The 230686-nt window shown below is 71.2% G+C and carries 190 protein-coding genes and 6 pseudogenes (2 of these 196 only partly in view); 101 read left to right on the top strand and 95 right to left on the bottom strand.

Translation table 11 applies throughout. The features are described 5' to 3' along the window. From ABT254_RS03800 to ABT254_RS03815, 4 genes are all read right to left on the bottom strand, one after another. Positions 1-920, bottom strand: partial view of a jacalin-like lectin gene (locus ABT254_RS03800; protein WP_351463155.1) — the 5' portion only. 421 nt of this gene lie to the left of the window's left edge; only the first 920 of its 1341 coding nucleotides appear in the window; the start codon lies at positions 918-920; its stop codon lies off the left edge, out of view. Between the two features lie 119 nt (positions 921-1039). After that, the gene (locus tag ABT254_RS03805; RefSeq protein ID WP_351463157.1) at positions 1040-1588 is read right to left on the bottom strand and encodes a hypothetical protein; all 549 of its coding nucleotides are present in this window, start codon (positions 1586-1588) and stop codon (positions 1040-1042) included. A gap of 91 nt (positions 1589-1679) precedes the next feature. Beyond that, positions 1680-2870 (bottom strand): L,D-transpeptidase, encoded by a 1191-nt coding sequence (locus tag ABT254_RS03810; protein ID WP_351463159.1) that lies wholly within the window; start codon positions 2868-2870, stop codon positions 1680-1682. A gap of 165 nt (positions 2871-3035) precedes the next feature. Then, positions 3036-4211, bottom strand: coding sequence for an MFS transporter (locus ABT254_RS03815; RefSeq protein WP_351463161.1), 1176 nt, complete (start codon positions 4209-4211; stop codon positions 3036-3038). A 166-nt stretch (positions 4212-4377) separates the two neighbouring features. On the opposite strand from ABT254_RS03815, the gene ABT254_RS03820 reads away from it, so the two are divergent. Further along, entirely contained in the window at positions 4378-5916 is a 1539-nt protein-coding gene (locus tag ABT254_RS03820; protein WP_351463163.1) for a CYTH and CHAD domain-containing protein, read from the top strand. Positions 5917-6062: 146 nt separating this feature from the next. Further along, positions 6063-6845: a VOC family protein gene (locus ABT254_RS03825; RefSeq protein WP_351463165.1), complete on the top strand. Its 783-nt coding sequence runs from the start codon at positions 6063-6065 to the stop codon at positions 6843-6845. 273 nt (positions 6846-7118) lie between these two features. Here ABT254_RS03825 and ABT254_RS03830 read toward each other — a convergent pair whose 3' ends face one another. From ABT254_RS03830 to ABT254_RS03840, 3 genes are read right to left on the bottom strand one after another with little or no spacing between them, the layout of a single operon-like run. Then, on the bottom strand, positions 7119-8387 hold the full coding sequence (locus ABT254_RS03830) for a sugar ABC transporter permease (protein ID WP_351463167.1): 1269 nt from the start codon (positions 8385-8387) through the stop codon (positions 7119-7121). A gap of 5 nt (positions 8388-8392) precedes the next feature. Then, positions 8393-9172 carry an ATP-binding cassette domain-containing protein gene (locus ABT254_RS03835; protein WP_351463169.1) on the bottom strand — a complete coding sequence of 260 codons (780 nt, stop codon included), beginning with the start codon at positions 9170-9172 and terminating at the stop codon, positions 8393-8395. A 38-nt stretch (positions 9173-9210) separates the two neighbouring features. Next, complete coding sequence (locus ABT254_RS03840; protein WP_351463171.1) at positions 9211-10299, bottom strand: substrate-binding domain-containing protein; 1089 nt, start codon at positions 10297-10299, stop codon at positions 9211-9213. A 251-nt stretch (positions 10300-10550) separates the two neighbouring features. Here ABT254_RS03840 and ABT254_RS03845 point away from each other — a divergent pair, with 251 nt between their 5' ends. Both ABT254_RS03845 and ABT254_RS03850 read left to right on the top strand, forming a co-directional pair. Next, complete coding sequence (locus ABT254_RS03845; RefSeq protein ID WP_351463173.1) at positions 10551-13085, top strand: SpoIIE family protein phosphatase; 2535 nt, start codon at positions 10551-10553, stop codon at positions 13083-13085. Next, positions 13082-14164, top strand: a complete 1083-nt coding sequence (locus ABT254_RS03850; RefSeq protein WP_351463175.1) for a substrate-binding domain-containing protein — start codon at positions 13082-13084, stop codon at positions 14162-14164. Before ABT254_RS03845 ends, ABT254_RS03850 begins: the two co-directional genes overlap by 4 nt. 4 nt (positions 14165-14168) lie before the next feature. Here the strand turns inward: ABT254_RS03850 and ABT254_RS03855 are convergent, their stop codons facing one another. The 6 genes from ABT254_RS03855 to ABT254_RS03880 all read right to left on the bottom strand — a co-directional run bounded on the left by ABT254_RS03855 (position 14169) and on the right by ABT254_RS03880 (position 26940). Next, on the bottom strand, positions 14169-15434 hold the full coding sequence (locus ABT254_RS03855; protein WP_351463177.1) for a carbohydrate ABC transporter substrate-binding protein: 1266 nt from the start codon (positions 15432-15434) through the stop codon (positions 14169-14171). After that, entirely contained in the window at positions 15431-16459 is a 1029-nt protein-coding gene (locus tag ABT254_RS03860; protein WP_351463179.1) for a hypothetical protein, read from the bottom strand. Before ABT254_RS03860 ends, ABT254_RS03855 begins: the two co-directional genes overlap by 4 nt. Continuing rightward, complete coding sequence (locus tag ABT254_RS03865) at positions 16456-17850, bottom strand: vWA domain-containing protein (RefSeq protein WP_351463181.1); 1395 nt, start codon at positions 17848-17850, stop codon at positions 16456-16458. Before ABT254_RS03865 ends, ABT254_RS03860 begins: the two co-directional genes overlap by 4 nt. 63 nt (positions 17851-17913) lie before the next feature. After that, complete coding sequence (locus tag ABT254_RS03870; RefSeq protein ID WP_351463183.1) at positions 17914-20223, bottom strand: tetratricopeptide repeat protein; 2310 nt, start codon at positions 20221-20223, stop codon at positions 17914-17916. A gap of 40 nt (positions 20224-20263) precedes the next feature. Continuing rightward, on the bottom strand, positions 20264-21589 hold the full coding sequence (locus tag ABT254_RS03875) for a S1 family peptidase (RefSeq protein ID WP_351463185.1): 1326 nt from the start codon (positions 21587-21589) through the stop codon (positions 20264-20266). Positions 21590-21726: 137 nt separating this feature from the next. After that, the gene (locus ABT254_RS03880) at positions 21727-26940 is read right to left on the bottom strand and encodes a family 43 glycosylhydrolase (protein ID WP_351463187.1); all 5214 of its coding nucleotides are present in this window, start codon (positions 26938-26940) and stop codon (positions 21727-21729) included. Between the two features lie 199 nt (positions 26941-27139). Between ABT254_RS03880 and ABT254_RS03885 the strand changes: the two genes are divergently transcribed. After that, on the top strand, positions 27140-28555 hold the full coding sequence (locus ABT254_RS03885; RefSeq protein WP_351463189.1) for a phytoene desaturase family protein: 1416 nt from the start codon (positions 27140-27142) through the stop codon (positions 28553-28555). Positions 28556-28666: 111 nt separating this feature from the next. Here the strand turns inward: ABT254_RS03885 and ABT254_RS03890 are convergent, their stop codons facing one another. The 3 genes from ABT254_RS03890 to ABT254_RS03900 all read right to left on the bottom strand — a co-directional run bounded on the left by ABT254_RS03890 (position 28667) and on the right by ABT254_RS03900 (position 33808). After that, entirely contained in the window at positions 28667-30838 is a 2172-nt protein-coding gene (locus tag ABT254_RS03890) for a GH92 family glycosyl hydrolase (RefSeq protein WP_351463191.1), read from the bottom strand. A gap of 164 nt (positions 30839-31002) precedes the next feature. Next, positions 31003-32451 carry an L-fucose/L-arabinose isomerase family protein gene (locus ABT254_RS03895; RefSeq protein WP_351463193.1) on the bottom strand — a complete coding sequence of 483 codons (1449 nt, stop codon included), beginning with the start codon at positions 32449-32451 and terminating at the stop codon, positions 31003-31005. Between the two features lie 58 nt (positions 32452-32509). Then, entirely contained in the window at positions 32510-33808 is a 1299-nt protein-coding gene (locus ABT254_RS03900) for an MFS transporter (RefSeq protein WP_351463195.1), read from the bottom strand. A 248-nt stretch (positions 33809-34056) separates the two neighbouring features. Between ABT254_RS03900 and ABT254_RS03905 the strand changes: the two genes are divergently transcribed. Next, a complete protein-coding gene (locus ABT254_RS03905; protein WP_351463197.1) occupies positions 34057-38019 on the top strand; it encodes a glycosyl hydrolase in 3963 nt (1320 codons plus the stop codon). On the opposite strand, the gene ABT254_RS03910 is transcribed toward ABT254_RS03905, so the two are convergent. Both ABT254_RS03910 and ABT254_RS03915 read right to left on the bottom strand, forming a co-directional pair. Continuing rightward, positions 38002-39021: a LacI family DNA-binding transcriptional regulator gene (locus ABT254_RS03910; protein WP_351463199.1), complete on the bottom strand. Its 1020-nt coding sequence runs from the start codon at positions 39019-39021 to the stop codon at positions 38002-38004. The genes ABT254_RS03905 and ABT254_RS03910 overlap by 18 nt on opposite strands. Before the next feature lie 109 nt (positions 39022-39130). Further along, a complete protein-coding gene (locus ABT254_RS03915) occupies positions 39131-40096 on the bottom strand; it encodes an alpha/beta fold hydrolase (protein ID WP_450750707.1) in 966 nt (321 codons plus the stop codon). A gap of 47 nt (positions 40097-40143) precedes the next feature. Here ABT254_RS03915 and ABT254_RS03920 point away from each other — a divergent pair, with 47 nt between their 5' ends. Next, a complete protein-coding gene (locus ABT254_RS03920; protein WP_351463203.1) occupies positions 40144-42129 on the top strand; it encodes an AfsR/SARP family transcriptional regulator in 1986 nt (661 codons plus the stop codon). On the opposite strand, the gene ABT254_RS03925 is transcribed toward ABT254_RS03920, so the two are convergent. After that, positions 42110-42451 (bottom strand): cupin domain-containing protein, encoded by a 342-nt coding sequence (locus tag ABT254_RS03925; RefSeq protein WP_351463205.1) that lies wholly within the window; start codon positions 42449-42451, stop codon positions 42110-42112. The two genes, ABT254_RS03920 and ABT254_RS03925, sit on opposite strands and share 20 nt — an antisense overlap. Before the next feature lie 170 nt (positions 42452-42621). Between ABT254_RS03925 and ABT254_RS03930 the strand changes: the two genes are divergently transcribed. Then, complete coding sequence (locus ABT254_RS03930; protein ID WP_351463207.1) at positions 42622-44097, top strand: glutamate-cysteine ligase family protein; 1476 nt, start codon at positions 42622-42624, stop codon at positions 44095-44097. A gap of 23 nt (positions 44098-44120) precedes the next feature. On the opposite strand, the gene ABT254_RS03935 is transcribed toward ABT254_RS03930, so the two are convergent. Beyond that, a complete protein-coding gene (locus ABT254_RS03935) occupies positions 44121-45296 on the bottom strand; it encodes an FAD-dependent monooxygenase (RefSeq protein WP_351463209.1) in 1176 nt (391 codons plus the stop codon). A 358-nt stretch (positions 45297-45654) separates the two neighbouring features. Here ABT254_RS03935 and ABT254_RS03940 point away from each other — a divergent pair, with 358 nt between their 5' ends. From ABT254_RS03940 to ABT254_RS03950, 3 genes are all read left to right on the top strand, one after another. Continuing rightward, positions 45655-46614: a LysR family transcriptional regulator gene (locus ABT254_RS03940; RefSeq protein ID WP_351463211.1), complete on the top strand. Its 960-nt coding sequence runs from the start codon at positions 45655-45657 to the stop codon at positions 46612-46614. Between the two features lie 157 nt (positions 46615-46771). Then, positions 46772-48742, top strand: coding sequence for a collagenase (locus tag ABT254_RS03945; protein WP_351463213.1), 1971 nt, complete (start codon positions 46772-46774; stop codon positions 48740-48742). 206 nt (positions 48743-48948) lie between these two features. Further along, the gene (locus ABT254_RS03950) at positions 48949-49212 is read left to right on the top strand and encodes a hypothetical protein (RefSeq protein WP_351463215.1); all 264 of its coding nucleotides are present in this window, start codon (positions 48949-48951) and stop codon (positions 49210-49212) included. Between the two features lie 412 nt (positions 49213-49624). Here ABT254_RS03950 and ABT254_RS03955 read toward each other — a convergent pair whose 3' ends face one another. Then, positions 49625-49909, bottom strand: coding sequence for a hypothetical protein (locus ABT254_RS03955; protein WP_351463217.1), 285 nt, complete (start codon positions 49907-49909; stop codon positions 49625-49627). Between the two features lie 252 nt (positions 49910-50161). On the opposite strand from ABT254_RS03955, the gene ABT254_RS03960 reads away from it, so the two are divergent. Together ABT254_RS03960 and ABT254_RS03965 are read left to right on the top strand one after the other, a co-directional pair. Continuing rightward, entirely contained in the window at positions 50162-50920 is a 759-nt protein-coding gene (locus ABT254_RS03960) for an IclR family transcriptional regulator (protein ID WP_351463219.1), read from the top strand. A gap of 114 nt (positions 50921-51034) precedes the next feature. Next, positions 51035-52192, top strand: coding sequence for a PP2C family protein-serine/threonine phosphatase (locus tag ABT254_RS03965; RefSeq protein WP_351463221.1), 1158 nt, complete (start codon positions 51035-51037; stop codon positions 52190-52192). 12 nt (positions 52193-52204) lie between these two features. Here ABT254_RS03965 and ABT254_RS03970 read toward each other — a convergent pair whose 3' ends face one another. From ABT254_RS03970 to ABT254_RS03980, 3 genes are all read right to left on the bottom strand, one after another. Next, on the bottom strand, positions 52205-53332 hold the full coding sequence (locus ABT254_RS03970; RefSeq protein ID WP_351463223.1) for a Gfo/Idh/MocA family protein: 1128 nt from the start codon (positions 53330-53332) through the stop codon (positions 52205-52207). After that, positions 53302-54012 (bottom strand): ThuA domain-containing protein, encoded by a 711-nt coding sequence (locus ABT254_RS03975; RefSeq protein ID WP_351463225.1) that lies wholly within the window; start codon positions 54010-54012, stop codon positions 53302-53304. Before ABT254_RS03975 ends, ABT254_RS03970 begins: the two co-directional genes overlap by 31 nt. Before the next feature lie 156 nt (positions 54013-54168). Continuing rightward, a complete protein-coding gene (locus ABT254_RS03980; protein ID WP_351463227.1) occupies positions 54169-55032 on the bottom strand; it encodes a class I SAM-dependent methyltransferase in 864 nt (287 codons plus the stop codon). Between the two features lie 74 nt (positions 55033-55106). On the opposite strand from ABT254_RS03980, the gene ABT254_RS03985 reads away from it, so the two are divergent. Further along, on the top strand, positions 55107-55547 hold the full coding sequence (locus ABT254_RS03985; RefSeq protein ID WP_351463229.1) for a helix-turn-helix domain-containing protein: 441 nt from the start codon (positions 55107-55109) through the stop codon (positions 55545-55547). A 33-nt stretch (positions 55548-55580) separates the two neighbouring features. Here the strand turns inward: ABT254_RS03985 and ABT254_RS03990 are convergent, their stop codons facing one another. Then, positions 55581-55976 carry a winged helix-turn-helix transcriptional regulator gene (locus ABT254_RS03990; protein ID WP_450750694.1) on the bottom strand — a complete coding sequence of 132 codons (396 nt, stop codon included), beginning with the start codon at positions 55974-55976 and terminating at the stop codon, positions 55581-55583. Between the two features lie 142 nt (positions 55977-56118). Between ABT254_RS03990 and ABT254_RS03995 the strand changes: the two genes are divergently transcribed. Further along, positions 56119-56964, top strand: a complete 846-nt coding sequence (locus tag ABT254_RS03995; RefSeq protein WP_351463233.1) for an NAD(P)H-binding protein — start codon at positions 56119-56121, stop codon at positions 56962-56964. Positions 56965-57695: 731 nt separating this feature from the next. On the opposite strand, the gene ABT254_RS04000 is transcribed toward ABT254_RS03995, so the two are convergent. Beyond that, positions 57696-58829, bottom strand: a complete 1134-nt coding sequence (locus ABT254_RS04000) for a S1 family peptidase (RefSeq protein WP_502971924.1) — start codon at positions 58827-58829, stop codon at positions 57696-57698. Positions 58830-59148: 319 nt separating this feature from the next. On the opposite strand from ABT254_RS04000, the gene ABT254_RS04005 reads away from it, so the two are divergent. The 5 genes from ABT254_RS04005 to ABT254_RS04025 are packed head-to-tail and all read left to right on the top strand — an operon-like array spanning position 59149 to position 63821. Then, a complete protein-coding gene (locus ABT254_RS04005) occupies positions 59149-60087 on the top strand; it encodes a DUF6807 domain-containing protein (protein WP_351463237.1) in 939 nt (312 codons plus the stop codon). A gap of 50 nt (positions 60088-60137) precedes the next feature. Beyond that, on the top strand, positions 60138-61421 hold the full coding sequence (locus ABT254_RS04010) for an ABC transporter substrate-binding protein (protein ID WP_351463239.1): 1284 nt from the start codon (positions 60138-60140) through the stop codon (positions 61419-61421). Beyond that, positions 61418-62362: a carbohydrate ABC transporter permease gene (locus ABT254_RS04015; protein WP_351463241.1), complete on the top strand. Its 945-nt coding sequence runs from the start codon at positions 61418-61420 to the stop codon at positions 62360-62362. Before ABT254_RS04010 ends, ABT254_RS04015 begins: the two co-directional genes overlap by 4 nt. Further along, positions 62359-63219: a carbohydrate ABC transporter permease gene (locus ABT254_RS04020; protein ID WP_351463243.1), complete on the top strand. Its 861-nt coding sequence runs from the start codon at positions 62359-62361 to the stop codon at positions 63217-63219. The genes ABT254_RS04015 and ABT254_RS04020 overlap by 4 nt, the downstream gene beginning before the upstream one ends. A gap of 5 nt (positions 63220-63224) precedes the next feature. Beyond that, a complete protein-coding gene (locus ABT254_RS04025) occupies positions 63225-63821 on the top strand; it encodes a hypothetical protein (RefSeq protein WP_351463245.1) in 597 nt (198 codons plus the stop codon). A gap of 262 nt (positions 63822-64083) precedes the next feature. Here the strand turns inward: ABT254_RS04025 and ABT254_RS04030 are convergent, their stop codons facing one another. The 9 genes from ABT254_RS04030 to ABT254_RS04070 form a co-directional block, all read right to left on the bottom strand. After that, a complete protein-coding gene (locus tag ABT254_RS04030) occupies positions 64084-65640 on the bottom strand; it encodes a purple acid phosphatase family protein (protein ID WP_351463247.1) in 1557 nt (518 codons plus the stop codon). Positions 65641-65768: 128 nt separating this feature from the next. Next, the gene (locus ABT254_RS04035) at positions 65769-66197 is read right to left on the bottom strand and encodes a VOC family protein (RefSeq protein WP_351463249.1); all 429 of its coding nucleotides are present in this window, start codon (positions 66195-66197) and stop codon (positions 65769-65771) included. Positions 66198-66263: 66 nt separating this feature from the next. After that, positions 66264-67148: an AraC family transcriptional regulator gene (locus ABT254_RS04040; RefSeq protein WP_351463250.1), complete on the bottom strand. Its 885-nt coding sequence runs from the start codon at positions 67146-67148 to the stop codon at positions 66264-66266. A 33-nt stretch (positions 67149-67181) separates the two neighbouring features. Further along, positions 67182-69461: a glycosyl hydrolase family 95 catalytic domain-containing protein gene (locus tag ABT254_RS04045; RefSeq protein ID WP_351463252.1), complete on the bottom strand. Its 2280-nt coding sequence runs from the start codon at positions 69459-69461 to the stop codon at positions 67182-67184. A 202-nt stretch (positions 69462-69663) separates the two neighbouring features. Continuing rightward, complete coding sequence (locus ABT254_RS04050; RefSeq protein WP_351463254.1) at positions 69664-72045, bottom strand: ATP-binding cassette domain-containing protein; 2382 nt, start codon at positions 72043-72045, stop codon at positions 69664-69666. Between the two features lie 55 nt (positions 72046-72100). Further along, complete coding sequence (locus ABT254_RS04055) at positions 72101-73363, bottom strand: MFS transporter (protein ID WP_351463256.1); 1263 nt, start codon at positions 73361-73363, stop codon at positions 72101-72103. A gap of 110 nt (positions 73364-73473) precedes the next feature. Continuing rightward, positions 73474-73605, bottom strand: coding sequence for a hypothetical protein (locus ABT254_RS04060; RefSeq protein WP_351463258.1), 132 nt, complete (start codon positions 73603-73605; stop codon positions 73474-73476). 52 nt (positions 73606-73657) lie between these two features. Next, the gene (locus ABT254_RS04065; RefSeq protein WP_351463260.1) at positions 73658-74392 is read right to left on the bottom strand and encodes a YqjF family protein; all 735 of its coding nucleotides are present in this window, start codon (positions 74390-74392) and stop codon (positions 73658-73660) included. Positions 74393-74472: 80 nt separating this feature from the next. Continuing rightward, positions 74473-75528 carry a LacI family DNA-binding transcriptional regulator gene (locus tag ABT254_RS04070; RefSeq protein ID WP_351463262.1) on the bottom strand — a complete coding sequence of 352 codons (1056 nt, stop codon included), beginning with the start codon at positions 75526-75528 and terminating at the stop codon, positions 74473-74475. Positions 75529-75721: 193 nt separating this feature from the next. Here ABT254_RS04070 and ABT254_RS04075 point away from each other — a divergent pair, with 193 nt between their 5' ends. Next, positions 75722-76774: a glycoside hydrolase family 5 protein gene (locus tag ABT254_RS04075; protein ID WP_351463264.1), complete on the top strand. Its 1053-nt coding sequence runs from the start codon at positions 75722-75724 to the stop codon at positions 76772-76774. 73 nt (positions 76775-76847) lie between these two features. On the opposite strand, the gene ABT254_RS04080 is transcribed toward ABT254_RS04075, so the two are convergent. The 3 genes from ABT254_RS04080 to ABT254_RS04090 are packed head-to-tail and all read right to left on the bottom strand — an operon-like array spanning position 76848 to position 78816. Continuing rightward, the gene (locus tag ABT254_RS04080) at positions 76848-77654 is read right to left on the bottom strand and encodes an SAM-dependent methyltransferase (RefSeq protein WP_351463266.1); all 807 of its coding nucleotides are present in this window, start codon (positions 77652-77654) and stop codon (positions 76848-76850) included. After that, the gene (locus ABT254_RS04085) at positions 77651-77941 is read right to left on the bottom strand and encodes a DUF397 domain-containing protein (protein WP_351463268.1); all 291 of its coding nucleotides are present in this window, start codon (positions 77939-77941) and stop codon (positions 77651-77653) included. The genes ABT254_RS04080 and ABT254_RS04085 overlap by 4 nt, the downstream gene beginning before the upstream one ends. Continuing rightward, positions 77938-78816: a Sco1979 family transcriptional regulator gene (locus ABT254_RS04090; protein ID WP_351464060.1), complete on the bottom strand. Its 879-nt coding sequence runs from the start codon at positions 78814-78816 to the stop codon at positions 77938-77940. The genes ABT254_RS04085 and ABT254_RS04090 overlap by 4 nt, the downstream gene beginning before the upstream one ends. Positions 78817-79007: 191 nt before the next feature. On the opposite strand from ABT254_RS04090, the gene ABT254_RS04095 reads away from it, so the two are divergent. Beyond that, on the top strand, positions 79008-79448 hold the full coding sequence (locus ABT254_RS04095; RefSeq protein WP_351463270.1) for an ATP-binding protein: 441 nt from the start codon (positions 79008-79010) through the stop codon (positions 79446-79448). A gap of 25 nt (positions 79449-79473) precedes the next feature. Here ABT254_RS04095 and ABT254_RS04100 read toward each other — a convergent pair whose 3' ends face one another. Further along, entirely contained in the window at positions 79474-80916 is a 1443-nt protein-coding gene (locus tag ABT254_RS04100) for a PP2C family protein-serine/threonine phosphatase (RefSeq protein WP_502971915.1), read from the bottom strand. Between the two features lie 45 nt (positions 80917-80961). Between ABT254_RS04100 and ABT254_RS04105 the strand changes: the two genes are divergently transcribed. Continuing rightward, positions 80962-81774 (top strand): SAM-dependent methyltransferase, encoded by an 813-nt coding sequence (locus ABT254_RS04105; protein ID WP_351463272.1) that lies wholly within the window; start codon positions 80962-80964, stop codon positions 81772-81774. A gap of 63 nt (positions 81775-81837) precedes the next feature. Here the strand turns inward: ABT254_RS04105 and ABT254_RS04110 are convergent, their stop codons facing one another. From ABT254_RS04110 to ABT254_RS04135, 6 genes are read right to left on the bottom strand one after another with little or no spacing between them, the layout of a single operon-like run. Then, positions 81838-82857 carry an ABC transporter ATP-binding protein gene (locus tag ABT254_RS04110; RefSeq protein WP_351463274.1) on the bottom strand — a complete coding sequence of 340 codons (1020 nt, stop codon included), beginning with the start codon at positions 82855-82857 and terminating at the stop codon, positions 81838-81840. Continuing rightward, on the bottom strand, positions 82854-83924 hold the full coding sequence (locus ABT254_RS04115) for an ABC transporter ATP-binding protein (protein WP_351463276.1): 1071 nt from the start codon (positions 83922-83924) through the stop codon (positions 82854-82856). Before ABT254_RS04115 ends, ABT254_RS04110 begins: the two co-directional genes overlap by 4 nt. Further along, positions 83917-84885: an ABC transporter permease gene (locus ABT254_RS04120; RefSeq protein ID WP_351463278.1), complete on the bottom strand. Its 969-nt coding sequence runs from the start codon at positions 84883-84885 to the stop codon at positions 83917-83919. The genes ABT254_RS04115 and ABT254_RS04120 overlap by 8 nt, the downstream gene beginning before the upstream one ends. Positions 84886-84890: 5 nt before the next feature. Beyond that, on the bottom strand, positions 84891-85925 hold the full coding sequence (locus ABT254_RS04125; RefSeq protein WP_351463280.1) for an ABC transporter permease: 1035 nt from the start codon (positions 85923-85925) through the stop codon (positions 84891-84893). Next, entirely contained in the window at positions 85913-87637 is a 1725-nt protein-coding gene (locus tag ABT254_RS04130) for an ABC transporter substrate-binding protein (RefSeq protein ID WP_351463282.1), read from the bottom strand. The genes ABT254_RS04125 and ABT254_RS04130 overlap by 13 nt, the downstream gene beginning before the upstream one ends. A gap of 35 nt (positions 87638-87672) precedes the next feature. After that, positions 87673-88569, bottom strand: a complete 897-nt coding sequence (locus ABT254_RS04135) for a proline iminopeptidase-family hydrolase (protein WP_351463284.1) — start codon at positions 88567-88569, stop codon at positions 87673-87675. Positions 88570-88808: 239 nt separating this feature from the next. Here ABT254_RS04135 and ABT254_RS04140 point away from each other — a divergent pair, with 239 nt between their 5' ends. Next, positions 88809-89576 carry a FadR/GntR family transcriptional regulator gene (locus tag ABT254_RS04140; protein WP_351463286.1) on the top strand — a complete coding sequence of 256 codons (768 nt, stop codon included), beginning with the start codon at positions 88809-88811 and terminating at the stop codon, positions 89574-89576. On the opposite strand, the gene ABT254_RS46480 is transcribed toward ABT254_RS04140, so the two are convergent. Beyond that, on the bottom strand, positions 89518-90129 hold the full coding sequence (locus ABT254_RS46480) for a 2-phosphosulfolactate phosphatase (protein WP_502971925.1): 612 nt from the start codon (positions 90127-90129) through the stop codon (positions 89518-89520). The genes ABT254_RS04140 and ABT254_RS46480 overlap by 59 nt on opposite strands. On the opposite strand from ABT254_RS46480, the gene ABT254_RS04150 reads away from it, so the two are divergent. The 3 genes from ABT254_RS04150 to ABT254_RS04160 are packed head-to-tail and all read left to right on the top strand — an operon-like array spanning position 90117 to position 92284. Continuing rightward, positions 90117-90962: an SMP-30/gluconolactonase/LRE family protein gene (locus ABT254_RS04150; RefSeq protein WP_351463288.1), complete on the top strand. Its 846-nt coding sequence runs from the start codon at positions 90117-90119 to the stop codon at positions 90960-90962. The genes ABT254_RS46480 and ABT254_RS04150 overlap by 13 nt on opposite strands. A gap of 44 nt (positions 90963-91006) precedes the next feature. Then, complete coding sequence (locus ABT254_RS04155) at positions 91007-91888, top strand: NAD(P)/FAD-dependent oxidoreductase (RefSeq protein WP_351463290.1); 882 nt, start codon at positions 91007-91009, stop codon at positions 91886-91888. Between the two features lie 48 nt (positions 91889-91936). Further along, positions 91937-92284, top strand: coding sequence for a hypothetical protein (locus ABT254_RS04160; RefSeq protein WP_351463292.1), 348 nt, complete (start codon positions 91937-91939; stop codon positions 92282-92284). Positions 92285-92324: 40 nt separating this feature from the next. Here ABT254_RS04160 and ABT254_RS04165 read toward each other — a convergent pair whose 3' ends face one another. The 3 genes from ABT254_RS04165 to ABT254_RS04175 form a co-directional block, all read right to left on the bottom strand. After that, complete coding sequence (locus ABT254_RS04165; protein WP_351463294.1) at positions 92325-93704, bottom strand: Tat pathway signal sequence domain protein; 1380 nt, start codon at positions 93702-93704, stop codon at positions 92325-92327. 215 nt (positions 93705-93919) lie between these two features. Further along, on the bottom strand, positions 93920-94630 hold the full coding sequence (locus ABT254_RS04170) for a type 1 glutamine amidotransferase (RefSeq protein WP_351463296.1): 711 nt from the start codon (positions 94628-94630) through the stop codon (positions 93920-93922). A 143-nt stretch (positions 94631-94773) separates the two neighbouring features. Further along, positions 94774-95346: a MarR family winged helix-turn-helix transcriptional regulator gene (locus ABT254_RS04175; RefSeq protein WP_351463298.1), complete on the bottom strand. Its 573-nt coding sequence runs from the start codon at positions 95344-95346 to the stop codon at positions 94774-94776. Positions 95347-96065: 719 nt separating this feature from the next. On the opposite strand from ABT254_RS04175, the gene ABT254_RS04180 reads away from it, so the two are divergent. Both ABT254_RS04180 and ABT254_RS04185 read left to right on the top strand, forming a co-directional pair. Then, positions 96066-96437 carry a hypothetical protein gene (locus ABT254_RS04180; RefSeq protein ID WP_351463300.1) on the top strand — a complete coding sequence of 124 codons (372 nt, stop codon included), beginning with the start codon at positions 96066-96068 and terminating at the stop codon, positions 96435-96437. Further along, positions 96434-97375 carry a hypothetical protein gene (locus ABT254_RS04185; protein ID WP_351463302.1) on the top strand — a complete coding sequence of 314 codons (942 nt, stop codon included), beginning with the start codon at positions 96434-96436 and terminating at the stop codon, positions 97373-97375. The genes ABT254_RS04180 and ABT254_RS04185 overlap by 4 nt, the downstream gene beginning before the upstream one ends. On the opposite strand, the gene ABT254_RS04190 is transcribed toward ABT254_RS04185, so the two are convergent. Then, complete coding sequence (locus ABT254_RS04190) at positions 97361-98086, bottom strand: hypothetical protein (RefSeq protein ID WP_351463304.1); 726 nt, start codon at positions 98084-98086, stop codon at positions 97361-97363. The genes ABT254_RS04185 and ABT254_RS04190 overlap by 15 nt on opposite strands. 67 nt (positions 98087-98153) lie before the next feature. Between ABT254_RS04190 and ABT254_RS04195 the strand changes: the two are divergent. Beyond that, a pseudogene (locus ABT254_RS04195) lies at positions 98154-98333 on the top strand (GntT/GntP/DsdX family permease); the annotation flags it as partial. Positions 98334-98498: 165 nt separating this feature from the next. Here the strand turns inward: ABT254_RS04195 and ABT254_RS04200 are convergent. The 4 genes from ABT254_RS04200 to ABT254_RS04215 all read right to left on the bottom strand — a co-directional run bounded on the left by ABT254_RS04200 (position 98499) and on the right by ABT254_RS04215 (position 105937). Beyond that, the gene (locus tag ABT254_RS04200; protein WP_351463306.1) at positions 98499-100127 is read right to left on the bottom strand and encodes a S53 family peptidase; all 1629 of its coding nucleotides are present in this window, start codon (positions 100125-100127) and stop codon (positions 98499-98501) included. A gap of 140 nt (positions 100128-100267) precedes the next feature. Next, complete coding sequence (locus ABT254_RS04205; protein ID WP_502971917.1) at positions 100268-103165, bottom strand: helix-turn-helix transcriptional regulator; 2898 nt, start codon at positions 103163-103165, stop codon at positions 100268-100270. 103 nt (positions 103166-103268) lie between these two features. Further along, complete coding sequence (locus ABT254_RS04210; RefSeq protein ID WP_450750655.1) at positions 103269-104714, bottom strand: DUF2079 domain-containing protein; 1446 nt, start codon at positions 104712-104714, stop codon at positions 103269-103271. A 155-nt stretch (positions 104715-104869) separates the two neighbouring features. Next, positions 104870-105937 carry a glycerophosphodiester phosphodiesterase family protein gene (locus ABT254_RS04215; RefSeq protein ID WP_351463310.1) on the bottom strand — a complete coding sequence of 356 codons (1068 nt, stop codon included), beginning with the start codon at positions 105935-105937 and terminating at the stop codon, positions 104870-104872. Positions 105938-106351: 414 nt separating this feature from the next. Between ABT254_RS04215 and ABT254_RS04220 the strand changes: the two genes are divergently transcribed. The 3 genes from ABT254_RS04220 to ABT254_RS04230 all read left to right on the top strand — a co-directional run bounded on the left by ABT254_RS04220 (position 106352) and on the right by ABT254_RS04230 (position 110084). Beyond that, positions 106352-107467: a GNAT family N-acetyltransferase gene (locus ABT254_RS04220; protein ID WP_351463312.1), complete on the top strand. Its 1116-nt coding sequence runs from the start codon at positions 106352-106354 to the stop codon at positions 107465-107467. 103 nt (positions 107468-107570) lie between these two features. After that, positions 107571-108554, top strand: coding sequence for a S1C family serine protease (locus ABT254_RS04225; protein WP_351463314.1), 984 nt, complete (start codon positions 107571-107573; stop codon positions 108552-108554). 534 nt (positions 108555-109088) lie between these two features. Further along, positions 109089-110084: an alpha/beta fold hydrolase gene (locus ABT254_RS04230; RefSeq protein ID WP_351463316.1), complete on the top strand. Its 996-nt coding sequence runs from the start codon at positions 109089-109091 to the stop codon at positions 110082-110084. 6 nt (positions 110085-110090) lie between these two features. On the opposite strand, the gene ABT254_RS04235 is transcribed toward ABT254_RS04230, so the two are convergent. Next, complete coding sequence (locus ABT254_RS04235; RefSeq protein ID WP_502971918.1) at positions 110091-110687, bottom strand: AMIN-like domain-containing (lipo)protein; 597 nt, start codon at positions 110685-110687, stop codon at positions 110091-110093. Positions 110688-110950: 263 nt separating this feature from the next. Here ABT254_RS04235 and ABT254_RS04240 point away from each other — a divergent pair, with 263 nt between their 5' ends. Next, on the top strand, positions 110951-112177 hold the full coding sequence (locus tag ABT254_RS04240; protein WP_351463320.1) for an RNA-guided endonuclease InsQ/TnpB family protein: 1227 nt from the start codon (positions 110951-110953) through the stop codon (positions 112175-112177). Between the two features lie 56 nt (positions 112178-112233). Here ABT254_RS04240 and ABT254_RS04245 read toward each other — a convergent pair whose 3' ends face one another. Continuing rightward, positions 112234-113013: an SDR family NAD(P)-dependent oxidoreductase gene (locus ABT254_RS04245; protein WP_351463322.1), complete on the bottom strand. Its 780-nt coding sequence runs from the start codon at positions 113011-113013 to the stop codon at positions 112234-112236. A gap of 313 nt (positions 113014-113326) precedes the next feature. On the opposite strand from ABT254_RS04245, the gene ABT254_RS04250 reads away from it, so the two are divergent. Next, positions 113327-116071 carry a helix-turn-helix transcriptional regulator gene (locus tag ABT254_RS04250; RefSeq protein ID WP_351463324.1) on the top strand — a complete coding sequence of 915 codons (2745 nt, stop codon included), beginning with the start codon at positions 113327-113329 and terminating at the stop codon, positions 116069-116071. 120 nt (positions 116072-116191) lie between these two features. Further along, positions 116192-117010, top strand: a complete 819-nt coding sequence (locus ABT254_RS04255) for an alpha/beta hydrolase (RefSeq protein WP_351463326.1) — start codon at positions 116192-116194, stop codon at positions 117008-117010. 17 nt (positions 117011-117027) lie between these two features. Here ABT254_RS04255 and ABT254_RS04260 read toward each other — a convergent pair whose 3' ends face one another. From ABT254_RS04260 to ABT254_RS04275, 4 genes are all read right to left on the bottom strand, one after another. Then, positions 117028-117978, bottom strand: coding sequence for an NADP-dependent oxidoreductase (locus tag ABT254_RS04260; RefSeq protein ID WP_351463328.1), 951 nt, complete (start codon positions 117976-117978; stop codon positions 117028-117030). Between the two features lie 209 nt (positions 117979-118187). Next, positions 118188-119702: an amidohydrolase gene (locus ABT254_RS04265; protein WP_351463330.1), complete on the bottom strand. Its 1515-nt coding sequence runs from the start codon at positions 119700-119702 to the stop codon at positions 118188-118190. 42 nt (positions 119703-119744) lie between these two features. After that, positions 119745-120398, bottom strand: a complete 654-nt coding sequence (locus tag ABT254_RS04270) for a hypothetical protein (RefSeq protein WP_351463332.1) — start codon at positions 120396-120398, stop codon at positions 119745-119747. 129 nt (positions 120399-120527) lie between these two features. Further along, positions 120528-122369 carry a glycoside hydrolase family 15 protein gene (locus tag ABT254_RS04275; protein WP_351463333.1) on the bottom strand — a complete coding sequence of 614 codons (1842 nt, stop codon included), beginning with the start codon at positions 122367-122369 and terminating at the stop codon, positions 120528-120530. Between the two features lie 228 nt (positions 122370-122597). On the opposite strand from ABT254_RS04275, the gene ABT254_RS04280 reads away from it, so the two are divergent. Genes ABT254_RS04280 through ABT254_RS04295 form a run of 4 tightly spaced genes read left to right on the top strand, consistent with a single transcriptional unit; the run spans position 122598 to position 124679 of the window. Beyond that, entirely contained in the window at positions 122598-123479 is an 882-nt protein-coding gene (locus tag ABT254_RS04280; RefSeq protein ID WP_351463335.1) for an SIS domain-containing protein, read from the top strand. A 29-nt stretch (positions 123480-123508) separates the two neighbouring features. Then, positions 123509-123634 (top strand): hypothetical protein, encoded by a 126-nt coding sequence (locus ABT254_RS04285; protein WP_351463337.1) that lies wholly within the window; start codon positions 123509-123511, stop codon positions 123632-123634. Positions 123635-123663: 29 nt separating this feature from the next. Beyond that, positions 123664-123789 carry a hypothetical protein gene (locus ABT254_RS04290; RefSeq protein ID WP_351463339.1) on the top strand — a complete coding sequence of 42 codons (126 nt, stop codon included), beginning with the start codon at positions 123664-123666 and terminating at the stop codon, positions 123787-123789. 29 nt (positions 123790-123818) lie between these two features. Continuing rightward, positions 123819-124679: a class II fructose-bisphosphate aldolase gene (locus ABT254_RS04295; protein WP_351463341.1), complete on the top strand. Its 861-nt coding sequence runs from the start codon at positions 123819-123821 to the stop codon at positions 124677-124679. On the opposite strand, the gene ABT254_RS04300 is transcribed toward ABT254_RS04295, so the two are convergent. Next, on the bottom strand, positions 124680-125813 hold the full coding sequence (locus ABT254_RS04300) for a methyltransferase (protein ID WP_351463343.1): 1134 nt from the start codon (positions 125811-125813) through the stop codon (positions 124680-124682). 68 nt (positions 125814-125881) lie between these two features. Here ABT254_RS04300 and ABT254_RS04305 point away from each other — a divergent pair, with 68 nt between their 5' ends. Beyond that, the gene (locus tag ABT254_RS04305) at positions 125882-126523 is read left to right on the top strand and encodes an alpha-ketoglutarate-dependent dioxygenase AlkB family protein (RefSeq protein WP_351463344.1); all 642 of its coding nucleotides are present in this window, start codon (positions 125882-125884) and stop codon (positions 126521-126523) included. A gap of 36 nt (positions 126524-126559) precedes the next feature. Then, complete coding sequence (locus tag ABT254_RS04310; protein WP_351463346.1) at positions 126560-127801, top strand: ROK family protein; 1242 nt, start codon at positions 126560-126562, stop codon at positions 127799-127801. A 142-nt stretch (positions 127802-127943) separates the two neighbouring features. Here ABT254_RS04310 and ABT254_RS04315 read toward each other — a convergent pair whose 3' ends face one another. Beyond that, positions 127944-128252 (bottom strand): hypothetical protein, encoded by a 309-nt coding sequence (locus tag ABT254_RS04315; protein ID WP_351463348.1) that lies wholly within the window; start codon positions 128250-128252, stop codon positions 127944-127946. A 104-nt stretch (positions 128253-128356) separates the two neighbouring features. On the opposite strand from ABT254_RS04315, the gene ABT254_RS04320 reads away from it, so the two are divergent. The 6 genes and pseudogenes from ABT254_RS04320 (at position 128357) to ABT254_RS04345 (ending at position 132895) form a co-directional block, all read left to right on the top strand. Continuing rightward, a complete protein-coding gene (locus ABT254_RS04320) occupies positions 128357-129400 on the top strand; it encodes a helix-turn-helix transcriptional regulator (RefSeq protein ID WP_351463350.1) in 1044 nt (347 codons plus the stop codon). A 25-nt stretch (positions 129401-129425) separates the two neighbouring features. Then, positions 129426-129881 carry an RpiB/LacA/LacB family sugar-phosphate isomerase gene (locus ABT254_RS04325; protein WP_351463351.1) on the top strand — a complete coding sequence of 152 codons (456 nt, stop codon included), beginning with the start codon at positions 129426-129428 and terminating at the stop codon, positions 129879-129881. A 75-nt stretch (positions 129882-129956) separates the two neighbouring features. Next, a complete protein-coding gene (locus ABT254_RS04330; RefSeq protein WP_351463353.1) occupies positions 129957-131108 on the top strand; it encodes a PfkB family carbohydrate kinase in 1152 nt (383 codons plus the stop codon). Continuing rightward, positions 131105-132061: a pseudouridine-5'-phosphate glycosidase gene (locus tag ABT254_RS04335; RefSeq protein ID WP_351463355.1), complete on the top strand. Its 957-nt coding sequence runs from the start codon at positions 131105-131107 to the stop codon at positions 132059-132061. The genes ABT254_RS04330 and ABT254_RS04335 overlap by 4 nt, the downstream gene beginning before the upstream one ends. Positions 132062-132116: 55 nt before the next feature. After that, positions 132117-132477 (top strand): annotated as a pseudogene (locus ABT254_RS46485) (hypothetical protein); the annotation flags it as partial. Beyond that, complete coding sequence (locus ABT254_RS04345) at positions 132368-132895, top strand: SMI1/KNR4 family protein (RefSeq protein ID WP_351463359.1); 528 nt, start codon at positions 132368-132370, stop codon at positions 132893-132895. The pseudogene ABT254_RS46485 and the gene ABT254_RS04345, both read left to right, overlap by 110 nt. Before the next feature lie 9 nt (positions 132896-132904). Here ABT254_RS04345 and ABT254_RS04350 read toward each other — a convergent pair whose 3' ends face one another. Genes ABT254_RS04350 through ABT254_RS04370 form a run of 5 tightly spaced genes read right to left on the bottom strand, consistent with a single transcriptional unit; the run spans position 132905 to position 135816 of the window. Further along, complete coding sequence (locus tag ABT254_RS04350) at positions 132905-133300, bottom strand: tautomerase family protein (RefSeq protein WP_351463361.1); 396 nt, start codon at positions 133298-133300, stop codon at positions 132905-132907. Positions 133301-133322: 22 nt separating this feature from the next. Continuing rightward, positions 133323-134231, bottom strand: coding sequence for a phosphotriesterase family protein (locus ABT254_RS04355; RefSeq protein WP_351463363.1), 909 nt, complete (start codon positions 134229-134231; stop codon positions 133323-133325). Beyond that, entirely contained in the window at positions 134228-134812 is a 585-nt protein-coding gene (locus tag ABT254_RS04360) for a DUF4865 family protein (protein WP_351463365.1), read from the bottom strand. The genes ABT254_RS04355 and ABT254_RS04360 overlap by 4 nt, the downstream gene beginning before the upstream one ends. A gap of 11 nt (positions 134813-134823) precedes the next feature. Beyond that, the gene (locus tag ABT254_RS04365; protein ID WP_351463367.1) at positions 134824-135234 is read right to left on the bottom strand and encodes a (R)-mandelonitrile lyase; all 411 of its coding nucleotides are present in this window, start codon (positions 135232-135234) and stop codon (positions 134824-134826) included. A 12-nt stretch (positions 135235-135246) separates the two neighbouring features. Then, positions 135247-135816, bottom strand: a complete 570-nt coding sequence (locus ABT254_RS04370) for a TetR/AcrR family transcriptional regulator (RefSeq protein WP_351463369.1) — start codon at positions 135814-135816, stop codon at positions 135247-135249. A gap of 187 nt (positions 135817-136003) precedes the next feature. On the opposite strand from ABT254_RS04370, the gene ABT254_RS04375 reads away from it, so the two are divergent. Genes ABT254_RS04375 through ABT254_RS04385 form a run of 3 tightly spaced genes read left to right on the top strand, consistent with a single transcriptional unit; the run spans position 136004 to position 139595 of the window. Next, a complete protein-coding gene (locus ABT254_RS04375; RefSeq protein ID WP_123963173.1) occupies positions 136004-136291 on the top strand; it encodes an SHOCT domain-containing protein in 288 nt (95 codons plus the stop codon). Beyond that, positions 136288-137037, top strand: a complete 750-nt coding sequence (locus ABT254_RS04380) for an ABC transporter ATP-binding protein (RefSeq protein WP_099926611.1) — start codon at positions 136288-136290, stop codon at positions 137035-137037. Before ABT254_RS04375 ends, ABT254_RS04380 begins: the two co-directional genes overlap by 4 nt. Next, entirely contained in the window at positions 137034-139595 is a 2562-nt protein-coding gene (locus tag ABT254_RS04385; protein WP_351463372.1) for an ABC transporter permease, read from the top strand. Before ABT254_RS04380 ends, ABT254_RS04385 begins: the two co-directional genes overlap by 4 nt. A gap of 206 nt (positions 139596-139801) precedes the next feature. On the opposite strand, the gene ABT254_RS04390 is transcribed toward ABT254_RS04385, so the two are convergent. Then, complete coding sequence (locus ABT254_RS04390) at positions 139802-140332, bottom strand: ATP-binding protein (RefSeq protein ID WP_351463374.1); 531 nt, start codon at positions 140330-140332, stop codon at positions 139802-139804. A gap of 230 nt (positions 140333-140562) precedes the next feature. Beyond that, positions 140563-140886: a hypothetical protein gene (locus ABT254_RS04395; protein ID WP_351463376.1), complete on the bottom strand. Its 324-nt coding sequence runs from the start codon at positions 140884-140886 to the stop codon at positions 140563-140565. A 331-nt stretch (positions 140887-141217) separates the two neighbouring features. On the opposite strand from ABT254_RS04395, the gene cds1 reads away from it, so the two are divergent. Then, positions 141218-142342, top strand: coding sequence for an L-cysteine desulfhydrase Cds1 (cds1, locus tag ABT254_RS04400; RefSeq protein WP_351463378.1), 1125 nt, complete (start codon positions 141218-141220; stop codon positions 142340-142342). 97 nt (positions 142343-142439) lie between these two features. Here the strand turns inward: cds1 and ABT254_RS04405 are convergent, their stop codons facing one another. Both ABT254_RS04405 and ABT254_RS04410 read right to left on the bottom strand, forming a co-directional pair. After that, complete coding sequence (locus ABT254_RS04405) at positions 142440-142913, bottom strand: SRPBCC family protein (RefSeq protein WP_351463380.1); 474 nt, start codon at positions 142911-142913, stop codon at positions 142440-142442. A gap of 93 nt (positions 142914-143006) precedes the next feature. Next, on the bottom strand, positions 143007-143825 hold the full coding sequence (locus ABT254_RS04410; RefSeq protein ID WP_351463382.1) for a DeoR/GlpR family DNA-binding transcription regulator: 819 nt from the start codon (positions 143823-143825) through the stop codon (positions 143007-143009). Positions 143826-144111: 286 nt separating this feature from the next. Between ABT254_RS04410 and ABT254_RS04415 the strand changes: the two genes are divergently transcribed. Further along, a complete protein-coding gene (locus ABT254_RS04415) occupies positions 144112-146466 on the top strand; it encodes a hypothetical protein (RefSeq protein ID WP_351463384.1) in 2355 nt (784 codons plus the stop codon). Here ABT254_RS04415 and ABT254_RS04420 read toward each other — a convergent pair. The 4 genes from ABT254_RS04420 to ABT254_RS04435 form a co-directional block, all read right to left on the bottom strand. Next, positions 146436-148880, bottom strand: coding sequence for a right-handed parallel beta-helix repeat-containing protein (locus tag ABT254_RS04420; protein ID WP_351463385.1), 2445 nt, complete (start codon positions 148878-148880; stop codon positions 146436-146438). The two genes, ABT254_RS04415 and ABT254_RS04420, sit on opposite strands and share 31 nt — an antisense overlap. Before the next feature lie 108 nt (positions 148881-148988). Continuing rightward, positions 148989-149594 (bottom strand): Rv1733c family protein, encoded by a 606-nt coding sequence (locus ABT254_RS04425; protein ID WP_351463387.1) that lies wholly within the window; start codon positions 149592-149594, stop codon positions 148989-148991. Positions 149595-149838: 244 nt separating this feature from the next. Further along, a complete protein-coding gene (locus ABT254_RS04430) occupies positions 149839-150666 on the bottom strand; it encodes an MOSC domain-containing protein (protein ID WP_351463389.1) in 828 nt (275 codons plus the stop codon). A 43-nt stretch (positions 150667-150709) separates the two neighbouring features. After that, positions 150710-151150 carry a DUF6643 family protein gene (locus ABT254_RS04435; RefSeq protein ID WP_351463391.1) on the bottom strand — a complete coding sequence of 147 codons (441 nt, stop codon included), beginning with the start codon at positions 151148-151150 and terminating at the stop codon, positions 150710-150712. A 300-nt stretch (positions 151151-151450) separates the two neighbouring features. Here ABT254_RS04435 and ABT254_RS04440 point away from each other — a divergent pair, with 300 nt between their 5' ends. Then, the gene (locus tag ABT254_RS04440; RefSeq protein ID WP_351464069.1) at positions 151451-152761 is read left to right on the top strand and encodes a TerD family protein; all 1311 of its coding nucleotides are present in this window, start codon (positions 151451-151453) and stop codon (positions 152759-152761) included. A gap of 5 nt (positions 152762-152766) precedes the next feature. On the opposite strand, the gene ABT254_RS04445 is transcribed toward ABT254_RS04440, so the two are convergent. Then, positions 152767-153966 (bottom strand): glycosyltransferase, encoded by a 1200-nt coding sequence (locus ABT254_RS04445; RefSeq protein ID WP_351463393.1) that lies wholly within the window; start codon positions 153964-153966, stop codon positions 152767-152769. A gap of 39 nt (positions 153967-154005) precedes the next feature. Here ABT254_RS04445 and ABT254_RS04450 point away from each other — a divergent pair, with 39 nt between their 5' ends. The 3 genes and pseudogenes from ABT254_RS04450 to ABT254_RS04460 all read left to right on the top strand — a co-directional run bounded on the left by ABT254_RS04450 (position 154006) and on the right by ABT254_RS04460 (position 155676). Next, positions 154006-154791 carry a glutamate racemase gene (locus ABT254_RS04450; RefSeq protein ID WP_351463395.1) on the top strand — a complete coding sequence of 262 codons (786 nt, stop codon included), beginning with the start codon at positions 154006-154008 and terminating at the stop codon, positions 154789-154791. 47 nt (positions 154792-154838) lie between these two features. Then, a pseudogene (locus ABT254_RS04455) lies at positions 154839-155024 on the top strand (glutamate racemase); the annotation flags it as partial. A gap of 106 nt (positions 155025-155130) precedes the next feature. Further along, the gene (locus tag ABT254_RS04460; RefSeq protein WP_351463397.1) at positions 155131-155676 is read left to right on the top strand and encodes a hypothetical protein; all 546 of its coding nucleotides are present in this window, start codon (positions 155131-155133) and stop codon (positions 155674-155676) included. A gap of 9 nt (positions 155677-155685) precedes the next feature. Here ABT254_RS04460 and ABT254_RS04465 read toward each other — a convergent pair whose 3' ends face one another. Beyond that, on the bottom strand, positions 155686-156753 hold the full coding sequence (locus ABT254_RS04465; RefSeq protein WP_351463399.1) for an O-antigen ligase family protein: 1068 nt from the start codon (positions 156751-156753) through the stop codon (positions 155686-155688). A gap of 245 nt (positions 156754-156998) precedes the next feature. Between ABT254_RS04465 and lnt the strand changes: the two genes are divergently transcribed. From lnt to ABT254_RS04485, 4 genes are all read left to right on the top strand, one after another. After that, positions 156999-158609 (top strand): apolipoprotein N-acyltransferase, encoded by a 1611-nt coding sequence (lnt, locus tag ABT254_RS04470; RefSeq protein ID WP_351463401.1) that lies wholly within the window; start codon positions 156999-157001, stop codon positions 158607-158609. A gap of 68 nt (positions 158610-158677) precedes the next feature. Next, entirely contained in the window at positions 158678-159157 is a 480-nt protein-coding gene (locus ABT254_RS04475; RefSeq protein ID WP_351463402.1) for an NUDIX hydrolase, read from the top strand. 54 nt (positions 159158-159211) lie between these two features. After that, positions 159212-160012 (top strand): 3-hydroxybutyrate dehydrogenase, encoded by an 801-nt coding sequence (locus ABT254_RS04480; RefSeq protein WP_351463404.1) that lies wholly within the window; start codon positions 159212-159214, stop codon positions 160010-160012. 76 nt (positions 160013-160088) lie between these two features. Beyond that, entirely contained in the window at positions 160089-162032 is a 1944-nt protein-coding gene (locus tag ABT254_RS04485; protein WP_351463406.1) for a helix-turn-helix domain-containing protein, read from the top strand. Between the two features lie 40 nt (positions 162033-162072). Here ABT254_RS04485 and ABT254_RS04490 read toward each other — a convergent pair whose 3' ends face one another. The 3 genes from ABT254_RS04490 to ABT254_RS04500 form a co-directional block, all read right to left on the bottom strand. Next, positions 162073-163458 carry an MFS transporter gene (locus ABT254_RS04490; RefSeq protein WP_351463408.1) on the bottom strand — a complete coding sequence of 462 codons (1386 nt, stop codon included), beginning with the start codon at positions 163456-163458 and terminating at the stop codon, positions 162073-162075. Between the two features lie 904 nt (positions 163459-164362). Then, a complete protein-coding gene (katG, locus tag ABT254_RS04495) occupies positions 164363-166552 on the bottom strand; it encodes a catalase/peroxidase HPI (protein WP_351463410.1) in 2190 nt (729 codons plus the stop codon). A 262-nt stretch (positions 166553-166814) separates the two neighbouring features. After that, positions 166815-169568, bottom strand: coding sequence for a SpoIIE family protein phosphatase (locus tag ABT254_RS04500; protein ID WP_351463412.1), 2754 nt, complete (start codon positions 169566-169568; stop codon positions 166815-166817). A gap of 270 nt (positions 169569-169838) precedes the next feature. Here ABT254_RS04500 and ABT254_RS04505 point away from each other — a divergent pair. Continuing rightward, positions 169839-170177: pseudogene (locus tag ABT254_RS04505) on the top strand (serine/threonine-protein phosphatase); the annotation flags it as partial. Beyond that, on the top strand, positions 170083-170427 hold the full coding sequence (locus ABT254_RS04510; protein WP_351464104.1) for a hypothetical protein: 345 nt from the start codon (positions 170083-170085) through the stop codon (positions 170425-170427). The pseudogene ABT254_RS04505 and the gene ABT254_RS04510, both read left to right, overlap by 95 nt. 224 nt (positions 170428-170651) lie before the next feature. On the opposite strand, the gene ABT254_RS04515 is transcribed toward ABT254_RS04510, so the two are convergent. Further along, positions 170652-170945: a helix-turn-helix domain-containing protein gene (locus ABT254_RS04515; RefSeq protein ID WP_351463414.1), complete on the bottom strand. Its 294-nt coding sequence runs from the start codon at positions 170943-170945 to the stop codon at positions 170652-170654. Between the two features lie 542 nt (positions 170946-171487). On the opposite strand from ABT254_RS04515, the gene ABT254_RS04520 reads away from it, so the two are divergent. After that, on the top strand, positions 171488-172468 hold the full coding sequence (locus ABT254_RS04520; protein WP_351463416.1) for a LysR family transcriptional regulator: 981 nt from the start codon (positions 171488-171490) through the stop codon (positions 172466-172468). A gap of 146 nt (positions 172469-172614) precedes the next feature. Continuing rightward, a complete protein-coding gene (locus tag ABT254_RS04525) occupies positions 172615-174216 on the top strand; it encodes a M4 family metallopeptidase (RefSeq protein WP_351463418.1) in 1602 nt (533 codons plus the stop codon). Positions 174217-174347: 131 nt separating this feature from the next. On the opposite strand, the pseudogene ABT254_RS04530 reads toward ABT254_RS04525, so the two are convergent. The 3 genes and pseudogenes from ABT254_RS04530 to ABT254_RS04540 all read right to left on the bottom strand — a co-directional run. Further along, positions 174348-174461, bottom strand: a pseudogene (locus ABT254_RS04530) (IS481 family transposase); the annotation flags it as partial. Positions 174462-174587: 126 nt separating this feature from the next. Then, positions 174588-175409 (bottom strand): SCO6745 family protein, encoded by an 822-nt coding sequence (locus tag ABT254_RS04535; protein ID WP_351463420.1) that lies wholly within the window; start codon positions 175407-175409, stop codon positions 174588-174590. Positions 175410-175412: 3 nt separating this feature from the next. Continuing rightward, complete coding sequence (locus tag ABT254_RS04540) at positions 175413-176294, bottom strand: alpha/beta fold hydrolase (protein ID WP_502971927.1); 882 nt, start codon at positions 176292-176294, stop codon at positions 175413-175415. Positions 176295-176468: 174 nt separating this feature from the next. Between ABT254_RS04540 and ABT254_RS04545 the strand changes: the two genes are divergently transcribed. The 7 genes from ABT254_RS04545 to ABT254_RS04575 all read left to right on the top strand — a co-directional run bounded on the left by ABT254_RS04545 (position 176469) and on the right by ABT254_RS04575 (position 182349). Beyond that, the gene (locus tag ABT254_RS04545; protein WP_351463424.1) at positions 176469-177668 is read left to right on the top strand and encodes an acetyl-CoA C-acyltransferase; all 1200 of its coding nucleotides are present in this window, start codon (positions 176469-176471) and stop codon (positions 177666-177668) included. Further along, positions 177668-178294, top strand: coding sequence for an HAD family hydrolase (locus ABT254_RS04550; RefSeq protein ID WP_351463426.1), 627 nt, complete (start codon positions 177668-177670; stop codon positions 178292-178294). The genes ABT254_RS04545 and ABT254_RS04550 overlap by 1 nt, the downstream gene beginning before the upstream one ends. Before the next feature lie 102 nt (positions 178295-178396). After that, entirely contained in the window at positions 178397-179089 is a 693-nt protein-coding gene (locus tag ABT254_RS04555) for a TetR/AcrR family transcriptional regulator (RefSeq protein WP_351463428.1), read from the top strand. A 142-nt stretch (positions 179090-179231) separates the two neighbouring features. Then, the gene (locus ABT254_RS04560; RefSeq protein ID WP_351463430.1) at positions 179232-180050 is read left to right on the top strand and encodes an SDR family oxidoreductase; all 819 of its coding nucleotides are present in this window, start codon (positions 179232-179234) and stop codon (positions 180048-180050) included. Then, positions 180047-180355, top strand: a complete 309-nt coding sequence (locus ABT254_RS04565; RefSeq protein WP_351463432.1) for a hypothetical protein — start codon at positions 180047-180049, stop codon at positions 180353-180355. The genes ABT254_RS04560 and ABT254_RS04565 overlap by 4 nt, the downstream gene beginning before the upstream one ends. After that, positions 180342-181565 (top strand): acyl-CoA dehydrogenase family protein, encoded by a 1224-nt coding sequence (locus ABT254_RS04570; protein ID WP_351463434.1) that lies wholly within the window; start codon positions 180342-180344, stop codon positions 181563-181565. Before ABT254_RS04565 ends, ABT254_RS04570 begins: the two co-directional genes overlap by 14 nt. A gap of 1 nt (position 181566) precedes the next feature. Continuing rightward, the gene (locus ABT254_RS04575; protein WP_351463436.1) at positions 181567-182349 is read left to right on the top strand and encodes an SDR family oxidoreductase; all 783 of its coding nucleotides are present in this window, start codon (positions 181567-181569) and stop codon (positions 182347-182349) included. A gap of 21 nt (positions 182350-182370) precedes the next feature. Here the strand turns inward: ABT254_RS04575 and ABT254_RS04580 are convergent, their stop codons facing one another. Genes ABT254_RS04580 through ABT254_RS04590 form a run of 3 tightly spaced genes read right to left on the bottom strand, consistent with a single transcriptional unit; the run spans position 182371 to position 185006 of the window. After that, on the bottom strand, positions 182371-183018 hold the full coding sequence (locus ABT254_RS04580; protein WP_351463438.1) for a dihydrofolate reductase family protein: 648 nt from the start codon (positions 183016-183018) through the stop codon (positions 182371-182373). 27 nt (positions 183019-183045) lie between these two features. Next, positions 183046-183714: a TetR/AcrR family transcriptional regulator gene (locus ABT254_RS04585; protein ID WP_351463440.1), complete on the bottom strand. Its 669-nt coding sequence runs from the start codon at positions 183712-183714 to the stop codon at positions 183046-183048. After that, a complete protein-coding gene (locus ABT254_RS04590) occupies positions 183711-185006 on the bottom strand; it encodes a PucR family transcriptional regulator (protein WP_351463442.1) in 1296 nt (431 codons plus the stop codon). The genes ABT254_RS04585 and ABT254_RS04590 overlap by 4 nt, the downstream gene beginning before the upstream one ends. 188 nt (positions 185007-185194) lie before the next feature. On the opposite strand from ABT254_RS04590, the gene ABT254_RS04595 reads away from it, so the two are divergent. Genes ABT254_RS04595 through ABT254_RS04615 form a run of 5 tightly spaced genes read left to right on the top strand, consistent with a single transcriptional unit; the run spans position 185195 to position 190092 of the window. After that, complete coding sequence (locus ABT254_RS04595; RefSeq protein ID WP_351463444.1) at positions 185195-185953, top strand: ABC transporter ATP-binding protein; 759 nt, start codon at positions 185195-185197, stop codon at positions 185951-185953. After that, on the top strand, positions 185950-186762 hold the full coding sequence (locus tag ABT254_RS04600; protein WP_351463446.1) for an ABC transporter ATP-binding protein: 813 nt from the start codon (positions 185950-185952) through the stop codon (positions 186760-186762). Before ABT254_RS04595 ends, ABT254_RS04600 begins: the two co-directional genes overlap by 4 nt. Before the next feature lie 5 nt (positions 186763-186767). Then, the gene (locus ABT254_RS04605; RefSeq protein WP_351463448.1) at positions 186768-187649 is read left to right on the top strand and encodes a branched-chain amino acid ABC transporter permease; all 882 of its coding nucleotides are present in this window, start codon (positions 186768-186770) and stop codon (positions 187647-187649) included. Then, positions 187646-188809, top strand: a complete 1164-nt coding sequence (locus ABT254_RS04610) for a branched-chain amino acid ABC transporter permease (RefSeq protein WP_351463449.1) — start codon at positions 187646-187648, stop codon at positions 188807-188809. Before ABT254_RS04605 ends, ABT254_RS04610 begins: the two co-directional genes overlap by 4 nt. Before the next feature lie 5 nt (positions 188810-188814). Continuing rightward, a complete protein-coding gene (locus tag ABT254_RS04615; RefSeq protein ID WP_351463451.1) occupies positions 188815-190092 on the top strand; it encodes an ABC transporter substrate-binding protein in 1278 nt (425 codons plus the stop codon). An 85-nt stretch (positions 190093-190177) separates the two neighbouring features. On the opposite strand, the gene ABT254_RS04620 is transcribed toward ABT254_RS04615, so the two are convergent. Together ABT254_RS04620 and ABT254_RS04625 are read right to left on the bottom strand one after the other, a co-directional pair. Beyond that, the gene (locus ABT254_RS04620) at positions 190178-190987 is read right to left on the bottom strand and encodes an SDR family NAD(P)-dependent oxidoreductase (protein ID WP_351463453.1); all 810 of its coding nucleotides are present in this window, start codon (positions 190985-190987) and stop codon (positions 190178-190180) included. Beyond that, positions 190980-191630: a carboxymuconolactone decarboxylase family protein gene (locus tag ABT254_RS04625; protein ID WP_351463455.1), complete on the bottom strand. Its 651-nt coding sequence runs from the start codon at positions 191628-191630 to the stop codon at positions 190980-190982. Before ABT254_RS04625 ends, ABT254_RS04620 begins: the two co-directional genes overlap by 8 nt. Positions 191631-191851: 221 nt before the next feature. Here ABT254_RS04625 and ABT254_RS04630 point away from each other — a divergent pair, with 221 nt between their 5' ends. Genes ABT254_RS04630 through ABT254_RS04640 form a run of 3 tightly spaced genes read left to right on the top strand, consistent with a single transcriptional unit; the run spans position 191852 to position 195420 of the window. Then, positions 191852-192691 (top strand): RsbRD N-terminal domain-containing protein, encoded by an 840-nt coding sequence (locus tag ABT254_RS04630; protein ID WP_351463457.1) that lies wholly within the window; start codon positions 191852-191854, stop codon positions 192689-192691. Further along, complete coding sequence (locus ABT254_RS04635; protein ID WP_351463459.1) at positions 192585-192941, top strand: helix-turn-helix domain-containing protein; 357 nt, start codon at positions 192585-192587, stop codon at positions 192939-192941. The genes ABT254_RS04630 and ABT254_RS04635 overlap by 107 nt, the downstream gene beginning before the upstream one ends. 58 nt (positions 192942-192999) lie before the next feature. Continuing rightward, the gene (locus ABT254_RS04640) at positions 193000-195420 is read left to right on the top strand and encodes a SpoIIE family protein phosphatase (RefSeq protein WP_351463461.1); all 2421 of its coding nucleotides are present in this window, start codon (positions 193000-193002) and stop codon (positions 195418-195420) included. Positions 195421-195436: 16 nt separating this feature from the next. Here the strand turns inward: ABT254_RS04640 and ABT254_RS04645 are convergent, their stop codons facing one another. Both ABT254_RS04645 and ABT254_RS04650 read right to left on the bottom strand, forming a co-directional pair. After that, positions 195437-197053 carry a sodium/solute symporter gene (locus ABT254_RS04645; RefSeq protein WP_351463463.1) on the bottom strand — a complete coding sequence of 539 codons (1617 nt, stop codon included), beginning with the start codon at positions 197051-197053 and terminating at the stop codon, positions 195437-195439. After that, positions 197050-197559, bottom strand: a complete 510-nt coding sequence (locus tag ABT254_RS04650; protein WP_351463465.1) for a DUF485 domain-containing protein — start codon at positions 197557-197559, stop codon at positions 197050-197052. Before ABT254_RS04650 ends, ABT254_RS04645 begins: the two co-directional genes overlap by 4 nt. Positions 197560-197773: 214 nt before the next feature. Here ABT254_RS04650 and ABT254_RS04655 point away from each other — a divergent pair, with 214 nt between their 5' ends. Beyond that, positions 197774-198781 carry an NADP-dependent oxidoreductase gene (locus ABT254_RS04655; RefSeq protein WP_351463467.1) on the top strand — a complete coding sequence of 336 codons (1008 nt, stop codon included), beginning with the start codon at positions 197774-197776 and terminating at the stop codon, positions 198779-198781. Beyond that, entirely contained in the window at positions 198778-199581 is an 804-nt protein-coding gene (locus ABT254_RS04660) for an SDR family oxidoreductase (protein WP_351463469.1), read from the top strand. The genes ABT254_RS04655 and ABT254_RS04660 overlap by 4 nt, the downstream gene beginning before the upstream one ends. An 8-nt stretch (positions 199582-199589) precedes the next feature. Here the strand turns inward: ABT254_RS04660 and ABT254_RS04665 are convergent, their stop codons facing one another. Next, positions 199590-200027 carry a MarR family winged helix-turn-helix transcriptional regulator gene (locus ABT254_RS04665; protein WP_351463471.1) on the bottom strand — a complete coding sequence of 146 codons (438 nt, stop codon included), beginning with the start codon at positions 200025-200027 and terminating at the stop codon, positions 199590-199592. Positions 200028-200157: 130 nt separating this feature from the next. On the opposite strand from ABT254_RS04665, the gene ABT254_RS04670 reads away from it, so the two are divergent. Next, positions 200158-201666 (top strand): MFS transporter, encoded by a 1509-nt coding sequence (locus tag ABT254_RS04670; protein WP_351463472.1) that lies wholly within the window; start codon positions 200158-200160, stop codon positions 201664-201666. A 165-nt stretch (positions 201667-201831) separates the two neighbouring features. After that, on the top strand, positions 201832-202629 hold the full coding sequence (locus ABT254_RS04675) for a maleylpyruvate isomerase family mycothiol-dependent enzyme (protein WP_351463473.1): 798 nt from the start codon (positions 201832-201834) through the stop codon (positions 202627-202629). A gap of 194 nt (positions 202630-202823) precedes the next feature. Here ABT254_RS04675 and ABT254_RS04680 read toward each other — a convergent pair whose 3' ends face one another. From ABT254_RS04680 to mdlC, 3 genes are all read right to left on the bottom strand, one after another. Next, entirely contained in the window at positions 202824-204107 is a 1284-nt protein-coding gene (locus ABT254_RS04680) for an MFS transporter (protein ID WP_351463474.1), read from the bottom strand. Positions 204108-204152: 45 nt separating this feature from the next. Beyond that, on the bottom strand, positions 204153-205607 hold the full coding sequence (locus ABT254_RS04685) for a benzaldehyde dehydrogenase (protein WP_351463475.1): 1455 nt from the start codon (positions 205605-205607) through the stop codon (positions 204153-204155). Between the two features lie 67 nt (positions 205608-205674). Further along, complete coding sequence (mdlC, locus tag ABT254_RS04690) at positions 205675-207255, bottom strand: benzoylformate decarboxylase (RefSeq protein WP_351463476.1); 1581 nt, start codon at positions 207253-207255, stop codon at positions 205675-205677. Positions 207256-207360: 105 nt separating this feature from the next. On the opposite strand from mdlC, the gene ABT254_RS04695 reads away from it, so the two are divergent. The 17 genes and pseudogenes from ABT254_RS04695 to ABT254_RS04775 form a co-directional block, all read left to right on the top strand. After that, positions 207361-208293, top strand: a complete 933-nt coding sequence (locus ABT254_RS04695; protein WP_351463477.1) for a LysR family transcriptional regulator — start codon at positions 207361-207363, stop codon at positions 208291-208293. A gap of 74 nt (positions 208294-208367) precedes the next feature. Further along, positions 208368-208580, top strand: a pseudogene (locus ABT254_RS46490) (transposase); the annotation flags it as partial. A gap of 1566 nt (positions 208581-210146) precedes the next feature. After that, positions 210147-211625, top strand: coding sequence for a sugar transferase (locus ABT254_RS04705; RefSeq protein WP_351463481.1), 1479 nt, complete (start codon positions 210147-210149; stop codon positions 211623-211625). 103 nt (positions 211626-211728) lie between these two features. Further along, positions 211729-213045, top strand: coding sequence for a nucleotide sugar dehydrogenase (locus ABT254_RS04710; protein WP_351463483.1), 1317 nt, complete (start codon positions 211729-211731; stop codon positions 213043-213045). 4 nt (positions 213046-213049) lie between these two features. Next, positions 213050-214300 (top strand): glycosyltransferase family 4 protein, encoded by a 1251-nt coding sequence (locus ABT254_RS04715; RefSeq protein WP_351463485.1) that lies wholly within the window; start codon positions 213050-213052, stop codon positions 214298-214300. After that, positions 214297-215667 (top strand): YveK family protein, encoded by a 1371-nt coding sequence (locus ABT254_RS04720; protein WP_351463487.1) that lies wholly within the window; start codon positions 214297-214299, stop codon positions 215665-215667. The genes ABT254_RS04715 and ABT254_RS04720 overlap by 4 nt, the downstream gene beginning before the upstream one ends. Further along, the gene (locus ABT254_RS04725; RefSeq protein WP_351463489.1) at positions 215664-217181 is read left to right on the top strand and encodes a Wzz/FepE/Etk N-terminal domain-containing protein; all 1518 of its coding nucleotides are present in this window, start codon (positions 215664-215666) and stop codon (positions 217179-217181) included. Before ABT254_RS04720 ends, ABT254_RS04725 begins: the two co-directional genes overlap by 4 nt. 3 nt (positions 217182-217184) lie before the next feature. Beyond that, complete coding sequence (asnB, locus tag ABT254_RS04730; protein WP_351463491.1) at positions 217185-219119, top strand: asparagine synthase (glutamine-hydrolyzing); 1935 nt, start codon at positions 217185-217187, stop codon at positions 219117-219119. A gap of 19 nt (positions 219120-219138) precedes the next feature. Continuing rightward, a complete protein-coding gene (locus ABT254_RS04735) occupies positions 219139-221319 on the top strand; it encodes a bi-domain-containing oxidoreductase (RefSeq protein WP_351463493.1) in 2181 nt (726 codons plus the stop codon). Beyond that, positions 221316-223274, top strand: coding sequence for a heparinase II/III family protein (locus ABT254_RS04740; protein ID WP_351463495.1), 1959 nt, complete (start codon positions 221316-221318; stop codon positions 223272-223274). The genes ABT254_RS04735 and ABT254_RS04740 overlap by 4 nt, the downstream gene beginning before the upstream one ends. 10 nt (positions 223275-223284) lie before the next feature. Next, positions 223285-224826, top strand: coding sequence for a right-handed parallel beta-helix repeat-containing protein (locus ABT254_RS04745; protein ID WP_351463497.1), 1542 nt, complete (start codon positions 223285-223287; stop codon positions 224824-224826). A gap of 1 nt (position 224827) precedes the next feature. Then, a complete protein-coding gene (locus tag ABT254_RS04750; protein WP_351463499.1) occupies positions 224828-226108 on the top strand; it encodes an O-antigen ligase domain-containing protein in 1281 nt (426 codons plus the stop codon). Between the two features lie 2 nt (positions 226109-226110). Further along, positions 226111-227355: a glycosyltransferase gene (locus ABT254_RS04755; protein ID WP_351463500.1), complete on the top strand. Its 1245-nt coding sequence runs from the start codon at positions 226111-226113 to the stop codon at positions 227353-227355. Continuing rightward, complete coding sequence (locus ABT254_RS04760) at positions 227352-228602, top strand: methyltransferase domain-containing protein (RefSeq protein WP_351463502.1); 1251 nt, start codon at positions 227352-227354, stop codon at positions 228600-228602. The genes ABT254_RS04755 and ABT254_RS04760 overlap by 4 nt, the downstream gene beginning before the upstream one ends. Continuing rightward, positions 228599-229393, top strand: a complete 795-nt coding sequence (locus ABT254_RS04765) for a glycosyltransferase family protein (protein WP_351463504.1) — start codon at positions 228599-228601, stop codon at positions 229391-229393. Before ABT254_RS04760 ends, ABT254_RS04765 begins: the two co-directional genes overlap by 4 nt. Then, positions 229390-230037 (top strand): PIG-L deacetylase family protein, encoded by a 648-nt coding sequence (locus tag ABT254_RS04770; protein ID WP_351463506.1) that lies wholly within the window; start codon positions 229390-229392, stop codon positions 230035-230037. The genes ABT254_RS04765 and ABT254_RS04770 overlap by 4 nt, the downstream gene beginning before the upstream one ends. Positions 230038-230040: 3 nt before the next feature. Then, on the top strand, positions 230041-230686 hold the 5' portion of the coding sequence (locus ABT254_RS04775) for an NAD-dependent epimerase/dehydratase family protein (protein WP_351463508.1). It continues 380 nt past the right edge of the window; 646 of the gene's 1026 nt are visible here — the first part of the coding sequence; the start codon lies at positions 230041-230043; its stop codon lies off the right edge, out of view.

The following is a 230686-nucleotide window of genomic DNA, read 5'->3' on the forward strand; positions in this document are numbered from 1 at the left end:
TGGTAGGACGACGTGCGCGACCAGGTGAAGCCGACGGTGATCGGGTCGTGGTCGGAGAGCATCAGCCCGGCGTCGTTGAGGAACTTGGCGTGCTCGTTGTTGTACGACGTCGCGTTGAGCGAGACCAGCCTGCTGCTGCGGTAGAGGACCTTGTCGACGACCTCGCAGGTGTTGGGCACGGTCGCACCGGACTGGTCGCAGACCAGGGCGTCGCTGCCCTTGGCCGGCGGGGTGCCGCCCCGTATCAGCTGCACCCAGGCGTCGGTGAGCCCGTTGGCCGCCGCGAACTCGGCGATGGTGTCGGCCGAGCGGGTGTAGCGGGTGTTGGTGTCACCCATGACCACGACGGCGTTGCCGGCCGAGTGGATGTTGATGAAGGCGGTGAGCTGGTTGAGGTTGTCGGCGCGGGAGGCCTCGTCGCCGTCGTTGGTGCCGGCGTTGGTGTGCAGGTTGTAGAAGTCGACGTACACGCCCTCGGCGAGGCGCTCGCGCATGAAGGTGAAGCCCTTGGGGGTCAGGCAGTCGCCGGAGTCGACCTGGCAGGAGTTCCAGTGGACGCGCTCGAAGTCGTCCGTGTCGTAGGGGATTTTCGACAGCGTGTTGAGCCCGCTGCCGATGCCCGCGCCGCCGCTGGTGGGGGTGCGGTAGGCGTGCGCGGTGTCGCCGGCGTAGAGGTAGGAGTGGTAGTTGAAGTCCTCCTCGACATGGACGATGTCGTACGGCGCGATCCGCTGGCCGATGGCGGTGGTGCTGGACTCGCGGGGCGTCGGCGCGCTGTTGACCGCCGCGGGCAGCCCGGCCACGTTGTAGCTGAGGACGTTGAAGCTGCCCGAGTCGGCCGCCGCTGCCGAGGGCGCGACGGCGGTGAGCCCGCCGAGGGCGGCGGCCGCTGCCGCCAGGCAGGCGAGGAGTCTGCGCATGGGGTGTGTCTCCTGTGGAGGGAAAGCGGTTTCGGCGTGAGCCTGACAGAAGTTACCGCCGGTTACCACAGGCCTGTCGAGTGTTTGGGCGCTCTTTCACAGGAGTTGTTGCTCCGGACTCACCCCTGCGTCGTGTACGGCACCACGCTCACGTGCAGCGTGAAGGCGGCGCGGGCCGCGCCCGCCACGTCCGGGGCCTTCGCCAGCGCGGTGACCTCGGCCTCGCCGCCGCGGGTGCCGGCGCACCGCAGTGCGGCGTGGGCCGTTCCGTCGGCGTCCAGCCGCCATCCGGACGCCACCACCAGGGCCGGTGCCGATGTGTTCACGGCCTTCCACCGCTTGTCGTCCGTGCGGGGCCGCAGGACGAGGGAGACCACCGTCCCCGGTCGCACGCACAGCCGCTGCTGGGTCGCGTCACCGGGGGCGACGCTGATCTCCGTGTGCCCGGCGACGCAGTGGCGTGCCGGAGCCGAGGGCGCCGTTGCCGACGTGCTCGGGCCCTGCCCGGAGGGGGACGCGGGCGCGCCCGTCGGTGCCGTGGAGGGCGGCCGTGCCGAGCTGCTCCCGGACGCCGACGCCGGTCCGGTGGATCCGCCGCCCGCCGACGTGCCGCACGCCGCCAGGACGACCATCCCGGCGATCATCCATACCCCGGACCACCACCGCATCCCAGCACCTCCCGACCCGCTCGTACCGAGGACAGCATCCCGCGGAACCCGGCCGGCAGCAGCGCGCCGGCGCCAGGTTTCCGGCCGGGCACTAGGGGAGAGCGCTGCCCTTCTTCCAGGTGGACCAGGGGACGTTCCAGTCGCCGTAGCCGTTGTTGGCCGCCACGGTCTCGACGGAGTGGAGGACCGTGACCGGGTCGCCGAGGCGGACCAGGCCGTAGAACCACTGGGCGTCGCCGGTGCTCATGCCGATGCAGCCGTGGCTGGCGTTGACCACGCTGAACTTGCCCGTGTTCCACGGTGCCGCGTGCACATAGGTGCCGGACGGCGTGAGCTGGACGTCCCACTTGACCGCGCCCAGGTCGTACGCCTCGGGGCCGAAGATCCGCACGGTCGAGGAGTTCATGCGGATGGTCGGCACCTTGCCCAGCACGACCATGGTGCCGTTCCAGGTCTCGTAGCCCTTCTTGCCGCTGGAGACCTTCAGGGTGCGCAGCGTCCTGCCGTTCTTCCGCACCGTCATCGTCTTCGTCGTGACGTTCACCGTGCTCGTCACGGCGTCCCCGATGCGGAAGTCCACGACGCGTTGCTGGGTGCCGTAGAGCCCGTTGCCCGCGTTCACGCCCGCCAGGTCCATGCGCAGCGTGACACGGGTGCCCGGCTGCCAGTAGTTCACCGGGCGGTAGTCGATACGGTCCTTGCCGTCGCGGTCCTTCATCCAGCTCCAGGCGCCCTGGACCGCGGGGGAGGCGGTGACATGGAGCTTCCGCTCGACGGCCGCCTTGTCGCGGATCGGCTTGTTGAAGGTGATCGAGACCGGCATGGCGATGCCGACTGTCGTGCCCCTGTCGGGGTGGTACTCGCCGACGAAGGCGTTCGTCGGCGCCTGGGTGGTGAAGGAGGCGGTCTTGTCGAGAGCCGACCCGCCGTCCGTCTTGCCGTGCGCCTTCACCGTGTAGGTGGTGCCCGGGGCGAGCGGTGTGGTCGAGGTCCATACGGACCTGTCCTCGGACCAGGTGCCGGAGATCGGGCCCGGACCCGGGGCGCCCACCTCGACGGAGATCAGGGATCCGCCCCGCGCGTGCACCGTCACCTTCCGCCCGACCGGCACCTTCGCACTCCCGGCGTCGGGCTGCACGACTATCGCGGGCGGTCCCCCCTTGTCCCCGCCGTCCGCATCGCCGCCGGAGCTGCACGCGGCGAGAAGGACGGCGGCGGCCGACGCGAACGCGAGCGGAGGTGCGGTCCGGCGGCCCCACGGTGCCGGCAGGCGCTGTGGCATGGGACTCTCCCCTTCCCCAAGGGCTGACTGGCGTTGATCGGTGTGTTGCTTTGTCGCTTTCCTGGTACCCCGGGAAGGCATCCGGGCGACCGGCCCATCGGGTGACTGCTCCCGCCTGAGCCGGTGAGCCGAGGGTGCGGGCGGTGGCCGCGAGTGGCCGTCGGGTCATCCCCCGGCGGTGCGGCGCGTCACCAGTCCGATGAGCGCGGCGACCGCCGCCAGCAGCGCGACGCTGGTGAGGGCGGTGGGCAGGGAGAACCAGTCGGCCATGAAACCGATCGCGGGCGGGCCGAGGAGCATGCCGCCGTAGCCGAGGGTGGAGGCGGTCGCGACGCCGCCGGGGCCGGCGAGCGTCCCGGCGCGTTCGACGGCGACCGGGAAGAGATTGGCGAGACCGAGCCCCGTGACGGCGAAGCCGATCAGAGCCGCCCACAGCGAGGGCGCCAGGGAGCCGGCCAGCATGCCGAGTGCGGCGGTGGCGCCGCCCGCGATCACCGTGCGGGTACGGCCGAGACGTTCGAGCAGGGTCGTCCCCGTCAGCCGGCCGGCGGTCATGGCGAGCGCGAAACAGGAGTACCCCAGTGCCGCGGCTCCCGCGGAGGCGCCCAGGTCCTGTTCGAGGTGCAGTGCACCCCAGTCGGCCATGGCCCCCTCGCCGTATGCGGTGCACAGCGCGATGAGCCCGAACACGGCAACCAGCCCGCGGCGACGGCCGTCGAGGCGGCGCGGGCCGTCCTGCCCCTGGTCGCCTGTGGGCTCGGGTGGCTTGGGCGGCTGCCGGCGCAGCAGAGAGCGTCCCGCCACGGCCGTCACGACAAGCCCGATGCAGGTCAGGCCGAGGAGATGCCGAGTGGGGGAGAGATGCCCGGCGACCAGACCGCCGAGCCCGGCGCCGAGCATGCCGCCCAGGCTGAAGGCGGCGTGGAAGCTCGGCATGATCGGCCGCCGCAGGGCGGCGACGAGGTCGACGGCCGCGCTGTTGAAGGCGACGTTGATCCCGCCGTAGGCGGCCCCGAAGACGAGGAGGACGGCGCCGAGCGCGACGGCCGAGTGGGTCAGCGGTGGCAGGGCGACGCTCAGGGACAGCAGGATGCCGCAGACCACGGTGACGGCGTGGCTGCCGTAGCGGCGGCACAGGCGTCCGGTGAGCACCATCGTGATCACCGCGCCGGCGGATACCCCGAGCAGGGCGAGCCCCAGGGCGGCGGCGGAGGCACCGGTCTGTTCCTTGATCGCGGGGATGCGCACGACCCAGCCGGCGAAGATGAAGCCGTCGAGGGCGAAGAAGACGGTGAGGGCGATACGGAGGCGGGTGAGGTCGGTGGGGTTGCTGCCCGGCACGACATTGTGCGTTCGGGGTTTGTTTATTTGCGGCACAAAACCACGCTAGGGGGACGGGGTGAACAGGGCAAGGGGGCTGCCCCGCCCGGACAGGCGGCCCCCTGTTCAGGGCGTCCTTGGCGCCTCGCCCGGGTTTGAGCCGCGCTGAGGGGTGTACGCGATCGGTATGACCCAGTCGAAGCGTGAGACAGAGCGAAAGTACGATGCTCCGTCTGCCGATGACACCTCGTGGCTCCCCGAGCTCACCGGCGTGGACGGCATCGTGTCGGTCGTGGAACAGGGCACCGACGAGCTGGAAGCCGTGTACCACGACACCGAGGACCTGCGGTTGGCCGGCGCGTCCGCCACGCTGCGGCGCAGGACGGGCGGCCCCGACGCGGGCTGGCACCTGAAGCTGCCCCTGTCGGAGGACAGTCGGGAGGAAGTGCAGGCCCCGCTGTCCGAGAAGGTTCCGGAAACCCTGCGTGACCTTGCCCTTTCCCGTACCCGCGGGGCAGAACTGACGCCGGTCGTCCGCATTCGGTCCACCCGCCGCACCCGGCAGCTGGTCGACTCCGAGGGAGCGGTCCTCGCCGAACTGACCGTCGACCAGGTCCGCGCCGAATCCCTTCGCGGCATGACCACCCTGGCCGCCTGGACCGAGATGGAGGTCGAACTCGCCGAGGACACCGACGTCTCGCTGCTGGACGCCGTGGACAAGACGCTGCACAAGAACGGCATCGACCGTGCGGCCAACCCGTCCAAGCTGGCGCGGGCCCTGGAGGAGACAGGAGTGGCCGGTCCGCGGCTGCCGGACGTCCGGGCCGAGATCGGCGTACCCGGCTCGGCCGGCGACGACGTCCTCACCTACGTGGACGAGCAGGTTCACACCCTGGTGCGCCTCGATCCCGCGGTACGCCGTGACGTGCCCGACTCGGTGCACCGGATGCGGGTCGCCTGCCGTCGGCTGCGCAGCACCCTGCGTTCCTACCGGTCGGTGCTGGACCGTGCGATCACCGATCCGATCCGCGACGACCTCAAGTGGCTGGGCGGCGAACTGGGCGCGGAGCGCGACCAGGAGGTCCTCATGGAACGGCTCGGTGCGCGCGTCGAGGCCTTGCCCACGGAGCTGGTCATCGGGCCGGTGGCGGCCCGGTTGAAGGCCTGGAACGTCGCCAACACCGACGAGGCGCGTCGACGCACCCTCGAGGCCCTGCGCTCATCCCGCTACCTGGCCCTGCTGAACTCCCTGGCCGCACTCACCGAGCAGCCGCCGCTGCGTCGCAAGGCCGCCCGCGCACCGGAGAAGGTGATGGCCAAGGCGATCTTCAAGGAGTACGACCGGTTGGCAGGCCGGGTGGCGCACGCGCTGGAGCTCTCCCCCGGGACGGAACGCGATGTGGCGCTCCACGAGGCCCGTAAGTCGGCCAAGAAGACGCGCTACGCCACCGAACCGGCGCGTGCCTCGCTCGGCAAGCCGGCGAAGCGGCTCGGCAAGCGTGTGAAGGCCGTGCAGAAGGTGCTCGGGGACCATCAGGACAGCGTCGTGGCCCGGGACGCCCTGCGGAAGCTGGCCCTGGCGGCGCACGCCGCGGGGGAGCCCGGTTTCACCTGGGGCCTTCTGTACGGCCAGGAGCAGGCCGTGGCCGCAGACCGCGAACGGGAACTGCCGACCGCATGGGCCGACGCGTCGAAGCCCGGCCTGCGCAAGGCGCTCACCCGCTGACAGCTGCCCCGCGCCGGGGTCCGGCCGCATGCGGGACGCCCGCCCGGGTGAAACCCCCCGGGCCGCCGGGCCTGTGCACCGAGCCCCGTGCGAAGGGGGCGGCATCGTGGCGGAGTCTCGACACCGGACTTCGTAGGAGAAAGCGCATGCTCGGCACCGACTTCCGCACCGGATCACCCAACTGGATCGACCTCGGCAGCCCCGACACGGACGCGGCCGCCGCCTTCTACGGCGCCGTCTTCGGGTGGCAGTTCGTGTCCGCCGGGCCCGAGGCCGGCGGGTACGGCTTCTTCCAGAAGGACGGGAAGACGGTCGGCGCCCTCGGGCCGCTGAGCGAGGAGGGCGCCGCTTCGGCCTGGACGACGTACTTCCAGAGCGACGACATCCAGGCCACCGCCCGCGAGGTGGTCACCGGCGGGGGCGCCGTGCGTGCCGAACCCATGGACGTCATGGGTGAGGGCTGGCTGGGCCAGTTCACCGACCCCCAGGGCGCGCGGTTCGCCGTATGGCAGCCCGGGAGGACGAAGGGCCTGGAGAAGGCCTCGGAGGACAACACCCTGGTGTGGGTGGAACTGCACGTCGGGGACCCGGAGGCGGCGATCCGCTTCTACGCCGGTCTGTTCGGCTGGCGTTCCCAGGAGATGCAGGCACCCGGGATGACGTACCGGGTGCTCAGCATCAAGGACGGCGACCAGCAGGAGGGCTCCTTCGGTGGGGTCGCCCCGCTCCAGGGCGAGGGCGAGGAGACGCGCTGGGTGCCGTACTTCGCGGTGGCCGACGCCGATGCCGTCGTGACGAAGGTGCAGGAGAACGGCGGGTCGGTGCTGATGCCGGCCGCCGATGTGCCGGACGTCGGCCGGATCGCCTGGCTGGCCGACCCGGGCCAGGCGGTGTTCGCCGTCCTGAAGCCGAACCCGCGGCAGGGGTGACAGCTCCTCGGGTGCGTGCCGGAGGCCGGCGGTGAGGTCACCGCCGGCTGGGCATGCCGGGCATGCTGGGTTGGCCTGGTTGCCGGCGTTGGGGCCGGCGTGTCGCCGGGGCAGGCGCGGGTGACCATGGTCACCGTCATGCGGGGGGCCTTGCCTGCGGAGGCCGCCGCGTCGCCTTTCTCCCCGGTCCGGCGGGACGGGTGAGCGGCTCGGGAGTGCTGTGTGCGGCGGGGGGTGGTCTGCGGCGGACCTATCGCCAAGAAGGCCGGTGTGTCAGGCCCGCCCGTGCGCCTCCTGCGAGCGGCGCGACAGCGCGTCGATGACCACCGCGGCGAAGAGCACCCCGCCCGTGATGACGAACTGGATGGCCGTGGGAGTGTCCGTGATCGCCATTCCGGACGCGATCGACTGGATGACCAGCATGCCGAGCACCGCGGACCAGGTCGTACCGCGCCCCCCGAACAGACTGGTGCCGCCGATGACGGCTGCCGCGATGGCGTTGAGCAGCAGGACGCCCGATCCCGAGCTCTGGCTGACCGAGGTGATGCGCGAGGCCAGGAACAGACCGCCGACCGCGGCCATCGTCCCGGAGACCGCGAGCACCGCGGTCTGGATACCCGTCACATTGAGGCTGGCGCGGCGGGCCGCCTCGACGCCGCCGCCCAGTGCGTAGACCTGCCGGCCGTAGTGCGTGTGGCGCAGCACGATGTCCAGGCCTGCCACCACCACGAGGAAGATCAGCAGGGCGAGCGGCAGCCCCTGGAACCGGTTGAGCAGATACGCCGTGGTGAACGCGACCACCGCGAGTCCGCCCGCGCGCACCACGATGTCCCGTAGTGAGCGGTGCGGCATGCCGGCGGCCACGCGGCGGCGCCGGTCCAGGTACGAGATCAGGAAGACGAGGCCCACGCAGAGCGCCGCCAGGCCGTAGGCGACGGCGTCATTGGTGAAGTAGTAGCTGGTCAAGTCGGCGACGAGCCCGTTCTCGTCGAGGTTGACCGTGCCGCTGGTGCCGAGGACGTAGAGCATCAGGCCGTTCCAGGTGAGCAGCCCCGCCAGCGTGACGACGAAGGCCGGTACCCGGGTCTTGGCGCAGGAGAAGCCCTGGAGGGCTCCCGCCGCGGTGCCCGCCAGCACCGCGAGGACGAGGGCGATCCATTCGGGCACGCCGTTGTTCACGTTCAGCACGGCGAAGATGGCCGCGGCGAAGCCGCTGATCGAGCCCACCGACAGGTCGAGTTCACCGAGCAGCAGCACGAACACGATGCCGACCGCGATCAGGCCGGTGCCCACGATGTCCACGCTGAGGTTGGACAGGTTGCGGGGTGAGAGGAAGTTGTCATTGAGGGACTGGAAGATGATCCAGACCGTGGCGAGAACGAGGACCACGGGCAGCGAGCCCAGTTCACCGGCGCGGAACCTGCGCCGCAGGAAGTCGGCCCCGTCCTTCACGGCGAGGGCGAGGGCCGCGCGGCCGTGCGGCCCGCGGGCCTCGGCGGCCGTGGCCTCGTCGGCCCGCGTGTTGTCCGTCATGCGGCGCATCCCTTTCACCACGCCTCGTGGGTGGCCGGCCGCCGGGGCACGTTCTCGGTGGCACCGGTGATGGAGGAGATGATCTGTTCCTGGGAGGCGGTGTTCACGTTGAAGAAGCCGTTGTTGCGGCCGAGCCGCAGCACCGCGGCCCGGTCCGCGAGCGCTTTGACGTCCCCCATGTTGTGGCTGATCAGCAGCACTCCCATGCCGCGGTCACGCAGCGCGTCGACGAGGTCCAGGACCTCGGTGGTCTGCTCGAAGCCCAGCGCCGCGGTCGGTTCGTCCAGCAGCAGGACCCGGGGCTCGCCGAGGAGCGACCGTGCGATGGCGACCGTCTGGCGCTGGCCGCTGGACAGGGAGACCACCGGGGCGCGCAGTGCGGGCACGGTCCTGGTGAGGCGTTCGAGCAGCTCGATGGTGCGGCTCTCCATCTCCATCTCGTCGAGGAACCCGAACCTGCGGATCTCCCGGCCGAGGAAGAGATTGCCGACGACGTCGAGGTTCCCGCACAGCGAGAGGTCCTGGTAGACGGTGGCGATGCCGAGGTCCCGGGCGTCGTGCGGGCGCCTGATGTGCACCGTGCGGCCCTCCCACTCGATGACGCCCTTGTCCGCGGGGGCGACGCCGGAGATCACTTTGACGAGGGTGGACTTGCCGGCGCCGTTGTCGCCGAGCAGGGCGACGACCTGGCCGGCGCGGATCTCCAGCTCGACGTCCTTGAGGACCTCGACGGCACCGAAGCGTTTGCACACGCCGTGCAGCGCCAGCAAGGGGGAATCCGGCACCAAGACCATCTCCTTCCCGGGGCTCGGACTCGGTCGAAGCCGGTTCGTCAGGTCAGTCCGGACCTGCTGCAGGCGGCCTCGAGCCGGGGGACGCAGATCTGGCGGACGGTGTAGAAGCCGTCCTTGACCAAGGTGTTCCCGATGTTGGCGGCGGTCACGGACACGGGGGTGAGCAGGACGGCCGGAACCGTCTTCCCGCCGCTGGTGGTGGCCTTGTCCCTGGCGACCTTTTCCAGGGCGGTCCGGCGGGCCGCTGCCACGGCCATGGCGGCGCCGGCGGAGGCCTCGGGGCCGAACGGCTTGTAGACGGTCATGTACTGATCGCCGGCCACGATGCGCTGCACGGCCCCGAGTTCGGCGTCCTGCCCGGTGACCGGGGGCAGCGGGTCGACCTTGTTCGCCTTGAGGGCGGAGATGCTGCCCCCGGCCAGACCGTCGTTGGCGGAGTAGACCCCGTGGATGTTGGCCACGCCCAGGGCTGCGATGGCGCCGGACATGTTGGTGTTCGCGATCTCCGGCCGCCACTGCGGTGTGTCGTACTCCTTGCCGATCTTCACTCTGCCCGAGAGCACGGACAGCGCGCCCTTCTTGAACGACACCGAGTTGGGGTCGCTGGGATCGCCGTTCATCATGACGATCTGGGGCGGTCGGCCGCGGTTGCCCATGGCCTTCAGCAGGGCCCTGCCCTGGAGCCTGCCGACCTCCTCGCCGTCGAAGGAGACGTAGCCCGAGATCGGGCCCTGCGCGAGCCGGTCGTAGGCGATCACCGGGATGTGCGCCTGAGCCGCCTCCCGCACCGAAGTGCCGAGCGATCTGGCGTCCACCGCCACGAGCACGATCGCATCGACGCCCTTGGTGATCACCGAGTCCATCTGGTCCTGCTGGAACGCCACATCGCCCTTGGCATTGGCGGACTCGATCGTGCAGCGCCGGCACAGCTCCATGATCTTCTTCTCGAGCAAGGGCCTGTCCTGTGTCTCCCAGCGGGCCGTGGTGGCATCCGGCAGCAGCAGGGCGATCTTCGGTGCGGTCCCCCCGTCGGAGTCGCTGTCGGTGCCCGACCCGCAGGCCGGCACTGCCACGGCCGTCGAGACCGCGGTCATGACGGCGGCCGCGCCCCGTATGCAGGCCTTCATGCGCGAGACCTCCCTCCGAGCGCGGGTCGGGTGGTCACGCCGGCATGGAGATCCAGAAGTGCACTGGTCGCTGCCCGCACGCGGCGACACCTGGCCCTCTCACGCGAGCGGCAAGACGACCATGCCGTCAGTGTGGCACCGGCCACGGCGATCTGCGAATGCAGTGGCGGTTTGCTCTGATATGCGATTCTGTTGTGGGGACGCCCGATCTCAGCCGCATCCGCGGCACGGACGGGAGGTAGGTTGCGGACATGCCTGAAGACGGCGGTGCCCGGGCCGGAGTCTCTCAGCTGCGGGCATCCGGAGCCGATGCCGCGGACCCGGGCGGGCTGCCCGCGGTGCCGGAGACGGCAGCGGGCGAGCGCGCCCTGGCCTTCGCCGGAGTGGTCATGGCAGCCGTCTACGTGCCCGCCGGCGACTCGGACGAGCTGAGGCCGGCGGAGACGGCACGCTGGGCCGTCTCCGACTACCGGCTGCCCGAGCGGCTGCCTCTGTCGGGGGGCTCACCCGCCGCGCACGCCTTCCGCACCGACCGGCCGCTGTGGCTCACCCCCGCGGAACTGGCCGCCTACCCCGAGGGTGCCCCCACACCGCCGCACACGGAGGCCTCGCTCGGCGCCCTGCCGCTGGAGGCGGACGGCAGCCGGCTCGGCTGCCTCGTCGTCGTGGGGGGAGGCGCGGACGGTTTCGAGGACGCACAGCGCCGCTTCCTGGAGCGCTACGCCGATGCCGTCGCCGGTCTGCTTCTGAGCGCTGCCGGCCGGTCCCCGCCCTCGTCCCTGCTGGGCCCCGCGCTGCGGAGCCTGCGCGTCGGCTCGTTCGTGCTGGTGCCCGACACCGGCCTGATCGACGCGGACGACGCACTGCTCGAACTCCTCGGTATCACGCCGGCCGACTTCGACGGCAAGGCGGACACCCTGCTCGCGCACGCCCTGCCCGAGGACATGCACGCCCTGGTGTCGGTCCTGGAACCGGCTCCCCAGGCGTTCGGCCGGCGGGAGCTGGAGTTCCGGGTGCGCGGCCCGACGGGGGAGATGCGCTGGCTGAGCCTGAGCTGCCGGGTCGTGGCGGGCACCGACGACCGCCCCGAGCAGGTGCTGGGCGTGGTGACGGCGACCTCCGTGCTGCGCGGCGGCCCCGACGACGTCTCCAGGATCCAGTGGCTGACCGCCGCACTCGACGACGCCACCACCGTCCGTGACGTCGGCCGTGTCGTGGTCACCGCGCTTCGGGAGCCGCTGGGCGCCGACCGGGTGGCCCTTGCGGAGCTGCAGGGCGACCGGCTCATGGTCACCGTGCTCGATCCACCGCAGCCCGCCGCCTGGCCTCAGGCCTGGCGCGCCGAGTGGCGCACCGAGTGGCCGGACGCGCCGGTCAGCGCCCTGCCCACCCTCCAACTCGCCCTGCGGGACGGGAGGTTGGACCTGTGGCCGGCCGGTACGGCCTTCGAACCGAACCTCGCGGGCATCGGCGACGGAGGCCTGGCCGTCCTGCCGCTGCCCGCCAAGGGCCGCGTCGCCGGCCTCTGCATGGTCGGCTGGGACCAGCCGCACGAGTTCGCCCCCGACGAGCGGTCCCTGCTGACCGCCACCGCGGCGCTCGTCGGACAGGCCCTCAAGCGGGCCCACGAGCACGACGCCGAGCAGGAACTCGCGACCATGCTGCAGCGCAGCCTGCTGCCCCGTCGCCTGCCCGAGCTGCCCGGCGGGACGGCCGTGGCCCGGTATCTGCCCGCCCGACGGGGACTGCAGGTCGGCGGCGACTGGTACGACGTCATCGCCCTGTCCGAGGACCGCGTGGCCCTGGTCATCGGCGACGTCCAGGGGCACAGCGCCGGAGCCGCGACCATCATGGGCCAGATGCGTACGGCCGTCAGGGCCTACGCCGTGGAGGGGCACCCGCCCGACGTGGTCGTCTCCCACGCCAACCGCCTGCTCGTCGGCATGGAGACCGACCTCTTCGCCACCTGCTGCTACGCCGAACTGGACCTGGAGCAGGGCAACACCCTCTTCGTCCGGGCCGGGCACCTCGCCCCCCTGGTGCGCCACCCCGACGGCGGCACCGAGGAGATCGAGGTCGAGGGCGGACTCCCGCTGGGCATCCTCGAAGAGGCGGAATTCCCCATGACCTCGGTCGAGTTGTCTCCCGGCACGGTCCTCGCCCTGGTCACCGACGGCCTGGTCGAGGCCGCCGGCCTGCCCCTCGACGAGGGCATGAACCAGACCCGCGCGGCGCTCGCCGCGGCCGATCCGGCGGATCTGGGGCGCATGGCCGACCAACTGCTCGGCGAAGTCGGCCGCCGTGAGGACGACGTCGCGGTGCTGCTGCTGCGCTACGACGGCATGGGGACCCGGCCGATCAGGGCCGGCTGGGTGGTGTGGCGGCTGCCCGACGCCGTCATGCACGCCCGTCGCTTCACCGCCCGCACCCTGCGCAACTGGCAGGCAGAGGACGTGGCCGACGCGGTCCTGCTGGTCGTGTCCGAGCTCGTCACCAACGCCCTGGTGCACACACAGGGCCCGGTCCGCCTCGACCTCATGCTCCGTGGCGACCGCGTACGGGTCTGCGTGGCCGACTCCTCGCCCCGTGCCCCCGCCAAGCCGGTGATCGTGGACTGGGAGTCCACCGGCGGCCGGGGACTGCTCCTGGTCGAGGCGATGTCGGAGTCCTTCGGCTCGATGCCGGTGGCCGGCGGCAAACAGGTGTGGAGCGAGATCGTCCTGCCCGGACGAGCATCGGTGCCCTCCGCCTCGGGCCCGGGAACGGAACGAGGGGGCGGGCGGTGAGAACCCGCCTGTGGCCTGTCGTCGCCGCCCTCGTCGCGGGGCTCATGACGCTGTCCCAGGCGGCCTGCGGGGGAGACGGCAAGGCGGGATCGGACAGCTTCACCGTAGGCCTCCTGCTCCCGAGCCGATCGGTCCCCCGCTGGGAGCACTCCGACCGACCGCTGATCGAGAAGCGGCTGAAGGAGCTGTGCCCGCGCTGCGCCGTGAAGTACGCCAACGCCGAGAACGACGCGGACCGGCAGCGGCAGCAGCTGACCTCCATGATCACCACGGGGGTCCGGGTCCTGATCCTCGACGCCGCCGACGCGCGGGCCATGCGGTCCTCCATCGTCGAGGCCCACCGGGCGGACGTACCGGTCGTCGCCTACGACCGGCTCGCGGAAGGCCCCATCTCCGGTTATGTCAGCTTCGACGGAGCACAGGTCGGCAGGCTCCAGGGCGAGGCGCTCCTGAAGGCGATGGACGGCCGGACGAAGACCAGCCAGGTCGTCATGCTGAACGGCGATCCGACCAGCCCCAACGCCGCCTGGTACAGAAAAGGCGCCCTGTCCGTGCTGGCGGGCAAGGTCAGGATCGGCAGGTCGTACGACATCCAGGGCTGGAGCACGGACGACGCCCACGCCCAGATGACCGCCGCCGTCGCGGCCCTGGGCCCGGACCGGATCGGTGGGGTCCTGGCGGCCAACGACGCGATAGCCGCGGGTGCCCTCTCCGCGCTCAAACGCGCGGGCGTCAGGCCGCTTCCCCCGGTCACCGGTCAGGACGCGGACCTCGACGCCGTACGGCGCATCGTCGCGGGCGAGCAGTACATGACGGTGTACAAGCCCTTCCGGGCGGAGGCGGCCGCGGCCGCCGCCATGGCCGTGGCGCTGGGGCGCGGCGAAGATCTGAGCAACGTCGCCACCACGACCACCGACAGCCCCACCACCAGCCGTATCCCGTCCGTGCTGCTCGCCCCGAGGGCTGTCACGGCCCGCACCATCGAGCAGACGCTCGTCAAGGACGGTGTGTACACCGACGACGAGATCTGCACCCGCGCGCTCCGGACCGCCTGTCAGAAGGCCGGACTCGCGCGGTAGTTGCTCACTGTGTGCTGCAGACCGACCTCGGTGCCGCACCCGGGGTGGGCTGTGCGTTCTGCACTGCCTGTATGTCCGCGAGGAGGTGCGGGATGCCGGGGTCCTGGTGGACCGCGGCTCTTGCCAGGGTCAGCAGAACGGCCTCGTAGAAGGCGTCCCGCACGGCGGGAGCCATGACGTCGGAGGCGTCCAGACAGCGCGGGCCGGCACCGGTGAGCCGTTTCGCGATCTCGTCCTCGACCCGGCCCTCCTGCGGACGGACCTGGCGGTTGGCCGAGAAGACGTGCGCCACCTCGGCCCACTGCTGCTGGCCCTCCTTGGAGGCCAGCCGCTCGATCAGGTCCTTGGCCTGGCGGCGGTCGCTGAACAGGGCCGCGAAGTCACCGGTCACCTCATGGGCCCGGACCTGGTCCGGCCCTCCGGGCAGCAGCGGGGCGGAGTCCATCAGCTCCGCGCGCTTCGCTGCCGCCTCTCCGTAGAAGGAGCGGGCGAAGGAGCCCTGGTGCTCCAGGGTGCATCCGTGCCGGCCGCCGAACAGCAGCCCGTGGCCGTCCGGGGCGCCGCGGTGATCGGTGAGCAGGGCGTGCGCGGCCGCCGGCTTGTCCTTCTGGAACGGACGGGCCCATGCCTCCCAGGCGCCGCGCACCGCAGCACTGGTCCACCAGTGCTCGTTCTTCTTCCTGCCCAGCGCCCACTTTCCGTAGATGCGCGGGCCCGAGCGCTGCAGCACCAGGTCCTCGATCCAGTCGGTACCGGGCCAGCCGGAGGCGCCGTCGTCCCCCATGCCGATGCACCAACTCGTCAGGGACGCCTGGTGGTTGGCGGGCCGGTGGCCCTCTCGGTACCAGACGATGCTCTTCAGATCCGCCTTGACCGGGACCCAGTACACGTCCCGGGAGCTCCCGCTCGCCGAGCTCCACGGCGAGCCGTACTGCTGGGGGGCGTAGAGGCCGTTGAGCCGCTTGAGCCGTTTCTGGTCCGCGTACTCGGCGAGTTCACCGATACCCGGCATGATCACGATGTCCGGGGGCTCACCCGACTGCACCTTGGAGAGCAGCACCTCGCGCTGGGCCGCGGTGCCCTGGTAGCGGAACGGGATGCCGAAGCCCCGCAGCACCTCCCTGAACTGCTTCTCCTGGGTGCCGGTCCACGTCCCGAGGATGGTCACCGGCTGCCGGTCGTCCTGCTCCGCCCACACCACCACGATGCCGGTGGCCGCGGTCAGTAGCAGCACCAGGACGAACACCAGCACCTTGAACCGCCGGGTCACCGTCGCCTCCAGTAGTCGCTGTCGAGCCGGAGCACGAGCCCTGTCGCGGGCAGCAGGACGACCAGCAGCCCGCCGATCAAGGTGCCCTGGTACACCCTGTCGGTCCAGGCGTTGTCGGCCAGTTGCCGCCGGACGTCCTCGGACTTCTCCGCGACCGCCTGCTGCGCGCCGACCAGCTCGTCGCCGCAGCAGTTCTGCCCCGAGACCCCGGTGATCGTCCGCAGGTCGCCGAACGCGTTGTCGAGGTCGTCCTCGGTGGAGGACGTCGTCATCAGCGGGACGACCGCGAGCAGCACCGTGAGGACGAAGCCCGCGAGCAGGTACGGATTCCAGTCGCGGCCGCAGCGGTCGCGCAGCACGAACAGCGCCGACACCAGGGTCAGTGCCAGGGCCGCCAGGGAGAGTTCGGAGACCCACCAGCCGCTGCGCTGCACCCACCCCGTGGAAGCGGTGGCTTCGGCGTGCTTCAGTTGGACCTGCTGCAGTCGGTCCAGCCGGGGCACGAGCCCCACTCCCGGGCGGGTGAGCAGCGACCTCGCCTCCTTGAGCTTCTGCTCCTGCATGAAGTCCTGGTGCTGGTACTGGGACGTGCCGAGGTTGAGGGACTGGCCGTAGGTGGCGAGCAGACCGTTGACGGTGCCGAGGTCCTGGTCCGTCCGGTCCGCGATCCGGGACAGGCTCTGGTCGGCGGCGGAGAGCTGGGACCGGTAGGTCTCGCCGGAGCCCGCGACACGGATGAGGTCCTTGTGCCACAGGACCTCGGTCTCCCACTCGGCACGCAACACCGCGAGCCGGGCGGCGGCAAGGCCCTGCACGGCCGGTGCCTCCCGGGACGAGAGCGCCTCGGCGCCGCGCTGGGTCTGGTGGTAGGACAGGAGCAGGGAGGCCACCGCCACCACCGCGCATGTCGTGAGGACCAGGAGGTGTACCTCCAGCAGCCGGCGGGTTCGCCAGGGACTCAGCCGTCCGCGCCAGAAGGCGGCAAGGGAGTGGCCCCGCCGGGAGGCAGCGAGTCCGCTCGTCACAGCAGCTCCTTCCCGCAGACGATGCAGTAACGGGCCTCGCTCCCGGCCGGGGTGGAGCAGTGTCTGCAGCGCGGGCCCGGACGCGGGAAGACCGTGTCGGTCAGGGTTCCGCCGGGATGGGAGCCGGCGCGCAGGATCATCGGGCGGAGGGCGCCGGAGTCGACGGCGGTCGGCAGCCGGACCCGCCCCGCGGCGGCGTACTCGATCTCGGCGACCTCGCGGATCTCACCCAGTACCCACTCCGCGTCGAACTTCTCCGCCATGCTCGCGGCCTGCCCCAAGCAGCGTTCGGCGACCTCCCGTTGGCCTTCCTGGAGAGCTTCGAGGCCCTCCCGGAGGGCATTGCGCATGGCGGCGGTGCCGGTCAGGAAGCGCACGCTGGCAGCGCCCGCCGAGGCGTGCGCCGGAGCCGGTCCGGGGCGGTGCCAGCGGGCGACGACGGGCGCATGGACATCGCCGATGGAGACCATGGCGAACTGCAGGTCGGTCTCCAGCGGGTCGGCGTCCGCGTCGGCGACGAGGGTGAGCAGATAGTCGCGCCTGCCCTGCTCCTGCCACTGGTAGGTCGGAAAGCACCAGCGGTGCGGTCGGTCGGGCTGCGGCAGTGCGCCCAGGCGGCGCGGCCTCGGTGCCTTCTCGCTGAGCGAGACCTGGCGCACGGAGGGCCGCACGGTCACCTCGATCGGCAGTTGCGGGGTGTGCACCCGGCGCAGCCGCTCGATGGCGCCGGTGATCGCCCCGCCGAGCCCCTCCTCCACGAACTCCGCGGTGCCGTGCAGCCGTTCGGCGAGGGCCAGCAGCGGGTCGGGGTTCCAGTCCGCGCCCACGGCGAACACATCGCAGGTGAACTGCCCGGCGCAGGCCTCCAGTTCCTCCTCGAGCCGGGTCTCGCCCGGGGCGCTGCTGCCGTCGGTGATCAGCACCAGATGGCGTACGGAGAGCGGGCGGCCGGTGAGCAGGGCGCGAGCGCCGGCCGCCCAGACGGCGTACCCGGCGGGCCGCGGACCGTCCCGGTGCAGCGGGAGCGCGCCCGCGGCGAAGACGGCCCGGCGCTTCTCGGCGTGGTCGGCGACGGCCCACTTGGCATCGCCGCACGGATAGCACCGCACCGGTTCGGGGCCGCTGCCGATCACGGTGAAGGAGATACCGTCGGGCAGGGCGCGCAGTGCGGCCGCCAGAGCGTGCCGTACGGCCGGCCGGTTGGCCTCGGCGACGTCCACCGCGATGATCACGGCGAGTTCCACCGCGGGCAGGTCGACGGGGGCGCTGTCGGCGGCCACGTCGACCTGCAGATGTGCCTCGATCTTCGCGCTGCGGTGCGGGCGCAGGTCACCGTCGAGATCGACGTGCAGCTGGATGTCCGGCTGCAGCGGCAGGGTGTGGCTGCTCATGGCGTACGTCACCGCTCCTTCCCTTCGTCGCCGTTCGGGCTGTCGCTGCCGTACGGCCGACCGTCAGAACACGGTCTGGGGCCGTATCGCGTGCAGCAGGTCCACGAGGTGCTCATGGGCGGCGGCCGACTCCCGGTTGCGTGCGGCCAGTTGCCGGTAGTGCGACTCCATCCGTCTGCGCAGCTCGCGTTCCGCCGCGCTCATGCGTCTGAGGCTGCGGACGTACACCCGTCGGGCGTCTCCTTCCGTGGCGCCTGGCCGGTCGCTCAGGCCGTGCAGGGCGTCCAGTTTCCATTCGTGCAGTTCGGTGCTCAGGCGCAGCGCCTCGTCCTCGGACAGGCTCGGCTCACCGGCGCCCGGTGTCTGGTCCACCAGGCCGGCCAGTTCGGCCAGCGCCGCGTCCACGTCGGCCGGTGCGGGCAGCTGATCGCCGTCCCCGGGCAGCCGGGCCGCGCGGATGCGCAGGGAGGCGATCCGGGCCACGGTGTGGTCCAGGGTGCTGGGGCGGACCCGGCCGAGCACGTCGAGGGCCGCCCCGCGGTCGCCCGCCCGCAGCGCGAGGCGGGCCAGGCCGAGGGCGGCGCCGCCGTGCGCGGGGTTGCGGGCGAACACGGCCTCGTACAGTTCCTTGGCGGTGGGCCCGGCCCGGTCGTCGCCGAGCCGCTCCCCGCAGTAGGCGAGGGCCAGTTTGGGCGCGTACTCGCCGGGCAGTTCGAGGTGCACCTGAGCGAAGTGGGTCCTGGCCTCGGCGACCTGCCGGGGGTCGTCGTGCAGGCCGGCGCTGCGCAGGGCGAGCAGCGCGCGGTGCCACTCCAGCCGCCACCGGCGCACGGCGGACGGCCCGGGGATGGAGTCGGCGGTGTCCAGCTCCAGCTGCGCCCGGTTGAGGTCGTCCTCGGTGTTGCGGTCCAGCAGGACGCGCACGTTGTGCAGGCAGATCTCCACCGAGCGCGGCTCCCGGTCCTCCTGGTCGAGGAGTTGGCCGGGGTCGTAGCCGCTGCTCACCTCGAACCGCGCGGTCTGCGGATCGCCCGGATAACGCCGCGGCACCGGCAGACAGCGGGCGATCTCGGCCGGCGTGGGGGCGCCCAGGTCGAGGGCGGGGGCCACCGGCGGTTCGTAGCGGAAGCGGCGCGGGCGCTCCAGCCAGTGCTCGATGCCCGGGACCGTGCCGAGCCGGGCCCCGAGCAGCTGCGGGGACGGCCGGAAGTAGTCGGAGGGCTCGGGCGGGTCGCTCTTGCCGCGCAGTGCACGGATCTCCCGCAGCGCGCCGCGCAGCTGGCCGGCCATCTCCCGGGCGTCGGCGAACCGCTCGCCCGGGTTCGGCCGCACGGCACGCTCGACGACCCGCCAGAACGAGGCGGAGCCGAGACCCGGCACCTTGTCGACGGCCCAGCCGCCGAGTTCCCGCAGGGTGACACCGACGGTGTGCAGGTCGTGGGCGACGGTGGGGCCCGGCAGGAACGCGGTCTCGGGCGCCATGTACGGGGGCGTCACATGGGCCGGGGGCCGGCTCTGGCCGTGTTCGCGCATGCCGCCGAGATCGATGACCTTGACGCCGTCCTCGTGGTGCACGACGTTCGAGGGCTTCATGTCCCCGTACACGAAGACGCGTTCGCGGCCGGCGTGCAGATGGACGAAGGCCTCCAGGATCTGGCAGCCGTATGCGGCGACGTGCTCGATGTCGAGGACCGTCTCGCCGCGCCGGGTCTCCTCGACGACCTTCTCGAGGGTGCCGTCGCCGACGTCGTCCATGACGATGTAGCCGCCGGTGACCTGGCCGTCGGCGTCGCTGCGGGCGACGAAGTCGCGGATCTGCACGATGCGCGGGTGGCGGATCGCGACGAGGTTCTGGCGTTCGACGTCGGCGAGCCGGGCGCCGTCCTGCTCGTACCGGTTGAGCAGTCCCTTGACGGCGACGACGTCGCCGAGATGGGTGTCCTCGGCGAGGTAGACCCAGCCCTGCCCGCCGTGCGCGATGGGCCCCATGATCCGGTACTGGTCGCGCAGCATGTCGCCCTCGGCCAGTTCGGGACGGTACGAGTAGGGACGGCCGCAGACCGGGCAGTGCCCCTCGGTCGGCACCGGGCCCTCGGTGTAGGGCGGCGCGAAGGTGATGCCGCAGTCGGCGGACGAACAGGCCATGGTGATGCGCAGCGGCGCCTGGGGGTCGATGAGGCGTGCCTCGGCGGGGCGCGGCACGCGCCGGGGCAGCGCCAGGAGGTCGCCGGGTCCCAACTCCCGCGGGTTCTCGGGCAGGGCGGGCAGCTCGGGGGCGTTTTCGGCACGGCCGCAGTCGGAGCAGTAACCGGTGGGCAGCACGGTGCCGCCGCAGGGGGCTCCGCTGAAACGCCGGTGCGGGCAGGCCGTCATGCTCTTGCCCTCCTCCGCCGCCCGGGCCGGGCGGAGCCCCTCATCCGTGGCCTCCGTGGTGCCGGAGGTCGGCTCGGACGGTCTTGATCAGCCCGCGCAGCCGGGACAGTTGCTGATGCGGTTCCGAGAGGGCTTCGATCACGCGGAGCTCGTGCCGCCGCCGGTCGGCGGTCTCGGTCGCGCGGCTGAGGGAGGCGCTGTCGACGACGTCGCGCCGGATCGCGCGGCCGAACTCCGCGTTCTGCAGACGGGTGACCAGCGCGTCCGCATGGGCGAGCAGCGCGGGCCGCAGGAGTTGGTCGCGGGCGGCGTTCCAGCCGGTGCCGCCCTCGTGGCGGAAGACGAGCAGCAGCCGGACGCCGAGGACCCGTAATCGGACCAGGAGTTCGATCAGCGGACCCGGCTCGGCTTCCTCGTCGAGGCCGTCGACAAGGACCGTGACCGGGCGGACGGGAGCGCGGTCGGTCACCCGCGCGGGCCGGGGCTTGCGGCCGAGCAGCCAGTACCAGTACGCCAGGTACTCGCCGGTCGGGACGGTGATCCTGTCCAGGGCGCGGTCGGCGAGGTCCGGTCTGCTGGCGCCGCCGCGATGGACGACGTCGGCGCGGTGCAGCAGATGGCGCAGCGAGCGGTCCTTGCCGCTGCCCGGGGCCACCACGGTGATCTTCACCGGGTCCTCGTCCGGGTCCTCGAACCACCGGATCGACCGCTCCTCGAAGTCGCGGTCCCATGCGGAGGGGCGGCTCAACTCGTCGACGAGCGGCGAGAGTCCTGCGATGCGCTCGATGGGGATCAGATACGAGAAGGCGAGCCGGTTCTTCTCCGGCAGCACCTCGTTCATGTCGCCGCGCCAGCTGACGACGAGGCCGACCACCCGCACGGGAGGCCCTTCACGCGGCCCGGTGCACACGCCGGCGCCGCTGAAGCCCCGGCGGACCACCTCCGCCTTGGTGACGGCGTCGAGCTGGACCAGATCGCCGCTGGCCCCGCTGATCCGGCCCCACAGGCTCATGCCGTCGTCGAAGCCCACCGCGTAGCCGGTCGCGTACACCTCCATGCCGCCGTGCAGTGCGCGCTCCAGTGGGGCGGGGCGCGCCTGCGGGCGTGGGCTGTCCAGGCGCAGCACGGCGACGTCCTCGCCGTTCTCGCGGTCGGGGAGCCAGCCGCCGGGCAGGACGCGGGCGGCCACCGGTTCCAGGTCGCTGTTCTCCGCGAACTCCAGCCACATGACGGCGTCAGGGCGCTCCACCACATGTGCGCAGGTCAGTGCCGTGTCCTGGTCGACGAGTACGCCGGCACCGCAGATGGGCCCGTCAGCGCCCTCATGCCGCAGCCTGAGTCTCCAGTCCGCACGCAGTTCCCCCATGGTGTCTCACCCTACGCTCGGAGCATGCTGCGTCCCTAGACTTGTGACCAGGTTTGATCGGTCAATCAACCGAAGTCAGCCATGAGTTGACAGGGGGGCTGGTTCCCCGCGCCCTCTCGGGCGCGGGGAGGGTGCGCCTAGTCCCGGTGGTCTCCGATCCTGACGGTGCCGCTGGTCCTCGTACCGTCCTGGTTGTCGTAGACGACGTCGCCGCTGGACTTCTTCCAGATCCTGATGCGGTACGTGTCAGGTCCGTCGGTGGCGGTGATGCGGAACCCGTAGCCGCCGTGTCCGTCGACCGTGCCGGAGCCCTGGTAGACGGCCCGGGAGCCGGTGATCACGAGCCAGTCGGAGCCGGTCGAGCGGAAGGCGAGCTTGGCGGCGCCGAGGACGAACGCGGCCTCACCGGTGGGGGTGGTGGCCCCCTTTCGGTACCGGGCGCCGAAGGTGAACGCCGCCTTGCCGGTCAGAGCGGGCCTGGCCGGGAAGGCGCCGGCCGGTGACGTGAACGTGCCCGCGCCGAACGCCGGACCGGCGTCACGGTCGTAGACGATCACCTCGGGGAGCGTCGTGCTGTCCGTGCCCCCGTCGTCGTCCGAGACGGTGATCACCGGGCGGTGGATGCCCGCGGCGGCGTAGACGTGCTCGGCCCGGCAGGTGTCGCCGGAGTCGGTGAGGCGGCCCGATGCCGGTCGGGTGCCGTCCTTCCAGTCGATCGTGCACGTGTGGCTGTCGGACGTGCCCGGATCGGTGAAGGAAGCGGTGACAACCACCTTTTCCCCCACGGGAGTCGGGGTGGCCGGGCCTGTCGCCGTGGTGATCGACGGGGCGGCGTTGGAGACCGTGACCGTGGTGGTGTCGGTTCCGCGGCCGCCCGTCAGGGTGAGTTTGAAGGTGCCGTTGTCGGTGCAAGTGACTGTGGTGCGGGCCGCGTTGGGGTCGGAGACCGTGCAGGGTGCGCCGTTCTCCACCGTCCACTTGGGCGTGCCCGCACCGGAGACGGTGCCGGCCAGCGGGATGGCGGCGCCCTCGGTGCCGGTGGCGTCGGGACCCGCGTGGACGATGGTGACCGGGTCGATGCTCGTGAGCGTCGGGACGACCTTCTCGATCAGACCGTCGGAGTCGAACTCCATCTTGTCGATGGTGGTTTCACGGTGGGTGCCGTCTCCGCCGGGGATGGCGAAGCGGTGGTAGGCGATGTACCAGTCGTCCGTGTTCGGGACGTGGACGACGCTGTGGTGGCCGGTGCCCTTGATGCCCTGGGAGAGGTCCTTCGAGAGGATCACGCCCCGCTTGGTCCAGGGGCCGGTGGGGGAGGGGCCGGTGGCGTAGGCGACGCGGTAGTTCTCGTCCCGGGTGTCGTTCTCCGACCACATGAAGTAGTAGGTGCCCTTGCGCTTGATGACGAAGGAGCCCTCGTTGTAGCCGCTCGGGGTGATGTCCTTGACCTTCGAGGTGTCGATGGAGGTCATGTCGGCGCCCAGCGGCACCACATACGCGTGGCCGTTGCCGAAGTAGAGATACGACTGCCCGTCGTCGTCGGTGAAGACCGCGGGGTCGATCATCTGGCCGCTGAACTGGCCCGCCTTCAGCAGCGGCTTGCCCAGGGCGTCCTTGAAGGGCCCCGTCGGGGAGTCGGAGACCGCGACGCCGATGTTCGCGTCGGCGCAGAAGTAGAAGTAGTACTTCCCGTCCTTCTCGGCGATGGTCGGCGCCCAGGCCCTGCTGTCCGCCCAGGAGACGTCCGGGCCGAGGTCGAGGATGACGCCGTGGTCCTTCCAGTGGACCAGGTCGGTCGAGGAGTAGGCCTTGAACTGCGTACCGCTCCAGCCGTCGAAGCCGTCGGTCGTCGGGTACAGGTAGAAGGTGTCGCCGAAGCGGACGATGTTCGGGTCGGCGTTCAGGCCGGGCAGCACCGGGCTCTTCATGACGAGCGCCGTCACGGTCCAGGTGCGCTTCTTGCCGTCGGAGCCCGTCACCTCGTACGTCACCGGCTTGCTGAAGTCCTGCACGCTGCCGGAGGCGGGGCTGATCGCCGCGCCATGGGCCAGGGTGAACTCCGGTGCCAGCGCGGTGAGATCGGTGCCCTCCTTCATCGGCAGGGTGATCCTGCTGTCCGCGTTGTCGACGATGGCGTCGACCTTCAGACCGGGGTGCGTGGCCTTGGCGATGCCCGCCGTGTTGCCGCTGAGCTCCATGACCTCCGCGGCCGACAGGGCCCGGCCGTAGATGCGGAAGTCGTCGACCTCGCCGCCGAAGTACGGGTCGGCCGAGTACAGGGAGCGGCCGATGTAGCCGCTGTAGTCCTTGTTCGCGTCGTACAGCTCGGACGGCTTGATGGTGGTCGTGGTGCGGGCCGCCTCGATGCCGTCGACGTAGAGGACCATCGTGCCGGTCGAGCCGTCGAGGGTGACGGTGACGTGCCGCCACTCGCCGGGTGTGAGCTGCGAGCCGGCCGTCAGCTTCGACTCCGCCGACCAACTGGCCTTGGTGATCGCCGAGTAGAGGCTGGAGCCGCCGTTGGAGGGGGTGGCGAAGAGGTACTTGTCGCTGTCGGGGCCGAGCCCGAACAGCCACTGGAAGCTGCTGCCGCCCTTCCACTTGGCGTACGTCGACACGGTCACGCTGCCCGCGTTCTTCAGCACGCCGTTCGGGATCTTCACATACGGCGAAGTCGAGGCGTCGCCGGACATCTTGAACGAGCCGCCCCGCACACCCGTGCCGAAGTCGGGCGTGTGGACGTAGGTGCCGTGGTAGCCGTGTCCGCTGGAGTCGTGGGCGATGTTGCCGCCCGTCTCGTCGAAGTCGTAGTGCAGGAGCAGGTCGGCCGGGACGTCGGCGCCCTCCTCCGACACCGTGACCTCGGCCTGGACCGGGAGGGCGGTGCCGTCCGGCAGGCTGCCGGCCACGGTGAAGGTCCCGGGGTTCGCGTAGGCCGAGGCCGGGACGTCGTCCCAGGTGACGGCGACCGGCCGTGCGACGCCGTCGGCGTACTTCGCGATCACGGTGGCCGGCAGGACCGGCGCCTGACCGGTCTTCGTCTTCACCTTGACGCCCTCGACGCTCTCCACCAGCTGGTCGGGCTGGTAGGCGCGCAGCAGACGGTCGTACTCGGCCTGGGTGACAGGCAGGACGGTGCCGTGGCGGGGCCTGGCCGGCAGGTCGTAGCCGGTGGACGGGGTCCAGTGGCCGGAGGCCAGGTCCGTAGTCTCGAACGGGATGTAGCCACGGCCGCCGAACTCGTCGAGGAAGGCGTACCACTTGTCCTCGGTGTTCGACTTGAACACCAGCGGGCCCTCGGCCGCGCTCATCGCGCCCTTGCCGATGCCCTCGGCGACCGGGTCCCAGGAGCCCAGGATCGAGTCGCTCTTCTCCTCGAAGATGAACTTGCTGTTGGGGGTGGAGGAGGTGTTGTTCCGCTCGTCCTTGGAGAGGCGGTAGTACGTCCCGTCGTGCTGGATCATCGTGGAGTCGATGACCGAGTAGCCGCGGTCGATCCACACCTTGGGCTCGCTGAACGTGTAGAAGTCGCGGGTGGTGGCGTACATCATGCGGTTGTACGTGTCGCCGCTGTGCTCGGCGTTGTCGTACAGCTTCGACGCCCAGAAGACCACGTACTCGCCGCGTTTCGCGTCGTAGAAGGCCTCCGGCGCCCAGGTGTTGCCCGCGCTGTCGGGGGAGATCTTCACCAGCCGCTGGTTCGTCCAGTGCACCAGGTCGGTGGACTCCCAGATCATGATGGACTTGCTGCCGGTGCGCTGGGCGGCGTCCCAGTCGCCGTTGCCGTAGATCCTGAGGTCGGTGGCGATCTGGTAGAACTTGTCGCCCTCGGGGGAGCGGATGATGAACGGGTCGCGCAGGCCCTTCTCGCCGAGCGTGGAGGTCAGGACGGGCTTGCCGTCGTTCAACTCCCGCCAGTGCAAAGGGTCGTTGCCCTTGCTGAGGGCGTTGTAGACCTGTTCGCCGTCCGCGGTGCCCTCGCCGGTGAAGTAGCTGAACATATAGCCCTTGAGGGCCGCCTTGGCGGGCAGTTCGGGCACGTGTGCGGTGAAGGTGCGGGTGGCGGTCGCCCCGCCCTTGGTGACGGTGGCGGTCAGCTCGACGGTGGTGGCGCCGTCGCCGTGCGCGGGGCGGTGGACCACACCGTCGGCGGAGACGACGTCCGGGTTCGCGGAGGACCAGGCGACCTGCGTGCCGTACGAACCGCCCGACGGGAGCGTGAGGTTGCCGCGCACGTCGTCGAGGTTGTGGACGCTCAGCGCGTCGGCGGCCTGCCGGGTGGCGGTGGCGTCGTCGAAGTCGGGCAGGACCGTGACCTCGAAGGTGCGGGTGTCGGTGACCGTGCCCTTCTTCAGGGTCGCCGTGAGCGTGGCGTGGCCGTCCGGTGCACCGGCGGCCGGGCGCGTCACCTTGCCGGCGTCCGAGACGAGGGCGGGGTTGTCGCTGGCCCAGCTGATCGTGGAGCCGCCCGCCGTACCGGTCTTCGGCAGGTCCAGGTCGGCGGTGACGGCGCTGGTGTCACCGAGGCTGAGGGCCGCCTTGTCGTCGGCGACGCCGTGCGTGTCGACGGGGAGGGCGAGTTGCTCGACCTCCGAGCCGGCCAGTGCGCGGTCGTATACGCGGAAGTCGCGGATGCGGCCCTTGAAGAGCTTGTCGCCGGAGTACACGGACTTGCCTATGTAGTTGGCGGTGGTGGTGCCGGAGCCGATCGCGCCGGGGGTGATGGTCACCGACGTGTTGCGGCCCACCTCGACGCCGTCCTCGTAGAGCACGCCGGTGGTGCCGGTCTGGGTGTAGGCGAGGTGCTTCCAGACCGCGCGGGTGAGGTTGTGGGAGTCGGACGGCTTCGTGGTCTGTTCCGTGGACCAGTTGCCGGTCGCCACCGAGGTGCGCAGTGAGTTGCCGGTCGTGAACAGGTAGCCGTTGCCGTTGCCGCCGCTGGAGTTGCCGAAGCCGTAGAGGAAGTACGGCGTGGTCTGCGCGGAGTCGAGGAGCACGTCCAGGGAGACGGTGATCGAGTCCATGCCCTTCATGACGTCGTCCGGCACCTTGATGTAGGTGTCGGATCCGTTGAAGGCGAGCCCCTGACCGGATGCCGACCAGTCGGCGGTGCCGCTCACCGTGCCGTCGCGGCCGTTGCCGGAGGCGTCGCTCACGGTGGTCCCGGATCCGCCGTCGAGTTTGTACCAGAGAGCCAGACCGTCGGTGAGGCCCGGGGTTTCGGCCGTCTGTGCCGCCTGCGCGGGGAGGGCGGGAGCGGCGAGGGTCAGGAGCATCGCGGCGGCGGTCGGCCCGGCGAGATGGCCCGCCAGGCGTCTCGCGCGGCCGAGAAGTCGTGCGCTGTGCGTCATGTCGGGATTCCCTGCTGAGACACGGCTGATGAGGGGGGAAAGGCGGGATGCGGGCAAGCGGCGGCGGGCCGACAGCGCATGCGCTGCGGGCCTGGTGTTACGTGGAGGTGACGTCGTGTTGCGAGAGTTTCAATCCGCGTCCTGGGTAGCGTCAAGAGGTTTCGAACAATGTGCGACAGGTCGAACGAGAGGGGTCGGGATGAGTACGGCGACCGTCGTCGGTGCCGGGCCCAACGGTCTGGCCGCCGCCGTCGCCCTGGCCCGGGCCGGCCTGCGGGTCACGGTGCTGGAGGCGGCCGACACGATCGGTGGCGGCACCCGCTCCGGCGAGGCGATCGTGCCGGGACTGCTGCACGACTTCTGCTCGGCCATCCACCCCATGGCCGTCGGCTCGTCGTTCTTCAAGGAGCTCGGCCTGGACCGGTACGGCCTGCGGTGGGCGTGGCCGGAGATCGACTGCGCCCATCCGCTCGACGGCGGCACGGCCGGGGTTCTGCACCGCTCGGTGACCGCGACCGCCGCCGGTCTCGGCGCCGACGGCCGGGCCTGGCGGCGGCTGTTCGAGGGCCCTTCGACGGCGTACGACACCTTCGGCGACGACATCATGGGCCCGCTGCTGCGCCTGCCCCGGCACCCGCTGCGCCTCGCCCGCTTCGGTGTTCCCGCGCTCGCCCCCGCCGCGCTGGTGGCGAAGGCGTTCAGGACCGAGGAGGCCAGGGGCCTGTGGGGCGGCGTCGCCGCACACGCCTTCCACCCCCTGGAGCGGCCGCTGACCGCGAGTATCGGCCTGGGCATCGTCACCGCGGGCCACCGCTACGGCTGGGCGGTGGCGGAGGGAGGCTCACGCCGTATCACCGACGCCATGGCGGCGCTGGTGCGCGAACTCGGCGGGACGATCGAGACCGGGGTACGCGTGCGGTCGGTCGCCCAACTGCCCGACACGGACGTGACCTTGTGGGACGTGGCCCCCACCGCCCTGGCCGACATCCTCGGCGATCTGCTGCCGCCGCGGACCGCCCGCGCCTACCGGCGCTACCGCTACGGACCGGGCGCGTTCAAGGTCGACTTCGCGGTGGAGGGCGGGGTCCCCTGGCGCGCCGAGGCCGCACGGCGGGCCGGCACGGTGCACCTCGGCGGTACCTACGCCGAGATCGCGGCCGCGGAGCGGGACGTCCATGCCGGGCGGATGCCCGGGCGGCCGTTCGTCCTGGTCGGCCAGCAGTACCTGGCCGACCCCTCACGCTCGGTCGGCGGCATCCACCCCGTGTGGTCGTACGCCCACGTCCCGAACGGCTACACCGGAGACGCCACCGCGGCGATCACCGCCCAGATCGAACGCTTCGCGCCGGGCTTCAGGGACCGCGTCCTCGGCACCGCGGTGCGCACCACGCCCGGCTTCGCCGAGTACAACCCCAACTACGTCGGCGGCAACATCATGACCGGCGCCACGGACATCCCCCAGCTCCTCCTCGGAACGCACCTCACCCTGCGGCCCTACGACACCGGAGTCCCCGGCCACTATCTGTGCTCGGCGGCCACCCCGCCCGGCGCCGGCGCCCACGGAATGTGCGGAGCCCACGCCGCGGCCCGGGCCCTGCGGCGGCTGCGCGTGTGACGGACGCCATTGAACGGCCGTGAACCGCCCGCGGGCGTCCGGGAGTTCGAGCCCCTGCGCTCGTCAACGGCATCAAGAAGCTGCCCGTCGAGGTGACCCCGGCCTGAGCGGTCACGACGTCATCCCGTAGTGGAGCACACCGCCCGAGGTCAGCACCCCTTCCGGCAGGAAGGGGCCGTTGACGGGCAGCCCGTTCAGCCTCAGGGACCGGACATGGGCGTTGGTGGCCGATGCGTCCGGGGCGAGGAGGGAGAGGGCGACCCCGTTGCCGCGGCGCACGGTGGCGGCCGGGAACAGCGGACCGGCCAGGGCGAGCTGGGAGCTCCCCGGGACCTGGGGGTACATGCCCAGACAGGCCCAGACCGCCCATGACGACATCTCGCCCAGGTCGTCGTTGCCCACGAGACCGTCGGGGCGGTCGGTGAAGAGAGTGGTGAGGGCCCGCCGCACGATGTCCTCCGTGCGGTCGGGGCGGCCCGCGTAGTCGTACGCCCAGGGGATGTTGAATGACGGCTCGTTGCCGAGATAGGCGTACGGCTTGTCCGCGCCCGCGTTGAGTTGGGTGAAGAAGGTGTCGAGCCGGGAGGCGGCCGCGGTGGGGCCGCCCATGGCGGTGAACAGGCCGGGCAGGTCGTGCGGCACCAGCCAGGTGTACTGCGCGGCGTTGCCCTCGACGTACTCCCCGTGCTGCGTGGGGGAGAAGGACGGCCAGCTGCCGTCGGCGTTGCGGGGCTGGATGTAGCCGCTCACCGGGTTGAAGAGATTGCGCCAGTTGCCGGCGGCGCGGGTGAGGGCCGCCTGGGTCTTCGTGTCACCGAGGCGTCCGGCCAGATGGGCCAGTGCGGCGTCCGCGACGGCGTACTCCAGCGTGGTGGCCGCACTGCCCCAGACGCCCTTGGTGCCGGCCGGGATGTAGCCCAGGGTGTCGTACTGCTGGTGCCCCGGTCGCTGCCGGTCGTCCTGCCGGCCCGCCACGGCCGCCCGCAGCAGCCCCCGGGCGTCGAAGTCGGTGGCGCCGAAGGCGTGGATGGAGGCGGCCATGGCCGGCAGCGGGTCGCCGACCATGACGCGGGTGCCGCCGTTGGCCACCGTCCAGCGGTCGAAATACCCTGCCTGCCGGCCTTGGTTGAGGATCGACTGGGCGATGTCGGACGCCTCGTGCGGCGCGATCAGGGCGAGCAGCTGGCCCTGGGAACGGTAGACGTCCCAGCCGGAGAAGTCCGCGTACTGCACATGACCGGGCCGGGTGCGGTGGACCTTGCCGTCCATGCCCCGGTAGCGGCCGTCGGTGTCGCTGAAGGCGCTGGGGTGCAGCAAAGCGTGGTACAGCGCGGTGTAGAACACCCGGCGCTGGGTCTCGGTGCCGCCGCGCACGGCGATCCTGCCCAGCCACTCGTTCCAGCGGTCACGGGCGGCACTGTGCAGCTGGTCGTAGGAGTGCTTGCCCTGCTCGGCGGTGACATTGTGGCGGGCGGCGGCGACGTCCACGAAGGACACACCGACCCGCGCGGTCACCGTACGGGTGCCGGGGGCGAAGGACACGTACGCCCCGGAAGTCTTTCCGTCGAGGGGCTCGGTGTGCGCGAAGGGCCGGTCGAAGACGACGTGGAAGTAGAGCCGGTAGCGGTTGGAGGAGTGGCAGAAGCCACCGCTGTCGGTGTAGCCGGACAGGGTGCGCGACCCGATGCTGATCTTCCCGGTGGCCTTGTTGAAGGCCCGTCCCGCGTCCACCGTCAGCCCGGCGGGCCGCCCGTCCTGGGCGGGGTAGGTGAACCGGGCGATGCCGGAGCGCTGGGTGACGGAGATCTGCGTACGGATGCCGTTGTCGAACCGGACCCCGTAACTGCCCGGTGACGCCTGCTCGTTGGCGTGGGAGAAGGTGGCGTGGCGCGCGGCGGGGTCCGGGTCCGGGCGGCCGGTGAGCGGCATGAACGGCACGTTGCCGTAGTCGCTGCACCCCGCGCCGGAGATATGGGTGAGGCTGAAGCCCCGGATCCGGTTGTCCTTGTACGCGTACCCGCCGTGCTGGCGGGTGACCGTGTCGGGGCTCCACTGGATGCCGCCCAATGCCGCCGAGGCGCCGGGGAAGGTGTTCCCGGCGCCGCCGCCGTGGCCGAAGTCGGTGCCTCCCGGGGCGGTGCCGACGAACGGGTTGACGTAGCCGGCGGGGTCGTCCGTGGCGCGTGCGGGCTCGGCCGTGGCCGGGGCGGCGGACGCCGCCGGGAGCGGCGAGGCCAGCAGCACGGCCGAGGTCAGGGCAGCCGCGACAGGGTGCAGGCGCAAGAAGCTCTCCTCGAGACGGTGGGACGTCGCGGTGGCGTACGACGACGGACTGCCCACCTTCTCGACCGGACGGCCTGGTTGCGCGGCGCCTTGCCGTGGAACGCGCGCGGATCAGGCTCACGGCGCAATGCACCGGAGTGAACGAGGGCGCGCGGGAGGGGAGCTCACACCTCCCGGTGGTCGATGCCCAGCAGGCTCGCCGCGGCCCGGAAATCGGCGCCGTGGCTGCCGACGGCGAGGGACCAGTGGTGGCCGACGCCCGTCGCGCTCCAGGCGTCGACCCATTCGCCGGGGTCACGGCCGAAGTCGACGCGGCTGGTGGTGTTGCCGATCTCCAGCAGGGGGCCGGGCACGACCGTGCCCTCGGAGGTGATGAACGACAGGCTGCCGTCGGCGTCCTGGCCGAGGCCCAGGAGGGTGACCGGGCCGTGCCGGACGTCGAACTCCACGCTGACGCCCCAGCCGCGCTTTCCGTGGTAGACGCCAAGACCGCGCAGCAGCGGGTCACGGGCGCTGACGGCGAGGTGGGCGGGCCCGTCGTGGCCCATCTCCACCACGCCGTCCTCGAAGTCGAGGGCCTGGATCTCGGTGAAGGAGCCCCCGGCACCGATGCTCTGCGAGACCAACTGGGCGACACTGGTGCGCAGTTCGTACTCGCCGGCCGCGGGTACGCCCCGGGCGGTGAGCAGGGAGGCGCCCAGGATCATGCCCGCGCCGAGCCGCTCGTGCAGTTCGCCGTCGAGGCCGCGGTGGTAGTAGGCGAGCGTGTCGAGGCCGAAGTCCTCGACCAGCCGGTCCAGTGCGACGGACACCTTCGCGCCCCACGCGAAGTCCTCGTCCGCCACGCTGTCGTCGAGGGTGAAGACCCGGCGGGCCAGCGCCATGCGGTCGCGGGTCTCCGCCTCGCTCACCCGCCCCACCCGGTGCCGCAGGTCGTCGAACTCCAGTACCTCCACATGCGAGCCGAAGGTCGTCGGCAGCAGGGTCAGATCGGTCGACACGTCCAGCATGCCGGGATACAGATGCCCCATCAGGCCGTGCCGGGCGTGCCGCAGCGCCGCCCGGACATGGGCCGCGCGGATCCACTGCTCGATGCGCCGCCAGGCGGACTCCTGGCGCAGCCAGCCCGACACCGACCGGAAGGGGATGCCTGCCCGGCGGAAGACATTGCCGACCTCGGGCACCGAGCACTGCGCGCAGTACGCCAGCCAGGCACCCGTGTCGAAGGTGGCGTGGTCCATCCGCTCGGACGGCTGGAGGTCGACGACCAGCACCGGGGTGTGCGAGCGCCGGGCGATCGGCAGCACCATCGACGAGGTCAGATACGTCGTCAGGAACAGCACGATCAGGTCGCAGTCGGCCCGGCGCAGCTCCTCGGCGGCGAGGGCCCCCTCCTCGGCGTCGGAGATGAAACCGACATCCGTGACCTCCGCGCCCAGCTGCCCGAGCCGCTCGGCCATGTACGCGGCCGACTCCTTCAACTGCGGCAGCAGACCGGGAAACTGTGGCCAGTAGGTGCCGAGCCCGCCCGAGACCAGGCCGATACGGGTACGGCGCCGCCGCACCGGCGGCAGCAACTCCTGCAGGGACATGGAGTGTTCGGCGGTTGCCATGGCTGGGGGTCGCTCCTTCGCAGGTCCACAGTCGGGTTCAAGGGGCCGGGGCCACTCCCTACGCCCGGGCCACTCCCAGGTCCGCCGGGGCGGCAGCGGCGCCGGGTGAGCGCTGGATGAGGACACGGACGATGTACACGCCCGCGAGGGCCGAGGCCGCCATGCAGGCGGTGATCGACCACAGCAGCACGGAGGCGCTGTACTCCATCAGGGCGGGCGTGACGAAGGCGACGCCCGCGAAGACTCCCCGCGACACGGCGTAGGTGAGGCCCTGGGTGGTACCGCGGGTGTCCGGCGGCAGCGTGAGCTGTGACCACACCTTGTAGCTGGCCTCCCCCGCGAACGGGTTGGAGATCTGGTAGAGCACGAAGAAGACCAGCATCCCGGCCAGCGCGCCGGCGGTGAGGGAGGCGATGCAGAACGCGACGATCTGCACCACGGTGAACACGTAGAACAGCCGGTCGCGCCAGGCGGTGTCGGCCAGCCGGACGAAGACGAGGGTCAGCACCAGCGCGATCGGCAGGAAGGCCAGGTTGATCCCGGTGGCCAGGCTCTGCGAGGCGCCGCTGACCGTGACCAGCAGATAGGTGCCGAACTGCCCGAAGGTGTTGGCGCCGATGCCCCAGGTGACGTAATAGGCGAAGGTCGCCGCCATCGGCAGCAGTGCGGCCCGGTTCCACACGTTCTTCAGCTCGATGCCGCGCGGGGCGGCCAGCGCGGCCGCCTCCTGGGCCAGCTCCGTGTCCGACGGCTCGTCGGCCAGGTCGAGCCGGGAGCGCAGCTGCCAGGTGGCCAGGGCGGCGACGGCCAGATGGCCGGTGATGATCCGCGCCCCGGTCATGCCCGTGTCCGACAGCAGATAGCCGAGGAAGATGACGACGACGATGCCCGCCACCCACATGACCTGCGTGAAGGACACCAGACGCGCCCGGCCGTCGGCGGGTGCGGCGTCCGAGACCACGGCCAGGGAGGTCGGCAGATCGGCACCGGCCGCGAGCCCCGCCACGAGCACGCCGACGAAGAGCACGATGTCGTTCGGCGCGAGCGTGATGACGACCGCGCCCAGCGCGAAGCAGAAGATGTCCCAGTTGTAGACACGGCGGCGCCCGAACATGTCGGCCAGCCGCCCGCCGACCAGGGAGCCGACCGCGATGCAGCCGGTGACGATCGCGCTGATCGCGCCCGCCATCCACACGCCCATGTCGTAACTGTCGCGGTAGATGGCCAGGTTGACGGCGATGCTGACGATGAGGGCGGCGTCGAGGTAGGAGGCCATGCCCGACAGGGCCGCCACCTTCCACAGCCGCCAGGGGAGGGGTTGTTCCGGGCGTTCGGGGGCGGTCGGGGTTCGGACCATGATGCGACTCCGTCGTCTGGGGATGGGCCGAGCGGAGGGGGACGTGACGGCTCTGAGGCCGAGTGCAGTGAATATAGGGTCGGAAAAACGTTCCAACAACCCCTCATGCGCCCATTTGCAGGAAGGCGCGTCGGCATGCTTCCCGCGCCAGGGATCCGGTGCGAACATTCCAGGTTGTCGGCGACCAGACCCGTGTAAAACGTTTTGATCCGCGAGGGTGCCCAGCCGTTCCCGGAAGGACCGTGCCCGTGATCTCCTCCGCGCTGCAGCAGCTGTTCGACGACCCGCCCCGGGACTTCGGCCCCACTCCGCTGTGGTGGTGGTCGGGTGCGAAAGTCACCCGCGAGCGCCTCGCCTGGCAGATGCGCAGGTTCGCCGGGGGCGGCGTGCACAACCTCGTGGTGATCAACCTGGCGCCGGCGGGTCCCGGCTTCGGCGCCCGCGCCGACGAACCGCCGTGGTTCGGCGAGGAGTGGTGGGCACGCTTCACGGACGCCTGCGAGATCGCCCGGGACCTGGGCATGCGGCTGTGGTTCTACGACCAGATCGGGTTCTCCGGCGCCAACGTCCAGGGTGCGGTGACCCGCCTGCGTCCCGAGGCGGCCGGCCTTGCGCTGCGCCGCCGCACGGCGAGGGTCGCCAACGGCGCCGTCCCGCTGGGGAGTTCGGAAACCCTGGTCGGGGCGTACTCCGCGGAGGGCCGGCGCCTTCCCGTCACCGGCACCGCGCGGATCGCGGCCGCCGACGGCGGCGAGGTGCAGCTGGTCACCTCTGTCCCCACGGCCTTCGACTACCTGGACCCCGGCGCCGTCCGTCTGCTCCTGGAGGCCGTGCACCACGAGTACGACCGGCGCGTCCCCGAGTACCTGGGCAATGTCGTCGCCGGGAGCTTCCAGGACGAACTGCCCGGCACCAACGCCTGGAGCGGCCGCTTCCCGGAGGAGTTCCTCGCCCGTCGCGGCTACGACCTGCTCGACCACCTGCCGGCCCTCTTCCACGACATCCCCGACGCCGCCAGGGCCGCGAAGGTCCGCGCCGACTACTACGCGGTCCGCGCCGAACTCACCGAAGAGGCCTTGTTCAAACCCCTCGCCGCCTGGCACGACGAACGCGGGATGCTCCTGGGCTGCGACCAGAGCCACCCCGCCCGCTCCGGCTTCCCGGCCCAGTCCACCCAGATCTACTCGGACTACTTCCGCACCCACCGCTGGTACGGCGCCGCGGGCAGTGACCACCACGGCGACTCCAAGGTCCACTCCTCCATGGCGCACCTCTACGGACACGAGCGTGTGTGGATCGAGGCGTTCCACTCCTCCGGGTGGGGCGGCACCCTGGAGGACACCTACGACTGGCTCCTGCCGTTCCTGCGCAGCGGCGCCAATCTGTACAACCCGCACGCCAGTTACTTCGGCACCGCGGGCGGCTGGTTCGAGTGGGCGCCGCCCTCCACCGACTGGCGCCAGCCCTACTGGCCGCAGTACCCGGCCTTCTCCCGGGCCGTCGCCCGCATCTGCTCGATCCTCTCCTGGGGCACCTACAGCGCCGATGTGGCGGTCCTGCATCCCACGACCACGATGCAGTCCCTCATCCCGCTGGACGCCCCCGTCAAGCACTTCGGCGACGGCCGCCTCGGCGAGAGCCACGCCGAGGTCGACGAGACCCAGCGCCACTACCTGAACCTGTGCGGCACCAACAACTGGCTGCGACCCCACATCGGCGCCCTGGACCGGCACGGTGTCTCCTACGACGTCATCGACGACGCCTCGGTGCAGCGGGCCACGCCCGCCGAGGGTGCCCTGCGGATCGGGGATCTGGCGTACACCGCGGTGCTGCTGCCCTCGGCGAGCGTCCTGGAACAGGACACGGCACGACGGCTGACCGAACTGCTCGACGCCGGCGGGCGGGTGGTGGCCGTGGGCCGCCCGCCGGCGGCTGCGGCAGGCCTGGCCGGTGACGACGCCGTCGTGGCGGCACTGTGCGCTCATCCCCGGCTGGAGCGGGCGAGTGACGCCGAGGCGGGCGCCGCGGCCGTGGCGGACCCTGCCGGGTACGCGACCGGTGATGTGCCGCTGCTCGTGCGGCGGCAGGGAGCGGACGCGGTCGCCCTGGTGACAGGGGCCTTCCCCGACGCCCGCGCGCATCCGCCCTCGGGCAACCATGACGTCGACCCCGCCCGCTACGCCCCCACCAGGTCCCTCACCGTGCGCGCTCCGGTCGCCGAGGCCGAGGTCTGGAACCCGGCGACCGGTGACCGCCGCCCGGCGCGCATCACCGTCAGCGACGGCGTCTCGACCATCGAGGTGCCGCTGGAAGGCGCCCCGGCCGCCCTCGTCGTATGGCGAGAAGGCACCCCGGTGTCCCCGACTCCCGCACCACCGCCCAGGTCGGTACGGACCATCGACCTGTCCAGCGGCTGGGAGGGCCGCCTGGCGCCCACCATGGACAACACGTGGGGTGACCTCGCGCTGCCCGCCGGGGCGTCCGTGGACGAACCGCAGATCTGGACCATGCGGTGGACCGAGAGCGAGGCCCCCGACGCCCGCTGGGAGCAGACCCGGGCGACGTACGGCAACCGGGTACGCGTGCTGCCCCCGGTGCCCACCGCGAAGGCCCCCGACCCGCTCGACCAGGCCTCCGTCGAGCGGGTCCTGGCCGGAGAGCAGCCCCTTGTGCCCTGGGACGAGAACTGGGCCGTCTCGCTGTTCTCGTCGAGCCGCGGGATCCCGGACCCGGACGGCCTGCTGGGCAACAAGGGGCTGGTCAGCGAGGAGTTCGTACGCGTGCCGGTACCGGGCCGCGGAACCGTCGCCCGGGTCCGGTCGATCGTCGAGACCGACCACTGCGGGCCCGCCGATCTGCGCGTCGGCGCGGCAGCCGTCAAGCGGGTGTGGTGGAACGGCGAGAGGCTGCCCACGGACCGCGGATACCTGGCGTCCGCCAGCGTTGAGATCGACCGGCCCCGCAACGTCCTGGAGTACGAACTGTCCGACGCCGAGGACCGCCCCTCGATGATCTCGGCCAAGTCTCAGGCTCCCTTGGGCAGTTACTTCTGCCTTTCTCGTCCCGACGGCTTCGTGCCGCGTCCGCAGTTCATGTGTCTGCCGGACGGCGTACGGCCGGACGGCGGCGTCACCTACCGGGGCCGACTGCGTCTGTCCGACGGCGGGGCGCGGGCGGTGCTCGTGGTGGGCGCCGCGGCGGGCGTCACCGTGCTGCTCGACGGCGCGGTCGTGGCGCGGCAGGAGAAGGTCGAGTACTACGAGTCCGACTGGGGGGCGGTGCCGATGTTCTTCCGCCACGAACTGACCCTCTCGGCGGGCGATCACGTCCTCGACGTCGTCGCCGACAGCGTCCGCGCACGCGATGCCGTGTTCGTCGACCTCGTGGCAGGAGCGGGTGCGACCGCGCTGGTCAGCGGAGCCGGCTGGGAGGCGGAGACGGGGCAGTGGCGCGGGCGTACCGTCGAACACGACGGCAGGTGGGGCGAGTTGCAGCACTGCCACGCGGCCGTACGACCGCACCCCTTGCCCGACACCGAGTGGCTGACCGGCCGGCCGGTGCTCGGCGCCCCCGTGATGTCGCTGCGCTCCACCGACGAAGTACGCCCCCGCGCACAGCGTTTCCGCTTCACCGTGCCCCCGGGGACCGTCTCGCTCAGGCTGCCTCTGGCGCTGCCCGCACGGGTGAGGTCCGCGGACGGCGCGGAACGAGTCCTCGACGGACAGGTACTGACACTCCCTCAGCCCACCACTGAGCCGACGGAGTTCGAGTTGGTCACCGACCCGACGGCCGTGCTGCGCGGCGGCTCCGCCTGGTGGGGGCCGGTGCGCGTGCGTACCGTGGCGGCGCCCCTGCCCCTCGGCGACTGGCAGTCGCTGGGTCTTGGCGGCTGGAGCGGCGGTGTGACGTACACGCGCGAGGTGGAGGTGCCCGCCGGGCCTGATCCGGTGCTGGACCTGGGGCGGGTGCGAGGGAGCGTCGCGGTTCTTCTCGACGGGGAGCCGGTCGGCGAGGCGTTCTGCGCGCCGTACCGTTTCGAACTGCCCGGTGCCGAGGGGCGCACCGTCCGGATCGACGTGACCGTGCGCAACACCCTGGCGCCGTATCTCGCCGAAGCGACCCCGACCGCCTGGGCCTTCCCCTCCCAGTTGACGTCCGGGCTGCTGGGTCCGGTGACGTTGCGGGTCCGGGAGTCAGCCGCCGGTGAGTGACCGGGTGGAGTCCCGCAGGACGAGCCCGGGCGCGAACACCCTTGTCTCGTGGGCGTGTTCGGCGCGGGCCTCCACCTCGTCGAGGAGCATCTCCACGGCCGCCCGGCCGAGATCCTCGACGGGCTGCCGGACCGTCGTCAGGGTCGTCCCCACGAAGCTGGCGATGTCGAGGTCGCCGTAACCCACCACCTGCACGTCCTCGGGGACCTTCACATCCCGCTCGGCCAGGCCCCGGCACAGTCCGGCCGCGAGGAAGTCGTTGGTGCAGAACACCCCGTCGGGCAGCTCGTCGAGCCCCCGGGCGATCTCCCTGCCGTACGCCACCGTCATCTCCTCGGCGACCACCTGGGCCAGCCGTGCCTCGCGCCGGGTGCGCACGGCCTGCCGGGCGCCCTGGTAGCGGTCGGCGCACTGCCGTATCGACCGTTCGCCGTTCACGACGAGGATGTCGCGCGCCCCGCACTCCAGGAGGTGCTGGACGGCGATTCGGCCGCCTGCGATGTCGTCGACGGAGACGGAGCAGCCGTCCTGCGCGGGCATCGCACGGTCCGCCAGCACCAGGGGAATGCCCCGCTCGCGCAGTCGTGTCAGCCGGGTGGGGTCGGCGCTGAGCGGGACGACCACGGCACCGACGGCGCGCTGCTGGACGAGCATGGTGAAGTAGCCCTGCTCGCGCTCCGGGGCGTCCCCGCTGTGGCAGAGGACGAGGGAGTAGCCGTGGTCGTAGGCGGCGTCGGCGGCGCCCCGCGCGATGCGGGCGTAGAAGGAGTTGGTCACGTCGGGCAGGACCAGGCCGATCGAGGACGTGTGGCCGGTGCGCAGTCCCGCGGCGCCCGGATGGGGCACGTAGTCGAGCGCCGCGACCGCGTCGCGGACCCGCTCGGCGGTGGCCGCGTTGACGCGCTCCGGGCGGTTCAGCACGTTCGACACCGTCGACACCGACACTCCGGCGGCGGCCGCGACGTCCTGGATCCGGGCGGGGCGAACCGGGATGGCGTCCACCCCCCTCGCTGTGACAGCCGTGCGACCAGGCACGACGTGGTCCTCATGGGCGACGCAAGTCTACCCCGACGGTGGCTAAAACGTTTTTCACATGGGCGAGGCGCCGAGTTCAGCGGGCGAGCAGTTCTCTGAGCTCCTCCGTGACCTGCTCGGGGGCCTCCTCCGCCATGAAGTGACCGCAGTCCACGGTGCGGTGGGTCAGCCGCCGCGCCCAGGCCGACCACAGGGCACGGGCGTCGAAGCCGAGCGCTGTGCCCCAGTCCTGCTGGAGCACGGTCACCGGCATGTCCAGCACCCTGCCCGCGTCCCTGTCGGCCTGGTCGTGTGCGAGGTCGATGCCGGCCGAGGCACGGTAGTCGGCGACGATCGAGGGCACCGCGGCTCGGCACGCGGCGAGGTAGACGGCGCGGACGGGGGCGGGAACGGCCTTCGGGTTCCTGGCCCACAGGTCGAGGAAATGGCCGAAGAAGTCGTCCGGGGCGGCGGCGATCATCCGCTCGGGCAGCCCCGGCGGCTGGGCCATCAGATAGAGGTGGAAACCCACGGCGGCACCGGTGCCGTGCATCACCTGCCACATGTCCAGCGTGGGCAGCACGTCCAGACAGGCCAGATGGGTGACGACGGCCGGGTGGTCGAGCGCGGTGCGGAAGGCGACCAGGGCTCCGCGGTCATGACCGGCCAGCGCGAATCGCTCGTGGCCGAGCGCACGGGCCAGGGCGACGGTGTCGGCGGCCATGACGCGCTTCGCATAGGTGGCCCCGTCGGTGTCGGCGGGCTTGTCGCTGGCGCCGTAGCCCCGCAGGTCGGGGCAGATGACGGTGTGGTCGGCCGCGAGATCCGCGGCTACGTGCCGCCACATCAGGTGTGTCTGCGGGAAGCCGTGCAGCAGCACGACCGGGCTGCCCGAGCCGCCGACGGCGGTGTGAAGGGCCACGCCGTCGGCGACCTGGATGCGGTGCTGCTCGAAGCCGGGAATCGTGGGGAGGGCGGATGTCACGGTGGGCTGCTTTCGTCGGTGCGGAGGAGGACCGCCGGCAGGCGGACACGAGTGAGCCTCCCGCGCGCGAATCAGCATCCGGTCAGCACGTACTGTGGCGGCCGAGGCGGCCGTGGGAGGTGGGGATGGAGCGGATCACCTTCGGTGTGCTCGGGCCGGTGGTGGCCTGGGACGGCGCCGGCGGCGTACTGGCGTTGAAGGGCCCGCGCCACCGGGCGGTGCTGGCCCGGCTCATCACGGCGCGCCGGCGTGTGGTTCCGGTCGCCCGCCTCGTGACAGACCTGTGGGACGACCCGGGGCCGGGCGCCGTCGGGGCCGTGCAGACCTTCGTCGCGGCACTGCGCCGGGTCCTGGAGCCGGAGCGCCCGGCGCGTGCACCGGCCCGGCTGCTGGTGACGGAAGGGCCCGGGTACGCGCTGCGGGCGGCGCCGGGGAGCGTGGACGCCTGGCGGTTCGAGACGGCCGTCGTGGGCGCGGCACAGCTGCCGCCCGCGCAGGCGCTCCAACAGCTCGAAGAGGCACTGGAGTTGTGGCGCGGGCCCGCCTACGCCGAGTTCGCCGACGAGGACTGGGCGCGCGGTGAGTGTGCCCGTCTGACCGAGCTGCGGCTGCGGGCGGTGGAACAACGCGCCCAGGCCCGGCTGGACCTGGGGCGCGCCCCCGAGACGGTGCCCGACCTCGACGCCCACGTGGCCGGACATCCCTGGCGCGAGGACGGCTGGCGCCTGCTGGCCCTCGCGCTGTACCGCGCGGGCCGCCAGGCGGACGCGCTCGACGTACTGCGCCGGGCGCGGGCGATGCTGGCCGGGCAGCTGGGCGTGGACCCGGGACCCGAACTGCGCCGTCTGGAGAGGGACATCCTCACGCAGGACCCTCGCCTCGACCTCCCGGCCGGACCGTCCAGCGCGGCCGACCGGCTGTGGAGCCGGGTGGCCACGGACTTCGACCGTACGGTCGCGGCGGGCGCCCGGGCCCGGCTGGAGTCGACCGTCGGCCTGGTCCGCAATCTCGCGGTCACCGGAGGCGGTGGGCTGCGGGCCGCCCGGGAACACCGCCTCGCGGCCGTCGCAGCGGCCGAGGAGTCGGGCGACCCGGAGCTGACCGCCCGGGTGATCGGTGCCTACGACGTCCCCGCGATCTGGACCCGCAGCGACGACCCCGAGCAGGCGGGGCGGATCGTCGCGACCGCCGAGCGCACCCTGGCCGCGCTGCCGAACGACGGCGCGCACGAGGCCGCGCGCTGCCGGCTGCTGGCCACCATCGCCCTGGAGATGCGCGGCACCCGCTCCCCGCGCGGACCACGGGCCGCGCACGAAGCGGAGGATCTCGCCCGCCGGCTCGACGATCCCACGCTGCTGGCGTTCGCTCTCAACGGGGCGTTCATGCAGTCCTGCACCCGGGCGGGGCTCGCGGCGCGGCGGGACGCGATCGGCGCGGAGCTGGTCGAACTGGCCGCGCGGCACGGCCTGGAGAACTTCGAGGTCCTCGGCCGCCTGATCCGGATGCAGGCGCGCAGCGCGCTCGGCGACTTCCCGGCGGCGGACGCGCACGCCGCGGCGGCGGACCGGCTCGCCGAGCGGCACGAACGGCCACTGGTCGGCGTCTTCACCCAGTGGTACGGCGCGCTGCGGTCGGCCGCGGCCGGACGTACGCGCGAGGCCGAGGCCGGCTACGAGGTGGCCGCGGCAGCGCTGCCGGCTGCCGGCATGCCCGGCGTGGAGAGCGGCCTGCTGCCCCTCACCCGGCTGTCGCTGCGCCTGTCCGAGGCCGGAGCCGGCGCCCGGCAGGCCGCCGAGCACATCGACCCGGAGGACGACTGGGGTCCGTACCGCCCCTGGATCGAGCCCTACGTCAGACTGCGCGACGGCAACCGCACGGCCGCCCTGGCCAGTCTGCACGCAGCGCCGGAACCGCCCGCGGACCTCCTGTACGAGGCGCTGTGCTGCGTGCGGGCAGCGGTCGCCCTCGACCTGGGCGACCGCACGACGCTGACCCGCCTGCACACGTCTCTCTCCCCGGCCGCGGGCGAACTCGCCGGGGCGGGCAGCGGTCTGCTCACCTTCGGCCCGGTGGCCCGCTGGCTCGCCGCCCTCAGGCAGGCTCTCGCCTGACGAGCATCAGCACGCCCTCCGCGCTCGTCCACGGGCCGTGCTCCATTCCCGGATGCCGGTACGCGTACATCCCGGCCGTGAACGTCTCGCCGAGGCGCAGGTCGGTGAACGAGCCCTCGACGAGGTACACCTCCTCGAAGTAGTCGTGCCGGACGCCGCCCTGGGCGCTGGTGTCCGTCCCCGGCTCGTAGCGTTGCAGCACGGTGGCGTCCCCGGTCTGCGGATCCTCGGCCAGCACCTGCTCCCACACGCCGTCGGCGGCCCCGGGCGGGCGCAGCCAGGGCGCGCCCGGACGGTGGAACTCGGACTGCGGTCTGCTCATCGGCGATGCTCCTCACGGTGTGGACCGAGTTCAGCACGGATGCGGCACCTTCACCCTCTGTCGTATCACCGAGCACTTCTCGTGATCGGCAGGTCGCCGACTGTGCCGGACCCGTTCGAGGTGGGACGCTGGGACGAGAGGTATCCGTCGAGGGGACTCGGGAGGGCCCCATGGGACGTGACGTACCTGCCCTGGTGTTCACGCGCGAGGACCGCCGCCGCTACCGGGACAAGATGCACCTCTGTCTCGACGTGCTGGCGCAGATGCTGCGCGAGTCGGGCTTCGAGAGCGAGCGCCCCCAGGTCGGGCTGGAGATCGAGCTGAACCTGGTGGACGGCGAGGGACGGCCCGCGATGCGGAACACCGAGGTGCTCCAGGCGATCGCCGACCCCGCCTGGTCGAGCGAGCTCGGCCGCTTCAACCTGGAGATCAACATCCCGCCCCGGCAGCTGACGGCCGGCGGCCCCGGTGCCTGGGAGCAGGCGATCCGCGATGCCCTCAACCACGCCGAGGAACGCGCCTCGGCGGTGGGCGCACACATGATCATGATCGGCATTCTGCCGACGCTGGGAGAGTCGGACGTGGGCGAGTCCGCCCTCTCCGGCGACCCGAGGTACAAGCTGCTCAACGAGCAGATCTTCGCGGCACGAGGCGAGGACCTGCGGATCCGGGTGGACGGTGTGGAGCGCCTGTCGATGTACGCCGACGCCATCACCCCGGAGGCCGCCTGCACCAGCACCCAGTTCCATCTGCAGGTCGCCCCGAAGGAGTTCGCGCCCTACTGGAACGCGGCCCAGGCCGTCGCGGGCGTACAGGTCGCCCTGGCCGCCAACTCGCCCTTCCTCTTCGGCCGCGAGCTGTGGCGGGAGACCCGCATCCCCCTGTTCGAGCAGGCCACCGACACCCGCCCGCAGGAGATCAAGGCCCAGGGCGTACGGCCGCGGGTGTGGTTCGGGGAGCGGTGGATCACCAGCGTCTTCGACCTCTTCGAGGAGAACGTCCGCTACTTCCCGGCCCTGCTGCCGCTGTGCGACGAGGAGGACCCGCAGGCGACGCTCGACGCCGGAGGCGTCCCGGAACTTGGCGAACTGACCCTGCACAACGGCACGATCTACCGCTGGAACCGCCCCGTGTACGCCGTCACCGACAGCGGCCCCCATCTGCGCATCGAGAACCGTGTCCTGCCGGCCGGCCCCACCGTGGCCGACATCATCGCCAACGGCGCCCTCTACTACGGCCTGACCCGCGCCCTGGTCGACGAGGACCGGCCGGTATGGACGAGGATGTCCTTCGCGGTGGCCGAGGAGAACCTGCACGCGGCCGCCCGCGACGGCATCGACGCCCGCCTGTACTGGCCCGGCGTGGGCGAAGTCCCGGTCACGGAACTGGTGTTGCGGCGCCTGCTGCCGCTGGCCCACCGGGGCCTCGAACTGGCCGGCATGGACGCGACCTGGCGCGAACCCCTGCTCGGCATCATCGAGCAGCGCTGCGTCACGGCCCGCAACGGCGCCCTGTGGCAGGCGGAGACGGTCCACCACCTGGAGAAGACCGGCACCGACCGTCAGGAGGCGCTGCGCCGGATGACCACCACATACATGGACTACATGCACCTGAACGCGCCCGCGCACACCTGGCCCGTGGACTGACACGGTGGACGTTCCTCGTCCCGTCAGGAGTGCTCGTCGACGACGTCGACCCCCCACTCGGCCGCCACGGGCATGAAGCGGTGCTCGGCCGCGTACGCCGCCATGCGGGCGTTGCGCGCCTCGGCCTCGGGGCCGTCCGGCAGGTGGAACTCGTCGCCGGCCCGCGCGGAACGGGCCTGCATGCTCGTGGCGGCCGCCAGGCGCCTGCGCACATACCGGTCGAGGGCGTCGGGTACGTCGCCGGCCCCCGCCTCCGTGAGGCAGTCGCCGAGCACGGCCGCGTCCAGGACCGCCTGTGCCGCGCCCTGGGCCTGGAACGGCACCATCGCGTGGGCGCTGTCGCCGAGCAGGGTCACCCGCCCGCTGTGCCAGCGGGGGAGCGGGGTGCGGGTGTAGATGCTCCAGCGGAAGACCCGCCCCGCGCGTTCCAGGACACTGCGCACCCGGAAGTCCCAGCCCTCGAACGCGCGCAGCTGTTCTCCCGGCGCGGCCTGCGCGGTCCACGACTCCTGGGCGGCGGTCTCCGTCCCGAACACGGCCACCACGTTGAGGAGTTCACCGCGGCGCACCCGGTAGTGGACGAAATGCCGCCCCGGTCCCAGCCACACCCCGGTGTCGGGCAGGCGGAGATCGGCCACCTCGTCGACCGGGAGCAGCGCCCGGTAGGCGGCGGTCCCGGAGAACACCGCCCCGTCCGCGCCGAAGAGCCACTGGCGGGCCGCGGACCGGATCCCGTCCGCGGCCACGACCAGGTCCGCACCCAGGCGTTCACCGCTCGCCGTCGTCACATACGCGGTGCGGTCGTCCTGGTCGATGCCCACGACCAGGGTGTTCAGCCGCACCCATCCCTCCGGCACGGCGGCGGCCAGCGCATCGCGCAGATCAGCCCGGTGCACCTGCAGATACGGCGCCCCGAACTCGTCCTCGACCTGGCGGCCCAGGGCGTAGCCGCAGATCTCGGTCCCGTCGGACCAGGTGCGCAAGCTCACGGCGGCAGGGCGGGCGGACTGTGCGGCGACCGCGTCGAGCAGCCCCAGCCGGCGCAACTCGCGCGTGGCGTTGGGAGCGAGCTGGATCCCGGCGCCGACCTCGCTGAACTGCGGTGTCTGCTCCAGGATCGTGACCTCGTGACCGGCGCGGCGCAGACTCAGCGTCGCGGCGAGCCCCCCGATCCCCGCCCCCACGACGATCGCTCTCATGGCACGACCTCACTTCGACGAACGCGCGGTCCCCGCATCGGTCAAGTGTCAACCCCTCGGCTCCGCCCGGCACTTACACGAACCGGTCACCTGCGTCAGCACGCCAATTCGGCCGTGACTTCGGCCCTCCTCATAAGGTGGAAAAGACGGCCAGGGAACTCGCTTTGAAGAAGCAGCGAGAGGAGACCGGGACGGCTCCCGGCACCGCCGGCGATGTGAGCGCGACCGCTGAAACGCAGCCGCCACCGACGTGGCGTGCCGGTCGGACGCCTCTGCCGGAGGGTGGCTGACCTGCGTCTTGTGTGCGGGGCGGCGCGATGGAACGCTTCCTGTCCACGGTCGGCAGGGGAGCGTACGGATGGACCTGGAGCTGCGGCACCTTCGTGTCCTGTGTGCCATCGCCGATGCGGGGAGCGTGGGCCGCGCCGCCTCGGACCTCGGCTACTCACAACCCGCCCTGAGCACCCAACTCCGGCGGATCGAGCGCTACTTCGGGCAGTCGCTGTTCGAGCGCGGGGCGAGGGGAGTCAGGCTGACACCATACGGCGCCGAGGTCGTCGCCCAGGCCCGCGACGTCCTGACCCGGGTCGCGGCGATCGGATGCCGTCCGGTCTCCGATGCCGCGAGCACCCGCAGGACCCTGCGCGTCGCGGCGACCAACTCGCCGGTGCTCTCCGGCATGGTCTCGCGCATCCGAAGCAGACTGCCGGACCTCACCCTCGCAGTCAGCAGCGTGTACGCCTCCTCGCGCATCGTCGAACTCCTGGAGGACGGCGAGGTCGACGCGGCCGTCGCCGCGGACTACCCCGGGATGGAACTGAAGCATGCGGACACGGTGACCCACCGAGGGATCGTCACCGAGCCCACCTTCGTGGCGCTGCCCACCCGCCATCCCCTCGGACGCCGCGCCCAGGTCGCGCTCGCCGATCTGGCCGAGGACGCCTGGTTCCTGACACCGGACGACGGTGCCGGCTGGCCGGGCGTCTTCTACACGGCCTGCGCCGCGGCCGGGTTCTCGCCGGTCGCCGTCCATGAATTCCTCGGTGACCAGCTGCAGTTGCAGAGCATGATCGCCGACGGTCTCGGCGTGTCGGTCGTGCAGGCGACGTTGCGGCCGATCCCGGACGTGGTGATCAAACCGCTGATCGGTACGCCGCTGTGGTGCCGCTATGTGCTGGCCTGGCGGCGTGACACGGTTGCCGAGGACGTGGCGGAGGAGCTGTTCCACTCCGCCGGTTCCGCATACCGCGAACTCGCCGGGAGGTCACCGCACTTGAGGGCGTGGGCTGCGCGCACTTGGCGGGCGAGCGGGGCGTAGGCGCAACCGGGGCGGCCCTGGGTCGGCCGGGTGTTATGGCCGGCCGCCGCACAGTGCTATGTCACATTCCATTGTTGGGGGCAGTCGGCGCTGAGATGGTGCCTCACGCGCCTCAACACCCGTATCGAGGCGCATCCTTCCGCAGAGGAGTCCAGAGATGCGCTACCTCTTCGCGCTGCCCAGACGCGCCGCCGTCACTCTCGCCGTCTGCATCACCCTCGCGGGCCTGCTGTCGGTGCCGGCGCTCGCGGCATCCCCCGCCCGGAACGGCGCCACCCCCACGACACCGGCGGGGAAGACCCCGCCACCCACCGGCTCGACCGCCACCGCCACCGCCACCGACCGGCCGGCCGTACAGGGCCGCCCGTACACCACGGCTCAGCTACCGCCGTCGAAACCGGCTCCCTCCCGGACCCGGTCCGCCACGGAGACCGAACCGAAGTCCACGCCGAAGCCGGTCTCGTGCACCCCGGCCGACTTCGCAAGCAGGACCGGTTCAGCGCTCGTCACCTTCGTCGAAGCCTCGACCACGGGCTGCGTCAACACCCTGTTCGCCGTGACGGGCACAGACGCCCGCGACATCTTCCGCCAGTCCCAGATGGTCACCGTGGCGAAGGCCTTCACACGAGAGGCGCAGCGCTACCGGGGCGACAACTCCTTCGGGGTGTGGCAGCTCGTCCTGTTCCTGCGGGCCGGCTACTACGTCCAGTTCAACCACCCGTCCGACGTCGGGCCCTACGGTGCGGCCCTGGCCCAGGCCACCACCCGTGGCCTGGACGCCTTCTTCGCCAACCGGCGCTCCCGGGACGTCACCGCGGCGAACGGAGACGTACTGGGCGAGACCGTCGTCCTCACCGACAGCGCCGACCAGCAGGCCCGCTACCTGAGCGTCTATCAGCGCCTGCTCAACGCCTACGACCGCTCCTACGACGCGGTCCCCGGCATGCTCACCGCCGTCAACGACGTCTACACCCCCCTCTGGCGCGGCAACTGGAACCCGGACTACGTCAAGGCCGTGACCGCCGACCCGGGCATCGCCCGGACGCTGCACGGGTTCGCGCTGGGGCACCTGGACCTGCTCGGCACCGACCGCGCCTACCTGGACTCCAACGCCGGGATGAACCTCGCCCGTTACGTCGAACACCCCGCGCTGCGCGCCACGGTCCAGCCGCTGGCCAAGGACCTGCTGAACAACTCGGAGATCACCGGTCCCACGGCCGGCCTGTGGGTCGCGGTGGCGACCCAGGCCGACTACTACGACCGCCCCGACTGCTCGTACTACGACATCTGCGACCTGACCGCCCGGCTGACCGACGCGGCCCTGCCCGTCACCCACACCTGCGACGCGACCCACACCGTCCGGGCCCAGGCGCTCACCTCCGCCGAACTCGACGCCGTATGTGCCGACCTCGGTGCCCAGGACCCGTACTTCCACGAACTCGTCAAGGACGACGGCCCCATACCCGGCCAGTACCTGTCGACGGTGCAGCTCGTCGTCTTCGCCAGCCGCGCGGACTACCGGACCTACGCCGGAGCGATCTACGGCGTCAGCACGGACAACGGCGGCATCACGCTGACGGGAGACCCGGCCGACCCCGCAAACCAGCCGCTCTCGATCATGTACCAGAAGCCCTCCGACGACGGCTTCACGGCCCGCGTCTGGAACCTCAACCACGAGTACACGCACCTCCTCGACGCCCGCTTCGACATGCAGGGCGACTTCACCCGGCAGACGTCGGTGCCGGACGTCTGGTGGATCGAGGGCCTGGCCGAATACGTCTCCTACGGCTACCGGGGCATCACCGACGAGCAGGCGGTCGCCGAGGCGGGCAAGCACACCTACCGGCTGAGCACGCTGTTCCAGAACACCTACGCCAACAGCGATGTGATCCGCACCTACCCCTGGGGCTATCTCGCCGTCCGCTACATGTTCGAGAACCACCCGGCGGACATCCAGCGCATGCTCGCCCGCTTCCGGGCCGGCGACTACGCGGGCGGATACGCCGTCTACAACTCCGGCATCGGCACCCGCTACGACGCCGACTTCGACCAGTGGCTCACGGCGTGCGCCGCCGGCGCCTGCTCCGACACGCCCGCCCCCAGAAGGCGTAGCGCGCCGGTGATGTAGGCCGGACGGGGCTGTGGCCAGTGCTGGGGCGCGAGCGGCGTGCTGAATTCGCGGCGCAGGTGGGGGTGCCGGACTCCCTGCGGATGCGCAGCGGGCCGAAATGGAGTATGGAGCGCCCAAGATCCCAAATTACTACTTAGTGCATGTATATGCTCACACTAAGTAGTCAACCCAGGGCTTCGCGCCCAGGTGAGAAAGGGTCAACCATGCGCAAGTTTCAGCGCGCTGCGGTCGTAGCCGCAGCGGTCGCGGGGCTGTCTGTTCTCGGTGTGGGTGTCGGCTTCGCCGACGACGCCGACGGGCCGCGGCAGGCCACCGAAGTCACCCCGCATTGGCACTTCGCGCCGGTGGAGAGTTCCAAGAAGGCGGCTCCGGAGCAGGCGCCCAGATACACCGTGCCGGAGTTGGATCTCAATCGGTTCATCGATGCGTTCGTCGCCCCGGCCTCCAAGGATTCGAGCGAGAAGTAGCCAGGCGTCACAGGGGCGAGCGGCTCCGTAGTCCGCACCCTGGTCGGCCCACATCCGTCAGAGCAGCAAAGGCAGCCCGGACGCGCCGAACCCCATCGGGGTGCGCGCCTGGGCTGCTGTGTTCTCCGCATTTCGCATTGTCCAGGGCCCGGGGTCCTCGCCGGTCGACGGCGAGGGGATCCGGGCCTCGCCCGTGCCCGGCATCCGGCAGACGTCCCGTCCCCCCGGAGAGTCGGAACGGAAAGAGCCCCGCCAAGGGGAAAACAATCATCCGTATTCACGAATGCCGGACCCGGCGGTGCCCCGTCCGGCATTTCTGCTTTCTGGGTAGCGGCGGCCGACCGGGTTTTTCCGGGCATGCGAAAACCCCGGTGCCCCGGCTTGCGGCCGGGGCACCGGGGTGAGCTATTTCCTACTTACCGCCGACGCTGTTGTTGCAGCCCATGGACGAGCCCAGCGAGGTCGACTGTGCGCCCTCGTTGCCCTCGCCGTTCAGCGCGCCGCCCAGCAGGCCGTTGAGCAGTCCGACCTGGCCGAGGATGTCCAGGTTCAGGTCGTGTGACCTGCAGGTGGTGCTCTGCAGGACGGTGGTGCCGCCGCCCTTGCCGCCGCCGTCGTGGGCCTGAGCGGTGCCGGCACCCAGGAGGCCGACGCTGACGGCGGCGACCAGGACGGCAGCCTTGCGAAGCTGGTGCATGTCATCTCCGGTGGAGTGAAGTGGATGCGACCTGCGATAGATCGACTTCGTGCAGTTGTGGAGGTTAATAAGAAATATCCCCGGAACATCCGGCGGCGCGCCGAATTCGGGGAATCACTCACTACCTTGGTCGATGGCCGGAAATACGCCTTGTGAGTGAATGGCGGCGTAATCAGATATTGAAGTCAGCCAACTTGGCCGGGCACCGGGCGAGTTGTTGCGCACCCTCTGCGGCTGACGCACGCTGGTCACATGGGTGAGCACGACGGCCCCACGCTGATCTCCTCCGTCCAGCGGGCCTTCCGGCTGCTGGAGGCGGTGAGTGCGCACGAGAACGGCGCGCCGGCGAAACAGCTGGCACGGGAGACGGGGCTGCCCCTGGCCACCGCTTATCACCTGCTGCGGACGCTGGTCCACGACGGATACCTGCGCAAGCTGGGCGACGGCGGGTTCGTGCTCGGCGACAGACTGCAGACCCTGCAGACCACGGGCCGTGGACAGGCACTGCTCAGCCGGGTCCGGCCCACGCTCGCCGCGCTGCGGGACGAATTCGCCACCGCCGCCTACCTCACCTTCTACGAGGACGGCGAGATCCGCGTCGCCGAGATCGTCGACAGTGCCCGGGCGCCCCGCGTCGACCTGTGGGTGGGGTTCGAGGACGCGGGGCACGCCACCGCGCTGGGCAAGTCCGTGCTGCGGGAACTGGACGAGGAGGCCCGCAAGGACTACCTGTCCCGCCATCACCTCGCCGACCTCACTCCCCGGACGATCACCAGCCGGCCGGAGCTGCTCCGCAGGCTGGACACCTCACCCGTGGCCCCGGCCGTCACGGACCTGGAGGAGTACAGCCTCGGCACGGTCTGTGTCGCCGTCCCCGTCTACAGCGGCGACACCCTCGGCTCGCTCGGCGTCTCGATGCCGGCGGAGCGGCTCTCCCGGCTGCCGGAGATCCGGGCGCGGCTGCTCCCGACGGCGGACCGCGTGACGAGGGGCCTGTCGCTCACTATCTGAAAATCCTCTGCTTGTGACGGCCCGGACCGACCGCGTTTCCTGGATGAAACAGACATTTCAGTGGTGGGCTCCCGGACCGACGCGCCCCGCACAGGTGAGGACTGCAGAGACACGATGAGTCAGGCCCGAGACCATGGCGGACACTGGCCGATACGGTCGCTCAGACGCGCCGTCGCGCAGCTGGCCGCGGGGGCGCCCGTCCTGCCCGTGCTGATCGTCTCCGTGATCGTGCTCGCCGACCTGGCCGGCGGAGCGGGGATCACCTGGCTGCCGATGCTCGCGGCCGGGCCCGCCCTGGCCGCCACCACCAACGGTCCGCGCGGTGTCCTGTGCGTCGGCCTCCTCGCCGCGGCGCTGGGCTTCACGCTCGGCACCCGCAACGGTGTGCCCGGCAGCGAGCTGGCGGCCGTACTGTCCGCCCTGGCGGCCGTCACCCTGGCCAGCGGTCTGGCCAGTTGGCTGCGCGGACGCCGCGAACGGGTACTCGCCGCCGTCCGCTCGGTGGCGGAGACCGCCCAGCATGCGCTGCTCGCTCCCGTCCCGGCGACCGTCGGCCCGTTCCAGGTGGCCGTCCGCTACAGCGCCGCCGCTGCCGAGGCCCGTATCGGCGGCGACCTCTATGCGCTGATTCCCACCCCGTACGGGGTACGGCTGATCGTCGGCGATGTGCGCGGCAAGGGGCTGCCGGCGGTGGGAACCGCCGCGCTGGTGCTCGGAATCTTCCGGGAGGCCGCCTACGACGAGCCCGATCTCCTGGCCGTCGTCGACAGGATCGAGCGGAGCCTCGCGCGCAACCTGGGCAGCGACGACTTCGTCACCGCCGTGGTCGCCGGATACCCGAAGGCCGGGCAGCTGGAGGTGGTGAACTGCGGACACGCGCCACCGCTGCTGGTGCGCGCGGACGGCAGCGTCACGGCGGTGGAGTCCGCGCATCCGGCTCCGCCGCTCGGGCTGCGTGGGCTCACCGGTCACACCCCCGGCCTCCAAGTGCTGCCCTTCGCCGAAAGGGATCAACTGCTGCTCTACACCGACGGCGTCACCGAGGCCCGCGACCGCGGCCGGGCGTTCTATCCGCTCGACGAGGGGCTGGCGCGTCATGTGTCCGACGAGCCCGCCCGCACCCTCGGGGCGCTCCATGACGAACTGCTGGCACATGTCGGCGGCCGTCTCCACGACGACGCGGCGCTGCTCCTGATCCGCAAACCGGCCCACGGCGAGACGGCGTGCGACGTGGAGCCCGGCGGCAGGGACCTGGCCTCCGAGGCTGCGTGAGCAGTGCCGGCTTCACCGTGCCGCGGTTCGGCCGGCGGCCGGTTCTCGCCAGGCCTCGGCCGCTGTGAGCGGAACCAGGACCGGTGGCAGGGCCGAGGTCGTCAGTTCGATGCGGCGTCCCTCGGCCGCCGAGCGGAGCAGGGCGGTCATCGTCTCCAGCACGTGCAGGGCGAGATCGCCGCTCGCCCGAGGCGGCCGCCGCCCGTCGGCGGCGATGAAGTCGAGCAGGCCCAGGCCGCGTGCCCCGTCGGCATAACCCGCCGACGGCGGGAGCGTGCGCCACTGGGTGCCGCCGAGTTCGAAGAGCCGCACCTCGCCCTCGAAGTGGTTGGGATCCGGCACCGTGAGCGTGCCGGTCTCGCCGTGGAGCTCGATCGGGGCGGCCGTGGTGGCCACGCCGTCGAAGCTGGTCGTGATCGTGGTCAGGGCACCGCCCATGTGCTCGAGCACACCGGAGACATGACTGTCCACCTCGACCGGAATCCGCTCGCCCGCGCGCGGGCCGGAGCCGATCACGCGCTCGCCGCGCAGCCGGCCGGCCGCCCCGATCACGGCACGCACCGGACCCAGCAGATGGACCAGGGACGCTAGGTAGTACGGCCCCATGTCGAGCAGGGGGCCGCCACCGGCGGTGTAGTAGAAGTCGGGGTGGGGATGCCAGCGCTCGTGTCCGGGAGTGACCATGACGGCCGAGGCGAACTGCGGGCGCCCGATGCTCCCCGCCTCCACGGCCGCCCGCGCCGTCTGCACTCCGGTGCCCAGCACCGTGTCCGGCGCGCACCCCACACCGACTCCCGCCTTCTCGGCGGCTGCCATGACGGCCTGGGCCTCGGCGAGGGTGGCGGCCAGCGGCTTCTCCCCGTAGACGTTCTTGCCGTGGGCGATGGCGCCCAGGGCTATCTCGGCGTGCGCGGCGGGGACGGTCAGATTCAGCACCGTGTCCACCTCCGGACTGCTCAGCAACTCCTCGACGGTCAGCGCCCGGGCGTCGGGCAGCTCGGCGGCGACCGCGGCGGACCGCGCGGCGTCGAGGTCGGCGACCGCGGTGACATGTACGGCGGGATGGCCGAGGAGCGTGTCCAGATAGGCGCGGGAGATGACGCCGAGACCTACGACGCCGATGCGGTGCGCGTCGCCCACAGCATGCCCCTCTCGATGACGGTGCGGACGCTCGGGTTCTCCAGTACGTCCAGGCTGTGCCCCGGTGTCGTCACCACGATCCGCCCGGCTCCCCACTGCCGCGTCCAGATCGCCGGTGAGGTGACGGGCCGCTGCCAGGGCTGCCAGGGCCGGGCGGGGTGCGTGGTGGTCGCCAGGACGTCGATCAGGTCGTCGTGGAGCACCCAGTACTGCTCGGTGCACAGCTCGAAGTCGTCGAGCCCCTTGGTGACGGGGTGCTCACGCCCGAGTTCGGTGATGTCGATGGTGTGCGGCAGGAAGTTGTCCTCCGCCTCGCCCCGGCGTTCGCACGGCTCCTTGCCGGGGTGGCACGCGAACTGGCCTCCCACCAGTTGGAGATAGTCGGAGGAGGCACGGAAGGAGTCGGCGATACCGCCGTGCCAGCCGGTGAAACCGGTGCCGGCCGCGACCGCCGCGCTCAGTCCCGACACCTGCTCGGCGGTGATCTCCGACATCGAGACGCACTGCACCACCAGGTCGGTGCGCGCCATCTCGGCGGTATCGGCGTAGACGTCGGGCGACTCCTCGACCCGGACCGTGAAACCGCTGCTTTCGAGGAAGGGCAGGAACAACTCCGTGGCCTGGACCGGCCGGTGCCCCTCCCATCCGCCGCGGACCACCAGGGCTTTCTTCGGCTGCATCGTGTTCCTTCACCCCGTCGTACGGAGTCCTCACTATGCGCCAGTCACCCGCGCCCGGCAACGGGCTGCCGGATGCGCGAAAGTTTCGCACCCGCCGAGCCCTCGACCACGGGCACCCGCCAACTCACGGGCGCCCCCTACGGCTTCCTCCCCGAGTCAGCGGGCTGCCGAGGTGCCCGAGGCGTGGGCGTCGACCAGCCAGCAGGCGGCGGTGAAGCGAACCTCGGTGCCCTGCACGAAGGGGTCGAACGCGGCGCGGACCGTGTCGGTGACGTGTGCGCGGGTCTGCTCGTCGACCCGGCCCAGGGCCAGACCGACCGGACCGAGACGGGTGAGGTAGTGGACCAACTCGTTCTCCGGCAGGGCACAGGGCACATCGATCGGCCGGATGTCGATCCCCGCCCAGCCGCTCTCCGCCAGGATGCCGCGGACCCGGTCCGCGTCCGCGAAGGCGAACTGCCCCGGCTCGTCCGGGCGGCGGACGGGCAGGTCGGGCAGCAGCGGTGCCGCGGCGCGTTCGGCCGTCGTCATGAACGGGTTCTCCGCCGGGTCGCGCCAGGCGATGAACCGCAGCAGGGCGCCGTCCGTCGCGGCACGCCGGAGGTTCGCGAACGCCTGTACGGAGTCCTTGAAGAACATGACACCGAAGCGTGAGATGACGGCGTCGAAGGCGGCGGGCTCGAAGGCGTGGTCCTGGGCGTCGCCGAGGACGAAGGACGCCGGTGCGCCCTCCCGTTCTGCGCGCGCCCGGGCGGCCGCGATCACCGGTTCGGAGATGTCGACGCCCACGCTGCGCCCCGCCGGAGCGAGCCGGCGGGCGACGGCCAGCGTGACGCCGCCGGTGCCACAGCCGACATCGAGCACTCGGCCCGCATGTGCGTCGGCCACGGCATCGACGAGCAGGTCCTCGAAGGGCTTGAACATCTCGTCCAGCACCGTCTGCAGCTCGACCCAGGCATTGCCGCCGGGCCCCTTCCAACGGGCCGCCTGATCGTCATCGCTCCCGCGCGCGACGTTCATGATCGCCTCCTCCGCTTGCCTTGGTCCGGTCGGGATGACACCGTGCCACTTCAAGTCGACTTGAGGTAAAGAGGATGACAGAACTGGACATCGCCGAGGTGGTGCAGCGCGCCGGAGTCCCCGCTTCCACGCTGCGCTTCTACGAGGAGAAGGGGCTGATCGCCGCCAGCGGCCGGCGGGGTCTGCGGCGTCAGTACGACCCGGCCGTACTGGAGCGCCTGGCGCTGATCGCGATGGGGCGCACCGCCGGGTTCTCGCTCGACGAGATCGCGCACATGTTCGCGCCGGACGGGCAGCCGCGCATCGACCGCGAGGCGCTGGCGGCCAAGGCGGAGGAGCTGGACCGGACGATCCGCGAACTCGGCGCCCTGCGCGACTCCCTGCGGCATGCCGCGGCCTGCCCCGCGCCGAGCCACATGGAGTGCCCCACCTTCCGCCGCCTGCTGAAGGCGGCCGCCTCCGGCCTCTTCGCCGTACCGGGGAAGCGGGCTCCGCGCTCACCGCGGAAGCGCTGACGGATTCCGCGGTGAGCGCGGAGCGACAGGGCCTCAGGCCGATTCGGCGTCGTAGGTCTGCCGGGACTGCTCGACCTTTTCGAGGTTGTCGGCGGACCATTCGGCGAGATGCGCGAAGAGCGGGGCGAGGCTGCGGCCGAGCTCGCTGATCTCGTACTCGACCCGGGGCGGGACCTCCGGGTGGTAGGTGCGCACGACGAGACCGTCGCGTTCCAGCTGCCTCAGCCGCTGGGTCAGGACCTTCGGCGTGATCCTCGCGATGCGCCGCTCCAGCTCGACGAACCGCTGCCGGCCGTGCGTGTGCAGGCTCCACAGGATCGGTGTGGTCCACCGGCTGAACACGATGTCCACGACCGGACCGATCGGACAGGCGACTTCCGGATCGGTCCCGGCAGTTGCCGCCCGCGTGCCCTTGACCGCCATGAGCATCCCTCCGGGATAGCCACTTTCCTCTAGGTACCTACTATACCGGCGGTGTTAGCGTCCTCGAGGCGCCCGGAGAACAGCACTCCGCGGCGTTCCGGCCCGATCGGGGCATCGACAACACACCATAGAAACAGGGGAGTTGACCGTGATCGTAGTGACGGGGGCGACTGGCAACGTCGGCCGATCGCTCGTGCAGACCCTCGCAGCCGGCGGTGCTCGGGTGACCGCGACATCCCGGGCCGTCTCGGCCGCGGACGCGCCGCACGGCGTCCGCCACCGACAGGCGGACCTGACCGATCCGGAGAGCCTGAGGCCGGTGTTCGACGGCGCCGAGGCGCTGTTCCTGCAGAACGGCGGCCCCAGCGCGCACCTGCTCAGGCCGCGGGACATCCTCGACATCGCCAAGTCCGGGGGGATCGAGCGGGTCGTGCTGCTGTCCTCCCAAGGGGTCGCGACCCGGCCCGAGTCGGCCTCGCACGGGGGTGTCGCAGGCGCCATCGAGGACGCCGTCCGGCAGTCGGGCCTCGACTGGACGATCCTGCGGCCCGGCGGCTTCAACTCCAACACCTACGCCTGGGCCGAGTCCGTGCGCACCCGCCGGGTGGTCGCCGCGCCGTTCGCCGACATCGGCCTGCCCACCGTCGACCCGGACGACATCGCCGAGGTCGCCGCCGCGGCACTGCGCGAGGACCGCCACGCCGGACAGACGTATGAGCTGACCGGACCCGCCCTCATCACGCCCCGGCAACAGGCCGAGGCGATCGGCGACGCGCTCGGCGAACCGGTGCGCTTCATCGAGCAGACCCGCGACGAGGCCCGCGCACAGATGCTGCGGTTCCTGCCCGAGCCCGTGGTGGACACGACCCTCGCCATCCTCGGCGAGCCCACACCCGCCGAGCAGCGCATCAGCCCCGCCGCCGAACAGGTCCTGGGCCGCCCGCCCCGCACGTTCGCCGACTGGGCGCAGGGCCATGTGGCCGCATTCCGATAGGCCGTCGTACCTGCCCAAGGCCGGGGCGGGCTCCGCCGACTGATCTGCGGCAAGGCTCGCTCGGCCGCGGCGGCGCAGACTTGCCAAGCCTTGGGCGGGCTCCGCCGGTTGGTTTCTGGCGAGGCCCGTTCGATCACGGCTGCGCAGACCTGCCCAAGTCGTGGGCCGGCTCCGCCGGTTGGTCCCGCGAGGCCCGATCGGCCGCGGCGGCGCAGTCTCAGACCGTCTGCAGGACAAGGCCGTGCCGTTGTGGGCGAGCTCCGCGTGTCGAGCAGCGCGTCAGTCCCGACGCCGAGCAGGCCTTGGGCCGCCTGCCCCGCACGTTCGGTGACTGGGCGCAGGGCCATGTCGCCGGGTGCCGATAAGTGCTCGAACCTGCCCAAGGCCTGGGCAGATTCAGCCGATCGGTCTCCGGCGAGGCCCGCTCGGCCGCGGCGGCGCAGTCTCAGACCGTCTGCAGGACAAGGCCGTGCCGGTGTGGGCGAGCTCCGCGTGTCGAGCAGCGCGTCAGTCCCGACGCCGAGCAGGCCTTGGGCCGCCTGCCCCGCACGTTCGGTGACTGGGCGCAGAGCCATGTCGCCGGGCGCCGATAAGCGCTCGCACCTGCCCAAGTCCTGGGCGGGCTCCGCCGATTGGTCCGGCGAGGCCTGTTCGGTCACGGCAGCGCAGGCCCTGGGCGGGCTCCGCCAATTGGCCTCTGGTGAAGCCCGCCCAGCCGCCCCGGCGCCGTCTCAGGCCGTCTGCAGCGTCAGCCCGTACCGGTTGAGGATCTCGTTGACCGGCTGGTACCAGGTCTCGCCTCCGGAGCTGCAGTTGCCCCAGCCGCCGGAGGTGACGCCCTGTGCCTGGTCGCCGCTGATGAAGGAGCCGCCGGAGTCGCCGGGCTCGGCGCACACGCTCGTCTTCGTCAGCTCGTGGACGGCGCCCTGGCTGTAATTGACCGTCTCGTTCTTGGCCAGGACGGTGCCGCAGTGCCAGTGCGAGGTGGAGCCGGAGCGGCAGATGGACGCTCCGACGGGGGCTTCGGCGGAACCGCGCACGAGCTGGTCGGAGACCGTGCCCCAGCCGAGCACCACCGGCACGGTCCACCAGCCGCTGCCCACGTTGACCCAGGCGTAGTCGTTGTCAGGGAACGACGAGCCCTGGAAGTTGCCGACATAGGAGCCGTCCCAGCCGTACACCGCGCCCGTGTGCTGGTCGCAGTGCCCGGCGGTGACGAAGCCGCCGTACACCGAGAAGCCTATGGAGCAGCGGACGTTGCCGGTGTAGTACGGGTCGCCGCCCACGGTGCCTGCGGCGAAGGTCCGCGGCGCGTCGGCGGTCTGCCGCACGGTGACGGGGCCGGCCTGGCGGGCCCGGGCCAGGAAGGTCCGGACATCGTTGTCACGACGGTGTGCGGTGACGACGTTCACGACGACCTTGTTGGTCTTGGCGTCGACGTACCAACTGCCGATGCCCGCGGGCGCGGAGAGTGCGTCGATGCGTGCCTTCACCGCGTCCAACTGCCGCGCGCTGTGCCGCACCAGGCGTACGGTCGCGCCGGTCGCGCGCACGGCTTCGGTGTTCGCGCCGCGGGTGACGGCGACGGTCAGCTTGCCGCTCCCGGCGTCGAACCAGGAGCCGCCGTACGACGACCCGGCGGCGCGCTTCGCCTTCCGTTCCACCGCCGTCGCCGTCTTCTCGGCGGCCAGGCGCGCTTCGGCCTGACTCCTCGTCAGGCCCATGTCGTGCTGCATGGCGGAGAGGAGGGAGGTGGAGGCCGGGGGTTCTGTGGAGCGTGAGGGGGAGTCGGCGGCGGAGGCCGGCACGGCACTCGCGGTGGCCCAGCTGCCGAGCAGCAGGAGTGCGGACAGTGCGGTGCGCATGGCTGTTGTGCGTCTCAAGGGAGTGGTCCCTTCGTTGTTCCAGCAAAGTGGGGGTGGAACAGCAGAACGTTGAGAGCGCTCTCACTTCATGCGCGGCAGAGCCTAGCGGGGGATCGAAGGGAGGTCCATACCAATTCCGAGCGGGATGGAAACCGGATGAGTCGATCACCGTGGGGGTCGCGGCTCGCGCGAACGCCCATCACTGCACGGGGGGTTGTCCTGACATTCCCCCGCACCTAAGGTCACCTTCGGGCGCAAGCGCTTTCTGCATCAGGCCAGGTATGGCGACCACCCCCACACCGCGCCCCGAGGAGTGCGCATGAGCATTCGCGTCAGTCACGCGTACGGCGACCACATCGCGGTCGCGGCGCCGGACGGCACCGAGATCCTCCGCTACGTCTACCGTCCCGACCCCGATGCCTTCGAGGCGCGCAAGCCCTACGCGCACCCGGTGCGCACCCTCGCCGGACGCACCGTGACCGGCTACCGCCCCAGCGACCACCGCTGGCACAAGGGCCTGCAGATGACGGCGAGTCATCTCTCCGGGCAGAACTTCTGGGGCGGCAACTGCTATGTCCACGGCCGCGGTTATCTGCCGCTGCCCGACCGCATCGGCTCGATGCGCCACGACGGCTTCCCCGCGTTCACGGTCGAGGACGACCGGCTCGCCTTCACCGAGGCCCTCACCTGGGTGGAGAACGGCGGCGCCGAGTGGGCGCGCGAGCAGCGCGGGCTCATCGTCCACTCGGTCGACGAGGAGGCAGGCGCCTGGGCCCTGGACTGGTCGATCCACCTCACCAACCTCCGCGAGGAGCCCCTGGCCTTCGGCTCGCCCACCACCGAGGGCCGCGAGATGGCCGGCTACACCGGACTTCAGTGGCGCGGCCCCCGCGACTTCACCGGTGGCACCGCCTTCGGCCCCGACCTCGACGGGGGAGCGGGCACGGACGCGGGCAAGCTGATGGGCACCCAGGGCCCCTGGCTGGCCTTCACCACCGAGCACGACGACGTCGACGCCCACTCCACGCTCGTGTTCGCCCATGCCCCCGAGAACCTCGACGCGCAGTCCGCGATCCACGACTCGCACTGGTTCGTGCGCTCGGAGCCGATCCCCACGGTCGCGTTCTCCTGGGCGTTCTTCGAGGAGTTCGAGCTGCCGCCCGGCGAGTCCTTCGCCTACCGCTACCGGCTTGTCGTCGCCGACGGCGCCTGGGACCGCGACCGGGTCGCCGGCCACCTGGCCGGTCTGGCGTGGTGACCGGCCGGTCTTGAGAGCAAGCAGCCGTGAGGAAAAGAGGTGACCTCGGCATGCCCGGACACAGGACAAAGGGGTTCTGCGCAGCGGCCGCCGCACTCGTGCTCGGTGCGGTGCTGGCCGGCTGCGGGGGATCCGGGGAGTCGGCGGGCGGCGGCAAGGTCGTGCTGCGCTACACGTGGTGGGGCAACCCCGACCGCGCGGCACGCACCGAGCAGGCCGTCGCCCTGTTCGAGAAGCAGCATCCGAACGTGCGGGTGCAGACGTCGTTCTCCGGCTACGACGCCTACAAGCAGAAGCTGGCCATCCAGGCCACCGGCGGTGACGCACCCGATGTGATGCAGCTCGACTACCGCCAGATCGACCAGTACGCCTCCGGACACGTCCTGCTCGACCTCGGCAAGGTCAGCGACGTCCTGCGCACGGCCGAGATCGACCCGGGTCTGCTGGCCACCGGCCGGGTGAACGGCGCCCAGTACGCCATCCCGCAGGGCCGCGGCACCGAGACCGTCGTCTACGACGTGAAGGCATGGAAGGCGTCCGGGGTGCCCCTCCCGCGCAAGGGCTGGACCTGGAACCAATGGGCCGACGGCATGAGGCAGTTGGCGAAGAAGACCGGCAGGCCCGGCTCCACCGACCCGGGCCAGAGCGAGGACGCCTTCGAGGTGTGGCTGCGCGGCCAGGGCAAGGCCCTGTACACCAAGGCCGGCGGCCTCGGCTTCACGGCCGGCGACCTCGCCCGCTGGTGGACCTTCACCGACCGGCTCCGCCGGGAGGGCGCCGTCTCCCCGGCCGAACAGACCACCCAGCTGGACGGCTCCGTCGAGAACACCCCGCTCGGCCGCGGCAAGGCCACCGCCGACTTCAACTGGGACGCCCCGTCCAGCGGTTACCTCGCCCTCGTCAAGGGCGGCGTCGCGCTCGCGCCGATGCCGTCCGGCGAGGACGGCACGCCCGGCCAGTACTTCAAGCCGTCCATGTTCCTCGGCATAGGAGCCCACACCGGCCACCGCAAGGAGGCCGCCGCACTCGTCGACTTCCTCCTCAACGACCCGCAGGCGGCGAAGATCCTGGGAGCCACCCGCGGCATCCCCGTCAACGAGACCATCCGCGAGCGGACGGCCTCACAGCTCAAGGACTTCGACAAGACGGTCGCCGACTTCCAGTCCTTGCTGGAGGGCTCCCTCAAGGACCCGCCGCAGGCACCGCCCTCCGGTGACAACGCCCTGCAGACCACCTTCCAGCGCGACTACGACCAGGTGTCGTACGAGCGCATGTCGCCGCGCCGGGCGGCCGAGAACTATGTCACCGAGGCGAAGGCGGAGCTGAGGTCATGACCACCACCGACATCCCCGCACCCACCGCACGCCCGTCCCGGCCCGCACCCGCCGCCGGGCGCCGCCCCAAACGCGAACGTGAGGGCGCAGCCTGGGTGTTCCTGTCCCCGTGGGTGCTCGGCGCGAGTGTCCTGACGCTGCTGCCGATGGCCGTGTCGCTCTATCTCTCCTTCACCGACTACGACCTGTTCAACCCGCCGCACTGGGTGGGCCTGCGCAACTACACGCAGATGTTCACCGAGGACCCGCGGTACTGGCGGTCGGTCGTGACGACCCTGACGTACGTCGTGATCGCGGTACCCCTGCAACTGGCGCTCGCCCTCGTGGTCGCGCTCGCCCTGAAGACCATGAAACGCGGCAAGGGCTTCTACCGCTCCGCCTTCTACGCCCCCTCCCTCCTCGGCGCGTCCATGTCCGTCGCCCTCGTCTGGCGGGCGGTCTTCAACGACGGCGGCACCGTGGACCACCTCCTCGGCACCGGCGGCTGGGTCAACAAACCCGGCTGGGCGCTGGTCGCCGTAGCGCTGCTGACGGTGTGGCAGTTCGGTGCGCCGATGGTCATCTTCCTGGCCGGCCTTCAGCAGATACCGGCCGAGCTGTACGAGGCGGCGGCCGTGGACGGGGCGGGCAGGTGGCGGCAGTTCCGGTCCGTCACCGTGCCGATGCTGTCCCCGGTGCTCTTCTTCAACCTGGTGCTCCAGACCATCCAGGCGTTCCAGGTGTTCACCCCCGCCTTCGCGGTCAGTGGCGGCAAGGGCGGTCCCGCGGACTCGACCCTCGTCTACACCCTCTACCTCTACGACCGCGGCTTCGTCGCCTCCCACATGGGCTACGCCTCCGCCATGGCCTGGGTGCTGCTGCTCGTCATCGGCGTCGTCACCGCGGTGCTGTTCCGCACCTCGCGCTCCTGGGTCTTCTACGCCTCCGAGGGGGAGCGATGACCACAACTGCCGTAGCCCGAAGGCCCGTTCGCCGGGGCCGCATCGCCGTGCACATCGGCTGTGTGGCCGCACTGCTGGTCATGCTCTATCCGCTGGCCTGGCTGCTCGCCACCTCGCTGAAACCGGCCGACGAAGTGATCGCGAGCCTCAACCTCCTGCCCAGCCATCTGGAGTGGTCGAACTACAAGACCGCCCTGGACGGTGTGAACGACGTGTCGATCTGGCGGCTGCTGGGCAACTCGCTGCTGATCGCGGGCGGCGCGGTCGTCGGCAACGTCATCAGCTGCTCGCTTGCGGCCTATGCCTTCGCGCGGCTGCGTTTCCGCTTCCGCGGACCGATGTTCGCCTTCATGATCGCGACGATCATGCTGCCGCACCATGCGGTGCTGATCCCGCAGTACATCATCTTCAACAAGCTCGGCATGGTGAACACCTACTGGCCGCTGATCCTGCCGAAGTTCCTCGCCACGGAGGCGTTCTTCGTCTTCCTCATCGTGCAGTTCATGCGCGGCCTGCCGAGAGAGCTGGAGGAGGCGGCGCGCATCGACGGCTGCGGGCCCTTCCGCAGCTTCATCCAGGTGATCCTGCCGCTGACCCGACCCGCGCTGATCACCACGGCGATCTTCACGTTCATCTGGACGTGGAACGACTTCTTCACCCAGCTGATCTACCTCTTCGACCCGGACAAGTTCACGCTCACCCTCGCGCTGCGCTCGTTCGTGGACGCCTCCAGCCAGTCGGCGTTCGGCCCGATGTTCGCGATGTCGGTGATCGCGCTGCTGCCGATCGTGCTCTTCTTCCTCGCCTTCCAGCGGTTCCTGGTGGAGGGCATGGCCAGTTCCGGACTGAAGGGGTGAACGCGATGAGCGGCGCGCGCACGCGGGAGCCGGGCGAGGTCTTCGGGCCGCGCATGACCCTGTTCGCCGACATGCTGAGCGTCGGCCTCGCCACGGCCGCGGCCTGTCTGCCGCTGCTGACCGCCCCGGCCGCGCTGTCGACGGCCTGCGCGGTCCTGCGCGGGGCGCGGGAGGACCAACCGGTCACCGCCGGCCGCTACTTCTCCCTGCTGCTGCGGCGCCTGCGGGCGGGCGATCTGGTCGCGGGCGCCGCCGCCCTGGCGGGTGCGCTGCTGTTCGCCGCGGACCTGGCACTCGCGGGGGCGGGACTGCCGGGAGCACCGCTGTTCGCGGTGACCGCGGCCGCGATCGGCGCCTGCGCCACCGTGGTCGCCCTCAGGGCCTGCGCCCGCCCCGAGTCCCTCGACGACTGGCCGGCCGCCCTGCGCGAGGGCGCCAAGGACGCGGTACGCGACACGGGCGGCAGCGGCCTGGTGCTCCTTGCGGTGGCGACGGCTGCTGTGTGCGCGTGGGTGCTGGTGCCGCTGGCGTTCCTGGCGCCTGGGCCGCTGGCGTTGGCGCTCACGGCTGTGGACGTACGGAGTGCCCCTGCCCGTTCCTGATCGGGCAGGGGAGCTGGATGAGCCGGGCCCGAGGCCGTGCGGGGGGCGCGGCCGGGTGACGGTCTGCGTGCGTGCGAGGACGCCGGCGCCCGCGCTCCCGGCTCGGCGCCATCTGCGGGTGCGGCGACGCTGGGGCTGGGGTGGCGAGGTTTCACTTGCCGACGCTTGCCGGGTGCCGCCTTTCTCTGGGTCGGGTGCCGCCCTGGGCGGCACGATTGCCCGCAGGCTACGGCGGGCGCCTCCGGCCCATCTGCGCCGGCGGTTACCGCAGTGGACGAACCGCCTGCGCCTCGGGCCGGCGCTGGGAGGGGATCGCCGGTGCCGGGCGGGTGATGCCGGACAGGTCGCGGGCGCTCATGCTGTTGCGGTCGGTGACCGAGCGGCCTAGGGCGTGGTGCGGCCACAGCCCAGCGGCCACCCGGCGGCTGCGCTCGGTCCATTCACGGGCCGCGGCGCTGCTCGCCTTGTAGTGGTTCACGGCGTAACCGCCCGAGTGGATCCGCAGCAGACAGAACCCGCCGGGATAGTCCTTGACCGCGCTGACCTCCTGCATCGTGACGTGCGGAGCCTGCGGCAGCACCGTGCGCTTGTTGCGGTGGGTGTGACCCGCGTGATGGAGGAAGACGCCAGGTGCGCTCGCATAGGCGTCGAGGATGGAGCGGGCCTGACGGCGGCCGAGGCGCTGCCCGCCGGTCACCGGGAAGACGGAGTCCCGCACGGCCAGCGGATGGTGTCCGAACACCACCGTGGGCTGGTCCCCGTTCTCCCTCAACCTGGCCCGGAACCACGCCAGTTGTTCGGCGCCGAGACCGCCCGAGTCGGCGCCGTTGCCGTCCTTCTCGTAGGTGTCGAGCCCGACGATCCGCAGCCCCCCGAGCTCACGCGCGAAATAGGCGGGCCTGTCGCCGCCGAGGAACCCGTCCCGGAAGGAGTCCCCGCAACCGCCGTCACAGGAGCGGCAGTTGCCGTGGCCTGGCCGGTCGTGGTTGCCGCGTACGACGAAGTAGTCCTGACCGTGGGCGCCGAAACCGTCCAGGATCCGCTTGGCCTCGGCCAGGTCCTCGGCCGCCCCGCCGGCGGAGATGTCCCCGGCCGCCAGCAGCACGTCCGCCCCGCGCCGGCGGGCCTCCTCGACCACGGCCCGGCTCATGATCTCGGGATACGGCGCGCGGCCGTGTTCCTGCGTGATCCCGCGCATCAGGGGCATGCCGGTGACCAGACCGGCGGTGGTCTCGCCCAGGTGCAGGTCGTTGCAGAGCGCGATCGACAGCAGGTGCCGCCCCGGCGGCGGCTGCGGCGTGGTGAAGGAGTACGGGCCTCCGGCCGAGCCCAGCCCGTGGCGGTTGGTGCCGACGGCGTTGCCGCGCACGAGATGCAGCGGCGTCGGCGTCGCGGCCACGCCCCGTGAGCGGGCCTGGTAGTAGTACGTCTGCCCGGGCTCCAGGTCCGTGAGCTCCACGTAGTGGTGCGCCACGGGGCCCTCCTCCGCCGCGACGCGGGTGAGGCGCCCGGGATGGGTGCCGTAGACGACCTCGCCCTCGGTGACCGCGGGGAGCATGTGCCCGAAACCGTCGTCGGTGCCGGGCACGCCGGTGTACCAGGTGATGACCGCGCGGTCCTCGGTCAGGGTGACCAGTTCCAGATGGACGGCGGCCAGGCCGTCGCGGTGGCTGTGCCTGTTCCTGCCCGCGGGGCCGCGCAGGGCATCGGCGGCGGCCCGCAGCAGGGCAGGGGTGAGAAGGGCGCCGGAACGCAGGATCTGACAGGGGTCGGGCAGGGCCGAGAGAGCGGCGAGGGGGGCGGACAGGCAGCAGCGCATGCCCCAGTGTGCGCGCCCGCGGTGAACGGCGGCAGTGATGTGGATGCCGGGGCAGGGGCCGGAGGGCGACAAATCCCAGGTCGGCCCGCCTGCGACCGGTCCGGGTGAGAATGCTCACCTCATCATGATCAGCGCGGTTCGCCCCGATATGTACCGAAGTACCATCGGTTGCCCTCGGGGTCGCGGGCGGCGAAGTCGCGGGAGCCGTAGTCGGTGACGTGCAGATCCGTGGTGATCTCGGCGCCGGCGGCCTTGGCGCGGGCGTGGACGGCGTCCGGATCGGCGGTGACGACGTAGGCACTGAAGGCACCGGGCGGCGTCGGACCGCCGCCGGGCTCCTTTTCCTCGCGCACGGAGCCCAGCATGACGCCGCCGCCCTCGGGCCAGCTGAGCTGGGCGTGCTGGACCAGGTCACCCTCTGCGTAGACCACGGTCTCCTCGAAGCCGAAGGCCTCCACGAGGAAGCGGATCAGCGCGCGGGCGTCGTGGGCGCGCAGAGTGGGCCAGACCTGCGGGGCGGGCGGCTGCTTGGCGTTGTCGGGCGTACTGGTCGTCATGGTGATGCGCCTCCGTTGCGCGGGAACCGGGAGCCTGCCGGGGGTGCCCGGCGGCTCTCACCAGGGTCACGCGGGCGGATGGTGCCCGGATTGGATGTTTCGGAACTCCTGAGCCAGCCAGGCGCTCGGTGTGCAGCAGGCCAGGGCGGCGAACTCGCGGTCGAGATGGGACTGGTCCGCATAGCCGCAGTCGGCGGCCAGCCCCGCGAGATCGGGCACGCCCATGGGGGTCCCCCCGCTCGAGCGGAGCCGAGAGTGGGGGAGGGCCGCCAGGCGTCGTCGGGCCAGGTCGAAGCGGATGACCCGGGCGGCCGCCTTGGGGGTGAGCCCGATGTCGGTGCGGAAGCGGTTGCGCAGGTGCCGCTCGCTGAAGCCGGTGTCGGCGGCCAGCTTGTCGATGCGCAGGCCACCTCCGGCGGACAGCAGCCGCTGCCAGGCCTGCGCCACCGGAGAGGTGAGCGTCCCCGTGCCGTCGTGCCGGGACATGCGGTGCAGCAGCCAGTCGTCGACGACGGCGAACCGGGCGGCCCAGTCCGGAGCCTCCCGCACCCTGTCGTGGACCTCGCGCACGTCCGCGCCCAGCACGTCGTCGGCGTGGACGTCGGTCCCGGCCAGCTCTCCCGCGGGCAGCCCCAGCAGGACGCGGGCGCCGAGCGGGCTGATGGCGATCTGGATGCCGGACTGCCGACCGGGGATGTCGATCAGCGCGGGCGTCAGGTGGAGGCCGCCCAGCAGGGTGGGGTAGTCGCCGGGGGCGGCGCCCGGATCGGGGTGGGCGGCCATGCTGAGTGGCTCGTCCAGGGTGATGATCAAGGTCAGCCACGGGGAGGGCAGCCCCCGGTGCCGGCCGTGCGGGATGCCGCGCTGACGGTAGCCGGAGTACCAGCCGACCAGCCCGCGCAGCGGCGGCGCAGGCACCGCCCGCACCGCCTCGTCCACCAGCTCACCCATGCGGTCATTGTCCTGCGCCGGGCATGGACGGCGCTACGGCAGGCCCCACGCCGCACCGGGCTCGCTCACGGCCACGGGAGCGATGACGAGGTCGGGCCGTTCGCCGGTGTACAGCAGGACCTCGCGGCCCTTGGGGAGGTCGATCGCGAGGGTGCCGTCGGAGGTGGTGCGGGTGTGCGCCGGGCGGCCGTCGTCGAGGAGGGCGGTCAGCCGGCCCTCGGGCAGCCCGTGGCGCAGTTCCAGCGGCTCGCCCGCCAGGCTGCGCACGCGCACGAAGCGGGTGACCCCCTTGGCGCGGACCGCGCTGACCAGGAAGGCGCCCTGGGTGCGGAAGTCGTGCAGGGTCACGTCCGGCCAGGAGGACGGGACGGCGGGGAAGACCCGTACGACTCCGCCCCAGCTCTGGCAGAGCATGTCGTGCAGGGACTGCGAGGCCGACAGCGGTGTCTCGATGACAGGACCGGCCTCGGTGTAGTGGGTGTTGGCCCGGCACGGATAGCGCGTGGTGGGGTCGAAGAACTTCTTCAGATACGTCAGCGCCGTGTCGCCGCGGCCCATCATCGCGTACATCGACGCGGCGCCCGTATAGCTGTAGCCGCGGTGCGCACCGGTCAGCGCGTGCCAGCGCACCACCGTCTTCTCGATCAGCTCCCGCTGGTCGGGCTGGTCCCAGTTCACCAGGTAGAGCGGATACACCATCAGCAGATGCGAGTAGTGGCGATGGGACTGGGCGTACGGGGTCTCCGCGCCGATCATGAAGCCGTTCTCGTCGACCGGATACGGGGTCAGTTTGGCGAGTATCTCCTGCCAGCGCTCCTTCAGCGGGTCGTCGATCCCGAGCCGTGCGGTGGCGTCCAGAAGCGTGGCGCAGCCCCAACGGATCAGCGCCAGGTCGTAGTTGGTGTCCCGGGGCGGGACCACCGGGTACTCCGGCGAGAGTGTCGAGGGCAGGTGGAGCCTGCCGTCGTCGCCGGGCTGGAGGAAGTGCCAGTAGTAGTTGACGGTGCGCCGCAGCAGCGGGTGGATCGTGTCGCGCAGCAGGGCCTCGTCCATGGTGTGCCGGTAGCTGAGCCACGCGTTGTGCAGCGCCCAGGTCAGGTCGCCCACTTCGGCGCCGGTGCCGGGCGTGCCGACGCTGCGGTTCGCGAACATGTCGGAGCTGCGGCCGATGCCGGCGCTGTCCGGGCGATAGGCGGCGGGCACATTGGCGGTCAGCTGCTCCTGGCTCTGCCTCAACGTGCTGACGAGCGAGTCGAGTTCGAGGTGGTTGGAGCCGTGGATGAGCCAGTACTCGAGCTGGACGTTGAGGTTCCACCACACGGCGGGCCAGGGCGTCGGTTCCAGCCACGGCCCGGAGGTGGCCATCACGGGGCCGCCCGCGCGGCTCGCCGACGCGACCTTGTACAGCTGGATCCAGTGGAAGCTCTGCAGCCGCTGGTCGGGGATCGAGACGAAGCTCTTGCGGTAGAACGCGTGCCACCAGCGGGTGTGCTGCGAGCGGAGCTCGCCGTAGGAACCGGCGCGCTGGATCCTCCTGAGCGAGACCTCCCCGGCGCGGGTGTCGGAGGGGTGGCTGTGGGCGACGCTGAGCAGGAGGGTGTCGCCCGAGCGGCGGTGGGCCGTCGCGGTCTGGCCGCCGCCGGCGAGCGGCTGGAGAACCTGTTCGACCTCGCCGGTGGTCCGTGTGGTCCAGGGCGGATTGGCGACGTATCCCGCCGGCGGCGGCTCCTGGACCTTGCGGGGGCTGATGGCCTCCTCGGGGTGGAAGGTCCAGCGGACCTGCTCCGCGCCGGCGGCTGTCACCCGTGCGGCGAGGATCCCGTCGTGGATGAGTGCGGAGAGCGTCAGGGTGCCCTTGTCGGTGGTGACCGTGCCGGTGAGCTCGGCGTTCCACAGGCTCAGTCGCCAGTCGACGGAGGTGATGGTGCCGGCCGGATCGAGGGTGAGGTGCCCCACGGGCAGCCGGGCGGTGCCCCAGCCGCTGCCGAACTCGGGCCGGTGGTCCTGCACTTCGCCGTGCTGAACGGTGAAACGGATGCTGTTGGCGTCCGGCTCCTTGTACACCATGCTGCCCAGGCGCCCGTCACCCAGAAACGGACCCTCGTACCAGAGCGTGGGCAGCCGGTGCCACACCAGGTCCTGCCCCCGCAGGAAGCCGGCCCACGCGTCCTCGGAGTCCATCCGGTTGCGAAGCCGCCAGCGGCCGCCGGGCGCGGAGGCCTCCGGGGGAGCGGCGGCGGCAGCGGCGCCGGGTAAGGCGGCGGCCGTCGTGGCGCCGAGGGCTGAGCCGAGCACGGTTCGTCTAGAGGTCATTGCGGGGTGCCTCCACGATGCGAACGGACGGTTCTGACGGTTCGATTCATCGGATCTATTTTTCGGAGGAGCGTAGGACTGGCGCACGGTAGGCGTCAACGGTCCCAACCAATCAGGGATTGATCCGATGTACAGTCTCGTTCGCGTACTCGCTGCCGGCGGCGATGAAGATCACTTACCGCGCGAACAGGTGGCGCCGCGGTCAGGCGCCGACGTACTGCGCGAGGTGCTCGCCGGTGAGGGTGGAGCGGGCCGCCACCAGGTCGGCCGGGGTGCCCTCGAAGACGATGCGGCCGCCGTCGTGGCCGGCGCCGGGGCCGAGGTCGATGATCCAGTCGGCGTGCGCCATGACCGCCTGGTGGTGCTCGATGACGATCACGGACTTGCCGGAGTCCACCAACCGGTCCAGCAGACCGAGGAGTTGCTCGACGTCGGCGAGATGGAGGCCGGTGGTCGGCTCGTCGAGGACGTAGACGCCGCCCTTGTCGCCCATGTGCGTGGCCAGCTTCAGGCGCTGGCGCTCACCGCCGGAGAGCGTGGTGAGCGGCTGCCCCAGGGTGAGATAGCCGAGCCCGACATCCGCGAGACGCTCCAGGATCTTGTGCGCGGCGGGGGTGCGGGCCTCGCCCTCGGCGAAGAACTCCAGGGCCTCGGAGACCGGCATCGCGAGCACCTCGGAGATGTCCCGGCCGCCGAGCCGGTATTCGAGGACCGAGGCGTCGAACCGCTTGCCCTCGCAGTCCTCGCAGGTGCTGGCGACCCCGGCCATCATGCCCAGGTCGGTGTAGATGACGCCCGCGCCGTTGCAGGTCGGGCAGGCACCCTCGGAGTTGGCGCTGAACAGCGCGGGCTTGACGCCGTTGGCCTTGGCGAAGGCCTTGCGGATCGGTTCGAGAAGACCGGTGTACGTCGCCGGGTTGCTGCGCCGTGAACCCCGGATCGGGCTCTGGTCGACCGAGACGACCCCGAGCTCCTCGGGGATCGACCCGTGCACGAGCGAGCTCTTGCCGGATCCCGCGACGCCGGTGATGACGGCGAGCACACCGAGCGGGATGTCGACGTCGACCTCGCGCAGGTTGTTCGCCGTGGCGCCGCGGATCTCCAGGGTGCCGGTGGACTCGCGCACCCCGTCCTTGAGCTTCGCGCGGTCGTCCAGATGGCGCCCGGTGACGGTGTCGCTGCCGCGCAGCCCGTCGAGCGGGCCCTCGTAGCAGACGGTGCCGCCCGCCGTGCCGGCGCCGGGGCCGAGGTCGACCACGTGGTCCGCGATCGCGATGACCTCCGGCTTGTGCTCCACGACGAGCACGGTGTTGCCCTTGTCCCGCAGCCGCAGCAGCAGGCCGTTCATCCGCTGGATGTCGTGCGGGTGCAGGCCCGCGGTCGGCTCGTCGAAGACGTAGGTGACGTCGGTGAGGGAGGAGCCGAGGTGGCGGATCATCTTCACGCGCTGCGCCTCACCGCCGGAGAGCGTGCCGGCGGGCCGGTTCAGCGAGAGGTAGCCGAGACCGATCTCGACGAACGAGTCGAGGGTCTGCTGCAGCGAGGTGAGCAGGGGCGCCACCGACGGCTCCGCGAGTGAGCGCACCCAGTCGGCCAGATCCCTGATCTCCATCGCGCAGGCGTCCGCGATCGAGATCTTCTCGATCTTCGAGGAGCGGGCGTGCTCGGCGAGCCGGGTGCCCGCGCACTCGGGACAGACGGTGAAGGTGACCGCACGCTCCACGAAGGCCCGCACGTGCGGCTGCATCGCCTCCTTGTCCTTGGAGAGCATCGACTTCTGGATGCGCGGGATCAGACCCTCGTAGGTCATGTTGATGCCCGCGATCTTCATCCGGGTCGGCTCCCGGTGCAGCAGGTCGTGCAGTTCCTTCTTGGTGAACCTGCTGATCGGCTTGTCCGGGTCGAAGAAGCCGGACTCCGCGTACAGCCGGGAGTTCCAGCCGCCGCCGGTGTAGCCGGGGATGGTGAACGCACCCTCGTTGATCGACTTGCTGTCGTCGTAGAGCTGGGTCAGGTCCAGGTCGGAGACCGAGCCGCGGCCCTCGCAGCGCGGGCACATGCCGCCCACCTTGTTGAAGGTGACCTTCTGCTTGGCGCCGCCGCCCACCGAGATGGCACCCGCCGCGGAGACCGAGGGAACGTTGAAGGCGAACGCCCCGGGCGGCCCTACGTAGGGCTTGCCGAGGCGGCTGAACAGGATCCGCAGCATCGCGTTGGCGTCGGTGGCGGTGCCGACCGTGGAGCGCGGGTCGGCGCCCATCCGCTGCTGGTCGACGGAGATCGCGGTGGTCAGACCGTCCAGTACGTCGACCTCGGGCCGCGACAGGCTGGGCATGAAGCCCTGCACGAAGGCGCTGTAGGTCTCGTTGATCAGGCGCTGCGACTCCGCGGCGATCGTGTCGAAGACCAGCGAGCTCTTGCCCGAGCCGGAGACACCCGTGAAGACCGTCAGCCGGCGCTTCGGGATCTCGATGCTGACGTCCTTGAGGTTGTTCTCGCGCGCGCCGTGCACGCGGATCATGTCGTGGCTGTCTGCCGCGTGCAGCGCGGGCACCTGCGCGTTCGTCCTCTTCGCCGTGGTCATCGTCTCTCCATGGGTCGGGCCGGGCGGGCGCGGGAGTCGTCGTTCTGCGGTCACGTTAGCCGCGGCTCACGAGGGCGCGCTTCTCGATTCCTGATCGGTTGCTGCGGCGGGCCTGGAGCAGGACGCAGGCGACGGCGCCGAGTGCCACGGTCGCGAGGCCCGAGCCGCCGAGCGTCGCGCGCGGGCCCAGCGCCGCGGTGAGCGGTCCGCCGAGCGCCGTGCCGAGCGGCGACGCGGTGAGGAGCACCGCGCTGCGGGCCGCGAGCATCGCCGCCAGATGCTGCGGGGGCGACTTGGCCTGCATCAGCGTCACCGACAGCGCGACGAACGGACCGTAGATCGCGCCGCCGAGCGTGAAGCACGCGACGGTGACGGCCGTCGGCGCATCGGTCCCGAACGGCACCAGCACGAGCCCCCAGGCCGTCACGATGCCGACCGTCACGGGCCACAGCGGCAGCCGCCGCAGCGCGCCGACCGCCAGCGAGCCGAGCACGGCCCCGAGGCCGAACAGCATCCAGTACAGGCCGAGCAGGGTGCCGGGCGCGTGCAGGTCCTCGGTCACGTGCAGCGGCAGGGCGACCTCGACCGGGCCGTAGAGGAAGTTGAAGAACCAGGTGAGGGCCAACAGTCCGAGCAGCTCGGGACGGGAGCGCAGCAGCGCGAGCCCGCCGCGGGCGGCCGGCCCGTCGACGGGGGAGACCTGCCCCGACTCCGGCAGCCGGGTGCGCACGACGAGCACGGCGAGGAAGACGTAGGTGAGCGCGTCCAGGCCCAGTACGAGCGCGGAGCTCGCGTAGGTGACCAGCACCCCGGCGAGGGCCGGCCCGGCGATCGTGGCGGCGAAGTCGAGCGAGCCGACGAGGGTGTTCGCGGCCAGCCGCTGCTCGTCCGGCAGCAGCTCGGCGAGCAGCGTGTACTTGCCCGCGCTGCCCCAGGCGTGCAGCAGCGACGAGACCGCGAGCAGCACGACGTACAGCGACGGCGTGAGCAGCCCGGCGAACCAGGCGAGCGGTACGGCGCCGAGGAACACACCACGCACCACGCTGTCGGCGATCAGCAGCCGCCTGGCGGGCACCCGGCGCAGCCTGCGGCCGAGCAGGAGCGCGCCGAGCACGCCCGGCAGGGTGTACGCGGCGACCGCGCCGCCGACCCACAGCCCCGCACCGGACTGCGGCGCGAGCTCGATGGCGAGCCACGCCACCGCGACGAAGCTCATGCCGTCGCCGAGGCAGGAGACCGCGAAGCCGAGGAACAGCCGCCGGAACAATCGGTGGGCCAGGACCGGGCGGAAGGCGGAGGGAACGAGGCGTCGGATCACGCCTGTCACGCTAGGTGTGGCCGGGGGGTCGGCGCTTCTCGATTCCTGACCGCTCTGCCCGCCGTGTGCGAGATGGAGACGCACGTGGTGCCCGGGTGGACAGCAGCCCGTCAGCTCTGATCCGGGGTGGGCCGCCACGAACTGCCGGTCTCGCGTTCGAACGCCGGACGCACGTCCACGGTGTCGTACACGATGCGCAGCGTGGCAATACGGCCGTCCTCGGCGAGCTCGGCGAGGTCCACCACGTCGAACGGCGCGGCCGCTCCGGACGGCAGGCGCCAGTCGAACTGCGTTTCAGCAGGCGGCCGACGGTGTCCCGAACCGGACCGAGACGCCCGGCGAGTAGAGCACGCTGATCGGCGCGTCCGTCATCCGGGGCAGACCGGCCGCCGTGATCAACTCGTCGTCCAGGTCGAGAAGTTCGGCCCGGTGCAGCGGCCAGGGCGCGTGCTCGTTGGGCAGGTGCACCGTGCGGCCGTGCCACGGGACGTGCATGCCCCAGCGGGCGGTGAGGAACAGCTCCAGCGGTGTGGGCCGCGCTATGGGCGCGCCGGGTCGCACCACGACCCGGCTTCTGGGGCCGCGCGCTGCGGACCGTCCGCGGCGGCAGGTGTAGGTGATCCTGTCGTTCGCGCGGTGCAGCCGCATCGCCGACCACACATAGGGCAGCCGCACGCCCAGCCGCCCCACCAGCACGGGCAGCAGCCGGGTCGCGTCCAGGGAGCGGAACACGACACCGCGGCGGCCCCGCTCGTCCACCGAGTACAGCCGTACGTTCGTCTCGCAGAACGTTCCGAGATACGGCAGACCGGGCCCCGGACCGAGGCCCACGCCGCGCATCAGGAACGGAACCAGGCCGACGTAGGTGACCCCGTCGAGAGTGTCGGGCCGGGTCCCGGAAGGCAGCAGAGGGTCCACGCGCTCCGGTTCCACCGGCCAGTGCAGGAAGGTCAGTTCGTGCCAGCCCTGCACCAGCGTCGGCCTGCGTACCGGCCGCGGGGTGGACGGGGTGACCGGTTCGATCTCCATGACCTGCCTTGTAGCACGCGGGCAGCGGCCCGGCTGCGTCGGCGGGCCCGGGTTCGTCGGTGTTGTGCGCAACGGCACAGTCATCGACGCCGGTCCGGTGGGGGCGCGGTGCTGTGCCTGACGACCAGGGTGGTCGGGACGAGATCGGTGCCGGGCTTGGAGTCGCCGCGGGTGCGGATCTGCCGGAGGGCGTCCTGGACGCAGCGGCGGCCGACCTCCGCGAAGTCCTGGTGGACGGTGGTCAGGGGCGGCACGAAGAAGGCGGCGTCGGGGATGTCGTCGAAGCCGACGACGCTGATGTCCGCGGGCACCCGCAGACCGCGCTCGTGGAAGGCGCGCAGCAGCCCCAGCGCCATCTGGTCGTTGGAGGCGAACACGGCCGTGCAGTCGGGCTGTTCGGCGAGCGCGAGGCCGGCCGCGTAACCGGACTCGGCCGACCAGTCGCCGTGCAGGGGAGGCGGCACCGGGCGTCCCGCCTCCTCGAGGACCGTGCGCCAGGCCTGGGTGCGGCGCTGACCGGCGAAGGACGTCTCCGGTCCTGTCACGTGCCAGACGGTGTGGTGGCCCAGGTCGAGCAGGTGGCCGACGGCCTTGCGGGTGCCGTCGGCCTGGTCGGTGTCGACCACGCTGTAGCGGTCGCCGGCGTCGGAGTCCACCACGACGACGTGCACGCCGGGCGGCAGTTGCACCGTGCCGGTGTCCAGCAGATGGATCTCCATGATGACGATCACGGCGTCGACGGCCAGCTCTCCCATGCGCGTGAACGCGCCCAGCACGTTGTCCTGAGTGGGGACGTCGATGGGGATCAGGGTGATCGCATAACCCTCGGCCGCGGCATGGGTGGCGATCGCCTCCACGGTACGGCTGTTGCCCGTCGAGGAGAGGCTGAAGAGGATCACGCCGATGGTGTTGAACTGGCCGTAGCGCAGGGCGCGCGCCGCGCTGTTGGGCCGGTAGCCCAGATCCCGCATGGCCGAGAGCACCTGCTCCCGGGTCGAACTGATCACCCCGGGATAGCCGTTGGAGACCCGCGAGACCGTCTGGGAGGACACGCCGGCCCGCTTGGCGACATCGGCCATGGAGACCCGCTGCTTGCGGCGTCCGCCCGGAACGCCGGTGCTGCCCCGTTCCACCACTGGCGCCTCCCTCGGGTGCCCGACCTGTTGCGCGACGCACCGGATGTTACGCGTGAGGAGCCTTGACGGCCGCTGGGGCGGATGCCACGATTCCGGCGCCGCCGAGTTTACGTAAACATCCGTTGCCGACAACAGCAGATGTTTACGTAAACATGCGGGGTGCCGAGCCGCCACCTCCCGAAAGGCCACGTCGATGCGCAAGACCCCCACCACACGCCTCGCTCCCCGGCTGCGTGCCGCCTGCGCGGCGCTCGCGATCGCCGCGGTCAGCGGCGCGACCCTCACCGGCAGCCCCGCCTCCGCCGCGCCGAAGACGGACACCACCCAGTTCAAGGGCGTCAACTGGGCCGACCCGCGCGACAACTACGCCGACGACCCCGTGGTCCTGTCCGGTCTGTCGCTCTCCGACACCTACGCCCAGACGTACACCAAGGCGAGCCGGGTGATCTCCGCGTTCCGCGCCAACCTCGGTGCCAACACCGTCCGCCTGCCCATCAACCCGTACACCGTGAACGGCTCCTACTGGAAGTCGTACCGCGGTGTGATCGACGCGGCGACGGCCAAGGGCTTCAAGGTGATCCTGTCGTACTGGGAGGGCACGGGCGCCCAGAAGGACGGCTTCATCGACGACGAGGCCACCTACTGGCCGATGTGGAACACCGTCGTCAAGGCCTACAAGGGCAACACGAACGTCTACTTCGAGCCGATGAACGAGCCCCACGGCTACACCGACACCCAGTGGGCCGACATCGCCGCCAAGTGGCTCGCGACGTACGGTTCCCTCCCGCGGGGCCGGGTCTTCGTCAGCGGCGCCGGCTACAACGACCACGTCACCTCGGTCTGCGCCGACCCGCGGCTGACGGGCACCTACCTGTCGCTGCACCACTACGGTTTCTGGAAGTCGTACGCCACCTACGACCAGTGGACCGCCGACCTCAAGGAGCGCATCGGCGACTGCGCGAGCCGTACGGTCATCGACGAGTTCGGCGCCCCGATGACCACGGGCCTGAACTACAACAAGCCGGCGCCCGACGACAACTACGTCAACTTCATCCAGGCCGAGACGGACACCGCCCGCGAGCTGAAGATGGGCTCCGTGTACTGGCCGGGCCTGCGCACCGACGACATCTACTCGATGCAGAAGCTCGTCGGCGACGCCTCCCGCCCGTGGCTGGCCACCACCAACCAGTCCGGCGCGGACCGTCTCGCCTGGGCCTGGGGACGCGGCCGGCCCGTCCAGCCCTGATCCCCGTACCAGCCGCCGGACGGTCCCGGAGCCACTGGGCCCGGGGCCGTCCGGCACCCGCGAAACGTCGCGGTTACGGCTTGATGCCCACCCCGGTCCAGAGGCTGACCTCGGCGTCCGTGGCGTCGGGCTCGCCGTCCGGGCGCCAGCGGTGACCGACCGCGATTCCGGGCTCGAGCAGGTCCAGGCCGCTGAAGAACTTGGCGACGTCGTCCTTCGAGCGGAACTGCACCGGCGTGCCCGCATTGGTGTAGATGTCGGTGACCTTCTGCCAGGTCGCCGGGTCGAAGTCGGGCGTGCAGTGGCTCAGGGCCAGCGCGCTGCCCGAGGGCAGGACGGCCAGCAGACGGTCCACGATGCCGTACGGGTCCTGCGCGTCCGTCACGAAGTGCATCAGGGCGTTGAGGGACAGGGCCACCGGCTGGTTCAGGTCCAGGACCTCGGCCAGGGCGGGGGAGTCCAGCAGCGACGCCGGGTCGTTGACGTCCGCCTCGATGTAGGTGGTGCGGCCCTGGGCCGTGCTGCGCATCAGGCGCTCGGCGTACTTGAGGACGAGCGGGTCGTTGTCCGCGTAGACCACCCTGGCCTCGGGGACCACGGACTGGGCCACCTGGTGCAGGTTCGGCTCGGTGGGGATGCCGGTGCCGATGTCCAGCCACTGCCGGATGCCGTGCTCCTGGGCGAGCACGCGGGTGGCGCGGTGCATGAACGCCCGGTTCTCACGGGCGCACACGAAGATGGCCGGGTAGGCCGAGGCGACGGTCTCCGCGGCCTGCTTGTCGACCTCGAAGTGGTCCTTGCCGCCGAGGTAGTAGTCGTACATCCGGGCGGAGTGGGGCCTGCTGGTGTCGATGTCCCGCGCGGCGTGCGAGTTGGTCATGCTGTCCCTTTCGGTGGGCGTGGGGGGTACAGGGCCGTCAGATGATCGGCGAGACCTCGTTTGACTCCCGCGACGAACGCGGTGATCTCCTCCGGGGTGTAGATCAGCGCGGGTCCTGCGGGGTCGGTCGACTGCCGCAGGGCCACCCGGCCGTCGGCGAGCTGTTTCGTCTGCACGCACTGGCCCCCGTTGGGGCCGCTCCACGGAGACTCCCAGCCCTGTTCGCCGAGGTCCGAGGCCGGCATGCCGTTGTAGACGCCGTGGACAACGCTGTCGGCGCCTGTCATGAGTACTCCTTTCGCATGCGGTTCAGGAGCGCCCTGCTGTCCGTGTCCGAGGTCAGCAGGGACATGCGGTTGTGCGCCTCCAGATGGGCCGCCACGTCCGAGCGCTGGTCCAGGTACATGGCGCCGGAGAGGATCTCGCTGTAGACGATGTCGGGCAGCTCGGGCTCCTTGAACCGGAAGTAGGTGAAGGGGGCGCACGCGCCGACGTGGGCGCCCGCGGAGAACGGCACGACGTCGACGCTGACGTGCTCCAGCTCCGAGACCTCCAGGAGCCGGTCGATCTGCTCCCGCATCACCTCGGGGCCGCCCACCACCCGGTGCAGCACCGTCTCCTCGAGCACCACCCACAGCGTGGGCGCATCGGGTCCCTCCAGCAGGCCCTGGCGGCGCAGCCGCAGATCCACCCGCCGCTCCAGGTCCTCCTCGCTGCCGCCCGGGAAGCCGCCGCGCAGCACCTCGCGCGCGTAGTCGTGGGTCTGCAGCAGCCCGGTCACATAGTGCGGCTCGTAGGTGCGCAGCGTCGTCGCCCCGGACTCCAGGCTCACATAGCCGCTGAACCAGCTCGGCAGCACATCGCGGTACACATGCCACCAGCCGGGCTCGTTGGCCCGCTCGGCGAGGGCGACGAACTCGTCGATCTCCTGCCGGTCGGCCCCGTACGTCTCCAGCAGCTTGTCCACGTACAGGGGCTTGAGGCCGACCTCGGCCTTCTCCAGGCGCCGGATGGTCAAGGAGGTCACCCGCAGGGCCCTGGCCGCGTCGTCCAGCGTCAGACCCGCGTCCTGGCGCCGCTCCTGCAGCCGCCGGCCGAGGATCATGCGGAGAACGGTAGGTGCGCTGGGGCTGTTGCCCGCGCCCGACCGGCCTTCGTTCACCACGCCCTACCTCCTGAGTCGCCGTCACCGAGCCACTACTGAAAGCGACTTGACGATGCGGACGGACAGATACCGGCTCCATGAAATTATCAGGCAGCTGGTTGCAGCTTGAACTGCCCTGAGAGCATAGTTACGTGTGTGAATCGCTTCGACGGTCACTGCGCGCCCCGCTCCCCACGGAAGGCAACTGCGTGTCCCCCCACACGACTTCCTCGCCGCAGCTCTTAGACGCCCCGGACCCGGAGCGCACCCACTGGCTCGAACTGCCGCCGCACCGCTCCAGCATCAAGGTCGCCCGCCGCTCCGTCGGCGCGCGGCTGAGCGCCTGGCGCCTGCCGGGCGACCTGTGCGCGGACGCCGTCCTGCTCGTGTCGGAGCTGGCCACCAACGCCGTGCGGCACACGCTCAGCGCCCGGATCCTGTGCGGCATCGGGCTCATCACCGAACGGTGCCTGCGCCTCGAGATCCACGACCACGACCGCAGCGACCGCGGCCTGCCCCGCTGCGAGCCGTGCCCCGACGACGAGAGCGGCCGCGGACTGCTCATCGTGGGGGAGATCGCGGACAGCTGGGGAGTCGACCGGTCCAGACTCACCGGTGGCAATGCCGTGTGGGCGCATCTGACGGCCTGAGGGCCTGCCTGGGGAGGGGCGGGCTTCAGCCCTTTCGGGGCGTCAGCTCGGCGAGCAGCAGGGTGCGGTCGTCGGCGGCGGCCGCTGCGGAAGGGGTGCTCAGCAGCCGCCGGCACAGGGACTGCAGCGGTTCCTGCTCGCCGGCGGCCGCGGACTGGGCGGCCGCCGTGTCCAGGGCGCGCGCGAGGCGGATGATCTCCTGGTCGATGTCGGCGTCCCGGGACTCGACCAGGCCGTCGCTGTAGAGCACGAGGAGTGCGGGTTCGTCCACGGTCAGCACGGTCGCCTCGTAGCTGCCCGTGCCCAGTCCCAGGGGCAGGCCCGGACCGGTGAGCGCGACCGGCGCGGTCCGGCCGTCGGGGCCGCGCAGCAGCGGGGGCGGGTGGCCGGCCCCCACCAGGGTGCAGGTGTGCCGCCGGGGATCCCACTCGGCGTACATGCAGGTCGCGAACGACGCCCCCGGGGTGTCGCAGGCGAGTGCGTCGAGGCGCCGTATGAGATCGGCCGGCGGGATGTCGAGGGTGGCCAGGGTGCGGACGGCGGTGCGCAGCTGGATCATCGCGACGGCCGACTCCGGGCCGTGCCCCATGGCGTCCCCGACGACCAGACTGACCCGGTCACCCGGCCGTTTCAGCACGTCGAACCAGTCACCGCCGATGATGTTGCCCTGCCCGGCGGGCAGACAGCCGTGCGCGATGCGGCAGCCCTCGACCTCCTGCGCCGTGCCCGGCAGCAGGCTGCCCCGGATCGCCAGGGCGGTGCGGCGCTCGCGCTCGTAGCGGCGCGCGTTGTCCAGGGCCGTGGCGGCGCGTGCGCCCAGCGCCTCCGCGGCGACGACGTCCGCGGGCCGGAAGGGGGCCCGGTCCGGGGTGCGCGAGCAGGCGACGAACCCGACCGCGGTGCCGCGCAGTTGCAGTGGGACGACGAGAAAGGACGACACGTGCAGCAGGTCCTCGACCCGGGCGTCACCGCCCCCGGAGGCCGACAGCCGCTGGGAGGTGTGCGGGTCGATCGTGTCGAGCAGCTGCGCATGCCCGGCGGCGAGCGCACGCGCGTACGGCGTCTCGCGCGGGAAGACGATCACCTCGCCGACCGGGAGTACGCCCTCCCAGTCCTCCACCGCGTCCATGCCGATGCGCAGCGCCAGACGGCGCGCCTCTATCTGGGGCGGGTCCGCGACGGCGTACAGGTTCTCGTCGCGCAGCCAGCGCTCCAGCAGATAGATCGAGGCCGCGTCGCAGAAGCCGGGGGTCAGCGCGTGCACGACATGGCTGCCGGTCAGCCCCAGGTCGAGTTCCGAGCCGATGGCGTCGGCGGCGGGGGAGAAGGCCGACCGGCGGGGCGAGGGCAGTGCGGCGGGGGGTGTGTCGGTGCGGCTGCGCGGTTCGTTCCGCAGGGGTCGTGCCTTTCCGGGTGGGGGGCTCCGGGCGCACGGCGATGAGGGTGGCTCGCCGTGTGTCGTCGGCAACTATATGATGTCGCGTCAAGGCCCCTGGTCCAAAAGGGAGTTGCAGTGCCCGAGAGTGAAGGTTTCCCGCCAGGGACCGATCCGGACAGGGCGAGCGTCGCCCGTGTGTACGACGCCCTGCTGGGCGGCGAGCACCACTTCGCCATCGATCGGGAGGCGGTGGCCGCCATCACGGCCATCGAGCCCCAGGCGCGCACCCTGGCCCGGGCGAACCGCGCCTTCCTCGGCCGGGCCGTGCGCTTCCTGGTCGAGTCCGGGGTACGGCAGTTCCTCGACCTCGGCTCGGGCATCCCCACCCAGGGCAACGTCCACGAGGTGGCGCAGGCGGTCAGCCCGGGAGCCCGGGTGGTCTACGTCGACAACGACCCGGTGGCCGTGGCGCACAGCGCGTCGCTGCTCGCCGGCAACCCGGACGCGGACATCGTCGACGCCGACATCCGGCGGCCGGCCGACATCCTGGCCTCGCCGCAGGTGCGCAAGCTGATCGACTTCGAGCAGCCGGTCGCCGTACTCATGAACGCGATCCTGCACTTCGTCACAGCGGAGGAGGACCCCGCCGGCCTGGTGGCCGCCTTCCGGGACGTCCTGCCGGAGGGCAGCTACCTGGCGATGTCGCACGGCACGAACCAGGACCGCCCGGACAAGGCCGCGGCGGTGGGCCAGCTGTACCGGTCCAGGGCCACCTCGCCGGTCATCACCCGCTCCCACGACGAGATCCTCGAACTCTTCACCGGCTTCGACCTCGTGGAACCAGGCCTGGTCCACCTCCCCCTGTGGCGCCCGGACCCGGACGACGTGATCCCGGACAACCCGAAGGAGTACTGGGTGTATGTGGGAGTCGGCCGCAAGGCCGGATAGTCGGTCGAGGAGACCTGGTGGGTTCTGTCATCGTCTGTGGATGCTTGTCGGCTCGGCGGGCGGTCACCCGATCAGTGGGTAGTGGCAGGCGACGTGGCGTCCCGCGGGCGTCGGCGCGAGCCCGGGGCGCTCTACCGCGCAGCGTTCGCGTGCGTACGGGCAGCGGGTGCGGAAGGGGCAACCCGTCGGCTTGTCCACCGGGTTGGGCACCTCGCCGGTGAGCACGATGCGTTCCCGGGGCGGTGCGGCCGCCGTGCTGCCGTCGTCGATGTCCGGCACCGCGGACAGCAGCGCCTGGGTGTAGGGGTGGGCCGGGGCCTCGAACAGGGCCTCCGCATCGGCGAGTTCGACGATCTCGCCGAGGTACATGACGGCGATCCGGTCCGACACATGGCGGACCACGCCGAGGTCGTGCGCGATGAATACGTACGTGAGCGCGAACTCCTCCTGGAGGTCGGCGAACAGGTTCAGCACCTGGGCCTGGATCGACACGTCGAGCGCGGACACCGGCTCGTCGGCGACGATCAGTTTCGGGTTCGTGGCCAACGCCCGGGCGATTCCGATGCGTTGCCGCTGGCCGCCGGAGAACTCGTGCGGATAGCGGTCCAGATGCGCCGTGGCCAGTCCCACGACGTCGAAGAGCTCGGCGACCCGGTGCCGGACCGCGGCGGCGTCGCCGTAGCGGTGCACCAGCAGGGGCTCGGCCACGATGTCCCCGGCGCGGCGGCGGGGATTGAGCGAGGCCTGCGGGTCCTGGAAGACCAGCTGCATGCCCGGGCGTACGGGGCGCAGTCGGCGCGTGGACAGGGTGCTGATGTCCTGCCCGTCGAACTCGACCCGGCCACCGGTGAGTTCGGTCAGCCGGACCAGGCAGCGACCCAGGGTGGACTTGCCGCAGCCCGACTCGCCGACGATGCCGAGGGTCTCCCCGGTGCGGACGTCGAGCGAGACTCCGTCCACGGCGCGCAGGACCTTGCGGCGCCGGGAGAGCGGGTAGTGCTTGGTGACGTCCGTGGCGCGCAGCAGGACATCGCCCGCAGGAGGCGCCTCCTCGTTCACTGCCACGATGTCCTGTGCCGTCACGACGCCGCCTCCGTGTTGATGTCCGCCGGGCCGCTCGCCGCGGCCTCCGGATCCGTGCCCGCCGGGCCGCTCGATGCCGCCCGTGCCGTCAGGCGCAGTGCCGCGCGGTCGTCCGGCGGCAGCCAGCAGGCGTCGCGATGGGTGTCGCCGGAGAGCGCGGGGCGCTCCTCGCACCGCTCGTGACGCAGCAGGCAGCGCGGTGCGAACGCGCACCCCCGCGGAAGGGCGCCGGGGGAGACCGGCATGCCCGCGATGGTGGGCAGTCGCCGCAACCGGGGGCCGCCGACGCGGGGCACCGAGTCCAGCAGACCCCAGGTGTAGGGGTGCCGGGGGCCGTGGAACACCGCCCGGCGCGGGCCCTCCTCGGCCGCCCGGCCGCCGTACATCACCAGGACCCGGCCGGCGATCTGGGAGACCACGCCCATGTCGTGCGTGATGAGGACGACGGCCGCACCGCCCGCGTTCAACTCCCTCATGAGGTCGAGGATCTGGGCCTGGACGGTGACGTCCAGCGCGGTCGTCGGTTCGTCGGCGATGAGCAGCGCGGGGCCGCAGGAGAGAGCCATCGCGATGACCGCGCGCTGGCGCATGCCACCGGAGAACTCGTGCGGATAGGCGTTCACCCGGGAGGCAGCGTCGGGGATGCCGACGTCGGAGAGCAGCTGCACCGCGCGGGCCTCGGCCGCTTTGCGGGAGACCTGCTCGTGCGCCCGTATCTGCTCGGCGATCTGCCAGCCGACCGTGTACACCGGGGTCAGCGCGGTCATCGGGTCCTGGAAGACCATGGCGATCTCTCGGCCTCGTATCGCCCGCATCTCCTTGTCGGGAAGGGCGAGCAAGTCCCGTCCGCGGAAGTGGACCTCGCCCGACACCGTGACGTTGGGGTTGGCCAGCAGGCGCAGCACGGCCAGCATCGACACGCTCTTGCCGGAGCCCGACTCACCCACCACACCCAGGACTTCGCCCGGTGCGACGGTGAAGGAGAGACCGTCGACGGCCGTGACCGGGCCGGTGCGGGTGCGGAAGGAGACCCGCAGGTCGCGTACGTCCAGCAGGGGTTCAGGCATGGCGGGCCCTCGGGTCGAGTCGCGCGTACAGGATGTCCACCAGGGCGTTGGCGAGGACCACGAAGAAGGCGGCGTACAGGACGGTCCCCATGATCACGGGCAGGTCGAGGTTCTGCAGGGCGTCGTAGGTGAGCTTGCCGATGCCGGGCAGGCCGAAGACCACCTCGGTGAGCAGTGCCGCACCGCCCACCAGGGCGCCGAAGTCCAGGCCGAACAGCGACACGATCGGGATGAGTGAGCAGCGCAGGGCGTGGCGCAGCAGGATCCGGCGCTCGGACAGGCCCTTGGCGCGGGCCGTGCGGACGTAGTCCTCGTTGAGGGCGGTGATCACCTCGCCGCGCAGGAGGCGGGCGTAGATCCCGGCGTACAGCAGGGCCAGGGTCAGCCAGGGGAAGAGCATGTGCAGCGCCCACTGGCCGGGGTCCTGGCCCAGACCGACGTACCCGGGCGGCGGCACCCAGGAGAAGACCGAACCGTGCAGCTGCTTCTGGGTGATGAGGTTGACGACCTCACCCAGCCAATAGGCGGGCAGCGAGACGCCGACCACGCCCACCAGCATGATCAGCGGGTCGGCGGCCTTGCCGCGCAGGGTCGCGGCGGCGGTGCCCATGAGGATGCCGGCGACCATCCAGATCACCGCGGCGCCCACGACCAGCGACAGGGTCACCGGGGTGGCCTGCACGATCTGCGGGATGACCCGGGCGCCGCGGTTGACGAAGGACTCCAGGTCGCGGTCGACGAGCAGGTGACGCATCATCAGCAGATAGCGGATCGGCATCGGGCGGTCGAGGCCGAAGGAGTGCCGCACCTGGGCGAGGGTGGCGGGGTCGGCGTTGCGGCCCGCGATACGTGCCGCGGGATCGACTCCCGGAGTGGCGAAGAAGATCAGGAACACCAGGACGCTGATCGCGAACATCACCAGCAGCGCCGAGGCGAACCGCTTGAGGGCGAAGGAGACCATGCGTGTCACACCCCTCCGCGCAGCCGGGCGCCCGGGTCGAGGGCGTCGCGCACCCCGTCGCCCAGGACGTTGAGGGCCGCCGTGGTCAGCGCGATCAGCAGGCCGGGGGCGATCGTCACCGTGGGGCGGGTGTAGAGCAGGCCCAGGCCGTCCTCGATGATCGTGCCCCAACTGGCGTCGGGCGGTTGCACGCCGACCGACAGGAAGGACAGCGCCGACTCGGTGAGCATGGCCAGCGCGGTCATCAGCGGGACGAAGACGATCGCCGTGGGCAGCACGTTCGGCAGCACCTCGCGGCGCAGGATGCGCGCGGTGGGCGCGCCGGAGCCGACGGCCGCGTGGATGAACTCCTTGTTGCGCAGCACCAGCACCTGACCGCGCAACGGCCGTGCGATGTACGGGACATAGATCGCCGCGATGATCGCGACGGGCAGCCAGAGGCTTCCCGCGTCGACGGTGAGCGGGCCCAGCCTGAGCCCGTTGGTGAGCAGCACCACCGACAGACAGATGGCCAGCAGGTACACCGGGAACGCCCAGATGACGTCCAGGACCCGGGAGATGACGGAGTCGACGACGCCGCCCGCATACCCGGCGACCACCCCGACGGCCGTACCGACGACGCAGGTGAGCAGGGCCGCGGTGACTCCGATGAACAGACTCGTACGGCCGCCGTAGAGCAGGCGGGCCATGACGTCGCGGCCCTGGTTGTCGGCGCCGAGGAAGTAGTGGGCGGGGTCCCAGGTCGGGCCGATGGGTGTGACGCCGAGGCCGAGGCCGGTGCTGCTCGGGGTGAGCACCGGCACGGTCCTGCCGTCGACGACCGTGGTGCCGGAGACATGGGACTGGAACGGGTCGGTGTGGGCGATGTGGGACGCGTACAGCGGCGCGCACAGGGTGGCCACGACGACGATCAGCAGGACGACGGCCGCGGCGAGCGCCGACCTGTTGCGCACCAGGTCGGCGGCGGCCGTCCGCCAGGGGCCCGGCGAGCGCCGGGCCTCAGCGGTCGACAAGGGCTCGGCGCCGGTCACTTGACCCACAGCTGCCCGACGAGCATGTAGAACTGCTTGCTGAACTGGTAGTTGCCGACCCGCTTCGAGGTGAAGTCGACCAGCTTGGGGTTGATCAGCGGGACGAGCGGCGACTCGCCCATGAGCTGCTGGTCGATGGCGCCCCACTGCTGGTTGGCGCTCTTCTCGTCGGTCTGCGCGGCCTTCAGCGCCGCGTGCATCTTCGCGTCGATGCCCTTGTCGCAGAAGCCGGAGATGTTGATGCTCGAGTCGCTGCCGGGGTGGAACGAGGCACAGGACAGCAGCACGTTGAGGAAGTCCGAGGCCGCCGGATAGTCCTGGTACCAGGACGTCAGCGCCAACTGCACCTTGTTCTTGGTGTTCTGGATGTAGGTGAACTGGATGTTCGGCGACAGCGGCTTGAGCTTCGCCTTGTAGCCGAGCTGGGTGAGCAGGCTCTGCAGGTACTGCCCGATGGACTTGTTGACGTCGTCGTCCTGCACGACGATGCCGACCTCCTGTCCGGCCGTGCCGGACTTCTTCACCAGCTCCTTGGCCTTGGCGAGATCCGCGGCCTTCCAGCTCGTGCCGCCGCCCTTGGTGTAGTCGCACGAGTCGACGTGTCCGGGGAAGCCCGGCGGCAGGACCGTGCAGGCGGGAGAGGCGAGGTTGGTGCCGCCGTACAGCCGCACCACGGCGGCCCGGTCGACGGCGTAGTTGATCGCCTGGCGCGCCAACTTGTTGTTGAACGGCGCCATGTTGACGTTGAGCGTCGCGTACCAGAACGCGGTCAGCGGGTTCACATGGGTCTGGGAGGCGTACTTGGTGCCCATCTCGTTCAGCCGGTCGGTGGGCGGCGCGTCGAACATCCAGTCCGCCTGGCCGTTCTCGACGGCGGTGACCTCGGACTCGACCGTCTGCCCGAAGGTGTAGTCGATGACGTCCGGGTAGCCCTGCGGCGACGCCTGCCGCGACCACTCCTTGAAGTGCGGGTTGCGCACCAGCTTCAGCTCGCGGTTCGGGTCGTAGGAGGCGGCCGTGTACGGGCCGGTCGACGGCAGCGGCTTGGTACCGGCGTCCTTCGTGGGCGAGTCCTTCGGTACGACACTGGCGTGCGGGACGGCCAGTTTGTACGGGAACTCGGGGTCCGCGGCGGTCAGGTTGATGGTGACCGTGTTGGTCTTCGCGTCGCCGATCACGCCCTTGGGCAGGGTGCAGGAGGCGGGCTTCTTGATGCAGGCGTCGGCGCCGACGATGCCGTTGTAGAAGGTGCCGGCGGTGGGGCTGGAGACCTTGAAGATGCGCTGGAAGGACGCCACCACGTCATCGGTGGTCAGTGCCTTGCCGTTGGAGAAGGTGATGCCCTTGCGGAGGGTGAAGGTGTACGTCTTGCCGCCGTTGGTCACCTTCGGCAGCGCCGCGGCCAGGTCCGGGACGACGGTGAACGACTCCTGTCCGCCGACCTTCTTGAACGCGAGCAGACCGTCGTACATCGACTGGTACAACTGCCAGTACTGGAGCGTGTAGTTGACCTGTGGATCGAGTGTGCCGGCGGCCGCGTGGGCGGTCAGTTTCAGGGTGCCGCCCTTGTGCTGCGGCTGGAAGGCGGACGATCCGGAGCCGGAGGAGGACGCGCCCGGGTTGTCGGAGGAGCCGCCGTCGGAGGACGAACAGGCGGCGGCGGTCAGGGCGAGGGCGACGGTGGCGGCGGCGAGCGCGCCCCGTCTCGTGCTGCGGGACATCGCAATGAACTCCCAACAGGGAAAGGGCCGTTGACTCAGTCGGTGGAGTCGAGGAAGGAGCCCACGACCCGGAGGTAGAGCTCCTCCTCCTCGACGTGCGGCATATGGCTGGAGTGCTCGAACATGTGCCAGCGCACATCGGGGATGTGGTCGGCGAAGGGGCGCAGGGTCTCGGGGGTGGCTTCGTCGTGGCGGCCGGACACCAGCAGGGTGGGTGCGTCGATCAGGTGCAGCCGGTCGATGACGGACCAGTCCTTGAGCGTGCCGACGACATGGAACTCGTTGGGCCCGTTCATGGTGTGGTACACGGTCGGATCGGCCGCGATGTTGTCCCAAGTGGCCTGTACTTCGGGCGGGTTGGGCGTCAGACGGCACACGTGTCGCTCGTTGAAGACCTGCTCGGCGGCGCGGTAGCCGGGGTCGTCGGTGGTTCCCGCGGTCTCGTGCGCGAGCAGGGTGCGCTGGACCTCCGGCGGCAGCTCGGCGCGCAGTTCCGCCGCCGCCTTGAGCCACAGCTCCATGGACGCGGGGGAGTTGGCGATGACCAGGCCGCGCAGTCCGGACGGTCGCCGTACGGCGTGCTCGGCGGCCAGCATGCCGCCCCAGGACTGGCCGAGCAGGTGGTAGCCGTCGGCGATGCCCAACACCTTGAGGAGGTTGTCGAGTTCGTCGAGGAAGAGCTGGACGGTCCAGAAGTCGGCGCCCTTGTCGGGCAGATGGGTGGACAGTCCGGTGCCGAGCTGGTCGTAGTGCACCACCTGGCGGCCCTGCTGGGCGATGTTCGCGATGCTGAGCGTGTAGTTGTGGCCGGCGCCGGGTCCGCCGTGCAGGACCACCAGGGGTGTCCGGCCCGGTTCGCCCGTGATCCGGTACCAGGTGGAATGGCCGTTGAAGTCGACGGTTCCGGTGCGGTTCGGTTCGGGGATCGCCACGAAGAAGCCTCCCAGACCGGCCGGAACGAGTCGGCCGCTGGCTGAAACGGGGTGGGTGTGACGGATGAGTGAGATACTGATTGGGTAAATGGTCAGCGCACAAGACCTTTTAGCGGGGCCGGGCCAAGAAGTAACGGCGTTTTTACGTGGCCTGTGTGCGTTAACAGAAGCGGCGAACAAGGGGGAACGAGCTGACATCCGTACCTGAGGCGTCCGAACCGGGAGGCGAGTTCTCGCGGGTGCTCGACCGTGTCCTCCTCGGCGGCGCGCCCTCGCCCGAGCTGCGCCCGGTGCGTGTCGCGTCCGCCGTCGACGAGGTCTGCGACCGGCTGCTCACCGCGATCGCCGTCGGTGACTTCCTGCCGGGCGAACGGCTGCCGGTGGAACGGGAGTTGATCCAGCTGCTACGGGTCAGCCGGCCCACCGTGCGCGAGGCGATCGCCCGGCTGCAGGCCGTCGGCGTCGTGGAGATCCGCCGCGGCCGCAACGGCGGGGCCTACGTCCGCGACAGCTGGACCGAGTCGACGGCGGCCGCGGTGCGGCACACCCTGGTGCCCCGCTGGGAGGAGTTCGAGCAGCTCTTCGACCTGCGCGGGCTGGTGGAGGGCATGGTGGCCGCGACGGCGGCCCGGCGCCGCGGCTCCCGGGACCTCGACACCATGCGGGACGCCCTGACCGCGTACCTCTCCGCCCGCACACCGCGCGACGAGCAGAGCGCGGACAGCGCCTTCCACCAGGCCGTGTGCGCCGCCACGGGCAACCCGCAGATCGTCATGCTCAGCCGCGGCCTGCTCGCCCGGATCAGCCTCGGCTTCCCCGTCGAGCCTTGGGGCAGGGGCGAACGGGCCGACTTCCACCGCGGCGGCGAGGACCACAAGGCGCTCTATGAGGCCATCGCGGGCGGCGAGCCCGAGCGCGCGGAGCAGATCGCCCGGCAGCACTTCATGATCAGCGCCGAGATGATCCGTGACGTGCTGGCCCGGGTCCGGGGCGCGGCGCCGTCCTGACGCTCACGTCCCGTGGCCGTGGCGGGGGCGCAGGGCTATGTGCTCCCGCTCCGTGGCAGACGAGATCCTCCTCGGCGCGCCCGTCCCGGCCGGTGATCACGAAGGTCACGTGCTGGACCCGCTCGGCACGCAGGACACCGGCGGTGGCCGCGGCCACGGTGAAGCCGGCGCACAACAGCAGCGGGGCGGCCCTGGCGGCCGGCGCTCCGACCGTACCGCTCGTGGTCTTCTGCACCAGCGTGCGCCGGGCGAGGTCGGGCGAGCGCACCAGGGCCGGCGAATCGACCGCGTCGCCGGGCGCGGGCGGCCCGTCCTTGACCGTGATGTAGTCGGGGCTGCCCGCCTTGAGGGCACGGGCCTCGGCCGGTGACTCGGCCAGGACGATGGCCTCGGCCCCTCCGGCGAAGGCCCAGGACCCGTGGTGAAGGCCCGCATGATCGGCCAGTTCTTTCGCCCAGGTTGTCGATTTCGCCGATCGACCTTCGTGTGGAGGGTGGAGGGCCGGTGCCGGACCGGCCCGGCAGAAGGGCTGTGATGACGATGACCGGAGTATCCACGCTGCTCACCGGCCGGGGCCTGGTCGAGTCACCGCGCTGGCACGGCGACCGGCTGTACTTCTCCGACTGGACCGCAGGCGAGGTCGTCGCCGTGGACCTCACCGGCCGCAGCGAGGTCGTCGCCCGGGTGGCGTCGCTCCCGCTGTGCACCGCCTGGCTCCCGGACGACGACCGCCTGCTGATCGTCTCCTCCGCGGACGGGCGGCTGCTGCGCCGCGACCCCGACGGCAGCCTGGTCACACACGCCGAGCTCGGCGCACCCGGCTGGAACGACATCGTGGCGGACGGCCGCGGCAACGCCTACGTCAACCGCGTCGGCTTCGACCCGACGGCCGGGGAGGACGTCAAACCCGGCTCAGTCCACCTGGTCGGCCGCGACGGCTCGGTGCGCGAGGTGGCGGACGACATCGCCTTTCCCAACGGCATGGCGGTGACCGCCGACGACGCCACCCTGATCGTCGCCGACTCCTACCGCCGCCGACTGCTCGCCTTCGACATCGGGGCCGACGGCACCCTGTCGCACCGGCGCGTCTGGGCCGATCTGGGCGAGGGTGCCCCGGACGGCATCTGCGTCGACGCGGAGAACGCCGTCTGGTACGCGGACGTGCCCAACCGGCGGTGCGTGCGCGTCGCGGAAGGCGGCACCGTCCTGGAGACCGTGGAGCTGGACCGCGGAGCCTTCGCCTGTGTGCTCGGCGGACGCGACCGCCGCACGCTGTTCATCACCGCGGCCCACTGGCAGGGCATGACCGAGACCGAGATCGTGGCCCCCGGAACCGGTCAGGTGCTCGCGGTGCCCGTCGAGGTGCCGGGAGCGGGACGGCCGTAGCAGGTGCCGCCCCTGCCTCACAGGAACGGCGTGCCCGCCCCGGCATGGTCCACGCCTTCCTCTCCCCGGCCGAGGCCCGCCATCACCTCGCCGTACAACGGGAGATGGCCGACGGCCGTTACCCGTTGCCCGACGATGTCACCACCGGGGACGAGGCCCGGCTCCTCGACGACGCGCTGTCGTCCGGGGTGCGCGCGGCGTATCTCGTGGAGGGGGAGGGGGTGGTCGACCCGGAGGCATTCGCCCTCGGGCTCGGACAGGCGCTGGCCGCGGCCGGTGTGAAGGTCCACGAGAACGCGGAGGCGGTGGGCTTCAGGACCGGCAGGGGCATTCAGGGGAGCCAGGTCGCGGCGGTGCGCACCACCTTGGGCGAGATGCCGTGCAAGGCCGTCGTGATCGCGGGCGGCATGCGCTCCGCCGGCCTCCTGGGCGCGCTGGGACACCCGCTGCCCCTCCAGGCGGGCAAGGGCTACAGCTTCTCCGTGGATCTGGACCCCGCCCCCCGGCACACGCTGTACTTCGGCGAACGCCGGGCCGTCGCCTCACCGATCGGCGGCACGACACGGATCGGCGGCACGATGGAGCTGAGCGGCAACAACAACCGTCTCGACTGGCGCCGCGTCGTCGCCGTCGCCCTCGCGAGCCGGCACTACCTGGGCCGCTGGTTCGACGACCCGGACGACCTGGTCGGCCTGATCCGCGACCCGTGGGTCGGTGGCCGCCCCTTCCTGCCCGACGGCCTTCCGGTCATCGACCGCGTCCCCGGCCACGCCAACGCCTTCGTGGCCACCGGACACGGCATGCTCGGCGTCACCCTGGGCCCGGTCACCGTGGCGCCGACTCACCGAGTACGTCTGCACAGGCCGGCGTCCCGAAGCCCTGGAACCGTTCCGCTTCGACAGGCTGCGCCACTGATGCCGGCGTGATTCAGTGGGCCGGGTGGCGGTCTCGCCGCAGAACCCGGGAGGAGCCGTATGACGCCGGCCGAGGAGCGTTTCGACGACCTTGTGAGCGAGCTGCTGGGCCTTCCCGGGGTCACTCCTCCCGGCGGCTCCGGCTCCGGCTTCGGCCGGAGCGCGCTGCGGGTGCACGGCAAGATCTTCGCGATGCTCGTCCGCGGGCAGTTGGTCGTGAAGCTGCCCAAAGAGCGGGTGGACGCGCTGGTCGACGCGGAAGAGGGAGACAACTTCGACGCCAACAAGGGCACCCCCATGAAGGAGTGGTTCGCTCTCTCCCCGGAGTCCGCCCTGGACTGGTCACCCCTTGCGCGGGAGGCCCTGGCGTTCGTCGGCGGGCAGCAGAAGCGCCCAGCCGGCGGCTGACGGCGGCCTCCGCGGCGACCGGGCAGCTGCCCGGGGCGGCTCAGTGTCCCCGCAGCGGATTGGCGCGGGCCGCCGCAAGCAGATACCAGGCCGTGGCGCCGACGTGCCGGTACGGGTAGTAGCCGAAGCCGAAACCGGTGTCCAAGGGACTGCTGGCCGACACCACACCTGAGCGTTCGGGCAGGGCCTTGCCCCCGACCGTCTGGCCCGCGCCGAGCTGGTCCTGGGCCCGCTCGATGGAGGCGATGAGGCGCGCGGCCCGCCGTTCGTCACCACTCGCGCAGCGTTCCCGCAGGGCCAGGGCGAGGTGGGCGGTGCCCTCGAACCACACGCCGTTGCGGTCGGGTTTGGGCTGGGAGGCCGCGATGGGCGAGCTCTCGTCCGCGAGGAGGGACGCCGAGCTGAAGGTCACCCCCTCGTACGACTGCCCGGCCGGGACGGTGCTGTTGGGCCGGTCGGTGGTGTCCAGCACCGCGAGTTGGTCTGCCGCCCAGTCCACCGACCGGGCGCGGCGGCGGTCGTGGAGGGACAAATAGCTCCAGGTCTGGGTGTCCTCGGGCACCGGCGAGGTGTTGACGGTGACGCCGTCGTTGCTGCCGGTGTAGAAGAAGCCGCCGGACTCGTTCCACATCTTGTCGAGGAACGCCTGCGCGCGGGCCCGCCGCTCCAGCCAGACGCCGTCCCCGGTGAGCCGGGCGAGACGCGCGAAGAGGCAGGTCAGGTCGATGTTGTGCTCGGTGGAGGTGAAGGGGAGCTTCTGATCGCTGCCGTCGACGCCGAACTTGTAGCCGCCGAGCGGTTCGTCGGTGCGGCCGTGCGCCTCAACCCACTCGCCGATCCGCACGGCACCCGTCAGGAAGCGCGCCGCCCCCGTGCGGGCGGCCAGCGCCGCCAGCGCGATGCCCGCCCAGGCCATGTCACCGACGGCCGTACCGGTGAAGCCGAACTGGGTGCCGACGTTCACGGTGCCGTCCGCACGCACAAAGCCGTCCGGCTGCGGTGAACCGTCGTAGAAGACGTACGGCCCGACGTTGTACGCCTGCCGGAGTCGGCCGTCCGTGTGCTGCGGGTCGTGGGTCTGTGCGTAGAGCAGTGCGTCCCCGAGAGCGATGGCTCTGGCGCGCGAACCGGGGGCGGAGTGGGCGAGGTGGGCCAGGATCGCGAGCGCGTTGTCGTAGGTGAACGCCGTGCTGAAGAGCCCGGCCTGATCGGTGTAGCTCTGGGCCAGGCGGATGCCGCCGTGGTCCGGGTAGCCGTCCATGGCCGCAGCGAGGAAGGCATGGCCGCGCATCCGGGCATCTTCCGCCCCGGCGGCGGGAGTTGAGCCGGTGGCCGCGCGAGCCGTGCCACTGCCGAACACGGCCAGGGCGGCAGCGGCGCCCCCGGCCCCGATGACCGTCCGACGGGCGATCTCGGCCATGGCTGCTCTCCTCGGGATCGGTGACGCTGCTGGGTCCGAGAGCTCAGCTCTTTGAGAGCGCTCTCAAGTGGCCACATTCTGCTGGTGCGGGAGGTGGTGGTCAAGGTGATGTGCGGGGGAGGAGTTGTCTGGACGGCCGATGGGGTGAAGGATGGGATCGCGCCCCAACTCCCTCCTCGGAGACGGAGGTTGAGCCGTGCCCGCTGCGGACCGTGTCAGTGCGTCGCGCCCGCCACCCGGTCGAGGAACCCGTCGACCAGGTCGCGGGTATTGGCCCGGGCGACCGCCTCCAAGTCGCTGCTGCGGGCGAGGAGCTGCCCGGGGTCGACGCCGTGCCGCAGCGCCTCCTGCTCACCGCCGTTCGCCAGCCACCCGCGCAGCATCCACATCGTGATCTCCGGATGGAACTGCACCCCGAGGCTCCGCCCGAGCCGGAACGCCTGCACGCCCACGTCGTTGCGCGCCAACTCCTCGGCCCCCGGCGGCAGTACGCACCGGTCGAAGTGCCACTGCATCCAGGGGCCCCGGCCCACGAGCGACGGGTCGTGGGTGTCGATCTCGGTCCAGCCGATCTCGGGACGCGGCGACGGCTCGACCGAGCCGCCGAGGGCGGTGGTCAGCGCCTGGGCGCCGAAGCAGACGCCGAGCACCGGTATGCCGAGGTGGTGCGCCTTGCGCAGCAGTGCGAGCTCCCCGCCGATCCAGCTGCCTATGGCCGTCTCGTCGTACACCGACCAGGGTGCGCCGAGCGAGACGACGAGATCCCAGTCGGCGGCGTCGGGGAAGTCGAAGGCGACATCCGGTGCGTGGTGACGGTGCTCGGGTACGACGGTCACGACCTCGAGGTCGTAACCACGCTCCACGAGGCGGGCACCGACCAGCCCCGGTTCCGTCGTGTGGTCGTGCTGGACGACGAGTGCGCGCACGGTGGCTCCCTGGTTCTCGGCAGGCCTCTTCGAACTTATTGTTTGAGTTCAAATGATAGGGCTTGTTCGCCGTGATCTCCATGAGACGCCGCCCGCTGCCCTGTCGCCGGCGGGCGGTCTGCATCGGCCACCGCGGCCGACACTCAGCCCTTCGCCCGCCGGCCACTGCGCCGTGGGGCCGGCTCGGCGCCGTTGAGGAGGGACTGGCGGCGCTCCTCGCCGTTCTGCTCCACCTGCATCACCACGCGCCGCAGGCCCTCGGCCAGGCTCCGGCACTCCTCGTCCGTCAACTGGGCGGTGACGAAGGCCTCCTCCTCGTTGAAGGCCGGGAACAGCCGCTGCATCAGCTGCTCGCCCTCGTCGGTGAGGCTGAGCAGGACCAGTCGTCCGTCCGTCGGGTGGCCGGCCCGCCTGAGGAGTCCACGCGACTCCAGGGTGCGCGACACACCGGTCAGCGTCCCCTTGGAGATGCCCGCCTCCTCGGCCACGTGCCGGGTCTCCGACTCGCCCCACACCCATACGACCCACAGCACCACGAACGCCGTCCAAGTCAGGTCGGAGCCCCGCAGCACCGAGTTCTCCACGTGCTGGCGCACGGCGGAGGCGGCCCGGTAGATGTTGGCCACGGCGGCCATCTGGTCGCGCCGTATCGGGATGCCGCCGAGTTTCGCCGCGGCGAGCTTCTCGGCTTCGGTGATGGATCGCTGGCCGGGCACGGGCGCTCCCTCGCACTTCATTGACCGTTCGGACTCAAATTGTACGAAGAGAACGACGAAGCGGCTCGCGTGGCGGGCCACGCAGAGAACCGGGCAGGGGATCGCGCAGGGTGTCAGCGTTGGTGGACGATGCGACGGTCGAACACCGGCAGGTCCACCTCCGCGTCCGTGATCGCGTGCGGAGCCAGGCCAGCGGCGGCGGTCCAGCACATACAGGTCCGCGACCTTGCCGGCCTCGACCGTCCCCTTCCACCCGGCGAAGTCCTGCCGGGCCGCGTCGACCGTGTCCGCCCGCAGGGCCTCGGCGAGGCCCATACACTGCTCGGGGCCGCTGCGCCGGCCGCTGGCCTTCGACTCCCGCAGCATCATTGCGGCCACCCCCTGTCGCCGGTCGGGCTCGGTGATCGGTGCGTTCCGAACTGGCGCAGACCGCGATCCGGGCCTCGAGGGCGGACCTGACGGGCCACTGGTGGGCGGACCTCTCGGACCCGACGACCTCGTCCATCAGGTCGGAGATCGTCCACTTGACGGCGGCGTTCATGTCGAGCCCGTAGCCGTGCGTGGAGAGCTTAGGCAACGCGTGCACCGGCAACGGCCGTACGCCGCAGACCCATTCGGCGTCGGCCCGTCCCTCAACCTCTCGACGCGGCACCCCTTCGGGCCCTACCTTCTAGTTCTCTTGCTTCCAGGTGTCTCGTTCTTGCCGCGCAGGGGGACTCATGCGGTCACACAGATCGGGGCCCATCGCGGCCGTGCGGTTTCTGCTCTACGTGCAGCAGGCGTTCGCTGGGGATGACCAACTCCCCGGCTTCCATTGGCCCGATGGGCACAAGTACCTGTGGGTGTGCCGGTTCCCCGGGTGCCGCTGGGCGCGGTTCCTGCCGCTTCGGCCCTCCCGCTCCCGTGCAAACCGCTGCTCCCGCCACGGCTCCGACTACCGCTACCGGGCCGATGACACCGACCGGGACATGGACGTGAAGTGCCCGATGCTCGAGTGCGTCGTGACCACGTACATCGAGCAGTACGACTCGAGTCTTCACACGCCAGAGCACTTCTGCTGCCCCGACGGCAGGCACAAGGAGAAACGATGAGTCAGCTGAGCGCGCTGGGCGTCGTGGACGCCGATCTCACCCCGCGCCTGAAGTTCGTCAACATCCTTCCCTCCGCGCTGCTCCTCACCGTCGTGGGTTCGCTGATCCTCGGGGGCGCTCCGGCCAATGCCCCAGAACTGCAGAGACTGCTCGACAACGCCCGTTCCTACGGCTGGGCTGGGGCCGCCGTCGCTTCGGTCGGCGCCCTGGTCGCGGGCCTGCTGCTGCAGCCGCTCGAGCTCGCCTCCATCCGGCTCCTGGAGGGATACGTCAGCGCAACCGGCCCGCTCGGTCCGCTGGCCAGGGTGGGGACGTGGGTGCATGCCAACCGCCGGTCCCGGCTCACCTGGCAGGACGAGCATCTGGACTACGACGACCCTCGTGCCGAGGCGGCGCGGTTCGGGCTCTCCCTGATGCCGGATCGGGCGCCTGTGCTGCCCACGGCACTGGGCAACCGACTGCGCGCGGCGGAGGAGCGGGCCGGCCGCCCTTACGGGCTCGACGCGCTGCTGACCTGGCCGCGTCTCTACCATGTCCTGCCCCAGGAAGTGCTCCAGACCGTCTCCAGAAGCCGCAACGAACTCGACACCGCCGCCCGGCTGGCCCTGTCGTTCGGCCTCACCTCCGTCGTCACGGCCGGGCTGCTGCTGCCCCATTCCTGGTGGCTGCTCCTTCCGGTGGCATTCGCCGTTCTGTCGTGGTTCGCCTACCGCTCAGCCGTCCATGCCGCGACCACCTACGGGAACACGGTGGCGGCGGTGGTCGACGTCTACCGGTTGAGGCTCCTGCAGGAGATGCGCGTCGCGCTTCCCGCAGACACGGGGAAGGAGCGGGCACTCAACGGCAAGCTGACCGACCTGTGGCTGAGGAACGATCAGGAACCCCTGCCCAGCCCGGTGGAGTACGACACGGGCAAGGACGACTCAAGGACTGCCTGACACCTTCTCGGCCTTGCGCACTTCGACGCCGCCGAACAGCGAAAGCGCCTTGATGTGCAGGGTCGGCTTCTCCGGGACGGGGTTGTCCTCCACGGGCCGCTGGCGCCACCGCGACGAGTAGCGCTCCACCTGTACGTCCCACGCGGCGGGTACGACCACGTCGACGCCGCTCAGTACCGCCGTCACATCGAGTCGGGCCTCGTGCCAGACGAGTTCGTCGTCGCGGGTCTCGTGCAGCCGCGCTTCGCGCAGGTCGATCACGCACCCGCTTGCCACCGCTGTGACCGTCGCGAGAGAGAACTCCCCTCGAGGCCACACCACCCTGCGCGCCTCCGCCACCGACACCAGCCGTGTCACGAGCAGCCCCTCCGTGGCGGGCGCGGTGGCCGCCATGCCCGCGAGCATGAAGGTGCCCAGCAGAAGCAGGGCCAGTGGCCACAAGTAGGGGCGGAGTGAATCGGGCAGCGGATCGCGTGTCACCAGGAGGAGAACGGCGCCTGCCAGGGCGATGGTCATCGGACCGCGCAGGACGTTCTTGGTGGCCAGGAGCAGGCGGAGGGCGCCGCCGAGTCCAAGGGCGACGAGCGCGAGGGGCCACCACTCGCGCAGAACGGCGAGCACGTGCGCGGAGGGCGCGAGCCGGTCCACCAGGGCGGTGAGACCGACGGCGGACAGCGCCAGCGCTATCCATATGCGCAGATGGCTTCTCACGGAAGTGAACGTTAGTACACCGTCCGTACGCACAGTATGGGTGACGGCCGCACCTTCTACCGGGTGCGTCGCCTTGGTCCGGGGGATGCCGCTCGGGAAGATCTCCTATGGTGCTGTCCAGTGCATCGGCGGCCAGGTCGGCGACACCATGCTCACCACCGGTCTCGGCGCCATGGTCGGCCGCGCGATGGGGGACTGCGGCGCCGCCCAGCGGATCGCCACCCGGCTCCTCGACCGGTGCGGTCCTTGCCCCCTGCGCGCCGGCAGTGGCATACATCCCGAGGCGATATGTCGACCTGCCGGTTCTGTACGCCCTCGTCGTGGCTTGATCGTCGCTCTCTGGTTCACGCCGCAGCGCGGGCCGGAAGCATTCCCGGCCCGCGCTGCACAGTCCGTCCTCAGCCGCTCGGGATCAGCCGAGCAGCTTGCTCGCCAGGGTCGCCGCGTTGTACGAGCCCCATCCGGTGGTGAAGTCCCAGCCGGTGGCCGCGGAGTAGGCGCCGTTGCTGCCGCTGGTGATGTCGTGGAAGCCGGTGCCGTTCGCCGAGTAGAGGGCCGGGTTGGCGAAGCCGAGGTTGGCCTTGCCGGCCGCGGCGGCCTGCTGGTTGTAGAGGGCCGCGAACGCCGCCCACTCGGGGGCCGCGGCACTGGTGCCGCCGACCGAGGACCACGAGCCCTGCGAGTAGATCGAGACACCCGGGCTCGGGTTGGCGTGCGCCGAGACGTCCGGGACCTGGCGGAAGCCGCCGCCGGCGCTCTTCTGCACCGCAGTCTGCCAGCTGGGGATCTTGAAGACGGAGGACTTGCCGCCGCCACCGCCGGACCAGGCCACCTCCTTGCTGAAGGCGTTGGACGAGGTCACGGTCAGCTTGGTGCCGCCGACGCCGGTGACGTACGGGTCGCTGGCCGGGTAGTCGACGGAGGTGCCGCCGTCGCCCGCGTCGTCGGAGCCGTCGTCGCCGGAGGCCGCGTAGAAGCCGAGGCCCTGGGCCGCACCCGCCTTGAAGACGGCGTCCACGGCGTTGATGTTGGAGGTGGTGCGGGCGCTCTCGGCGGCGCCCCAGCTGATCGAGGTGGTGGGGATGCCGCTGTCGACGATGGCCTGGTACGTGTCGACCTCGCCGGCGTCGGAGTTGGGGCCTTCGAAGACCGTGACGTCGGCCTTGGGGGCGATCGCGTGCAGGACCTCGATGTCCAGCTCGACCTCGACCTGGCCGTCGCCGAGCGCGCCGGAGCCGCCGTCGACCTTCTGCACGGTCGGGTTGGGCGAGCCCAGGCTGTAGTTGGTGTCGTACTTGGTGATGTTGGACTGCTGGAAGCCGTCGAACTCGATCAGTGCGATCTTCTGGCCGCTGCCGGTGTACGTGCCGGAGACGTTGTAGCCGCCCTTGAGCTGCGCCGGGGTGTAGCCGCCGCCGGGGCCGTTGTGCGGGGTGACAGTGGAGGGCGCCTGGTGGTGCAGGCTGAGGCGGTTGTTGAGGCCGGCCACGTCCCTGACGAGGGAGGCAATGGAGGCCGGGAGCGTCGGCGCGGTGTCGTTGGCGTAGAACGAGCGCCCCGAGGCGGTGTCCTGCCACGTCGACAGCTTGGTGCCGAAGGCCTTCTCCAGCTGGGCGGCGGTGCCGCTGGCGTCGACCAGCAGATTGCCCGAGTGGACCTTGCCGACGGTGAGACCCTGCGCGCGCAGGTAGTCCTTGAGCTGCCGGACCTCGGCGGCGGTCCGGCCGAAGCGGGCCGCGAACTGACCCTTCGTCAGGTAGTGGCCGTAGGAGCTCGACCGAGGATCGCTGACCTTGGCGACGAAGGTGTCGAGCGCCTTGTCGTTTCTCGGTGTCAGGCTGATGGCCACCGATATCCGCTTCCCGGCGGCGACATGGCCGGTGCGGGTCGCGTTCTTGCTCAGTCCCTTGAGGACATCTCCGGTGACGGCCGCGCGCGTGGTGTGCGGCTGGGTGGTGCCGACGGCGTAGGCGGTGGGTACGGCGGCGGCGAGCAGGGCCGGGACGGTGACCAGGCCGAGCAGTTTCAGACGTGACTTCACTGAAGTCCTCCGGAGGTGGGGGGTGGTGTCCCGGAAGTCGGAACGGCTTCAACGTAGGAACATCCGCCCCACCCGCATAAGCGGGGGAACCCTTGCTTCACGTGTTAACAACTGATGTCACGTGAACGCCGGATGTCACGTCAGCGGCGGCCGTCCAGCGCACGGGCCGTCCGGATCCGACCGGGCTGACCCGACGTCACCGTCTGCATGGCCGGCCTTGCTTGGTCGTCGTCGCCGCCGGAGGTGACGGCCGCCGCGCCGGACGCGATGACGGCGACCGCCATCGCGTGGGCGAGCGCGGTGCGCGAGCGGACACCGACCTTGCGGTAGACCCGGGAGAGGGCGCCTTCCACCGTCTTGACGCTGATGAACAGCTCCGCGGCGACTTCCCGGTTGGTGGCCCCACCGCCGACCAGTTCGGCGATCCTGGCCTCCGTGGGGGTGAGTTCGGGCCCGCCCGCACCCGCCTCCCCGCTGCGGTCGCCGGCGTCCAGCCGCGCCAGCTCGTCACCGGCCCGGGCCGCCAGCGGAGCGGCGCCGATGCGTGTCGCCGTCTCCAGCGCCTCGCCGAGCGCTGCTCGTGCCGCGGTCCTGCGGCGTGCGCGGCGTTCGACCGCGCCGAGCGCGATCAGGGTGCGCACCAGCTCCATGGGCAGAGGGAGGTGACGCAGGCGGTCGGCCGCCGCACGCAGTCGCAGCGACCCCTCCTTCGCCCGGCCGAGCCCTGCCTCCCGCAGCCCCTCCGCCCGTTCCAGGGCCGCCAGTACGCTGCCGGGCGCATCGCCGGACACCCGTGTGCGTGCCTCGCGGAGCACCACCCCGGCGGTGTCCGTCTCGCCCAGGATCACCAGGGCCTCGGCCAGGTCGCCGTACCAGTGCAGCAACGGCGGATCGGCGGCGCCCATCGCCTCACCGAGCTCCCTGACGCGGTGCAGCGCCTCGGCCGCGGCCGCCGCGCCCCGCGGGTCGCCGGCGAGCAGCTCGGCCTGTCCGAGCACCGCAAGCGCCCGCAGCAGGAACAGCCGGTCGCCGTCCGCCTCCGAGGCCCTGACCGCCTGCTCGGCCAGGCGCCGGGCCTCGTCGGCGGTGCCGCCCGCGGTGGCCGCGAGTGCTGCCGCATACAGCGCGGGAGCCGTCTGTACGCCCGTCTCGGCCAGGGCGCGCGAGCAGCGGGCCGCGGTGCGCAGTGCCTCCCGGCAGTGCCCGGCGCGCACCTGGATGCGGGTCAGCGCCACCAAGGTCGCCATGACCTCCTCGACCCCGGCGAACTCGCCGATGTCCGCGAGGAGTTCGGCGACCTGCTGTCCGGCCTCGGTGACCCGGTCGGAGTCCAGGGCGAGGATGGCCCGCATCCGGATCAGCCCCCAGCTCTCCGGTCCGGCCTCGGCGCCGCCGGCCAGGCTCAGGGCCTCCTCCAGGGCGGCGCCGGCGGCGGCCGGTTCCCCGGCCAGGGACTGCACCCGGGCGAGGGTGGCGAGGGCGCCGATGCGGGTGTCGGTGTCGCCTGCCCGGGCCGCCTGCCGGGCGGCGCGTCGGGCATGACCGGCCGCCTCCGTCAACTCCCCGCACAGCAGGCCGCGTACGGCCGCCCAGTGGTGCAGCCAGCCCTCGGCCTGCGGGTCGCCGTCGGCATCCCGCAGGCCCTCCTGGATCAGGTCACGGGCGCCCCCCAGCGCCTGCCCGGCGTTGCGCAGCAGGATCAGCCGGGCCCGCACCCGCTGCCGTGCCGAGCCCGACCCGGCGAGCACGGTCTCGGCTGCCTGCCCCGCTTCCTCCGACTGCCCTGCGTCGCATGCGTAGTCGGCCGCGGCCAGCAGCCGGTCGGCGCGGTCCGCGGGGCGGTCGTCGGGAGTGCGCAGGGCGGCGAGTCCGGCCAGTTCGAAGGCGGCGTCGGGTGCGCCGTCGCGGCGCGCCGCCTCGGCCGCGGACATCAGCGTGCGCGCGGTGTCCTCGTCCTCGTACGGGTGCGCGAGAGCGAGGTGGCGGGCCCGCGCCACGGGCTCGGTGACCGCACGGGCCAGCAGGGCGTGCGCCTGCCGGCGGTTGTGTTCCGGGGCGTCGGCACAGACGGCTGCCCGGATCAGCGGGTGGCTGAAACGTACGGTGCCGTCGGCGTCGACCGCAGCGACACCGAGCCGTTCGGCCTCCACCAGGTCCGCGGCGGGGTCGGGAAGTCCGGCGGCGCGCAGCACGGTGAGGCTGGGATGGGCGGCGGTGCTCGCGACGAGGAGCGTGTGCCGCGCGGCCTCCGGCAGCGTACGCACCCGGTCCAGCAGCAGGGCGCGCAGCCTCCCGGGCACGGGCAGCGCCCGGCCGAAGCCGACGGATGTCGCATCGCGCGGGGCGGTTCGCGCCAACTCCATTGCGTACGACGGGTTTCCGGCAGCGGTGTCCTGCACCGCCCGCAGGACTGCCGGCGGCAGATCGGCGCCGATCGCCGTGCGCACGAGGTGGGCCACCTCGGCGTCCGTCATGGGTGGCACCGGCACTTCGACGGTGCCCGGCGGGCAGCAGCGCACCCGTTCGGGCTGCTCGCCCTCGGTCACCCGCTCGGCGGCCACCACCCGGACGGCGAGGCCGTCGAGACGGCGTACGGCGAAGGCGAGCACCGCGGCGCTCGGCTCGTCGAGCCACTGGAGGTCGTCGAGCACCAGTAGCACGGGGCCGGTGGCGGCCAGGGTGCGCAGGACGTCGACCACGGCGACGCGCACCGCGAGACGGGCCTGGTCGTCGGCCGGCTCCGGGCCGCGCAGCAGGACCGCCCGCAGGGCTGCCCGGGGCTGGGGCGCCAGGGCCTTGAGGCAGTGCTCCGGCACCCGCGTGAACAGGTCGATCAGGCCCGCGAATGGCAGCCGGGCGTCCTCCTGGGCGGGCGAGCAGTGCAACACCGTGCATGACGTGTCCTGCGCGGCCAGGGACGCCGCCAGGGCAGTCAGAAGCGTGGATCTGCCGATGCCCGCCGGGCCGTGGAGGAGCACTCCGGAGTGAGTCGTCAACGTGGCCAGGGCGGTGTCGAGCAGCGCGTGGCGCCCGCTCAATGACGGTACCCGCGGCGAGTGCGGCAGGTCCCAGAGCATCGCAGCATGTGGACATGACAACCTTGGTTGATCCGGATTGTCAACGACGTCCGGTGCCTGCCGGTCACGAGCTGTGTTTGAGGACGAGGTATCCGTAGGCGGCGTCGTCGATCACGTAACGGGCGTCGGGGTGCAGCTGGTGGGCGTATGCCTGGACGTCGCCGACCCACTTGCCGGTGTTGTCCAGGGCGATGTAGTCGGGGGTGATGCCCTGGGTGTCTCCGACCCAGAAGACGCGGCAGCGGGAGGTGAGGCGGCTGATGGGGCCGATGTCGGCCTCGACCGTGGCGCCGTCGGGGATGCCGGCCAGGACGCGTTCGATGCGGGGGACGCCTTCGGGGGTGTCGTAGGTGGCGGATTCCGTCAGCGTGGACAGGGGCAGCGTGGTCGTCAGGGCCAGGGCGGCTGCGGCGACCGCCGCGGGCACGTGCTGGGCGTACGAACGCAGCCAGGGCCGGGGACTCACCCGGGCCCGGGTGAGTGCGTCGACGAGGGCCAGGGCGACGACCGGCATCAGGACCGCGCTGTAGTGCCAGTCGGTGCCCCAGTAGTGGTCGTCGGCGGAGTAGAAGCGCCAGCCCAGGGTGGGCAGGGCCACGACGAACAGCGGTGAGCGCAGGGCGAGCAGACCGCTGGTGGGGATCAAAAGCCAGGCCAGGGTGCGGAGTTTGACGTCCGCGCCGTCGAAGAGGGTGAAGCCGCCGCCGACCTTGGTCCAGTAGGCGTAGCCACCGGTGGTGTTGAAGGCGGGGATGACGAGGGTGAGGGTGACCAGGGTGGCCGCGATGCCGAGGACCGCCACCACGAGGGCGTACACGAGTGTGCGCGGGGAGGAGCGGCGGCAGCGCAGGGCGACGACCAGCGCGATGGCCGCCACCGTCAGGCCCAGGTCCTCCTTGACCAGCACCAGCGGCAGAGCCCACCACAGTGCGGCCCGCCACCGGCGGGCCAGCAGCGCCTCCAGGCTGAAGGCGATCAACGGTACGGCGAAACAGATCTCGTGGAAGTCGAAGTCCACGGCCCGTTGCAGACCCCAGGACAGGCCGTAGGCGAGGCCGAGGGCGAGCCCGCGCGGCCGCCCCAGCAGCCCGGCGGCCGCACGGGTCACCGGCACGGCCGACAGCGCGAAGAGGGCGGCCTGGGCGAGAAGCAGCGTGACAGGCGAGGGGAAGAGCCGGTGGACGGGGGCGAGCAGAGCGAGCACCGGGCTGAAGTGATCACCCAGGATGTTGAACCCGGGCCCCTTCAGATCGACGACCGGCGCCTGCAGATGGGCGTACGCGCGGACCGCCTGCTCGAAGATGCCGAGGTCCCAGGAGCGGGTCGCCAGATGCTCGTACCGGAGGAGGGACAGGGTCGCGTACGCGGCGAACAGGGCGGTCGCCAGAAGATGGGGATCGCGGCGGCCGGGCGGACGGGAGCGCCGGTCACGCGGGGGACGCGCGACCGGCGCCGGTATGGAGGGGTCGGTCAGGAGCGAAGTGGGGGTGTCCTGCTGGGTTTTGGGCACGGTGGGGGGCGTCCTTATGCTCCGGCACGGATCATCCGCCTCGGGCACTCGATGACTACGTCATCTGGTGTGACCGGGTTCGCCGCCCCCCGGTTCACCCGCTGAGACGTAGATCACTTACTGCCGGGGCGGGCGGTGCCGGTGCTGTGCCCGTGTCAGCGGGGCTCGTAGGGCCTGGGCAGGGGCATGCCTCGGTCGGCCATGATCTGCCGTACATGGTTGGGGTAGTTGGTGATGATGCCGTCGACACCCATGTCCATCAGCGCCTCCACGGTGGCCGGATCGTCGCAGGTCCACGGGATGACTTTCAGGCCGCGTGCGTGGGCCTCCTCGACCATCGTCCGGTCGGAGTAGAAGCGGAAGTCCGGGTCGCCGACCTTGCCGGACTGCGGGAAGCCGTAGTTGGGGGAGAGGGCCCTGACGCCGGGGACGGTGGCGGCCGCCTTCACGAAGTCGCCGCCGTAGTCGTCGGCGTCGATCCCGCCGAGCCACGGCGAGGCGCCGGGCCGGCCGACCTGGAGGAAGTCGTAGTTCGTCAGAGCGACCAGGGGCCACCTCGGGGCCAGCTTGTGCATCGCCTTCAGCGCGCCCCAGTCGAAGGACTCGATGGTGACCTGGCGCTCGATGCCGGAGCGGTGGATCTCCTCGTAGACCCGGCGCACGAACAGTGCGCGCGGCGCGGTCTGTTCGGGGGCGCCCGCCTCGACCTTGGTCTCGATGTTCAGCTTGAGCTGCCGCGCGTGATAGCTCCTGACCAGGTTCAGGACGTCCTTCAGCTCGACCATCCGGAACCCCTTGACCACCTCCTGCTCGGGAAACCCGGGCAGCTGCTGGTAGCCGCAGTCCATGGTCTTGATCTGGGCCAGCGTGAGGTCCTTGATGTACTTCCCGACGTACGGATACATCGGGTCGCCCGGCGTCACGGGTGCCGTGTCACGGCACTTCTGGGCGCTGACCTGCCGGTCGTGGTTGACGACGACCTTCTCGTCCTTGGTGATCTGGGTGTCGAGTTCCAGGGTGGACACCCCAAGACGCATCGCCTTGCCGAATCCCTCCAGGGACTCCTCGGTCGTCATGCCGATGCCGCCGCGGTGCGCCTGCAGGTCGAAGTGCTTCTTCCCGGCCGGCACGCGGGAGCCGTCGTACGTCGCCGCATGGGTGGCCGCCGGGAAGACGAGCAGGGGAGCCAGTGCCAGGGCGGCGAGGGTGTGTCTTGCGGACATCGAAACCTCACTCGGGTCGGTTCGGGCCAGTGCACGACGCTAGTTGGACCCCGGCCCGGTGAAACGGCCCGCACATGAGGACGGCGTGAAATGTACGTGCGCGGCAAGGAGCAGTTCTTCTGCTGCCGTTTTGTAGCGGCAGGCACTCTTGACAACATGCGTACTGTTTCGCGACGTTTGATCCTCGGCGGACAGTTCGGAACCCGAGGATCAACCGCGGAACGACCGTGTACACGGCCGGGAACCGGCGGATACTCAAGGAACGTGGTACGACGCGGACAGCGCGCCGCGGGGGGACGTCACGGGGGGAGCGGTCGCGGATGCGATCAATCAGCAGGGGTCCACACGCTCTCCCGGCCTGCCCTGCGGCCGGGTCGTCCCTCGCGGAGCCTGGGGAAGGGCGGATGATCTGACGTGGACGTCACGATCCACAGAGTCGACGAACTGAGCACCTCGCTGCGTACGGCGTGGCATGCGGCGATGGACGAGTCCCCCGAGTACGCCAATCCTTTCCTGGCCCCGGAGTTCGCCCTCGGGATCGGCAGACATCACGCCGGCACCCGGATCGCCGTCCTGCGCAAGGACGGGGCGCCGGTCGGCTTCTTCCCGTACGAACGCAACGCTTTCGGCGTCGGCCGCGCCGTCGGGCTCGGCCTGTCCGACTGCCAGGCGCTGGTGCACCGCCCCGGAGTCACCTGGGACGCCCAGGAACTGCTGAAGGCCTGCGGGCTGTCCATCTTCGAGTTCGACCATCTCGTGGCGGAACAAAAGCCGTTCGGGCGGCATGTCACGGGGACGTTCGCCTCCCCGGTCATCGATCTGAAGCCCGACGAGAGCGGCTACGCGCCATGGCTGCGCGGTGCGTACCCGGGGCTGGCCAAGACGACGCTGAAGAAGGAACGCCGGCTCGGGCGCGACGTGGGCGAGGTGCGCTTCGAGTTCGACGAGCGCGATCCGCGGATGCTGCGCCGGCTCATGCAGTGGAAGTCCGCCCAGTACCGCAGGACGGGCCGCATGGACCGCTTCTCGCGGCCGTGGATAGTCGACCTGGTGGACCATCTCTTCGAGGTCCGCGAGGAGCACTTCACCGGTGTGCTGTCGGTGCTCTACGCGGGCGACCGGCCGGTGGCCGCGCACTTCGGGCCCAGGTCGCGCACCGTGCTGGCCGCCTGGTTCACCGCCTACGACCCCGACCTGCACTACTACTCGCCCGGGTTGATGATGCATCTGCGCACCGCCGAGGCGGCCGCCCGGAACGGGGTGACGCTGATGGACCTGGGGCGCGGCGACAAGGAGTACAAGGACTGGCTCAAGACCCGCGAGCTGCGGGTGGCGGAAGGGTTCGCCAGCCGCCCCCATCCGGTCGCGGCGGCCCACCGGCTGTGGCGCAGACCCGTGCGGGGCCTGCGGAACACGGTCAACGCCCACCCCGAGCTGCGCGCGCCCGCCGACCGTCTGCTGAAGACGGTCGGCACCCTGCGCACCTCGGGGCGCGCGGACTCCGGCACCGCGGGGCCCCGCACACGCTGAACAGAGGCCGACGTCAGCCTGAAGCGAAGTCCGGTCCGCCTGTGCGAGCAGGGGTGTAAGCATGTAATACATGCAGCCCTTGGGCCAGCGGAAAGGTCGACTCGTGGCCGAGACACTTTCCGAGCCCGACCGCTCCCGTCAGGAGCAGGCCGCGCTCGACTCCTACTCGCAGATCGTCACCTCCGTCGCCGCCGAACTCACCCCGAAGGTGGCGGCCCTGAGCGTCGCCCACCGCCGCTCCCGAGGTCGATTCGTCATGGGGACCGGCTCCGCGGTGGTCTTCACCGACGACGGATTCCTGCTCACCAACGCCCATGTCGTGGGGCACTCCGACGCCGGTACGGCGCACTTCGCCGACGGCACGACCACCCCCTTCCATGTCATCGGCGCCGACCCGCTCTCCGACCTCGCGGTGGTCCGCGCCGACGGGCCGACCCCGCCCCCGGCCCGGCTCGGTGAGGCCGACGCCCTACGGGTGGGACAGCTGGTCGTGGCGGTCGGCAACCCCCTCGGGCTGGCCGGCAGCGTCACCGCCGGAGTGGTCAGCGCGCTGGGCCGGTCGCTGCCGGCGAGCGCGGGCCCGGCGACCCGCGTCATCGACGACGTCGTCCAGACCGACGCCACCCTTCACCCCGGCAGCTCGGGCGGGGCCCTCGCCACGGCGGACGGCAGCGTCGTCGGCATCAACACCGCCATCGCCGACGTCGGCCTGGGCCTCGCCGTCCCGGTGAACGCCACCAGCCGCCGGATCATCGCGACCCTGCTCTCCGACGGCAGAGTCCGCCGCGCCTACCTCGGCCTCGCCGGCATCCCCGCGCCGCTGCCGCCCCTGCTGCGGGCACGCACCGGCCGCCCCACGGGCCTGCGGATCGTCGAGGTCGTGCCCGCGTCTCCCGCCGCCCGCGCCGGACTGCGGGACGGCGACCTGCTCATCACCGCCCACGGCGAACCGGTGACCAGCGCCCAGGCCCTGCAGCGGCTGATGCTCGAGGACGCCATAGGACGCCCCCTCGCCCTCACCGCACTGCGCGGCGACGCCCTGGTGGACGTCATCGCCACACCCGTGGAACTGATCGCGGACGACTGAGCGGCCGAGAATCCCGACACGCCGACCGACGGATCCCCTGCTCCGCGGCCGGCGCCCGCGCCGGTACGGGGGCTTGCGGCTCGGCATCGCATCCCCGTAAGGGGGGCGCTTGCCCCGCGGCTGGCGCCTGGGCTCGCGGTCTGGCCCGGGCGCGCGGTGTCTGGCGTCCGAGTGGTTCGATGGGATGGGGGCTTGCGTCTTGCGGCCCGGCGCAGGCTTCCGCCTCCAGCGCCTGCGCTCGTCGAGGCATGGGCGCCCGTGGCTCAGCACCCGAACTCGGGCCCGCCAAGGCGCCCGGCGATGGGTCCCGCCGCCCGGCCATGGGCCCGCAGCCCCCTACCGGACCTGCGACCAGCGCGTGGGCTGCGGCCCCACGGCAAGGCCCGCCGGACGGCACTCGCGCCCGCCGCGCAGTATCCGGGCTTGCGCGGGTTTGCCGTTTTGCTGAAACGGCAACAGGCATCGACCGCATCGCCGCGCACCCGGCATGATCGTCGCCCGCGCCTCCGGTCACGCTAGTCCCGGGAGGGACCCATGCCGCAGACTCCAGCCGCCCACCACCGCCTTGTGCCCTCGCCCGCCGGCCGTGCCCACCTGGTCGAGCAGGGCAGTGGGCCCCTGGTACTGCTTGTACACGGGTTTCCGGAGTTCTGGTACTCGTGGCGGCACCAGCTCCCGGCGCTGGCCGCCGCCGGTTACCGTGCGGTGGCCCTCGACGTCCGCGGCTACGGCCGTTCCTCCAAACCCGGGGACCTGGCCGCGTACCGCATGCTCGACCTGGTCGCGGACAACGTCGCCGTGGTCGACGCCCTCGGCGAGCGGTCCGCCGTGATCGTCGGACACGACTGGGGCGCGACCATCGCCGCCACCTCGGCTCTGCTGCGGCCCGATGTGTTCCGCGCGGTCGGGCTGCTGAGCGTGCCCTACACCCCGCCCGGAGGGCCCAGGCCCAGCGAGGTCTTCGCGGGAATGGGCGGCGAGGAGGAGTTCTACGTCTCCTACTTCCAGAGCCCCGGCCGGGCCGAGGCCGAGATCGAGCCCGACGTACGAGGCTGGCTCGCCGGCTTCTACGCGGCCCTGTCCGCCGACACCATGCCCCCGCCCGGCGCGCCCGACCCGCATTTCGTCGCCCGCGGCGGGACGCTGCGTGAGAGGTTCCCGGCGGGCCGTCTGCCGCACTGGCTCGGTGAGGCCGAACTCTACGTCTTCGCCGGGGAGTTCGAACGGACCGGTCTTACCGGGGCTTTGAACCGCTACCGCAGCATGGACCGCGACTGGGAGGATCTGGCCGCCCACCACGACGCCCCCCTCGCGCAGCCCTCGTTGTTCGTGGGCGGATCCCTCGACGCGTCCACCACCTGGCTGGCGGACGCGATCAAGGCATACCCCACCACCCTTCCCGGGCTGACCTCCTCCCACGTCCTCGACGGCTGCGGCCACTGGATCCAGCAGGAACGCCCCGAGGAGGTCAACCGGCTACTGATCGACTGGCTCGGCTCTCTCGATTCTCCCGACTCTCCTGGTGACTGATGTGCGTCAGGGCTTGCCCGTCCAGGTGTGGGCCACGTCCACGATCACGTGGCCGTCCACCCGCAGCACACGGAACGGCAGCCGGGACCGGAGGCCGAGCCCGAGCTGGGTGTCGCCCTCGAAGCTGCCGGCGAACCGCGTGTCCCGGAACGCGCGGTACCCGGTGAGGTCGACGCCCGGCAGCGGACGGCCCGCCCGGGCGGGGTAGCTGGGTGCCCCGGTGTCGGGGTCGTAGCTGGGCGCGTGCACCCGCACCTCGAGGACGGCGCCGCCGCCGACGGGTATGAGCCGGCCCGATCCGTCCTGGTAGAGGTGGCTGACGTACCTGACGGAGTAGCCGAGGCTGTTCCGGCCCGCTCCGGGGATGTCGATGACCATCCGGTCGTAGCAGGTGTGGCGGCCGGTCCTGACGTTCTTGACCGGCTTCGTCGTGGATGCTGCGCGTGTCTTGGCGAGGCTGCCCCAGCCGGTGGGGCAGGTGACGGTCTGGGCGGTGACGGCGGGTTCGGCGTCGGCCGGAACCGCGGTCGCTCCCATGGCGGTACCCAGGAGCATGAGCGCTGCCCATGCGGTCCTGCTGTATGTTGCTCTGCTTCGTCTCATCTCGTCCCCCGAAGCGTGGTTCGTACTGGTATTTGATGAGACATACGGGATGGCTGAAAGGTTGCGGTCGCGGGCCGGTTATCTCCAGGGTGCGCTCACGCGGGCTCGGCCGGCTACCGGGATTCATTCGCAGTGCACCCGCGTTCACGCCGGTGGTGCAGCGAATCTGGGCGTGGCGCCGCGGAGCGTGGCCGAATCGTTCCAGCGGAGCTGGATTCAGTGGCTGCGTCCCGCTGTCAGTGGCTGGTGTTAGCGTCCGGGTCGTGCAGCTTCGGTATGCCTTCCGTCTCGACCCGACGCCTGGTCAGCGCAACGCGCTGGCCAGGGCGTTCGGATGTGCGCGAGTGGGGTGCAACGACGCGATCGCGGCGCGGGAGCGGGCGCGGGCGGCGGGAGAGGCGTTCCCCACAGCGGCGGCGCTGTCGAAGACGCTGGTCACGGAGGCGAAGCAGACGCGTGAGCGGCACTGGCTGGGCGAGGTGTCGGCGGTGGTGCTGCAGCAGTCGCTGCGGGACGCGGAGAGCGCCTACCGGAACTTCTTCGCCTCCCTGAAGGGATCCCGGAAAGGGGCGCGGGTAGGGGCGCCCCGTTTCAAGTCCCGTAAGGACGAAAAGCAGGCGGTCCGGTTCACCGCGAACGCACGCTGGAAGATCAGCGAGATCGGAAGGCTGGTGCTGCCCAAGATCGGCGAGGTGAAAGTGCGCTGGTCGCGCACGCTGCCCGCGACCCCTTCCAGCGTCACGGTCACCAAGGACGCGGCCGGGCGGTACTTCGCATCCTTCGTCATCGACACCGACCCGGAGCAGGACCGGACCCGCTTGCCCGAGCCGGACCCCGACAGTGCCGTCGGCATCGACCTGGGCCTGGTCCACTTCGCCGTCCTGTCCGACGGCACGAAGATCGACTCTCCGCGGTTCCTGCGCCGCGCGGAGAAGAAACTGAAGAGGGCCCGGCGGGAGCTGTCCCGCAAGCAGAAGGGATCCGAGAACCGGGCCAAGGCCCGGCTCAAGGTCGCCCGAGCCCACGCCAAAGTGGCTGACGCACGCCGCGAGTTCCACCACCAGCTCTCCACCACGCTGATCCGCGAGAACCAAGCGGTCGTGGTGGAGGACCTGGCGGTCAGGGCGCTGGCGCGCACGAGGCTGGGCAAGAGCGTGCATGATGCGGGCTGGTCCACGTTCGTGTCCATGCTCGATTACAAGGCGGCACGGTATGGCCGGACGTTTGTCATGATCGGACGGTTCCAGCCCACGAGTCAGGTGTGCTCCGCCTGTGGGATCAAGGACGGGCCCAAGCCCCTGCACGTGCGGGAGTGGACCTGCCCTGGGTGCGGGACGGTCCACGACCGGGACCACAACGCCGCGAAGAACATCAAGGCCGCCGGACTGGCGGTGACAGCCTGTGGAGCGCGGGTAAGACCGGAACATGTTCCGGCACCGCGCGATGAAGCAGGAAGCCACGGAATCCGGTCCGCAGGCCGTGCCGCGTAGCGGCACAGCACCGGACCGGAAGGCCAGAATCCTCGGGCTTCAGCCCGAGGAGCAAGTCAACAGGTCGGGATGAATCCGCCGTCGACCCGCACATCGGTACCCACCGTGTTCGCGGCCCGGGCCCCGGCGAGGAACAGTACGGCGTCCGCGACCTCGTCTGGCTGCGAGAACCGGCCGGTGACCATCGCGTGCGCGGCACCCGCCCGCACCGTCGACGGATCGGCGCCGGTCGCCCGGCTCACCGTGGCCGCCACACCGTCGTCGCCCAGCCACAGATCGGTGGCGACCGGGCCGGGGCTGACCGTGTTGACGCGGATCCCGCGGGCGCCCACCTCCTTCGACAGGCCCTTGGAGAAGGCGAGCAGCGCCGCCTTGGCCGTGCTGTAGTCGAGCACCAGGGGATCGGGCAGCGCGGCGTTCACCGAGGCGATGTTCACGATGCTGCCGCTGCCCCGCGCGAGCATGACGGGAAGCGTGGCGCGGGTCGTGCGGACGGCCGCCAGCAGGTTGAGGGTGAGCGAGGCCAGCCAGTCCTCGTCGGTGATGCTCAGGAACCCTTCGGGCCGCACGGGCGCGGCACCGACGTTGTTGACGAGGATGTCCACGCGGTCGCCCGCCCGCGCGACCAGCCGGGCAGGGCCCGACTCCGTGGCGAGGTCGACCTCGACGACCTCGACGGCGTCGGTCTTGGCCAACTCGTCCAGCTCGCCCGACGAGTGGCGGGCACCCGCGACCACCCTGGCCCCCTCACCCGCCAGCGCCCGTACGACGGCGAGGCCGATGCCGCGGCTGGCTCCGGTGACGACGGCGACCTGACCGTCGAGTTCATGGTCCATGACCTGCTCCTTGACGTGTCCGGGAGGGAGCCGGGGCGCTCGCCGCCCACCGAGCCGACCGTATGGGCAAGGCCGAGGGACCGGCTTCGGTCATGCGACTGTTTCCCCGGCGCCGCGCCCACCTGTTTTCCGCCGACGCACGCACCAGTCGGCGCTCTCCCGCCGTGCGACACGCACCGCGCGCACCGGCTGCCACAGGATGGGCGGAAAGGTCGCGAGATGAGCGGGCCCCAGCTCAAGATGGGAAAGGGGCCGCCGCCCCGCGAGCCGTTCGCCTCGGTCTCGCCCGGTCACTGCCGAAACGCGGGGGAGCATGGACGAACTGGACCTGGTGGGGCGCGACACGGAACTGCGGACCTTGGCGGAGCTGGTCGGACGGCTCCCCGAGGGCGGCGGTGCACTGGTCATCGCCGGTGCCGCGGGCATCGGCAAGTCCTCGCTGTTGCGCGCCGCGGTCCGGCTCGCGCGGGAGGCGGGCACCGAGGTCCTGGAGACGACCGGTGCCGAGTGCGAGGCGCGGCTGCCCTACGCGGGGCTGCACCAGCTTCTACGGCCCCTCGTCGGCACCGCCGAGGCGCTGCCCGCGCCGCAGCGCGGGGCGCTGATGTCGGCCTTCGGCGCCGAGGACGGGCCGCCGCCCGAACCGTTCCTGATCGCGCTCGCGGCGCTGGGCCTGCTGGCCGGGGCCGCCGCCGTACGGCCGGTCCTGGTGGCCGTCGACGACGTGCAGTGGCTGGATCACCCCACCCAGGAAGCGCTGGCGTTCATCGCGCGGCGCGTGGGCCGCGACCCGCTGGCCGTGGTGGGGACCGTACGGGCGGGTCACACGGGGCCCTTCCTCGACGCCGGCGTGCCCGAGCTCACCGTGACCGCCCTGGACGACACCGCGGCGCGCCGGCTGCTGGACGCCGGCGCGGACGACCTGCCCCCTGCCGTACGGCAGCAGATCCTGCGGGAGGCGCTCGGCAACCCGCTCGCGCTGGTGGAGCTCCCGACGGCATGGCGCACCAGGCCGCCGCTCGCGGGCGGGGACCCGGTCCGGCTGCTGCTGCCGCTCACCGATCGTCTGGAGCGCGCCTTCGCCGGCCGCGTCCTGGAACTGCCGCAGCCCACTCGGGATGCCGTCCTGGTGGCCGCCGTCGACTACGAGGAGCAGCTGCCGGAGATCCTCGCCGCCGCCTCTTTGCTGGCCGGGCACGACCTCACCGTCCAGGTCCTGGGCCCCGCCGCGGCCGCCGGCCTTCTCCACTTCGACGAGGCACGGCTGCGCTTCCGTCACCCGCTGGTCAGATCCGCCGTCCTGCAGTCCGAACCGTCCATTCGCCGGCTGGCGGCCAACGCCGCCCTGGCCGACGTACTGGTCGACGAGCCGTACCGCCGTACCTGGCACCGCGCCCAGTCGATCGTCGGCCCCGACGACCAGGTCGCCGACGAACTCGAGGCCAGCCACACCGTGTCGCTGCGCCGGGGTTCCGTCACCGCGGCGATCTGGGCGCTGGAGCGTTCCGCCCAGCTCAGCACCGGCTCCGCCACGCGCGGGCGCCGCCTGCTGCTGGCCGCCGAGCACGCCTTCGGGCTGGGCCGTGCGGACCTGGTGGACCGGCTGGTCACGGCGGCGGAGCGGACCGCGCTGTCGGAGCTGGACCGGGCCCGGATGGCGTGGCTCCGCGAGATCTTCGAGGACGGCGTGCCCGGTGATGCCGTCCGCGTCTTCGAACTGTGCGCCGTGGCGGAGCGGTCCGCGGCGGCCGGTGACCGGGACCTCGCCCTCAATCTGCTGCTGGGCGCGGCACTGCGCTGCTGGTGGGCCGAGACCGGACCCGAGGCGCGGGCCCGCGTCGTCGCCGTCACCGAAGCGCTCCCCGGCGCACTGGACGATCCGCGGGGCATCGCGGCCGTCGGCGTGGCCGAACCTCTGCTGCGCGGCAGAGCCGTCCGCGACCTGCTGACCCGGGCCGGCCCGGCCCGGGTCACCGACCCCGACCAGCTGCGCCTGCTCGGCATGGCGGCCCACGCCGTCGGCGATCTCACCCTCGCGGTCGACCTCCTGGGGCGGGCCGAACTGAAACTGCGCGAGCAGGGCCGCCTCGGACTGCTCTCCCATGTGCTGAGCATGCAGATCGGCGACCACCTCTGGCTGGGCGACTGGGAGCGAGCCGCGACCGCGGCGGAGGAGGGACTGCGGGTCGCCCGGGACACCGGGCAGCCGATCTGGAGCACCGGATCCAGAAGCCTCGAGGCCATCGCCGCCGGCCTGCGCGGGCAGGGACAGCACGCGCTGGAACTGGCCGCCGTCGCCGAGGCCGCCGCCCACGACCGCCGGCTCAACAACCTGCTGGCCTGCGTGCAGCTCGCCAAGGGCCTGACGTGGCTGACGGCCGGGCGCCCGCACGAGGCGTACGACGAGCTGTGCCGTCTTTTCGACCCGGCCGATCCCAGCCACCACCGGCGCGAGTGCTTCGACGGGGTGATGTTCCTCGCCGAGGCCGCCGCCCAGAGCGGTCACCGCGAACAGGCGCGAGCGGTGATCGCCGGTCTTGAGGAGGTCGCCGAGCTCACGAGTGCGCCGCTGCTGCACGTCCAGCTGGCCCACGCCCGCGCGGTGCTCGCCGACGACGCCGATGCCGAGAAGCTCTATCTGTCGGCCCTGCGCCAGGACCTGGGCCGCTGGCCTTTGGTCAGGGCCAAGACCGAGCTGGCGTACGGCAGTTGGCTGCGGCGCCACCGCCGGGCCGTAGAAGCCAGGGGGCCGCTGCGGTCGGCCCGGACCACCCTCGACCTCATCGGCGCGAGCGCCTGGGCGGACCAGGCGCGGGGCGAACTCCGGGCCACCGGGGAGCGGGTGGCCGACCGCACCGCCAGGGTCCAGGACGCGCTGTCTCCCCAGGAGCTGCAGATCGCCCGACTGGCGGCCGAAGGACTGTCCAACCGGCAGATCGGCGAACGGCTCTGTCTCTCGCCCCGCACGATCGGCTCCCACCTCTACCGCGTCTTCCCCAAACTCGGCATCACCTCGCGGGCACAGCTCGCCTCCCGGCTGGGACCCGGCGTGCCCTGACGGCCGCGCGGGCAGTCACCTGACTCAAGCGAAGGCAGCGCCGAGCGGAGGAGCATGCGACACGGACGCATGCCTCCTGGCGCCCGTCGACCGACCCCGAACCGGCGGAAGGACCCGATCATGGCCGGCACCGCCCCACCCGTCGTCTTCATCCACGGCCTCTGGCTGCACCCGACTTCCTGGGCACCCTGGCAGGAGCTGTTCGAGGCCGCGGGCCACCGGACTCTCACGCCCGGCTGGCCCGGCGTCGCCGAGACCGTCGAACTCGCGCGGGCCGACCCGGACTCCATCGCCGACCGCGGCATCGACGACGTCGTGGAGCACTACGCGGCCGTCATCGACGAGCTGCCCGAACGGCCCGTGCTCATCGGTCACTCCTTCGGCGGGCTGATCGCCCAGAAGCTGCTCGGCCAGGACCGCGCGGCGGCCGCGATCGCCATCGACGCGGCCCAGATCAAGGGCGTGCTCCCGCTGCCGCTGTCGGCACTGCGCTCCACCTTCCCGGTCTTCGCCAACCCGGCCAACCGGCACCGCGCGGTGTCGCTCACCGCCGAGCAGTTCCGCTTCGCCTTCGGCAACGCGGTGGCGGCCGAGGAGTCCGACGCGCTGTACGAACGCTGGACCATTCCGGCGCCGGGAAAGCCGCTGTTCGAGGCCGCCGCGGCCAACTTCTCCCCGCACTCGCCGGCCAAGGTCGACACGGGCAACGAGGCTCGCGGCCCACTGCTGCTGATCATGGGCGGTCGTGACCACACCGTCCCTGAAGCCGTCACCAAGGCCACGCTCAAGCAGTACCGGGATTCGACGGCGGTGACCGAACTGGTGGAGTTCGCCGACCGTGGCCACTCGCTCACCGTGGACAGCGGCTGGCGGGAGGTCGCGGACGCCTGCCTGGCATGGCTCGGCAAGCAGGGGTTGCAGCCGGACACCGCGCTCTGAGGAAGCGGTACGACACCTCAGCTCACCCGGAGCACGACCTTCCCCCGGCGGTGCTCCCGCTCCAGCGCCGCATATGCCCCCGCCGCGTCCGCCAGCGGCACCACCCGGTCGATGCGTGACGTCAGCCTCCCGGACTCGAACAGCCGGGCGAGCTCGATGAGTCCGGCACGGTCCGGTTCGACCACGAAGAACACTCCGCGCGCCCCGCCCGCCCGGCTCGGGTCGGGCGGGGCGACGATGCTGACGAGCACACCCCCGGCCCGCAGCACCTGCCAGGAGCGGGTCTGGGTGTCGCCGCCGACCGTGTCGAGGACCAGGTCGACATCCTTGACCTGGTCCTCGAACCGCTCGCTCGCGTAGTCGACGACGTGCTCCGCACCCAGCTCACGTACGAATTCCGTGTCTTCGGCCGAGGCGGTGGCGGTGACGGAGGCGCCCAGGGCCGCGGCGATCTGCACCGCGAAGGAGCCCACCCCGCCCGCGCCGCCGTGCACCAGGACGCGCCCGCCCGTAGTGAGGCCGCCGTGGCGGACGAGGCCCTGCCAGGCCGTCAGCCCGGCCAGCGTCAACGCGGCCGCGGCGTCGTGGGACAGCGCCGCGGGCTTGGCGGCCAGCACCCCCGCCGGGACGGCGGTGAACTCCGCCGCCGCACCGTCCCGCGTGAAGGGAATCAGACCGAACACGTCATCACCGACCGACAACTCCGAGACCCCGGAGCCCAGTTCGGCGATCGTCCCCGACACCTCCTTGGCGGGGACGATCGGCACACGGGAGCTGCCCGTGCCGTCGAAGCTGTCCGTCCAGGTCGCGTCCCAGCCCAGTTCCCCGGAGGTGATCGAGGCCGACCGGACGGCGACGAGCACCTCGCCCGGCCCGGGCACCGGCCGCGGCGCGACCTCGTAGACGAGCTGCTGCGGCCCGCCGCGCGAGTGCCCGCGGACCGCGTGCATGGAGGCCGTGGTGTCCATGAGAGCTCCCTTCGCCGGGCGCATGCCAATGGGGCGGGCGTACACGCGACCACGTCGATCGCCGTACCTGACCATGTTCGTCCTCGCGGCGCTGCGCGGCTTGAGTCGGATGACTGAGCCGGTTGCCGACCCTGCTGACCAGCCTTGACCGCAGGGGGCCGGGATTGCGGGACCCGCCATGAATGGACTGTGGGGAGGGCCGTTCGCCGTCACTGCGGCTCGTGCGTCCACCGCCCGCCCAGCATGGTGGCGTGCACCGGCATCTCCCGCAGCGTGCGCGCGTCCGCTACCGAGGGGTCCACGTCCAGGACCACCAGGTCGGCCACGTCGCCTTCCCGCAGCTGCGATCGTCCCCGCGCCGACGCCGCGAGCGCTGCCGTCACCGGGATCCGCTGCTCGGGATGCCAGGCGGGCCGCTCGTCGTCCGTCCGGTGTACGGCCGCCGCGATGCCCAGCCAGGGGTCGAGCGGGGAGACGGGAGCGTCGGAGCCGAACTCCAGCCGGGCGCCGGACGCCAGCAGGTCGCCGTAGGCGAAGGCGCGCCCGGTGCGCCCGGCCCAGTGCCGGTCGGCCACATCGCGGTCGTCGGTGGCGTGCGCGGGCTGGACTCCGGCGGTGACGCCCAGTTCCGCGAACCGCGGCACATCGGCCGCCGTCAGCAGCTGGGCGTGCTCGATACGGCCCCGGCAGCCGACGTCCGCGAACGCGTCGAGCGCGAGGGTGTTGGCCCGGTCGCCGATCGCGTGCACGGCGGGCTCGATGCCATGGGCGGCGGCACGCCGCATCAGACGGACCAGCTCCTCGTACGCGGTCTCCTGGATGCCGTATGCCTCTGTCGTGCCCTCGAGGCCCGGGTAGGGGTCGCAGCACAGTGCCGTCCGCGTGTTGAGGGAACCGTCCGTGAACAGCTTGAGCGGGCCGACCTGGACCAGTCCGCCGGTGCCGGGCAGAAGGTCACCCGTCGACAGCCCGCGCTCAAGGACAGCGTCCAGGTGCCGGGGGTAGACGGCTGCCTGCACCCGCACGGCGGGCGCCGCACTCGCCGCCCGTCGACCCCAGTCCGCGAGGTTGTCGGAGAAGTGGAAGTCGATGATGCCCGTCACGCCCCGCGCGGCCGCATCCCGGCAGGCCTCAGCCACCCACTGGTCGAGGACCTCGTCGGGCACCTCGGGCAGCGCCCGCATGGCCTCGAAGCACTCGTGCTCGCGCAGCAGTCCCGTGGCATGGTCACTGCGGCCCACCAGCGCCAGGCACGCCGAGTTCAGCCACACGGCATGCAGATCGGCGCTGATGAGCGCGACCGGCCGGCCCGGGCACACGGAGTCGAGCAGCGCCTTGTGGGGCGTGTCCGGCCACAGGCCGTCCCGGAAGCCCTGACCCATGACCATCTCGTCGGCGGGCAGCCCCACGGCGTGCAGACGTACGGTGTCAGCGACCGCCCGCGCGGACTCCAGCCCCGTGAGATCGACCCGATGACGGTTGCCGGCCCACTGCGCCGCGTGCACATGGGCGTCCCACAGGCCCGGCAGCACGGTCCGCCCGTCCATGTCGAGCACCGGGCCGCCGAGGTCCCTCGCCACCTCGACGGCGACGACCCGGCCGCCCGCGATGCGCACACTGCCCAGCGGCCCACCGGCGCCCAACCGCACTCGGGAGAGCGTCAGCGCGGGCGGGGCGTCGAGGTCGTCCGCGGCGGGGCCGGGTATGCCGTCGAGGCTCGTCATCAAGGGCTCCAGTGGTGAGATCCCGGGGATCGGCTTCCGAGGCTACGCGGCGACGGAGTCGCGCAGGCGGGTGGAGCTCCGGTAGGTGGAGATGCCCACGGCCAGCAGCCAGTAGCTGAGGATCGCTCCCATCAGAGCGGTCGTGCCCCAGCCGTTCGCGGCGTAGAAGTGCGCGGGTGTGTTGCCGAAGAACAGGGACGGTACGAAGGCCAGGTTGATCGCGGCCAGGACGTAGGCCGAGCGGCCGATCCAGCGGGGCAGCACGTCGGTGCGCGCGACGACGTAGCCGACCGCTGTCAGGAAGAGGCCCAGCATCAGCCGGGAGATCGACCCGTAGAGGATGTAGGTGCCGCTGACCGTGATGGTCGGATCGATCGGACGGTCGGTGGCGATGACCGCGCCGGCCTCAAGGCCCATCGAGACCAGGGTGACCGTCGCGTAGACCAGCCCCGTGGCGGAGGCGAGCGAGCCTGCCCACTCGTAGCCGGGATGGGTGCGCCTGACCAGTTCACGGAAGGCCGTCACGAAGACGACCAGGCAGGCGAGGGCGACGATTCCCAGCAGCAGCCGGGCGAGCACGTTGGCGTCCGGCGGCGGGCCCGAGTAGACGAAGTACAGGGGTACTTCGACGATGAGTGCGGCCGCGGTGGCGATGCCGGCGACGCCTGTCAGGCGCCTGGCGAAGGTTTCGGTCATGGGTGTTCCCCCGAGTCCGTGAGGTGGATTCCGCGTCGGCCCGGTTACCGACATGAGGAATCCTTCCGGCCGCGGGGCCCGCCGTCGCTGGGCCTGAGGACCGGATCCACGGTGTCCTCAGCACCACCCTCAGCCCAGGGCCTTGTCCAGGTTGAAGGCGGCGCTGATGAGGGCGAGATGCGTGAACGCCTGCGGGAAGTTGCCCTGTTGCTCGCCGGTGTGGCTGATCTCCTCGGCGTACAGGCCCAGATGGTTGGCGTAGGTGAGCATCTTCTCGAAGGCGAGGCGTGCCTCGTCGATGCGGCCGGCGTGGACCATGGCCTCGACGTACCAGAACGAGCAGATGGAGAACGTGCCTTCGTCGCCGCGCAGCCCGTCGGGGCTGGCCATCGGGTCATAGCGGTAGACGAGGGAGTCGGACACCAGGTCGTGGGTGAGGGCGTCGAGGGTGGACAGCCACTTGGGGTCGGTGGGGGCGATGAACTTCGTCAGCGGCATCATCAGGACGGCCGCGTCGAGTACGTCCTCGCCGTCCTCGTGCTGGACGAACGCCTGTCGGGTCTCGGACCAGCCCCGCTTCATGATCCGCCGGTAGATCGTGTCGCGGGACTCGCGCCAGCGGGGCAGGTCGGCGGGCAGACCGCGGCGGTTGGCCATGCGGATGGCCCGCTCGATGGCGACCCAGCACATCAGACGGGAGTACAGGAAGTTCTTGCGGCCGCCGCGGGTCTCCCAGATGCCCTCGTCGGGCTGGTCCCAGTGCTGGCACACCCATTCCACCAGCGTGCACACGTCGTCCCACTGGGCGCTGGAGATGGGCTTGGCCCATTTGTCGTAGAGGTAGATCGAGTCGATCAGCGCGCCGTAGATGTCGAGCTGGAGCTGGTCGGCGGCGGCGTTGCCGATGCGTACCGGCGCGGAGCCCTGATGGCCCTCCAGGTGGTCGAGTTCGAGTTCGGTGAGGTCGGTGCGGCCGTCGATGCCGTACATGATCTGCAGGGGTGCGGAGGTGCCGTCGGCGCTCGGACTGACGTGCCGGGTCAGGAAGTTCATGAACGCCTCGGCCTCTTCGGTGAAGCCGAGCCGCAGCAGCGCGTAGACGGCGAAGGCGGCGTCGCGCACCCACACATACCGGTAGTCCCAGTTGCGTTCGCCGCCCAGCTGCTCGGGCAGGCTCGTGGTCGGGGCGGCCACGATGGCGCCGGTGGGCGCGTAGGTGAGCAGCTTCAGGGTGAGGGCGGAGCGGTGCACCATCTCCCGCCAGCGGCCACGGTACTTGGACGCCGACAGCCAGCGCCGCCAGTACGCCACCGTCGTGCCGAACTGCTCCTCCGCCTCCAGTTTCGCGCACCGGCGCGGCTGCACGTCGCCGCCGACCTGGTCCAGCGCGAACACCGCGGTCTCGCCCTCGGAGAGCTTGAAGTCGGCCTGTACGTCCGGCCCGTCGACCTCCAGCGGCACCGTCGCCGTCAGCGCGAGCGACAGTTCCTCGGAGGCGAACACCGCGACCTCGCCGACCAGGCGCACGGTGTGCGGCCGGGTGCCGTAGTCGAAGCGTGGGGCCACCCGCGTGCGGAACGGGATGGAGCCGCGCACGCACACCACCCGCCGGATCAGCCGGTGCCGCTCGGTCTCGACGTCGCCGCCGTTCAGGGGCATGAAGTCCTGCACCTCGCCGACGCCGTCCTCGGTGAAGAACCGGGTGATCAGCACATTGGTGTCGGGGAAGTAGAACTGCTTGGTCTTCGCCGGCACGGACGCCGCCAGCTCGAAGGAGCCGCCGCGCTCCGCGTCCAGGATCGCCGCGAAGACGCTCGGTGCGTCGAAGGCCGGGCAGCAGTACCAGTCGATGGTGCCGTCGGTGCCCACGAGGGCCACGCTGCGCAGATCGCCGATCAGTCCGTGCTCGGCGATCGGCAGATAGCGGGGAGCGGCCCCCGGGGCGCCCTGGTCGATCGCTCCTGAGCTCATCGCAGCCTCCCTGCCCCGACCCGCGTCCGCGCTCCCAGCCTAGGCCGAATCGACCGGCCGGGCGTGTGGATCGCGGGGGCCCGGGCGCACTGTCGGGAGTAGGTGCCACCTCGGTGGCGGTCGTGCCCATGCGCCCGCATGCTTGATTGTGCTCGAAAGGTAGCTATATCTTGCAAGAACAATCACGTGGCGAAGCGGGACCAGAGATCGGATCAGGGGAGGCCCGGCATGACGCATGTCGAGGACGAGCTGACCAGCCAGCCCGAGTGCTGGATGCGGGCCGCGTCGGAGGCGGACCGGCACCGCGAAGTGCTCCCGGCGCCCGGGGAGCGGGTCGCGATCGTCGGGTGCGGCACCTCGTACTTCATGGCGCAGGCGGCCGCCGCGCTGCGCGAGGGCGCGGGGCAGGGCGAGACGGACGCCTTCGCCGCCTCCGAGTTCCCCCACGGCCGCTCGTACGACCGTGTCGTGGCCCTCACCCGCTCGGGCACCACCACCGAAGTCCTCGACCTGCTCGGCCAGTTGAGGGGACGCACCCGAACGACGGCGATCACCGCCGACCCGGACACACCGGTCATGGCAGCCGCCGACGACCTTGTCGTCCTCGACTACGCGGACGAGCGGTCCGTCGTACAGACGCGGTTCGCGACGACCGCGCTGACCCTGCTCCGCGCGCATCTGGGCCTGCACGCCGACGCCGTCGTCGCCGACGCCCGCACCGCTCTCGCGACCCCGCTGCCCGAAGGGCTCGTCGCCTGCACGCAGTTCACCTTCCTGGGCCGGGGCTGGACGGTGGGCCTGGCCAACGAGGCGGGGCTGAAGATGCGCGAGGCCTCACTCGCCTGGACCGAGGCCTACCCGGCGATGGAGTACCGGCACGGCCCCATCAGCATCACCACCCACGGCACGGCGACCTGGATGCTCGGCGAAGCCCCCGAGGGCCTGGCCGAGCAGGTGCGCGCCACCGGCGGGCTGTGGATCGCGGGCGACCTCGACCCGCTCGCCGAACTGGTCCGCGCCCAGCGCCTCGCGGTCGCCGTCGCCGCGGCCCGCGGCCTCGACCCCGACCAGCCGCGTCACCTCACCCGCTCGGTGATCCTCGCTCCCTGACCGCCCTGAAACGCCCGAAGGGGGAAGCCGTGCCTTTCGTCACCATCGGCGAACTGGTCCATCGGACCGTTGCCGCGCGTCGCGCCGTCGTGGCCCGCGGGCTCGATTCGGACCGGCCGAGCCATCTCGCCCGCTCGGTGGTCCTCGCTCCCTGACCGCCCTGAAACGCCCGATGGGAGAAGCCGTGCCCCTCGTCACCATCGGTGAACTGGTCCATCGGACCGCTGCCGCGCGTCGCGCCGTCGTGGCCCGCGGGCTCGATTCGGACCGGCCGAGCCATCTCGCCCGCTCGGTGGTCCTCGCTCCCTGACCGCCCCGAAACGCCCGATGGGAGAAGCCGTGCCCCTCGTCACCACCGGTGAACTGGTCACCCGGGCCGCCGCCGAGCGCTCCGCCGTCGCCGCCTTCAACATCATCACCCTTGAACATGTCGAGGCAGTCATCGCGGGTGCCGAGTCCGCCAAGGCGCCCGTCGTCCTCCAGGTCAGCGAGAACGCCGTCAAGTTCCGCTACGGACGGCTGCTCCCGCTCGCCCGCGCGGCCGCCGTCGCCGCCGACCGCGCCTCGGTGCCCGTCGCGCTGCACCTCGACCACGTCCAGAGCGAGGACCTGCTGCGCCAGGCGGCGGACGCCGGATTCAGCTCCGTGATGTACGACGCGGCCCGCCTGCCCTACGAGCAGAACCTCGCCGCGACCCGGGCCGCCGTCGACTGGGCGCACGCCCAAGGCCTCTGGATCGAGGCCGAGTTGGGGCAGGTCGGCGGCAAGACGGGGGAGCCCCCGCTGGACGCCCACGCGCCCGGCGCCCGCACCGACCCCGCCGAGGCACGCGCCTTCGTCGCCGACTCCGGGGTGAACGCCCTCGCCGTCGCCATCGGCAGCACCCACGCCATGACCACCCGCACCGCCGCCCTCGACCACGACCTCCTCAAACGCCTGTCGGCCACCCTGGACGTACCACTCGTCCTGCACGGCTCCTCGGGCGTGCCGGACCACGAACTGGCCGCGGCGGTCGCGGGCGGCATCGCCAAGGTGAACCTCGGCACGGCCCTCAACATCGCCATGACGGGCGCGATCCGCGACTTCCTCGCCGCCCATCCGGACGCGGTCGACCCACGCACGTACCTGAGCGTGGGAAGGGAGGCGATGGCGCGGGCGGTGACCGGGATCATCCGGACCGTCGGCCGGCCCGTCGCCTGATCACTTCCTGACGGCCTTCAGCACCACGAACTTCGGGTCACTGGCGACCAGTTGACTGTTGCCGAACACCTTGCGCAGCTTGACGTGGTACCCCAGGTGCCGGTTGCCGACCACCCACATCTCGCCGCCGGGACGCAGCACGCGCCGCGCCCCGGTGAACATCCGCCACGCCGTCGTGTCGGTCGTCGCCTGGTGCGAGTGGAAGGGCGGATTGCTCAGGACGAGGTCGACACTCCCGTCCGGAAGCCCCGCCAGCCCGTCCCCGACCCGGAACTCCGCGTGTCCGGGCACCCCGTTCGCCTTGTACGTCGCCTCCGCCGAGGCCACCGCCTGGAACGACTCGTCCACGAACAGCACCTCGGCCGAGGGCTCGGCCACCGCCACCGCCGTCCCGACCACCCCGTTGCCGCAGCCCAGGTCCACCACCCGCCGGCCGCCGAGCGCGGCCGGCAGGTGCTGCAGGAAGAAGCGGGTGCCGATGTCGAGGCGGTCGGCGCAGAAGACGCCCGCGTGGTTGACCACGGTGCGCCCGGAGACCGGGCCGATGCCCTCGGGCAGCGCGTAGCTGTACGGCCACGGGTTCGCGGGCCGCTCCAGGGCGGTGTCCGGCGTGCAGAAGATCAACCTGGCCTTCCGCTCGGCCAGCGAGGTGCGGGTCGGCCCCAGGATCCGCTCGAACAGCTGGAGCGTCGAGGTGTGGATCTCCTTCACCATCCCGGTGCCGACGACGACCGTCCCCTCGTGCACCGAGGGCGCCAGCCGCAGCAGCTGCTCCTCCAGGAGCGCCAGGCTCTTGGGGACCCTGACCAGGAGGACGTCGATGCGGTCGGGCGGCGGATCCTGCGTGGTCAGCAGCCGTACGGCACCGGTCTCGACGCCCGCCCGGGCCAGGTTCGCGCGGGTCGCCTCCTGGGCGAGGAACGAGTCGGTGATCTGCACGGGCCGGTGCGCCGCGAGCGCGGTGACCAGGGCGCCCCAGCGGTCGCCGAGGACCACGACCGTGCCGGACAGCGGGACCTTCTCGGCCGCCAGATGCCTGAGCAGGTACTCGTCGGAGGCGTCCCAGGCACGCAGCCTCTCGCGCGGGTCCTCGGGGAAGCGGGCCAGCGCGAGCTCGCCCCACGGCGTCGTCATACGGTCGTTCATCGTGCGTCAAGGCTAGCCGAGCCGCAGTTCACGGCCGGTGGGGGAGGATGGGCGACATGGATGCCGAGCTGTTCCCACGGCAGCGCGCGGAGGTCGCGCCCGGCGCGGTGCACGTGCCCGGCTGGCTGGCCGCGGGCGCCCAGCGCGAGCTGCTGGACGCCTGCCGTGAGTGGGCGCGCCCACCGGCCGGCCTGCGCACGGTGCGCACGCCCGGCGGCGGCACGATGAGCGCCCGGCAGGTCTGCCTGGGACGGCACTGGTACCCGTACGGCTATGCGCGCACGGTGGTCGACGGTGACGGCGCTCCGGTGAAGCCGTTCCCGGCCTGGCTGGGCGAGGTCGGCCGTCGCGCGGTGCTGGAGACACTCGGCGAACCGGCGGCGCCGTACGACATCGCACTGATCAACTTCTACGACGCCGAGGCCCGCATGGGCATGCACCGCGACAGCGACGAGAAGTCGGACGCACCGGTGGTCTCCCTGAGCCTCGGCGACACCTGCGTCTTCCGCTTCGGCAACACCGAGACCCGCACGAAGCCGTACACGGATGTCGAGCTGCGCAGTGGCGATCTGTTCGTGTTCGGCGGACCGTCCCGGCTCGCCCACCACGGGGTGCCGCGGGTGTACGCGGGCACCGCGCCCGCGGAGTTGGGGCTGACGGGACGGCTGAACATCACGCTTCGGGTCAGCGGCCTGTAGCCCGGCGTCACTGCGGATCATGGGAGACTCGCCCTCATGAGCGGCAAGGCGGACCCCCGGCCGACGGGGGAAGGGAGCACCTCGAGGACGCGGTTGGACCGGGGGCGCGGTGCGCTCGGGCCCGCGTTGGAGCTCGTGCACACCGGGCGGGCGCCCACGAGGGCGGTGCTCACCGCCGAGCTCGGCGTCACGCGGGCCACGGCCGGCGCGGTCGCGGCGGAACTGGAGGCGCTCGGGCTGATCCGGGTCGACGCCCGGCCCGGCGCGGCGGCCGGCTCGCAGGGCAGGCCCTCGCACCGGCTCGCGGTCGCCGAGGAAGGCCCGGTCGTCCTCGCCGCCCAGGTGCACGCCGACGGGTTCCGGGCGGCGCTGGTGGGTCTCGGCGGCCGCATCGTCGCCACCGCGCCGGGCTGTGAGACCGTCGACGCCGACCCGGCGAAGGTCCTCGGTTCGGTCGTGGAGGCGGGCGCCGAGTTGCTGCGCTCGACGGGACGGCGCTGCGTGGGGGCCGGGCTCGCCGTACCGTCCGCGGTCGCCGAACCGGACGGTCTGGCCCTCAACCCCCTGCACCTGGCCTGGCCCGCGGGCGCGCCGGTCCGCCGTATCTTCGGGGAGTGCGTGCGCGCGGCCGGCATCACCGGTCCCGCCTTCGCCGGCAACGACGTCAACCTCGCCGCCCTCGCCGAGCACCGGCACGGCGCGGGCCGCGGCGCCCGGGACCTGCTGTGCGTGGCCACCGGGCACCGGGGCGTGGGCGGTGCGCTGGTCCTGGACGGCCGCCTGCACACGGGCAGTTCGGGCCTGGCCCTGGAGGTCGGCCACCTCACCGTCAACCCCGAGGGCCGTCCCTGCCACTGCGGCAGCCGCGGCTGCCTCGACGTCGAGGCCGACCCGCTGGCCCTGCTCACCGCCGCGGGCCGCGACCCCGGCCCCGAGGTCAACCTCCTCCGCCAGGCCAACGACCTGATCCGCCACCACTACGACGACCCCGCCATCCGCACGGCCGCCGAGGCACTCATCGACCGCCTCGGCCTCGGCCTCGCGGGCCTGGTCAACATCCTGAACCCCGACCGCATCATCCTCGGCGGCCTCCACCGCACCCTCCTGGACGCCGACCCCGAGCGTCTGCACGCCGTCGTCGCCGACCGCAGCCTGTGGGGCCAGAGCGGCGGCGTCCCCATCCTGGCCTGCACCCTCGACCACAACAGCCTCGTCGGCGCCGCCGAGTTGGCCTGGCAGCCGGTCCTGGATGATCCGCTGGGGGCGCTCACCCGGTGAGACCGCCGACCCCTTTGGTCGGTTCGTCTGCCAACGGCTCCGGCACATGGGGTGTGTAGGACAACGGCAGGTGGACGACGGCGAGTTCGGCACACTACGTGGCCGGGGTGAGGTCTTGAAGGCGAGCGCGTGGCGCCAAGATTCAGGACGGCGGGTCGAGCGCGGGTCCCTCCTCGGCCGTCTCCAGGATGCGCGTCCGCGGCGCACCGGACAGGGCGGGTGCGTTCTCCGGCGAGGACCACACCGTCGTCCTGAGGAAACCCAGGAACCGCTCCGCGTCCGCCACGTCGTCGAAGTCCAGGTCGATGACGACGTACGCGGGATCGTCGACCGGGCGCTGAACACGGTGGCGCCGTACGCCCGCGCTCTTCCGGGCGGAGGCGAAGTGGTCGAAAGCTGTCTTCCAAGTGGCGAAGTCCGTGATCGGGTGCTCGATGTGCAGGGTCGGCATGGCTCCTCCTCGGGGGTTCTCGCGCGGCACCTTCATGCTGGGCGGCGGGCCGGACCGCCGTACATCCCAGATGTGTGGGGGACGGCGCGGCGTACGCTCGGATCATGGCCGACCAGGACCGGCTCGCAGCCCGCCACGAGCGCACCGTCCGGCTGTGCGAGGCCGGCGGCGACGCACGGGAACTGCGCCTGCGGCTCCTGGACGAGCTGCGGGCCGCCGTCGGGTTCGACGCGTACGCGTTCCTGCTGACCGATCCGGAGACCACGGTCGGCTGTGCACCGATCGCCGACGTGCCCTGTCTGGCGGAGCTGCCCCGGCTGATCCGTCTCAAGTACCTGACGCCGACCGGCCGGTGGACCGCGATCCGTGACCTCGCCCTGCTCAGCGACCACGCCGAGCTCGCGCGCGGTCCGCTCTGGCACGACCTGCTGCGGCACTACGGCGTCCGGGACGTCGCCTCGCTGGTCTTCAGGGACCGCTACGGCACCTGGGGCTTCCTCGACCTGTGGCGAGGCGACCGGGAGTTCACCCGCACGGAAGCCGCCCACCTGGCCGGGCTCACGGCGCCGGTCACCGCCGCCCTGCGCCGCAGCCAGGCCGCCACTTTCGTAGTACGGCCGCACGAGACACCGCGCCCCGGCCCGCTGGTGCTGCTGCTCTCACCCGGTCTCGACGTGCTCGGCCAGACCCCCGAAACGCACGCCTACCTGCGCGTCCTCGTGCCGCCCGAGCAGGGGCGGCCACCCGTTCCGGCCGGCGCCTACAACGTGGCCGCGCAGCTCCTCGCCGTGGAGGCGGGCGTGGACACCCACCCGCCACGCGCGCGTGTGCACCTCGCCGACGGGCTGTGGCTGACCCTGCGCGCCGCCCGGCTGGGGGAGGAGGGGCCGCGGGAGCAGCGCACCATCGCCGTCACCATCGAGGAGACCGCACCGAGCGAGCGGCTGGCCGTCTTCGGCCGGGTCTTCGCCCTCAGCGCACGCGAGCGCGAACTGCTCGGCCTGCTCACCAAGGGCGCCGACAGCCACACCGTGGCGCGCAGCATGTACGTCACCGAGCACACCGTGCAGGACCACCTCAAGTCCGTGTTCGCAAAGACCGGCACGCACAACCGAAGGGACCTGCTCACACGCGCACTGGGGGCGTGAGCCGGGCGGCGTTAGGCTCCGGAGCATGCGGATCTCCGTTTCCTCGGACATGGACGAACCCGTGGCGCGCTCGCTCGTCGCGGAACTGGGCAGGCGCGGCCACGAGGTCGTGCCCCATGGGGCACTGAGCCCCGGGGACGACCCCCAGTGGGCCGCGTGCTCGGAGGCCGCCGCCCGCGAGGTCGCCGAGGGGAGTGCCGACCAGGCGGTCGTGTGCTGCTGGACCGGCACGGGCGCGTCCATCGCCGCGAACAAGGTGCCCGGCGTGCGGGCGGCCCTGTGCACCGACGCGTACACGGCGGACGGCGCCCGCCGCTGGAACGACGCCAACGTGCTGGCGCTCAGCCTGCGTCTGACCTCCGAGCCGCTGCTCAAGGAGATCCTCGACGCCTGGTTCGCGGCGCAGCCCAGCCAGGATGCCGAGGACCGGGGGAATGTGGAGCGCGTGGGACGCCTCGATGCCGGAAGGGCCGCCGGCTGAGGACGCGCACCTCCAGCCAAGACCCTGACGATCAGCTCTTGCTTACTTCAATAAAGGCCCTTTAGTTTAGTCAGCATGATGTTGACCCAGCGGGAGCGCGAGATCATCGCGCTGCTGCGCCGCGACCCGCTGGCCGGGCCGCAGGCGATCGCCGACGCCCTCGGCAGCACCCGGGCCGCGGTGAACGTGCATCTGTCCAACCTGGGTAAGAAGGGCGCCATCCTCGGCCGCGGCTACATCCTCCGCGAGGAGAACGCCGTCGTGGTCGTCGGCGGGGCCAACGTCGACGTGAAGGTGCGCAGCCTCGCTCCCGTACGGCAGCGGACCAGCAACCCGGGGCGGGCCGGCACCACCGCGGGCGGTGTGGGCCGCAACATCGCGGAGAACCTGGCGCGGCTGGGCACCCCGACCCATCTGATCGCCGCCGTCGGCCGGGACGCGGCGGGCGAGCGCCTCCTCGCCGACACCGCAGCGGCCGGGGTGCGCCTCGACCACGTGCACCGCAGCGCCCACCCGACCGGGACCTACACGGCGGTCCTGGATGCCGACGGGGACCTGGTCGTGGCGGTCGCGGACATGGCGGCCACCGAGGCCCTGGCCCCCGAGGACCTGCACCCGGCCCGCGAGCTGATCGCCCACGCCGCCATGCTCGTCCTGGACGGCAATCTGCCCGCCGAGGTGCTGGCCCACGCGATGGACGTCGCGCGGCCCGCCGCCGTACCGGTGGTGATCGACCCGGTCAGCGCCCCCAAGGCGGCCCTGCTCACACCGCTGCTCACCGCCCGCCGCCCGGTCTTCGCCCTCACTCCGAACCTCGACGAGCTACGGGCCCTGCTCGACCGGCCCGTCGGTGACAGCGAGGCCGAGGTGACGGCCGCCGCCGGAACGCTGCACGCCCGCGGGGTGCGCCATGTGTGGGTACGGCTCGGCGCACGCGGCAGCGTGCTGAGCACCGCGGGCGAGGAGGCGGCCTTCCTGCCCGCGCCGCCCGCGGAGGTCGCCGACGTCACCGGCGCCGGGGACGCGATGCTCGCCGCGTTCGTCCACGCCCTGCTGGCCGGCGGCGACCCGGTGGACGCCGCCCGATACGGGCACGCGGCCGCCGCCCTGACGGTGCAGAGCCCGGCGACGGTGCGCCCCGACCTGACCCCGCGTCTGATCGAGGACGCGCTGACCGACCCGACCGAACCGAACGACCTGAACGATCCGATGCGGAGCCAGAGATGACCACGCCCACCCCCGCCCCGACCCCCGCGACCCCCGTCCCGCATCCGCGTCTGGTGCTGACCGACGAGGTCCGCGAGGCGCTGCGCGACGGGCGTCCCGTCGTGGCGCTGGAATCGACGATCATCAGCCACGGCATGCCGTACCCGCAGAACGTGCAGATGGCCGTGGAGGTCGAGCAGATCATCCGCGACGGCGGCGCCGTCCCCGCGACGATCGCCGTCCTGCACGGCCGGCCCCACATCGGGCTGACCCAGGCGGACCTGGAGCTTCTCGCGACCGCCCCGGACGTCACCAAGGCCAGCGTCCGCGACCTCGCGTACGTCATCGCGCGCGGTACCCACGGCGCGACGACCGTCGCCGCGACCATGCGGCTGGCAGCCCTCGCCGGCATCCGCACGTTCGTCACCGGCGGCATCGGCGGGGTGCACCGCGGCGCGCCGACGACGTTCGACATCAGCGCCGACCTGACCGAACTGGCCGCGACCGGCGTCGCGGTGATCAGCGCTGGCGTCAAGAGCATCCTCGACATCGGCCTTACCCTGGAGACCCTGGAGACCCTCGGCGTCCCGGTCCTCACCTACGGCACGGACGAGTTCCCGGCGTTCTACTCCCGCCGCAGCGGCTTCACCTCGCCCATGCGCGTGGACTCGCCCGTCGAGATCGCCGCCGTGATGCACGCCCGCTGGGACCTCGGCATCCCCGGAGGCGTCAGCATCGCCAACCCCGTGCCCGAGGACGAGGAGGTCCCGGCCGAGCGCATGGACGGCGTCATCGCCCAGGCCCTCGCCGAGATGGACAAGGCCGGCATCACCGGCAAGGACACCACCCCCTACCTCCTGGGCCGCATCGTCGAGCTCACCGGCGGTGAAAGCCTGCGCACCAACATCGCCCTGGTCAAGAACAACGCCCGGCTCGGCGCACGCATCGCCGTCGAGTACGCCAAGCTGGGCTGAGACCCGCGCCGCGACTCACAGGCTCCACAGCGCCGCCACCAGCGGCCGCCGCGTAGTCTTCGTCGCCACCATGACCGCCCAGATCGACGAGTCCACCGAACGCGGCCACCCCTGGTCGGAGATCGTCAGTCGGCCTACGAGCAGATCGCCCACCCGGCCGCCGAACGCCCGGCGGACGAAGCCTTGTTGACGGCCTTCGACACCCACCCGGTGCAGAGGCGCTGGCCGCGGCGGCGAAACAGCGGCCGTCCGTGGACATCTCGGTCTCCCAGGGTCGTTGTCAGTGGCGGCGGCTAGCCTGCGGGCATGATCGAGACGATCGGCGACGACCGCCGTTTCCCGCCCGCCCTGGCCGCCGTGGCCGGGGTGGAGTTCGACTACGACGACGGCGAGGGCATCGACTTCGAGCCCTATGACGCGTTCGACTCCGCGGAGGAGACCACCGACTGGATCCGGCACTGGACCGGCAACCACGAACTGGACGGTGACGCCTACCGGGCCTTCGGCCAGGACGGCACCGGAGGTCTCGCCGCCCTCTGGTGCGCGCGTCCCGGCCGGCCCCTCGCCGAACAGCCCGTGGTGTTCCTGGGGTCGGAGGGGGAGCGGGGCGTCATCGCCGGAAACCTCTCCGACTTCCTGTGGGTGCTGGCCGACGGACTGGGCCCGATGGAGGTCATCGAGTACGAGCAGCGCGAGTCCCGCCCGAACCCGACGCTGGCGGAGCTGGCCGAGCGCCACGCCACCACCCCGCGCCGGACCGCCCGGGAGATCGTCGCCGAGGCGCAGGCCGAGTTCCCGACCTTCTGCGAGGACCTGGACGAGCTCTGCCGTTGATGCGGCCGGTCAGGAGCAGGCCGCATCCAGGTACTGCGCCACCCCGTGACCGAGCGACCAGTCGGCCGGCCCGTTCTCCGTCACGGTGACGAAGACGTTCCGCGGCTCGGTCCCCGCGTGGGCCTGGGCGAGTTCGGCGATCCGCCGGTACAACGCCTGTTTCTGAGCAGCGGTGCGGCCGGAGCGCATCGTGATCGCGACATGGACGATGCCGTCGTCGCGCTGCACGCCGAGGTAACTGCCGTACCGCAGTGCGCTGTTGGTGCCGTCGTGCCCGGTCAGGATCTGGAAGTGGTCGTCGCCGGGGATACCGAGGGTCTCCACCAACGCCTCGTGCACGGCTCGGCCGAGCGCGTCGAGGCGTGCCGGATCGGCTCCCAGTGCGTCGATACGGACCAAGGGCATGGGCTGTGGTCCTCCGTTCCGCTCAGCGCCACTCGACGGCGAACGCCCGGGCGGGGTTCTCCGTGAGGACGCGGTTGATCAGTTCCTCGCCCAGCTCGCGCGCGAGACGTGGCCGGATCCTGCGCAGCAGATACGGCATCCCCGGCCCGCCATCGACCGACCGCGCCCCGGCGACCACGGTGTCCCCGCCGAGCAGCAGCCGGTGGCCGAAACCCGCCTCGGCGAGGGCCCGTACCGCGTCCGGCATGCGCCAGTCGGTGGCGTGGTGGGCACGGGAGGGGCCGTCGAACGCCAGCCAGCAGCCCGCCTCCGCGGCCTGGCGCTGGACCACGAGGTCGGGGGAGCGGTTGAGGTGGCCGAGGATCACACGCTCCGGCGGCACGCCCAACTCACCGCACAGCAGGTCCAGTACGTCGAGTGCACCCGTGCCCAGCTCCAGGTGGACGGCGATCGGCGCCCCCGTGGCGTGGTGGGCCTCGGCCGCCGCGGTCATGGTCCAGCGGGCGTGCGCGTCGAGCGCATGGAAGCCGCCGGCCACCTTGACGAGCCCGGCGCGGACGCCCGACGTGCCGATGCCTTCGGTGAGTTCGGAGACGAACACGTCGGCCAGCTTGCCGCGCAGCTCGTCGAGCGACTCGGGCGTGTAGTGGGCGGCCTGGTGCAGTCCGGTCGCGCAGACCACGTGCACACCGGCCGCTCGGGAGAGGAGGGGCAGGTCGGCGGCCCGCCGCCCCATCCCCAGTGGGGTCCACTGGACGACGCTCGCTCCGCCCGCCGCACGGAACGCCTCCAACTCGGCCCGCGCGGCGGTGGCGTCGTTCAGCTCCTGGCCGGACAGTCGCGGGCTGCGGAGGAAGAGATGGTCGTGCGCGTCGCACACCCCCAGGTCCTCGGGCCGCAGGTCCCCCAGTACCGTACGGACACTGCTCACCACTGCCGCCCGCGGGGCACCTTCTCACGTCCCGGCGCCGACAGGTGCAGCACCTCGAACACATCGCCTTCGGCCTTCGGCGTGTCGTGTTCCCACAGCGAGAAGTGGACGAGCTCCCAGCGGCTGGGGTCCACGGCCGCCGCCGCGAGCACCGCGCCGTCCGCACCGGCCAGCCGCACGGTCTCCTGGGCCGCGTTGGCCATGACGTCGGCCAACACCACGCCCTCGGGCACCGGTTGACGCCGCCGTACCGCGAACCGCGCCGGTGATCCTGGGGCGCCGCCCTCCTCGTACGCCAGGCCGCTCCACTGCCGCACCGACGGTCGCCCGAAGTCGTTGCTGAGCCCCTGGAAGGCGCCGCCCCACAGGAAGGTGTTCATGCCCTCGACGGTGTTCCACAGATAGAACGGCGCGTACTGGTTGACCGGCGAGCCGTTCACCCCGCGCTCCCGCAGCAGATACGTCTTGAAGCCGAGGCCCTCCCAGTCGTCCAGCAGATGCCCGATGCGGGCGACACGGCTGCGGATGATGCCCGTGTCGTAGTCGGCGGGCAGCGTCAACTCGTACTGCATGGCGTGCATCGGATGCCTCCTCAGGCTGAAGAGCCGTTCGCGGGGTAGTCCTCGGGGCCGACGTGCGCATCCCACTCCGTCGTGGTGCCGTCCTCGGCGGCCTCGACGACCGCCAGATGCGTCATGAAGGTGCGCGGCCCTGCACCGTGCCAGTGCCATTCCTCCGGCTCGATCCACACGGTGTCGCCCGCGCGGATCAACTCCGGCGCGCCGCCCTTGCGTTGCACGAGCCCCTCGCCCTCCAGGACGTGCAGCACCTGACCGTGCGGATGGCGGTGCCAGGCGGTGTGGGCGCCGGGCGCGAAGTGGACGTTGAACATGCGCAGCCGGGAGGGGGCGGGGGGCGCGGCCATCTCGTCGAGCCACACCGAGCCGGTGAAGTTCTCCGCCGGGCCCTGCCGGGTGTCGGGGCGCTTCCTGGTGATGTGCACGGATCTGGACTCCTAACGCGGGGCGAGAAGGGAGAGCAGCCCTCGGACGCCGGCGTCGAAGGCGGCGGGTGAGCCGGAGGCGCGGGCGAGGACATAGCCGCCCTGGACGGTCGCGAGGACGGTCGCGGCGATCTCCTCGCCGTCCAGCGAGGGCGCGAACTGCCCCTGCTCCTTGCCCTCTTCGACGATCCCGGCGATCAGCTCACGGATCGCGTCGAGCGTGTCGTCGACCGGCGCGCGCAGCTCGTCGCTGGCGATGACGTCCGGATCCATCGTCAACCGCCCGACGGGGCAGCCGCGCAGCACGTCACGCTCGCGCCGCAGATACGCCTCAATGCGCTCGTACGGCGTTCCCGGCCCGCCCAGTACTCCCTCGGCGGTAGCCCGCAACTCCTCGGCCGTCCGCCGGATCGCTGCCAGCGCGAGATCCGGCTTGCCCTTGAAGTGGTGGTACATGCTGCCCTGTCCGGCGCCCGAGCGCTCCAGGATCGCCTTGGGGCTGGTGCCCACGTAACCGCGCTCCCACAGCAGCTCACGGGTGGACTCGATCAGCCGGTCCGAGGTGCTCTCCGAGGTGCTCATACGCAGACTGTACATACTAGTAGTTACAGAAGTCGAGCCCTTTGGGAGCAGCGGACACAACCCCGCCTACTCCCCGGGAGGTACACGCACTGCCGCTGGCCGTACGACGACCCGGACCCCTCCTCGGCGGGAGTCTCGAGCCATCACCACAAGACGCACCACCGACCCACCCAGGAGATGACCCGAGATGCAGACCCTCGCAGACTGGCACGGCGGGCCCGGCCCGTGGATCCTCTTCTTCCCGCTGATCTGGGCGGCCGTCGTGATCGGCGTCGTGACCGTCCTGCGCCGCACCGCCTGGCGCGGTCGCGGCGGCCCGTGGCGGGCCATGGGGGACACCCGCCCCTCCGGCGACTCACCCCTTGCCGTGCTCGGCCGCCGCTTCGCCTCCGGTGAGATCGACGAGGACGAGTACTGGCGCCGGCTGTCCGTGCTGGACGAGCAGTTCGGCCGCACCAAGGGCGGTGCGGCGTGACCACCACGACCGCCATCCGTACGGCCGCCCGGGTCGTCGACGCCGTGAAGGTGTACGGCCGTGGCGACACCGAGGTGAGGGCCCTGGACGGGGTGAGCGTCGACTTCCCGGTCGGCCGCTTCACCGCGATCATGGGGCCCTCGGGCTCCGGAAAGTCCACCCTGATGCACTGCGCGGCCGGCCTCGACACGCTCAGCTCGGGCACCGCGTACATCGGTGACACCGATCTGGGCGGCCTGGACGACCGCCGTCTGACCCTGCTGCGCCGCGACCGCGTCGGCTTCGTCTTCCAGGCGTTCAACCTGGTGCCCACGCTGAGCGTCGCGGAGAACATCACGCTGCCGCTGGACCTCGCCGGCGGCAAGGGCGACCCCGAGTGGATCGAGGCGCTCATCGACGTCGTCGGCCTGCGCGACCGGCTGCACCACCGGCCCGCCGAACTCTCCGGCGGGCAGCAGCAACGCGTCGCCGTGGCACGGGCGTTCGCCGGGCAGCCCGATGTCGTCTTCGCCGACGAGCCCACCGGCAACCTCGACTCCCGCTCCGGCGAGGAGGTCCTCGGCCTGCTCGGCCGCGCCGTGCGCCAGACCTCCCGCACCGTCGTCATGGTCACCCACGACCCGGTCGCCGCCGCCCACGCCGACGAGGTCGTCTTCCTCGCCGACGGGCGCCTGGTCGACCGCATGGAATCCCCGACCGCAGACAAGGTCCTGGACCGCATGAAAGCCTTCGAGGTGCCCTCATGAACGCCGCCGTACGCCTGAGCGTGTCCTCTCTGCGCGCCCACAAGCGGCGCTTCGCCGGGACCTTTCTCGCCGTGTTCCTCGGCGTCGCCTTCCTGGCCGGCACCCTCGTCATGGGCGACACACTGCGCGCCGGCTTCGACTCGATGTTCGGCAGCGCCACCAGCGGCACGGACGCCGTCGTCCGCAGCGCCGACGCCATCACCACGCCCGGCGAGAGCCAGGGCGTGCGCCAGCCCGTCGACACGGCCCTGGTGAACACCCTTGAGCAGGTGCCCGGGGTAGCGGCCGCCGCACCCGACATCGAGGGTGCCGGCCAGCTCGTCGGCAAGAACGGCAAGCCCATCGGCGGCAAGGGCCCGCCCACCCTCGCCGGCAACTGGATCACCGACGCCAAACTCAACCCCTACCAGCTGGCCGAGGGCCGTGCCCCGCAGAAGTCGGGCGAGGTCGTCGTCAACCGCGGCGCCGCGAAAAAGGGCAACCTGAAGATCGGCGACACCACCACGCTTCGAACCCCGGACCCGGTCAAGGTGACCATCGTCGGCCTCGCGACCTTCGGCGGCGAGGACGGCATGGCGCAGGTGACCTTCACCGGCATGACCCGCGCCGACGCCGAGAAGTACCTCACCGCACGTCCCGGCGAGGCGGCGAGCATCAAGGTGCGGGCGGGCCCCGGAGTGAGCGAGAAGGAACTCGTCGAACGCCTGACCCCCGTACTCCCCAAGGGAGTTGAGGCCATCACCGGTCAGGCGTCGGCCCAGGAGAACACCGACATGATCTCCAGCCAGTTCCTGACCCTCTTCACCACCTTCCTCCTCGTCTTCTCCGGCATCGCCCTCCTCGTCGCGACCTTCTCCATCCACAACACCTTCGCGATCGTCGTCGCCCAACGCACCCGCGAGAACGCCCTGTTGCGCGCCCTCGGCGCCTCTCGCCGCCAGGTCACCGCAACGACCCTGATCGAGGCCACCGCCGTCGCCGTGACCGCTTCGGCGGCGGGCCTCGCGGGCGGCATCGGCATCGCCGCCGGACTGCAGGCCCTGTTCCCGGCGATCGGATTCCCCTTCCCCGACGGCGACCTGGTCATCAGCGCCCTGTCCATGACGCTTCCGCTCGCGGTCGGCATCGTGGTCTGCCTGGGCTCCGCGCTGCTGCCCGCCGCACGCGCCGGCCGCACCGCCCCGCTGGCCGCGCTGCGCGAGACGGCCGTCGACACCTCCGGCGCCTCCCGTATCCGCGCCGTCACCGGCATGGGTCTCGCCGCCCTCGCGGTTGCCACCACGCTCAGCGGAGTGCTCGTCTCACCGTCCCTCTGGATGGCGGGACTCGGTGCCGTACTGGCCCTGGTGGCGTTCGTGGTCCTCGGCCCGGTCGCCTCGACCACGGCCGTACGCGTCCTCGGCGGCCCCCTCGACACACTCCGCGGCGTCACCGGCGGCCTCGCCCGCCGCAACGCCCTGCGCAGCCCCAAGCGGACGGCCGCCACCGCGAGCGCCCTGATGATCGGCGTGGCCGTCGTCTCCCTCTTCACCGTCTTCGGGGCCTCGCTGAAGGCCACCATGGACCAGACCGTGTCCCGGTCCTTCGCCGGCGACGTCGCCGTCAGCACACCGTCCTTCGGCGCGGGCGGCAGCGGCCTGAGCCCCCGGCTCGCCGGGGCGATACAACAACTGCCCGAGGTCGACACGGCCGTGGGCCTCGGCCGCGGAGTGGCGAAAGTCGACGGCAAGGGACGGGCCTTGACCGTCACCGACCCCATCGCCCTGGAGCGCACCTTCGACCTCGGCAAGGTCGACGGTTCACTCCGCGCACTCGGTACCGACGGCATGGCCATCACCAGGACGGAAGCCGACAAACAACACCTCACCACCGGCGACAGGGCCCAACTCACCTTCACCGACGGCAAGAAGCAGGCCTTCACCGTCCGAGCGGTCTACGGCCAGTCAGAACTCGCCGGCGACTACGTCATCACCCGCGCCGCCTGGGCCCCGCACCGCACCCAGGACTCCGACACCCTGGTCGCCGTCTCCTTCAAGGACGGCGTGAACACGGACGCGGGCAAGGCCGCCGTGCAGAAGGTCGCCGACCGCTACGGCAACCCCGAGGTCCAGACCCGCAGCGAGTACGCGCGGTCCTCGGCCGGCGGCATCGACATGATGCTGACCCTGGTCTACGCCCTGCTCGCCCTCGCGGTGCTCATCGCACTGCTCGGCATCGCCAACACCCTCACCCTGGCGATCCACGAACGCACCCGCGAACTGGGCCTGCTCAGGGCCGTCGGCCAGACCCGCCCCCAACTGCGGGCCATGGTCCGCTGGGAATCGGTTCTCGTCGCCGCCTTCGGCACGGTCGGCGGCCTCGGCCTGGGCGCCTTCCTCGGCTGGGTCCTCGTGAAGGCCTCGGACGGCGCCAGTGACAGCGCCTTCGCCTTCGCGATCCCGCCCGCACAGCTCGCGATCGTGGCCCTGGTGGGCCTGTCGGCCGGCGCCCTCGCAGGCCTGCGCCCGGCCCGACGCGCGGCGCGCCTGGATGTACTGCGCGCCATCGCCACGGAGTGACCTCCGGTCGGCAACAAGGCCGTCGAGCCGCCCTGTCCAACAGCACTTCGACGGCCGACCGGCTCAACGGCACGGGCCCTCCAACGCCCACCGCACCGCCGGACACCGGCCGGGAGGGAGCCGCAGGGGCGCGTCTCGACACAGACTGAGGCGCCCCGAAGACGACCGACCCAACAGAGGCCAACCAACCCAAGATCACCGCCCGGTCAGCCAGGAACGGCGGACCGGGCGGGAGCGTGCGCGGACCTGTGGCTGTCGGCCGCGGGCTCGAGTTCCACGAGCCGGCGGGCCGGCGTGTCGGCCGTACGACGCGGAGGGCGGGCCGGGGCCGCCACCGGAGCGGGCGTGGTGGGCAGCGCGAACCAGACGACCTTGCCCGACTCGCCGTCCGGGCGCGCCCCCCAGCTCTCGCTCACCGCGGCCACCATGGCCAGCCCGCGCCCGGTGGTGGCGGAGGCTTCGACGTCCCGCACCTCGGGCAGGCGGGGGTCGTGGTCGTGCACGGAGACCATGAGCCGGTCCAGCACCAGCTCTATCTCCACGGTGCACTGCTTGTCGGGCTGGGCGTGCAGGTGGACGTTGGTCAACAGCTCCGTCACACCGAGCGCGGCCCGGTCGATGAGGGCGTCCAGATGCCAGTAGCGCAACTGCGCAGAGACGATTCTGCGGACCTGGCCGATCCGCGACGGCAGGGCTTGCAGCTCTACCGTGCAGTGCCTGCTTGGGTGACTGATCACGGCTGCGACTCCCCGACTTAAGAGGTCCGGAAGAACACGGAGTACGGATCCAGCAGGTGCCTGAGGGCCTGGCCACCTGCCGTCGTGCCCGGCGGGCTGGTTCGCAGCGTTATCGCCGGTAAACCCAGAGTGACGTGAGAACAGCGTGACGCAGGGGGCGGGGGAGCGCAACTCACGATCGGCTGCGCCGACCACACGGGTGCGAGCCCGCCGCCGTCCGGTGGGCGCTGTCAGCCACCGCGCCCGGCCGCTTTGCGTACGGCCTCGATGAAGCGGCGTGCCGCCGGCGGCCCCGGCTCGCCCGGCGCGGGGTCGTGATCGCCCAGGGTCAGCAGGTACCGCTTGCCGTTGAGGTCCGCGAGCGCCCGGTCCTCCGGGGCGAACCAGGGTTTGGAGGCGCGCACCGCCTGCACCGGCGCGCTGTCGATCTCGGTGCCGTAACTGGTGAGCAATGCAAGTCTGCCGTCGCTGATCCGGACCTGCCCGGCCCGGGTGAGCGAACGCAGCCGTTTGCCGATTCGCACGCCCGTCGCCGTGAACTCCGGCTCCGCCATGCCGCCCGCCCCCTTGTGGCTCTCCGGTGCGCTGGATCGTGCTCCTGCGCGGATCGCGATCCAGCTCGTGTCGTGATCCAGTGTGCGCCCCCGTTCGGTGCAGTCTGCCCGCACCCGACGTCGAGCACCAGTACGCACGACACGCTCGAAGCGGGCGCCCGGAGCACTCGCGCGAATGCGCCCCCACCTGTGCCCACCCGGTGGCCCCAGGGTGTTCTTTGGGGTGCTCAAAGATGCGTTTATGCAGGTGAGAAGCGTGCGGAAGGTGTTTATGATCGATGCGTCGGCCGCGCGAGGCGCCGTCGGCGCACAGCCTAAGGAGCACCCCGTCGTGACCACCCCCCAGCAGACCCGGACCGGCAAGACCCTCGATGTCGACCACAGTGACGCCGCCTACCGCGACTGGCTGAAAGAAGCCGTCCGCAAGGTCCAGGCCGATGCCAACCGCTCGGCCGATACACATCTGCTGCGCTTCCCGCTGCCCGAGAAGTGGGGGATCGACCTGTACTTGAAGGACGAGTCGACCCACCCCACCGGCAGCCTCAAGCACCGGCTCGCCCGCTCGCTCTTCCTCTACGGACTGTGCAACGGCTGGATCCGGCCGGGCCGCCCGGTGATCGAGGCCTCCAGCGGCTCGACGGCCGTCTCCGAGGCCTACTTCGCGAAGCTGATCGGCGTGCCCTTCATCGCCGTCATGCCGCGCACGACGAGTGCCGAGAAGGTCCGCCTGATCGAGTTCCACGGCGCGCAGTGCCACTTCGTGGACGACTCCCGCAAGATGTACGACGAGTCGGCCCGCCTCGCGGTGGAGACCGGCGGCCATTACATGGACCAGTTCACCTACGCCGAACGGGCCACGGACTGGCGCGGCAACAACAACATCGCCGAATCCATCTTCCGTCAGCTGGAGTTGGAGCGGTTCCCGGAGCCCGCGTGGATCGTGGCGACGGCGGGCACCGGCGGTACCTCGGCGACCCTCGCGCGCTACGTCCACTACACCCAGCGCGACACCCGCATCTGTGTGGCCGATCCGGAGAACTCGTGTTTCTTCGAGGGCTGGACCACCGGCGATCCGGACGTCACCAGCGACTGCGGCTCACGCATCGAGGGCATCGGCCGCCCCCGGATGGAGCCCAGCTTCGTGCCGGGCGCCATCGACCGGATGATGAAGGTCCCCGACGCGGCCAGTGTCGCCGCCGTACGGGCGCTGGAGCAGGCCATCGGCCGCAAGGCGGGCGGCTCCACGGGCACCGGACTGTGGAGCGCGCTGAAGATCGCCGCGGAGATGGTGGCCGAGGGGCGGCAGGGGAGCGTGGTGACGCTGTTGTGCGACCCGGGGGACCGCTACCTGGACAAGTACTACTCGGATGCGTGGCTCTCCGAGCAGGGGCTGGACATCGAGCCGTACTCGGCGGCGATCGATGCGTTGCTGGAGACTGGCGTCTGGCCCTGCTGAGCGCTCCGCGGGAAGGGCCGTCCATCGTCTGCGGCATCGTCGTGGCTGGTCGCGCCCGCGGCGGCGGAGCCGCACATCGACACAGCCCCGCGCCCCTTCAGGGCGCGGTGAGGTGCCGGTCCAGCGAGACCACCGCGTCCCGGAAGGCCCGCCCCAGTCCCGCCCGTGCCGCCTTCACCACGAGCCGGAACGGTGCCGTGCCGTCCGCGGCGAAGGTCCACTGGACGCGGGTGCCCGTCCCGGCCGGCAGCAGCCGCCATTCCTCGGCGAGGGCGCGGACGCCCGGTGCGTTGGTGACGTCGACCCGGTAGGCGTACACCTCCGCCTCCTTCGAGGCGATGACCGTCTCCCGGAAGCGGCCGCCGCCCTTGAGCCGGATGTCGCGCCCGGCACCGTCGTCGAGGGAGCGTGCCTGCGTCACGGCCGCGAACCATTCCGCCCACCCCGGCACATCGTCGTTGAGGGCGTGGAAGACCGCCTCGGGTGCCGCCGCGATCTCCTGGGCGAAGACCAGGCGCACGGGGGCGGTGTCGACGAAGTCGAGCCCGACGGGACGCAGACGGTGAGCCATGAGCACGAACCCCCTTGACGGAGAAGGGTGGTTGACCGGGGCGACGTCACGATAGCTGGCGACCCGTCAGATGTCAGCAGCACCCCGGGGAGATCAGCTCTCCGGCTCGCCCACCACGACCAGCCGGCGCAGATGCTCTGAGATCTCCTCGCGCGCGTCGCCCGCCAGGCCCGCGTCCGTCACCAGCGTGTCGACCTGCTCCAGTGCCGCGAACGAACTCAGACCCACCACACCCCACTTGGTGTGGTCGGCGACCACCACGACCCGCCGCGCCGACTGCACCAGGCGCCGGTTGGTCTCGGCCTCCGCGAGGTTCGGCGTCGACAGGCCGGCCTCGACCGATATGCCGTGCACACCGAGGAACAGCACGTCGAAGTGGAGCGCCGCGATCGCCTGGTCGGCCACCGGCCCCACCAGCGAGTCGGAGGGCGTGCGCACGCCGCCGGTCAGTACCACCGTGGCCGCGCCCTGCCGGGGGCCGGAGGTGCGCTGCGCCGCATGGAAGACGTCGGCCACCCGGACCGAGTTCGTCACGACGGTCAGGTCCGGGACGTCCAGCAGATGGTGGGCCAGCGCATACGTCGTCGTACCGCCCGACAGCGCGATCGCGGTACCCGGCGCCACCAGCTGCGCGGCCGAGCGAGCGATGTCCTCCTTGGCCGTCAGCTCCAGGCCCGACTTGGCCTCGAAGCCCGGCTCATGCGTGCTCGCCTCCACGACCGGCACCGCGCCGCCGTGCACCTTCTCCAGCACGCCCTGGCGGGACAGCGCGTCCAGGTCGCGGCGCACCGTCATGTCCGACACGCCCAGCTTGCGGGTCAGCTCGTTCACACGGACCCCGCCCCGGCGCCGGACCTCGTCCAGGATCAGGGCGCGCCGCTGCTCCGCGAGGAGGTTCTGATTCTCGCTCACGTACGCTCCGGTCCTTTCGCCTCAAGCCGTCCGACACGCCCTGCGCACCTGCTCCGACAAGGACATTCTTCCCTGCCCCGGTAGCGCGGACGTCCCATCCTTGCACGGGTGGGCCCCCCTGACGCCACCTGCCCGACGCGCGCATGTCACCAATGCCCCTTCTGTTCCCCGCAGATCACCCGGATCGGGGAGATTCCGTGTTCAGGGGTGTACACCGCCGTCCGAGCGGAGATCCTGGTGCCCGCACGGGCACAAGAGACGGCGCGTCACGGGGGAAGTGCGAACAGTGGAACGTGCACAGGAACGTGTCCCGACCAGCGGTCCCCTCGCGGGACCGGGGGGATCTGCAACCGCCCTGGAACTCCTGGTCCACGGCGTGGGCGGCACCACACCCCAGGAGATGCTCAATGATCCGCGCACGGTGCGGATCACCGGCGACGACACGGCGGCCGTCTTCCGGCGCGCCGAGGACGCCGACGCGGAGAGCAGACCCGAGGACTACCGCGGCAGACCGGTGCCGGAGGCCTACGTCTGGTGCAATCTGACCTCCGGCAACAGTGCGCGGGCCCTGTGGCTGCTGCTCCTGCCGTTCATGGTGGTCAACCTCGCCCACTGGATGCGGCCCAGCGCACGCGGCCACCAGCGGACGGTCCGCCTGTACGGACTGCTGGTACGGCTGGCGGGCCTGACGCTGACGGTGCTGCTGGTCGCGGCCGCCTGCGAGGTCGCCCTGGACCTGGCGGCCTGGCAGTGCGCGGGCACCCGCGCGTGCGCCGAGCGGCACTCCTGGCTGGGCTTCCTGTCGCCCGAGGTGTCGCAGAACGGCTGGTGGAGCAGGCCCGGCCGGCGGCTCGCCGTCGCGGCCCTGGTGCCCGCCGCGCTCACCGCCCTGCTCTGGTACCTCTCGCACCGCACCTGGAGCGCGTACGAGTCCCAGCAGCCCATCGACCGCCGGCCCGAACCCGACGAGGACACCGGCCGCACCGCCCTGGGCCGGCCCGGCTTCTGGTACGGCCGCCGGCTGGTGGCCCGGCTGCGCGCCGCGCACACCGCGGCGGGCCTGCTGACGGTGGCCGCGGCGGTCGCATCCTCCGCGGCCCGCTTCGACCGCAGACCGGGCGGCCCGGCGGCACTGGACACCGTGGGCCGGCTCCTGGAGATCGCTGTCGCCGTCACCGCCGTCGTCGTGGTGTGGGTGGTCTGCCGCCGGGGACGCACCGAGAACCGTCTCGACCGGGAACTCGACGAGCACCTCGTACGACGCCTGCCGCTGACCGCTCTGCTCCTGCTGCTGCTCTGCGCGGTGTACGCCGGCTGGGAGCGCCCGGGCTGGCGGTCGGCCGGCCTGCTGGCCGGGGGCGGCACCACCTTCGGCGCCCTCGCCCTCTTCCAGGGCTTACTGGTGATCGCCCTCGCCGTGGTCGCCCACCTGCTCTACCGCAGCCACCCCGATGCCCGCACCGTGCTGCGCGGCCAGGGCGGACCCGCCGTCGCGATGCTGGCCTGTGCCCTGGGCGGGGTGATGTCCGGTGGCGTCTCCCAGCGGGTGTCCGACTGGCTGGACGGCACCGGCACCTCCATCGACGGCCCGCCGGTCCTGCTGACCTGGCAGGCATCCGTGATCCCGGTGCTGCTCCTCGTCCTGCTCGTGTTCTGCGCCGGGCTGGGCCGGCGGGCCTGGCTGCTGCGCCGCACCGAGCTGGGCACCGTCGAGCTCGACTACCCGGGCGAACCCAAGGACGCGGCGCGCACCCGCCGCATCGCCACCACCCGCGCGCTGGCCGCACTCACCGACCGGGGCCCTCTCGTCGTCGCCGTCACCTCCGCCACCACGCTGCTGCTGGGCGCCGGAGCCCTCCTCGGTGCGAAGATCACCGAAAAGGCGCCCGGTGAGGCCGCGCAGCACGCCTTCGCCTTCGTGCACGGCGTCGCACAGACCGCGCAGGCGCTGGGCTCCTGGCTGATCGGTCTGGGCTTCATACTCTTCGTCACCTGGGGCAGGCGCGCCTACAAGGACGCCTCCGCCCGGCGCACCATCGGCATCCTGTGGGACGTCGGCACCTTCTGGCCGCGCGCAGCCCACCCCTTCGCCCCGCCCTGCTACGCGGAGCGTGCGGTGCCCGACCTGACCTGGCGGATGGCGACCTGGACGCGCGCCACGGGCGGTCGCCTCGTGCTTTCCGGACACTCCCAGGGCAGTGTGCTCGCGGCCGCCGCGGCCTGGCAGCTGAAGCCGTCGGTCCGCAGACGGGTCGCCCTGCTGACCTACGGTTCCCCGCTGGAGCGGCTCTACGGCCGCTGGTTCCCGGCCCATTTCGGGCCCGCCGCCCTCAGCTCCCTGCACCAGGACGTCGACTGCTGGCGGAATCTGTACCGGCTCACCGACCCCATCGGCGGGCCGGTCCGGCTGCCCGGTGACTGCGGCCCCGAGGTGGACCGCGCACCCCTGAAGGACCCGCTCGCCTACGGCCGTACCGCGCAGCATCCGCTGCCCGCCCCGATCCTCGGCCACGGCGACTACCAGGCCGACCCGGCCTTCGCCGAGGAGCGGGAACGCCTGCTGGCCCGCCTGCGCTCGGAGCTGCCCTCCCCACGCCCCGGGCAGTTACCTCAGGGGGATTCGGGCAGGTCCTCGGGGTAGAGCAGGGTCAGTTCGTCGGTGCTCGGCTCGTCGACCTGGGCGACCCGGCCCGCGTGCCGCTCCACCATCGCCTCGAAGGTCTGGCGTGCGGTGCGGCCGTTGCCGAAGGCCGGGCCCTTGGGGATCGCCGTGAAGTACTTCAGCAGCGCCTCCGCGGTGCCCGGCGCCAGCCGGTACTCGTGCTCGTCGGCCTGCTGCTCGACGATCCTGAGCAGTTCGTCGGGCTCGTAGTCGCTGAAGGTGATGGTCCGGGAGAAACGGGACGCCACACCGGGGTTGACCGAAAGGAACCGCTCCATCTCGGCCGTGTAGCCCGCGACGATCACCACGACCGCGTCCCGGTGGTCCTCCATCAGCTTCACCAGCGTGTCGATGGCCTCCTTGCCGAAGTCCCGGCCCGAGTCCTCCGGCGACAGCGCGTACGCCTCGTCGATGAACAGCACACCGCCGCGCGCCCGGTCGAAGGCCTCCTGGGTGCGGATCGCCGTCGAGCCGATGTGCTCGCCGACCAGGTCGACCCGCGACACCTCGACGAGATGCCCTTTCTCCAGCACACCGAGCGAGGCGAGGATCTCGCCGTAGAGGCGGGCCACGGTCGTCTTGCCGGTGCCGGGGGAGCCGGTGAAGACCAGATGCCGCTTGACGGAGGCCGCCTTGAGGCCCGCCTGCTGCCGGCGTCGGCCCACCTCGATCATGTCGGTCAGCGCCCGCACCTCGCGCTTGACGCTCTCCAGGCCCACCAGCGCGTCTAGTTCACCCAGCACGGCCTTCGACGTCCGTGCCTGCTGCTCGGGCTGCGGGGGCTGCGCGGCGGTCAGCAGGGGTTCCTGCTCGGTGCTGCGCTGCCCGGGGATCGCGCCCAGCAGGCCGGGCGACTGAGCGGTCTGCTGTACGGCGGTCTCCCGGGTCGCGGGTGGCCTCAGGCCCGCGCTCTCGTCGCTGGTGCAGTCCTCGACGACCGGGCCCGTGCCGGGGGCCGCGTCGCCGCCGTCCGCGAACTCGTACCCACCGCGCGCGCACCGCTCCGTGCGGCACTTGCGCAGTGTCGTACGGCTGCCGTCGATCACATGGAAGCCGTAGCCGCCGCTGCCGGTCACCCGGCAGCCCACGAAGCTGCCGCGGCCGCCGGCCGACACATAGAAGCCCGCCTCGGCGGGGGAGTCGACGGTGCAGCGCTCGATGGTCGGGTCCGCGCCCTTGGTGACGATCACGCCGGTCTGGGTGGCGTCGAGGGTGCAGTTGTTCAGGGTGCCGCCGCTGCCGTGGTCGCGGAACCAGGCGCCCGTCGCGGCGTCGCGGATGCGGCAGTCGTCGAGCTGCGCGGTCGCGCCGTCGCTCACCGACACGGCCGTGTTGCGGACCTGGGTAAGGTCGCTGTCGACGACGTCCGCGCGCGAGCCGCGGTCCAGGACGAACAGGGCGTCCGGCACGTCGTGCACCCGGCAGGACTCCAGCACCGCGGTGGCGCCGTCGCTGACCCACACCGCCGGGTAGTCGCCGGTGCTGTCGAAGATCTCGCACTGGTTGGCGTCCACGCGGGTGCCCGGATCCCACACCGACAGGCCGTTGCGCCCGAACTGACGCACCGTCGTGCGGGTCAGCGTGAGCACCGAGCGCGAACGCAGATCGACCGCGTTCTCCGGGATGTCGTGGATGCGGCAGTCGGCGAGGGTGAGCACCGCGTCCGTGTCGAGCGTGACGCCGTCCGCGGTGGTGCGGTGCACATCGCAGTCGGTGAGGTGCGCGGTGGCCCGGCCGGTGACCTGGACGCCGCTGCCGCGGACCTCGTACACCTCGCAACCCACCGCCTCCAGCGCGGAGTTCTCCCCGGTCGCCGAAAGCCCCGCGCCCGAGGCGTGATGGATCCGGCAGCGCTCCAGGCGCGGGTGCGCGCCGCCGCGGACCGCGACGCCCGACTGACCGGCGGCGACGACCTCGCACTCCTCGAACACCCCGCCCCCGCCGTCGATCACGGCGATGCCGATGCCGGCCGGGTTGTCGACGGTGCACCGCCGCACGGTCGGACGCGCGCCCGACCGCACTTCTATGCCGGCCGCGGAGCGGGTGATGATCCGCACGTCCAGCAGTTCCGGTGTGCCCTCCTCGACCAGCAGGGCGGGCACCGAGGCGTCCTGTCCCTCCACGTGCAGGTCCTGGACCACGGCGGAGGCACGCACGGTCAGCGGCACGCCGTCGACCGGTGCGATCCGCACCGAGCCGGGAGAGCCCTCGGGCCCGCGCAGGGTCACCGACCGCTGGACGACGAGGTTTTCCCGGTAGGTGCCGGGCGCGACGGTGAGGACGTCACCGTCGGCAGCGGCCTCCAGGGCGGCGGCGAGCGATGCGTACTCACCCGTGCGGCGTCGCCACCGCGATGTGCCGGTGTGCGTCACCTGGACCGTGCCCTGTGCCATGGCGTTGCTGTGCCCCCACCTCGTGGTACGCGGGTTGATGCCGATTGCGTTCGGCCGGTCCACCGTAGCGTGCGCGCGGGCGGTGGGTTGACCAGAGCCGTAAGGCCGTCAGCTGCCCGTGCCGGTCCTGCCCCAGTCCGGGCCGGCCCGGTCCCAGGCCTGGTCCCAACGGGCGTACCGGCGGCGGACCATGCGCCAGACGATCAGCCGGCGGGCGCCCTCGACGGCACCCGCGGTGAGCAGGGCGGCGCCGAACCCGGCGAGCACCGCGTGGGTCGTCGCCGTCGTGGAGTCCAGGGGACGGGCCACTATCTGGCCGTGCTGGTCCGTCCATATCTTGAAGTGGTCGCCGTGGTGCGGGGACTTGAGCTCCGCCAGGGCCGCGCCGTGGTGGCGGGAGCCGTCCGGCGCGATCCAGTCGGCGACGACGCGGCTGCGCAGGTCCCGCGCCGAGGCCGTCTCGGGGTCGGTGTCCAGGGGGGAGCGGTCCAGTTTGCGGGCCACGGTGGCCGTCACCAGGTGGCGGGCCGTGCGCTGGTCGCGGACGGACTGCTGCAGGGCGTCCTGGGCGATGCCGCCGACGAGGGAACCGACCACGGGCGCGACGGCCAGCATCAGCAGCAGCGCCACCAGCGCCACCCACGCCTCGACCAGATCGCTCGTGCGCCGCAGCGGATTGTGCCGCCAGCGCCAGAGACCGCCGATTGCTCGCACCGTCCCGCACCCCCTTCCCGCTCCGTGATAACCCCCGGCGGAGCCGTTCACCCGCGGGCCCGGTCAAAGAGAGATCGAAATCACCTGTCCCCGGGGCCTCTCATGAACTTCTCACGAAAGCTCAACGCCCAGGCCCCCGCCCCGGGTTCCCGCGCACGGATCCTTGGCGGGATCTTTCTTTGCGGTGCTTCGGGGCTGGTTGATCCCGCCGGACGGCCACACGGTAGAGCCGCCCATGAGCCGTCTAGGCGAGCACCGTCACCGGATCGCCGACCCGGATCGTGCCGGGGGAGAGCGGCACCAGGTTCTGGCCGAAGACCAGCTTGCCGTCGATGCGGCGGTGGCGTCCCAGTGTGGCCAGGGGTTCCTTGCCGCGCACGGCGCTGTTCTGGTCGGTGGTGGTCACCACGCAGCGCCCGCACATCTTGGCGACGCGGAAGGTGACCTCGCCGATGGCGATGCGGGACCAGTCGTCCTCGGCCCAGGCCGCGGTGCCGTCCACGACCACGTTCGGCCGGAAGCGGTTCATCGGCAGCGGCCCCTCGGCCGGGCGGGCACCTTGGGCGATCAGGGAGTTGAGAGCCTCGAGGGAGGCGACCGTGGTGAGCAGCAGCGGATAGCCGTCGGCGAAGCTGACCGTCTCGCCCGGCTGTGCGTACTCCGGGTCGAGGGGCCGGCGCGTGGCCGGGTCGTCCATGTGGACGAGGCGCGCACCGATGCCGAGGTACTCGCTGCACCAGGCGTGCGCGGCCGCCTCCGCGGCAAGGACCCCCTCGACCTTGTCGCCGAAGATCTCCACCGGAACCGTGACGGCCGGACGCGGCACCGGCACGGTCAGCGGTTCCATGCCCGGTGCGGACAGACGAACACCGCCGCCGGGCAGGAGCTCGGCGGCGGCCAGCGCGAGGCGCGGCTGCTGACGTTGTGTGACGACCTTTCCCCCGTCGTCGATCAGCACCCAGCGCCGGTCTCCGGCCAGCCCCCAGGGCTCCACGACGGCTTCCCGGGGCGCAAAGCCCCGGAACGCCTTCACCGGATGGACGTGAATCGACTGCAGCAGCGTGTTCCCCATCAGGCCATCCTGCCAGGCGGCAGTGACAACCCGGGAGGAGCGGTCAGTAGCCGCGGTACTGCTGCTGGTTGTTGTACGGGTCCTGATAAGGAGCCGGGGCGGGCCGGGCGGCCGCGGGGCGCATCGCCTCGTAGCCGGTGCCGGTCGCCATCGGCCGTTGTGGCTGCGGCGGCTGCGGGCCGGGGCCGGGATAGCCGCGCGGCGCCGCGGCCTGCTGAGGGATGTAGGCCGCGGGCGCCTGTTGCAGCGGTGCCGGCTGCTGCGCCTGCGGATAGCCGTAGGAGGGCTGGGAGGGGCCCGCCGGAAGGGCGGGCAGGGCCGACGGCAGGGCCGGCAGGTAGCTGCCCGGCGCGTCGTACGCGGCGGGGACCCGGATCGGAGCGATCTGCGGGGTGCCCCGCTCGGCGACGAGTCGGTCGTAGATCGGGGTGTCCGGGAAGGCGGAGTAGTAACCGCCGCCGAAGGTGGAGCGGGGGGAGGTCATGGCTCATAAGTTAAGCCCTCGATGTGCTAGTTGGGGAGACCGATAAGAGGGTTGTTTTGAGTGTTCGCAGTGACGCGGGATCCCCAATGCGAGCGAACTTGGCAAAAAAGGGCGTCGATCGAGGTACCGGTCCTGTAAAGGCCAAGCTCCGGGCGGGTTACCGGCGGGTCGGTCACCGCTCTTCCAGCGCCCCTCGTGGGAGTTCGCCGCGCCGGGGAATAGGTTGTGCGAGTAGAGAACCGGAAGAGCCGCCGGGGCCACGGACTGGCGCACTGACACGTGATGGGGGCGGACATGTCAATGCCGAAAGGATCGAATACCCCGGTGCCGACGAGGGCACTGCGGGTGGAATTGGGCTGGCGTTCCGGACCCGGCGTCCCTGACGCGGACGCCTCGGCCCTTCTGCTCGTGGGCGGCAAGGTCCGCTCCGACGGCGACTTCGTCTTCTACAACCAGCCCGCGCACGCCTCCGGGGCGGTCCGGCACGAGGGCAAGCGCGACGGCGGCGGCCGCATCGTCGACACCCTCCTGGTCGACCTCGCGCGCGTGGAGCCCGCGGTCGAGACGATCGTCCTCGCCGCCTCCGCGGACGGCGGCACGTTCGGGCAGGTCCCCGACCTCTATATCGAGGTCCGCGATGCCGCCCAGGGTGGTGTGGTCGCCCGCTTCGACAGTACGGGCGCGAGCGTGGAAACCGCTTTCGTGCTCGGGGAGTTCTACCGCCGCCAGGGCGCCTGGAAGTTCCGCGCGGTCGGCCAGGGCTACAGCAGCGGACTCGAGGGCCTGGCGACGGACTTCGGGATCACGGTGGACGAACCGCAGCACACCGCGCCCGCACACCCGCAGCCGATGACCCCACCCGCACCGCCGGTGACCATGCCGCCGCCCACCGCACCGCCGGTCCACATGCCCCCGCCGGTCGGACCCCCGGCCGCCGTGCAGCCGCCCCCGCCTCCCGCACCACCGGCGCCGGTCCGCCTGAGCAAGGTGACGCTCACCAAGGCGGCCCCCGCGGTCTCGCTGGCCAAACAGGGCGGCACCTCGGGCGCCATGCGGGTGAACCTCAACTGGCAGGTGCGCAAGCAGTTCTCGGGATGGGGCAGCAAACGCGGCCGCGCGGTCGCCATGCATGCGGACCTCGACCTCGACCTGTGCGCCCTGTACGAACTCACCGACGGCAGCAAGGGCGTCGTCCAGGCCCTGGGCAACGCCTTCGGGTCCCTGCAGCGGCCGCCGTACATCCATCTCGACGGCGACGACCGCACCGGGGCCCTCGCTAGCGGCGAGAACCTCACGATCAACCTGGACCACAAACGGTCCTTCAGGCGGATTCTGGTCTTCGTGACCATCTACGAGGGCGCGCGCTCCTTCGCGGACCTGCACGCCACGGTCACACTCCAGCCGCAGCACGGTGCCGCGATCGACTTCTCGCTCGACGAGTGCACGGTCCCCTCGACGGTGTGCGCCCTCGCCCTGATCACCAACACGGGCAGCGACCTGGTCGTCCAGCGCGAGGCCCGCTACCTGGTGCCCGAGCGCGGGGTCAGCCCGCAGCGGACCGTCGACTACGCCTACGGGTGGGGCATGAACTGGACTCCCGGCAGGAAATGAGCGCCCTAGAGAGGGTGCTCGTCCGCCACGGTGTCCGGGCGCGCGTAGGTGCGGCCCTTCCAGGCCGCGCCGCGTCCTCTGTAGTGCTGCACCGCTGAATCGACCGTCATGAGGAGATAGAGGAGCGCGGTGAACGGCAGCAGCGGGGCCAGCCACAGCGGCTGGCGGTAATAACGGAGCATCGGAAGGTACGTCCCCGTCATCACCAGCCACGCGGCGCCGCCGACGAGTGCGGCTGTCCCATCCCCGGCGGCCAGACCTGCGACCAGGGCAGCGGGCGGCACCAGATACACAAGGACCAGCCCGGCGACCGTCCCGAGCAGCAGCAGTGGGTTGTGGCGCAATTGCGCGTACGCGCTGCGTGAGACCATCCGCCACAGGTCGTGCAGCCGCGGATAGGGCCGCACGCTGTCCACCCGCTCGGCCAGCCCCAGCCAGATGCGTCCGCCGCTGGCCTTGACCGCGCGTGCGAGCGCCACGTCGTCGATGACGGCGTGCCGGATCGCGTCCGGGATCCGCGCCCGCTCGGCGGCCTCGGTGCGCAGCAGCACGCAGCCGCCCGCGGCTGCCGCCGTCCGCGTCCCCTTCCTGCCGATCTGGCGGAACGGGTACAACTGCGCGAAGAAATAGACGAAGGCCGGCACCACGAGCCGCTCCCACAGGCTCTCCACCCGCAGCCGGGCCATCTGCGACACGACGTCGAAGCCGCCGGCGCGCGCGGCAGCGACCAAGCTGCGCAGGCTGTCCGGCGCGTGCGCGATGTCCGCGTCCGTCAGCAGCAGATATTCGGGACCACGCGCGCGTGCCAGATCGATACCGTGCCGCACGGCCCACAATTTGCCCGTCCAGCCTGCGGGCGGTTCACCGGGGGAGGCGACGGTGAGGGGCAGCCCGCCGCGGGTGTCCGCGAGGTCGCGGGCCAGCTCCCCGGTGCCGTCGGAGCTGCCGTCGTCGACCAGGAAGATCTCCGCCCGGCCCGGGTACTCCTGGGCGAGCAGCGACGGCAGGCTCGCGGGCAGCACGGCGGCCTCGTCACGCGCGGGGACGACGACGCACACCGACGGCCACTCGTCAGGATCCCGACGGGGCGGCAGCCTGACGTCCGTGCGCCAGAAAAAGCCCTGACACAGCAGCAGCCACAGCCAGGCGGCGAGTGATACGGCGGCGATCCACACGATGGCGCTCACCCGCGCAGTCTGCCCCACCCCACCTGCCCGTAAGGGCCCATCGTCTATCGTGGCCGGGTGAAGATCGCGCTCATGGACTCCGGAATCGGTCTGCTGGCGGCCACCGCCGCGGTACGGCGTCTGCGGCCCGACGCAGATCTCGTCCTGTCCCTGGACCCCGACGGCATGCCCTGGGGACCCAGGACCCCCGAGGACCTGACCGCGCGCGCCCTGGCCGTCGCCGAGGCGGCCGCCGCGCACAACCCGGACGCCCTCATCGTCGGCTGCAACACGGCGTCCGTGCACGCCCTGGCCGCCCTGCGCGCCCGCCTCGAACCCGAGCTGCCGGTCATCGGCACCGTCCCGGCGATCAAGCCGGCCGCGGCGGGCGGCGGCCCCCTGGCGATCTGGGCGACACCCGCCACCACCGGCAGCCCCTACCAGCGCAACCTCATCGCGGAGTTCGCCGACGGGGTGACGGTCACCGAGGTGCCCTGCCACGGGCTCGCCGAGGCCGTGGAGCACGCCGACGAGGCGGCCATCGACGTCGCCGTCGCCGCGGCCGCCGCACTGACCCCCGGCGATGTAACGACCGTCGTCCTGGGCTGCACCCATTACGAACTCGTCGCCGAGCGCATCCGCGCCGCCGTACAGCAGCCGGACTTCCCGCCGCTCGTCCTGCATGGCTCGGCGGGCGCCGTCGCCGCCCAGGCACTGCGCCGCCTCGGCGAGCAGCCGTCCCCCGACGCGCCGGCCACCGGAACCCTGACGGTGCTGCTGAGCGGCCGCGAGGGCGCCCTGCTGGCCCCTGCCCTGGCTTACGAGGAAGGCCGGCTCCTGCAGGCGGTCACACCCGCACGCTGACCGAATGCCGCGAATCGGACGCTCGTGGTCTGCGATCGGCACCGTAACTGCATGGCTCGGCGGGCGCCGTCGCCGCCCAGGCACTGCGCCGCCTCGGCGAGCAGCCGTCCCCCGACGCGCCGGCCACCGGAACCCTGACGGTGCTGCTGAGCGGCCGCGAGGGCGCCCTGCTGGCCCCTGCCCTGGCCTACGAGGAGGGCAGGCTCCTGCAGGCGGTCACTCCCGCACGGTGACCGAAAGCCGCGAAACGGACACCCGCGGTCCGCGATCGGCAACGTCGGCGCGGTCACACTCCGCGACTCGGTGCCCGCGCAGCGAAACCTGAGTAACCTCGTAGCCATGAGGGACCACCCCCACGGCGAGAAAGCCAAGCACCCAGACGTCTGGACCGGGCACGCCACCAAGCGCGTCCAGTGGCTGCCGGCGCTGGCCGGCGCGGCCGTCATGGCGCTCGGCATCGAGCTGGCCGTCGACTCGGCATGGACGTCGGGCATCGCCCCGCTGGTCATGGCCGTCGTCGGCTGCATCGCCGCCGGGCTGCTGGTCCTCTTCGGCACGCTCGCGTTCCTGCACGTGGATCTGAAGCTCGACACGGAGTGCCTCGAGGTGCGCTGCGGCCACATCGGTGTGCCTCGCCGCCGCATTCCGCTCTCCCACGTGGCAGGCGCCGAATTCGCGGCGCACGTCAATCCGCGCCACTGGGGCGGCTGGGGCTACCGCTGGCGGCCCGAGAAGGGGACCGCGGTCGTCGTGCGGCGCGGCGAGGGCGTCGTCCTGCGCCTGTGGGACGGCCACACGTTCACGGTCACCGTGGACAACGCCGAGGCCGCGGTGCGGGTCATCAAGGACCGGCTGCGTCCGGGCGCGACCGGCGCACTGCACTGAGCGGCTCGCTCACGGTGTGAGCCTGTCACGGCGCGGGCGTACGCCAACCGCCTGCTGAGGTGGCTCGTCGGCCAGCGGCCGGGCCGTGGACAGGCCCGCGAGAAGGCCCGCGCCGACCGACACGGCGGTGAAGCTGAGCGCGTTGCCGACCGCGGCGATCGCCGCGAGTCCCGTCAGGGCCGCCCCCGCGGTGAGCACCACCGGCGTGGGCCGCGGTGAGCGCCACAGCCCGTGCAGCATCCAGCAGAAGGACGCCCCCAGCAGGACCACTCCGACGACGCCCTGTTCCGACGCCTGCTGCAGCAGCGCCGAGTGCGGCTTGCCGTCCGAGAGCAGGCTCCCGGTCGCCGTCGTGCTCAGTTCACCGAAGCGCTCCGGTCCCACGCCCAGCGCCGCGTTGCGGTGCGCCAGATGCAGGGCGTCCTGCCACAGCTGGACCCGGTGCTCGGTGAGGGGGCCGTCCAAGGACGTGGTCAGCCCCTCGGGCAGCGAATTTCCCGCGACGGCCCAGGTCAGACCGGTGACCAGGGCCGCGGTCAGGGCGAGTCCGGCAATGCCCGCCGCACGGCTGTGCATGCGGCCGGCGGCCAGGGAGCACAGCAACACGGCCGTACAGATGACAAAACCGCTGGTCGAGCCCAGGAAGGCCGCGGCCGCGGTGATGCCGGCCGCCAGCGCGCCCAGGGTCAACCGCCCGGCCGGCGAGTCGGCTGCCCAGGCCGCGCAGCAAGCGGCGCCCACGCACAGGGTCAGCAGCGCGGCGGTGGCACCGGCGTGTCCGAGCGGCGCCACGATCTGCGGCCCCGGGGCGAGGTGCGGCACGGCCACCGCCAGGCCCAGCCCGGCCAGCGCCCCCGCACACGGCGCGGCCACCGGCAGCAACGCCCCGCAGATCCGCCCCGCGGCATATCCGGCCGCCACGGCCAGCACCGCGAGCAGCACACCCTCCGGGCGGCCGTCATGCACGGTCGCCGTGACCAGCGACCAGGTGGCGCACGCCCCGAGCACCGCCACACCCACCGCGTCGGAAACGTTTCGTCTCTCGCCGGTCTCCCCCGGACCCGCTCCAGACGTCATTCCTGTGGAACCCACCCCGCCCCCCGAACCTGACCGAAGCCCCCCGACCTCGAACGACCCAGGCCGCCGAGGCCGTGACCGGCCGCGCGACTGTGGCTGGGCACACGGTAACTGCTGATGGACGTTTTGTGGATGAGTTGGACCGAGTTGCGGAGGAACGATACGGCTCCCGTGCAGGCAGACGGCCCCTGATGCCCCGGGGACCGTGCTGTCCCCGTCAAAGTCACGCGCCGTACACTCCCGGAGTGACCGTCACCGCAACCTCCGTGGACGAGTCGGACCAGTTGCAGCCGCAGAGCGCGCCCGCATCGCGCGCGGCGCGCCTCGTACGCTTCGTTCCAGCCCTCGCCGCGGCGCTCTCCGGAGTGCTGCTCTACGTCAGTTTCCCGCCCCGCACCCTGTGGTGGCTGGCCGTTCCGGCCTTCGCCGTCTTCGGCTGGGTGCTGCGCGGCCGCACCTGGAAGGCGGGCCTGGGCCTCGGCTACCTCTTCGGCCTCGGCTTCCTGCTGCCGCTGCTGGTGTGGACCGGCGTGGAGGTCGGCCCCGTGCCCTGGCTGGCGCTGGTGGCGATCGAGGCGATCTTCGTCGCACTGGTCGGCGCGGGTGTCGCCGTGGTGTCCAAGCTGCCCGCGTGGCCGGTGTGGGCGGCGGCGCTGTGGATAGCCGGCGAGGCGGCACGCGCGCGCGTGCCGTTCCACGGCTTCCCCTGGGGCAAGATCGCATTCGGTCAGGCGGACGGCGTCTTCCTGCCGCTGGCGGCGCTCGGCGGCACCCCGGTCCTCGGCTTCGCGGTCGTCCTGTGCGGCTTCGGCCTCTACGAGGTCGTACGCCTCGCCCTGGATGTACGGCGCACTCGTGACGTCCAGCGGTCGGCCGCGGCCGTCGCCCTGCTGAGCGTGGCCGTCCCGGTGGTCGGCGCGGTCGCCGCCCGTTCGCTGGTCAGCGACAAGGCCGAGGACGGCTATGCGACCGTCGCGCTCATCCAGGGCAATGTGCCGCGCTCCGGGCTGGAGTTCAACGCCCAGCGGCGCGCCGTGCTCGACAACCACGCACGCGAGACGATGCGCCTGGCCGCCGAGGTCAAGGCGGGCAAGACGCCCAGGCCCGACTTCGTGCTGTGGCCGGAGAACTCCTCCGACGTCGACCCCTTCGCCAACGCCGACGCGTACGCCGTCATCGACGGCGCGGCCAAGGCGATCGGCGTGCCCATCTCGGTCGGCGGCGTCGTCGAGCGGGACGGCAAGCTGTGGAACGAGCAGATCCTGTGGGACCCCAAGAAGGGCCCCATCGACAGCTACGACAAGCGGCAGATCCAGCCGTTCGGCGAGTACCTGCCGCTGCGCTCCCTGATCGGCGCGATCAACAGCAACTGGACCTCGATGGTCCGCCAGGACTTCAGCCGCGGCACCAAGCCGGGCGTCTTCAGCATGGACCACGCCAAGGTCGGCCTGGTCACCTGCTACGAGGCCGCCTTCGACTGGGCCGTGCGCTCCGAGGTCACCGACGGCGCGCAGCTGATCTCCGTGCCGAGCAACAACGCGACCTTCGACCGCAGTGAGATGACCTACCAGCAACTCGCCATGTCGCGCGTGCGCGCCGTCGAACACAGCCGGACCGTCACCGTGCCGGTCACCAGCGGCGTCAGCGCGGTCATCATGCCGGACGGGAAGATCACCCAGAAGACCGGCATGTTCGTCCACGCACACCTGGTGCAGAAGGTGCCGCTGCGGTCGTCGGAGACGCCCGCCACCCGGGTGGGCATCCTGCCGGAGATCGCCCTCGTCCTGGTAGCCGCGGGCGGCCTCGGCTGGGCGATCGGCGCCGGTCTGCGCGGGCGGCGCGCCCGGAACGTGTAGCCGTACGCCCGGCGCACGCCCCGTGGAGTGCGCCGGAACCGGGACACCGGCCCCGTAGGGTCGGTGTCATGCCTACTCCTGACTTCATCCGCGAGATCCGGGCCACCGCAGGCCACCAGTTGCTCTGGCTTCCCGGCGTGAGCGCCGTCGTCTTCGACGACGAGGGCAGAGTCCTGCTCGGGCAGCGCGCGGACAACCACCGGTGGGCGCTGATCTCGGGCATCCCGGAACCCGGTGAGCAGCCCGCCGCGGCACTCGCGCGGGAGGTGGAGGAGGAGACCGGCGTCCGGGTCGCCGTCGAGCGGCTGATCACGGTCCGGACCGGACGGCCGGTCACCTACCCGAACGGCGACATCTGCCAGTTCATGGACCTCTGCTTCCGCTGTCGTGCCATCGACGGCGAGGCCCGGGTCAACGACGACGAGTCCCTGGCGGTCGGCTGGTTCCCGCTGGACGAGCTCCCGGCCATGACCGACTACCACTACTTCCGGATCAAGCAGGCCCTGTCCGACGAACCCACATGGTTCGAGCCCATGACTTCCGAGTGAAGTATGGGCACTGAGCACATGTGGGGAGACGGGGCTGCTGCTTAGGGTCGACACATGACCCCGCCCAGCGCCCTCCCGGCTCCCCACGCCCCCTCCCTCGACCTCGGCGGCCGCACAGCCCTCGTCACCGGCGCCGCCGGCGGCATCGGCCGTGCCTGTGCCCTGCGCCTCGCGGCCGCCGGGGCCAAGGTGAGAGCGGTCGACCGGGACGCCGAGGGCCTGGACACGCTGGCCGAGCAGGCCCGGGGCCTCGCGGGCACGGTCGAAGCACACGTCCTCGACCTCACCGACCTCGACGCCGCCGAACTGGCCGCCGCGGGCACCGACGTGCTGGTCAACAACGCCGGGTTGCAGCTGGTGCGCCCCCTTGAGGAGTTTCCGCCCGAGGTCTTCCACACCGTCCTCACCGTGATGCTGGAGGCGCCCTTCCGGCTCATCCGCGGAGCGCTGCCCCACATGTACGGCCAGGGGTGGGGCCGCATCGTCAACGTGTCCTCCGTCCACGGACTGCGCGCCTCGGCCTACAAGTCGGCCTATGTGGCCGCCAAACACGGTCTGGAGGGCCTGTCCAAGACCGCCGCCCTCGAAGGCGCACCCCACGGCGTCACGTCGAACTGTGTGAACCCCTCCTATGTGCGCACCCCCCTGGTCGAGAAGCAGCTGGCCGACCAGGCCCACGCGCACGGCATCCCCGCGGAGCGCGTCCTGTCGGAGGTACTGCTGCAGGACAGCGCCGTCAAACGGCTCATCGAACCGGCGGAGGTCGCCGAAGCCGTGGCCTACCTGTGCAGCCCGCAGGCATCCTTCGTGACCGGCACCTCGCTCGTCCTCGACGGCGGCTGGACCGCGCACTGACAGGGCAGGCAGCGGTGCATCGGCAAGTTGTCCACAGGGCTGACGGGGCGGCCTCGCCATGAGTAATCCTGTGGGCATGTCCCGCGATCACGTGCAGTCCGCCGAGCGCACCGAAGCCGAAGCCATGGCCCTCACCGGCGCGGAGACGCCGTTCCTCCAGCTGCTGGCCAGGGGTGCGTCCGCCGACGCCTACGAGCAGCCGGTGCTGCTGGCCCGCGCCGAGGGACGGCCCGCCGAGGCGATCGCCGCGCTGGAGCGCGCCAAACTGCTCGCGCTGCGGGTGCGCGCGGAACTGGAGGGGCGCCGCCGCCGCGAGGCCGAGCTGTCCGCGCTCTTCGAGACCGCCCACGACCTCGCGGGCCTGCGGGACCTGGACGCCGTACTGCAGGCGATCGTGCAGCGCGCCCGCTCCCTGCTCGGCACCGACGTCGCCTACCTCAGCCTGAACGACCCGGAGCGCGGCGACACCTACATGAGGGTGACCGAAGGCTCGGTCGCCGCCCGCTTCCAGCAGCTGCGACTCGGCATGGGGGAGGGGCTCGGCGGCCTGGTGGCCCAGACCGCCCGCCCGTACGTCACCGACGACTACTTCAAGGACGACCGCTTCCAGCACACGAACACGATCGACAACGGTGTGCGCGACGAGGGCCTGGTCGCCATCCTCGGCGTGCCCCTGATGCTGGGCCACCACGTCATCGGAGTCCTGTTCGCGGCCGACCGGCGCGCCCGGGTCTTCGAACGGGAACAGATCGCGCTGCTCGGCTCGTTCGCCGCACTGGCAGCGGCCGCCATCGACACCGCCAACCTCCTCACCGAGACCCGCTCGGCCCTGGCCGGCCTGGAGCGCGCCAACGAGATCATCCGGGACCGCAGCGCCGTCATCGAGCGCGCCTCCGACGTCCACGACCGGCTCGCGGAGCTGGTGCTGCGCGGCGGCGGGGTCCACGACGTGGCCGCGGCCGTCTCCCAAGTCCTCGACGGGACGGTCGAGTTCACCGAGGCGAGTGACGCCCCGGCGGCGCCCCTTGAGGCGTCCCGCGCCGAAGGGCACGCCGTACGGCACGAGGACGACTGGATCGCCGCCGTGGCCCCCGGCGGCGAACTGCTCGGCGCGCTCGTCCTGCGCGGCCACCCCGGCCTCGACCCCGTCGACCAACTCACCCTGGAACGGGCCGCGATGGTCACCTCGCTGCTGCTGCTCGCCAGACGCTCGGCCGCCGAGGCCGAACAGCGCGTGCGCGGCGAGCTGTTGGACGACCTCCTCGACGCCCGCGACCGCGATCCGCGGCTGCTGCGCGAGCGCGCGTCCCGGCTGCACGCCGACCTCGACGCCACCCACGTGGTGCTCGCCGCCCGACTCGACGGCACCGCCCCCGACGCCGACCATGAGGCCGACGCCCGCCGACGCCTGTGGTCCGCCGCCTCGCACCTCGCCGCGACCCGGCACGGCCTGGCCGCCGCCCGCGACGGCGGCACCGTCCTGCTGCTGCCGCTGGCCCCCGGCGACACCGCCACCGATCTGGCCCGCCGTACCGCCCACCAACTGGGCACGGCGGTCCACGAGGCGGTCACCGTCGGCGCCTCTGCCCCCGTGCGGGACCTCGCCGCCCACCCCGACACCGCGGCCGCCGCCTACGCGGAGGGCCGACGCTGCCTGGACGCCTTGCGTCTGCTGGGCCGCTCCGGCGACGGGGCCGCAGCCGAGGACTTCGGCTTCCTGGGCCTGCTGCTCGCCGGGGACCGGGACATCGCCGGCTTCGTGGAGCGGACCATCGGCCAGGTCGTCGTCTACGACGAACGACGCGGCACCGACCTCGTGCACACCCTCGACGCCTACTTCACCTGCGGCATGAGCCCGGCCCGCACCAAGGACGAACTGCACGTCCACGTCAACACGGTGGCGCAGCGCCTGGAGCGCGTCGCCCGCCTCCTGGGCGACGACTGGCAGGATCCCGCCCGTGCCCTGGAGATCCAACTCGCCCTGCGGCTGCACCGGTTGTCGGCCCGCTCACAGCACTGACCCCCGTACGCGAGGCGTACGGGGGCGGGCTGACGGCAGATCACACGGTGCGGGCGTCCGCCGCCGGGGCAGCCGCAGGCTCCGTGCCCGCGGACGCTTCGACGTCGGCCAGGTCCCGCTGGCGGGTCTCCTTGGCGAGCCCCACCGCGAGGACCGTCAGCACGGCCGCGGCGATGACGTACAGGGCGATCGGGGTGGAGCTGTCGTAGTCCTCCAGCAGTGCGGTGGCGATCAGGGGTGCCGGGGCGCCCGCCGCGACCGAGGCGAACTGGGCGCCGATCGAGGCGCCCGAGTAGCGCATCCGGGTCGCGAACATCTCGGAGAAGAAGGCGGCTTGGGGTGCGTACATCGCGCCGTGCAGCACCAGACCCACGGTGACCGCGAGGATCAGGTTGCCGAAGCCGCCGGTGTCGATGAGGGAGAAGAACGGGAACATCCACAGCCCGACGCCGACCGCGCCCAGCAGATACACCGGACGCCGCCCGACCCGGTCCGACAGTGCGCCCCAGGCCGGTATGACCGCGAAGTGCACGGCCGATGCGATCAGTACGGCGTTGAGGGCGGTCTGCTTGGAGACGCCGGCCGAGGTGGTGGCGTAGACGAGGATGAACGCGGTGATGACGTAGTAGCTGATGTTCTCCGCCATGCGCGCGCCCATCGCGACCAGCACGTCCCGCCAGTGGTGGCGCAGTACGGACACCAGCGGCAGCTTCTCCGCCTCGGCGCTCCGGTCGGCCTTGCGGGCCTCGGCCTGCGCCAACGCCTGCCGGAACACCGGCGATTCATCGACAGACAGACGAATCCACAAACCGACGACCACCAGCACCCCGGAGAGCAGGAACGGGATCCGCCAGCCCCAGGTCCCGAACGCGTCGTCGGACAGCACGGCCGTCAGCAGGGACAGCACACCGGTGGCGAGCAACTGCCCCGCGGGCGCGCCGGTCTGCGGCCACGAGGCCCAAAAACCGCGCCGCCGGGCATCCCCGTGCTCGGACACCAGCAACACGGCGCCGCCCCACTCACCGCCCAGCGCGAAGCCCTGCACCAGGCGCAGAGTTGTCAGCAGCACGGGCGCCGCGGCTCCGACCGTCGCGTGCGTCGGCAGCAACCCGATCGCGAACGTCGCCCCACCCATCAGCAGCAGACTCAGCACCAGCAGCTTCTTGCGCCCGATCCGGTCGCCGTAGTGCCCGAAGACGAGGGCGCCCAGCGGACGCGCGGCGAACCCGACGGCGTACGTCAGGAAGGACAGGAGCGTGCCGACGAGGGGGTCGGAGTCCGGGAAGAACAGCTTGTTGAAGACGAGCGCGGCGGCGGAACCGTAGAGGAAGAAGTCGTACCACTCGATGGTGGTGCCGATGAGGCTGGCGGCGACGATGCGCTTGAGATTCGCGGGCGTTGGGGGAGCGGATGCTGCTGAGGCCATGTGCGCCACTTCCTCGTGTGCGGTGGGGACGGGTACGTGTTGGCACACCGTAGGAAGGCGCACGTCAGGGGCACATGTGGTGGGGCAACATAGTTCGGGGCGCGGCTATGCGTCGGACCACCATGACGGCTCACGGAGCGGCGGCTAAGAGCCTTGGAGCAGTGGCAGGAGCACGCCGACGTTGGGCCCAGTTCGTTGACGCAGTTCCCCGGTCTGATCGACCAGGTCGCCGCCGTACTGGCGCTGGCCCAGGTCATCGAGAACCCGTGCCACCGCGAAATCCTCGACGTGTTCGTCGAGAACCAGGAACTCGACCGGCAGCTCGCCGCGTTTGCTGACGCAGAGCCTCCCGGCGTCAGCCTCACCGAACAGCTGAACACTCTGACTGACCTGCTGGTCGAACGGATGGATGCCGGTGCTGAGTTGAGCGCGTTCCTGGCCACCTCCTGCTGTTCAGGAGGTATCCCCGGGAGCAGAATCAGTCTGACACTCATACTCGACGGCGGCGCGCGTGTCTTCGTCTACCCGAAGGAGACGCACACCCCGCGACGTTCACGCTCCTCAGCTTCCCCGTGGACGACATCATCCGCCGCCGATGAACTGGAGCGGCGCGGCGTGAACCTCGAGCGCTACCCCGGATTCGACCACGATGAGAAGGGCGTCGTCCGGGGCGGCAACGGCGGGCCCGCGGCGATCGCGTGGTTCACCGACTCCGCCGGGAATGTTCTCTCCTTGCTCCAGGAGAACCGACCCGGCAGCCTCAAGGAACAGTCCGGATACCGCGTAGCGAGTGACGCCCCGGGGCGGCGGGCACGCGTTCTGGTGCTGGAGTGCGCGTGCCCACCGTGGGAGCGTCGCGGGGGCTCTGCGCTCTCCGCGTCATCGCCCCGACCAGGACATCGGGTCAGGAGAGGTCGAACCGATCGAGGTTCATCACCTTGTCCCACGCGGCCACGAAGTCACGCACGAACTTTTCTCCCGCGTCCTGGCACGCGTAGACCTCCGAGACGGCCCGAAGCTGGGAGTTCGAACCAAGGATGAGGTCGACCGCGGTGGCGGTCCACTTGAGCTCGCCCGTGGCGCGGTCACGGCCTTCGAACACGTTCTCGTCCGAAGTCGATGTCTGCCACTGAGTGCCCATGTCGAGCAGGTTGACGAAGAAGTCGTTGGTCAGTGTCTCCGGCCGGTGCGTGAAGACGCCGTGCGGGGATCGCTTGAAGCCGGTGTTCAGGACCCGCATGCCGCCGATCAGCACCGTCATCTCGGGAGCGGTCAGCGTCAGCAGGTTGGCGCGGTCCAGCAGGAGGGTCTCCGGCGCCAACTTCTCTCCCGTACGGAGGTAGTTGCGGAATCCGTCGGCCCTGGGTTCGAGCACGGCGAACGACTCCACGTCGGTCTGTTCCTGCGAGGCGTCCGTGCGCCCCGGTGCGAACGGGACCGTGATGTCGTACCCGGCGTTCTTCGCGGCCTGCTCGACGGCCGCGCACCCGCCCAGGACGATCAGGTCGGCGAGCGAGACCTTCGTTCCGCCGGCATGCGAGAGGTTGAAGTCCTGCTGGATCTGCTCCAACTTCTGCAACGCCTCAGCCACCTCGGGCAGGTGGTTGACCTCCCAGTCCCGCTGCGGTGCGAGCCGAAGCCGTGCCCCGTTGGCCCCGCCACGCTTGTCGGTGCCGCGGAAACTCGCCGCCGCCGCCCAGGCGGTGGTGACCAGCTGGGAGATGGACAGACCCGAGGCGACGATCCTGCTCTTGAGTGTGGCGATGTCCTCGTCTGTGACGAGTTCGTGATCGACCTCGGGGACGGGATCCTGCCACAGTTGCGGCTCGGGAACCCACGGGCCGAGGTAGCGTGCGACGGGTCCCATGTCGCGGTGCAGCAGCTTGTACCACGCTTTGGCGAACGCCTCCGCGAGCTTGTCCGGGTTCTCGTGGAAGCTCTTCGCGATCGGGCCGTAGACCGGATCCAGCTTCAGCGCGAGGTCCGTCGTCAGCATCATGGGAGCGTGCCTCTTCGACGGATCATGAGCGTCGGGAACCGTGTCCTTGGCCGAAGGGTCCGTGGGAGTCCACTGTTTGGCACCGGCGGGGCTCGTCGTCAGCTCCCAGTCGTACCGGAACAGGTTGTCCAGGTACCCGTTGTCCCACCTCGTCGGCTCGGTGGTCCATGCGCCCTCGAGCCCACTGGTGAGCGCGTCGGCGCCCTTGCCGCTGCCGTACGTGTTCCGCCAGCCGAGGCCTTGCTGCTCGACGGGGCAGGCCTCGGGTTCCGGACCGATGTACGCGGGATCGACGGCACCATGACACTTGCCGAAGGTGTGACCGCCGACGATGAGTGCGACCGTCTCCTCGTCGTTCATCGCCATGCGCCCGAATGTCTCGCGAACGTCCCGGGCGGCGGCGATCGGATCCGGGTTGCCGTTGGGCCCCTCCGGATTGACGTAGATCAGTCCCATCTGCACAGCACCGAAAGGCGTGGCGAGTTCCCGGTCGCCGCTGTAACGCTCATCTCCGAGCCAGGTGTCCTCGGGCCCCCAGAAGATTTCCTCGGGCTCCCAGATATCCTCTCGCCCGAAGCCGAACCCGAACGTCTTGAACCCCATTGATTCCATCGCGCAGTTGCCGGCGAAAACCAGGAGGTCGGCCCAGGAGATTTTCCGGCCGTACTTCTGCTTGACCGGCCAGAGCAGACGGCGCGCCTTGTCGAGACTCGCGTTGTCCGGCCAGCTGTTGAGGGGGGCAAAGCGCTGAGCGCCGCTGCCGCCACCGCCCCGGCCGTCGGCGATCCGGTACGTGCCCGCCGCGTGCCAGCTCATCCGGATGAAGAGCGGCCCGTAGTGGCCGTAGTCGGCAGGCCACCAGTCCTGCGACGTCGTCATCACCTCGAAGACGTCCCGCTTCAGCGCGTCCAGGTCGAGGGTCGCGAACTCCTTCGCGTAGTCGAAGTCCTCGTCCATGGGATTGGAGCGGGACGAGTGCTGGTGGAGAATCTGAAGGTCCAGCTGATTCGGCCACCAGTCCCGGTTTGTCCTGGGCCGAGTCGGCGTGGGGGTCGGTGAGGGGATTGCTGGGTTCTCGCTTTCGCTGCCGGACACGTCCGTCCTTCTTTCTGTCTCCGTGTTTCCACGCACAATGCCGATGATGGTGATGTGTCGGCGTCCGTATGGTCGCGCACCGCACACCGCACCGCTACGAAACACGCAGAGCACCTCGCATGACAGACGTGCGACGAGCGGCTGCTTTCTGCTTCCTCGGACCTTTTGACGCAAAGACCTGCTGGCGCAAACCGAATCCGGGTTCCCTTATGTTCTGACCGCAAACCGTCGGAGAAATGGCCGGGAACTCACGCCGGCGCCCTCACGACGGGGTTCCCGGGCCGGCCGCCTCCTCGTCAGGGGGCGTCGCCACGTCGGCCGGTGCCGGGACGGGCTGCTGGACGGCCTTGGGCAGGGCCTGTTCGGCCCAGATCACCTTGCCCTGTGGGGTGTACCGGGTGCCCCAGCGCTCAGCCATCTGTGACACCAGGAACAGGCCCCGGCCGCCCTCGTCCGTGGTCGCGGCGTACCGCAGGTGCGGTGAGGTGCTGCTGCCGTCGGACACCTCGCAGATCAGCGTACGGTCGCGGATCAGCCGTACGTGAAACGGCTCGGCGCCATAGCGGATGGCGTTGGTGATGAGCTCACTCAGGACGAGCTCCGTGGTGAAGCCGAGTTCTGACAGGCCCCAGGCGTCGAGCTTCTCGGACACGGCATCGCGCATCCCCGCTACCGCCGCCGGGTCCGGCGGTACATCCCAGTCGGCGATCCGGTCGGGCGGCAGTTCCCGCGTGCAGGCGACGAGCAGGGCGACGTCGTCCTTGGGGCGCTCGGGGAGCAAGCTGTCCAGCACGTCCTGGCAGGTCTCCTCGGGCGGCCGTCCGGGGTGGCCCGTCAGCGCATCGCGCAGCAGTTCCATTCCCAGATCCAGGTCGCGCCTGCGGTCCTCGATGAGGCCGTCGGTGTACAGGACGAGCTGGGTTCCCTCCGCGAGGCACAGCTCCGCGGTCTGGAACGGCATGCCGCCGAGGCCGAGGGGCGGGCCGGCCGGCACGTCCGGGAAGGTGACGGTTCCGTCGGGCTGGACCAGTGCGGGCGCCAGATGCCCCGCACGCGCCGTGATGTAGCTGCGCGTCACGGGGTCGTAGATCCCGTACAGGCAGGTGGCACCCACGAGGCCTGCGGCACTCTCGGCCGCCTCGTTCTGGTCGATGCGGCCGACCAGGTCGTCCAGATGGCTCAGCAGCTCGTCGGGCGGCAGATCGAGGGCGGAGAAGTTGTGCACCGCGGTCCGCAGTCGACCCATCGTGGCGGCGGCGTGGAGGCCGTGGCCGACCACATCGCCCACGGCCAGTGCCACCCGGCTCCCCGGCAGGGGAATGACGTCGAACCAGTCTCCGCCCACGCCCGACTGGGCGGGGAGGTAGCGGTAGGCGATGTCGAGGGCGTTCTGCTCGGGCACGGCCTGGGGGAGGAGGCTGCGCTGGAGGGTGACTGCGAGGGCGTGCTCACGGGTGTAGCGGCGGGCGTTGTCGATGCTGATCGCGGCACGGGCCACCAGTTCCTCCGCCAGCGACAGGTCCTCCTCGTCGAAGGGCTGACGTGGTCGCGCGCGCCAGAAGTTGGCCATGCCCAGCACGACGCCGCTGGCCTGGATGGGGGCGCTGATGAGGGAATGGATGCCGTAGCCGATGATCGCCTCGGCGCGCCCCGGGTCCTGCACGCGCCAGCCCGTGGCCGTCGGCAGATCGCTCACCAGCTGGGAGCGGCCGCTGCCGTAACCGCGCGCCTGGGGCGTGGAGGGAAGGTAGTCGAAAAGCCGCCCTTGTTCGGAGAGCGGATGGTCGTCCCGGATGCCGCGCACGGCAGCGCGTCGCATGTCCTTCGCCGTGGGCGCCGGCTCCTCGCCGTGCAGGACGGCGTCGGCCAGGTCCACAGTGACGAAGTCCGCGAAGCGGGGAACGGGGACGCACGCCAACTCGTCGGCGGTACGCAGCACGTCCAGCGTGGTACCGATGTGGAGTCCGGCGTCGTACAGCAGCCTGAGCCGTTCCCGCGCCACATCTGCCCTGCCGGTCACCGCCTGCAGTTCGGTGGTGTCGCGCAGCGTCACCACCGTCCCTTTGGGGCCGCCCTCGCGATCCGTGGGCCGCTGGTTGACCGCGAGCAGCCGATCTCCGGCGAGGTGCACCTCGTCAGTGGCCTCGTGTCCGGAGGCGAGAAGCGCCTTCGTCTCGGGATCGAGGCCCGGCAGATCCGAGACAAGCCGTCCCTCGACGTCCGGGGGCAGCTCCAGCAGTCGTCTGGCTTCGTCGTTCGCCAGCATCAGCCGCCCGTCGGCAGCCACGATCAGCACCCCTTCCTTGACGGAGTGGAGCACCGTGTCGTGGTGCTCGTACATCAAGGTCATCTCGTCCGGGGCCAGGCTGTGTGTCTGCCGCCGCAGCCGTCGGCCCACCAGGACCGTCACACCGGTGGACAACGCGAGCGCTCCGGCCCCGGCCCCCAGGATGATCGGTAGTTGGCGGTCCACCTGACTTTCGACGTTCTTGACCTTCATCCCGGCCGAGACGAGAGCCACCACGTTGCTGTCGGCGTTCTTGATCGGGACCGTGGCCTGCACCTCGCGACCGAGCGGGCCCTTGACGCTCTCCACGTAGACCTTCCCCGCCAGCGACGGCCCGATCTTGCCCACGAACCGCTTTCCGATGCGGTCCGGCAAGGGGTGCGTGTACCGGATGCCCTTGGTGTCCATGACCACGATGAAGTCGACGCCGGCGGCCCGGCGCGCCGCCTCGGTGCGCGGCTGGAGAATTTTGCTCGGCTCCGGGGCCCGCAGTGCCGCCAGGATGCCTGGTGAGTGTGCGAACGTCTGCGCGACGGCCGTGGAGCGGCGCTTGGCCTCGGCGCTGGTGTCCCGCTCCGACTGCAGGACAAGGGCGAAGACGCCGGCGGTTACGAGCAGCACCACCAGGGCCACCTGGAAAACCAGCACCTGCCCGGCCACGCTTCGCGTGCCCTTGCTGATCAGCCCCTTTGCTGAGGAGCGCTGAAAACGGGCGAAACGACTCGCCATGCGACCTTTCTAACACCGGTGATCCCAAGTGGCCAGGCCTGCCCGCGCTGCCCTTGCCCGGCTGAGTTCGGGTGTCTGTGTGGTCATGCACGGTATGGGCCGGTCTTCTGGGTGGGGCAGGCCGCCCCGGTCGCTCGCGTGCGGTGCGTGACGTCCCCGCGACCGATGTCCGCTCAGGTCGATATGATGCATTTTGTGATCATGCTTGGGCGGCTGTGGCGCCGCGGTCCCGCCTACGGCGGCCGATGGGAAGCTGCCCGGCTGTCACCCGTGATCCTGACCGTCCTCATCGCCGGCCTGGCGTTCTCCACACCCAGGGAAATCGCCGTCAGCCGCCTTCTGCCCGCCGCACCCGCCCTTGCCGCCGCGATGTGGCCCGTGCTCCCCACGATCCTGTTGGGGGCGTTCTGCCTGCTGACCATGATCGTTCTCAGCTTCTTCTACACCGATCTGGGGACGCAGTACACGTCGGCCGCGATCGTTGCGGTCACTTTGGCGGCCGCGTACGCGAGCCATGTCCGGCTTCAGCGAGAGGAAATACTCTTCCAGGTCCGGCTCGTCTGCCACGGACTGCGCCTACCTGCTCGGCGAGACCAACCGCATGCCGTACCCGGCGGTGTCATGGGCCGCGCGGATGGGTATCGGCGCGGCGCTGCGCGACCCGGCCATCGCGGTGGCTTTCCTCGAGGGGCAACTGGCCGAAGACCGGGACGAATTCCTCGCCACTCTGGCCGCGTTGCTGCCGGTGTTGGGCACCGATCTTGACTTCGTGCGATCGGTCCACGATGGACTGGCACTTGTCGGACCCGCGTGGGAACGGGTGCAGGTGCCTTCGCTCCGCGCCGAGCGGACGGCGTGATCGCGCGTCACGGCCAGGCACGCTCCAGGGCTGCGTGTCCTGGCGGAGTGTCCGGCTTGATCACACGATGCCCAAGGTGATGAGCGGGCGGGTGGCAACGCGCGTGGCGGCGGAGGCCGGCAGCGATGTTGTTGCGGCCAGCCCATCGGAGTGCGCCGATGGCCAGGGCGCGCAGGGTGGGCATGGCGCGGCGAGCGTTCCCGCGTGGGTGGGCTTCGCGACGGTCACCTGGACCGGCGAAAGCGAGCCGGCCTCGGCGGCCAGCGCGTCGAGGTCCACTCCGGCGGCCCGGACTCATCCGCCGCGGCCAGCTCGCCGCCGGCCTGCACGGTCAGCCGACCTGGGGGCGGCTGTTTGACCAGACCGATGATTCTTGAGCGTTCCGTTTCGGTGATCCGCAGCTTCCGGCCCTGTCCACCCAGGTCCTCCAGCCCGTTCAGGCCGAAGCGGTTGAAGCGGTGCAGCCACCGGCGCACTGTCTTGGGATTGCACCTCAACTCGTCCGCGATGGCAGGCACTCACTGTCCGGATCAGCTCAGCTCGACCATCCGTGCCCGCGTCACCAGATCACGAGGCGCCTTGCGCGCCCGCGCCAGCCGATGTACGAGCCCTTCCTCGCTCTCGTCACGGCTCGGCGGCCCGTAACACCACCGTCCAGCACCAGCCCCCGAGCAGCCGAACTACCCGGCCACCAGGACACATACCCAGTGCAAGAGGAATCCGGCACTAGTACTCCAGCAGTACCACGATGATGACGCCGCGGCGCGCCGCTCGCCGCACCTCGCGACGGGCGGCCGCGAGCAAGCACGGCATGAACGTGCCGATCCTCGTCGGCCCGATGGCCTGTCAGGGACAAGGGCGGCTCGGTGAATCATGCCGATATAGGCAGACTGGCACCATGATGCCGGTGCAACGCCGCAGCGTTCGCGCGGAGGTTTTACCGTTCCGTGGTTGCCGCTCCCGCGGGTCCGTCAGATTCTTGGTCACCATGCCGTCGGGCAGCTGGTTCTGCTGGTCACGGGGGGTGCGTAGGTCCCTCCGCGCTGAGCGGGGAATGGTCATGCACCTCGAGTTCCGGCACCTGCGTGTCCTGCTCACCGTCGCCGAAGCCGGCAGCATCCGCAAGGCCGCCGCACGACTGCAGCTCTCTCAGCCGGCCACGAGCGCTCAACTGAAGCGGATCGAACACGAGCTGGGCGGCCCGCTCTTCATCCGCAGCGCCGACGGGGTGACGCCGAACGAGAACGGACAGTACGTCCTGCGCTGCGCCCGTGACCTCGTCGTCGGTTTCGACCGGCTGCGCGAGTACGCGCGCTCGGCGGCCGAGGCGGACAGACAGGCCACCGCCCCGCTGAGGGCGGGCGGAACCGCCGGCCCTCTGGTGTCCCTGCTGCTCTCCGCCCTCTTCGAACTCGTCCCGGAACGCCGGCTCACCATAGATGCCCGCCGCTCCGTGCACACCCTGCTGAAATCGCTGAGCCTGTCGAAATGCGACATCGCGGTCTTCGGTGAGTTCCCGGGCTTCCCTCTTCCGGTAGGCGAGTCGGTGACGACGCGCACACTGCTCCGCGAGCCGGTCTTCGTCCTGCTTGCCGAGGACCACCCGTTGGCCCGCCAGGAGATGGTCAGCCTCCATGAGTTGGCGGGCGAGGAGTGGGTCATGCCGGAGGCCGACGAGAGCGGTGTGCACGCGTACCTTCATCTCACCTGCCAGTCAGCGGGGTTCACTCCGCGCATCGCCCATGTGACGCCGGACCTGTCCGTGGCGCAGATCCTGGTCGCCGGCCGTCGTGCCGTCTGCGGCGTGTGGCCGACCGCCGATGTCTCCGCCCAGGGCACCGTGCAGCGTCCGCTCGTGGACGTGCCGTTCCACCGGCGGTTGCTGCTGGCCTGGAACACCGCATCGGTTCCACCCGAGCTCGCCGACGCGGCGTGCGAGCGTCTGCTGGCTGCCTATCTGTCGCTGGTGCGGCAGCGGCCGCAGTATCTGACCTGGTGGGAGAACGGGGGAGAGGGATTCGCCCTCGGCGAGCGCAGGTGACCGGCCGGGCCACGGGTTCCCGTGCCCTATAGCTCCGCAGTTATATCCCAGATGAAGTCACGTCAGGGACATGTCACTTGTTGAACACTTCGCGTCAACGTCCAAGGACGTCGTCACCCCACGACGAGCGAAGGAATCACCCCATCATGTCCCGTCCTTTTCTTGCCCTTTCCGCGATGGTCGCCGCCGGCGTGATCACCACGGGTGCGATGGCCATACCCGCGCACTCACAGACCGACGCAGTGCAGCACAGAACCTCCGTCCGCGACACGGCGATATCCCAGGCCAAGGCGAACGTGACCCGGCACGCCGACGCCTTCGGGTTCGGCGCGGGCCAGACGCTCCACGTGAAGGACGTCGTGATCGACGCCGACGGCACCCAGCACGTCCGCTTCGAACGGACCTACCGCGGCCTCCCCATCGTCGGCGGCGACTTCGTCGTCCACCAGAAGGCCGACGGCTCGCTCAAGGGATCCACCCGCGCCAAGGCCCACAAGGTGGCGCTCAAGTCCGTCACTCCCGCCGTCGACGCCAAGGGCAGCGCGGCCAACGCCCTGAAGCGCTCGCACGGATTGGTGCGCAACGCCAAGTCCACCCCCGAGCTGATCGTGTGGGCCGCCGACGGCACCCCCCGCCTGGCCTGGCGCACCACCGTGCAGGGCCTGGGTGACAAGGGTCAGCCGCACGGCGAGGTCTTCGTCACCGACGCCACCACCGGCGCGGCGATCGAGAACTACGACGCCGAACGCGAGTCCACCGGCACCGGCCACTCCGAATACACCGGTGACGTCACCCTCGACACCACCCAGCAGGCCGACGGCACCTACGCCCTGATCGACCCGGTGCGCGGCCACATCACCAAGGACGCGCACAACCTCTCGTCCTCGTCCCTGAAGAGCTCCTCCGGGACCCTGTTCACCGACGCCGACAACATCTGGGGCGACGGCAGGAAGTTCTCCACCGACCGCGCCACCGCCGCCGTCGACGCGCACGCCAACACCGCGAAGACGTTCGACTACTACAAGACGACCTTCGGCCGCAACGGCATCAAGAACGACGGCCGCGGCGCCACCGTCTTCGTCCACGTCGGCACCAACTGGGACAACGCCCAGTGGTCGGACACCTGCTTCTGCATGATGACCGGCGACGGCAACGGCACCACCGACCCCGAGCAGGTCGACCTCGACACCATGGGCCACGAGATGACCCACGGCGTCACCTCGGCCACCGCCAACCTGCGCTACAGCGGTGAGTCCGGCGGCCTGAACGAGGCCACCAGCGACATCCTCGGCACCATGGTCGAGTGGTACGCCAACAACCCGATCGACACCCCCGACTACCTCTTCAGCGACCAGTCCACCCCGCCGTGGCTGCGCCGCTTCGACAAGCCGTCCCTGGACGGCCGCTCCGCCGACTACTGGTCGAAGTCGGTCGGCCGGCTCGACGTGCACAACTCCTCGGGAGTCGGCAACCACTGGTTCTACCTCGCGAGCGAGGGCAGCGGCGCCAAGACCATCAACGGCGTCTCCTACAACAGCCCCACCTACAACGGCTCCACCGTCACCGGCATCGGCAACCAAAAGGCCTCCGCCATCTGGTACCGGGCGCTGACCGTCTACATGACCTCCACCACGGACTACAAGGGCGCCCGCACCGCGACGCTGAACGCGGCGAAGGACCTCTACGGCGCCACCAGCCCCGAGTACGCCACCGTGGCTGCGGCCTGGAGCGCGGTCAACGTCCTCTGACCCAGCGGCGAACCGCCTGATCCGTTGGAGCCGGCCCGGACGACGAGGACTTCCACAGCCGTCGCCCCGACCCCGGCGTTTCCGGCGGGGTGGGCGCGCGTGATGCGCGCCCACCTCACGGTGCGTGGAGGTGGTCGGTAGGCGCGGGTGGGCTTGCCGGTCGCGCCGAGGTCGGCCGCCAGAGCCTGTCGCCAGGCGAAGCTCTTGCGGTAGGGCCAGGCGTTGTCGGTTGCTACGAGGTGGACGCCGCGCGGGACTTCGACCACAACGCCCTCGCCGACCCCTGGAACGTGCTCGCCGAAGCACAGGATGCCGACGACGACTGGACGGACATGGTCGTCGCATGAGGGTGCCGGGCGGACAAGGCCGGGTCAGCCGAGCTTGAGAAGACCGGCTTCGAGGACGGCTCGTCCGAAGGAGCCGGCGAGTTCGGCGAGACGCTCGCAGTCGGCGTCACCCAGGGCGGCGTAGGCGGGAAGGGCCAGACGGTCGGTGCGGTCCTCGATGTGCCGGCGCAGGGTGACGCCCTCCGCGCTGAGGGAGTCGCCGTCGAGGAGGCCCCGCTCACGGAGGCTCTCCTGGGTGCCGGCCCACTCCTCCTCGGGCCATGCGCGGCTCATCTTGAGGAAGTCGACGGGAACCTCACCCGTGGCGGCGTGCAGCACGAGGGCTTCCAGGCCTCCGACGCCCTCGCTCAGCAGGCACGCCACATGGCCGTCGCCACGGAACTCCCGGAGCAGCGTCTGGGCGTGCCACAGTCGCAGCACCGGCTCCTCCGGCCAGGGAAGGGCGGCGTGCGCGGCGAACAGCGGACGGCCCTGAGCGTGTTCGCAGGCCGCCTCGGCGGCCCGCCGGGTCAGCGCCAGGACCTCGTCCAGCTCGGGCAGTTCGTGGATTCCCGCCCGCCGTAGGGCTTCGCCGGCGGCGGCGTACCGGGCGTCCAGCACCTGCTGCGGGGTCGTCGCGTCCCAGGCGCCGTCGAGTGCCTGCCGTACGAGACCGGGGTTGAAGTTGTAGAAGGTCGAGATGACCAGCTCGGCGGAGGCCCGGCCGAACGCGGCGCTCCGCGAGGTGAAGTAGCCTGCGCGTCCGCTCAGTCCGAGGTCGGCGTACCGTCGCCTCGCCTCGGGGACGAAGTAGATCATGCCGTGCACGGGCTCGAGTCCGCGCCAGGCCGCACGCGCTGTCTTCACGGGTCACCTCTTCGGAGAGTCGGCCAACGGGGTGTTCGCTGTGGTTCCGTACTGGGGTAACTGGCCGTGCGCTCGCAGGTGTTCGAGCAGCAGACGGTTCAGCGTGTCGGGTGCCTCCTCGGGGACCCAGTGGCTGACGCCCTGGAGGGTTTCGAAGCGGTACGGCCCCTCCACCCACCGCCCGGTCCCGTGTGCCGGCGCCGGGCCGAACGCCCTGTCGTTCGTGCTCCAGACGTACAGCGTGGGCACCTCGATCGTGCCGATCCTGCCGTCGGGGCGGCCTGCCCGGTACCAGTTCAGCGCGGCGGTGAGAGCGCCCGGCCGGGACAGGTGCCGTACGTAGGCCTCGACACTGTCCTGCGGGATCTTCCCGGCGTAGAGGGCGCGAAGCAGTTGGGCATCGTGGGCCAGCATGCGCTCCTCGGTCGCGGGCGTCTCGCGCCAGTCGATCATGTAGTGCGAGCGCTCACGCTGGTCCTCGTCGGTGCGCAGGGCGGTGGCCAGGGCGCCGGGATGCGGTGTCGAGACAACCGTGAGGGTGCGTACGCGGGCGGGGTGGGCGTCGGCGGTCCACCAGGCCACCGCGCCGCCCCAGTCGTGGCCGACCAGGTCGAACGTCGACCACCCCAGTTCCTCCGTGATCGCGACCACGTCGTCGACGAGAAGGCTCATGCGATAGTCCTCGGCGCGCTCGGGGCGGGCGCCGGGGGAGTAGCCGCGCTGGTCGGGCGCCACCACCCGGTAGCCCTGCGCGGCCAACGCCGCGATCTGCCGTTCCCAGGCCAGCCCCGTCTGTGGGAAGCCGTGCAGCAACAGCACCGGCCGGCCCTCCGGTGGGCCCGCCTCGATCGCGTCGAAGACGCCCGCACTGGTGGAGATGCTCAGCTCGGTCACGACCCGCCCTTTCGTACCGACTGGTCGGTAGCCTTCAGGTGCGGAGGCGGACTGTCAAGGCCCGCGGGCGCGCCTGCTTCCCGGCGGAAGCGGGACGCCCACTATTGAACTTGACGCCGGATTCAACTATACGTGGCGTCGGACCACCAGAGACAGTGAGGCGACATGAGGGAAGCAGTCATCGTTTCGACGGCACGGACGCCGATCGGAAAGGCGTACCGCGGCGCGTTCAACGACACCCAGACGCAGGAACTCGCCGCCCATGCCCTGGCTCACGCCGTACGGCGTGCCGGGCTCGAGGGAGGCGAGGTAGAGGACGTGCTCTTCGGCTGCGCCGCGCAGCAGGGGGCATCCGGTTTCAACGTCGCGCGCCAGGCCGTTCTCCGCGCCGGGCTCCCGGACACCGTGTCGGGGATGACGATCGACCGGCAGTGCTCGTCGGGCCTGATGGCCATCGCGACGGCCGCAAAGCAGATCGTCGCCGACGGCATGCAGGTCACGGTGGGCGGGGGCGTCGAGTCGATCTCCCTCGTGCAGAACGAGCACATGAACACCCACCGCATGACGGATCCCTGGCTGGTCGAGCGCAAGCCGAGCATCTACCTGCCGATGCTGCAGACGGCGGAGATCGTCGCCGAACGCTACGGCGTGAGCCGAGAACGCCAGGACGAGTTCGCGCTGCTGTCGCAGCAGCGCACCGCGGCGGCGCAGGAGGCCGGCCGGTTCGACCAGGAGATCGTCGCCCTCGACAGCGTCAAGAAGGTGCTCGACAAGCAGTCGGGGGAGGTGCGGCACGAGAAGGTCACCCTGACCCGGGACGAGGGCAACCGCGCGTCGACGACGCTCGAAGGCCTGGCCGGCCTGGCGCCGGTGCTGCCCGACGGCCAGGTGAGCGCGCAGTCCAGCGTGACGGCGGGCAACTCCTCGCAGCTTTCGGACGGGGCTTCGGCGTCGGTGCTGATGGAGTCCAGGGAGGCCGAGCGCCGCGGACTGGAACCGCTGGGCGTCTACCGGGGCATGGCCGTCGCCGGTTGCGGCCCGGACGAGATGGGCATCGGGCCGGTGTTCGCCATCCCGAAGCTGCTGAAGCAGCACAACCTCACCGTCGACGACATCGGCCTGTGGGAGCTCAACGAGGCGTTCGCTTCCCAGGCGTTGTACTGCCGCGACGAACTGCACATCGACCCCGAGCGGTTCAACGTCAACGGCGGTGCGATCTCGGTCGGCCACCCGTACGGGATGACCGGTGCCCGACTGGTGGGACACGCCCTCGTCGAGGGCAAGCGCCGCGGGGTCCGGTACGTGGTGATCTCGATGTGCGTCGGCGGCGGAATGGGTGCGGCCGGACTGTTCGAGGTCGCCTGATGGAGAAGACCAGAACCGCGGTCCTGGTCGACTTCGGCGGGGTCATCACCTCCAGCGTGCTGCAGGCGTTCACCGACTTCGGGGCTTCCCTGGGCGGCGACCCACGTCTGCCGTTGGAGCTCCTCAGCCGGGACCAGCCGTCACGTGCCCTGCTGTCCGACCACGAGTGCGGCCGTATCGACGCCGAAGCCTTCGAGCGGGGATTCGCCGAACGTCTCCGGGCTCACGGTGCCGACGTCCAAGCGGAGGGACTCACCGCCCGCATGCAGGCGGGCATGTCGATCGACCAGGACATGCTCACCCTGCTCGGCGATCTCCGAGCCGCCGGGCATCCCGTCGCGCTGGTGTCCAATTCCTTCGGTACCGGTACCTACGACGGTGTCGATCTGGCCTCGCTCGCCGACGTGGTCGTCATCTCCGCCATGGTCGGGATCCGCAAACCCTCCCGGCGGATCTACGCGATCGCCTGTGAACGTCTCTGCGTCGACCCCGAGGAGGCGGTCATGATCGACGACCTGCAGCAGAACCTCGACGGGGCGGCACGGATCGGAATCGGCGGCGTACTGCACACCAGCGCCGCCGACACCCGCCGTCGGCTCGCCGAAAGCTTCGGGATCGGCGCCTGATCGATCGACCGATCGGGAATTGCTGGATGTGCCCCTTCTTCGACCTTCTGCGGACGGACGCGGTTTGTGACTATGGCGTCGGATTCAAGTAAAGTTCCCGCGATGGACACCACCGCGCCCGAGGAGATCGACGGCGAGCAGCCGCCCCCCATGGCGCCCCTGTCGCACCTTCGCGAGCCGCCCACGACGAAGCGGGGAGCGCGGACGCGGGCCGCTCTGGTGAAGGCCGCGCGGAAGGTGTTCGAACGGGACGGCTACCTCGACGCCCGCCTGACCGACATCACCAAAGAGGCGCAGTGCGCGGCGGGTTCGTTCTACACCTACTTCGCGGGCAAGGAAGAGGTGCTCGCCGCCGTCCTCCTGGAGGCGCAGGAGGACATGCTGCACCCCGGCATGGCCCGGGTGGAGGATGCCGACGACCCCTATGCGGTGCTCGAGGCGAGCAATCGCGCGTATCTCCAGGCGTACAAGCGCAACGCGAAGCTGATGGCGCTGCTCGAGCAAGTGGCGCAGGTCGAACCGGAGTTCCGTACATTCCGGAGCCGGCGCGCCGACGCGTTCATCCGCCGCAATGCCCGCGGTATCGCCGACCTGCAGGCGCGGGGTGTCGCAGACCGGGACGTCGATCCGATGCTGGCCTCCCGTGCGCTGTCGGGCATGGTCAGCGTCATGGCCTACAACGCCTTCGTGCTCGGTGAGCGCGAGGAAGAAGGCACGCCGGTGGACTTCGAGGAGCTCGTGTCCACGGTCAGCCGGCTCTGGGCGAACGCGCTGCGGTTCCCTGACCACCGCTGACCCGGCAGCCTGAGCCGGGGTGATGCCCCCCACCACGCCCTGAGTGGGGTGACGTACGCCCAACTGTTGAACTTGACGTCGGATTCAATTATACAGTTCGGACGGACGGTGCACGGTCCACCATCTCCCGAGAGGGTTCGCTGTGAACGTTGCACGAAGAGTCGCCATCGTCACCGGTGGTGCCGGCGGTATCGGCGGCGCGCTGGTCGCGCGGCTCGCTCGCGAGGGTGCCCGGGTCGTCGTCACGGACCTCGACGCGGACAGCGCGCGGGCGGTGTCGGACAGGGTCAACGCCGACCATCCGGGGAGCACTGTCAGCGCGGGCGCGGACGCGTCGGACACCCCCCAGATCCAAGAGCTGATCGACCTGGCGGAGAGCACGTTCGGCCCGGTCGACCTCTACTTCGCCAACGCGGGCATCGCCGGCGCACCCGGCCTCGACGCGAGCGAGCAGGACTGGGACCTGTCGATCGACGTCAACCTGCGCGCCCACATCCGCGCGGCACAACTGCTGGTCCCGCTCTGGCTGGAGCGCGGCGAAGGCTACTTCGTCACCACCGCCTCGGCCGCCGGGCTGCTCACCCAGATCGGCTCCGCCACATACGCCGTCACCAAGCACGCCGCCGTCGGCTTCGCCGAATGGCTGAGCGTCACGTACGGCGATCGCGGCGTGCGGGTCAGCTGTCTGTGCCCGATGGGCGTGAACACCCGGATGCTGACCGCCGGAAGGGACTCCGGGGACGCGCTGGGACGAGCGGCCACGCAGGCCGTCATGTCGGCGGGTGACGTCCTGGAGCCGGCCGAGGTCGCCGACGCCGTCCTGACCGCGATCGCCGACGAGCGCTTCCTGATCCTGCCGCACGAAGAGGTGCTGGACATGTACCGGCACAAGGGCGCGGACTACGACCGGTGGCTGCGCGGAATGCGCCGCTACCAGAGCTCCCTGCTGGAGCAGGAATGACCGGCGCGAGCGGCGAGCTCGTCCTCGCCGAACACCGCGGGCCGGTGCTCGTGCTCACCTTCAACCGGCCCGCCAGGCTGAACGCCTGGACCGACGAACTCGAAGACCGCTACTTCGCGCTGCTCGACGCCGCCGAGGACGACGCGGACGGCACCTACGCCGACTCCGTGGCCCGCGCGGAGAGCCTCATGCTCCAGGCCTTCCGTGGGGCCGATGTCGTCGAAGGCGTGGCCGGTCACCTCGAGAAGCGCCCACCGAGTTTTCCTCCCCTACCCCCCGTCAGGAGTTCGGATGTCCCTGTTTGAGACGTCGGATCGCGCCAAGAAGTACCAGGCGGATCTGCTGGAGTTCATGGACTCGCACATATACCCCGCCGAGTCGGTCTACCACGAGCAGATGCGCGCCTCCGGTGACCCGCACTTCCAGCCGCCGATCCTCGAGGAACTCAAGGCGGAGGCACGGCGGCGCGGACTGTGGAACCTCTTCCACCCGCACCCGGAGTGGGGGCCGGGGCTGACGAACCTCGAGTACGCGCCGCTGGCGGAGATCATGGGGCGCAGTCACATCGCCTCCGAAGCGTGCAACTGCAACGCTCCCGACACCGGCAACATGGAGGTGCTCACGCTGTTCGGCAGCGACGAGCACAAGGAGAAGTACCTGAGGCCCCTGCTCGACGGGACGATGGCCTCGGCCTTCGCGATGACCGAGCCGCAGGTCGCCAGCTCCGACGCCACCAACATCGAGCTGCGGATGGAACGCGACGGCGACGAGTACGTGCTCAACGGCCGCAAGTGGTTCGCGTCCAACGCCCTGCACCGCAACTGCAAAGTACTCATCGTCATGGGCAAAACCGACCCCACCGCCGCTGTGCACCGGCAGCAGTCGATGATGGTCGTCCCCATCGACGCCCCCGGGATCACGGTGATGCGCGGCCTGCCGGTGTTCGGCTACCAGGATCGCGAGGGACACGCCGAGATCGACTTCACCGACGTACGGGTCCCGGCCAAGGACCTCCTCAAGGGTGAGGGAGAGGGCTTCGCGATCAGCCAGGCCCGGCTCGGACCCGGTCGGATCCACCACTGCATGCGGGCCATCGGCGCGGCCGAGCGGGCGCTGGAGCTGATGTGCCGGCGCGCCCAGTCACGGGTGACCTTCGGCAGCCCGGTCGCCGAACGGTCCAACATCCAGGACTGGATCGCGGAAGCACGCATCGACATCGAGATGATCCGGCTGCTCACGCTCAAGGCCGCGTACCTGATGGACACGGTCGGCAACAAGGAAGCGCGCACCGAGATCGCGGCCATCAAGGTGGCCGCACCGAACATCGCCCTGAAGATCGTCGACCGCGCCATCCAGGTGTACGGCGCTGCGGGCGTGACCGAGGACTTCCCGCTGGCGATGATGTACGCCCACCTGCGGACGCTGAGGCTGGCTGACGGTCCCGACGAGGTCCACAAGCGGGCCATCGCCAAGCAGGAACTGCGCCAGTACCGCGACGCGGCAGTGGTGAGCTGACATGGCCGGACCGGATCTCACCGGCCGCACCGCCGTCGTCACGGGTGCCTCACGCGGTATCGGGCTGGCGATCGCCCAAGCCCTCGCCGCCGCCGGCGCGAACGTCGTCCTCACCTCCCGCTCCCAGGAGGCGGCGGACGCCGCCGCGGCCCAGGTCGGCGGCACAGCGGTCGGCGTCGGGGCCCACGCGGTCGACGAGGAGGCGGCCCGGTGCTGTGTCGAGCTGACGCTCGAACGGTTCGGCAGCCTGGACGTCCTCGTCAACAACGCGGGGACCAACCCGGCCTTCGGGCCCGTCATCGACCAGGACCACGGCCGGTTCGCCAAGACCTTCGACGTGAACCTGTGGGCTCCCGTCCTGTGGACGGGCCTGGCCACCCGGGCCTGGATGGGCGAGCACGGAGGCGCGGTAGTCAACACGGCGTCGGTCGGCGGCATGGCCTTCGAGGCGAACATCGGCCTCTACAACGCGTCGAAGGCCGCACTGATCCATCTCACCAGGCAACTGGCCCTGGAACTCTCACCGAAGGTCCGCGTCAACGCGGTGGCACCCGGTGTGGTGCGCACCAAGCTGGCCGAGGCTCTGTGGGAGGAGCACGAGCAGACCGTCTCCGCCTCGACGGCACTGGGGCGTATCGGGGAGCCTGCCGACATCGCCTCGGCGGTCGCCTTTCTCGTCTCGGACGCGGCGAGTTGGATCACGGGCGAGACGATGGTGATCGACGGCGGCCAACTCCTGGGTGACGCGATCCCGTTCAGGCAAGGAGCCGGTATCGGCATCTGAGGCGTGTGGCACAGAGGCGGTTCAAAGACCTGCGCGGCTGAACGTCACATGCGTGACCCCGCTGGGCGAGGAGGTGGCCTCGACCCGGTAGTCCTTCTCGACGCTCTCCAGTCCGTCCCAGAGGCGTACGCCCCGTCCGAGCAGGATCGGGACCACAACGACGTGCAGATGGTCGATGAGCCCGGCGGCGAGGAAGTCGCGGATCACGGTGGGTCCCCCGCCGATGCGTACGTCCTGGCCGCCGGCGGCCTCGCGGGCCGTCTCCAGCGCCTCGGCGGGCGACGTGTCGAGGAAGTGGAAGGTCGTGCCGCCCTCCATCTCGATCGACGGGCGCGTGTGGCGGGTGAGGACGAAGGTCGGTGTGTGGAAGGGCGGGTTGGGCCCCCACCACCCCTTCCACTCCTCGTCCTCGTGCCATCCGGGGTAGCCGTACTTCCCGGCACCCATGATCTCGGCGCCGATCCCGGGCGTGAACTGCCGCACGAAGGCGTCGTCGAGGCCGCTGGTCCCGCCCGGCTCGCCGGTCATCTCGTGCCACCACCGGGTGGCGAACATCCACTGGTGCAGCCTTTCACCGGCGTGGCCGAACGGCGCTTCCTGGCTCAGCCCCTCACCGGTGCCGAAGCCGTCGAGCGAGACGGAGAAGTTGTGGACGCGGGCGAGTGACATGGCTGGCGGCTCCCCTTCTTCTGCTGGTCACGGGCCGGGCGGTGCCGACAGATGGATCAGGATGCCGCACACCTCGTCCACTATCTCCCGGGCCTCCGTCTCATCCCGGCAATCGCCCAGCTCGCGCGCCGCCCCGCCGATGACGGTGGTCAGTACGCTCACCCGGACCCGGCCGGCACGTCGTCGCTCGTCCACCTCCAGCAGCCGGGCGTTGCGCCGTACCCATGCGCGGTCCCACTGGCGGCGCAGCGCGTCGAAGCCCGCGGGGCCGTCGTCCTCCACGAGGAGCATGCCGAGCCTGCGATTGTCCCAGGCGCCCTCCAGATACGCCCTGGTTCCCGCCACGAACAGAGCGATGGGGTCGTCCACACCACGGCCGCGCTCGGCGGCCAGCGTGGCCGCGGTCCTGCGCTCCTGTTCCTCCCGGAACTCCTCCCACAGGGCCAGGTAGAGCCCTCGCTTGCCGCCGTAGTGCTGGAAGAGGCTGCCCACCGGGATACCGGAGCGCGCCGCGATCTCGGTGAGGCCGGCGTCGGTGTAACCGCGCTCGATGAACACCTCCAGCGCGGCGTCCAGCAGCGCACGCCGGACCGTTCCGTTCTGCTCCGCGTGCCCCTCCGGCAGGGCCGACTCTCCCTGCTCGCCCGGCAGTTGACGCGCCGCCTCGGTTCCGGCGGACTCCACGATGCCGCTCACCGGCCCTCCTCACCTTCCCTGGCGCCGTCGCGGATGGCGAGGGCGACCAGTAGTTCCAGCAGGTCGGCGATCCGGCGCGGATTGCGGCCGGTGCGTTCCTCGATCCGGCGCAACCGGTAGTGCGCCGTGTTGTGATGCACCCGCAGCCGGTCGGCGGCCAGCCGCAGATTGAGGTCGGCCTCCGCGAAGGCCCGAATGGTGGCGGCCAGCGTGTCGCCCCGCCTGCGGTCCTCCTCCAGCAGCACCCGCACCCGCGGATCGACCAGCTGACGGGCCAGGTCGTCGGCCCGCAGCGCGAGGTAGTCGAAGGGGGAAAGCCGCGGCAGCGCAGCCACCCCGCCCCCGCTCGGCACCAGGTCGAGGGCTGCCCGCGCCTCCTCGTACGCGCGCGGCAGTTCACACGCGCCCTGCGCGACCGTACTGATCCCCATGCACAGCATGGTCCCGCCCCGCGCGAGCCGCTGCTGCACGGCCTCGAAGTGGGCGCAGATGTCGTCCGCGGTCATGCCGGCCCGGACCACGGGCACGGCCACCACCTCTTCGTGGCGTACGACGACCAGGGTCCGGCCCGCCCACGGCCCGGCCACGCTCATCGACGCGGTGGTGGCATACCCGTGCTCGGCCGACGTGAGGTCCCCGGTGCGGGTGTCGCCCACACACACCGCCACGACCGCCATCATCGGCGAGTGCGGCCCGATGCCGTACGCCTGGGCGGCGGCGGACAGCGGACCGCGGGTCGGTGCCACGCCGGCCAGGAGCTGGTCAAGAAGGTCCCGGCGCTCCCGGTCGGCGTCCGCCACCACGTGCTGCTGGTACTCGACGTAGGCCTGCGCGGCATGGGTGCTGGCGTAGTCGACGTACCGCATCAGCGGGGTGACCAGGGACAGCGCGGCCTGCTGGGCCTCGGCGGACGTGCCGGCGCAGTCCAGCAGCGCGTCCCACAGCACCTGCCGGCCGACCCGGAAGGCACTGATCCAGTCCTCCAGGGCGAACCCGGCCCGTGCCCGCCGCATGGCCGCGGCGCGGCTGAAGACCAGGTCCTCGGGGGCGATACCGCGATCCCCGGCCAGCGCCGCCAACTGCATCCGGTAGTGCTCGAGCACCTGCTCCCGTACGTCCGAGAAGAAGCGTTCGTCCTGCAGTGCGTACGACGGGATCTCCGCACGCATCACCCCCACGGCGGTGTCCGCCACCTCCTCGACCCGGTCGTGGACGGCGTGCAGGATCCGCCACCGCTCCCGGCGGAGCGGTTCGGACAGCAGGGGAGCGCCCAGAGCGGGCCCGTGAGGCATGGCGCCGATCGTCGCCGCCCGCCTCGTGCTCCGTCAACAGGCTCGGAGTGAGACATCAGGCGTTATCTGTGCGCGGCGCACAGTCCGACGGCCGGGAAGTTGGGTGCTCGCACCCAATGTGCGCCCCGAACGCCCCCACCTACTGTGACGCTCTCCCACCCCCCAGAACGTCGGAAGGGGCGTCACTCATGCTCGCGGTCGACGGTATCACCGTGCGTTTCGGCGGGATCACGGCACTTGACGGTGTCGCGTTCACCGTCGAGCCGGGCTCCGCCGTAGGGCTCATCGGACCGAACGGAGCCGGCAAGACCACCTTGTTCAACTGCCTCACCAGGCGCTGCACCCCCGACGGGGGAGATGTGCGGTTCGAGGGCGAGGACCTGCTGGCCCTCCCTCCGCACGCCGTGGCCGGGCGCGGCATCGCCCGCACCTTCCAGAACCTGGGCCTGTTCCCTCAGCTCACGGTCCGGGAGAACGTCATGGTCGGCGCCCACAGCCGGGGGCACACCGGACACCTCGCCGCGGCGCTCCGGCTGCCCCGCGTCCGGCGGGAGGAGAGGGAACTGCGTGATCGGGCGGACGACCTGCTAGGGCGGCTCGGTCTGGCGGACGTCGCCGACCACCCCGCCGCCGGGCTGCCGTTCGGCACGCTCAAACGCGTCGAACTCGCCCGGGCCCTCGCCGTACGGCCCCGGCTGCTGCTGCTCGACGAACCCGTCAACGGGCTCAGCCACGGCGAGGTCGGCCAATTCGCGGATCTGGTCCGGTCGGTGCGTGAGGAGTTCGACCTCACGCTCGTGGTGGTCGAACACCACATGGGCTTCGTGATGGGCCTGTGCGACAAGGTGGTCTGCCTCGACTTCGGCCGCAAGATCGCCGAGGGCACGCCGGAGGAGATCCAGCGCGATCCGGCGGTCGTCGAGGCGTACCTGGGAGTGGCCGCATGAGCGAGCCCACCACCACCGAGACCACGCAGCCGGATGTCCCGACCGCGGAACCGGACTTCCTGAAGGTGTCCGGCCTGCACGCCGGATACGGCCAGGCCCGCGTCCTCCAGGGCCTCGACTTCTCCGTCGCCCGCGGCGAGGTCTGCGCGATCCTCGGACCCAACGGCGCGGGCAAGACCACGACACTGCGGGCGCTGAGCGGCATGGTCCGCGGCCGCGGCTCGGTCACCCTGAACGGCACGGAACTGCTGGGCCGTTCGCCCGAACAGGCCGCCCGGCTCGGCGTGGCGCATGTGCCCGAGGGACGGGGCACCTTCAACGAGCTGACCGTCGAGGAGAACCTGCGCGTCGGCGCCCACCTGCGCACCGGCTCCGGATGGCGGAGCCGCGCCGAGCGGGCGGCCGTGGCGGCCGACCTGGACCGGATCTACGGCCACTTTCCCAAACTGCGCCAACGCTCACGGCAGGCCGCCGGCAGCCTCAGCGGCGGGGAGCAGCAGATGCTCGCCATCGGCAGGGCCCTGATGCTGCGGCCCTCGCTGCTGCTCCTCGACGAGCCGTCCCTGGGCCTCGCGCCACTGGTCACCCGTGAGCTGTTCGAAATCGTCCGTGCCGTCAACGAGGAGGAACGCACCACCGTGGTCGTCGTCGAGCAGAACGCCCAGCTCGCGCTGGACATCGCGCACCGGGCGCACGTACTGGAGGCCGGCCGCCTGGTGCTGTCCGGGCCGGCCCGGCAGATCCGCGAGGACGGGCAGGTCGCCGAGGTCTACCTCGGTGTCTCCCTCGGCTCCCGCAAGGCCGGGTGAGCGCCGTGACCGACTTTCTCCAGCAACTGGTGGAAGGACTGGGCTCGGGCGCGGTGTACGCCAGCCTGGCTCTGGCCCTCGTACTGATCCACCGGTTCACGGGCATCGTCAACTTCGCGCAGGGCGAGCTGGCCATGCTCTCCACCTATGTCGCCTGGCAGTTGGTGGCATCCGGGATGCCGTTCTGGCTGGCGCTGCCGGTCACCCTCGCGGTGTCCTTCGCCGGCGGCATGCTGGTCGAGCGGATCGTCATCCGCCCCGTGCATGGCGCGCCCGAGCTGACGGTGGTCATCGTCACCGTCGGCCTGTTCATCTTCGTCAACGCGCTGGCCGGCCTCATCTGGTCGTTCACCGTCAAGGATTTCCCGCAGCAGTTCCCCGACGGCGGGCTCGACCTGGCCGGAGTACGCGTGGACTGGTCGACGCTCGGGATCCTCGGCGTGGTGGCCGTAGTGATGGGCCTGCTGTATCTGCTGTTCCAGCACACCTCCATCGGCCTGGTGATGCGGGCGGTCGCCTGCAATCCGGCCTCCGCACGACTGTCGGGCATCCGGGTGGGCCGGGTCCTGATGCTCGGCTGGGGGTTGGCCGCGACGGTCGGCGCCGTGTCGGGCGTGCTCGTCGCCCCACTGCTGTTCCTGGAGCCCAACATGATGGGCGGGGTGCTGATCTACGCCTTCGCCGCGGCCACCCTGGGAGGCTTCGACAGCCCCGTGGGCGCGGTCGTCGGCGGCCTGTTCGTGGGCGTCGCCGAGACGCTGACCGGGGCGTACGTCGATGTGGTCGGTGCCGATCTGAAGGTGGGCGTACCCCTCGTGATCATTCTGGCGGTGCTGCTGGTGCGGCCCCAGGGCCTGTTCGGACGGGCGGCGGTGGAGCGCGCATGAGCACCCTCACCACGGCACTCGGCACCGACCGGGCCCGGCGGCTGCGAGCCGCCCTCACCGCGCTGCTCGCGGTGGCGGTCGCCTGCGGCGCACCGTTCTACTTCGCCCCGTTCCAGGTCTTCCAGCTGACCATGGTGCTGCTGTACACCGTCGCGCTGGCCGGGCTGAACCTGCTGGTCGGCTTCGGCGGGCAGATCTCGCTCGGGCACGGCGCGTTCTTCGCGGCGGGGGCCTACTCGGCGGCGGTCATGCTCGACCGGTACGACACCGGCCACCTGGCCACGCTTCCGGTCGCGGCCGCCGGTTGCTTCCTGCTGGGCCTCGGGTTCGGAGTGCCCGCGCTGCGGCTGCGCGGGCTGTATCTGGCCCTGGTCACCCTCTCCTTCGCGGTGTTCCTGCCGCCCCTGCTCAAACGGCTCGAACCGGTGACGGGCGGTTCCATGGGCCTGACCGTGGACAAACTGCAGCCACCCGCGTGGAGCGGTCTCGCCGAGGACCAATGGATGTACTTCGTCGTCCTCACCGTCGCCGCGGCGGCCCTGCTGCTCGCTCGCAACCTGCTGCGCTCCCGGGTCGGCCGGGCCCTGCTCGCCGTACGGGACAACGAGAGCGCCGCCGAGGTCATGGGCGTACGGCTGTCCATGCACAAGACGCTCGCCTTCGCGTGGAGCGCGATGTTCGCGGGGGTCGCCGGGTGTCTCTACACCTGGGTGATCGGCTTCGTCTCGCCCGACTCCTTCAGCTTCGTGCTGTCCATCACCCTGCTGGCCGGCCTGGTGGTCGGAGGGCTCGGCTCGCTGTACGGGCCCCTGCTGGGCGCTGCGTTCGTGATGTACGTGCCGAGCGTCTCCCAGGACCTCAGCGAGGCCGCGCCGGGAGTGGTGTTCGGCCTGCTGATCATCACGGTGATGTTCGTGGCCCCGACGGGACTGGCCGGTCTGCCGGGCCGTGTCCTGGGCGCCGTCGCCCGCCGCCTGCCCCGTACCGCAGCCACTTCCACTGCCACCGCCGTCGACCGGACGCCGGAGAACGAATCCGTGCCCGATCCGGAGCCCAACGCGCAGGCCGAGACCGGTTCCTCCGCGACCCTCACCCCCGCGGACCCCGCAGTAGCCGACGCCGAACCCGTGGGCGCCCCGCCCCGCACGGAAAAGGACTGAATCACATGCGTAAGACCATCGCTCTGCGGGCTGCCGCAGCCGCCACCGCCGCCCTGCTCACCGCGACCGCCTGCAGCAGCCGGCGAGGGCAGGACACCCAGGACACCGCCGCCGATGGCGCGTGCAAGGGGCAGCAGACCACCGGCATCACGGACAAGACCATCAAGCTCGGCGGGATCTACCCGCTGTCGGGACCGGCCTCCGCGTACGGCACGATCAGCAAGGGCGTCGCCGCCTACTTCAAGTACGTCAACGACAAGGGCGGCATAGACGGCCGCAAGGTGCAGTTCGTCGTCCGTGACGACGGCTACCAGCCGCCCAAGGCGGTCGAGGAGGCCCGCAGACTCGTCGAGCAGGAGAAGGTCTTCGCGGTGTTCCAGACCCTGGGCACCCCGTCCACGGCGGCCGTGTGGGATTACCTCAACAAGCAGAAGGTGCCGCAGCCCTTCGTCGCCACGGGCGCCTCCGTCTGGGGCACCGACGACCAGCATCCCTGGACCATCGGCTGGCAGCCCAATTACGTGGCCGAGGCCCGGGTGTACGCCAAGTACCTCAAGGAGGAGAAGCCGAACGCCAAGATCGCGGTCCTCTACCAGAACGACGACTTCGGCAAGGACCTGCTCGGCGGGTTCAAGAAGGCCGTGGCCGGCAGCGGCATCAAGGTGGTCGCCGAGGAGAGCTACGAGGTCACCGACCCGTCCGTGTCGGCACAGATGGCGAGCCTCGCACGCTCCAAGGCCGACGTGCTGCTGAACATCACCACTCCCAAGTTCGGCAGCCAGGCCCTCGCCGCCGACGCCAAGAACACCAAGTGGAACCCGCTGCACATCGTCAACAACGTGTCCTCGTCCGCCGCCGTGCTCCAGCCCGTCGGGTTCAAGAACGTCCAGGGCGTGGTCTCGGCGACGTACTTCAAGGACCCCGCCGACCCGCAGTGGGCGAACGACCCCGAGATGAAGAGCTACACGGCCGCCCTGCACAAGTACGCCCCGGACGCCGACCCGGCCAACCAGTTCAACGCCTACGGCTGGGCCGTCGCCTCCAGCCTGCACAAGGCCCTGGACGCGATGAAGTGCCCGACCAGGGAAGGGCTGCGTGACGCGGTGCGCAATCTGAAGGACGTGAAGGTGGGGCTGCTGCTGCCCGGCGTCACCCTGTCCACGGGGCAGGGTGACGCCTTCCCGCTGGAGACGATGCAGCTGATGCGGTTCAAGGGCGAGCGGTGGCAGCTGTTCGGCAAGCCGGTCGACACCCGCAAGGAGTTCGGCCCGCTGGCCAAGTGAGCCGGCGGGGGCGGTCCCGGTCGATGCCCTGACCCTCGGGACCGCCCCCGCCCCGTCCGCTCCGTGCGGACAGACTGCCTCGTGCTCAGACGGCGTTCAGCCCTCCGTCCACCACCAGGCTCTGCCCGGTGATGTAGGAGGCCCGCTCGGAGAGCAGGAACGTGACGGCTTCGGCCACCTCCCGGGCGGTGCCCTGGCGCCCGAGCGGTATGCGGGTGAACGAGGCCGAGCGCGATGCCCGCCCGGCCGAGGCCTCGCGGCCCATCGGCGTGTCGATCAGACCGGGCACGACCAGGTTGGCGCGGATCCCGCGCGGCGCGCCCTCCTTGGCGACATGGCGGGTGAGTCCGAACAGGCCCGCCTTGGAACTGTCGTAGGCGGGCGAGTCGGTGGCCGCGCGCAGTCCCGCCACGGAACCGACGAAGACGACCGAGCCCCCGTCGGCGAGCACGGGCAGTGCGTACTTGGCGGCGAGGAAGGGAGCGCCCAGGTTGAGCGAGAGCACGCGTTCCCACTGCTGCGGTGAGGTGTCCGCCAGGCCCGCGCCGAGTCCGATGCCGACGTTGACCACGAGCGCGTCGAGCGCACCGAGCTCACGGAGGGCCTCGGCGACCATGGACGAGGACTGGCCGGGATCCGTGGCGTCACCGACCACGGCGATGCCTCGGGTGCCCTCCTCATCGACCAGGGCGGCCGTGGCCGCCGCGGCGGAGGGGGAGACGTCGGCGCAGGCCACGGACGCTCCCTCGCGGGCGGCGAGCACGGCGATCGCCCGCCCGTTGCCCACGGGGGCCTTCGGATCGTCGCTGGGACGCGTGCCCGCGCCGACGACCAGTACGTTCCGGCCGGTCAGGAGACCGGCCGGGTGGGGCGCGGGGTGCAGGGTCTCAGGCATCGCCGTGTGTCCCGTCCGCCGTGTCCGTGCCGGCTCCGGTGGGCGCGGGCAGGGTTTCCGTCTCGAAGTCGGGCTCGAGCCGGGTACCGGCGGAGTTCAGGAAGAACGCGACCATGTGGTACTGGCCGACGAGCATGGTGAGCTCGATCAGCTGTTCCTCGTCGTGGTCGGCCGCGAGAGCGGACCAGGTGGCCGCGGACAGGCGTGCGTCCCGGTGCAGTTCGTCGGCGGCGCGCAGCAGATGGGCGTCGGCCGGCGTCCACCCCCGGGCGTCCGGGCCCGCGCCGATCCGCCGGATCTCCTCGTCGGTGACCCCGGCGGCCCGGGCCGGCGGTGCATGCCGTCCCCATTCGTAGGCTGCCCGGGTGTGGTACGCGGTGCGCAGGATCAGCAGTTCCCTGGTCCGGGCGGGAAGACGGCCGTCGCGCAGCAGATGGCTGCCGAACGGCAGGAAGTGCCTGAAGAGGTCGGGGTGCCGTACCAAGGTGGTGAAGACGTTGGCGAGGCGGCCGTCGGCGTCCCGGGGAATCAGGGCGAGCAGCTCCCGGGCGGCCGGGTCCCAGTCGTCCTCGGCCAGCGGCGCGAGGCGCGGGCCGGTGTCGGCGCCGGGATGGTGGGGGCGGTCATGGTGCTCGTCGGTCATGGCGGTCTCCGCACGGTTCGTCGGGGTGGGCCGGTGGCACGAGGGCGGGGGTGAGCACGGTCGATCGGCGCCTTGCCGCGTGCGCCGATGGGCTCCTTGCCCGCCGTGCCACTGTGCTTACAGGGGCGCGGAGTTGTCGACGGCTCCCCGGCCAAGGCCGGAGGGCCGCACATTGTTCACTCGCACAACGGCCGGGTGCCGGAGGGGAGAAGGTGAGGTCCATGCCCGGACAGTCGGGCGCGGCGGCGCCCCTCGAACAGGTCATCGCCGCGATGGCCGCGCAACAGCGGTATGTGGGCGGGCGGTTGCACGGGGATCTGGCGGACCACATCCCGTCCTACCGTGCGGTCCCGCGCGAACTCCTCGGCCAGATCTGGCATCGGCACTTCCAGCGGGCTCTCACCGTGCTGAGGGAGGGGACGGTGCCCGCGCCGGAGGACTTCGACGAAGCCGACGTTGCCCGGGACCGGGTCGCCCGGGGCGTCCCGCTCGACGAAGGGCTCCGCGCCTTCCGCCGGGCGCTGAGCGCGATCCGGGATCTGTTCATCGCCGAGGCGACCCAACACGGTCTGGACCCCGGCCTCGTCGTCGACCGAACCAAGTGCCTGTGGGAGCTGGCGGACGTCGCCAGCCTGCGGATCGCCGCGGTCCACCGGCAGGCGGAGGTCGCCTCCGCCCTGTCCGACGCCCGCCGCCGCGCCGACTTCCTGCGCGGACTGCTCTACGGCACGCTGAGCGCCGTAGAGATCCACAGCGGTGCGGCGATCTACGGACTGGACCTCTCGCGGCCGTACCGGGCCCTCAGAGCCGTACCGAACGGCGACCTCGGTCCTGACGCGCTCGAACGCTCCCTGGAGGCCCACGCCCGCAGGAACGGCCGAGGCGCGCTGCTCACCGTCCTTCCGATCGGCCGGCCGGCTGCTGGATGCCGCCCGTGCGTACGGTCTGCGCGGCGTGTACGACCTGAGCGACCTGTCCTGGCGGGTGGCCGTCGTCTCCGAACCGGAACTCGCCGAGTTGCTGATCGACCGCTATCTGCGCCCACTGGAGGCGGAGGGTGAGTTCGGAGCGCTCATCGAGGAGTCGGTGCGGGGATACCTGGAGAAGGGGCGGCACATCCGCGAGGTCGCCCGCAGCGCACACGTCCATGTCAACACCGTCCGCTACCGGCTGCGCCGGTTCGAGGAGCTGACCGGTGTCGGCCTGGACAGTGCGGATACCGCTGTGGAGCTCAGCTGGGCCCTGGCGGCACGCGACCTGAGGACACCCCCGCGCGGCCCGGCGGGCCCTGTTCATGGCGCGGTCCCGTAGCGGCGGGCTATGGACGTTGCCAGAGTGGGACTGTCCCGGCACAGCGGTGGAGAAGCGGATGACGGAGTTCAGCGAAAGCCACGACGATCCATTCGCCCTGCACCTCGTCGCCCTGGCGGTGCTCGACGACCGGGGAGTCGTAGTCGGATGGAACCAACGGGCTCAGGAGCTGCTCGGCCACCCGGACACGGCCGTGATCGGTCGTCCGGCCTTCGAGGTTCTTGTCGGCCCGAGCGAAATGCCGGCCGCCAGGGAGGCAGCGGCAAAGTGCAGGAAGGCCGGCGGCTGGTTCGGGGTGCTGAAGGTGCGCCACCGCGACGGGCGGCTCGTGGAGATGGGGCTCAGGGCCCATGCGCTCTCCCGCGACGGCCAGACCTGTGAGTGGCTCCTGGCCGGGGCACTCGCGGGCGACGTCCTGGAGTGGCAGCGGGACCGTGCGGTCCTCGACGGTCTGTACCGCCAGTGCCCGATCGGACTGGTCGTGCACGGCACCGACCTGAGGCTTCTCAGGGTCAACCGGGCCATCGAACGCTTCAGTGGCGTCCCCGCGGCGGGCTTCGAGGGGCTGCCCAGCGGGCAGATGCTCATCCCCGACGACGCACGCAAGGCCCTGGACCGGGTGCGCCAGGTGATGGAGACCGGCAGACCGCTCGTCTACTCCGAGCAGTTCGTCCGACTGGAGCAGGATCCGGCACGGGAACGGGTCGCCCTGGTCTCGTCCTTCCGCATGGAGGATCCCGCGGGCCGCATCCTGGGCGTGGCCGAGATGATCGAGGACATCACCGACCGTCATCGGGCCCAGCGCCGGCTCGCGCTCCTCGACCAGGCCGGCAGCCGTATCGGAACCACCCTCGACGTGGCGGAGACCGCCCGGGAACTCGCCGAGGTGATGGTGCCCCACCTCGCCGACCACGCGTCGGTGGACCTGCTCCAGCTGGTGACGCGCGGCGAGGAACTGGCACCGGCCCTGGCGGGGCCCGTCGTACGGCTCGGCGCCAGCAGCGTGGGGGCCCAGCAACCCGGCCCACCGCACCCCCACGGCGAGCCGGTGGACTTCGCGCCCGACTCACCCCAGGCCCGGTGCCTGTCCGAAGGGCGGCCCGTCCTGGAACCGGTGCTGCCGCCCGACTGGCTCTCGACGCAAGGCCACCAGGGAGCCCACGCTCCGGACCTGGGCGTCCACTCGCTGATCGGCGTACCCCTCGCCGCGCGCGGCATGGTGCTGGGCGTGATGACCCTGTGGCGTTCGCGCCGCCCCGACCCCTTCGAGGCGGACGATCTCACCCTCGCCCAGGAACTCGCCTCGCGCGCCGCCGTCGCCATCGACAACGCCCGGCGCTTCACCCAGCAACAGCAGACCGCGTTCACCCTGCAGAGCAGCCTGCTGCCCCGGGCGGTCCCGGACCAGCACGCCGTCGAGGTGGCGCTGCGGTATCTGCCGGCCAGCGCGGCTCCGGGCCTGGGCGGCGACTGGTTCGACGTGATCCCCCTGTCCGGGGCCCGGGTCGCCCTCGTCGTCGGCGACGTGGTGGGGCGTGGCATCCACGCAGCCGCCACCATGGGCCGGCTGCGGACCGCCGTACACACCCTCGCGAGCCTCGACCTGGAACCGGACGAGGTCCTCTCCCGGCTGGACGACATGGTCAACCTGCTGGCCGTCGAACAGGAGGCGGCCGGCGAACGGCCCGTAGGTGAGCAGGTCGTCGGCGCCACCTGCCTGTACGCCGTGTACGACCCGGTCTCGCGGCGGTGTTCCGTGGCCCGCGCCGGCCACCCGCCGCCCGTGGTGACCACTCCGGACGGACACGTCGCACCGCTCGACCTGCCCGCCGGCCCGCCGCTCGGCCTGGGCGGCCTGCCCTTCGAGGCCCGGGAGGTCGAACTGGCCGAGGGAAGCCTGCTGTGCCTGTACACCAACGGTGTCATCGGCGAACGCCACCTCGACCCCGACGCGGGCCTGTCCAAACTGTGCGCGGCGCTCACCCGCCCGGCGGACGCCCTGGAGCGAACATGCCAGGCTGTGGTCGACTCGCTCGTACCGTCGCGCCCCAGCGACGACGTCGCCCTGCTGATCGCCCGTACGCGCACGCTGCGGCAGGACGACGTCGCCTCGTGGCAGCTGCCGCCGGAGCCGGCCAGTGCCGCCCGCGCACGGGCGCTGACCTCGGCCAAGCTGACCGAATGGGGTCTGGAGCATCTGGCGTTCACCACCGAGCTGATCGCCAGTGAACTGGTCACCAACGTGTACCGGTACGCCGGCGGCCCCGCGACTCTGCGGCTGATCCGCGAACGGACCCTGGTGTGCGAGGTCAGCGACACCAGCCACACCTCCCCCCGCCTGCGCCGCGCCCGTACGACCGACGAGGGCGGGCGCGGCCTGTTCCTGGTGGCGCAGATGGCCGAACGGTGGGGTGCCCGCTACACCCGCGAGGGCAAGACCGTGTGGACCGAGCAGTCACTGACCGGCATGCTCACCTGACCCTCTCGGGCCGCGGTCATTCCGCTGCGGCGAGCAGCCGTGCCTCGCTCTCGTCGTACAGTCGCCGGTTCACCCGGCTGTCGGCGGCGCGGCGCCGGTGGTCCAGGCGGCTGCCCAGCCACCCGGCCAGGTAGCCGAACGGGATGGAGATCAGCCCGGTGGACTGCATCGGGAACAGGTCGAAGTGGGCGTTCGGGAAGACGGCGGACGGTGTGCCCGAGACGGCCTTGGAGAAGATCATGAGCAGCAACGCGCAGGCCGCACCGCCGTAGAGGGTGGCGAGCAGGCCGGTGCGCGTGAATCCGCGCCAGAACAGGGAGTAGGTGAGCGCGGGTGCCACCGCGGACGCGCCCACGCAGATGGCCAGAGTGGTCAGCACACCGACGTTCCAGTTCTGGACGAGCGTGGCGAGCCCGATGGCCACGGTTCCCACGCCCACGCTCGTCCACGCCGCCACCGTCATCTCCGTACGCGGCTCGGCCTGTCCCCGCCGGGCCGCGTGGGCGAACAGGTCGTGGGCGAGCGAGGAGGCCGCGGCCAGGGTCATCCCCGCGACCGACGACAGCAGGGTGATGAACACCATGCCCGCCACGGCCGAGTAGAGAATCGTCGCGCCCGCCGAGGAGGAGGCTCCGCCGAGCACCTGCGACAGCATGAGCACCGACGTCCGGCCCTGCGGATCGGCCGCGGTGATGTACCGCGATCCCACCAGCGCCGCCGCGCCCGTACCCATGACGATCACGAGCAGACAGAAGGTGGTGACCGTGCCGACCGCCCACGACATGGAGCGACGCACGGCCGGCACGTCCTGCGCGGAGTACAGACGCATCGTGATGTGGGGGAGACAGGCCACGCCGAGGACCACGGTGATCTGGAGACCGACGAAGTCCAGCCGGTCGACGGCCGAGGTGCCCAGCTGAAGGCCCTGATGGAGGAAGGCCGGGCCCGCGCCGCTGCCCTGCTGGGCCGCCCTGAGGACGTCGCCGGGATTCCAGTCGAATCGGTTCAGCACCAGAGCGGCGACGACGAAACTGGTGCCGATCAGGATCACGATCTTGATCATCTGGATGAGCGCGGTGCCCCGCATACCGCCGAGCGCCGCGTAAATGATCATCAGGCTGCCGACGATGACGATGCAGGCCGTCCTGGCGCCCGTCATGTGCGGGATGCCCAGGATGAAGGTGAGCAGTGACCCGGCTCCGGAGAGCTGGACGACGAGGAAGGGCACGGTCGCCGAGAGCGTCACGACGCAGGCGGCGACCCGCACCGCCCGCCCGGGCATGTTGCGGGCCAGGACGTCACCCATGGTGAATTGGCCGGCGTTGCGCAGGGGTTCGGCCAGCAGGAACATCAGCAGGACCAGGGACAGGGCCGTGCTGACCGCGAGGACGTAGCCGTCGTAACCGGCGAGCGCGATGATGCCCGTGGTGCTCAGGACCGTGGCCGCTGAGATGTAGTCGCCCGCGATGGCCAGGCCGTTCTTGAGCGGGGTGAGCGAGAGGTAGCCGGTGTAGAAGTTCGTCAGATCGTCGCGTTCCGGTCCCGCCATCACGCACATCATCAGCGTGACGGTGACCAGCGTGGTGAACAGGACCAGGACGACAGCCTGCGTCCCGGAGCTGAAGTCGTTCATCTCGCCGTCCCCGCGTTCCGGCCGGCGGGGACCGCCCGCTCCCTGACGGCCAGGGCCAACGGATCCACCGAGCGCTGTGCGCTGCGTCCGTACCAGGCGACCGCCCCGAAGGTGACGACGAGCTGGAAGACCCCCAGGGTCATTCCCAGGCTCAGCTCCCCGGCGACACTGGCCCCCATCAGGCCGGGCGCGTAGCAGGACAGCACGACATACACCACGAAGGAGCCGAGCGCGGTGAGGGTGGAGATCCGGCGGAGCGCGCGGTAGGCCGAGCGCAGGGCGGCGAGGTCGGCGTTGGGCCGCTGGGTCTCGTGCGCGTACGGCTCGTCCCAGGAAGCCTGTCCGTACGGCTCGGTCCACGAAGCCTGCCCGTACGGCTCGGTCCAGGGGGCTTGCCCGTACGGCTCGTACCGCGGGGCGTTGTGTCCGTGCCGCTGGTGCTCGGTGTGGGGCGGCGGCCACCCCGTGTCCGAGGGTGGATACCGGTTCTCGTCGGCGAATGTCATCGCAGGGCCTTCCGCTACGGCGATGGCTGTGAGCGGCGCACAATACCGACTGGTTGGAATGCCCATAAGGTCATCGCGGGTCACGTTTCGGGGTCGGTACGGCTCTCCGGGTACAGGTCGGCGGGCGGCGGGCCGGCGTGTGGCGAACATCATGCACCAGGCATACCTACTGGTCGGTACCCTGCGGCGGAAGCCGTGAACAACAGGAGGCGCGATGTCTGCGACCAACCGCCAGATCCGTCTGGCAGCCCGCCCCGTGGGCGAGGTCAAGCCCGAGGACTGGGAGCACTTCGCAGGACCCGTCGAAGAGCCGGGCCCGGGCCGATTCGCGGGCCGCACGCGCGTGATCTCCCTGGACCCGGCGATGCGGGGCTGGCTGGACGACCGTCCCTCCTACCTGCCGCCGGTGGGCATCGGCGAGGTGATGCGCGCCGGGTCGGTCATCGAGGTCACCGCGTCGAACCACCCCGACTTCCAGCCGGGCGATCACGTGGTCGGCACGTTCGGCGTCCAGGAGTACGTGGTTTCCGACGGCAAGGGTGCCCTGAAGGTCGACACCTCCCTCGCCCCGCCCTCGACGTATCTCGGCGCGCTGGGCATGCCCGGCATGACCGCCTACTTCGGTCTGCTGGACGTCGGGGCGCTGAAGGACGGTGAGACCGTCGTGGTGTCGGGGGCGGCCGGGGCGGTCGGCACGATCGCCGGCCAGATCGCGAAGGCCAAGGGCTGCTGGGTCGTGGGCATCGCCGGAGGCCCGGAGAAGTGCGCCATGCTCGTCGACGAGCTGGGCTTCGACGCGGCCATCGACTACCGCGCCGAGGACGTCAGGAAGGCGCTGCGCCGGGAGGCCTCCCACGGCATCGACGTCTACTTCGACAACGTCGGAGGGGGCATCCTCGACGCGGCCCTGACGCGGCTGGCGATGCACGCGCGGGTCGTGGTCTGCGGTGCGATCAGCCAGTACAACAACGCCACACCGGTCAAGGGCCCCTCCAACTACCTCTCGCTGCTGGTGCGCCGCGCCCGCATGGAGGGCTTCGTCGTCTTCGACTACGCCAAGCGCTACGCGCAGGCGGCGCAGGAGATCTCCGCCTGGATCGGGGCGGGCCGCATCAAGGTCAAGGAGCATGTGGTGAAGGGGAGCGTGGACGATTTCCCCGAGACGCTGGGGATGCTCTTCCGCGGGGAGAACGTCGGCAAGCTCGTCCTGGAGCTGGCGTGACGGCCGTCGGGAGCGCCGTCGCCGCCCGGCCGGGACAGGTGGAGGGCGCCGCGCTCCAGGGCAAGGTGGCGATCGTCACCGGCGGTGCCAGTGGACTGGGCCGGGCCACGGCACTGGCGCTGGCGGAGGCGGGGGCACGCGTGGTCGTCGCGGACCTCGACGCGCGGGGCGGCCGCGAGGTGGCCGACATGGTCGGCGGCCGTTTCCGCGCCTGCGACGTCTCCGATCCCGAGGCCAACCGCGCGCTGGTGGCCTTCGCCCAGGAGCAGTACGGCGGCGTCGACATCGCCTTGCTCAACGCCGGGGTGGCGACCGGATGCGGCGTCGGTGAGGACTTCGACCTGGCACGCTACCGTCGCGCGATGGGAGCCAACCTCGACGGCGTGGTCTTCGGCACCCATGCGGTGCTGCCGGCGCTGCGGGCGCGCGGGGGAGGGGCCATCGTGGCGACCGCGTCCCTGGCGGGCCTGGCCGCCGTGCCGCTCGATCCTCTGTACGCGGCCAACAAGCACGCGGTCGTAGGGCTTGCCCGCTCCCTGGGGCCGGCTCTCGCGGCGGACAACGTGCGCTTCAACGCTGTCTGCCCCGGCTTCGCGGAGTCGCGGATCATCGATCCGCTGCGCGACATGCTCTCCAAGCAGGGGCTGTCGGTCATTCCGGCCGAGGTCGTGGCGGACACCGTGCTGCGGATCCTCACCGGGGACGGCACGGGGGAGTGCTGGTTCATCCAGCCCGGCCGCGATCCGGAGCCGTTCCGGTTCCGTACGGTCCCTGGTCCCGGCGAGCCTGTCGGCGTCTGAGAAGACCCTCAGGCAGCGGTGGGCTGAGAGGTGAACGCGCGCTCGAGCAGTGCGTACAGAGTGTCCTGCTCCTGCTCGCTGAGTCTGCTCAGCCCGGCCAGCGTCTTGTCCATTTTCCCGCGGATCACGTCGATGACCTGCTCGCCCTCCTCGGTGAGCAGGACGTTCTTGACGCGCCGATCGGAGGGGCTCGGCTCGCGGCGCACCAGACCGCGCTTCTCCAGCCGGCCGACGATTCCGGTCATGTTGGAGGCGTCGCAGGTCAGCGTGGTGGCCAGCGTGCTCATGGAGGCGGGTCCCCGGCGCAGCACGTTGAGCGTCTTGCCCTGGCTGGCCGTGAGGTTCTCGCTCGCGGCGGCGACCGTGAAGTCGCCGTAGTAGGCAGCCAGGGACACCGAGAGCAGCTCCATGAGCCGGGAGGTGTCGACGCGAGAGGGTGCTGTCATGAGCGTCACCTTACGCCTGAAAACTTGACGATCTCAAATATCGATGGCTACGGTCTCCCCCATTACTTGAAGTTCTCAAACATCGATGTTCTCAAGTAGTTCGTCGAGCTCTCACGTAGGGAAGAGATCCGTGCCTCACGCGCAGCAGACGGCGCCCCGGAGACAGCCAGCCGACACCGCGGTCGTCCTGGTGCTAGGCCTCGCCGCGATGGTCGTCTCGATGATGCAGACGCTCGTCGTCCCGATCCTGGGAATCATCCAGAGCGACCTGCGGGCGACCACGGCCAATGTCAGCTGGGTGACCACCGCCACCCTTCTGTCGGCCGCGGTCTTCACACCGCTGCTCGGCCGCTTCGGCGACCAGCACGGCAAGAAGCCCACCCTCGTGGGCGTGCTGCTCGTGATGATCGCGGGCTCGGTGCTCGCCGCCACCACCACCTCGCTGACGTGGCTGATCGTCGCCCGAGTGATGCAGGGTGCGGCCACCGCGATCTTCCCGCTCGCCCTCTCCATCCTGCGCGAGGAGATCAGGCCGGAGAAGCTGCACGGCGCCATGGCCCTGGTCAGCGGCACGCTCGCGTTCGGCAGCGGACTCGCGCTGGTCGGCGCCGGGCTTCTCACCCGCGGCTCCGACCCCGACTACCACCGGGTCTTCTGGCTCGCGGTGGTGCTCGCGGTGATGGCGCTGGCGGGTGTGCTGTTCACCGTGCCCGCTTCCCGGACGACCACGGGCGGGCGCACGGACTGGCTGGGCGCGGGCACCCTGGCGATGCTGCTGGTGCTGCTGCTTCTGCCGGTCTCGCAGGGACACGAGTGGGGATGGACGTCCGGCCGTACGCTCGGCTCCTTCGCCGGGGCCGTCGTCATGGCGGTGGTGTGGGTCGTCGCCGAGCGCCGGGTCAAGGAACCCATGGTGGACATGAAGATGTTCGTCCACCGGCCCGTTCTCTTCACCAACCTGGCCGGACTGCTGCTGGGCTTCGCGATGTTCGCCCAGTTCATCGGTGTCTCGTACCTCGTCCAGATGCCGGAAGGCGTCGTCGGCTACGGCTTCGGCGCTTCCGTGCTCGAAGCGTCCGTCGTGTATCTGCTGCCGACCACACTCGTCTCGCTCGTGGGCGCCCAGTTCGGCGGGGTCCTGGTGCGCCGGCTCGGCGCGCGCTTCACCCTGGCCGCCGGGGCCTGCTTCGGAGTGCTCGGCTTCACGTGGCTGAGCGTCGCGCACGATGTGACGGCCTCGGTGATCGGCGCCGGCATGGTCATCGGCCTGGCGATCAGCTTCGGCTACGCCGCCATGCCCGCGCTCATCGTCGCCGGCGTGCCCGCCCACCAGTCCGGCATCGCCAACGGCATCAATTCCATCTCCCGCTCGGTCGGCAGCGCCGTCGCAAGCGCGGTGATCACCTCGCTGCTGGCGTCGAAGACCATCCCGCTGCCGGGCGGAGGGCCCGCGCTGCCGCAGGAGAGCCAGTTCACGACGACCTTCGTGATCGCCGGAGCGGCCTTCGGCCTGGTCGTCGCCGTGGCCCTCGTCGGCATCAAGTCGGCTCACGCCCCTCGTACGTCCGTGCCGAGGAAGGTCGCGGACTCCTCGACGGCGGGGCTTGCGGAGGCGGAGGCCGGTGCCGAGCTCGTGTGACCGTGTTCAGGCGCTGCCGCTGTCTTCAGGCTCTGCCACTGTCTTCAGGCGTTGTCGCCGTCCGGAATCATCGAGAGCTTCAGCCAAGACAGAGCAGTCCTCATCCAGCCGTCTGCTTGAACCCGCAGTCTCCTTGAACCCGCAGTCTCCGAAAGGCATGTCACGATGACGACGTCCGACCACACCCAGCACGCGCCCGCTGCCACCTCGGTCGATCACCGCGCCGCGGTCGCGGCGGAGACCGCCCGGTTCGTCGCGGCGGTCAAGGACGCCGACCTGGCCACGGCGGTGCCCAGCTGTCCCGGCTGGACGCTGGCCGAGCTGGTCAGGCACACGGGCAGCGTCCACCGCTGGTTCTCGGTCCTGCTGCGGGCGCGCATCCAGGAACCCCCGCGCACGCGTGACGTGGACCTTCAGCTCCCCGCCCAGGAGGACGGATACATCGACTGGCTGGCCGAGAGCGCGACCGTGGCCGCGGACGCCTTCGCGGTCACCGACCCGGACCTGCCGATGTGGGCCTGGGGCGCCGACCAGCACGCCCGATTCTGGGCACGCCGGATGCTCTTCGAGACCCTGCTGCACCGGGCCGACGCCGAGGTCGCACTCGGACTCCGGCCCGCGATCGACCGCCCGGTCGCGGTGGACGGGATCGACGAGTTCCTCGTCAATCTGCCCTTCGCCACCTTCTTCGCGCCCAAGGTGGCCGACCTCCGTGGCTCCGACACGACCATCCGCTTCCGCACGACCGACGGGGACGACGCCTGGGTCGTCCGCCTGCGGCCCGACGGCTTCGGGCTCGACCCGGCTCACCCGACGGCGGCCCCCACTGACGCGACCGTCCAGGGAACCGCGGCCGACCTGCTCCTCCTCGTCTACGGCCGACTGCCCTACCAGGCAGGGGCCTTCGCCCACGAGGGCGACGAGCACTTGCTGACCCACTGGTTCGCCAACTCCGCGTTCTGAGAAGCCCGGTCGCGTTGCCGGTGGCGCCGACCTTGCCGAGCCGCCTTCCGGCACTGACCTTCTGACCGGCCTTCACCCGCCGTTCCGAGAGATGGCAGTGAAGCATGGCTTGAGTGTGGCTGTCGGGGTTCTTCACCGCATCAAGTACAGGGCGGTACGGCCCGTTCGGTGCCGTACCGCCCTTCCGTGATGGGTCAGACGGCGGGTTCGGCGGCCGGCGCGGCCGCGGTTGCCTCCGCCTGTGCCGCGGCGGCCCGGCCGGGCAGGGTGAGCACGGCCAGGAATCCGGCGACCGCCACGGCGGCGAAGAAGTAGAAGCCCCAGGGGTGGCCGATGCCTGCCGCCACGAGGGCACCGGTGATCGACGGGCCGACGATGGAGCCGATACGGCCGATGCCCGAGGCCGAGCCGAGGGCGGTGCTGCGGACCGAGGCCGGATAGAAGCTCGTCACGTACGCGTAGATCAGCACCTGGGCGGAGAAGACGAACACGCCGGTGAGGAAGACGACGATGTCGAGGAGCAGGGTGCTGTGCATCCTGATGCTGAGGCAGGCCAGCATGGCCACCGATATCGCGAACCAGCCGAGCGCAGTGGGCTTGATGCCGCGCCGGTCGGCCACGAAGCCGCCCAGCACCAGGCCGGCGACCCCGCCGACGTTGAGGATGAGCAGTTGGGTGACCGCCGTGGGGATGGGGTAGCCGGCCTCGTTCATGAGCTTGGGCAGCCAGGTGTTGAGGCCGTAGACCAGGAGCAGGCCCATGAAGGATGCGACCCAGATGCCGATGCCGGCGCGGAGGTAGGCCGGCTTGAGGAGTTCGCTGAAGGCGACGCGCTCGGAGGCGGGCGCTTCCTTGGCACGGACGAACGCCTCCGACTCCGGCAGGCGGAACCACTGGATGACCGCGATGACGAGTCCGGCGATGCCGAGGACGTAGAAGAGGACCTGCCAGTTGTCGGTGACCTGCAGGGCCAGCAGGGACGTGATCACGGCACCGGTGTGGTAGCCGGTCATGGTCAGGGTGCTGGCGCGCGCCCGGCGTGCGGCGGGCATGTGCTCGGCCATCATGGTCAGAGACGCCGGCATGCAGGCGCCGAGACCGATACCGGCGACCAGCCTGAGCGCGGCGAACATCCCGACGGAGGTGGCCTGGGGCAACAGGAGGGTGAAGACGGAGAACTCCACCACCGAGCCGATGAGCAGCAGGCGTCGTCCGAAGCGGTCGGCGAGCGGGCCGACCAGAATGGCGCCGATGGCGACGCCCACGAGGGAAAGCGTGGCGACCGTGGTGGCGTCCGCGGCCGTCATGCCCAGGTGATGGGTCTTGAGCAGGGTGGGGATGATGGCGCCGAGGACGACGAGGTCGTACCCCTCGAGCATGACGGTGATCCAGCACAGGACCACGGTCCAGACGTTGCGGTCGGACGTGCCTGTTCTCGAGGCGGCGTCGGTGGTGTTCGGTGAGGTGATGGGTGTCATGGCTGCGTTCCCTTTGTAGCGGCTACGGGGACGGGGGAGCGGGGATCAGAACGGGTAGTCGGCGATGTCCGGGCGGACGGTGACCCACTGGGCCTCGGTGAAGGCCTCGACGTTGGCGGCGGCTCCACCGAAGCGGGACCCGGTGCCGGAGGCCTTGACTCCGCCGAACGGGGCGTTGGGCTCGTCGCTGACGGTCTGCTCGTTGATGTGGACCTTGCCGGAGTCGATCTGGTCGGCGAGCTTCATCGCCGTACCGACGTTGCCGAGGATGCCGACGGACAGGCCGTACTCGCAGTCGTTGACGATCCGGGCGGCCTCTTCGAGCGTGGAGAAGCCGATGACGGGTGCGACGGGGCCGAAGATCTCCTCGCGCCATGCCCGCATGTCGGTGGTGAGGCCGGTCAGGACGGTGGCTGGGTAGCAGGCGCCGTCGATCTCGCCGCCCGCGGCCAGCGTCGCGCCCGCAGCGACGCTGTCGGTGACGATGCCGTGCACCCGCTCCAGCTGCCGCCGGTCGATGATCGGGCCGAGCGCCACGTCCTCGCGGGCGGGGTCGCCGACGGGCAGCGCCCGGGCCTTTGCGGCCAGCGCGGCGCTGTAGTCGTCGAGCAGTGACTCGTGCACGATGTGGCGGCCGGTGGTCATGCAGATCTGCCCCTGATGCAGATACGAGCCGAACGCACCGGCGGAGGCCGCCTTCTGCACGTCCGCGCCCGGCAGCACCACGAGCGCGTTGTTCCCGCCGAGTTCGAGGTGGGCGCGCTTGAGCAGACGGCCTGCCTGTTCACCGATCGCGCGGCCGACCGGAGTGGAGCCGGTGAAGGAGATGACCCGTACCTCGGGTGCTTCGACGACCGCCTGGCCGACCGTGCTGTCGCCCGGCAGCAGGTGCAGCAGTCCGGAGGGCAGCCCGGCCTCCTCGAAGATCCGGGCGATGACCACGCCACCGCTCACCGCCGTACGCGGATCGGGCTTCAGTAGCACCGCGTTGCCGAGCGCCAGCGCGGGTGCCACCGAACGCAGGCCGAGGGCGAGCGGGAAGTTGAACGGCGCGATCACGCTCACGACGCCGACGGGGCGGCGCCGGGCCAACGACCAGCGGGCCTCCTCGGAGGTCAGTACTTCTCCTTGAGGGTGCGTGGGCAGTGCCGCGCACTCGAATGACTCGCCGATCGCCAGCTGCACCTCGAACGCCGCCTTGGCCCGTACCGAGCCCGCCTCGCGTATCAGCCAGTCCTCGATCTCGGCGGCGTGCTCGGTGAACAGCTCGCCCGCGCGGCGGAGTACGGCCGCCCGCTGCTGCGGGGGAGTTGCCGCCCAGGACCGCTGCGCCTCGGCGGCCCGGGTGGCGGCGCGGCGCACGTCCTCGGGCGTGGCCAGGCCGGCGGTGCCGAGCTGCGCGCCGGTCGCCGGCTCGGTGACCTGGTGCTCGCGGGTGGCGTCCTGCCAGCCGTCGCTGAGGAATTTCTTGCTCCAGACGTCGTTGTCCAGAAGTGTCATCGGTCTTCCTTCCGTTACCTGAGGGGAGTGACTTCTGCGAGGTGTGTCCGTGGGGTGGGCATCGTGGTCAGGACGGTGTCGTGAGCGCTGTGTCGACCTGGACGAGCCGGGGTCCGTCCGGGCGCCTGGACAGCACCGCCCGTAGTTCGTCCACGCTCTCGACGTGCTGGGCGGACACGCCGTAGCCCTCCGCGATGCGGGTGAAGTCCAGGCCCGGGATGTCCATGCCCGGTGCGTCCGGGACACCCAGCAGGCCGCTGAACCAGCGCAGCGCGCCGTAGGTTCCGTTGCGCAGCAGCACCACGGTCACGGGCAGGCGGTGCTGGGCGGCCGTCCACAGGGCGGTGATGCCGTAGTTGGCCGAGCCGTCCCCGATCACGCCGACGACCGGCCGGTCGGGCTGGGCCATGGCGACCCCGACGGCGCCGGGCAGGCCGAAGCCGAGTCCGCCCGCTGCCGGGAAGTAGTAGGAACCGGGCCGCCGCAGGTCCATCTGGCGCCACCACGAGGAGTTCGTCGAGGTCGACTCCACCACGTACGCCGTGTCGTCGGGCAGTTCGTCCCGAAGGGAGGCGAAGACTTCCTCGGGATGCAGCCGCGTCCCCTGCCCGGTGGCCGGCGCGGGGGTGGGCCGGTAGTCGCCCGCCGGCTCCGTCGCCGCGTCGAGCTCCTTGAGCAGCAGGTCGATGACGGCGGCCGGGTCGGCGACCAGAGCCTCGCCCATCGGTGCGCGGGCGGCGGCGGAGGCGTCCTCGGTGACCTGGATCAACCGGGTGCCCTCGGGCAGATACCGGCCGGGCAGGTACTCGTGGTAGCGGAAGACCGGGGCTCCGAGCACCAGCACGAGGTCATGACCCTCGAAAGATTGGGAGATGGGGTCGATCCCCGCCGGCAGCACCCCGCGGAACTGCGGGTGGCGGTTGGGGAAGGGCAGCCGGAACAGCGACGGTGCCGCCCACACCGCAGCGCCGAGCCGCTCCGCGAGCCGCACCGCGTCGTCGAAGAGACCGTCGGAGTCGATGTCACCGCCCAGCACCAGCGCGGGCCTGCGCGCGGCGGTCACCGCATCGGCCAGCCGGCGCCCCTGCTCCGCGCCGGGCACTGCGGCACGGTGCACCTGCCGGTCCAGCACGGCCGATGCGTTCTCGTCCGCATCCACCGCCCAGTCGTCATAGGGGACGGAGAGGTAGGTGGGCCGGCACTGCAACTGCGCCTCGAAGACGGCCTGGGCGAGGGCCCGGGGCACGTCCTGGGCACAGGCCGGTTCGGCGGCCCAGCCGACGAGCGGCTTCATCAGCGACGGGGCGTCGACGTTGGCGAGGTTGGCCTCCGGTCCGATGGCCGGCCGCACCTGCTGGCCGGCCACGACGACCAGCGCAGTGCGCGAGGCCACGGCGTTGGTGAGCGCGCCCATCGCGTTGCCGGAGCCGGACGCGGCGTGCAGGTTGACGAGCACCGGACGTCCCGTGGCCTGCGCGTAGCCGTCCGCCATGCCCACCACGGCACCCTCGTGCAGGCCCAGGACGTACCGGAAGCGGTCCGGCAGCTCGGCGAGGAAGGGCAGCTCGTTGGAGCCGGGATTCCCGAAGACGGTGGTGAGCTCCTGGCGTTGGAGGAACTCATGGCAGACACTGCGCACGGAGGGCACAGACGTTCCTTTCGCGGCGACGTCGAAGTGACGCAGGCCACGCTAGGCAGCGCAGGATATTCGGACCAATAGATGTTGGCGGGCTGCGATATAGACTCGCTCGATATGAGCAGCTTCGATCTCAACCTCGCCCGCGTCTTCGTGCTGCTCTACGAGACCGGCAGCGTCACGGCGACGGCGGAGACGCTGCACGTCACCCAGCCCACGGTGAGCTACAGCCTGGCCAAGTTGCGCCGGCACTTCGACGACGAGCTCTTCCGGCGCACCGGCCGCGGCCTGACCCCGACCGCCGGCGCTCAGCGCCTCTACGAGCCCTTGCAGCGCGCGCTGGCCGGCATGGACGCCGTGATCCGCCAGGACAACGACTTCGACCTGACCGCCATGTCAGGGCGTTTCACCGTCGCCCTCTCCGACCTGGGCCAGGCCACCCTGCTGCCCCGGCTGGTCGCGGCGGCCCGCGAGCGGGCTCCCGGTGTGTCCCTCACCGTCCGCCCGTTGGATGTGGACGCCGTCGAGAGCCAGCTGCGCCGCGGTGAAGTCGACGCCTTCGTCGCCACGCCGGTCCTCACGTCCCACCGCACCGTCCGCATCCCGCTCTTCCACGAGCGTTACGTCGGTATGGTCGCCTCCGACCATCCCCGCATTCGCGGCGCCTCCGTCACGCTGGCGGACCTCACGGCCGAACACCACGCGACGGTGTACGGCCCCCACGGCCACGTCGTGCCCCGCTCGCTCCTTGCCACGCACGGCCTCCTGGAGCGCGTCGCCGTGGACGCGACCCGCTTCACGGTGTTGCCCTACCTGCTGGAACACACCGACCTCATCGCGATCGTCCCCGAGTACGCCGGTGAGGTGTTCACCGCCTCCCACCGCCTCCGCCTCGTGAGTCTCCCGTTCGACACGGAACCGATCGAAGTGGCGCTCTACGCCCGGCACGAGGCATCACGCAGTCCGTCTCAGCGGTGGCTGGTGGAGTTCATGGCTGATGTTCTGGGGGAGCTGGTCAGCCCTGCACAGCTGCCACCGAGTGCGGGCTGAGCGATCGGCCGCGCTCTCGCCATGCGCAAAACGCGCCGGTCGTGCCTTGCCGGGCGGCCTGGTCGGCGGCGGACGGCCCGGTGGGCCGGAAGAACAGCCGGCAACTCGCCGAGCACACGGGCCATGCCACCCCGTGCGGCTTGCAGCGGCTGCTGTCGTGGTGTCAGTGGGATCCGGACGAGATCCGTGATGACTTGCAGGCATACGTCGCCGATCGGCTCGGCCGGCCTGACGGTGTCCCGATCGTGGACGACACCGGCTTCCTGAAGAAAGGCACGGTCTCAGCGACGACCGCTTGTACGGCGGGCCCTGACCCGGCAGCTGTCAGATGTTCGTCAACTGCCCTCATGGCCGGGGCGGATGGATACGATTCGGCCCGTTCCGCAGGTCGTGAGGCGGGTGAAGGGGGCGTCGGGTTGGCCGCGTTCGAGGAGCTGACGGCAAACGATCCGGGACAGGTGGGCCGGTACCGGATCGTGGCCCGGCCGGGGGGCGGCGGCATGGGCCAGATGTCAGAACGGTTCCGGCAGTTGGTGAGACTGATTCGGGCCGGTCAGAACGGCGACGCTCCGCAGTAATGAGGGTTGCCATCCCCGGCGCCCCCTGCCAAGTCAGCAGGGAGTTTGGCTGGAAACTCGAGCAGGTCGGACGGCTCTTCCGGGAAGTTGGACACTCCCTGCTGTCCTGTCGACCCGTTGTCGATGGACGGGTGTGTGGACTGTCGGTGACCGCCTTCGAAACCGGGCCGCGCACGGCCGGTGTGCTCGCCGTCGTACGCGTCGACCTCGCCGAGACTCAGCAACTCCAGTCACCGCAACCGTTGGAGCGTGGCATGTCCGGAGTGAAGCCTCGTGTCCGCAAGGCTGTTACCGGTCGCGAAGCGGTGTGTATTGAGCGTTCGCCGTCCAGGGCTGTGCGGCCACCGAGGTCGATGTGCCACGTGAGAGTGGGGCCGGCCGTGTCTCTGCCCACGGTGACAGCGCAGTCGGCTGTTGATCGATCGTGAGATGCAGGCGGTGAGTCCTCGACTGATCCCCGTCGTGCCGACGTCCGCGTCCCGCAGGCTCCGGTGCGGCAGGGGTCTCGTCCACGTGCCGAGCGGAACGCGGCACCCCATCGCCCAGATTGTCGAAAGTGACCCTTGACTTCCCTGTGGTCCGGAGCGGGCAGACTGTGAAGCCTCGGTGTCCGCCTGGTTGAACAGAGCGCTGAGATTCCGCTTTCTACGTGCAGTGGAGCGCTCCCACCCGTAACCGCAGCCCCGTGCTCACCGACAAGATCCCACCGGGCAGAGCCTCTTCACGCCCGGCAGCACAGGTCACAGGCGCGTCCTCCGTCGCCGCGGCACCCGCAGGCGGCCACCGATCCATTGGAGCCATCTTCAAATCTCCGGCACAAATTCCACACGTTCCACTCTCCAGATGGGTTCCGATGGTCTAGATTGACCTTGCTTCGCATGCTGGGACACGAGGCGACAAATGGTGATCCATGGGTCGGCGTTGCAGAGAGCCAGTAGCCGTGTATCTGGCGCCGACGTGGGGGTGATCAATTCTTGGGGCCCGAGAGGGGCTTCGGGTGCGGGGAGCATCCGAGGTGTCGACGGGTTTCCGTGCAGCTCGAGATTCTGGCCGGGCACGTGAGTGTGCTGCGGCCAGGGTGAGTTGTTCAGGCGGGCTGCAGTAGCCGTGATGTCGTGCGCGGGAGGCGGGGGCCTCCCACGGGAAGGGACAGCGCATCGCGGGGGGCGGGGACCTCCCAAGGGGAGGAAGCGTGCGGGAGGCGGGGGCCTCCCGTGGGGGAGGGGCAGCAGTGTTGGGCGAACACGTCGTATCACTGGGGACCGGGGGGTTTCTGTGCGGCAGGGGGGAATAGTCGACCCTTTTTCGTCGGCGCGCGGGCGTCTGGCGAAAGAGGCGATGAGCCGGCCCGCGAGCGACTGGGAACAGCGGTACCGCCGTACCGTGATCACCAGCGACATGGTTGCCACCGCCTTGGTGGTGGCTGCGATAGGCGACTTCTTCGGGGCGCGGGACGCGGCCAACTGGCACGAGAAGTGGGGGATACTCGCCTTCGGCACCTGGCTGCTGGTGCTGGGAGCGCTCGCGGTGGGGCGGGCGTGGGCTCCGGCCGTGCTCGGCCAGGGCGCCGAGGAATTCCGAAGACTCGGACGCTCACTGTTCGCGGCGACCGTCGTGCTGGCGCTCGGCGGGATAGCCCTCACCTCGCGCAACATCAAGCTCTGGATCTTCGTCGCGATCCCCGCGATCGCGCTGGTCACCATGACCGCGCGGTATGTGCTCCGCCTCTGGCTGCACAAGGAGCGCAAGGAAGGCCGGTGCCTCAGGCCGGTGCTCGCCGCCGGAAGCCCGGCCACCGTGCGCGACCTGATCACCCGGACCCGCAAGTTCCCGCACATCGGCTGGCGCGTCGAGGCCGTGTGCACGCCGGACGGTCGCGGGCGTGACGGCGACCAGCTGGACGGTGTGCCGGTCGTCGGCCGGCTGACGGACGTCGCCAAGCACGTGCACCACGACGGTTACCGCGTCGTCGCGGTCACGCCGGACGCGCACTGGACGCCGGACCGGCTGCAGCGGCTGGCCTGGAACCTCGAAGGCAGCGATGCCGAGATGGTCGTGGCGCCGGTGCTGATGGAGGTGGCCGGCCCGCGGCTGCACGTCGACGCGGTGCTCGGTATCCCGCTGCTGCGGGTCAGCCTGCCGGCCTTCACCGGAGGCCGTCGTGCCATCAAGGCCGTCGTCGACCGGGTCGGCGCGGCGGTCCTGCTGATGCTGTTCGCGCCGCTGATGGTGTTCGTGGCGCTGCTCGTGCTGGCGGACAGCCGGGGCGGGGCCTTCTACCGCCAGCGCCGGGTCGGCAAGGACGGCCGCGAGTTCACCATCCTCAAATTCCGCACCATGGTCGTCGACGCCCACCGGGCACGTGCCGAACTCGCCGACCGCGACGAGGGCGCGGGGCTGCTGTTCAAGGTCCGCCACGATCCGAGGGTGACCCGGGTGGGCGGGGTGCTGCGCCGGTACTCGATCGACGAACTCCCGCAGCTGTTCAACGTACTGACGGGATCGATGTCGCTGGTCGGCCCACGGCCTCCCCTTCCGGAGGAGTGCGCCGCGTACGACCCGGACATCCGGCGGCGGCTGCTGGTCAAGCCCGGCCTCACCGGTCTGTGGCAGATCAGCGGACGCAGCGACCTGCCGTGGGAGGAGGCGGTCCGCCTCGACCTTCGGTACGTGGAGGACTGGTCGCTCGCCCTCGACACGGTGATCTTGTGGAAGACATTGCGTGCGGTGCTGCACGGGCAGGGGGCCTACTGATGCGCGGGGGGCGTCGTCCGGCAGACATGTGGACGGCAGGCCACAAGGGCCTTGCTGGGGGGACCGCAGGCCACAAGGGCCTGCGTGGGGGGAGGAACGGGTCATGAGAGTCAGCGTTTTCGGGCTCGGCTACGTGGGCTGCGTATCGGCCGCGTGCCTGGCCAGCATGGGGCACGAGGTCATCGGCGTGGACGTCAACCAGGTGAAGGTCGACCTGGTCAACGACGGCAAGGCGCCGGTGGTCGAGGAGCGGATCGGCGAGCTCATCGCCGACGTCGTGCGCACCGGCGCCCTGCGCGCCACCGCCGACGTCCGCGAGGCGATCATGGACAGCGAGATCTCGCTGATCTGTGTGGGCACCCCGTCGGAGCCCAACGGCAGCCTGTGCACCACCTACTTGGAGCGGGTCACCGAGGAGATCGGCGCCGCGCTCGCCGAGCGCGGCGGACGGCACACCGTCGTCTTCCGCAGCACCATGCTCCCGGGCACCTGCCTGAACCTGCTGGTGCCGATCCTGGAGAAGAACCTCGGCGGCACGGTCGGCGTGGACGTCGGGGTCGCGGTCAACCCGGAGTTCCTGCGCGAGGGCACCAGCGTGCGGGACTTCTTCGACCCGCCCAAGACCGTCATCGGCGAGATCGACCCGGCCAGCGGCGACGCGGTGACGGCGCTGTACGAGGGCCTGCCCGGCGAGGTGTTCCGGGTGCCGGTCCCCGTCGCTGAGGCGATCAAGTACGCGGACAACGCGTTCCACGGCCTGAAGATCGGCTTCGCGAACGAGCTGGGCGCGGTGTGCCAGGCGCTCGGGGTGGACTCGCACCAGGTCATCGACGTGTTCCTGGCCGACCGCAAGCTGAACATCAGCCCCGCCTATCTGCGGCCCGGCTTCGCCTTCGGCGGCTCCTGCCTGCCCAAGGACCTGCGCAGCCTGGTCCACGCGGCACAGCGGGCCGACGTCTCGGTGCCCATCCTCTCCCATGTGCTGCCCTCCAACGCCGACCACCTCCAGCGCGCGGTGGACCTGGTCGAGCGCACCGGCAAGCGCCGGGTGGGAATGTTCGGGCTGTCCTTCAAACCCGGCACCGACGACCTGCGCGAAAGCCCGCTCGTCGAGCTGGCGGAGCGCCTGTTCGGCAAGGGGTACGACCTCAAGATCTACGACGCCAATGTCAGCCTGTCCCGGCTGCTCGGCGCGAACCGCGAGTACATCGAGAACCGGCTGCCGCACCTCGCGCAGCTGCTCGCGGAGTCCGTCGAGGAGGTGCTCGACCACGCCGAGGTGTGCCTGGTCGGCACCAGGGACCCGTCCGTGCTGTCGGTGCTGCCCCACGGGAACGCCCCGGTGATCGTCGACCTCATCCACCTTCCCGACGCCGATGAGCGCCGGGCCGAACCTGGGTACGTGGGCCTTGCTTGGTAATGCAATGAGCGGTGAGGGGTCGGGGCGACGCGCCCTGATCCTGGTGGAGAACCTGTCGGTGCCCTTCGACCGGCGGGTGTGGCAGGAGTGCACGACGCTGCGCGACGCGGGCTGGACGGTGGACGTCATCTGTCCGCAGGGCACCAAACGCGACACGGAGCCGGAGGCCGTGATCGACGGGGTGCGCATCCACCGCTACCCGCTGCGCGCGGCCACCGGAGGGCCGGCCGGCTATCTCAAGGAGTACGGAACGGCGCTGTGGCACACGGCCCGGCTGGCCCGCAAGGTCGGCCCGGTCGACGTGGTGCACGCCTGCAACCCGCCCGACCTGCTGTTCCTGCCGGCCCTGTGGCTCAAGCGGCGCGGCGCGCGGTTCGTCTTCGACCAGCACGACCTGGTGCCCGAGCTGTACCTCTCCCGCTTCGACCGCGGCAAGGACCTGCTCTACCGCGGCGTGTGCGCGCTGGAGCGGCGCACCTACCGGGCCGCGGACATCGTCCTCGCCACGAACGAGAGCTACCGCGAGGTCGCGGTGCGCCGCGGCGGTAAGCGGCCGGAGGACGTCTTCGTGGTGCGCAGCGCGCCGCAGATCGACCGGTTCCAGCCGGTGCCGCCCGAGCCGGAGTTGAAGCGCGGCAAGCCTCATCTGCTGTGCTACCTGGGCGTCATGGGCCCCCAGGACGGCGTCGACTACGCCCTGCGGGCTCTGGCGAAGCTGCGCGACGAGCTCGGGCGGACCGACTGGCACGCGGTGTTCGTCGGCTCCGGCGACGCCTTCGACGCGATGGTGGAGCTGTCCGAGGAACTCGGTCTCAGCGAGCAGGTGCAGTTCACCGGGCGGATTCCGGACGCCGACCTGGTGCGCTACCTGTCCACCGCGGACGTGTGCCTGTCTCCCGACCCGCGCAACCCGCTCAACGACGTGTCGACCATGAACAAGGTCCTCGAGTACATGGCGATGGGCCGGCCGATCGTCTCCTTCGACCTGAAGGAGGCACGCGTCTCCGCCGGTGAGGCCGCCGTCTACGCACCCGCCAACGACGAGGGCCGGTTCGCCGAGCTCGTCGCGGAGTTGATGGACGACCCGGACAAGCGGGCCCGGATGGGCAAGATCGGCCAGGAGCGGATCAGCGGACCGCTGTCCTGGGAGAACTCACAAGCGTCGCTGCTCGCCGCCTACGCGGCCGCCTGCCGTGACCACACCCCGGTGTCGGCGCACGACCCGATCCGGACAGGGAAGAGGCAGCGCAGTTGAGCGAGGACACGATACGCCTGGTCACCATCGGGCGGATATTCAGCCGGCGTTGGCGGCTTCTCGCCGTCCTCGCCGTGGTGGGCGCGCTGGTCGGCTTCGGCGCCTCGGTCGTGGTGTTCCCACCGCGCTACACGGCGTCGGCCCCCGTACTGCTGCCGGGACTGTGGGAGGAGCGCGAGCTGCTCACCCAGGTGGACCTCGCGACCAGTTCGGCGGTGGTCGACCGCGCGGCCGACGCGCTGCACTGGTCCGGCGTCAGCACCACCGAGCTGCGGGACCAGGTCAGCGCCAAGGCCGCGGACGGAAACATCATCACCATCGCCGGAACGGCCGACACCCCCAAGCGCGCGCAGCAGCTCGCCGACCAGGTGGCCCAGCAATTCGTGCAGTACACCGCGCAGATCGCGGGCAGCGGCACGGACTCCGCAACCAGCACGGCGAACGAGGCGTTGCGCAAGAAGGTCGAGGAGACCAACCGCCGCATCAGCGACCTCGCCAAGGCTGCCAATCCGGGACAGACCGTGGAGAGCGTGCAGGCGCGCACCGAGCTCGAGAACCTGCGCACCTCGCTGGAGGGGGCCATGAAGAAGGTGGACGAGTCCAACCCGGCGACCAACAAGGCAGGCATGGTCGTCATGGGGCCCGCCGCCCCGCCGACCGGTGAGGCCGCGCCGACGAGGGTCCAGCTCATCGTCGGCGGCGCGTTGCTGTTCTTCCTGCTCGCGGTCATCGGCCATCTCGTCGCCGCACGGATGAACCGTCGGCTGCGCACCGAACCGGAGATCGCCGCGGCGCTGGGCTCGACGCTCCTCGGCACCGTCGACGTGGCCGGTGAACGGCGCGCACGCCGGCCGGAAGGCGGGGGCTCACGAGCCCGCATCCGCCGCTTCCTCGGCCTCGACACCCCGTGGGACCTGCCGGCCCCGCAGAAGTCCGGCGACGAGGCCGGCCGACGTCTGCGCTACCGGCGGGTGTGCGCTCGCCTGAAGGAGCGACTGCCCTCCGCCCAGCGGCTGCTGGTCGTCGTACCGCAGGGCGACGACATCGCCCGCCGGGCCGCGGGACAGCTCGTCGCCGAGGCCAGGAGCGCTCCGATGCTGCGGATGGTGGAGGTGTCGGTGGACCGGCCGGTGGTGCCGGACCGCGAGAACGAGTCCGGTGCCGTGGTGGTCCTCAGCGTGGACAGCTGGACCGCCGAGGAGCTCGCCGGCATCGCGGAGGCCTGCGCGGACGGCAGGCACGAGGTCGTCGGCATCGTCGTCGCCGACCTGGTCCAGGCCCGCCCCACGAGGTCTGCCGGCCCGCTTCCGGACGACGCCACGCTGGCGCTCGCGGTGCGCGGCCACGCAACGGGAGGTTCAGCGTGACGACAAGCACGACCTCGGAGTCGTCGCCCGCCACTCCGCTCATCGACCTGCAGGGGTTGGTGGTGGCGGTGCGCAGGCGCCGTCGCCTGTGGACGGCCATGGCGCTGCTCGGCCTGCTGGCCGGCGCGGCGGTGGCGGTCCTGATGCCGCCCCCACCGACCGCGGTGACCAAGGTGCTGGTCGCGCACGCGGAGGACCAGCCGAACGACACCGGCACGCTGATCCGTACCGACGTCCAGCTGCTGCAGACCACGCAGATCGCCGACAAGGCCCTGCGGTCCCTGAAGTCCTCGGAAAAGCCGGAGGACTTCATGAAGGACTACCAGGGCGCCGGTCTGACCAACAACCTGATGCAGATCACCGTGACCGGCGACACCGACGCGCAAGCGGTGGCCCGCGCCAAGGCGCTCGCCGACTCCTTCATCGCCGACCACGTACGGCGGATGAAGGACACCGCGCAGGCCGAGGCCAAGGCCCTGCTCGACCAGCGTGACCGCATGCGCGTCGAACTCGCCCAGGTCAACAAGCAGATAGGAAACCGGTCCCCGGACACCGACCCGAAGGCGTCGGCGGGCATCGAGACGCTCTTCGCCCGCCGGGCCGAACTCAACGCGCGCATCTCCGACTTCGACCAGCGCGCCGCGGACGCCCGCACCGGAACCCCCCAGGTCATCGCCGGCACGCAGATCGTGGACGCGCCGCGCGCGGTGCGCCACTCCCTGCCCAAGGCCCTGGTCACCGACGCCGCCGTCGGGGGGATCCTCGGGCTCGTCCTCGGCCTTGCGCTGGCCGCGGTCGGCACGGTGGTGAGGGACCGCCCCGTGCTGCGCCGGGACATCGCCGCGAACCTGGGCGCCTCGGTCATCGCGGAGCTGCCCCGCCGCTCGGGCAAGCCGTGGCAGCGCCGCCGTACCCGGGTCACCCGCGAACGGCTCACCGCGACCCTGGCCCGCACCACCGGCGACCTCGCGGAACCCGTGTCGCTGCTGGAACTGGGCTGCGCGCGCAGCACGAGCGTGATCGCCCTGGACCTCGCCAGGGCCATGGCGGCACAGGGTCCGGTGACCGTCGTCGACGCTCTGCCCGGCGGGCAGCTCGAAGGCCGTAAAAAGCCGGGAGATCCGCCCGTGGTCAGCGGCGAGCGTGCCGCCGCCCTGTCGCCTCAGGAGCGCCGCATCGGCGTCGGCTCGGTGGCGCCCGGCACGGCATGGACCGACCTGCGCCACCTCGGCACCCAGACGGTGCTCGTCGTACGGGCCGGACACGGCAGCGCCGCCTGGCTGCACACCGTGGCCCGGCAGCTCGCCGACCAGCGCATCCCGGTGATCGGTGTGGTGCTGATCGACCCCGATCCGCGCGACCGCACCGACGGCACCCTGTGGGACGGACTGCACACCGCCCTGCGCGGCCGCGCCGAACGGCCGGCTCGGCAGAACGGCACCAACCAGCCGCGGACGGAGCGGCAGCCGATCTGGGCCACCCGCGTCCCGGGCAACGACCAGGACGGGCGGTAGCACATGTGTGGCATCGCAGGCACCTACCGCTGGCCGGACGGAAAGCTGGTGACCGACCGGCTCACCGAGACCCTCGCCCACCGCGGCCCGGACGGGGCGGGCCGCTACGGCCACCCCGTCGGTGACGGCGAGGTGCACCTCGGGCACCGCCGTCTGTCCATCATCGACCTGACCGAGACCGGCGCCCAGCCGATGGTCTCGGACGGCCTCGCCCTGACCTACAACGGGGAGCTGTACAACGCGCCCGAGCTGCGCGCCGAGCTGGAGGCGGCCGGGGTGCGCTTCCGCGGCACCTCCGACACCGAGGTCCTCCTCGAGGCCTGGCGGCGCTGGGGCACGGACTGTCTGCCCCGGCTGCGCGGCATGTTCGCGTTCGGGATCTTCGACGAGCGCACCGGTGAACTGGTCCTGGTCCGCGACCAGTTGGGCATCAAGCCGCTGTTCCTGCTGCGGCGCGGCGAGGGCCTGGTGTTCGCCTCCGAGCTGAAGGCGCTCGCCGCCGCCACCGGCGGCAAGCTGGAGGTGGACCACGCGGCGCTGGTGGCCTCCCTCCTCTATTACTGGGTGCCGGACTCGCGGTGCGCGTTCCGCGAGGCGGAGAAGCTGCCGCCGGGCAGCTGGCTGCGGTGCCGGCCCGACGGCCGGGTGGAGCGCGGCCGGTTCTGGGACCTGAAGGAGGTCGCCGCCGAGGGCCGGGAGCGGGCCCGGACGGGCGAGCAGCCCGACCTGGCCGCCGTCATCGAGGAGTCGACCCGGCGCCACCTGCTCTCCGACGTGCCCGTGGCGACCTTCCTCTCCGGCGGCCTCGACTCCAGCTATCTGACCGCGCTGGCGGCCCGCCACCAGCCCGGGATCTCCGCCTACACGATCGGATTCCGCGCCGAGGACGCCAAGTTCGAGGCGATGCCCGACGACCTGCGCTACGCCCGGCAGGTGGCCGCGCAGTTCGGCGTCGACCTGCACGAGATCGAGATCGCCCCGAACGTGCTCGACCTGCTGCCGCAGATGACGTACAGCCTGGACGAGCCGATCGGCGACCCCGCCGCGATCAACACGTATCTGATCTGCACGGCCGCACGCGAGGCCGGGGTCAAGGTGATGCTCTCGGGGATGGGCGCCGACGAGCTGTTCGCCGGCTACCGCAAGCACCTGGCCAACCTGATCGCGCTGCGCTACCAGCGCGTCCCGCGGCCCCTGCGGCGCGGGGTGTCCGCGGCCGTGGACCGGCTGCCGGTCGCCACCTCCCGCCGGGGATTCCGGTCGGTGCGCTTCGCCAAGCGGTTCCTGTCCTTCGCCGACCTGCCGGAGGAGACCGCCTTCCGGCGCAGCTACACCATGTACGACCAGGACGAGCTGCTCGCGCTGCTCGATCCCGAGCTGGCCGGCACGGTCGACGACGTACTGACCGAGCACAGGGACGTCTACCAGGACAACGACCTCGACGACTTCGTCAACCGCATGTGCCTGACCGACGCCCGGATGTTCCTGCCGGGTCTGAACCTCACGTACACGGACCGTTCCAGCATGGCCGCGTCGACCGAGGTACGCACGCCGTATGTGGACGTCGAGGTGGTCAAGGCGGCGTTCGCGATCCCCGGCGACCGCAAGATCGCCGGACGGCAGAGCAAGGCGGTTCTGAAGGAGGCGGCCACCTCGATCCTGCCCCGGGAGATCGTGTACCGGCCCAAGGGCCTGTTCAGCGCCCCGCTGCGGGCCTGGATGAGCCGGGACCTGGCGCCGCTGGTGCGCGAGGTGGTCAACGACGGCGAACTCGTCCGTTCCGGGATCCTGCGCCGCGACGCACTGAAGCGGATGGTCGCCGAGGACGCGGCCGGGCAGCAGGACTTCTCCAAGCATCTGTGGCACGTACTGACGCTCGAGTACTGGTATCGCGACGCGACCTCTGGGTCCGGCCAGAGCACTCGTTTGACGGCTTAGGAATTTCAGAGGAGTTCGGGTGAAACAGGTAGTACAGAACTACAAGAGCGGCGAGCTGGCGGTGCTCGACGTTCCGGTGCCGGGGTGCAAGCCGGGCGGGGTGCTGGTCCGCAGCGCCTACTCGCTGATCTCCACCGGCACCGAGATGATGAAGGTGTCCGAGGCCGGCATGTCGATGCTGGGCAAGGCCCGCTCCCGCCCGGACCAGGTCGCCAAGGTCATGCAGAGCGTGGCCACCAACGGGGTGCCCGCCACCTACCGCAAGGTGATGGGCAAGCTGGACTCCTACACACCGCTGGGCTACTCGCTGTGCGGGGTGGTCGAGCAGGTCGGCGCCGGGATCGACGACGTGAAGGTCGGCGACCTGGTGGCCTGCGCCGGCAACGAGCACGCGCTGCACGCCGAGCTCAACTGGGTGCCCAAGAACCTCTACGTCCCGGTGCCGGACGGCCTCGCGCCGCAGCACGCGGCCTTCGGCACCGTCGGCTCGATCGCCATGCAGGGCGTCCGCCAGGGCGAGCCGCAGCTCGGCGAAGTGGCCCTGGTCATCGGCCTCGGACTGATCGGGCAGCTGGTGGTGCAGCTCCTGGCCGCCTCCGGCGTCCGTGTCGTCGGCGCCGACCCCGACCCGGCGCGCTGCGAGCTCGCCGAGCGCCTCGGCGCCGCGGCCTGCGGCGACCCCGCCTCCGCCGCCGTGGAGAACGCCGTCGCCGAACTCAGCGACGGCCATGGCGTGGACCAGGTGTACCTGGCCGCCGGGGGCGGCAGCAACCAGCCCGTGGAGCTGGCCGCCAAGCTGGCCCGCGACCGCGGCCGGGTCGTCGATATCGGCAAGTGCCGCCTCGACCTGCCGTGGAACGCGTACTACGAGAAGGAACTCGACGTCCGCTTCTCCCGCTCGTACGGCCCCGGACGCTACGACCCGGAGTACGAACTGGAGGGCCGCGACTACCCGATCGGCTACGTCCGCTGGACCGAGCGGCGCAACCTGGCCTGCTTCCTCGACCTCGCCGCCCGCGGCAAGATCGACGTGGAGCCCCTGATCTCCCACGTCGCCGACTTCGACGACGCGGTGGAGACCTACCAGCGCCTGAAGGACGGCGAGCTGAAGGCCATCACCGCGCTGTTCCGCTACCCCGAGCAGGCGGAGGAAGCCGGGGAAGCCAAGGCACCGGCGGTCGCGGTGCCCGCGGTGAGCGTGAAGCCGAACCCGGCCCGCTCTGCCAGGACGCCGGTGAAGCTGGCGTTCGTCGGCGCCGGCAACTACGCGACGTCGATGCTGCTGCCGCACCTGGCGCAGCGCGAGGGCGTCGAGTTGTCGACCGTCGTCACCACGACCGCGCTCTCCGCGGCCAACGCGCAGCGCAAGTTCGGCTTCACCGAGGCGACCACCGACCTCGACGCCGTGCTCGGCGACAAGTCCATCGACGCGGTGTTCGTGGTCACCCGGCACAGCTCGCACGCCGACCTGACCCGCAAGGCACTGCTGGCGGGCAAGACGGTGTTCGTGGAGAAGCCCCTGGCGCTCAACGAGGACGAGCTGGCCGGAGTGCTCGCGGCGGTGGAGGAGTCCGGCAACGACCGGCTGCAGGTCGGCTTCAACCGCCGCTTCGCACCGCTGTTGCAGGAGGCCAGGAAGCAGTTCGGCACCCGGAGCGGCCCGGCGAGCCTGCGTTACCTGGTCAACGCGGGTCAGCTGCAACACGGCAGCTGGTACCTCCAGCAGGGCACCGAGGGCTCACGCTTCGCCGGCGAGGGCGGCCACTTCATCGACACGGCGAGCTGGCTGCTCGACGCCGACCCGGTCTCCGTCTACGCGGTCGCCCCGTCCGGCAACGAGGACCTGCAGGTCGTGCTGCGCTACCCGGACGGGTCCACCGCCACCATCAGCTATGTCACCACCGGCGCCCCCGGCTTCCCCAAGGAGACGCTGGACCTGGTCGCCGACGGCAAGGTGCTGCGGCTCGACGACTTCGTCCGCGCCTCGGTCTACGGCCGTAAGAAGTGGGTCAGTTCACGGCTGCCCAAGGCCCGCGACAAGGGCCAGAACGCCGAACTGGCCGCGTTCATCAAGGCCGTGCGGACCGGCGGCCCGATGCCGGTGCCGCTTCAGTCGCTGGTCGCCACCACGGCGGCCACCCTCGCCGTGCAGGCCGGCCTGGCCGGCGGCGCGCCGGTGACGTTGGAGAACGCACGATGACGATGAGCGCGGGCTGGTACCTGCGACGGCTGTCCCGGATGGGACCGCAGGAGGTCGCGGGCCGGGTGGGCGACACGCTGCGCAGACGGCGCTGGCGGTCGACGCCGCCGGCCTGCCCGAGCGTGACCGGTGCCCGGTTCACCGCGGTACTGCCCGCCGGGGCGATCGCCGCGGTGCCGTCGGACGCCGCGAAACGCCTCGTGGCCGAGGCGGACCGGCTGATGGACGGGCACGTCGAGTACTTCGGGGTGGCCCGCGACGACCTCGTCGACCCGGACTGGTGGTACGACCCCAAGACCGGGCGCCGGGCCCCCTCGGGCTACGCCTTCGACGTGCCGTACCGCAGCGAGGACGCGGTCGGGGACATCAAGCAGATCTGGGAGCTGTCCCGGCACCACCACCTCACCCAGCTCGCCGCCGCCTACGCGGTCACCGGGGACGAGCGGTACGCCGAGCGCGTGGCCGCGCACCTGCGGTCGTGGTGGGAGGCCAACCCGCCGCTGCGCGGCGTCCACTGGATCAGCGGCATCGAACTGGGCATCCGGCTGCTGTCGTGGGTGTGGGTGCGCCGGCTGCTGGAGGGCTGGCCGGGCGCGGCCGGGCTGTTCGAGGACAACCCGGTGGCGCTGAACCAGATCTGGCACCACCAGCGCTGGCTGGCCGCCTTCCCCAGCCGGGGATCGTCGGCGAACAACCACGTCATCGCCGAGGCCGCCGGGCAGTTCGCCGCGGCCTGCGCGTTCGGCTGGTTCCCCGCCTCGGAGCGCTGGCGGGCCGACGCCCTGCGCTCGCTCGACCGGCATCTGCGCAGCAACACCTTCCTCTCCGGCCTCAACCGTGAACTGGCCTCCGAGTACCACGGCCTGGTGCTGGAACTCGGCCTGGCCGCCGTGGCCGAGGCCGATGCCGCCGACGTGCCGGTCCCCGCGACCCTCCGCCTGGTGCTGCTGCGGATGACCGACGCGCTCGCCGCCGTCGTGGACAACCGGCTGCGGCCGCCGCGCCAGGGCGACGCCGACGACGGGCACGGTCTGATCCTGGACGGCGAGGGCACCGACCGCTGGGGCTCGCTGCTGTCCACCGGGGAGGCGGTGTTCGGCCGGCTCGACTGGTGGCCGAGGGTGACCGGCACCGATGTGCGCACCCCGCTGCTGGCCGCGCTCATCCAGCCGCATCAGAAAAACGGAACCGGACCGGCCGTGTCCCGCCCGGCAAGCAGGCCTGCCCACTTCGCCGATGCAGGTATGACGATCCTGCGGGGCCCGGAGGAGATCTGGTGCCGCTGCGACGGCGGCCCGCACGGCTTCCTGTCCATCGCCGCGCACGCCCACGCGGACGCGCTGTCCGTGGAGGTCCGCCACGACGGGGTCGACGTGCTCGCCGACCCGGGGACGTACTGCTACCACGGGCAGCCCGAGTGGCGGCAGTACTTCCGCTCCACCCTCGGCCACAACACCCTTGAGCTGGACGGCGCCGACCAGTCCGTCTCCGGAGGCCCGTTCCTGTGGACCCGGCACGCCAACACGCGCGTACTGGCCGCGGAGACGTCCGGCGAAGGGGCGGCCCGCTGGAGCGCGGAGCACGACGGCTACCAGGGCTCGGTGCACCGCCGCCAGGTGGAACTCACCGCCGAAAGCCGGCAGTTGAAGGTGGTCGACGAGGTGCGCGGCCCGGGCGGCGCCGTGCGGCTGGCCTTCCACCTCGGCCCGACGATCACCGCGGAGCTGGTGGAGAACCGGGCCGAACTGACCTGGACCCGAGACGGCGAGGACCGCTCCGCGGTGCTCGACCTGCCCGGCCAGCTGTCCTGGCAGGCGCACCGCGGCGAGAGCGAGCCACCGCTGGGCTGGTACTCCGCAGGATTCGGGCGCAAGGAACCCGCCACCACCCTGGTCGGCACCGGCTTCACCGACGGCACGGAGGGCTTCACCACCGTGCTCAGGTTCCGCGGCTAGGGAGGGGCACGTGCGGATCAAGAGGCGGCCTTGGGCGTGGGCGGTGGCACCGCTGACGCTGGCCCTGCTCGCGTTGGCGGGCTGCGACGGCACGCAGCCCGCCGAGGCAAAGGCGACGACCGCCGCGCCCACCATGTCCGGGGCGCGGTCCACCGCCCTGCCCCGGGTGTGCGCCAAGCCCGAGACCGGGCCGGCGAAGGCCCCGGCGGGCGCGGTGACGGTCGACCCCGCGAAGGTCGGTGACCTGGCGGCGAAGACCAAGAGCCACCCCGCCAACACCACGTTCTGGCTGCGACCGGGCAAGCACCGGCTCGACCCCGACCGCTACGCCCAGGTCGTCCCCAAGAAGGGGGACCGCTACCTCGGCGCGCCCGGAGCGGTGCTCGACGGCCGGAAGACCAACCAGTACGCGTTCGCCGGCACCGCCCAGGGCGTGACCATCGCCTACCTGACCGTGCAGGGCTTCGTCCCGCCGCAGAACGAGGGCGTCGTCAACCACGACTCGGCGGACGGCTGGGTGATCGAGCACTCGACCATCCAGAACAACCTGGGCGCCGGGCTGATGGCCGGAGCCCGCCAGCAGGTCCGCGCCAACTGCCTGCGCGCCAACGGCCAGTACGGCATGAACGCCTACAAAGGCAGCGGCCGTATCAGCGGCCTGGTGGTCGAGGGCAACGAGATCGTGGGCAACAACACCGGCGACTGGGAGCGGCGGCAGCAGGGCTGCGGCTGCACCGGCGGCATCAAGTTCTGGGCCGTCGACGGCGCCGACGTACGCGGCAACTGGGTGCACGACAACCGCGGAACCGGACTGTGGGCGGACACCAACAACAACGACTTCCGCATCGAGGACAACGTGCTGGAGGCCAACGACGGCGCCGCACTGATCTACGAGACCAGCTACAACGCCGTGATCCGCAACAACACCATCCGGCGCAACAACTGGGTCGAGGGCCGCAAGGCAGCCGGCCGCGGCGACACCTTCCCGTTCGCGACCGTCTACCTGTCCGAGTCCGGCGGCGAACCACGCGTCAAAGCCCGCACGAACAAGATCGACATCTACGGCAACCTGCTGGAGAACAACTGGTCCGCGATCACCCTGTGGGAGAACGCCGACCGGTTCTGCAACAGCCCGGCCAACACCTCCTCCGGCGACTGCACGCTGCTGGTGAAGAAGACCAGCCGCTGCACGAAGTCGACGATCACCAAGGCACCGCTCTACGCCGACTGCCGGTGGAAGACCCAGCGGGTGGACATCCACGACAACCGCTTCGTGCTGGACAAGTCCGTCCTCAAGTGCACGACGAAGTGCGACCGCATGGCCGTGCTCTCCAACTACGGCACCTATCCGGACTGGTCGCCGTACAAGGGCGAGAAGGTGGCTGACGCGATCACCCTCAAGCAGCACAACCGCTGGCACGACAACGTCTACGTCGGGCCGTGGGCCTTCGTCGTCCACGACCCCAGCAAGGTGCTCGACTTCCAGAGCTGGCAGGGCGCGCCCTACCGGCAGGACGCGGGCAGCACCATCAGCGGACAGGCGGGTGGTTGAGATGAGCACGCTGTCCGGCGCCGAACCGCGCCCCGCCGCCACACCGAGGATCATCGGGATCGTCTGGGGGCTGCTGGTCCTCAACACGCTCGGCTCCGCCGGCGCGAAGACCATCGTCCCGCTGCCCCGCTCCCTCATCCAGATGGTCACGATGGGCGCCCTGGTCGCCGCGTTCACCCTGGCGCTCACGGTCAACCTCCGGGTGCGCATCCGGCCCAGCGCGTACGTCTTCACCCTCACCCTGCTGCTGGTGTCGAGCGTGATCTCCAGCGCGAATCTGGAGTCGGGGTTCGGCGCGCTGTTCCGCTGCTTCCGGCTGGCTCTCTTCGTCGGCACCCTGTGGCTGCTCACCCGCTGGTGGGACGGCGGTCTGACGTTCGTGCGGCACCACATCCGGATGTACTTCGCGGTGCTCGGATCGGTGGCCGCGGGCCTTGCCGTCTCACCGGGCGCGGCCCTGCCCGACCTCTACGGCGGACGCCTGGTCGGCGCGCTGTGGCCGCTCACCCCGCCGCAGATCGGACAGTACGCCGCGGTGATCATCGGACTCACCGTGCTGCTCCTGCTGGGCCGCCGGACCGACAAGAAGAGCGCGGCGGTCATCATCGTGCCGTCCCTCGTCCTGCTCGCCCTGACCCACACCCGCACGGCCACGCTCGGCCTGCTCGTCGGGCTGGTGCTGGCCATCGGCTCGCTCATGCTGACCAGCGCCGCCGCCCGCCGCTTCTTCACCTGGGCGGTGCTGTTGGCCACGGTGGCCGCGGTGGGGTTCGCCTCCATGCTCCAGTCGTGGTTCCTGCGCGGACAGAGCAAGGAGAACTTCTCCAGCCTCACAGGCCGCGCCAAGGTCTGGGACGCCCTGCTGGCCGCGCCCCGCTCGACCTCGGAGCAGCTGTTCGGCGTGGGCCTGGGCGACAAGTCGTTCGGCGGGCTGCCGATCGACAACAGCTGGCTGGCCGTCTACAACGAGCAGGGTCTGATCGGCGTGACCCTCGTCGCGGTGATCATCGTGGTGCTGGGCGGAGTCGCGCTGCTGCGGCCGCCGTCGTTGCAGCGGGCCTGCGCGATCTTCCTGATCAGCTACTGCGCGATGGCCTCGTACACCGAGGCCGGCCTCGGCGACGCCTCGCCGTATCTGCTGCACCTGGCCCTGGCCGCCTCGCTGCTGGCGGCACCTGCCCAGGCCACCGTCCTTACGACGCCCGAAGTCCCCCGGCTCTCCACGCCGGAACTCCCTCGACAGCGCCTCCCGCGCTGGGCCCGCCGATCGGAGGCGACCTGAGCATGCACATCCTCGTGGTGCACAACCGCTACGCCTCGGCCCAGCCGAGCGGCGAGAACAAGGTCGTCGACCAGGAGGTGGAGCTGCTGCGTGCGGCCGGCCACCGGGTCGAGGTGTTCGAGCGGCGCAGCGACGACATCGGCGCCATGTCGCTCCTCGGCAAGGTCGCGGTGCCCCTGCGGGTGCCGTGGAACCCGGCGGTGCGCACGGAACTCGCCGACAGGCTGCGCTCCGAGCGGCCGGACGTGGTGCACGTCCACAACGTCTTCCCGCTCCTGTCGCCCGCGGTCCTGGCCGCCTGCGCCGACGCCGGGGTGCCCGCCGTGGCCACGCTGCACAACTACACCCAGGTCTGCCCGCCCGGCACGCTCCAGCGGGACGGCCGGCCGTGCACCGAGTGCGTCGGATCGGCGGTTCCGCTGCCCGCCGTCCGGCACGGCTGCTACCGGGGCTCCCGCCTCGCCACGGTGCCGCTCGCGATCAGCCTCTCGGCCAACCGGCGGCGCTGGTGGTCGGGCGTGGAGCGGTTCTTGTGCATCTCCGCGGCGCAGCGCCACACCCTGGTGCAGGCCGGCATGCCGGCGGAACGGCTGGCGGTGAAGCACAACTTCGTACCCGACCCGGGCGCCACCCGGGAGGGCGAGGGAGAGCATCTGCTCTACCTCGGCCGGCTCGCGGAGGCCAAGGGCGTACGGCTGCTCATGACCGCGTGGGACGAGCTGGCGGCGAGCGGCGGGGTGGGCGTGCCGCTGGTGATCGCCGGCACCGGGCCGCTGGAGCCGGAGGTGACCGCGTGGGCGGCGGGCCGGGACGACGTGCGCTACGTCGGCCTGCTGGACACGGCGGAGTGCCAGAAGGCCATCGCGCGATCGGTTGCCGTGGTGGCTCCCTCGACCTGGCTGGAGGCCTTCGGCCTGGTGGTCGTGGAGGCGATGGCGGCGGGCGTCCCGGTGGTCGCCGCCGGGCACGGCGCCTTCGTCGAACTCGTCGAGGACGGCGTGACCGGGCTGCTGCACCAGCCGGGGGAGTCCGCCTCGCTCGCGTCCTGCATCCGCCGGATCACGGCCGAGCCGGACGGCAACCGGGAGATGGGCCGAGCGGCCCGGCTCCGTTACGAAAAGGGTTTCAGCCCGGCGGTCGGCCTCGACCGCCTGGTTGATGAGTACCGCACCGCGATCGCGGGGCGGTCAGCACAGACTCGCGACGGGGACACCCGCGCGAGCAGGGGGGATGGGAACAGCAGATGACACGATGCCGACTGTGCGGCTCGGAGGCGACGGCGAGCGTCGTCGACCTCGGGGCGACGCCACCTTGCGAGAGCTTTCTCGCCGCGGACCAACTCGACCAGCCGGAACCGGCGTACCCGCTGCACCTGCGGGTCTGCACCGACTGCTGGCTGGCGCAGATCCCGCCGCTGATCACGCCGGAGGAGACCTTCAAGGAGTACGCGTACTTCTCCTCGTACTCGACCTCCTGGGTGGAGCACGCCCGCACGTTCGTCGCCGACGCCGCAGAGCGCGTGGGTCTCGGACCTGACGCCTTCGTCGTCGAGGTCGCCAGCAACGACGGGTACCTGCTGAAGCACGTGGTGGACCGCGGGATCCGCTGCCTGGGCATCGAACCGTCCGTGAACGTCGGCGCGGCGGCACGGGACAAGGGCGTGCCCACGCTCACGGAGTTCCTCAGCCCGCAGACCGGCGCGGCCGTCCGCGAAGAGCACGGCCCGGCGAACCTGGTCGTGGCCAACAACGTGTACGCGCACATCCCCGACGTGGTCGGCTTCACCCAGGGCCTGCGCGCCCTGGTCGCCGACGACGGCTGGGTCTCCATCGAGGTGCAGCACCTGCTGACCCTGATCGAGGAGAACCAGTACGACACGATCTACCACGAGCACTTCCAGTACTACACGGTCGCCTCCGCGATCCAGGCCCTGGCCAGCGGCGGACTCGCGCTCGTGGACGTCGAGTTGCTGCCCACGCACGGCGGCTCCATCCGGCTGTGGGCCCGCCCGGCCGAGGTGGCCGGCGAGCCGACCCAGCGGGTGGCCGACGTCCTGGCCCGGGAGAAGGCCGCCGGGCTTCAGGAACTGTCCGGCTACACCGAGTTCTCCGCCCGGGTCGCCAAGGTGCGCCGGGACCTGCTGAAGTTCCTCATCGAGGCGGCCGAGCGCGGCGAGACGGTCGTCGGCTACGGCGCCCCCGGCAAGGGCAACACCCTGCTCAACCACTGCGGCATCCGGCCCGACCTGCTCGCCTACACGGTCGACCGCAATCCGTACAAGCACGGCCGGTTCACCCCGGGCACCCGCATCCCGATCCTCGCGCCCGAGCAGATCGCCGTCGACAAACCGGACTACGTCCTCGTCCTCCCGTGGAACCTGCGGGCCGAACTGGTCGAGCAGCTGTCCTATGTGCACGAGTGGGGCGGCCGGCTGGTCTTCCCCATCCCGGAACTGAGCATCGTCGAGGCCGCGTCGGAAGAGGTCACAGCATGAAGGTCGTCCTGTTCTGCGGCGGTTACGGGATGCGGATGCGCAACGGAACCTCCGACGACGTGCCCAAGCCGATGGCGATGGTCGGCCCCAGGCCGCTGATCTGGCACGTCATGCGCTACTACGCGCACTTCGGGCACAAGGAGTTCATCCTGTGCCTCGGCTACGGCGCCCACCACATCAAGGACTTCTTCCTCAACTACGAGGAGACGACGTCCAACGACTTCGTGCTGCGCAAGGGCCAGACCGAGCTGCTGTCCACCGACATAGCCGACTGGACCATCACGTTCGCGCAGACCGGTATCGAGTCGCCCATCGGGGAGCGGCTGCGCAGGGTGCGCCACCACCTGGACGGCGACGAGATGTTCCTCGCCAACTACGCCGACGTCCTCACCGACGCCCCGCTGCCGGACATGATCGACAACTTCGCCCGGCGCGACGCCGGGGCTTCGATGATGGTGGTACCGCCCCAGTCCTCCTTCCACTGCGTGGATCTGGGCGAGGACGGCCTGGTGGGCGGCATCACCGCGGTCAGCGACATGCCGCTGTGGGAGAACGGCGGCTACTTCGTGCTGCGCCAGGAAGTCTTCGACCACATCCCGGAGAACGGCGACCTGGTCGCCGACGGCTGCGCCCAACTGGCCAAGCGGGGCCGCCTGGTGGCCCACCAGCACCGCGGCTTCTGGAAGCCCACCGACACCGTCAAGGAGCGGGCAGCGCTCGACGAGGCCTACGCCCGCGGCGACCGTCCCTGGGCCGTGTGGGAACACGACAACGCCGGGGTGCACGCGTGATCCGCCTCGAAACCGGCAGCCTGGACCGGATCGTCGCCGTGGGCGCGCACTGCGACGACATCGCCATCGGCGCCGGCGGCACCCTGCTGACGCTGTGCCACGCCCGGCCGGGCCTGCGCGTCGACGCGCTGGTGCTCTCCGGCGGCGGCAGCGAGCGCGAGCAGGAGGAGCAGGCCGCTCTCGCCGCCTTCTGCCCGGGCGCCGACCTGCGGCTGACCGTGCACAAGCTGCCCGACGGCCGGCTGCCCGTGCACTGGGACGAGGCCAAGGCCGCGGTCGAGGAACTGCGCACGCAGACCGACCCGGATCTCGTCCTCGCCCCGCGCACCGACGACGCCCACCAGGACCATCGCGGCCTGGCCCAGCTGATACCCACCGCGTTCCGCGACCACCTGGTCCTCGGCTACGAGATCGTCAAATGGGACGGCGATCTCGGCCGCATGGCCGCCTACCAGCCGCTGTCGACGGAGATCGCCGAGGAAAAGGTGCGGCTGCTGCAGGAGCACTACGCCTCGCAGCGCCACCGGCCCTGGTACGACCGCGAAGCCTTCCTCGGTCTTGCGCGAATCCGCGGCATCGAATGCCACGAGCGATACGCCGAGGCGTTCGCCGTCACCAAACTCACGCTCAACCTGGGGGGTTGAACCATGCGCGTACTCCTTACCGGACACCAGGGCTACCTGGGCACCGTGATGGCCCCGGTCCTCGCGGCCGCCGGACACGAGGTCGTCGGCCTCGACTCCGGTCTGTTCGCCGACTCCGTCCTCGGCGAGACACCCGCCGACCCGCAGGGCCACCGGGTGGACCTGCGTGACGTCACGGCCGAACACGTGGCCGGCGTGGACGCCGTGATCCACCTGGCCGCGCTGTCCAACGACCCGCTGGGCTCGCTGGCGCCGGAACTCACCTACGACATCAACCACCACGCCTCCGTACGGCTGGCCCGGCTGGCGCGCGACGCCGGAGTGCGGCGCTTCCTGTACGCGTCCACCTGCTCCGTCTACGGCGCCGCGGGCGGCGACGACCTGGTGGGCGAGGACGCCCCGCTGCGCCCGGTGACGCCGTACGCGGAGTCCAAGGTGCGGGTCGAGGACGACCTGCACGCGCTGGCCGACGACGACTTCACCCCGGTGTACATGCGCAACGCCACCGCCTTCGGCTACTCGCCCCGGCTGCGCGCCGACATCGTGCTGAACAACCTGGTGGGCCACGCGCTGCTGTCCGGCGAGGTGCTGGTGCTCTCCGACGGCACCCCCTGGCGCCCGCTGGTGCACGCCGCCGACATCGCCCGGG

The organism is Streptomyces sp. NPDC001137, from assembly GCF_040298885.1.
In the GTDB taxonomy this organism is placed as follows: domain Bacteria; phylum Actinomycetota; class Actinomycetes; order Streptomycetales; family Streptomycetaceae; genus Streptomyces.

What these genes read in the sequence shown, in the direction of transcription:
- ABT254_RS03805 (WP_351463157.1), bottom strand. Translation starts at nt 1,588, where the DNA reads ATGCGGTGGTGGTCCGGGGTATGGATGATCGCCGGGATGGTCGTCCTG.
- ABT254_RS03810 (WP_351463159.1), bottom strand. Translation starts at nt 2,870, where the DNA reads ATGCCACAGCGCCTGCCGGCACCGTGGGGCCGCCGGACCGCACCTCCG.
- ABT254_RS03820 (WP_351463163.1), top strand. Translation starts at nt 4,378, where the DNA reads ATGACCCAGTCGAAGCGTGAGACAGAGCGAAAGTACGATGCTCCGTCT.
- ABT254_RS03825 (WP_351463165.1), top strand. Translation starts at nt 6,063, where the DNA reads ATGCTCGGCACCGACTTCCGCACCGGATCACCCAACTGGATCGACCTC.
- ABT254_RS03830 (WP_351463167.1), bottom strand. Translation starts at nt 8,387, where the DNA reads ATGCGCCGCATGACGGACAACACGCGGGCCGACGAGGCCACGGCCGCC.
- ABT254_RS03835 (WP_351463169.1), bottom strand. Translation starts at nt 9,172, where the DNA reads ATGGTCTTGGTGCCGGATTCCCCCTTGCTGGCGCTGCACGGCGTGTGC.
- ABT254_RS03840 (WP_351463171.1), bottom strand. Translation starts at nt 10,299, where the DNA reads ATGAAGGCCTGCATACGGGGCGCGGCCGCCGTCATGACCGCGGTCTCG.
- ABT254_RS03845 (WP_351463173.1), top strand. Translation starts at nt 10,551, where the DNA reads ATGCCTGAAGACGGCGGTGCCCGGGCCGGAGTCTCTCAGCTGCGGGCA.
- ABT254_RS03865 (WP_351463181.1), bottom strand. Translation starts at nt 17,850, where the DNA reads ATGAGCAGCCACACCCTGCCGCTGCAGCCGGACATCCAGCTGCACGTC.
- ABT254_RS03870 (WP_351463183.1), bottom strand. Translation starts at nt 20,223, where the DNA reads ATGACGGCCTGCCCGCACCGGCGTTTCAGCGGAGCCCCCTGCGGCGGC.
- ABT254_RS03875 (WP_351463185.1), bottom strand. Translation starts at nt 21,589, where the DNA reads ATGGGGGAACTGCGTGCGGACTGGAGACTCAGGCTGCGGCATGAGGGC.
- ABT254_RS03880 (WP_351463187.1), bottom strand. Translation starts at nt 26,940, where the DNA reads ATGACGCACAGCGCACGACTTCTCGGCCGCGCGAGACGCCTGGCGGGC.
- ABT254_RS03885 (WP_351463189.1), top strand. Translation starts at nt 27,140, where the DNA reads ATGAGTACGGCGACCGTCGTCGGTGCCGGGCCCAACGGTCTGGCCGCC.
- ABT254_RS03895 (WP_351463193.1), bottom strand. Translation starts at nt 32,451, where the DNA reads ATGGCAACCGCCGAACACTCCATGTCCCTGCAGGAGTTGCTGCCGCCG.
- ABT254_RS03900 (WP_351463195.1), bottom strand. Translation starts at nt 33,808, where the DNA reads ATGGTCCGAACCCCGACCGCCCCCGAACGCCCGGAACAACCCCTCCCC.
- ABT254_RS03915 (WP_450750707.1), bottom strand. Translation starts at nt 40,096, where the DNA reads ATGCTGATTCGCGCGCGGGAGGCTCACTCGTGTCCGCCTGCCGGCGGT.
- ABT254_RS03920 (WP_351463203.1), top strand. Translation starts at nt 40,144, where the DNA reads ATGGAGCGGATCACCTTCGGTGTGCTCGGGCCGGTGGTGGCCTGGGAC.
- ABT254_RS03925 (WP_351463205.1), bottom strand. Translation starts at nt 42,451, where the DNA reads ATGAGCAGACCGCAGTCCGAGTTCCACCGTCCGGGCGCGCCCTGGCTG.
- ABT254_RS03930 (WP_351463207.1), top strand. Translation starts at nt 42,622, where the DNA reads ATGGGACGTGACGTACCTGCCCTGGTGTTCACGCGCGAGGACCGCCGC.
- ABT254_RS03935 (WP_351463209.1), bottom strand. Translation starts at nt 45,296, where the DNA reads ATGAGAGCGATCGTCGTGGGGGCGGGGATCGGGGGGCTCGCCGCGACG.
- ABT254_RS03940 (WP_351463211.1), top strand. Translation starts at nt 45,655, where the DNA reads ATGGACCTGGAGCTGCGGCACCTTCGTGTCCTGTGTGCCATCGCCGAT.
- ABT254_RS03945 (WP_351463213.1), top strand. Translation starts at nt 46,772, where the DNA reads ATGCGCTACCTCTTCGCGCTGCCCAGACGCGCCGCCGTCACTCTCGCC.
- ABT254_RS03950 (WP_351463215.1), top strand. Translation starts at nt 48,949, where the DNA reads ATGCGCAAGTTTCAGCGCGCTGCGGTCGTAGCCGCAGCGGTCGCGGGG.
- ABT254_RS03955 (WP_351463217.1), bottom strand. Translation starts at nt 49,909, where the DNA reads ATGCACCAGCTTCGCAAGGCTGCCGTCCTGGTCGCCGCCGTCAGCGTC.
- ABT254_RS03960 (WP_351463219.1), top strand. Translation starts at nt 50,162, where the DNA reads ATGGGTGAGCACGACGGCCCCACGCTGATCTCCTCCGTCCAGCGGGCC.
- ABT254_RS03965 (WP_351463221.1), top strand. Translation starts at nt 51,035, where the DNA reads ATGAGTCAGGCCCGAGACCATGGCGGACACTGGCCGATACGGTCGCTC.
- ABT254_RS03975 (WP_351463225.1), bottom strand. Translation starts at nt 54,012, where the DNA reads ATGCAGCCGAAGAAAGCCCTGGTGGTCCGCGGCGGATGGGAGGGGCAC.
- ABT254_RS03980 (WP_351463227.1), bottom strand. Translation starts at nt 55,032, where the DNA reads ATGAACGTCGCGCGCGGGAGCGATGACGATCAGGCGGCCCGTTGGAAG.
- ABT254_RS03985 (WP_351463229.1), top strand. Translation starts at nt 55,107, where the DNA reads ATGACAGAACTGGACATCGCCGAGGTGGTGCAGCGCGCCGGAGTCCCC.
- ABT254_RS03990 (WP_450750694.1), bottom strand. Translation starts at nt 55,976, where the DNA reads ATGCTCATGGCGGTCAAGGGCACGCGGGCGGCAACTGCCGGGACCGAT.
- ABT254_RS04000 (WP_502971924.1), bottom strand. Translation starts at nt 58,829, where the DNA reads ATGCGCACCGCACTGTCCGCACTCCTGCTGCTCGGCAGCTGGGCCACC.
- ABT254_RS04005 (WP_351463237.1), top strand. Translation starts at nt 59,149, where the DNA reads ATGAGCATTCGCGTCAGTCACGCGTACGGCGACCACATCGCGGTCGCG.
- ABT254_RS04010 (WP_351463239.1), top strand. Translation starts at nt 60,138, where the DNA reads ATGCCCGGACACAGGACAAAGGGGTTCTGCGCAGCGGCCGCCGCACTC.
- ABT254_RS04015 (WP_351463241.1), top strand. Translation starts at nt 61,418, where the DNA reads ATGACCACCACCGACATCCCCGCACCCACCGCACGCCCGTCCCGGCCC.
- ABT254_RS04020 (WP_351463243.1), top strand. Translation starts at nt 62,359, where the DNA reads ATGACCACAACTGCCGTAGCCCGAAGGCCCGTTCGCCGGGGCCGCATC.
- ABT254_RS04025 (WP_351463245.1), top strand. Translation starts at nt 63,225, where the DNA reads ATGAGCGGCGCGCGCACGCGGGAGCCGGGCGAGGTCTTCGGGCCGCGC.
- ABT254_RS04030 (WP_351463247.1), bottom strand. Translation starts at nt 65,640, where the DNA reads ATGCGCTGCTGCCTGTCCGCCCCCCTCGCCGCTCTCTCGGCCCTGCCC.
- ABT254_RS04035 (WP_351463249.1), bottom strand. Translation starts at nt 66,197, where the DNA reads ATGACGACCAGTACGCCCGACAACGCCAAGCAGCCGCCCGCCCCGCAG.
- ABT254_RS04040 (WP_351463250.1), bottom strand. Translation starts at nt 67,148, where the DNA reads ATGGGTGAGCTGGTGGACGAGGCGGTGCGGGCGGTGCCTGCGCCGCCG.
- ABT254_RS04045 (WP_351463252.1), bottom strand. Translation starts at nt 69,461, where the DNA reads ATGACCTCTAGACGAACCGTGCTCGGCTCAGCCCTCGGCGCCACGACG.
- ABT254_RS04050 (WP_351463254.1), bottom strand. Translation starts at nt 72,045, where the DNA reads ATGACCACGGCGAAGAGGACGAACGCGCAGGTGCCCGCGCTGCACGCG.
- ABT254_RS04065 (WP_351463260.1), bottom strand. Translation starts at nt 74,392, where the DNA reads ATGGAGATCGAACCGGTCACCCCGTCCACCCCGCGGCCGGTACGCAGG.
- ABT254_RS04075 (WP_351463264.1), top strand. Translation starts at nt 75,722, where the DNA reads ATGCGCAAGACCCCCACCACACGCCTCGCTCCCCGGCTGCGTGCCGCC.
- ABT254_RS04080 (WP_351463266.1), bottom strand. Translation starts at nt 77,654, where the DNA reads ATGACCAACTCGCACGCCGCGCGGGACATCGACACCAGCAGGCCCCAC.
- ABT254_RS04085 (WP_351463268.1), bottom strand. Translation starts at nt 77,941, where the DNA reads ATGACAGGCGCCGACAGCGTTGTCCACGGCGTCTACAACGGCATGCCG.
- ABT254_RS04115 (WP_351463276.1), bottom strand. Translation starts at nt 83,924, where the DNA reads ATGCCTGAACCCCTGCTGGACGTACGCGACCTGCGGGTCTCCTTCCGC.
- ABT254_RS04120 (WP_351463278.1), bottom strand. Translation starts at nt 84,885, where the DNA reads ATGGTCTCCTTCGCCCTCAAGCGGTTCGCCTCGGCGCTGCTGGTGATG.
- ABT254_RS04130 (WP_351463282.1), bottom strand. Translation starts at nt 87,637, where the DNA reads ATGTCCCGCAGCACGAGACGGGGCGCGCTCGCCGCCGCCACCGTCGCC.
- ABT254_RS04150 (WP_351463288.1), top strand. Translation starts at nt 90,117, where the DNA reads ATGACCGGAGTATCCACGCTGCTCACCGGCCGGGGCCTGGTCGAGTCA.
- ABT254_RS04155 (WP_351463290.1), top strand. Translation starts at nt 91,007, where the DNA reads ATGGTCCACGCCTTCCTCTCCCCGGCCGAGGCCCGCCATCACCTCGCC.
- ABT254_RS04160 (WP_351463292.1), top strand. Translation starts at nt 91,937, where the DNA reads ATGACGCCGGCCGAGGAGCGTTTCGACGACCTTGTGAGCGAGCTGCTG.
- ABT254_RS04165 (WP_351463294.1), bottom strand. Translation starts at nt 93,704, where the DNA reads ATGGCCGAGATCGCCCGTCGGACGGTCATCGGGGCCGGGGGCGCCGCT.
- ABT254_RS04180 (WP_351463300.1), top strand. Translation starts at nt 96,066, where the DNA reads ATGCGGTCACACAGATCGGGGCCCATCGCGGCCGTGCGGTTTCTGCTC.
- ABT254_RS04185 (WP_351463302.1), top strand. Translation starts at nt 96,434, where the DNA reads ATGAGTCAGCTGAGCGCGCTGGGCGTCGTGGACGCCGATCTCACCCCG.
- ABT254_RS04215 (WP_351463310.1), bottom strand. Translation starts at nt 105,937, where the DNA reads ATGTCCGCAAGACACACCCTCGCCGCCCTGGCACTGGCTCCCCTGCTC.
- ABT254_RS04230 (WP_351463316.1), top strand. Translation starts at nt 109,089, where the DNA reads ATGCCGCAGACTCCAGCCGCCCACCACCGCCTTGTGCCCTCGCCCGCC.
- ABT254_RS04235 (WP_502971918.1), bottom strand. Translation starts at nt 110,687, where the DNA reads ATGAGACGAAGCAGAGCAACATACAGCAGGACCGCATGGGCAGCGCTC.
- ABT254_RS04245 (WP_351463322.1), bottom strand. Translation starts at nt 113,013, where the DNA reads ATGGACCATGAACTCGACGGTCAGGTCGCCGTCGTCACCGGAGCCAGC.
- ABT254_RS04250 (WP_351463324.1), top strand. Translation starts at nt 113,327, where the DNA reads ATGGACGAACTGGACCTGGTGGGGCGCGACACGGAACTGCGGACCTTG.
- ABT254_RS04255 (WP_351463326.1), top strand. Translation starts at nt 116,192, where the DNA reads ATGGCCGGCACCGCCCCACCCGTCGTCTTCATCCACGGCCTCTGGCTG.
- ABT254_RS04260 (WP_351463328.1), bottom strand. Translation starts at nt 117,978, where the DNA reads ATGGACACCACGGCCTCCATGCACGCGGTCCGCGGGCACTCGCGCGGC.
- ABT254_RS04265 (WP_351463330.1), bottom strand. Translation starts at nt 119,702, where the DNA reads ATGACGAGCCTCGACGGCATACCCGGCCCCGCCGCGGACGACCTCGAC.
- ABT254_RS04270 (WP_351463332.1), bottom strand. Translation starts at nt 120,398, where the DNA reads ATGACCGAAACCTTCGCCAGGCGCCTGACAGGCGTCGCCGGCATCGCC.
- ABT254_RS04275 (WP_351463333.1), bottom strand. Translation starts at nt 122,369, where the DNA reads ATGAGCTCAGGAGCGATCGACCAGGGCGCCCCGGGGGCCGCTCCCCGC.
- ABT254_RS04280 (WP_351463335.1), top strand. Translation starts at nt 122,598, where the DNA reads ATGACGCATGTCGAGGACGAGCTGACCAGCCAGCCCGAGTGCTGGATG.
- ABT254_RS04300 (WP_351463343.1), bottom strand. Translation starts at nt 125,813, where the DNA reads ATGACGACGCCGTGGGGCGAGCTCGCGCTGGCCCGCTTCCCCGAGGAC.
- ABT254_RS04305 (WP_351463344.1), top strand. Translation starts at nt 125,882, where the DNA reads ATGGATGCCGAGCTGTTCCCACGGCAGCGCGCGGAGGTCGCGCCCGGC.
- ABT254_RS04310 (WP_351463346.1), top strand. Translation starts at nt 126,560, where the DNA reads ATGAGCGGCAAGGCGGACCCCCGGCCGACGGGGGAAGGGAGCACCTCG.
- ABT254_RS04315 (WP_351463348.1), bottom strand. Translation starts at nt 128,252, where the DNA reads ATGCCGACCCTGCACATCGAGCACCCGATCACGGACTTCGCCACTTGG.
- ABT254_RS04320 (WP_351463350.1), top strand. Translation starts at nt 128,357, where the DNA reads ATGGCCGACCAGGACCGGCTCGCAGCCCGCCACGAGCGCACCGTCCGG.
- ABT254_RS04325 (WP_351463351.1), top strand. Translation starts at nt 129,426, where the DNA reads ATGCGGATCTCCGTTTCCTCGGACATGGACGAACCCGTGGCGCGCTCG.
- ABT254_RS04330 (WP_351463353.1), top strand. Translation starts at nt 129,957, where the DNA reads ATGATGTTGACCCAGCGGGAGCGCGAGATCATCGCGCTGCTGCGCCGC.
- ABT254_RS04335 (WP_351463355.1), top strand. Translation starts at nt 131,105, where the DNA reads ATGACCACGCCCACCCCCGCCCCGACCCCCGCGACCCCCGTCCCGCAT.
- ABT254_RS04345 (WP_351463359.1), top strand. Translation starts at nt 132,368, where the DNA reads ATGATCGAGACGATCGGCGACGACCGCCGTTTCCCGCCCGCCCTGGCC.
- ABT254_RS04350 (WP_351463361.1), bottom strand. Translation starts at nt 133,300, where the DNA reads ATGCCCTTGGTCCGTATCGACGCACTGGGAGCCGATCCGGCACGCCTC.
- ABT254_RS04360 (WP_351463365.1), bottom strand. Translation starts at nt 134,812, where the DNA reads ATGCACGCCATGCAGTACGAGTTGACGCTGCCCGCCGACTACGACACG.
- ABT254_RS04370 (WP_351463369.1), bottom strand. Translation starts at nt 135,816, where the DNA reads ATGAGCACCTCGGAGAGCACCTCGGACCGGCTGATCGAGTCCACCCGT.
- ABT254_RS04375 (WP_123963173.1), top strand. Translation starts at nt 136,004, where the DNA reads ATGCAGACCCTCGCAGACTGGCACGGCGGGCCCGGCCCGTGGATCCTC.
- ABT254_RS04385 (WP_351463372.1), top strand. Translation starts at nt 137,034, where the DNA reads ATGAACGCCGCCGTACGCCTGAGCGTGTCCTCTCTGCGCGCCCACAAG.
- ABT254_RS04395 (WP_351463376.1), bottom strand. Translation starts at nt 140,886, where the DNA reads ATGGCGGAGCCGGAGTTCACGGCGACGGGCGTGCGAATCGGCAAACGG.
- ABT254_RS04405 (WP_351463380.1), bottom strand. Translation starts at nt 142,913, where the DNA reads ATGGCTCACCGTCTGCGTCCCGTCGGGCTCGACTTCGTCGACACCGCC.
- ABT254_RS04420 (WP_351463385.1), bottom strand. Translation starts at nt 148,880, where the DNA reads ATGGCACAGGGCACGGTCCAGGTGACGCACACCGGCACATCGCGGTGG.
- ABT254_RS04430 (WP_351463389.1), bottom strand. Translation starts at nt 150,666, where the DNA reads ATGGGGAACACGCTGCTGCAGTCGATTCACGTCCATCCGGTGAAGGCG.
- ABT254_RS04435 (WP_351463391.1), bottom strand. Translation starts at nt 151,150, where the DNA reads ATGACCTCCCCCCGCTCCACCTTCGGCGGCGGTTACTACTCCGCCTTC.
- ABT254_RS04440 (WP_351464069.1), top strand. Translation starts at nt 151,451, where the DNA reads ATGCCGAAAGGATCGAATACCCCGGTGCCGACGAGGGCACTGCGGGTG.
- ABT254_RS04460 (WP_351463397.1), top strand. Translation starts at nt 155,131, where the DNA reads ATGAGGGACCACCCCCACGGCGAGAAAGCCAAGCACCCAGACGTCTGG.
- ABT254_RS04465 (WP_351463399.1), bottom strand. Translation starts at nt 156,753, where the DNA reads ATGACGTCTGGAGCGGGTCCGGGGGAGACCGGCGAGAGACGAAACGTT.
- ABT254_RS04475 (WP_351463402.1), top strand. Translation starts at nt 158,678, where the DNA reads ATGCCTACTCCTGACTTCATCCGCGAGATCCGGGCCACCGCAGGCCAC.
- ABT254_RS04480 (WP_351463404.1), top strand. Translation starts at nt 159,212, where the DNA reads ATGACCCCGCCCAGCGCCCTCCCGGCTCCCCACGCCCCCTCCCTCGAC.
- ABT254_RS04485 (WP_351463406.1), top strand. Translation starts at nt 160,089, where the DNA reads ATGTCCCGCGATCACGTGCAGTCCGCCGAGCGCACCGAAGCCGAAGCC.
- ABT254_RS04490 (WP_351463408.1), bottom strand. Translation starts at nt 163,458, where the DNA reads ATGGCCTCAGCAGCATCCGCTCCCCCAACGCCCGCGAATCTCAAGCGC.
- ABT254_RS04500 (WP_351463412.1), bottom strand. Translation starts at nt 169,568, where the DNA reads ATGGCGAGTCGTTTCGCCCGTTTTCAGCGCTCCTCAGCAAAGGGGCTG.
- ABT254_RS04510 (WP_351464104.1), top strand. Translation starts at nt 170,083, where the DNA reads ATGTCCGGCTTCAGCGAGAGGAAATACTCTTCCAGGTCCGGCTCGTCT.
- ABT254_RS04520 (WP_351463416.1), top strand. Translation starts at nt 171,488, where the DNA reads ATGCACCTCGAGTTCCGGCACCTGCGTGTCCTGCTCACCGTCGCCGAA.
- ABT254_RS04525 (WP_351463418.1), top strand. Translation starts at nt 172,615, where the DNA reads ATGTCCCGTCCTTTTCTTGCCCTTTCCGCGATGGTCGCCGCCGGCGTG.
- ABT254_RS04545 (WP_351463424.1), top strand. Translation starts at nt 176,469, where the DNA reads ATGAGGGAAGCAGTCATCGTTTCGACGGCACGGACGCCGATCGGAAAG.
- ABT254_RS04550 (WP_351463426.1), top strand. Translation starts at nt 177,668, where the DNA reads ATGGAGAAGACCAGAACCGCGGTCCTGGTCGACTTCGGCGGGGTCATC.
- ABT254_RS04555 (WP_351463428.1), top strand. Translation starts at nt 178,397, where the DNA reads ATGGACACCACCGCGCCCGAGGAGATCGACGGCGAGCAGCCGCCCCCC.
- ABT254_RS04565 (WP_351463432.1), top strand. Translation starts at nt 180,047, where the DNA reads ATGACCGGCGCGAGCGGCGAGCTCGTCCTCGCCGAACACCGCGGGCCG.
- ABT254_RS04570 (WP_351463434.1), top strand. Translation starts at nt 180,342, where the DNA reads ATGTCCCTGTTTGAGACGTCGGATCGCGCCAAGAAGTACCAGGCGGAT.
- ABT254_RS04575 (WP_351463436.1), top strand. Translation starts at nt 181,567, where the DNA reads ATGGCCGGACCGGATCTCACCGGCCGCACCGCCGTCGTCACGGGTGCC.
- ABT254_RS04580 (WP_351463438.1), bottom strand. Translation starts at nt 183,018, where the DNA reads ATGTCACTCGCCCGCGTCCACAACTTCTCCGTCTCGCTCGACGGCTTC.
- ABT254_RS04590 (WP_351463442.1), bottom strand. Translation starts at nt 185,006, where the DNA reads ATGCCTCACGGGCCCGCTCTGGGCGCTCCCCTGCTGTCCGAACCGCTC.
- ABT254_RS04595 (WP_351463444.1), top strand. Translation starts at nt 185,195, where the DNA reads ATGCTCGCGGTCGACGGTATCACCGTGCGTTTCGGCGGGATCACGGCA.
- ABT254_RS04600 (WP_351463446.1), top strand. Translation starts at nt 185,950, where the DNA reads ATGAGCGAGCCCACCACCACCGAGACCACGCAGCCGGATGTCCCGACC.
- ABT254_RS04610 (WP_351463449.1), top strand. Translation starts at nt 187,646, where the DNA reads ATGAGCACCCTCACCACGGCACTCGGCACCGACCGGGCCCGGCGGCTG.
- ABT254_RS04615 (WP_351463451.1), top strand. Translation starts at nt 188,815, where the DNA reads ATGCGTAAGACCATCGCTCTGCGGGCTGCCGCAGCCGCCACCGCCGCC.
- ABT254_RS04620 (WP_351463453.1), bottom strand. Translation starts at nt 190,987, where the DNA reads ATGCCTGAGACCCTGCACCCCGCGCCCCACCCGGCCGGTCTCCTGACC.
- ABT254_RS04625 (WP_351463455.1), bottom strand. Translation starts at nt 191,630, where the DNA reads ATGACCGACGAGCACCATGACCGCCCCCACCATCCCGGCGCCGACACC.
- ABT254_RS04630 (WP_351463457.1), top strand. Translation starts at nt 191,852, where the DNA reads ATGCCCGGACAGTCGGGCGCGGCGGCGCCCCTCGAACAGGTCATCGCC.
- ABT254_RS04640 (WP_351463461.1), top strand. Translation starts at nt 193,000, where the DNA reads ATGACGGAGTTCAGCGAAAGCCACGACGATCCATTCGCCCTGCACCTC.
- ABT254_RS04645 (WP_351463463.1), bottom strand. Translation starts at nt 197,053, where the DNA reads ATGAACGACTTCAGCTCCGGGACGCAGGCTGTCGTCCTGGTCCTGTTC.
- ABT254_RS04650 (WP_351463465.1), bottom strand. Translation starts at nt 197,559, where the DNA reads ATGACATTCGCCGACGAGAACCGGTATCCACCCTCGGACACGGGGTGG.
- ABT254_RS04655 (WP_351463467.1), top strand. Translation starts at nt 197,774, where the DNA reads ATGTCTGCGACCAACCGCCAGATCCGTCTGGCAGCCCGCCCCGTGGGC.
- ABT254_RS04665 (WP_351463471.1), bottom strand. Translation starts at nt 200,027, where the DNA reads ATGACAGCACCCTCTCGCGTCGACACCTCCCGGCTCATGGAGCTGCTC.
- ABT254_RS04675 (WP_351463473.1), top strand. Translation starts at nt 201,832, where the DNA reads ATGACGACGTCCGACCACACCCAGCACGCGCCCGCTGCCACCTCGGTC.
- ABT254_RS04680 (WP_351463474.1), bottom strand. Translation starts at nt 204,107, where the DNA reads ATGACACCCATCACCTCACCGAACACCACCGACGCCGCCTCGAGAACA.
- ABT254_RS04685 (WP_351463475.1), bottom strand. Translation starts at nt 205,607, where the DNA reads ATGACACTTCTGGACAACGACGTCTGGAGCAAGAAATTCCTCAGCGAC.
- ABT254_RS04695 (WP_351463477.1), top strand. Translation starts at nt 207,361, where the DNA reads ATGAGCAGCTTCGATCTCAACCTCGCCCGCGTCTTCGTGCTGCTCTAC.
- ABT254_RS04710 (WP_351463483.1), top strand. Translation starts at nt 211,729, where the DNA reads ATGAGAGTCAGCGTTTTCGGGCTCGGCTACGTGGGCTGCGTATCGGCC.
- ABT254_RS04715 (WP_351463485.1), top strand. Translation starts at nt 213,050, where the DNA reads ATGAGCGGTGAGGGGTCGGGGCGACGCGCCCTGATCCTGGTGGAGAAC.
- asnB (WP_351463491.1), top strand. Translation starts at nt 217,185, where the DNA reads ATGTGTGGCATCGCAGGCACCTACCGCTGGCCGGACGGAAAGCTGGTG.
- ABT254_RS04740 (WP_351463495.1), top strand. Translation starts at nt 221,316, where the DNA reads ATGACGATGAGCGCGGGCTGGTACCTGCGACGGCTGTCCCGGATGGGA.
- ABT254_RS04750 (WP_351463499.1), top strand. Translation starts at nt 224,828, where the DNA reads ATGAGCACGCTGTCCGGCGCCGAACCGCGCCCCGCCGCCACACCGAGG.
- ABT254_RS04755 (WP_351463500.1), top strand. Translation starts at nt 226,111, where the DNA reads ATGCACATCCTCGTGGTGCACAACCGCTACGCCTCGGCCCAGCCGAGC.
- ABT254_RS04760 (WP_351463502.1), top strand. Translation starts at nt 227,352, where the DNA reads ATGACACGATGCCGACTGTGCGGCTCGGAGGCGACGGCGAGCGTCGTC.
- ABT254_RS04765 (WP_351463504.1), top strand. Translation starts at nt 228,599, where the DNA reads ATGAAGGTCGTCCTGTTCTGCGGCGGTTACGGGATGCGGATGCGCAAC.